General features: G+C 72.4%; 181 protein-coding genes and 2 pseudogenes (1 of these 183 cut by a window edge). 88 read left to right on the top strand and 95 right to left on the bottom strand.

Annotated features, from left to right (window positions below):
* The 5 genes from ACH34T_RS12995 to ACH34T_RS12975 form a co-directional block, all read left to right on the top strand.
* On the top strand, window positions 1–120 hold the final stretch of the coding sequence (locus ACH34T_RS12995; protein WP_395992319.1) for a DedA family protein. It extends 630 nt beyond the left edge of the window; the window shows 120 of its 750 coding nt (coding positions 631–750); its start codon lies off the left edge, out of view; its stop codon occupies window positions 118–120.
* Window positions 121–220: 100 nt separating this feature from the next.
* Window positions 221–1,354, top strand: a complete 1,134-nt coding sequence (locus tag ACH34T_RS12990) for a sensor histidine kinase (protein ID WP_395992318.1) — start codon at window positions 221–223, stop codon at window positions 1,352–1,354.
* Window positions 1,345–1,992 (top strand): response regulator, encoded by a 648-nt coding sequence (locus ACH34T_RS12985; protein ID WP_395992317.1) that lies wholly within the window; start codon window positions 1,345–1,347, stop codon window positions 1,990–1,992. The genes ACH34T_RS12990 and ACH34T_RS12985 overlap by 10 nt, the downstream gene beginning before the upstream one ends.
* Before the next feature lie 65 nt (window positions 1,993–2,057).
* Entirely contained in the window at window positions 2,058–2,576 is a 519-nt protein-coding gene (locus ACH34T_RS12980) for a YbaK/EbsC family protein (RefSeq protein ID WP_395992316.1), read from the top strand.
* Window positions 2,573–3,169 (top strand): HD domain-containing protein, encoded by a 597-nt coding sequence (locus tag ACH34T_RS12975; RefSeq protein ID WP_395992315.1) that lies wholly within the window; start codon window positions 2,573–2,575, stop codon window positions 3,167–3,169. Before ACH34T_RS12980 ends, ACH34T_RS12975 begins: the two co-directional genes overlap by 4 nt.
* 104 nt (window positions 3,170–3,273) lie before the next feature.
* Here ACH34T_RS12975 and ACH34T_RS12970 read toward each other — a convergent pair whose 3' ends face one another.
* Window positions 3,274–4,377, bottom strand: coding sequence for an FAD-binding protein (locus ACH34T_RS12970; protein WP_395992314.1), 1,104 nt, complete (start codon window positions 4,375–4,377; stop codon window positions 3,274–3,276).
* Window positions 4,378–4,616: 239 nt separating this feature from the next.
* Window positions 4,617–5,078 (bottom strand): MarR family winged helix-turn-helix transcriptional regulator, encoded by a 462-nt coding sequence (locus ACH34T_RS12965; protein ID WP_395992313.1) that lies wholly within the window; start codon window positions 5,076–5,078, stop codon window positions 4,617–4,619.
* Between the two features lie 134 nt (window positions 5,079–5,212).
* Between ACH34T_RS12965 and ACH34T_RS12960 the strand changes: the two genes are divergently transcribed.
* The 3 genes from ACH34T_RS12960 to ACH34T_RS12950 all read left to right on the top strand — a co-directional run bounded on the left by ACH34T_RS12960 (window position 5,213) and on the right by ACH34T_RS12950 (window position 8,040).
* Window positions 5,213–5,671, top strand: coding sequence for a DoxX family protein (locus tag ACH34T_RS12960; RefSeq protein ID WP_395992312.1), 459 nt, complete (start codon window positions 5,213–5,215; stop codon window positions 5,669–5,671).
* Between the two features lie 440 nt (window positions 5,672–6,111).
* On the top strand, window positions 6,112–6,372 hold the full coding sequence (locus ACH34T_RS12955) for a hypothetical protein (RefSeq protein WP_395992311.1): 261 nt from the start codon (window positions 6,112–6,114) through the stop codon (window positions 6,370–6,372).
* Between the two features lie 228 nt (window positions 6,373–6,600).
* Window positions 6,601–8,040 carry a trehalose-6-phosphate synthase gene (locus tag ACH34T_RS12950; protein ID WP_395992436.1) on the top strand — a complete coding sequence of 480 codons (1,440 nt, stop codon included), beginning with the start codon at window positions 6,601–6,603 and terminating at the stop codon, window positions 8,038–8,040.
* Here the strand turns inward: ACH34T_RS12950 and ACH34T_RS12945 are convergent.
* Window positions 7,967–8,671 (bottom strand): ATP-binding protein, encoded by a 705-nt coding sequence (locus tag ACH34T_RS12945; RefSeq protein ID WP_395992310.1) that lies wholly within the window; start codon window positions 8,669–8,671, stop codon window positions 7,967–7,969. The two genes, ACH34T_RS12950 and ACH34T_RS12945, sit on opposite strands and share 74 nt — an antisense overlap.
* Window positions 8,672–8,870: 199 nt before the next feature.
* On the opposite strand from ACH34T_RS12945, the gene ACH34T_RS12940 reads away from it, so the two are divergent.
* Both ACH34T_RS12940 and ACH34T_RS12935 read left to right on the top strand, forming a co-directional pair.
* Window positions 8,871–9,101 carry a DUF397 domain-containing protein gene (locus tag ACH34T_RS12940; protein ID WP_395992309.1) on the top strand — a complete coding sequence of 77 codons (231 nt, stop codon included), beginning with the start codon at window positions 8,871–8,873 and terminating at the stop codon, window positions 9,099–9,101.
* Window positions 9,102–9,167: 66 nt separating this feature from the next.
* Window positions 9,168–10,739: an acyl-CoA synthetase gene (locus tag ACH34T_RS12935; protein WP_395992308.1), complete on the top strand. Its 1,572-nt coding sequence runs from the start codon at window positions 9,168–9,170 to the stop codon at window positions 10,737–10,739.
* Window positions 10,740–10,896: 157 nt separating this feature from the next.
* Here ACH34T_RS12935 and ACH34T_RS12930 read toward each other — a convergent pair whose 3' ends face one another.
* The 4 genes from ACH34T_RS12930 to ACH34T_RS12915 form a co-directional block, all read right to left on the bottom strand.
* Window positions 10,897–12,408 carry a DHA2 family efflux MFS transporter permease subunit gene (locus ACH34T_RS12930; protein ID WP_395992307.1) on the bottom strand — a complete coding sequence of 504 codons (1,512 nt, stop codon included), beginning with the start codon at window positions 12,406–12,408 and terminating at the stop codon, window positions 10,897–10,899.
* A gap of 319 nt (window positions 12,409–12,727) precedes the next feature.
* Window positions 12,728–14,863: a hypothetical protein gene (locus ACH34T_RS12925; protein WP_395992306.1), complete on the bottom strand. Its 2,136-nt coding sequence runs from the start codon at window positions 14,861–14,863 to the stop codon at window positions 12,728–12,730.
* Window positions 14,864–14,932: 69 nt separating this feature from the next.
* Complete coding sequence (locus ACH34T_RS12920; protein WP_395992305.1) at window positions 14,933–15,790, bottom strand: hypothetical protein; 858 nt, start codon at window positions 15,788–15,790, stop codon at window positions 14,933–14,935.
* Window positions 15,791–15,844: 54 nt separating this feature from the next.
* Window positions 15,845–16,471: a hypothetical protein gene (locus ACH34T_RS12915; protein ID WP_395992304.1), complete on the bottom strand. Its 627-nt coding sequence runs from the start codon at window positions 16,469–16,471 to the stop codon at window positions 15,845–15,847.
* 493 nt (window positions 16,472–16,964) lie between these two features.
* On the opposite strand from ACH34T_RS12915, the gene ACH34T_RS12910 reads away from it, so the two are divergent.
* A complete protein-coding gene (locus tag ACH34T_RS12910) occupies window positions 16,965–17,810 on the top strand; it encodes a helix-turn-helix domain-containing protein (RefSeq protein WP_395992303.1) in 846 nt (281 codons plus the stop codon).
* Window positions 17,811–17,881: 71 nt separating this feature from the next.
* Here the strand turns inward: ACH34T_RS12910 and ACH34T_RS12905 are convergent, their stop codons facing one another.
* Window positions 17,882–18,082, bottom strand: coding sequence for a DUF397 domain-containing protein (locus ACH34T_RS12905; protein ID WP_395992302.1), 201 nt, complete (start codon window positions 18,080–18,082; stop codon window positions 17,882–17,884).
* A 440-nt stretch (window positions 18,083–18,522) separates the two neighbouring features.
* On the opposite strand from ACH34T_RS12905, the gene ACH34T_RS12900 reads away from it, so the two are divergent.
* From ACH34T_RS12900 to ACH34T_RS12890, 3 genes are all read left to right on the top strand, one after another.
* Entirely contained in the window at window positions 18,523–19,101 is a 579-nt protein-coding gene (locus ACH34T_RS12900; protein WP_395992301.1) for a carboxymuconolactone decarboxylase family protein, read from the top strand.
* A complete protein-coding gene (gene sigJ, locus ACH34T_RS12895) occupies window positions 19,098–19,964 on the top strand; it encodes an RNA polymerase sigma factor SigJ (RefSeq protein WP_395992300.1) in 867 nt (288 codons plus the stop codon). The genes ACH34T_RS12900 and sigJ overlap by 4 nt, the downstream gene beginning before the upstream one ends.
* Before the next feature lie 227 nt (window positions 19,965–20,191).
* Window positions 20,192–21,040, top strand: coding sequence for an SAM-dependent methyltransferase (locus ACH34T_RS12890; RefSeq protein WP_395992299.1), 849 nt, complete (start codon window positions 20,192–20,194; stop codon window positions 21,038–21,040).
* Between the two features lie 50 nt (window positions 21,041–21,090).
* On the opposite strand, the gene ACH34T_RS12885 is transcribed toward ACH34T_RS12890, so the two are convergent.
* Together ACH34T_RS12885 and ACH34T_RS12880 are read right to left on the bottom strand one after the other, a co-directional pair.
* Window positions 21,091–22,047, bottom strand: coding sequence for an ornithine cyclodeaminase family protein (locus ACH34T_RS12885; protein ID WP_395992298.1), 957 nt, complete (start codon window positions 22,045–22,047; stop codon window positions 21,091–21,093).
* On the bottom strand, window positions 22,040–22,858 hold the full coding sequence (locus ACH34T_RS12880; RefSeq protein ID WP_395992297.1) for an IclR family transcriptional regulator: 819 nt from the start codon (window positions 22,856–22,858) through the stop codon (window positions 22,040–22,042). Before ACH34T_RS12880 ends, ACH34T_RS12885 begins: the two co-directional genes overlap by 8 nt.
* 152 nt (window positions 22,859–23,010) lie before the next feature.
* On the opposite strand from ACH34T_RS12880, the gene ACH34T_RS12875 reads away from it, so the two are divergent.
* The 6 genes from ACH34T_RS12875 to ACH34T_RS12850 all read left to right on the top strand — a co-directional run bounded on the left by ACH34T_RS12875 (window position 23,011) and on the right by ACH34T_RS12850 (window position 31,443).
* Window positions 23,011–24,423 (top strand): amidohydrolase family protein, encoded by a 1,413-nt coding sequence (locus ACH34T_RS12875; protein WP_395992296.1) that lies wholly within the window; start codon window positions 23,011–23,013, stop codon window positions 24,421–24,423.
* On the top strand, window positions 24,420–25,496 hold the full coding sequence (locus tag ACH34T_RS12870; RefSeq protein WP_395992295.1) for a dipeptidase: 1,077 nt from the start codon (window positions 24,420–24,422) through the stop codon (window positions 25,494–25,496). The genes ACH34T_RS12875 and ACH34T_RS12870 overlap by 4 nt, the downstream gene beginning before the upstream one ends.
* Window positions 25,497–25,618: 122 nt before the next feature.
* Window positions 25,619–27,448: an ABC transporter substrate-binding protein gene (locus ACH34T_RS12865; protein WP_395992435.1), complete on the top strand. Its 1,830-nt coding sequence runs from the start codon at window positions 25,619–25,621 to the stop codon at window positions 27,446–27,448.
* Entirely contained in the window at window positions 27,445–28,386 is a 942-nt protein-coding gene (locus ACH34T_RS12860) for an ABC transporter permease (RefSeq protein ID WP_395992294.1), read from the top strand. The genes ACH34T_RS12865 and ACH34T_RS12860 overlap by 4 nt, the downstream gene beginning before the upstream one ends.
* A gap of 2 nt (window positions 28,387–28,388) precedes the next feature.
* Window positions 28,389–29,312, top strand: a complete 924-nt coding sequence (locus ACH34T_RS12855; protein WP_395992293.1) for an ABC transporter permease — start codon at window positions 28,389–28,391, stop codon at window positions 29,310–29,312.
* A 28-nt stretch (window positions 29,313–29,340) separates the two neighbouring features.
* Window positions 29,341–31,443 carry a dipeptide ABC transporter ATP-binding protein gene (locus ACH34T_RS12850; RefSeq protein ID WP_395992292.1) on the top strand — a complete coding sequence of 701 codons (2,103 nt, stop codon included), beginning with the start codon at window positions 29,341–29,343 and terminating at the stop codon, window positions 31,441–31,443.
* Window positions 31,444–31,546: 103 nt separating this feature from the next.
* Here the strand turns inward: ACH34T_RS12850 and ACH34T_RS12845 are convergent, their stop codons facing one another.
* Entirely contained in the window at window positions 31,547–32,458 is a 912-nt protein-coding gene (locus tag ACH34T_RS12845) for a hypothetical protein (protein WP_395992291.1), read from the bottom strand.
* A gap of 242 nt (window positions 32,459–32,700) precedes the next feature.
* Complete coding sequence (locus tag ACH34T_RS12840) at window positions 32,701–33,114, bottom strand: ATP-binding protein (protein WP_395992290.1); 414 nt, start codon at window positions 33,112–33,114, stop codon at window positions 32,701–32,703.
* 188 nt (window positions 33,115–33,302) lie between these two features.
* Between ACH34T_RS12840 and ACH34T_RS12835 the strand changes: the two genes are divergently transcribed.
* The 3 genes from ACH34T_RS12835 to ACH34T_RS12825 all read left to right on the top strand — a co-directional run bounded on the left by ACH34T_RS12835 (window position 33,303) and on the right by ACH34T_RS12825 (window position 34,789).
* The gene (locus tag ACH34T_RS12835; protein WP_395992289.1) at window positions 33,303–34,151 is read left to right on the top strand and encodes a helix-turn-helix domain-containing protein; all 849 of its coding nucleotides are present in this window, start codon (window positions 33,303–33,305) and stop codon (window positions 34,149–34,151) included.
* Window positions 34,148–34,423, top strand: a complete 276-nt coding sequence (locus ACH34T_RS12830; protein WP_395992288.1) for a DUF397 domain-containing protein — start codon at window positions 34,148–34,150, stop codon at window positions 34,421–34,423. Before ACH34T_RS12835 ends, ACH34T_RS12830 begins: the two co-directional genes overlap by 4 nt.
* Window positions 34,424–34,633: 210 nt before the next feature.
* A complete protein-coding gene (locus ACH34T_RS12825; protein WP_395992287.1) occupies window positions 34,634–34,789 on the top strand; it encodes a hypothetical protein in 156 nt (51 codons plus the stop codon).
* A gap of 605 nt (window positions 34,790–35,394) precedes the next feature.
* Here the strand turns inward: ACH34T_RS12825 and ACH34T_RS12820 are convergent.
* The 7 genes from ACH34T_RS12820 to ACH34T_RS12790 all read right to left on the bottom strand — a co-directional run bounded on the left by ACH34T_RS12820 (window position 35,395) and on the right by ACH34T_RS12790 (window position 44,156).
* Complete coding sequence (locus tag ACH34T_RS12820; protein WP_395992286.1) at window positions 35,395–36,888, bottom strand: alpha/beta hydrolase; 1,494 nt, start codon at window positions 36,886–36,888, stop codon at window positions 35,395–35,397.
* A gap of 102 nt (window positions 36,889–36,990) precedes the next feature.
* Entirely contained in the window at window positions 36,991–37,131 is a 141-nt protein-coding gene (locus ACH34T_RS12815) for a hypothetical protein (protein ID WP_395992285.1), read from the bottom strand.
* Window positions 37,132–37,205: 74 nt separating this feature from the next.
* On the bottom strand, window positions 37,206–41,639 hold the full coding sequence (locus ACH34T_RS12810) for an Hsp70 family protein (protein WP_395992284.1): 4,434 nt from the start codon (window positions 41,637–41,639) through the stop codon (window positions 37,206–37,208).
* A gap of 148 nt (window positions 41,640–41,787) precedes the next feature.
* Window positions 41,788–42,501 (bottom strand): GAP family protein, encoded by a 714-nt coding sequence (locus ACH34T_RS12805; protein WP_395992283.1) that lies wholly within the window; start codon window positions 42,499–42,501, stop codon window positions 41,788–41,790.
* Window positions 42,498–43,103, bottom strand: coding sequence for a TetR/AcrR family transcriptional regulator (locus ACH34T_RS12800; protein ID WP_395992282.1), 606 nt, complete (start codon window positions 43,101–43,103; stop codon window positions 42,498–42,500). The genes ACH34T_RS12805 and ACH34T_RS12800 overlap by 4 nt, the downstream gene beginning before the upstream one ends.
* A 15-nt stretch (window positions 43,104–43,118) precedes the next feature.
* Window positions 43,119–43,520, bottom strand: coding sequence for a RidA family protein (locus ACH34T_RS12795; RefSeq protein WP_395992281.1), 402 nt, complete (start codon window positions 43,518–43,520; stop codon window positions 43,119–43,121).
* Window positions 43,521–43,565: 45 nt separating this feature from the next.
* Window positions 43,566–44,156 carry a DUF1772 domain-containing protein gene (locus tag ACH34T_RS12790; RefSeq protein WP_395992280.1) on the bottom strand — a complete coding sequence of 197 codons (591 nt, stop codon included), beginning with the start codon at window positions 44,154–44,156 and terminating at the stop codon, window positions 43,566–43,568.
* A gap of 81 nt (window positions 44,157–44,237) precedes the next feature.
* Here ACH34T_RS12790 and ACH34T_RS12785 point away from each other — a divergent pair, with 81 nt between their 5' ends.
* A complete protein-coding gene (locus ACH34T_RS12785; RefSeq protein WP_395992279.1) occupies window positions 44,238–45,182 on the top strand; it encodes an AraC family transcriptional regulator in 945 nt (314 codons plus the stop codon).
* On the opposite strand, the gene ACH34T_RS12780 is transcribed toward ACH34T_RS12785, so the two are convergent.
* Entirely contained in the window at window positions 45,171–46,112 is a 942-nt protein-coding gene (locus tag ACH34T_RS12780; protein WP_395992278.1) for a LysR family transcriptional regulator, read from the bottom strand. The genes ACH34T_RS12785 and ACH34T_RS12780 overlap by 12 nt on opposite strands.
* Before the next feature lie 69 nt (window positions 46,113–46,181).
* On the opposite strand from ACH34T_RS12780, the gene ACH34T_RS12775 reads away from it, so the two are divergent.
* The 4 genes from ACH34T_RS12775 to ACH34T_RS12760 all read left to right on the top strand — a co-directional run bounded on the left by ACH34T_RS12775 (window position 46,182) and on the right by ACH34T_RS12760 (window position 50,510).
* Window positions 46,182–46,943, top strand: a complete 762-nt coding sequence (locus tag ACH34T_RS12775; protein WP_395992277.1) for a class I SAM-dependent methyltransferase — start codon at window positions 46,182–46,184, stop codon at window positions 46,941–46,943.
* Between the two features lie 90 nt (window positions 46,944–47,033).
* Entirely contained in the window at window positions 47,034–47,483 is a 450-nt protein-coding gene (locus tag ACH34T_RS12770; protein WP_395992276.1) for a helix-turn-helix transcriptional regulator, read from the top strand.
* A 5-nt stretch (window positions 47,484–47,488) separates the two neighbouring features.
* Entirely contained in the window at window positions 47,489–47,902 is a 414-nt protein-coding gene (locus ACH34T_RS12765) for a VOC family protein (protein WP_395992275.1), read from the top strand.
* A gap of 217 nt (window positions 47,903–48,119) precedes the next feature.
* On the top strand, window positions 48,120–50,510 hold the full coding sequence (locus ACH34T_RS12760) for an ATP-binding cassette domain-containing protein (protein ID WP_395992274.1): 2,391 nt from the start codon (window positions 48,120–48,122) through the stop codon (window positions 50,508–50,510).
* 197 nt (window positions 50,511–50,707) lie between these two features.
* Here ACH34T_RS12760 and ACH34T_RS12755 read toward each other — a convergent pair whose 3' ends face one another.
* Window positions 50,708–51,487 carry a peptidoglycan recognition family protein gene (locus ACH34T_RS12755; protein WP_395992273.1) on the bottom strand — a complete coding sequence of 260 codons (780 nt, stop codon included), beginning with the start codon at window positions 51,485–51,487 and terminating at the stop codon, window positions 50,708–50,710.
* Window positions 51,488–51,608: 121 nt separating this feature from the next.
* Here ACH34T_RS12755 and ACH34T_RS12750 point away from each other — a divergent pair, with 121 nt between their 5' ends.
* The 3 genes from ACH34T_RS12750 to ACH34T_RS12740 all read left to right on the top strand — a co-directional run bounded on the left by ACH34T_RS12750 (window position 51,609) and on the right by ACH34T_RS12740 (window position 54,205).
* Window positions 51,609–52,085 (top strand): MarR family winged helix-turn-helix transcriptional regulator, encoded by a 477-nt coding sequence (locus tag ACH34T_RS12750; RefSeq protein WP_395992272.1) that lies wholly within the window; start codon window positions 51,609–51,611, stop codon window positions 52,083–52,085.
* An 87-nt stretch (window positions 52,086–52,172) separates the two neighbouring features.
* Complete coding sequence (locus tag ACH34T_RS12745) at window positions 52,173–53,264, top strand: NAD(P)/FAD-dependent oxidoreductase (protein WP_395992271.1); 1,092 nt, start codon at window positions 52,173–52,175, stop codon at window positions 53,262–53,264.
* A 26-nt stretch (window positions 53,265–53,290) separates the two neighbouring features.
* Window positions 53,291–54,205 carry an LLM class flavin-dependent oxidoreductase gene (locus ACH34T_RS12740; protein WP_395992270.1) on the top strand — a complete coding sequence of 305 codons (915 nt, stop codon included), beginning with the start codon at window positions 53,291–53,293 and terminating at the stop codon, window positions 54,203–54,205.
* A 61-nt stretch (window positions 54,206–54,266) separates the two neighbouring features.
* On the opposite strand, the gene ACH34T_RS12735 is transcribed toward ACH34T_RS12740, so the two are convergent.
* Window positions 54,267–54,719: a DUF4260 family protein gene (locus ACH34T_RS12735; RefSeq protein ID WP_395992269.1), complete on the bottom strand. Its 453-nt coding sequence runs from the start codon at window positions 54,717–54,719 to the stop codon at window positions 54,267–54,269.
* A gap of 72 nt (window positions 54,720–54,791) precedes the next feature.
* On the bottom strand, window positions 54,792–55,544 hold the full coding sequence (locus ACH34T_RS12730) for an FkbM family methyltransferase (RefSeq protein WP_395992268.1): 753 nt from the start codon (window positions 55,542–55,544) through the stop codon (window positions 54,792–54,794).
* A 97-nt stretch (window positions 55,545–55,641) separates the two neighbouring features.
* Between ACH34T_RS12730 and ACH34T_RS12725 the strand changes: the two genes are divergently transcribed.
* Window positions 55,642–56,232, top strand: a complete 591-nt coding sequence (locus ACH34T_RS12725; RefSeq protein WP_395992267.1) for a class I SAM-dependent methyltransferase — start codon at window positions 55,642–55,644, stop codon at window positions 56,230–56,232.
* A 41-nt stretch (window positions 56,233–56,273) separates the two neighbouring features.
* Here ACH34T_RS12725 and ACH34T_RS12720 read toward each other — a convergent pair whose 3' ends face one another.
* The 5 genes from ACH34T_RS12720 to ACH34T_RS12700 form a co-directional block, all read right to left on the bottom strand.
* Window positions 56,274–57,095, bottom strand: coding sequence for an SAM-dependent methyltransferase (locus ACH34T_RS12720; RefSeq protein WP_395992266.1), 822 nt, complete (start codon window positions 57,093–57,095; stop codon window positions 56,274–56,276).
* 146 nt (window positions 57,096–57,241) lie between these two features.
* The gene (locus ACH34T_RS12715) at window positions 57,242–58,390 is read right to left on the bottom strand and encodes an acyl-CoA dehydrogenase family protein (protein ID WP_395992265.1); all 1,149 of its coding nucleotides are present in this window, start codon (window positions 58,388–58,390) and stop codon (window positions 57,242–57,244) included.
* Entirely contained in the window at window positions 58,390–59,316 is a 927-nt protein-coding gene (locus tag ACH34T_RS12710; RefSeq protein ID WP_395992264.1) for a hydroxymethylglutaryl-CoA lyase, read from the bottom strand. The genes ACH34T_RS12715 and ACH34T_RS12710 overlap by 1 nt, the downstream gene beginning before the upstream one ends.
* Before the next feature lie 2 nt (window positions 59,317–59,318).
* On the bottom strand, window positions 59,319–61,259 hold the full coding sequence (locus ACH34T_RS12705; protein ID WP_395992263.1) for a biotin carboxylase N-terminal domain-containing protein: 1,941 nt from the start codon (window positions 61,257–61,259) through the stop codon (window positions 59,319–59,321).
* Between the two features lie 8 nt (window positions 61,260–61,267).
* Window positions 61,268–62,881: a carboxyl transferase domain-containing protein gene (locus tag ACH34T_RS12700; RefSeq protein WP_395992262.1), complete on the bottom strand. Its 1,614-nt coding sequence runs from the start codon at window positions 62,879–62,881 to the stop codon at window positions 61,268–61,270.
* A gap of 77 nt (window positions 62,882–62,958) precedes the next feature.
* On the opposite strand from ACH34T_RS12700, the gene ACH34T_RS12695 reads away from it, so the two are divergent.
* The gene (locus tag ACH34T_RS12695) at window positions 62,959–63,552 is read left to right on the top strand and encodes a TetR/AcrR family transcriptional regulator (protein ID WP_395992261.1); all 594 of its coding nucleotides are present in this window, start codon (window positions 62,959–62,961) and stop codon (window positions 63,550–63,552) included.
* A 21-nt stretch (window positions 63,553–63,573) separates the two neighbouring features.
* Here ACH34T_RS12695 and ACH34T_RS12690 read toward each other — a convergent pair whose 3' ends face one another.
* Together ACH34T_RS12690 and ACH34T_RS12685 are read right to left on the bottom strand one after the other, a co-directional pair.
* Entirely contained in the window at window positions 63,574–64,923 is a 1,350-nt protein-coding gene (locus ACH34T_RS12690; RefSeq protein WP_395992260.1) for an extracellular solute-binding protein, read from the bottom strand.
* Window positions 64,920–67,094 carry a hypothetical protein gene (locus ACH34T_RS12685; protein WP_395992259.1) on the bottom strand — a complete coding sequence of 725 codons (2,175 nt, stop codon included), beginning with the start codon at window positions 67,092–67,094 and terminating at the stop codon, window positions 64,920–64,922. Before ACH34T_RS12685 ends, ACH34T_RS12690 begins: the two co-directional genes overlap by 4 nt.
* Window positions 67,095–67,319: 225 nt before the next feature.
* Here ACH34T_RS12685 and ACH34T_RS12680 point away from each other — a divergent pair, with 225 nt between their 5' ends.
* Window positions 67,320–68,867, top strand: a complete 1,548-nt coding sequence (locus ACH34T_RS12680; protein ID WP_395992258.1) for an AMP-binding protein — start codon at window positions 67,320–67,322, stop codon at window positions 68,865–68,867.
* Window positions 68,868–68,954: 87 nt separating this feature from the next.
* Window positions 68,955–70,412, top strand: coding sequence for a chromosome segregation ATPase (locus ACH34T_RS12675; protein ID WP_395992257.1), 1,458 nt, complete (start codon window positions 68,955–68,957; stop codon window positions 70,410–70,412).
* A gap of 109 nt (window positions 70,413–70,521) precedes the next feature.
* Here ACH34T_RS12675 and ACH34T_RS12670 read toward each other — a convergent pair whose 3' ends face one another.
* From ACH34T_RS12670 to ACH34T_RS12645, 6 genes are all read right to left on the bottom strand, one after another.
* Window positions 70,522–71,283, bottom strand: coding sequence for an adenosylcobinamide amidohydrolase (locus tag ACH34T_RS12670; protein ID WP_395992256.1), 762 nt, complete (start codon window positions 71,281–71,283; stop codon window positions 70,522–70,524).
* Complete coding sequence (locus ACH34T_RS12665; protein WP_395992255.1) at window positions 71,280–72,146, bottom strand: ABC transporter ATP-binding protein; 867 nt, start codon at window positions 72,144–72,146, stop codon at window positions 71,280–71,282. Before ACH34T_RS12665 ends, ACH34T_RS12670 begins: the two co-directional genes overlap by 4 nt.
* Window positions 72,143–73,159, bottom strand: coding sequence for a FecCD family ABC transporter permease (locus ACH34T_RS12660; RefSeq protein ID WP_395992434.1), 1,017 nt, complete (start codon window positions 73,157–73,159; stop codon window positions 72,143–72,145). Before ACH34T_RS12660 ends, ACH34T_RS12665 begins: the two co-directional genes overlap by 4 nt.
* A 433-nt stretch (window positions 73,160–73,592) precedes the next feature.
* Window positions 73,593–74,513 carry an ABC transporter substrate-binding protein gene (locus ACH34T_RS12655; RefSeq protein WP_395992254.1) on the bottom strand — a complete coding sequence of 307 codons (921 nt, stop codon included), beginning with the start codon at window positions 74,511–74,513 and terminating at the stop codon, window positions 73,593–73,595.
* A 411-nt stretch (window positions 74,514–74,924) separates the two neighbouring features.
* Window positions 74,925–75,569 (bottom strand): hypothetical protein, encoded by a 645-nt coding sequence (locus ACH34T_RS12650; protein ID WP_395992253.1) that lies wholly within the window; start codon window positions 75,567–75,569, stop codon window positions 74,925–74,927.
* An 83-nt stretch (window positions 75,570–75,652) separates the two neighbouring features.
* The gene (locus tag ACH34T_RS12645; RefSeq protein WP_395992252.1) at window positions 75,653–75,967 is read right to left on the bottom strand and encodes a hypothetical protein; all 315 of its coding nucleotides are present in this window, start codon (window positions 75,965–75,967) and stop codon (window positions 75,653–75,655) included.
* A gap of 472 nt (window positions 75,968–76,439) precedes the next feature.
* Between ACH34T_RS12645 and ACH34T_RS12640 the strand changes: the two genes are divergently transcribed.
* Complete coding sequence (locus ACH34T_RS12640) at window positions 76,440–77,201, top strand: alpha/beta hydrolase (RefSeq protein WP_395992251.1); 762 nt, start codon at window positions 76,440–76,442, stop codon at window positions 77,199–77,201.
* A 22-nt stretch (window positions 77,202–77,223) separates the two neighbouring features.
* Window positions 77,224–77,646 carry a hypothetical protein gene (locus ACH34T_RS12635; protein WP_395992250.1) on the top strand — a complete coding sequence of 141 codons (423 nt, stop codon included), beginning with the start codon at window positions 77,224–77,226 and terminating at the stop codon, window positions 77,644–77,646.
* Window positions 77,647–78,250: 604 nt separating this feature from the next.
* Here the strand turns inward: ACH34T_RS12635 and ACH34T_RS12630 are convergent.
* Complete coding sequence (locus tag ACH34T_RS12630; protein WP_395992249.1) at window positions 78,251–78,598, bottom strand: MmcQ/YjbR family DNA-binding protein; 348 nt, start codon at window positions 78,596–78,598, stop codon at window positions 78,251–78,253.
* 314 nt (window positions 78,599–78,912) lie between these two features.
* Between ACH34T_RS12630 and ACH34T_RS12625 the strand changes: the two genes are divergently transcribed.
* Window positions 78,913–79,200, top strand: a complete 288-nt coding sequence (locus ACH34T_RS12625) for a hypothetical protein (RefSeq protein ID WP_395992248.1) — start codon at window positions 78,913–78,915, stop codon at window positions 79,198–79,200.
* Window positions 79,201–79,334: 134 nt separating this feature from the next.
* Here the strand turns inward: ACH34T_RS12625 and ACH34T_RS12620 are convergent, their stop codons facing one another.
* On the bottom strand, window positions 79,335–80,825 hold the full coding sequence (locus ACH34T_RS12620) for a carboxylesterase/lipase family protein (RefSeq protein WP_395992247.1): 1,491 nt from the start codon (window positions 80,823–80,825) through the stop codon (window positions 79,335–79,337).
* 188 nt (window positions 80,826–81,013) lie between these two features.
* On the opposite strand from ACH34T_RS12620, the gene ACH34T_RS12615 reads away from it, so the two are divergent.
* Window positions 81,014–81,568, top strand: coding sequence for an HU family DNA-binding protein (locus ACH34T_RS12615; protein WP_395992246.1), 555 nt, complete (start codon window positions 81,014–81,016; stop codon window positions 81,566–81,568).
* A 49-nt stretch (window positions 81,569–81,617) separates the two neighbouring features.
* Here the strand turns inward: ACH34T_RS12615 and ACH34T_RS12610 are convergent, their stop codons facing one another.
* Window positions 81,618–82,214, bottom strand: a complete 597-nt coding sequence (locus ACH34T_RS12610) for a CBS domain-containing protein (protein WP_395992245.1) — start codon at window positions 82,212–82,214, stop codon at window positions 81,618–81,620.
* Between the two features lie 135 nt (window positions 82,215–82,349).
* Window positions 82,350–83,201, bottom strand: a complete 852-nt coding sequence (locus tag ACH34T_RS12605; RefSeq protein WP_395992244.1) for a DUF72 domain-containing protein — start codon at window positions 83,199–83,201, stop codon at window positions 82,350–82,352.
* 159 nt (window positions 83,202–83,360) lie between these two features.
* On the opposite strand from ACH34T_RS12605, the gene ACH34T_RS12600 reads away from it, so the two are divergent.
* Window positions 83,361–84,476: a S1 family peptidase gene (locus ACH34T_RS12600; protein ID WP_395992243.1), complete on the top strand. Its 1,116-nt coding sequence runs from the start codon at window positions 83,361–83,363 to the stop codon at window positions 84,474–84,476.
* 149 nt (window positions 84,477–84,625) lie between these two features.
* The gene (locus ACH34T_RS12595; RefSeq protein ID WP_395992242.1) at window positions 84,626–84,811 is read left to right on the top strand and encodes a hypothetical protein; all 186 of its coding nucleotides are present in this window, start codon (window positions 84,626–84,628) and stop codon (window positions 84,809–84,811) included.
* Here the strand turns inward: ACH34T_RS12595 and ACH34T_RS12590 are convergent.
* Entirely contained in the window at window positions 84,804–86,072 is a 1,269-nt protein-coding gene (locus ACH34T_RS12590; RefSeq protein WP_395992241.1) for an alpha/beta hydrolase family protein, read from the bottom strand. The two genes, ACH34T_RS12595 and ACH34T_RS12590, sit on opposite strands and share 8 nt — an antisense overlap.
* 245 nt (window positions 86,073–86,317) lie before the next feature.
* Between ACH34T_RS12590 and ACH34T_RS12585 the strand changes: the two genes are divergently transcribed.
* The 3 genes from ACH34T_RS12585 to ACH34T_RS12575 all read left to right on the top strand — a co-directional run bounded on the left by ACH34T_RS12585 (window position 86,318) and on the right by ACH34T_RS12575 (window position 89,100).
* On the top strand, window positions 86,318–86,809 hold the full coding sequence (locus ACH34T_RS12585; RefSeq protein WP_395992240.1) for a GNAT family N-acetyltransferase: 492 nt from the start codon (window positions 86,318–86,320) through the stop codon (window positions 86,807–86,809).
* A 195-nt stretch (window positions 86,810–87,004) separates the two neighbouring features.
* Entirely contained in the window at window positions 87,005–88,033 is a 1,029-nt protein-coding gene (locus ACH34T_RS12580) for a phosphotriesterase (protein ID WP_395992239.1), read from the top strand.
* On the top strand, window positions 88,030–89,100 hold the full coding sequence (locus ACH34T_RS12575) for a phosphotriesterase (RefSeq protein WP_395992238.1): 1,071 nt from the start codon (window positions 88,030–88,032) through the stop codon (window positions 89,098–89,100). Before ACH34T_RS12580 ends, ACH34T_RS12575 begins: the two co-directional genes overlap by 4 nt.
* Window positions 89,101–89,161: 61 nt before the next feature.
* Here the strand turns inward: ACH34T_RS12575 and ACH34T_RS12570 are convergent, their stop codons facing one another.
* Window positions 89,162–89,836, bottom strand: a complete 675-nt coding sequence (locus tag ACH34T_RS12570; protein WP_395992237.1) for an SDR family NAD(P)-dependent oxidoreductase — start codon at window positions 89,834–89,836, stop codon at window positions 89,162–89,164.
* A 222-nt stretch (window positions 89,837–90,058) separates the two neighbouring features.
* Between ACH34T_RS12570 and ACH34T_RS12565 the strand changes: the two genes are divergently transcribed.
* Window positions 90,059–91,141, top strand: a complete 1,083-nt coding sequence (locus ACH34T_RS12565) for a winged helix-turn-helix domain-containing protein (protein ID WP_395992235.1) — start codon at window positions 90,059–90,061, stop codon at window positions 91,139–91,141.
* Between the two features lie 259 nt (window positions 91,142–91,400).
* Here the strand turns inward: ACH34T_RS12565 and ACH34T_RS12560 are convergent, their stop codons facing one another.
* Entirely contained in the window at window positions 91,401–92,057 is a 657-nt protein-coding gene (locus ACH34T_RS12560; RefSeq protein ID WP_395992234.1) for a response regulator transcription factor, read from the bottom strand.
* Window positions 92,054–93,226 (bottom strand): sensor histidine kinase, encoded by a 1,173-nt coding sequence (locus tag ACH34T_RS12555; RefSeq protein ID WP_395992233.1) that lies wholly within the window; start codon window positions 93,224–93,226, stop codon window positions 92,054–92,056. Before ACH34T_RS12555 ends, ACH34T_RS12560 begins: the two co-directional genes overlap by 4 nt.
* Window positions 93,227–93,312: 86 nt before the next feature.
* Between ACH34T_RS12555 and ACH34T_RS12550 the strand changes: the two genes are divergently transcribed.
* Window positions 93,313–94,794: a hypothetical protein gene (locus tag ACH34T_RS12550; RefSeq protein ID WP_395992232.1), complete on the top strand. Its 1,482-nt coding sequence runs from the start codon at window positions 93,313–93,315 to the stop codon at window positions 94,792–94,794.
* On the opposite strand, the gene ACH34T_RS12545 is transcribed toward ACH34T_RS12550, so the two are convergent.
* From ACH34T_RS12545 to ACH34T_RS12535, 3 genes are read right to left on the bottom strand one after another with little or no spacing between them, the layout of a single operon-like run.
* Entirely contained in the window at window positions 94,772–96,226 is a 1,455-nt protein-coding gene (locus ACH34T_RS12545; RefSeq protein WP_395992231.1) for an aldehyde dehydrogenase, read from the bottom strand. The two genes, ACH34T_RS12550 and ACH34T_RS12545, sit on opposite strands and share 23 nt — an antisense overlap.
* Window positions 96,223–96,450 (bottom strand): 4-oxalocrotonate tautomerase family protein, encoded by a 228-nt coding sequence (locus ACH34T_RS12540; RefSeq protein ID WP_395992230.1) that lies wholly within the window; start codon window positions 96,448–96,450, stop codon window positions 96,223–96,225. Before ACH34T_RS12540 ends, ACH34T_RS12545 begins: the two co-directional genes overlap by 4 nt.
* Window positions 96,390–97,523: an amidohydrolase family protein gene (locus ACH34T_RS12535; RefSeq protein WP_395992229.1), complete on the bottom strand. Its 1,134-nt coding sequence runs from the start codon at window positions 97,521–97,523 to the stop codon at window positions 96,390–96,392. Before ACH34T_RS12535 ends, ACH34T_RS12540 begins: the two co-directional genes overlap by 61 nt.
* 202 nt (window positions 97,524–97,725) lie before the next feature.
* On the opposite strand from ACH34T_RS12535, the gene ACH34T_RS12530 reads away from it, so the two are divergent.
* The 4 genes from ACH34T_RS12530 to ACH34T_RS12515 all read left to right on the top strand — a co-directional run bounded on the left by ACH34T_RS12530 (window position 97,726) and on the right by ACH34T_RS12515 (window position 100,847).
* Window positions 97,726–98,139 carry a RidA family protein gene (locus ACH34T_RS12530; protein WP_395992228.1) on the top strand — a complete coding sequence of 138 codons (414 nt, stop codon included), beginning with the start codon at window positions 97,726–97,728 and terminating at the stop codon, window positions 98,137–98,139.
* A 52-nt stretch (window positions 98,140–98,191) separates the two neighbouring features.
* Window positions 98,192–98,710: a 3-hydroxyanthranilate 3,4-dioxygenase gene (locus ACH34T_RS12525; protein ID WP_395992227.1), complete on the top strand. Its 519-nt coding sequence runs from the start codon at window positions 98,192–98,194 to the stop codon at window positions 98,708–98,710.
* An 85-nt stretch (window positions 98,711–98,795) separates the two neighbouring features.
* Entirely contained in the window at window positions 98,796–100,025 is a 1,230-nt protein-coding gene (locus tag ACH34T_RS12520) for a 4-hydroxybenzoate 3-monooxygenase (RefSeq protein WP_395992226.1), read from the top strand.
* A 51-nt stretch (window positions 100,026–100,076) separates the two neighbouring features.
* Entirely contained in the window at window positions 100,077–100,847 is a 771-nt protein-coding gene (locus tag ACH34T_RS12515; RefSeq protein WP_395992225.1) for a 2-keto-4-pentenoate hydratase, read from the top strand.
* A 99-nt stretch (window positions 100,848–100,946) separates the two neighbouring features.
* Here the strand turns inward: ACH34T_RS12515 and ACH34T_RS12510 are convergent, their stop codons facing one another.
* Window positions 100,947–101,936, bottom strand: coding sequence for an ABC transporter substrate-binding protein (locus ACH34T_RS12510; RefSeq protein WP_395992224.1), 990 nt, complete (start codon window positions 101,934–101,936; stop codon window positions 100,947–100,949).
* A gap of 123 nt (window positions 101,937–102,059) precedes the next feature.
* Between ACH34T_RS12510 and ACH34T_RS12505 the strand changes: the two genes are divergently transcribed.
* Window positions 102,060–103,682 carry an amidohydrolase gene (locus ACH34T_RS12505; RefSeq protein WP_395992223.1) on the top strand — a complete coding sequence of 541 codons (1,623 nt, stop codon included), beginning with the start codon at window positions 102,060–102,062 and terminating at the stop codon, window positions 103,680–103,682.
* Between the two features lie 16 nt (window positions 103,683–103,698).
* Here the strand turns inward: ACH34T_RS12505 and ACH34T_RS12500 are convergent, their stop codons facing one another.
* Window positions 103,699–104,403 carry a FadR/GntR family transcriptional regulator gene (locus ACH34T_RS12500; RefSeq protein WP_395992222.1) on the bottom strand — a complete coding sequence of 235 codons (705 nt, stop codon included), beginning with the start codon at window positions 104,401–104,403 and terminating at the stop codon, window positions 103,699–103,701.
* Between the two features lie 300 nt (window positions 104,404–104,703).
* Between ACH34T_RS12500 and ACH34T_RS12495 the strand changes: the two genes are divergently transcribed.
* The 8 genes from ACH34T_RS12495 to ACH34T_RS12460 all read left to right on the top strand — a co-directional run bounded on the left by ACH34T_RS12495 (window position 104,704) and on the right by ACH34T_RS12460 (window position 111,259).
* Complete coding sequence (locus ACH34T_RS12495) at window positions 104,704–105,504, top strand: ABC transporter permease (protein ID WP_395992221.1); 801 nt, start codon at window positions 104,704–104,706, stop codon at window positions 105,502–105,504.
* 58 nt (window positions 105,505–105,562) lie between these two features.
* Complete coding sequence (locus ACH34T_RS12490; protein WP_395992220.1) at window positions 105,563–106,333, top strand: ABC transporter permease; 771 nt, start codon at window positions 105,563–105,565, stop codon at window positions 106,331–106,333.
* Entirely contained in the window at window positions 106,333–107,208 is an 876-nt protein-coding gene (locus ACH34T_RS12485; protein WP_395992219.1) for an ABC transporter ATP-binding protein, read from the top strand. The genes ACH34T_RS12490 and ACH34T_RS12485 overlap by 1 nt, the downstream gene beginning before the upstream one ends.
* A 223-nt stretch (window positions 107,209–107,431) precedes the next feature.
* The gene (locus ACH34T_RS12480) at window positions 107,432–108,430 is read left to right on the top strand and encodes an ABC transporter substrate-binding protein (RefSeq protein WP_395992218.1); all 999 of its coding nucleotides are present in this window, start codon (window positions 107,432–107,434) and stop codon (window positions 108,428–108,430) included.
* Between the two features lie 25 nt (window positions 108,431–108,455).
* Window positions 108,456–109,403 carry a creatininase family protein gene (locus tag ACH34T_RS12475; RefSeq protein WP_395992217.1) on the top strand — a complete coding sequence of 316 codons (948 nt, stop codon included), beginning with the start codon at window positions 108,456–108,458 and terminating at the stop codon, window positions 109,401–109,403.
* Window positions 109,403–110,272, top strand: a complete 870-nt coding sequence (locus ACH34T_RS12470) for a hypothetical protein (RefSeq protein ID WP_395992216.1) — start codon at window positions 109,403–109,405, stop codon at window positions 110,270–110,272. Before ACH34T_RS12475 ends, ACH34T_RS12470 begins: the two co-directional genes overlap by 1 nt.
* 32 nt (window positions 110,273–110,304) lie before the next feature.
* Complete coding sequence (locus ACH34T_RS12465; protein WP_395992215.1) at window positions 110,305–110,634, top strand: extradiol ring-cleavage dioxygenase; 330 nt, start codon at window positions 110,305–110,307, stop codon at window positions 110,632–110,634.
* On the top strand, window positions 110,627–111,259 hold the full coding sequence (locus ACH34T_RS12460) for a cysteine hydrolase family protein (protein WP_395992214.1): 633 nt from the start codon (window positions 110,627–110,629) through the stop codon (window positions 111,257–111,259). Before ACH34T_RS12465 ends, ACH34T_RS12460 begins: the two co-directional genes overlap by 8 nt.
* 168 nt (window positions 111,260–111,427) lie before the next feature.
* On the opposite strand, the gene ligA is transcribed toward ACH34T_RS12460, so the two are convergent.
* Window positions 111,428–113,419: an NAD-dependent DNA ligase LigA gene (ligA, locus tag ACH34T_RS12455; protein ID WP_395992213.1), complete on the bottom strand. Its 1,992-nt coding sequence runs from the start codon at window positions 113,417–113,419 to the stop codon at window positions 111,428–111,430.
* 171 nt (window positions 113,420–113,590) lie between these two features.
* On the opposite strand from ligA, the gene ACH34T_RS12450 reads away from it, so the two are divergent.
* The gene (locus tag ACH34T_RS12450; RefSeq protein WP_395992212.1) at window positions 113,591–114,658 is read left to right on the top strand and encodes an LLM class flavin-dependent oxidoreductase; all 1,068 of its coding nucleotides are present in this window, start codon (window positions 113,591–113,593) and stop codon (window positions 114,656–114,658) included.
* A 6-nt stretch (window positions 114,659–114,664) separates the two neighbouring features.
* Here ACH34T_RS12450 and ACH34T_RS12445 read toward each other — a convergent pair whose 3' ends face one another.
* Together ACH34T_RS12445 and ACH34T_RS12440 are read right to left on the bottom strand one after the other, a co-directional pair.
* Complete coding sequence (locus ACH34T_RS12445; RefSeq protein ID WP_395992211.1) at window positions 114,665–115,078, bottom strand: hypothetical protein; 414 nt, start codon at window positions 115,076–115,078, stop codon at window positions 114,665–114,667.
* 42 nt (window positions 115,079–115,120) lie between these two features.
* Entirely contained in the window at window positions 115,121–115,408 is a 288-nt protein-coding gene (locus tag ACH34T_RS12440; RefSeq protein ID WP_395992210.1) for a hypothetical protein, read from the bottom strand.
* A gap of 318 nt (window positions 115,409–115,726) precedes the next feature.
* Here ACH34T_RS12440 and ACH34T_RS12435 point away from each other — a divergent pair, with 318 nt between their 5' ends.
* The 3 genes from ACH34T_RS12435 (at window position 115,727) to ACH34T_RS12425 (ending at window position 119,509) form a co-directional block, all read left to right on the top strand.
* On the top strand, window positions 115,727–118,096 hold the full coding sequence (locus ACH34T_RS12435; protein ID WP_395992209.1) for an ATP-binding protein: 2,370 nt from the start codon (window positions 115,727–115,729) through the stop codon (window positions 118,094–118,096).
* A 178-nt stretch (window positions 118,097–118,274) separates the two neighbouring features.
* Window positions 118,275–118,622: a BlaI/MecI/CopY family transcriptional regulator gene (locus ACH34T_RS12430; protein ID WP_395992208.1), complete on the top strand. Its 348-nt coding sequence runs from the start codon at window positions 118,275–118,277 to the stop codon at window positions 118,620–118,622.
* Complete coding sequence (locus tag ACH34T_RS12425) at window positions 118,619–119,509, top strand: M56 family metallopeptidase (RefSeq protein WP_395992207.1); 891 nt, start codon at window positions 118,619–118,621, stop codon at window positions 119,507–119,509. The genes ACH34T_RS12430 and ACH34T_RS12425 overlap by 4 nt, the downstream gene beginning before the upstream one ends.
* An 81-nt stretch (window positions 119,510–119,590) precedes the next feature.
* On the opposite strand, the gene ACH34T_RS12420 is transcribed toward ACH34T_RS12425, so the two are convergent.
* From ACH34T_RS12420 to ACH34T_RS12410, 3 genes are all read right to left on the bottom strand, one after another.
* Window positions 119,591–120,046, bottom strand: coding sequence for a tellurite resistance TerB family protein (locus ACH34T_RS12420; protein ID WP_395992206.1), 456 nt, complete (start codon window positions 120,044–120,046; stop codon window positions 119,591–119,593).
* A gap of 104 nt (window positions 120,047–120,150) precedes the next feature.
* Complete coding sequence (locus ACH34T_RS12415; RefSeq protein ID WP_395992205.1) at window positions 120,151–121,056, bottom strand: phosphotransferase enzyme family protein; 906 nt, start codon at window positions 121,054–121,056, stop codon at window positions 120,151–120,153.
* A gap of 31 nt (window positions 121,057–121,087) precedes the next feature.
* Window positions 121,088–122,044: a TrmB family transcriptional regulator gene (locus ACH34T_RS12410; RefSeq protein ID WP_395992204.1), complete on the bottom strand. Its 957-nt coding sequence runs from the start codon at window positions 122,042–122,044 to the stop codon at window positions 121,088–121,090.
* Window positions 122,045–122,195: 151 nt separating this feature from the next.
* On the opposite strand from ACH34T_RS12410, the gene ACH34T_RS12405 reads away from it, so the two are divergent.
* On the top strand, window positions 122,196–126,413 hold the full coding sequence (locus tag ACH34T_RS12405; RefSeq protein ID WP_395992203.1) for a S8 family serine peptidase: 4,218 nt from the start codon (window positions 122,196–122,198) through the stop codon (window positions 126,411–126,413).
* Between the two features lie 45 nt (window positions 126,414–126,458).
* Here the strand turns inward: ACH34T_RS12405 and ACH34T_RS12400 are convergent, their stop codons facing one another.
* Window positions 126,459–126,698, bottom strand: a complete 240-nt coding sequence (locus tag ACH34T_RS12400; protein ID WP_395992202.1) for a hypothetical protein — start codon at window positions 126,696–126,698, stop codon at window positions 126,459–126,461.
* Window positions 126,689–127,948, bottom strand: coding sequence for a neprosin family prolyl endopeptidase (locus ACH34T_RS12395; protein ID WP_395992201.1), 1,260 nt, complete (start codon window positions 127,946–127,948; stop codon window positions 126,689–126,691). The genes ACH34T_RS12400 and ACH34T_RS12395 overlap by 10 nt, the downstream gene beginning before the upstream one ends.
* A gap of 246 nt (window positions 127,949–128,194) precedes the next feature.
* Between ACH34T_RS12395 and ACH34T_RS12390 the strand changes: the two genes are divergently transcribed.
* Complete coding sequence (locus ACH34T_RS12390; protein ID WP_395992200.1) at window positions 128,195–129,505, top strand: hypothetical protein; 1,311 nt, start codon at window positions 128,195–128,197, stop codon at window positions 129,503–129,505.
* Here ACH34T_RS12390 and ACH34T_RS12385 read toward each other — a convergent pair.
* The 7 genes from ACH34T_RS12385 to ACH34T_RS12355 all read right to left on the bottom strand — a co-directional run bounded on the left by ACH34T_RS12385 (window position 129,502) and on the right by ACH34T_RS12355 (window position 138,372).
* The gene (locus ACH34T_RS12385; RefSeq protein ID WP_395992199.1) at window positions 129,502–130,749 is read right to left on the bottom strand and encodes a M28 family metallopeptidase; all 1,248 of its coding nucleotides are present in this window, start codon (window positions 130,747–130,749) and stop codon (window positions 129,502–129,504) included. The genes ACH34T_RS12390 and ACH34T_RS12385 overlap by 4 nt on opposite strands.
* A gap of 15 nt (window positions 130,750–130,764) precedes the next feature.
* Entirely contained in the window at window positions 130,765–131,082 is a 318-nt protein-coding gene (locus ACH34T_RS12380) for a hypothetical protein (protein WP_395992198.1), read from the bottom strand.
* A gap of 55 nt (window positions 131,083–131,137) precedes the next feature.
* A complete protein-coding gene (locus ACH34T_RS12375) occupies window positions 131,138–132,265 on the bottom strand; it encodes a zinc metalloprotease (RefSeq protein ID WP_395992197.1) in 1,128 nt (375 codons plus the stop codon).
* 167 nt (window positions 132,266–132,432) lie between these two features.
* Window positions 132,433–133,431, bottom strand: a complete 999-nt coding sequence (locus ACH34T_RS12370) for a TolB family protein (RefSeq protein WP_395992196.1) — start codon at window positions 133,429–133,431, stop codon at window positions 132,433–132,435.
* A complete protein-coding gene (locus ACH34T_RS12365) occupies window positions 133,428–134,681 on the bottom strand; it encodes an MFS transporter (protein WP_395992195.1) in 1,254 nt (417 codons plus the stop codon). Before ACH34T_RS12365 ends, ACH34T_RS12370 begins: the two co-directional genes overlap by 4 nt.
* 181 nt (window positions 134,682–134,862) lie before the next feature.
* Window positions 134,863–137,313 (bottom strand): N,N-dimethylformamidase beta subunit family domain-containing protein, encoded by a 2,451-nt coding sequence (locus ACH34T_RS12360; RefSeq protein ID WP_395992194.1) that lies wholly within the window; start codon window positions 137,311–137,313, stop codon window positions 134,863–134,865.
* A 279-nt stretch (window positions 137,314–137,592) separates the two neighbouring features.
* Entirely contained in the window at window positions 137,593–138,372 is a 780-nt protein-coding gene (locus tag ACH34T_RS12355) for an IclR family transcriptional regulator (RefSeq protein WP_395992193.1), read from the bottom strand.
* Window positions 138,373–138,517: 145 nt separating this feature from the next.
* Here ACH34T_RS12355 and ACH34T_RS12350 point away from each other — a divergent pair, with 145 nt between their 5' ends.
* The 4 genes from ACH34T_RS12350 (at window position 138,518) to ACH34T_RS12335 (ending at window position 142,856) form a co-directional block, all read left to right on the top strand.
* On the top strand, window positions 138,518–139,729 hold the full coding sequence (locus ACH34T_RS12350) for an FAD-dependent monooxygenase (RefSeq protein WP_395992192.1): 1,212 nt from the start codon (window positions 138,518–138,520) through the stop codon (window positions 139,727–139,729).
* A gap of 69 nt (window positions 139,730–139,798) precedes the next feature.
* Window positions 139,799–140,410: a hypothetical protein gene (locus tag ACH34T_RS12345; RefSeq protein ID WP_395992191.1), complete on the top strand. Its 612-nt coding sequence runs from the start codon at window positions 139,799–139,801 to the stop codon at window positions 140,408–140,410.
* Between the two features lie 54 nt (window positions 140,411–140,464).
* Entirely contained in the window at window positions 140,465–141,448 is a 984-nt protein-coding gene (locus ACH34T_RS12340) for an amidohydrolase family protein (RefSeq protein ID WP_395992190.1), read from the top strand.
* Between the two features lie 121 nt (window positions 141,449–141,569).
* Window positions 141,570–142,856: an MFS transporter gene (locus ACH34T_RS12335; RefSeq protein WP_395992189.1), complete on the top strand. Its 1,287-nt coding sequence runs from the start codon at window positions 141,570–141,572 to the stop codon at window positions 142,854–142,856.
* 91 nt (window positions 142,857–142,947) lie between these two features.
* On the opposite strand, the gene ACH34T_RS12330 is transcribed toward ACH34T_RS12335, so the two are convergent.
* From ACH34T_RS12330 to ACH34T_RS12320, 3 genes are read right to left on the bottom strand one after another with little or no spacing between them, the layout of a single operon-like run.
* Window positions 142,948–143,916 carry an alpha/beta hydrolase gene (locus ACH34T_RS12330; RefSeq protein ID WP_395992188.1) on the bottom strand — a complete coding sequence of 323 codons (969 nt, stop codon included), beginning with the start codon at window positions 143,914–143,916 and terminating at the stop codon, window positions 142,948–142,950.
* A gap of 38 nt (window positions 143,917–143,954) precedes the next feature.
* Window positions 143,955–145,334 carry an amidohydrolase family protein gene (locus ACH34T_RS12325; protein WP_395992187.1) on the bottom strand — a complete coding sequence of 460 codons (1,380 nt, stop codon included), beginning with the start codon at window positions 145,332–145,334 and terminating at the stop codon, window positions 143,955–143,957.
* 15 nt (window positions 145,335–145,349) lie between these two features.
* The gene (locus tag ACH34T_RS12320) at window positions 145,350–146,948 is read right to left on the bottom strand and encodes an FAD-dependent oxidoreductase (RefSeq protein ID WP_395992186.1); all 1,599 of its coding nucleotides are present in this window, start codon (window positions 146,946–146,948) and stop codon (window positions 145,350–145,352) included.
* Between the two features lie 273 nt (window positions 146,949–147,221).
* On the opposite strand from ACH34T_RS12320, the gene ACH34T_RS12315 reads away from it, so the two are divergent.
* From ACH34T_RS12315 to ACH34T_RS12305, 3 genes are read left to right on the top strand one after another with little or no spacing between them, the layout of a single operon-like run.
* The gene (locus tag ACH34T_RS12315; protein ID WP_395992185.1) at window positions 147,222–148,028 is read left to right on the top strand and encodes an IclR family transcriptional regulator C-terminal domain-containing protein; all 807 of its coding nucleotides are present in this window, start codon (window positions 147,222–147,224) and stop codon (window positions 148,026–148,028) included.
* A 19-nt stretch (window positions 148,029–148,047) separates the two neighbouring features.
* A complete protein-coding gene (locus tag ACH34T_RS12310; protein WP_395992184.1) occupies window positions 148,048–149,004 on the top strand; it encodes a dioxygenase in 957 nt (318 codons plus the stop codon).
* Window positions 149,005–149,006: 2 nt separating this feature from the next.
* Complete coding sequence (locus ACH34T_RS12305) at window positions 149,007–150,083, top strand: maleylacetate reductase (RefSeq protein WP_395992183.1); 1,077 nt, start codon at window positions 149,007–149,009, stop codon at window positions 150,081–150,083.
* Between the two features lie 33 nt (window positions 150,084–150,116).
* Here the strand turns inward: ACH34T_RS12305 and ACH34T_RS12300 are convergent, their stop codons facing one another.
* The 6 genes and pseudogenes from ACH34T_RS12300 to ACH34T_RS12275 form a co-directional block, all read right to left on the bottom strand.
* Entirely contained in the window at window positions 150,117–151,070 is a 954-nt protein-coding gene (locus ACH34T_RS12300; protein ID WP_395992182.1) for an urease accessory protein UreD, read from the bottom strand.
* Window positions 151,071–151,120: 50 nt separating this feature from the next.
* Window positions 151,121–151,756, bottom strand: a complete 636-nt coding sequence (gene ureG, locus ACH34T_RS12295; protein ID WP_395992181.1) for an urease accessory protein UreG — start codon at window positions 151,754–151,756, stop codon at window positions 151,121–151,123.
* Window positions 151,757–151,782: 26 nt separating this feature from the next.
* Window positions 151,783–152,499: an urease accessory protein UreF gene (locus ACH34T_RS12290; RefSeq protein ID WP_395992180.1), complete on the bottom strand. Its 717-nt coding sequence runs from the start codon at window positions 152,497–152,499 to the stop codon at window positions 151,783–151,785.
* Window positions 152,496–154,220 carry an urease subunit alpha gene (gene ureC / locus ACH34T_RS12285; protein WP_395992179.1) on the bottom strand — a complete coding sequence of 575 codons (1,725 nt, stop codon included), beginning with the start codon at window positions 154,218–154,220 and terminating at the stop codon, window positions 152,496–152,498. Before ureC ends, ACH34T_RS12290 begins: the two co-directional genes overlap by 4 nt.
* Before the next feature lie 176 nt (window positions 154,221–154,396).
* Window positions 154,397–154,699 (bottom strand): annotated as a pseudogene (locus tag ACH34T_RS12280) (urease subunit beta); the annotation flags it as partial.
* 75 nt (window positions 154,700–154,774) lie between these two features.
* Window positions 154,775–155,086, bottom strand: a complete 312-nt coding sequence (locus tag ACH34T_RS12275; protein ID WP_395992178.1) for an urease subunit gamma — start codon at window positions 155,084–155,086, stop codon at window positions 154,775–154,777.
* Between the two features lie 330 nt (window positions 155,087–155,416).
* On the opposite strand from ACH34T_RS12275, the gene ACH34T_RS12270 reads away from it, so the two are divergent.
* Window positions 155,417–155,953, top strand: coding sequence for a bacterioferritin (locus tag ACH34T_RS12270; protein WP_395992177.1), 537 nt, complete (start codon window positions 155,417–155,419; stop codon window positions 155,951–155,953).
* A gap of 34 nt (window positions 155,954–155,987) precedes the next feature.
* Here the strand turns inward: ACH34T_RS12270 and ACH34T_RS12265 are convergent, their stop codons facing one another.
* The 6 genes from ACH34T_RS12265 to ACH34T_RS12240 form a co-directional block, all read right to left on the bottom strand.
* Window positions 155,988–157,427 carry a sugar porter family MFS transporter gene (locus ACH34T_RS12265; protein ID WP_395992176.1) on the bottom strand — a complete coding sequence of 480 codons (1,440 nt, stop codon included), beginning with the start codon at window positions 157,425–157,427 and terminating at the stop codon, window positions 155,988–155,990.
* 231 nt (window positions 157,428–157,658) lie between these two features.
* The gene (locus tag ACH34T_RS12260) at window positions 157,659–159,077 is read right to left on the bottom strand and encodes a glycerophosphodiester phosphodiesterase family protein (protein ID WP_395992175.1); all 1,419 of its coding nucleotides are present in this window, start codon (window positions 159,075–159,077) and stop codon (window positions 157,659–157,661) included.
* Window positions 159,078–159,260: 183 nt separating this feature from the next.
* The gene (gene ppk2, locus ACH34T_RS12255) at window positions 159,261–160,064 is read right to left on the bottom strand and encodes a polyphosphate kinase 2 (RefSeq protein WP_395992174.1); all 804 of its coding nucleotides are present in this window, start codon (window positions 160,062–160,064) and stop codon (window positions 159,261–159,263) included.
* Between the two features lie 42 nt (window positions 160,065–160,106).
* A complete protein-coding gene (locus ACH34T_RS12250; RefSeq protein WP_395992173.1) occupies window positions 160,107–160,322 on the bottom strand; it encodes a hypothetical protein in 216 nt (71 codons plus the stop codon).
* Window positions 160,319–160,942 (bottom strand): HdeD family acid-resistance protein, encoded by a 624-nt coding sequence (locus tag ACH34T_RS12245; protein WP_395992172.1) that lies wholly within the window; start codon window positions 160,940–160,942, stop codon window positions 160,319–160,321. Before ACH34T_RS12245 ends, ACH34T_RS12250 begins: the two co-directional genes overlap by 4 nt.
* A 152-nt stretch (window positions 160,943–161,094) precedes the next feature.
* Entirely contained in the window at window positions 161,095–161,721 is a 627-nt protein-coding gene (locus ACH34T_RS12240; protein WP_395992433.1) for a GAP family protein, read from the bottom strand.
* Between the two features lie 364 nt (window positions 161,722–162,085).
* Here ACH34T_RS12240 and ACH34T_RS12235 point away from each other — a divergent pair, with 364 nt between their 5' ends.
* From ACH34T_RS12235 to ACH34T_RS12225, 3 genes are all read left to right on the top strand, one after another.
* Window positions 162,086–164,731, top strand: coding sequence for a LuxR C-terminal-related transcriptional regulator (locus ACH34T_RS12235; RefSeq protein ID WP_395992171.1), 2,646 nt, complete (start codon window positions 162,086–162,088; stop codon window positions 164,729–164,731).
* Between the two features lie 562 nt (window positions 164,732–165,293).
* On the top strand, window positions 165,294–165,938 hold the full coding sequence (locus ACH34T_RS12230) for a DUF4360 domain-containing protein (RefSeq protein WP_395992170.1): 645 nt from the start codon (window positions 165,294–165,296) through the stop codon (window positions 165,936–165,938).
* Between the two features lie 224 nt (window positions 165,939–166,162).
* Entirely contained in the window at window positions 166,163–166,579 is a 417-nt protein-coding gene (locus ACH34T_RS12225) for a hypothetical protein (RefSeq protein ID WP_395992169.1), read from the top strand.
* A 559-nt stretch (window positions 166,580–167,138) separates the two neighbouring features.
* On the opposite strand, the gene ACH34T_RS12220 is transcribed toward ACH34T_RS12225, so the two are convergent.
* Entirely contained in the window at window positions 167,139–167,294 is a 156-nt protein-coding gene (locus ACH34T_RS12220; protein ID WP_395992168.1) for a hypothetical protein, read from the bottom strand.
* 9 nt (window positions 167,295–167,303) lie between these two features.
* On the opposite strand from ACH34T_RS12220, the gene ACH34T_RS12215 reads away from it, so the two are divergent.
* Complete coding sequence (locus ACH34T_RS12215) at window positions 167,304–168,083, top strand: hypothetical protein (RefSeq protein ID WP_395992167.1); 780 nt, start codon at window positions 167,304–167,306, stop codon at window positions 168,081–168,083.
* Between the two features lie 63 nt (window positions 168,084–168,146).
* Here the strand turns inward: ACH34T_RS12215 and ACH34T_RS12210 are convergent, their stop codons facing one another.
* Together ACH34T_RS12210 and ACH34T_RS12205 are read right to left on the bottom strand one after the other, a co-directional pair.
* Complete coding sequence (locus tag ACH34T_RS12210) at window positions 168,147–168,833, bottom strand: GntR family transcriptional regulator (protein ID WP_395992166.1); 687 nt, start codon at window positions 168,831–168,833, stop codon at window positions 168,147–168,149.
* A 35-nt stretch (window positions 168,834–168,868) separates the two neighbouring features.
* The gene (locus ACH34T_RS12205; RefSeq protein WP_395992165.1) at window positions 168,869–170,062 is read right to left on the bottom strand and encodes a CaiB/BaiF CoA transferase family protein; all 1,194 of its coding nucleotides are present in this window, start codon (window positions 170,060–170,062) and stop codon (window positions 168,869–168,871) included.
* 175 nt (window positions 170,063–170,237) lie between these two features.
* On the opposite strand from ACH34T_RS12205, the gene ACH34T_RS12200 reads away from it, so the two are divergent.
* The 7 genes and pseudogenes from ACH34T_RS12200 (at window position 170,238) to ACH34T_RS12170 (ending at window position 174,888) form a co-directional block, all read left to right on the top strand.
* A complete protein-coding gene (locus ACH34T_RS12200; protein WP_395992164.1) occupies window positions 170,238–171,413 on the top strand; it encodes an acyl-CoA dehydrogenase family protein in 1,176 nt (391 codons plus the stop codon).
* Between the two features lie 201 nt (window positions 171,414–171,614).
* Window positions 171,615–172,055 (top strand): RNA-guided endonuclease InsQ/TnpB family protein, encoded by a 441-nt coding sequence (locus ACH34T_RS12195; RefSeq protein ID WP_395992163.1) that lies wholly within the window; start codon window positions 171,615–171,617, stop codon window positions 172,053–172,055.
* Window positions 172,056–172,102: 47 nt separating this feature from the next.
* Window positions 172,103–172,444, top strand: a pseudogene (locus tag ACH34T_RS12190) (RNA-guided endonuclease InsQ/TnpB family protein); the annotation flags it as partial.
* A gap of 64 nt (window positions 172,445–172,508) precedes the next feature.
* Entirely contained in the window at window positions 172,509–173,180 is a 672-nt protein-coding gene (locus ACH34T_RS12185; protein ID WP_395992162.1) for an aldehyde dehydrogenase family protein, read from the top strand.
* The gene (locus tag ACH34T_RS12180; RefSeq protein ID WP_395992432.1) at window positions 173,068–173,844 is read left to right on the top strand and encodes an amidohydrolase family protein; all 777 of its coding nucleotides are present in this window, start codon (window positions 173,068–173,070) and stop codon (window positions 173,842–173,844) included. Before ACH34T_RS12185 ends, ACH34T_RS12180 begins: the two co-directional genes overlap by 113 nt.
* 124 nt (window positions 173,845–173,968) lie before the next feature.
* Window positions 173,969–174,505 carry a GAF domain-containing protein gene (locus tag ACH34T_RS12175; protein ID WP_395992161.1) on the top strand — a complete coding sequence of 179 codons (537 nt, stop codon included), beginning with the start codon at window positions 173,969–173,971 and terminating at the stop codon, window positions 174,503–174,505.
* A 110-nt stretch (window positions 174,506–174,615) separates the two neighbouring features.
* Window positions 174,616–174,888 (top strand): response regulator transcription factor, encoded by a 273-nt coding sequence (locus ACH34T_RS12170; RefSeq protein ID WP_395992160.1) that lies wholly within the window; start codon window positions 174,616–174,618, stop codon window positions 174,886–174,888.
* A gap of 216 nt (window positions 174,889–175,104) precedes the next feature.
* Here the strand turns inward: ACH34T_RS12170 and ACH34T_RS12165 are convergent, their stop codons facing one another.
* The 13 genes from ACH34T_RS12165 to ACH34T_RS12105 all read right to left on the bottom strand — a co-directional run bounded on the left by ACH34T_RS12165 (window position 175,105) and on the right by ACH34T_RS12105 (window position 194,295).
* On the bottom strand, window positions 175,105–178,080 hold the full coding sequence (locus tag ACH34T_RS12165; protein ID WP_395992159.1) for an AAA family ATPase: 2,976 nt from the start codon (window positions 178,078–178,080) through the stop codon (window positions 175,105–175,107).
* Between the two features lie 749 nt (window positions 178,081–178,829).
* The gene (locus ACH34T_RS12160; RefSeq protein ID WP_395992158.1) at window positions 178,830–179,075 is read right to left on the bottom strand and encodes a DUF5988 family protein; all 246 of its coding nucleotides are present in this window, start codon (window positions 179,073–179,075) and stop codon (window positions 178,830–178,832) included.
* Between the two features lie 62 nt (window positions 179,076–179,137).
* Window positions 179,138–179,917 carry a BTAD domain-containing putative transcriptional regulator gene (locus ACH34T_RS12155; RefSeq protein WP_395992157.1) on the bottom strand — a complete coding sequence of 260 codons (780 nt, stop codon included), beginning with the start codon at window positions 179,915–179,917 and terminating at the stop codon, window positions 179,138–179,140.
* 15 nt (window positions 179,918–179,932) lie between these two features.
* Entirely contained in the window at window positions 179,933–180,652 is a 720-nt protein-coding gene (locus tag ACH34T_RS12150; RefSeq protein ID WP_395992156.1) for an esterase/lipase family protein, read from the bottom strand.
* A 363-nt stretch (window positions 180,653–181,015) separates the two neighbouring features.
* Window positions 181,016–181,771: a thioesterase II family protein gene (locus tag ACH34T_RS12145; protein ID WP_395992155.1), complete on the bottom strand. Its 756-nt coding sequence runs from the start codon at window positions 181,769–181,771 to the stop codon at window positions 181,016–181,018.
* A 53-nt stretch (window positions 181,772–181,824) separates the two neighbouring features.
* Window positions 181,825–183,186: an NAD(P)/FAD-dependent oxidoreductase gene (locus tag ACH34T_RS12140; protein ID WP_395992154.1), complete on the bottom strand. Its 1,362-nt coding sequence runs from the start codon at window positions 183,184–183,186 to the stop codon at window positions 181,825–181,827.
* 12 nt (window positions 183,187–183,198) lie between these two features.
* On the bottom strand, window positions 183,199–183,522 hold the full coding sequence (locus ACH34T_RS12135) for an acyl carrier protein (protein WP_395992153.1): 324 nt from the start codon (window positions 183,520–183,522) through the stop codon (window positions 183,199–183,201).
* A gap of 34 nt (window positions 183,523–183,556) precedes the next feature.
* Window positions 183,557–188,812, bottom strand: coding sequence for a type I polyketide synthase (locus tag ACH34T_RS12130; protein ID WP_395992152.1), 5,256 nt, complete (start codon window positions 188,810–188,812; stop codon window positions 183,557–183,559).
* Window positions 188,813–188,836: 24 nt separating this feature from the next.
* Window positions 188,837–189,889, bottom strand: a complete 1,053-nt coding sequence (locus tag ACH34T_RS12125; RefSeq protein WP_395992151.1) for a ketoacyl-ACP synthase III family protein — start codon at window positions 189,887–189,889, stop codon at window positions 188,837–188,839.
* A 222-nt stretch (window positions 189,890–190,111) separates the two neighbouring features.
* Window positions 190,112–191,716 (bottom strand): ABC transporter permease, encoded by a 1,605-nt coding sequence (locus ACH34T_RS12120; RefSeq protein ID WP_395992150.1) that lies wholly within the window; start codon window positions 191,714–191,716, stop codon window positions 190,112–190,114.
* Between the two features lie 3 nt (window positions 191,717–191,719).
* The gene (locus ACH34T_RS12115; RefSeq protein ID WP_395992149.1) at window positions 191,720–192,634 is read right to left on the bottom strand and encodes an ATP-binding cassette domain-containing protein; all 915 of its coding nucleotides are present in this window, start codon (window positions 192,632–192,634) and stop codon (window positions 191,720–191,722) included.
* A 40-nt stretch (window positions 192,635–192,674) separates the two neighbouring features.
* Window positions 192,675–193,340: a TetR/AcrR family transcriptional regulator gene (locus ACH34T_RS12110; RefSeq protein ID WP_395992148.1), complete on the bottom strand. Its 666-nt coding sequence runs from the start codon at window positions 193,338–193,340 to the stop codon at window positions 192,675–192,677.
* Between the two features lie 130 nt (window positions 193,341–193,470).
* A complete protein-coding gene (locus ACH34T_RS12105; protein WP_395992147.1) occupies window positions 193,471–194,295 on the bottom strand; it encodes an SAM-dependent methyltransferase in 825 nt (274 codons plus the stop codon).
* Between the two features lie 118 nt (window positions 194,296–194,413).
* Between ACH34T_RS12105 and ACH34T_RS12100 the strand changes: the two genes are divergently transcribed.
* The 4 genes from ACH34T_RS12100 to ACH34T_RS12085 form a co-directional block, all read left to right on the top strand.
* Entirely contained in the window at window positions 194,414–195,274 is an 861-nt protein-coding gene (locus ACH34T_RS12100; protein ID WP_395992146.1) for an alpha/beta fold hydrolase, read from the top strand.
* 12 nt (window positions 195,275–195,286) lie between these two features.
* Window positions 195,287–204,451, top strand: a complete 9,165-nt coding sequence (locus ACH34T_RS12095; RefSeq protein ID WP_395992145.1) for an SDR family NAD(P)-dependent oxidoreductase — start codon at window positions 195,287–195,289, stop codon at window positions 204,449–204,451.
* 20 nt (window positions 204,452–204,471) lie between these two features.
* On the top strand, window positions 204,472–220,140 hold the full coding sequence (locus ACH34T_RS12090) for an SDR family NAD(P)-dependent oxidoreductase (protein WP_395992144.1): 15,669 nt from the start codon (window positions 204,472–204,474) through the stop codon (window positions 220,138–220,140).
* A gap of 17 nt (window positions 220,141–220,157) precedes the next feature.
* On the top strand, window positions 220,158–230,686 hold a 10,529-nt coding region (locus ACH34T_RS12085), incomplete at its 3' end, for an SDR family NAD(P)-dependent oxidoreductase (protein ID WP_395992143.1).

Here is a 230,686-nt window from a genome sequence, read left to right as displayed (position 1 = left end):
AAGGCGGGGCGAGGTACGGGGGAGCGGCGAGGCACGGGGGAGCAGTGGGCGGACCACGAACCGCGGGCGACCGGGCACCGCGCGGACACCCGAGAATTCGAACGTGACCGAATCTTCTAACCCCCGCGACCCCCGCGACCCGCGGGGCTCTCGCGGGCCGGGCGATCTCGCAGGCCCGCGCCCGCGCGGTCTCCGAGGTCAGTGGGGGACGCGTGGTGTCGTGCGGGGTGCGGTGGGGTTGTCGCTGGGCGCGGTCACCGCCGGGGTGGAGCTGGTCCTGCTGGCGGTGGCGGCGCTGCTGATGGCCTACTCGCTGGCCTTCTCGCGCGGCCAGCGGGTGGTGCCGGCGGTCGTCGCGGACGCCGCCCAGGCCGCGACGGAACTGGAGCGATGGCGGCTCAGGAAGTTCCACGGCGAGGACAGGCCCGTCCAATACGGTCCGCTGAAGGCGCTGGCGTATCTGGTCCTGCGCGTGCCGGTCGGGCTGCTCGGCGCGGTGATCCTGCTGCTGCTGGCCTACGGCGCGGCGATGGCGGTCGCGCTGGCCTGGAGCTGGTGGGTCACGGGCGACTACCTGGACGGCATCCCGCCGAGCTGGTGGATCGTCCTGTACACCGCGATCCTCGGGCTGGTGCTGCTGTTCCTGGCCGTCCAGGGGCTGGTCGGGGTCGTGGCGCTGGAGAGGACGGTGGCGCGCCGGTGCCTGGGCCCGAGCCCGCTGGAGGAGTACGAGCGGCGCATCGCGCAGCTGTCGGTCACCCGCGCCGAGGTGGTGGACGCGGTCGACGACGAGCGCCGCCGCATCGAGCGGGACCTGCACGACGGCGTCCAGCAGCGTCTCGTCGCGCTCGGCATGCTGATCGGCCGCGCCCGCCGCGCCGGAGCCGAGAAGAGGGCGGCCGACCTGCTGAGGCAGGCGCACGAGGAGTCGAGGCGCGCCCTGGAAGACCTGAGGGAGGTGACCTGGCGCGTCTACCCGGCGGCGCTGGACGGCGAGGGCCTGCGCGCGGCGCTGGAGACCGTGGCCGAACGGACCCCGCTGCCGGTGACGATCGCCTACGACGTGCCCGGACGCCCCCCGCACGCGGTGGAGACGGCCGCGTACTTCGTCGTCTGCGAGGCCGTCACGAACGCGTCCAAGCACTCCGGCGCCCGCCGCGTCCGGGTGGACGTCACCGGATCGGCCACAATGATCGGCGTGCGCATCGAGGACGACGGGAGCGGCGGAGCCGACCCGGGCGGCGGCGGGCTCGCCGGCCTGGCCCGCAGGGTCGCCGCGCTGGACGGGACGTTCGCCGTGGACAGCCCGCCCGGCGGCCCGACCGTGATCACCGCGGAGCTGCCGTGCGGGTGATGCTGGCCGAGGACTCGACCCTCCTCCGCGAAGGCCTGGTACGGCTGCTGGCCGAGGAGGGCCACGACGTGGAGGCGGCGGTCGGCGACGGCGAGGCGCTGCTCGCGGCCGTGGCGGCGGGGCCGCCGGACGTCGTGGTCGTGGACGTCCGGATGCCGCCGACGCACACCGACGAGGGCCTGCGCGCCGCGCTGGAGATCAGGGAGCGGTGGCCGGACGTCGGCGTCCTCGTCCTGTCGCAGTACGTGGAGAAGCGCTACGCCACCGAGCTGATCACGGCGGACACCACCGGCGTCGGCTACCTGCTGAAGGACCGCGTCGCGCAGGTGGACGAGTTCCTGGACGCCCTCGACCGCGTCGGCGCGGGCGGCGCGGCGTTCGACCCGGAGGTGGTGCGACGCCTGCTCGCGGCGCACGGGGCCCGGGCCGATCCGCTGTCCCGCCTCACGCCGCGCGAGCGGGACGTCCTCGACCACATGGCGCAGGGCCATGCCAACGCCTCGATCGGGGCGATCCTCCACATCTCGCAGAGCGCGGTGGAGAAGCACGTCAACGCGATCTTCGACAAGCTCGACCTGTCGCACGCGACGGGGTACAGCCGCCGCGTCCTCGCCGTCCTGCGGTACCTCGGAACCTGACCTTCGCCCTGCCGTCATGACCCGTGGCAAGGTGGGGGCCTGGGAGAACGAGAGGGGATGCGCTCATGGTCGGCAGGCTCGAATGGGGACCGGCGGACGAACGTCCGGACCTGCTCGCGGACCCGGTCGCGGCGGCGATCGGCGGCGTTCCAGGCGCGGAGGTCGCCGAGATCGACCCGGAGCTGGCCGACACGGCGGCGTTCTGCGAGCGCTACGACGTCCCGCTCGACGCCAGCGCCAACTGCGTGGTCGTCGCCGCCAAGCGCGGCGGCGAGGTCACCTACGCGGCGTGCATGGTCCTCGCCACCGGCCGCGCGGACGTCAACGGCGTCGTCCGCAAGCGCCTCGGCGCCCGGAAGGCGTCGTTCGCGCCGATGGCCGAGGCGACCGCACTGACCGGCATGGAGTACGGCGGCATCACCCCGGTCGGCCTTCCCGGCGGCTGGCCGATCCTCGTGGACGAGGCCGTCGCCGCCGCCCCGCGGGCCGTCATCGGCAGCGGCCTGCGCAGATCGAAGATCCTCCTTCCCGGCAAGGCGCTCGCGGATCTCCCCGGCGCCGAGGTCATCGCCCTGGCGCTGTGACCGCGCGGCCGATGGCGTCCGCCGCGCTGCGCCGCGCGCTCACCGATCCGGGCCCGCGCCTGCTGCCGGACCGGGCCGTCCGGCTCCTGGAGGAGCTCGACGCTCCACCGCGCCTGGCCGCCCACCTGCGGGCCGTCCACGACGTGGCCGCCGAACTGGTCGCCTGGACGGTCGAGCACCATCCGTCGGCGGACGTGGACGCGGAGGCCGTCCTGTTCGGCGCGGCGACGCACGACATCGGGAAGGCGCTGCACCCGTCCGAACTGTCCGGACCAGGCGCCGAGCACGAACAGGCCGGGTACGACCTCCTCCGCGAGCGCGGCGTCGAGGAGCGGCTCGCCCGCTTCGCCCGCACCCATGCGTCCTGGGACGATCCGGACATCGGCCTGGACGACCTGCTCGTCAGCCTCGCCGACAAGGTCTGGAAGGCCAAGCGCGTCACCAGCCTCGAACAACGCGTCGTGGACGCCCTCGCCGCCGCGTCCGGCGCGGAGCCGTGGCAGGTCTTCATGGGCCTGGACGACGTCTGCGACCGCCTCGCCGCGGACGCCGACCGCCGCCTCGCCTTCCAGTCCGGCCACCCGACCGGCTGAGGTCCGCGCCGGTGGATCAGGCGGGGACCGGGTCTGGATGCGGCGGGGACCGGGTCTGGATCAGGCGGGGACCGGGTCTGGATCAGGCGGGGACCGGGTCTGGATCAGGCGGGGACCGAGTCGACGGCGTAGCGAGTGCCGCCCACCGCGCGGGTGCGGTCGAGCAGCGTCCCGTTCGCGGCGAGCATCTCCGCGGCGGACGCGCAGCCGGGCGAGGCGGTGCGCAGGACGCTGAACAGGACGGGATCGTCCGGCACGGCCAGCATCGGCACGTGGCCGACCCGCAGGGACTTGACCAGGATGACGCCGCTGCGGCCCAGGTCGGCCGGAGTCATGTCCGCCAGCGTCGCCTTGATCACCGCGGCGGCGCGCGGCGCGGGCAGGAAGACCATCGCCCACGGATGCGGCCGCGCCCATTCGCCGAGCCGGATCAGCTCCTCGACGTCCGGACGCATCCGGTCGCAGAAGTCGAAGTAGGGGAGCTCTTCGGTGTCCGTCGTGCCGGGCGGCGGCTGGGCGCCGTCCCCGTGGAGGACGGCTTTGACCTCGTACGTCCACCCGCCCCCGTCGTCGGACGGTTTGATCTGCGCCGACATGTCGTCGGCGCGGACCTCGCGCTGGACGCGGAGCACGTCCGCCGCGTCCCGGCACGGGATGGTGCAGCACAGCACGCGCTCCGGTGCGCGGACGAGCGGCAGCGTCGCCCGGGTGATCACGCCGTGCCGCCCGAGCCCGGCGCGGACGGCGTCGAACAGGCCGGGCCGGACGGCGGGGGAGCAGACCACGGGCTCGCCGCCGTCCACGACGACGTCCAGGGCGAGCACGTTCTCGGCCTGCGTGCCGCGCACATGGGACGTCCCGCCGACGCCGCCGGCGGAGATCGTCCCGCCGACCGTCACGTCGAGGTAGTCGGTCAGGACCGGCGGGACCAGCCCGTGCGGCAGCGTCGCGGCGAGGACCTCGCGCCAGCTCGTCCCGGCGGCGGCGACCGCGTGCCGCCCGCCGACCTCGACGCCGGTCAGCTCGCGCAGGTCGATCGACACGCCCGCGGTGAGGGACTGGCCGTAGGTGGAGTGCCCGAGGCCGCGCGGCACCGCGTCCAGGCCCTGCGCGGCGGCCTCGCGGACGGCACGCGCCACCTCGCCCGCCGACCTCGGCCGGACGACCCGGACGGGCGACCGCTCCACGATCCCGCCAAAGTCACGCACGCGCCCCGCCTCCCACCCACGCCCCCATCGCCCTGCCTCCGGGACGTCCACCGGTCCCTGCCCTTCCTCCGGGGCGTCCGGCGGTCTTCGCCCTGCCTCCCGCCCGCCCAGCGGTTCTCGACGCCCTGCCTCCTGGACGTCCGGCGACCTTCGTCCTGCCTCCCGCCGTCCACCCAGCGGTCTTCGCCCTGGCTCCGGGACGTCCGGCGGTCATCGCTCCGCCTCCAGGGCGCCTGCCGTCATCGCTCGCGCAGCCGGTCGGCCACGCGGCCGAGCGCGTCGCCGAGCAGGTCGATCTCCTCCGGGGCCAGCACCTCGATCAGCGTCTCGCGGACGACGCGGCGGTGCCCGGGACGGACCCTGGCCAGCACCTCGGCACCCTCGTCGGTCAGCTCCGCCCACACCGACCGCCGGTCCGACTCGTTGCCGGTCCGCCGCACGAGCCCGGCCCGTTCGAGCTGCGTGACCTGGTAGGTCAACCGGCTCTTCGACACCATCACCACGCGCGCGAGGTCCGACATGCGGAGCCGGTTGCCCTCGGCGAGGCTCAGCCCGACCAGCACCTCGAACTCGGCGTGGGAGAGCCCGCCCTCCCGCTTGAGCTGCCGCTCGATCTCGTGGTCGATCAGATGGCCGGCGGCCAGGAAGGCCATCCAGGCGCGCAGCTCTCGTGGCGCGAGGGCGTCGCGGGGTTGGTTCATGCGGTGATTCTAGGTGGCCTGGTGATTCTAGTTGGCTCGAACGCCCTGTGAAATTTCAAAATGGTCTGGATTTGAATCAAATGCTAGCGTCGGAGAAGTTCATATTTGAACCTTCAACAAGAGGAGACCGAGGCATGCTCCCACCCCGTCGCTTCCCCGCTCTGACCGACACGGGCCTGCTGATCGGACGGCTGGCGGTCGGCGCGATCTTCGTCGCGCACGGCTGGAAGAAGTTCGCCGACGCCGGCCACTCCAAGACCGCCGCCGGCTTTGACGAGCTCGGCATCCCGATGCCGGACCTGGCCGCCGTCTTCGCCACCTATGTCGAGCTGCTCGGCGGCATCGCGCTCATCATCGGGCTGCTGGTCCCGGTCGCCGGCGTGCTGATCGCCCTGAACATGGCGGGCGCCTTCTGGTACGTCCACATGGACCAGGGCTTCTTCCTGGACAAGGGCGGCTACGAGTACGTGATGGTCCTCTTCGCGGCGTCGCTGCTCCTCGCCGGCACGGGCGCGGGCCGATTCTCGCTGGACGGCGTCATCTGGGGCCGTCGCGGCGAGAACGCCCCAGACCGCGAATCCATCCCCGCCTGACCGCCTGACCCTGATTGACCCCGCCAGACCCGGCGTGACCACACCCCGACCGGCCTGACCACGCCAGCCCTGCCTTGACCGTGCTGAACCCGCGCCGGGCTTGGCGCACGGTCACGCCGGGCTTGGCGCATGGCCATGCCGGGCTTGGCGCATGGCCATGCCGGGCCTGGCACATGACCGCGCCGGGCCTGGCTCCGACCCATGCCGGGCCTGGCGCATGACCCGCGCCGGGCTTGGCGCAAGAACGCGCCGGGCCTGGCTCCGACCCGTGCCGGGCCTGGCCTGGCTCAGCCTGACCATGCCGGACCTGGTCTGCCCCCACCTGACCGGTCCGGCCGCCGGCCGACGTCGCCTACCGCCCCAAGGGCCCGTCGGCCTGTTCGCCCGGCCCGTCCACGGCCCATCGGTGCGGGACTCCGGTTCGCCGGGATCCCGGCGCCATGGGCGTGGACGGGCTGGAGGCGAACGCCGCCGAGTACGCCGCCCTGGAGGCGCGCCCCCTCCCAAGCGGGATCCGGCCGTCCGCCGGGTCTTCCGCCTTGTGCGGCGGGCTACGGCGCCGCCTGGAGGCCCTGGAGCCGCTGCACACGGACGCCACGCGGCTCCGGGGCCTCCAGGGCGACCCCAGGTCGACCCACGCGAAACCAGGCGCCTGGCGCGCGCACAAGCCCGCATGGACGCCTGGGGTTGAAGAAGTGTGATCTAGATAACTTTTCGCCGCGGGTCACCCCTGACATGACTTCCGGGTAAACCTGAGTTACCTGCCGGGAAAGGAATATGGTTCGATCCAATACCCCCAGGCAGTCGCCCCGCTCACCTGACACCGGTCTTTTCAGGACATCTCGCCTTAACGTCGAAGTGACAAGATGTTCCTGATGTCCGTTTCTGGGCATGGTGATCACTGGGAGTTCCTGGAGAGGCGGGTCGCAGTGTCGCGCGGTAGTGAGTTCGTAGTGGTGGCCAATCGGCTTCCGGTCGACCGGACCGTCGGAGCGGACGGCGTTCCGCGCTGGCGGCGGAGCCCAGGCGGCCTGGTCAGCGCCATCGCCCCGGTGATGCGGCGGAGGAAGGGCACCTGGATCGGCTGGACGGGCGCGCCCGACGAGCGCCTGGAGCCGTTCGAGGAGGACGGCATGTCCCTGCACCCCATCACCCAGACCGCGCGGGAGGTCGAGCTCTACTACGAGGGTTTCTCGAACGCCACGCTCTGGCCGCTCTACCACGACGTCGTCGCGCCGCCCGTCTACGACCGCGCGATGTGGGACGCCTACGTCCAGGTGAACCGGCGGTTCGCGGAGGCGGCGGCGGAGGTCGCGGCGGACGAGGGCGTCGTCTGGGTGCAGGACTACCAGCTCCAGCTCGTCCCGCGGATGCTGCGCGAGCTGCGTCCCGACCTGCGCATCGGCTTCTTCCTGCACATCCCGTTCCCGCCGCTGGAGCTGTTCTGGCAGCTGCCGTGGCGGCGGCAGATCCTGGAGGGGCTGCTCGGCGCCGACCTGGTCGGCTTCCAGCTGCCGGGCGCGGCGTCCAACTTCGTGCGGCTCTGCCGGCGGCTGCTGGAGGCGCGCTACGTCAAGCAGGACGTGTACTGGGACGACCGGGTCGTCCGGGCCCGCGCGTTCCCGATCTCCGTGGACGTGGGCGAGCTGAACGACCTGGTCGGGCGCGAGGACGTCCAGGAGCGGGCGCAGGAGATCCGGACCGACCTCGGCGACGCGACGGTCCTGCTCGGCGTCGACCGGCTCGACTACACCAAGGGCATCACGCAGCGGCTGCAGGCGTTCGGGGAGCTGTTCGAGGACGGTCGCCTCAAACCGGGCCAGGCCGTGTTCGTGCAGATCGCGACGCCGAGCCGGGAGCGTGTCGAGCAGTATCAGCTGCTCAGGGAGGATATCGAGCAGCAGGTCGGGCGCATTAACGGCGAATACGGAGAAATCGGGTTTCCGGTCATCCACTATCTCCACAGTTCGTATGACCGTCCCGAGCTCACCGCGCTCTACCTGGCCGCCGATGTGATGGTCGTCACACCGCTGCGGGACGGCATGAACCTCGTCGCCAAGGAGTACGTGGCGTGCCGCAAGGACCTGCGCGGCGCGCTCGTGCTCAGCGAGTTCACCGGCGCCGCCGCCGAGCTCAAGCGCGGCGCGTTCCTGGTCAACCCGTACGACATCGACGGGCTGAAGGGCACGCTGCTCGCGGCGCTCGACGCCGAGCCCGCCGACCAGGCGCGGCGGATGCGCACGATGCGCCGACGCGTGATCGAGCACGACGTGGACCGCTGGGCCCAGGACTTCCTCAGCGAGTTGGAGCGTCCTGCGGTCCGGTCGGAGCCGGAGCCGGAGCCGCTTCCGGCGGCGCTGGAGGGCTGACCCGCAGGTCGAAGGCCGCCCACACGGCCTTCCCGCCGGTGGCGAGCCGCGCCCAGCCCCACGCGTCGCTTATCGCGCCGACGACCAGCAGGCCGCGGCCGCCCTCGACGAATCCGGCCGGGTCGCTCGGGACGGGCTCGGGCGTGCGCCCGCCCGGGTCGGTCACCGAGACGACGAGCCGCCTCGGGTGCCCGATCAGGACGAGCTGGATGGGGCACAGCGGCAGCGGCTGGGGAAGCCCCTCCATGCCGTGCCGGAGCGCGTTGGTCACCAGCTCCGACACCGCGATGACGACGTCGCCCGAGGCGCCTGCCAGGCCCCATTCGTCCAGCGTGACCTGGGTGAACTCGCGTGCCGAGCGGGGCGCGGTGATCTCGGCGGGGAACACCTTGCGCGCCATGCGCGGGGTGCCGGAGTGCGGCGCGGGCCAGAGCCCGGCCAGCCCCGGCACGACCACCGGTGCGCTCGCGGGCCCGTGCGCCGGGCCGTTCGCGGAGACGTTCGTCGGGGTGTCCGGGCCGAGGCGCGCCGGGGGCGCGTCCGGCCACGGGTGAAGAGCCGGGGCATGCCGCGGCCGGCCGCCCCCCATGGCGGCGGGAGCTGCGACTTCGTCTGCCTGGTCAACGGTCATGGTCAACAACCTCAGAGGCGTGCGGGGTGGTCACCGGCGAGCGTTCGCTATCTTGCTCCTCAAGTCGTGCAGATGCAAGACCGTCTGCATGAACCGATGCAAGAACGAATGCACGTGCATCTCGTACCATTGTGTGGGGTGGGGCGAGATCGCGGCCTCCTGCGTGGAGGCTGAGACGCCTAGAGGGGGCAGACCAACGATGGACGGCCAACAGCTGCTGGACGTCTGGCGCGGCGAACTCGTCTGGCAGAAGAGCCGGCGGAGCAATCCGTCCGGTAACTGCGTCGAGATGGCCGAACTCCCCACCGGGGAGATCGCCGTGCGCAACTCCCGTGATCCCGAGGGAGCCGTGCTCGTCTACACGCGCGAGGAGGTGGAGGCCTTCGTGGGAGGAGCCAAGGACGGCGATTTCGATCACATGCTCGTCTGACCGCTCACTCCGCCCGCTCGACCGAACGCCGATCCACGCCGGCCGTCAGGCCGGTAGCGTGCGGCCATGCACCTTGGGCAGATCGCCGCACAGACGCCCGACAAGCCCGCCGTCATCATGGCGGGCTCCGGGAGGACCGTCACCTTCCGGGAACTGAACGAGGAGTCCAACCGGCTCGCGCAGCTGCTCCGCGCGGAGGGGCTGCGCCCGGGGGACCACATCGCGTTCATGCTGGAGAACGATCCGCTCTTCCTCGCCGTGGCCTGGGCCGCCCAGCGGTCCGGGCTCTACTACACGGCCGTCAGCACGCGGCTCCAGCCCGAGGAACTCGCCTACATCGTGGGCAACTGCGAAGCGAAGGCCTTCATCGCCGACGCGTCGATTGAGACCGCCGTGCACTTCGCACCGGTCACCAGTGGGGAGACGGCTCCCCAGAACGGCCCGGACGTGCCGCTGCGCCTCATGGTCGGCGGCACGGCCCCCGGCTACGACTCCTACGAGGCACGCGTCGCCCAGCACCCGTCCACGCCGATCGAGGACGAGTGCGAGGGCCACGACATGCTGTACTCGTCCGGGACGACCGGCCGCCCGAAGGGCGTCAAGCCGCCGTTGACCAAGGGGCCGATGGGCAGCCAGAACATCCTCTACGGGCTGCTGTCGCTGCTCTTCCAGCCGGACGCCGACTCGATCTACCTGTCCCCGGCGCCGCTCTACCACGCTGCGCCGCTGCGCTACTGCGTCACCATGCACCGCTTCGGCGCGACCGTCGTGGTGATGGACAGGTTCGACGCCGAACAGGCCCTCGCCGCGATCGAGAAGTACCGCGTCACGCACAGCCAGTGGGTGCCGACCATGTTCATCCGCATGCTCAAGCTCCCGGACGAGACGCGCGCCCGCTACGACGTCTCCAGCATGCGCGCGGCCGTGCACGCCGCCGCGCCCTGCCCCGTCCCGGTCAAGCAGCGGATGATCGACTGGTGGGGCCCGATCCTGCACGAGTACTACGCCGCCACCGAGGCCAACTGCTTCGTCTACACCAACGCCGAGGACTGGCTCGCCCACCCCGGCACCGTCGGCCGTCCGCTCCTCGGGGAGGCCCACGTCTGCGACGAGGAAGGCCGGGAACTCCCGCCGGGCACCCCCGGGACGCTCTACTTCGGCAACGGCCCGAAGTTCGAGTACCACGGCGACGAGGCCAAGACCGCCGCGTCCCGCGACCCGTGGGGCCACGGCTGGACGACCCTCGGCGACATCGGCTACCTGGACGAGGACGGCTTCCTCTACCTCACCGACCGCCGCTCCTACATGATCATCAGCGGCGGGGTGAACGTCTACCCGCAGGAGGCCGAGAACGTCCTGGCCGTCCATCCCCGGGTCGCGGACGTCGCCGTCATCGGCGTCCCGGACGCGGAGATGGGCGAGGCGGTCAAGGCCGTCGTCCAGCCCCTGACCATGGACGACGCGGGCCCCGCGCTGGAGGCCGAGCTGATCGCGTACTGCCGCGAGCAGCTCGCCCACTACAAGTGCCCGCGCTCGGTCGACTTCCGCGCCGAGCTCCCCCGCCACCCGACCGGCAAGCTCTACAAGCGCCTCCTGAAGGCCGAGTACTGGCCCGACGACCACCCCGCCACCACCTGACCCGCGAAGCGTCCCGCGAGCGGCTGAGAGGGCCGTGGGCGGCGGCGGCCCCGGCCAGGGGCGTCGGTGGCCCGGCCGGGGGCTGGAACGCGCCAGGCGCGTTCTCGTGCGCGTTCCCGTCGCCGCGGGGCGGGTCGCTCCGCGGCGACGAGCGGGCTCAGTGCATCGGCATCGGCGCGTCGGCCGTGCTGGTCTCCGGCTTCCTGCGCGGCAGCAGCAGCGCCGGCAGGAACGCCAGGACGAGCAGCCCGACCGCGTACCAGTAGGTGTGCTGGAACGCGTCCGCCATCGGCGGCCCGATCTTCTCCATGATCGCCGGCGGCACCTTCTCCGCGCTGCCGATCTCGCCGCCGCCGGCGCCGCCGAACCCGGCCGCGTCCAGCTCGGACCTGAGCTTGTTGGCCAGCAGCACCGAGATCATCGCGGTGCCGATGGACGCCGACACCTGCTGGATGATGTTCAGCATCGTGCTGGCCCGCGGGACCTCGTCGTGCACGAGCGTCTGGATGGCCGCCGCCATCGTCGGCATCATCGTCATGCCCATGCCGAGGCCCATCACGAACAGCGCCGCGCCGAGCGCCCAGTAGGACGTGTCCGATTCCAGGATCGCGGCGAAGCCCGCGACGGACGCCACCACCACGGTGATGCCGAACAGCACGACCCGTCCGGGACCGATCCGGTCGGTGAACTTGCCGCCGATCGGCATCGTGAGCATCGCGCCGAGCCCCTGCGGGGCCAGCAGCAGACCGGCGTTCATCGCGCCCTCGCCGCGCACGTTCTGGTAGTACAGCGGCAGCAGCAGCATCGCGCCCATGAACGCGACCATGAACAGCCCCATCGTGAGGGACGCCGCCGCCACCGGCAGGCGCTTCAGCAGCCGCAGGTCGATCAGCGGGTTCTCGGCCTTCAGCGCCCGGACGACGAACCCGAGCACCAGCACCGCGCCGGCGATGGTGAAGATCAGCGGCTCGGTCTTCAGGAAGTCCCTCGACTCGGCGCCCTTGGCCACGCCGTAGATCAGCGACGCGAGCCCGGGCGACAGCAGGATCAGCCCGATGAAGTCGAGCCGCTCCGCCGGCTTCGGCTCGTCCCGCTTGAGGACCCTGGCCGCCAGCAGCAGCGCGATCACGCCGATCGGCAGGTTGATGAAGAAGATCCACCGCCACGACACGTCGTCGACGAGGTAGCCGCCGACGATCGGGCCGAGGATCGGGCCGAGCAGCATCGGCACGCCGACGATGCTCATCACCTGGCCGACGCGCTGCGGTCCCGCCGCCTGCGTCATGATCGTCATGGCCGCCGGCATGATCATGCCGCCGCCCAGGCCCTGCAGGACGCGGAAAATGATCAGGCTCTCCGCCGACCACGCGAGGCCGGCCAGCGTCGAACCGAGCACGAACAGCCCGATCGAGATCATGTACAGGCGCTTGGTGCCGAACCTCGCCGAGGCCCAGCCCGTGAGCGGGATCACCGTGGCCAGTGCCAGCGTGTAGCCCGTCGCGACCCATTGGATCGTCGCCAGCGAGGTGTTGAACTCCTTGGCCAGGTCGTTGATGGCCACGTTGACGACGGTGACGTCCAGGATCGCCATGACGGCGCCGATGATCACGACCCCGGCCACGGCGAGCACGCCGCGGTCGAGACCTCCGCCGGCGTCGGACTCCTTCAACGGGCCTTCCGCTGTCGTTGGAGACGCGGGAGCGCTCAACTCACTTCCAATCGTCGGGGCCCGCGCATGCGGGCACGCAGGGGCCGTGGGCAGGTTCAGGGGGTTACCGCCGCAAAATAGTGCAGCGACTGACACTTTCGCGAACCATTAAACTCCGCAGGTCTGGGGAGTATTCCGCCGGGGTCCGACAAAACCGCCTTGCTCCCGCGTCCCGGCTTAGACCTCAACCCGGGTTGAGGTCAATCGACGGTGACGGACACGACATCCAGTGCTTCCCGCCCGGCGAGCGGCCGGGATGTTCACGTTGAGCCGAGAGCGGCTAGGTGATCTTCAACCGTCTGCCCAACCCCTCCGCCCCGCGCACGTCCTGCCCGGCCGCGATGCGGACGGTGAGCTTCCGGTTCACGGCCAGCGGCGACAGATCCAGGCCGGGTGCCGCGTCCTCCAGAGCGAGCACCTCCAAGTTCGGCAGGTCCGCGAGCGGCCGGAGATCGGTGAGGCGGCGACAGTCCATGAGGTACAGGCCCTCCAGGTTCGCAAGGCTCCGCACCGGGCTCAGGTCCTCGATGGCGGTGTCGTACATGTTCAGGTTGCGGAGCTCGCTCAGCGAGGAGATCGGATCGAAATCGGTCACGTTCTCGCAGCCGTAGAGGTAGAGGCCGGTCAGCGGAAGGCCGGTCAGCGGGCGGAGATCCGTCACCCAGTCGCAGTGACCCACGGAAAGGTCCCGGAGATCGGGCGCGGCCTCGCAGACCTCTTCGAGGCCGTTGGCGCTCCCGAGGCGGGAACCGGTGATCCTCAAACCTCGCAACGAGCCAAGTGGCCCGAGCATGCTGAGACTGGTCAGGCGGGGGCAGTTCGACAGCGCCAGTTCGGTCAGCTCGGTCTGCCGTCGCACCGGAGCGTAGTCCGTGACCATCTCGCAGCCGTGCAGTGAGAGCCGGTCGAGCCGCGGCAGGCCGTCCAGAAATCCAAGATCGCTGCGACCGACGATCTCGTAAGTGAGGCTTCTGAGGGCTGGGAGCGGTGGGAGAGATGCCGGATCCGCCATCGGCTCGTACGAGCGAAGCGCCAGTCGGGTCAGGCTGTCCGTGTGCGGGGAGAGGAAGCCGAAGTCGGGGATCTCGTCCATCAGAACGAACAGGTCGGCGAGCGGCGGCACCTTGTCGAGGCGTCTCACCTGGTGCGGCGATCGGAGCAGCGTCAGCTCACTGCCCGCGGGAAGCCGCACGAGCACTCGCTCCGCGAACTCGTCGGTGTCGAAGTAGTCCCACGCCTGGGCGAGCTCCCGGCGGACGGACGGGCGGCCGTCGGCGGCGTAGCGGGCCAGCACGTCCAGGGCGGCCGGTCCGTTGATCAGCCAGGCCGCGTGTACCGTCGCCTTGACCGCTGTTGTGCTGAGGCCGTCCAGGGTTTCCGGGAGCCGGGCGAGGACGGGTTCGCCGGCGGTGGCGAGGGAACGGGCCGCGGCTTCGTTGCGGGGTGGGACGAGGTCGTCCAGGCACCGGTCGAGTTCATCGCGGAGGTCGTCGGGGACGGACGGGAGCGTCTCAAGGCAGGCGACGGCCACCAGTTTCAGGACGCGGGCGCGGCGCTGCTCGGAGCGGGCGCGGGCCAGGATTCCGGTGAGGAGTTCGCGCCTGAGCGGGTCGTTGGCGTGCCCGGCGGCCATGATGACGGTCTCGCGCCAGGTGTCGAGGTGGGCGTTCCGGACGAGCAGGTCCATGTCGCCGAGGTCGGCGGCCTGCTTGGCGGTGAGGTACTCCTGGACGGTCCGGTGCACGAAGTCGATGCGTCCCGGCACCGGCTCACGGAGGATGCCGCTGCGCTGGAGCAACTCGTCCAGGACCGTGTCCGGCGGGACGCGGACCTGGGGCATCGACGCCAGGCGGTCGGCCACGAGCCGCTCCACCATCGGCTTGGGCAGCTCGACACGGGCGCTCGTCGAAAGATGCCACGCGACGTCCTGCAGAATGCGGATCTTCTGATCGCGTTCGAGGCTGCTGGGGATTCCGCGTTTCGTGTCCCGCGTCTCCAGGAGCATGTCCAGCGCGGCCGCGTAGAGGCCCATGCGGTTGCGGGGTAGCGCTTCGCGGTCGAGGTTGAGGGCGCACAGCATCGCGGCGAGCAGCGGGCTGGACGCGAGCGTCCGCAGGTGGGGTGCCGCCTCCAGTCGTGCCAGTAGGCGTGCTTCGTATGAGGGGAGACGTTCCGGGGCGCACGGCAGGTCCGGGCATTCACGGACGGCGGTGTGCCAGTGCTGGACGAGTGTCCGCACATCCGCCGGTGCGAGCTGTTCGAGGAAGGCCGTCCCGAAGCCCTCGGCGCGCAGCCAGTCGGAGCCCGCGGCCGCCGGACGCGACGTCACGATGACCCGGATGTGCCGGAACTGGGCGACGATGTCCTTCAGCCACGCTCTCACCAGCTGCCGTTTGGCGACGGTGACCTCGTCCACCCCGTCCACGAGAAGGAGCGCGCGCCCGGATGCCAGGCACCGGTGGACCCGCCTCACCGCGCAACAGCATCAGACGCTGATCGCGCAGCGCCGCCTCCACCCGCACGGCGCCCGGCGTGACCTTGTCCCGCCAATCGCTGAGGGGAACGGCCTGGGCCGCCGCCGCACGGCTAGACGCTTCCCTTCGTCGGAAACGTTCAGGCTGATGTAGGCGACGCTCAGCGTGGTCTGCGGGCGGGTGAACCGCTCGAAACGCACCCCGAACAGTTCGAGCGTGTCGAGGGATTCGCTGATCAGGGCCAGATAGCGGCGGGTGAACTCGCCGTCGTCCGACTCGCCTGCCGGTGCGTCGAGGGTCCGCACGGGCAGCCGCGCGAGAACGGCGCCGACCTGGTCGGACAGGCCGCTCAGCCGTCCGAGCAGCTCGACGGACGCGCGCGCACCGAACTGCGGCAGGTGAATGATGAAGCGGGCCAGGCAGTCGCAGCACTCGTCCAGCGTCACCTCGTAGAGCCGGGCCCCCGCCTCGCCCAGCTCGAATTCGGCCCTGCGGGCCGGCAGCCGGAACCGGAGCCCGCGCGCCAGCTTGACCGGGTCGGCATCGACGGCGAACAGCGCCTCGTCTGAGAGATCGGCCGTTTCGAGCGTCCGGACGACCTCGTGCAGGGCGGCTTCTCTGTCGCCGTCGGTGAGCCCGCCGGATTCGTGCGCGGCGAAGGTGAGAATCCGTTCGGCGACCGAGTCCGCGATGCCCTCGAACTGCCGTTGGACGCGGCGCCGTTTGATCTCGTCCGGGAAGCCGGTCTTGATGAGCTCGACCAGGTCTCTGCTGGCCGCGTCCCTGGTGGCGCGTCCGGTGAGCCATCGTCCGACGGCCAGTCGCGCCACCGATCCGCCCACGCGCAGCGCTGCGATCTCGACGGACACGGCACCCCCAATTCAGCCGGAGGAGACATTATGGCGAGAAAGGCCGCCACCCGTTCACGCGACGGCCATTGAGCGGTTTTCCGGGGTGTCCGGAATTGCCGGGGGCACGTGGACGTAACCGGTGCGGCGCCGTCCGCCGATGGAGACGCGCAAGTCCGGGTTGTAGGCGGTGGGGGAGATGCCGTCGTACCCGTGCCGCACGATCGCCCAGTAGATGTCCTCCGACACCACGAGGATCAGCGGGGCCGGGCTGGCGCGCAGGCACTGCTTCAGTTTCGGCGAGTCCAGGAGGCGGCACGCGTGGTCGACCGCTTCGCCGAAGTATCCGTTCTCGTCCCGGTGGACCTCGCCCGCATGGACGACGGCCCGCAGCCGCAGTCCGAGCCGAGGACGTTCCCTGTCCGGGAGCCCGGTGTTGTACTCGACGAGCTGTAACGCGAGCTGGGGGACGAGCCGCGACAGCAGCAGCGTCTTGGGCAGTTCGTCCACCGGCCGCATCAGCACGAGGACGCCGTCGCCCCGGTCCTCGAACGGGTCGCACCAGTGGCCGGCTATCCCCGCGTGGTTCATGGCGACGGTGAGCATGCGGTAGATCTGCGATCGCAGCTGCTGCCTGATCGGGTTCGTCCGCGCGGCCGCCGTCGATCCCTCGATGTCGATGGCAAGGATGCTCCTGTGCACGGGCTGGCTGCTACTCACCGGAGCGACCCCCAATCTGGCCTTTCCGTCGGCACGCCCTTCCCGTGGGTCAGGCGTGGTCTGGTGACCTCGGAAGATGGCCCGGCGAACCGTCGTCGCCTCGCGGGCCCAATGCTGATTTGCGCCCGATCCGGATGCGGGGATTGTCCGAACCGCGGCAAAGAGGTGCGATGACCCACCCATTGCCGGGTGATATGCCCCAGTTTGCAAAGCGGATAACGATCTTGCAAGATGCACGGCCAAATGCACGTTCCAAGGACACGGCTTTGTAGCCCGCAGGCCAGCATGCGGAGAGTCGTTCCGCTTCTGCGGGTTGTCAGGGTTGTACCGCTGGCCAACAAGTCCGAACCTGTAGCTGGTTTGCTGATCCCCGATATCGTACGCTTGTTGTGCAACTTGCAGAGCAACAACCTCGGAATGGCTTGTCGACGAGGATGACTCACGCTTGGAGGGCGTCGTGGCCTCAAGCCCCACGGTGCGGCGGCTCCGCCTCGGTGCCGAACTGCGGCGTCTCAGGGAAGCGTTCGGACCCACCGCCGAAGAGGTCGCCTCGCGCCTCGAATGGTCGCCCTCGAAACTCAGCCGGGTCGAGACGGCCAAGATCGGAGTCCGCGTGTCGGACGTCCGCCTGCTGCTGGAATTTTACCAGGTGGACGAGGCGCACATGGGGGAGATCCTCGCGCTCGCGCAGTCGGCGACTCAGCCCGGCTGGTGGACCAGGTACCGGGACGCGGTGTCGGAGAGGTTCGCGGCCTACGTGGCGCTGGAGGACGAGGCGAACGCCGCCCTGACCTATGGCACCTATGTCGTTCCAGGACTTCTGCAAAGCGAGGAATACGCCCGCAGCACCATTGAGACCTCAAGGGCGATCGTCGCCAGGTCGCCGCGCGACATAGCGCGGCAGGTGGAGGTCCGGAGGCGCCGGCAGGAATTGCTCACCAAGGACAACCCGCTCGTTCTCTCGGCCGTCGTGGACGAATCCGTATTGCTGCGCGTGGTCGGCGGCGAAGACGTCATGCGAAGGCAGATGCACACACTGATCGAGTTGTCGAAACTTCCGAATGTGCAGATCTTCGTGCTTCCATTGGACGTGCAGAGGGAGCCCATCGTGTCGGAGAGCTTCACGCTTCTGGAGTTCGCTCCGGCCTACGAGGTCCATTTCCCGGACGTCACGCACATAGAGAATCTGTCGGCTTCTCTGAAGGTGCAGGAAGACAGCATCACGCACATGTACCGCAGATCGTGGGAGGCGCTGAGAGCGGCCGCGCTCTCGGCCGACGAGTCGATCGGCCGCATCGCCGCGCTCGCCGAGCCGAGGTGACGGATCGCCGAGCCGAGGTGACGGATCGGGCCCGCCACCTCGGCGAACGGCCCACGTCGCCGGCGGCGCGGTCAGTGCCGGTCGAACTCCCCGCGCTTGATCCGCGTGATCAGCGATTCGAAGCCGGGCGCTGAGAAGGCCAGGACCGGGCCGCCCTGTCCCCGCTTGCTGTCGCGGAGGCCGATCGTGTCCGGGAGAAGCCGCGCCAGCTCTACGCAATCGGATTCGTTCATGCAGTAAGAGCTCTTCTGCCAGCGCGGCGCCATGGACATGCAAAACTCCCTAGGTTTGATCGGTGCCCCCGTCGGTGGTGCGCACAAGCATGTCGATCACCGGCCCGCGACGGAATGAGAGCCACGCCATTACCGGCATCTACAAGCATCGGATTTTCTGAGGGTCGGCGTAAGGAAACGTATCGACCGCGAGGCGGCGGCCCGGCCCGTACGTAAAGCGACCCGTAATTCACACCCGATATCAGACCTGGGTCGCCGTTTGCTCCACTCCGAGAGAATCTCGTACGCCCGTCCCGGAGCATCCCTCCAACGACCTGACCAGAACCTCTCACCATCAGATGCTCAAGCCTGGCCTGGCGGGATATTGCGGGGACGGATGCAGCGGCACCTGACGACCTCTCGGCCCCGCTGTCACGTTCGGGGGCCCGGCGGTGTCTTCATGCTGAACAGCCGATACGCACAGCTAGAGGGAGAACATCATGGCGCTGCGCCTTCCGAAGGCCGAGCTTCCCGCCGAGCTCAGGGAGAACATGATCAAGCACTTCGGCGGCGTGTCCGAGAACGTCGAGGTGCTGTGGCACAGCCCCGTGCTCGCCCAGGACAACCTGGAGTTCGGCGGCAAGGTGGGCGCCTGGAGCGCGGCCGACACGACGCTCAAATCGTTCGCGCACATGGCCGTCGCGGCGCAGATCGGTTGCAGTTGGTGCCTCGACGTCGGCTACTTCCAGGCGCGGAACGACGATCTGGACCTGGCCAAGGCGAGCCAGGTGCCGCGCTGGCGGACCTCGGACGTGTTCACCCCGCTGGAGCGGGACGTGATGGAGTACGCCGAGGCCATGTCGGACACGCCGCCGACCGTCACCGACGAGCAGTACGCGAGTCTGCTGGAGCGGCTCGGCCCCGCGGCGATGGTCGAGCTCACCACGTACATCGCCTACGTCAACTTGGCGACCAGGGCCAACGTGGCGAACGGGGTCACGTCGCAGGGCTTCTCGGAAGCGTGTGAGATTCCGCTGGCCGAGGCCCCGGAGAAGCCCGGCGCGGCGTCGACGGCATGACCGAGGACGCGATCACCGACGACCCTTTCCTCACCCACCGCAGCCTGCTGTTCACCGTCGCCTACGAGATGCTCGGGTCGGCGGCCGACGCGGAGGACGTGCTGCAGGAGTCCTGGCTGCGGTGGGCCGGCATCGACCACGCGCAGGTGAGCGCGCCGCGGGCCTACCTCGTCCGGCTCGTCACCCGGCAGGCGCTCAACCGGCTGCGGACGCTGTCGCGCAGCCGCGAGGACTACGTCGGCGAGTGGCTGCCGGAACCGCTGCTGACCAGCCCCGACGTCGCCGAGGACGTCGAGCTCGCGGAAAGCGTCTCGATCGCGATGCTGACCGTCCTGGAGACGCTCGCTCCGACGGAACGCGCGGTGTTCGTGCTCCGCGAGGTCTTCGAGACGCCCTACGGCGAGATCGCCGAGGCCGTCGGGAAGCCGGCTGCCACGGTACGGCAGATCGCGCGGCGGGCCCGCGACCGTGTGGCGGCTCGGCGGCCCCGGGTGCGGGTGAGCCGGTCGGAGCAGCGGGTCGTGGTCGAACGGTTCCTGGCCGCGGTGCGCACCGGTCAGGTCAAGGAGCTGATGGACGTCCTGGCGCCGGACGTTGTCCTGATCGCGGACGGCGGTGGGCTCGCGTCCGCCGCCCTGGCTCCGATTCACGGGGCCGGACTCGTGGCGGAGCTGCTCGCCCGCCCGAACCGGACGGTGTCGGCCGTGTGGCTCAACGGCGCCCCCGCCGGCCGGATCGAGATCGACGGCCGAGTGGCCGCGGTGAGCCTGGTGGTCGAGGACGGACGGGTGCGCCGAATCCACGCGGTGGCCAACCCACAGAAGCTGACGCGCCTGGACGAACCAGCCGACCTCGCCAGATAACCCCGCATGGCCGTGCCGGCCAACCTCGCCCGGTGGGCGCGCATGGTCGTGCTGGCCGAAGTCGCCCGGTGGGCGCGCATGGTCGTGTTGGCCGAACTCGCCAGGTAGGCCTGCATGGCTGTGTTGGCCGAAGTCGGCAGTGGGCGCGGATCGTCGTGCGGGCGGAACGGGGAGGCGGTGTCATCGGCGTAGGATCCTCCCCAACCAGACTTTTCGAGGAGTCGACGATGCCCTCATCCGGCACCGCTCCCGGCGGATCGCCTCCGCACCAGCCCTCGCATCTGCCTCAGGACGTGCAGGCGCGGCTGCGGACCGACATCCCCTCACCGGCCCGGACGTGGAACTACTGGCTGGGCGGCAAGGACAACTACGAGGTCGACCGGGCGGTCGGCGACGCGACGTCCGCGCTGAACCCCGACCTCGTCCCGCTCGCGCGGCAGTCCCGCCAGTTCCTGATCCGCGTCGTGAACCACCTGGTGAACGAGGCGAAGATCCGCAACTTCCTGGACATCGGCGCCGGGCTGCCCACCGAGTCCAACACGCACGAGATCGCCCAGCGGGCCGCCCCCGAGTCCCGCATCGTGTACGTCGACAACGACCCGATGGTCCTCGCGCACGCCCGCGCGCTGATGCGCGGGACCACTCCGGAGGGCGTCACCGACTACATCGACGCCGACTACCACCGTCCTCAGCAGATCCTTGCCGAGGCCGCCAACGTGCTGAACTTCAACCAGCCGATCGCGGTGATGTTCATGGGCGTGATGGGGTTCTGCCAGGAGTACCGGACCGTCAAGCAGATCGTGTCCGACACGATGGCGGGCGTGCCGTCCGGCAGCTACCTGGTGCTGTGGGACTGCACCGACACCTCCGAGGCAGCCAAGCGCGGCACGAAGAAGTACGCCGAATCCGGGACGCTGCCCTACGTGCTGCGCAGCGTCGAGCAGCTCGACGGGCTCTTCGACGGCCTGGAGAAGGTCGACCCGGGCATGGTCTCCATCTCGCAGTGGCGTCCCGACCTGTCTCTGGGCGAGCCCGTTCACGTCGACGGCTACGGCGCGGTGGCCCGAAAGCCGTAACCCGAACCCGAGCCCGAGCTTGAACCGGAGCCGGGCCTGAGCCGGGGCCGTTACAGGTTTACTTTGATGCCCAGGCCGTGTTCGCGGGCCTGGCGGTAGGCCACCGAGGCCGCCGCGACGTCCAGCGCGGCGTGGCCGGTCGACTTGAACAGCGTGAGTTCCGTGGCCGAACGCCGTCCCGGGTGGCGTCCGTCGAGGACGTCGCCGATCAGGCCGGCGTCGGCCGGGTCGGTGTCCTGCAGTTCCCATGCGCCGGCCGGGGGCGCCTCGGTCACGGCGCCCGGCCACTCCACGAACAGCGACGACGCCCGCAGCGTCTCCGCGTCGAACTCCGGCCCGTCGGAGCCGCCGACCGAGCTGAGATGCGCCCCGTCCGCGAGCCACGACCGGCGGACGACGGGCTGCCGGCTGGACGTGCAGCAGAACACGACGTCGGCGGTCTTGACCGCGGCCTCGATGCTCGTCGCGGACCCGCGGGACAGCTCCGCGGCGAGACGCTCCGCGCGCCCCGGATCCCGCGCGCCGACCACCAGTTCCGCCGATTCCATGGACGCGATGAAGCCGATCTGAGCCCGCGCCTGCGTCCCGGTGCCGATGACGGCGAACCGGGCGGCGTCCTGCCGGGCGAGGGCCAGCATGGCGGCGGTCGCGGTGGCCGCGGTGCGCACGGCGGTGATCGCCTCGGCGTCCATGACCGCGAGCGGCCGCCCGGTCTCGGCGTCGAAGTGGGCGACGATGCCGCGGTGGGCGCCGTGCCCGTCCGCTCCGCCGGCGCCGAACACCGAGACGAGCTTGGCGGACAGCCCCAGCCGCGGGACATAGCCGGGCATCGCGCCCAGCAGGCCGTGCGCCGAGTGCGCCGCGACGCGCGGCGGGGCGGAGACGTCGCCGCGGCCGACGGCGATGAGCGCGGTGCGCACGGCCGCCAGCACGGCGTCCGGCGGCGCCGCCGCCCGCGTCTGCTCCCGGTCGAGGACGAGGACACCGCTTCCCGCGGGGTCAGCCATGGTCGGCTCCGCCGTCGGCGGCTCCGCCGTCCGCATCGGCTTCGTTCTTCGCGCTGGCCGCGCTGGCTTCGCCGTTCAGCGTGTTCTCTAGCTCGGCCGTGGCGGCCTTGAGGTGGTCCTGGAGTTTCGCCAGCGTGGGCTCGTCGAACTCGCTGTCCAGGCCGACGATCGTGAGGGCGCAGATCGGGCGTCCGCTGCCGGCGGCGAGCACCGCGCGGCTCATCGAGGCGATCACCTCCTCGTTGCGTCCGCGCTCCAGCGCGAAGCCGGTGCTCCGGGTGCGGTCGATGTCCTTCAGCAGCTCGGCCCTGGCGGACGCCGGATGGCCCCGCTCCTCGGCGGCGTGCAGGTAGGGGACGCGGGCGGCCTCGTCCAGCGCGGAGACCAGCGCCATCGGGCCGGCGAACTTGTGGATCGGCAGCAGCTCGCCCAGCAGGTCGGTGATCATCGCGAGCCGCGGCGGCCGGACGACGTCGATCACCCGTCCGCCCTCGGGTTCGAGGACCTGCAGGTTCACCATCATCGCGGTCTGGTCGGACAGCGACCGCAGCACCGGACGGCTCAGCACCACCAGCGAGTTCGCGGCCGCGGCCTGGGAGAACTGGAGCACGACGGGGCCGGGCAGGTAGTGGTCCTCGCTGCGCATGATCCAGCCGCGTCTGACCAGCTCCACCAGGATCCGATAGGCGGTGGCGCGGTGCATTCCCGCCTGGTTCGCCAGCTCGCTGAGCCGGAGCGGGCGGTCGGCCCGGACGACGGTCTCGATGAGGTCCAGGGCCTTGTCCACGGCAGAGCTGGCCGGTCTGGGCAACGTCCCTCCAGGTCGTGAGCGCACCTTCCGATGCTTGACGCACACTATCAGACGTTGCTAGCTTTGAAACAGTTGTTACGGTGTATGTAACGACCCGAGTCGCAAGGCCCTCCACCCCGCAAGGCTCGGAGAACGGAGACAGAGCGATCGCCATGTCGGACACAGACGAGCAACCGGTCGCGGCCAACGACCCGGCCCCCATGCCCTTCGCCGCCGCCGAACCGGGGCGGGCGGCGGTCTACCGCGACGTGTCGCTGATCGACGGGACGGGCGGCCCCGTCCGGCACGGCATGGCGGTGCTGACCGACGGCCCGACGATCAAAGCGGTCGTGCCCGACGCCGAGCTGACCTCGTCGGACGTGTCCGGCGCCGAGCCGGTGGACGTGCGCGGCGCGTTCCTCCTGCCCGGCCTGATCGACGCCCACCAGCACCTTTCCACCCCGCCCAACCGCGAGCAGGCGGAGCGGCTGATGCGGCGGCAGGTCTACGGCGGCGTCACCGCGATCCGCGAGATGGCCGGCGACCTGCGGCAGATGGCCGACCTCGCGCGTGCCGCGCTGGTCGGCGAGATCCCCGGCCCCGACGTCCACTGCGCCGCGCTGATGGCGGGCCCGAGCTTCTTCGACGACCCGCGCACCTGGCAGGTGACGCAGGGGACGACTCCCGGCGCCGCGCCCTGGATGCAGGCGGTCGACGACGACACCGACCTCCCGCTGGCGGTCGCGGCGGCACGCGGCACCGGAGCGACCGCGATCAAGGTCTACGCCAACCTCGACGCCGCGCTGATCGCCCGGATCACCGCGGAGGCGCACCGGCAGGGCATGCACGTGTGGGCGCACGCGGCGGTGTCACCCGCGATGCCCGCGGACGTCGTCGCCGCCGGGGTCGACGTCGTGTCGCACGCCCACTACCTCGCCTTCCACCTCGCCGCCGACCGTCCGGTGACGTACGCCTCGCAGCGCGAGCACCTCGCGGACGCCTACGAGCGCTTCCTGGCCGCGCCGGTCCACGCCATCGACGGGCTGCTCGACGACATGCGCCGCCGCGGCACGATCCTCGACGCGACCGCGAGCCTGATGGCCGTGTTCCCGTCCGGCTCACCGGGCGCAGCCGAACTCGGACCGGACGTCCTGAAACGCGTCATCGACCGCGCCCGGCGGGCGGGCGTCACGATCTGCGCCGGCACCGACTACGAGACGCCGCCCGGCGACGACTTCCCGTCCCTCCACGACGAGCTCCGCTACCTGGTCGACGCGATGGGCATCCCGCCGCGGGACGTCATCCGCGCGGCCACGCAGGCCGGGGCGTCCGCCGTGGGGGACGAGGCGGCGATGGGAACGGTCCAGCCCGGCCGGCTGGCCAACTTCGTGATCGTCGCCGACGACCCGTACGACGACATCGACCACCTCCGCCGCATCATCACGACGGTCAAGCGCGGCCACCGCCACGACCGCGCCGACTACGACCGCGCCGACTACGACCGCGCCACGGACCACGGCGGGGCGACGGACGCGCCTGACGCGCGCACCGACGCCGCGGACACCAGCGAAAGGGCACCCGCGTGAGCGTCGACATCACGGACTTCATCGTCGTCAACGCGCTCGGCGGCCTGGACAACCCGAACGCGCCCGCGTCGGCGGACGTCGCCGGGGCCCTCGTCCAGACCAGCGACCAGCTCACCATCGACGCGCGCACGCTCGCGGACGCGCACGCCTCCGGCGTGACCGCGATCAACGTGACCCTGGGCTACACCCTGGGCGACTTCCCGCCCTACCAGCACACCCTGGACGAGATCCGCACCTGGGACACCATCATCGGCGACCACCCCGACGATCTGACCCGGATCGGCACGGCGGCCGACATCGCCGAGGCCAAACGCCAAGGCAAGATCGGCATCATCTACGGGTTCCAGAACGCCGCCGCCGTCGAGGACCGTCCCGAGCGGATCGGCACGTTCGCGGACCTGGGCGTCCGGATCATCCAGCTGACCTACAACCAGGCGAACCAGGTCGGCGACGGCTCGATGGCGCCGGACAACCGGGGCCTCACGCCGCTCGGCCGCGAGGTCGTGGACGCGCTCAACGAGCACCGCGTCATGGTCGACCTCTCGCACAGCGGCGAGCGGACCTGCCTGGAGGCGGCGCGGGCGTCCGCGCAGCCCGTGTCGATCAACCACACGGGCTGCCGCGCGCTCGTCGACCTGCCGCGCAACAAGACCGATGAGGAACTGCGGCTCGTCGCCTCGCGGGGCGGTTTCGTCGGCGTCTACTTCATGCCGTTCGTCCACGCGTCCGGACATGCCAGGGCCGCGGACGTGGTCGAGCACATCGTGCACGCGGTCGACGTGTGCGGCGAGGACCACGTCGGCATCGGCACCGACGGGACGATCACCGCCATCGACGACCTGGACGCCTACCGCGACAGCCTCGCCGAGCAGGTCGCGCGGCGGCAGGCCGCGGGCGCGTCCGCCGCGGGCGAGCGCGGCGACACCTTCCCGTTCGTCGTCGACCTGCGCGGCGTCGACCAGTTCCGGGAGCTGGCGCGGCTGCTGGCGGAACGCGGCTACTCCTCGACCCGGATCGAAAAGATCCTCGGGCTCAACTTCCACAACTACGCGAAGGCGGTCTGGGGACGATGACCACATTCAAAGCCCGGCACAACGCACCGACAAACGCGCGGCGGAACGGGCCGACGAACGCGCGGCGGAACGGGCCGACGAACGCGCGGCGGAACGGGCCTATATTCGTGGGTGCGTTGGCTGTGCTGCTGGCGTTCACGGCGGCTTGTAGCGGCGGCGGGAACAATGCGTCGGCGAATCACAAGTCGGGCGCGCAGACTTTCGGGTCGCTGCCCGCCCAGTCCGGTACGCCCAAGGACGGCGGCACCGTCGAAATCGCGCAGCAGCCCGGCGCCGGTCCGTTCTACATGTTGCCGATCGTGCCCGGCGCGTTCAATTCGACCTATGTGACGTACCAGTTCCAGCGGCTCATGTACCGGCCGCTGTACTGGTTCCCGCAGGGCGCGGAGCCCAAGGTCAACGAGGCGCTCAGCCTTGCCGCGCTCCCGGTGTTCTCTGACGCCAACAAGACCGTCACCATCAAGATGCGCGACGACTACACCTGGTCCGACGGCAACCCCGTCGTGGCCGATGACGTGGTCTTCTACATCGATCTGGTGAAGGCGGCGCTGGAGAAGAGCCCGGCGAACTTCGCCGAGTACACCCCGGGCCAGTTCCCCGACAACATCGCCAGTGCCGAGGCGACCGCGAAGAACACGGTGACGCTGAAGCTCAAAGAGCCGTACAACCCGGAATGGTTCACCGCCAACCAGCTGACGTCGATCGTCCCGCTTCCGGTGAAGCAGTGGTCGCGCGCAGCGGCGGGCGGGCCGGTCCTCGACCATTCCTCGCCCAAGAACGCCAAGGTCATCTACACCTTCCTCGACAAGGCGTCGCGTGACCCGGCCTCGTTCGCGAAGAACCCGCTCTGGCAGACGGTGAACGGCCCCTACAAGCTGAGCGGTTTCGACGTCACCACGAACTTCTACTCGATGGCGGCGAACGAGGCGTACACCGGCCCGCAGAAACCGCGTATCAAGACGCTGAACTTCCGTCCGTTCACGTCCGAGACCGCCAAGTTCAACCAGCTGCTGAGCGGCAAGCTGACGGCGGGCACGGTCGACCAGAACAATGTCGCCCAGGTGGCGGCGCTCAAGGCGGCCGGATACAACGTCTACGGCGCCCCGAGGCTCGGCTTCAACTTCATCATGCTCAACTTCAAGGACACGACCGGCAATGTCGGCAAGCTCTACGCGCAGCACTACATCCGGCAGACGCTGCAGCAGCTGATCAACCAGTCCGGCTATATCTCCAGCAAGGGGATCTACAACGGAGCGGCCGTCGAGAGTTACGGCCCCGCCCCGGCGACGTCGCCGTACACGGCCGGGAACATCGGCACCGCGCCCTACCCGTACGACCCGGCGGCCGCCCGCAAGCTGCTCGAAGACCACGGGTGGAAGGTGACGCCGAACGGCGCGACGACCTGTCAGAGCCCCGGCGCCGGGCCGTCCCAGTGCGGGGCGGGGATCCCGCAGGGCCAGACGCTGAAGTTCAATCTCTTCTTCCGCAGCGAGCCGCAGCTGCACAGCGCGGTGAGCACCGCGTTCGCGTCCGAGGCCCGCAAGCTCGGCATCACGATCTCGGTGGCGCCGAAGACGTTCAGCTTCCTGATCCAGAACTTCAACGTCCCGGCGGCGCCGTCTAAGGCCGGCGAGTGGGCCATGTCGACCTGGGGCGGGTTCTCCACGAAGCCGTACCCGACCATGTCGGGCGTGTTCGACAGCAAGGGGTCGGGCAACGTGGGCGCCTACAGCGATCCCAAGACCGACCGGCTGATCCGCGAATCGGTGCACGGCAAGGACCGCAAGGCCGTCCAGGCGGAGATCGAGCACCTGCGCACCGACCTGCCGGTGCTGTGGCTGCCGAACGCGCACACCATCTGGGCGTGGAAGAAGGAGCTGTCCGGCCCGCCGGACGCCTTCGCCAACATGCCCGCCAACGTGCTCACCCCCGAGTTCTGGTACCTGAAGTGACCCCGTACGTGCTGCGGCGGCTCGGCACGTCGCTGATCGTGATCCTGGGCGTCTCGCTGATCACCTTCCTGCTGCTGCACGGGATGTCCGGGTCGCCGGGACGGGCGATCCTCGGCGTCCAGGCGAGCCCGGAGGCGGTGGCCGCCTTCGACCGGGAGCACGGCTACGACCGGTCGCTCGTCGTCCAGTACTTCGACTACCTGGGCGGCCTGCTCCACGGCGACCTCGGCCACTCCTACAAGCTGAATCGGAGCGTCAACGCGCTGCTGGCGGAGAACGCGGGCCGCACGGCGATGCTGTCCGCCGTGGCGCTGGTCCTCGCGATCTGCGCGGCCGTCCCGCTGGGCGTCTTCCAGGCGGTGAAGCGGGGCAGCGTCGGCGACAACGTGCTGACGACGATCACCTTCGTCGCGTACTCGATGCCCGTGTTCCTGCTCGCGATGCTGCTGATCCAGGTGTTCGCGATGAGCCTCGGCGTCCTGCCCGCCCAGGCGGCCCAGTCGAGCTCCAACTTCGTCATCTTCACCGAGCCGCGCGCCATGCTGCTCCCGGTGCTGACGCTGACGGGCATCACGGTCGCGCTGTATTCCAGGTACCAGCGTTCCGCCGCGCTCGACCAGCTCGCGCAGGACTACATCCGGGTGGCGCGGGCGAAGGGCCTGTCGATGCGCCTGGTCCTCACCCGGCATCTCCTGCGCAACGCCTGCGTCCCGCTGGTGACCCTGATCGGGATGTCGATCCCGCTGCTGCTCACGGGCAACCTGGTGGTCGAGTCGGTCTTCAACTATCCGGGGCTGGGGCTGCTGTTCTTCAACAGCCTCAACAACCAGGACTATCCGGTGCTGCTCGGCTACACCCTGGTCGCGGCGACGCTCACCGTCCTCGGCAACTTCGTCGCGGACCTGCTCGTGGCGGTCACCGACCCGAGGACGCGGTGAGCATGACCGGATCAGCCACCGAACGCACCGGCGCTCCCCGCACGCCTCTCGGCGACGCCGGAACGAAGCTGCCGGACACCATGAGCGGGTGGCGGCTCACCGTCCGCGCGTTCATGCGGAGCCGGCTCGCCGTCACCGGCCTCGGCATCATCGTCTTCTTCGCCCTGTTCTGCTTCGTCGGCCCGTACCTCTACGTCACCGACCAGGTCACGGTCGACCCGGTGAGCAGCCTGCTGCCGCCGGGCGGCGCGCACCCGCTCGGCACCGACGCGCAGGGCTTCGACGTCCTCGGACGGATCATGGAAGGCGGCCGGGCGTCCCTCCAGATCGGCCTGTTCGCCGCCCTGATCGCCACCGGGATCGGCACCCTCTACGGGACGGTCGCCGGTCTCGCCGGAGGCGTCGTGGACGGCCTCATGATGCGCGTCGTCGACACCTTCCTCTCGATCCCGTTCCTGTTCATCGTGCTGATCGTCGCGACCCGGTTCAGCTCGACCGTCCTGTCGCTGAGCCTGACCCTGGGCGCGTTCTCGTGGCTGGCCCCGGCGCGGCTCGTCCGCGCCGAGGTCCTGGCGCTGCGCTCCCGCGGCTTCGTCGCGGCGGCGACGGTCATGGGCGCGACCAAGGCGCGGATCATCGCCCGGCACCTGATCCCGAACGCCCTCGGCGTCGTGATCGTGAACATCACCTTCCAGGTCGCGGACGCGATCATCGCCGTGTCGCTGCTCGGCTTCCTCGGCTTCGGCCTCAACTATCCGGACGTCGAGTGGGGCACGCAGCTCTCCGAGGGCGTGTCGTACCTGCTCAGCGGCTCGTGGTGGTTGATCTACCCGGTCGGCGGCTGCCTGGTCCTGGTGGTGATGGCGTTCAACTTCGTCGGCGACGCGCTGCGCGACTCGGTCGACGTCCGGCTGCGGCGCCGCTGATGGCCACCGCCCGCACAGGAGATCGCACATGAACGAACCCGACGACGCCCGCCTGCTGGCGATCGAGGGCCTGTCCACCGGCATCCGGCTGCGGAAGTCGACGGTCGGCGCGGTCAACGGCGTCGACCTGCACCTGCGCCGCGGCGAGACGCTCGGCCTGGTGGGAGAGTCCGGCTGCGGGAAGTCGATGACCGGGCTCTCCGTCATGGGCCTGCTCCCGCCCGGCGGGCACGTCACCGCCGGGTCGATCAGGCTCGAAGGGCGCGAGCTCGTCGGCCTCCCGGAGAAGGACTACCAGCGGATCCGCGGCAACGAGATCGCCATGATCTTCCAGGACCCGATGACGTCCCTGAACCCGACCAGGACCATCGGGGCGCAGGTCGCCGAGCCGGTCCGGCTGCACCGCGGCGCGAGCCCGAAGGAGGCGCGCGACCGGGCCCTGGAGATGCTCGCGCTGGTCGGAATCGCCAGGCCCGCCGAGCGGCTCGGCCAGTACCCGCACGAGCTGTCCGGCGGGCTCCGCCAGCGCGTCATGATCGCGATGGCGCTGTCCTGCGAGCCGAAGGCGCTGATCGCGGACGAGCCGACGACGGCGCTGGACGTGACCGTCCAGGCGCAGGTCCTGCGGCTGCTCCACGACCTCAAGGACCGCCTCGGCATGGCCATGCTCCTGATCACCCACGACATGGGCGTGATCGCGCAGTGGGCGGACCGCGTCAGCGTCATGTACGCGGGCGCCATCGTCGAGAGCGCCCGCACGGACGAGCTGTTCACGGGCATGCGGCACCCGTACGCGCAGGCCCTGCTCGCCTGCACGCCGCGCCTGACGCAGCGGCGAGAGCACACCCTGTACTCCATCCCCGGCTCCCCTCCGGACCTCGCCCACCCGCCCGCCGGATGCCGCTTCGCCGCCCGCTGCGCGCACGCCACCGACCGCTGCCGCACCGACGAGCCGCCCCTCACCGAGCCGAGCCCCGGCCACGCGCTGGCCTGCTGGAACCCGGTCGACGGCCCACTCGCCCCGACCACGTCCGAGACGCAGCCCGCACAGCCTGACGAAGCGCAGCCCGCACCGGACGGCGCCGCGCAGGCCGTACTGGACGACGAGACGTGGCCCGTGTCGGACGACGAGACGCAGCCTGCCGACGCCGTGATCGACGTCGACGGACTGGTGAAGGAGTACGCGGCGGGACGGTCGCTGCGGCCCGGCGGGCGGCGGAGCGTCAAGGCGGTGTCCGGGGTGTCGTTCGCGGTCGCGCCGGGCCGGACGTTCGGGCTGGTCGGGGAGTCCGGCTGCGGCAAGAGCACCCTCGCCCGGATGATCGTCGCGCTGGAGAAGCCGTCGTCCGGCGGCGTCACCGCGCTCGGCGGTGACCTCGGCGCGCTGCGCGGACGCGGTCTGCGCCGCCATCGCCGCAACCTCCAGATGATGTTCCAGGACCCGTTCGACGCGCTCGACCCGCGCATGCGCGTCAGCGCCATCCTCCGCGAGCCGTTCGCGGCCCAGGGGATCGGATCGGCCAAGGAGCAGCTCGCCGCGATCCGCGACCTCCTGGACGAGGTCGGCCTCCCGCACGGCGTCCTGGAGCGCTACCCGCACGAGTTCTCCGGCGGCCAGCGCCAGCGCATCGCCCTGGCCAGGGCCCTCGCGCTCAACCCGCGCGTGATCGTCGCGGACGAGCCGGTCAGCGCCCTCGACGTCTCGATCCGCTCCCAGGTGCTCAACCTGATGAAGCGGCTCCAGGCCAGGCACCGCCTCACCTACGTGGTGATCTCCCACGACCTGACCGTCGTCCGGTACCTCGCCGACACGGTCGGGGTGATGTACCTGGGGAAGCTGGTCGAGGTCGGCACTCCGGACGACATCTACCTGCGCGCCGCGCACCCGTACACGGCCGGGCTGATCGCCGCCGTCCCCGAGCCGGACCCGGCCGCCGAGCCGCCCGGCGGCCAGGACGGGATGGGCGCCGAGCTGCCGAGCCCGTTCGACCCGCCGTCCGGCTGCCGCTTCCGCACCCGCTGCCCGCGCGCGCAGGCGTTGTGCGCCGAGAAGGAGCCGGTGCTGCGCGACTTCGACCCGGGCCACACGGCCGCGTGCCATTTCCCACTCCGCGACCCACAACCCGCTTAATCGCGGTCTTCCCGGAATTGTGGTCCGCCCGCACCGACATGTAGAAGACGGCGGCCGCCCGCCAGCCCGACAGGCGGCCGCACGCTCATCGAATCGGTGACGCCTACTCGATAACGCCGCCGAGGTTGAACCACTGGGACCAGCCGTCGCTCGACCGCCACCGGAGCTGGTACAGGTTGTTGTTTCCACCCCTGGCGAAAACGTGCACCTCGTCGCCATTGGGCCGCCAGGCCGCTCCCGGGCCGGAGGTCAGCCCGCCGCCGAGGTTGACCCAGTCGGTCCAGGTCCCGCCCTCGCGCCAATACTTCTGGTAGAGGTTGTTGTTCCCGCCGCGAAGGAAAACGTCGAGCCGATTGGCGCCGTTCCAAGTGGCACTGGGACCGGACGTCAGTCCGCCGCCCAAGTCGAACCACTGAGACCAGCCCCCGTTCGACCGCCACCGGAGCTGGTCCAGATTGTTGTTCCCGCCCCGGCCGAACACGTGCAATTCATCGACGTTGGCTCGCCAGGCCGCGCCCGGCCCAGAAGTCAATCCGCCACCGAGGTTCACCCAGTCGGACCAGCCGCCATTCGACGTCCAGTATTTCTGATAAAGATAGTTGTTCCCGCCGCGCACGAACACGTCGAGCCGATTGGCGCCGTGCCAGGTGGCGCTCGGCCCGGACGTGAGACCACCGCCCAGGTTGAACCACTCGGACCAGCCTTCACCGGCCCGCCACCGCAGCTGGTACAGGTGGTTGTTGCCGCCGCGGACGAACACGTGCAGTTCGCTGTCACCCGCACGCCAAGCCGCCGTGACCTGGCCTGACGTGAGGACGCCGCCGAGGTTCACCCAGCCGGACCAGCCGCCGTTCGCCGTCCAGTACTTCTGGTAGAGGTTGTTGTTCCCGCCGCGGACGAACACGTCCAGCCGGTTCCCGCCGTGCTGCCACGTGACGCCGGGCGCGACGTCCTCGTCGGCCAGCAGGTACGAGCCCTCGGGTGCGGCACCGCTGGCCGGAAGGGCCGACGTCACGAATTGGACGGACAGGGCAAGGCTTACGGCTATACAGAACGCTGCCAGCCGACGAATCGGCACGGATTCTCGGATTCTCACACGTCCCCCTTGGGAGCGAATGGTGGTGAGCGAGATCCACATCAGGGCGCGAGAAGCCGCACATTCCTGATGCGGGTCTCCCGGATGCCAGCGATTGCACCACCTCTGTGGGACGAATAATAGAAAAGACGCCGATACTGACCTAAAGCGGTCAAATCGGTCTAATGGGCTTCTGACTCCGCCCTGGCATGGACCTCGAACCAGACCGCGTGGCCCTCGCCTCGCCGCTCGACGCCCCAGGACGCGGCCAGGAACGCGACGACGATCAGGCCCCGGCCGCCCTCCGTCATCTCCTCCACCCTGGCCAGGTGCGGCACGGTCTCGGCGCCCCCGTCGTCGATCACCGTGACGCGGACGACCTTCTCCGAATGGCCCACCTCCACCTGAATCTGCCCGTCCTGCCCGGACTCCGTGTACCGCAGCGCGTTCGCGATCAGCTCGCACATGCAGAGCGACGCGTCGCCCAGCGCCGGGTGCTCGCCCAGCAGATCGTGCAGCCAGCGCCGCGCGTGCCCGGACGCCCGGTCAATCCCGGGCAACAGAAGCGCGTCGAACCTCAGGGTAGGAACCGTCACTACTCCACTCCTTCCGGATCGCTGTGTCCGAAAAGAATGTGCTGGACGCATCACCTCAAGCGATGCGTTCGCGTGCCTCGTCCCGATGTCCCCGGGCACAGGTGCCCCAGTCACTTTTGACTCAGTCACTTTGGCCAACCAGGCCAACAACCTTCACTGATTACGCATCGTCAGGTAATGATTACCCCATGGACAACCCGCAGCGCCCGACCATGCGAAGCCGCAAGCTCGGCACGATGCTGCGCGAGCTGCGGGAGAGCCGTGACCTCACCCTCCAGAAGGCCGCCCGCCTGCTGAGCCGCACCCCGTCCTCCCTCAGCAAGCTGGAGACCGGCAAACGCGGCATCCGCCAGCCCGCCCTGGAACACATGCTCGACCGCTACGAACTAACCGACCCCGACCGCCGCAAGGCCCTCTACGACCTAGCCCGAGACTCCAAGAAGAGAGGCTGGTGGCAGCGCTACGAAGGCAAGCTCGATCCAGCGACGCTCGATTACATCTCCCTGGAGTCGGAGGCCGCGTCAATCAAGTCTTTCCAGCTCCATCTGGTTTCAGGACTCCTACAGACGCAGCACTACATCCGCGCTGTCGTTGAGTGTGACATTGTTTTGGGTGAAACGAGCGATTTTGACGGACTTGCTGAGATCCGCATGCGTCGTCAACAGATCCTCTATGGGGAGAATCCGCCACACCTTTGGGCAATTTTGAGTGAAGCAGCTCTTCGTCAGCAGTTTGGGGGACCTGAGGTCATGAAAGAGCAGCTCATTCATCTGCTTGAGCTCTCAAGGCTGCCGAACGTGACCCTTCAAGTATTGCCCTTCGCTGTCGGTGGCCATGCTGGCCTCAATGGTTCCTTCACTATGTTGACCACTAGCGACCTATCTGTGGTCTTGGTTGAGAACCTCAGAACTAGCTTGTATCTCGAGGATAGCGATCAAATCGCTAGCTACAACATGGTCTTCGACCACCAGAGAGCCGCTGCGTTGTCGCCTTCCGACTCCCGGACCTTCATCGAACGGCTAGTGTCTGAGCTATGACCAGGCAGCAGTATGTTCAACGTCCATGGCGTAAAAGCAGCCACAGTGGCAGCGGTGGCACCGAGTGCGTTGAAGTTGCGGCGTTGTGGCGCAAGAGCTCCAGGAGTGGAGGCGGAGGTTCAGAGTGTGTCGAGGTGGTCGCGCTGCCCAATCGACTCGTTGCGCTTCGTGACTCCAAGGACGCGGACGGCCCGCTGCTCTCCATTGCCCCGTCCGCGTGGACGTCCCTCCTCACCGACATCAAGGGCGGCGCGCTCGACCTAACCCCCTGACCTGCAAACCCCCGAAGGGGACGGCCCGTCTGGGCCGTCCCTTCTTTCTGGCTATCTCACCCTGGCCGCGGACGAGCCCTTAGACGGGCATAACTCTCCCGAGCTCGTTCCTCTGATCCTGGCGGCAAGCTGGTCTTCTCCCACGCGCCAGCGGTCCCCGGCTCGTACGGCGTCCAAGGCATCTATGGCGGTGGCTTCGATGGTCCACGGGTGTGGCTCTACCGCTGGTCCTATGAGCCGGACGGCTGGACGGCCATCCTGCAAGCCCACGGCTTCGTGGAGGTCACGTCTCATGTGGAGGCCGCGCCGACCCCGGACCACGTCGGCACCCTCATGGCGCAAGCTCGCCGTGCCCGGAACGCTTAAGCGGGACTTTTCGAAATCATAGTTCCGATGTTCGTCAGGAGCGAGGCGTCCTCACGGGCCTCGGCGGCTACGGCGTCCACCACGGCGTAGGCCGTGTCCTTCACGCGCTGCAGCTCGGGCGGGAACGAGGGATCGATGGTCACGTTCGGGCACTGACGCCGACTAGCAGAGCCCCAGCATCTTGAACGGTACAAGGCACGGCTGCGTCGGGGCCGCCTGGGCGGAGGATCGGGCGGGTGTGGCGTGGGCAGGTGCGGCGACCAGGCCGGAGGCCAGGGTCAAGGCCGCGGTGAGCGTCGTTCCGGCGGCCAGTGTCGACAGGACCGTGGTGGCAGAGAGCCTCATCCCAACATCCTCACTCTTCGTAACTGAAATGTGCGGAGAGTGATATTGCCGGAGGAGTGTCGGGTAAACCCCTGACCCACAAGGCTCGGGCACGCGGACCGTCGGGCGCCAGCGAGCGACAAAACCTTCCAGAGCGGGCCCGGCCGCCACCGTCCGCACCCCCGCCTCGGGTCAGCCCGTCGCCCCGAACAGCAAGATCAGCGGATTAGGAACGGGCGCTTGAAGGGACGGCCGGGTTTTGGCCGTCCCCTTTCTTGCGGTTATGCCGGGCAGGTTGTGTCGTGGTGGGGGCGGTGGCCGGTGGTGAGGAAGTCGGTGACGGTGCGGTCGCCGCAGGCGTTGCCGGTGCCGAGGTAGGCGCCGTGGCCGCCGCTTTCGACGGTGACGAAGCGCGCCCGGTCGCCCAGTGCCCGGCGCATCTTCAGGCCCGCGAAGTGGGGGGTGGCGGGGTCGCGCCGGTTCTGGATCATGAGGATGTTGGACGGGCCCTCGTCCGTGATGCGGGCAGGCTGCTCGGCGGGGGCGTTCCAGAAGACGCAGCCCCAGATGCTCTGGGGCATACCGGCTGTGAGCGGGTGGCGTGCGCGGTCGGCGGCCACGGCGCGTTCGTAGGCGGAGACCGGCTTGCGCGGCCAGCGGACGTCGTTGCAGACGACCGCTATCGCCACGGCCGCGTCCTCATCCGGCAGCGGTCCGGCGACGTCCGGGGGGAGGACGGGCGTGGCCTCCGGGTCCAGGGCCTGCTTGACCAGCCGGGCCAGCGAGGGGAAGGCGGTGTCGCTGGACAGGGCGTTCTGCATCGCCTGCCGCAGCCGGTTGCCGGTGAGCGGTACGCCCGCGGTCGTGGTCTCCTTCGGCGCGCGGTCCAGGCGCGCCGCGAGGTCGAGGAAGAGCGGGCGGACGTCCTCGGCTCCCTCCGAGAGGCGCAGCCCCTCGCTCTCGCGGGCCGGGTCGGCCGCCCAGGCGGCGAAGTCGGGGAACCGGTCGTCGGCGGCCTGTGCCCAGTTCGCCAGCCAACCCCGTGCGACGCGCTCAGGGTCGGGGTCGTTGCTGCTGTCCAGCACCCAGCGATCGGTGTGGCGCGGGTATTTCTGCGCGTACACGGCCGCGACGTAGGTCCCGTACGAGATCCCCCATGCCGACAGCCGCTGCTCGCCCAGGGCCTGCCGGAAGCGGTCGATGTCGCGTGCCTCGTTGAGGGTGGTGAAGCTGCGCAGCACCGCGCCGCCGTTGCGGTCGCAGGCGGCGGCGGTGCGGCGGGCGCGGGCGACGTTCTCCGTGATGTCCCCGCCCGGGCCCGGCCAGGACTTGAGGTTCACCAGGTGCCGGTCGTCCTCGTCGAGGCCGCAGCTCGCCGTCGTGCTCCCGCCCACACCGCGCGGATCCATGCTGACGATGTCGTACGCGCCATCCAACGCCGCGCGCAGGGCGTTCCCCTTCAGCGTGAGCCGCTGCACCCCGGAGGCGCCCGGCCCGCCCGGGATCACGATCAGGGTCCCGCGCCGCGCGGACGGCCGTTCGCTGCGCAGCCGGGAGACGGCGAGGGTGAGCCGCGGGCCGTCCGGGTCGCGGTAGTCGAGCGGCACGGGCAGCTCGGCGCATTCCTGCCCGGCCGGGCCGCCGGGCTTGGCGCACGGCTGCCAGGTGAGGACGGGCGGCACGGGGCTGGGAGACGCGGCGGCCGGGGCGTGGAGCGCAGGGACGGCGACGGCCGAGGCGGAGAGGGCGAGGACGAGAGCATGTCGAGTACGCATCGACTGGCTGCCTTTCCAGGAGGGTGCTGCGCGAGAGCGCTGTCCGTCACCTGAATGCTGGCCGTCGAGCCTCTGCCGGCGGCAGCCTCGATGGGTTGAACCTCACGTCCACCAGTCGGTGGACACGGCCGTGATGCGCGTCCCGCCGCCCACTGGGGACGGCCAGGTGCCGGACGTCCCTTGTCCTCCCAGCGCGACGCGTCCCCGGGTCGGCAGGTCCAGGATCCAGGCACGGCTCGGCATCAGCACCCGCCTGGACCCGGACGAGATGGGCGGCCAGGAGGGCGGCCCGCCCTGACCCTGGGGCCTTGCTCGGGCTAGGTGGTCGTGTCGAAGCCGGCGCCGGTGAGGAGGGGGGCGAGGTCGTCGATGGTGATGGCGAAGGCGACGTCGGGGCGGCTGGGAGGGCCGGTCAGGACGCCGACCGCCTCGCCGAGGTCGTTGAGCAGCGGGCCGCCCGCGGCGTCGGGCGGGAGGGTATGGCCGGTGCGGAACACGTTGAGGTTCTGTTCCGGGAAGGACTCGAACGCGTCCACCACGCCGGGGAGCAGGGACTGGTGGGCGGCGGCGTACACCCGGTCGCCGATCCGGACGAGCTTCGCGTGCCCCAGCCTCAGTGGAGGCTCCTCGACGGGGGCGGTGAGCTGGAGGACGACCGTGCTGAGGTGCGGTGATTCGGGCGTGAAGATGTGCCCGACGGTGTGCGTGCCGGTCTGGGTGCGCACCTGGACGTCCTCGGCGGCGCGTCCGCCGAGGCGGCGGCGATCGGTGATCACCAGGCGGTCCGAGATCAGGAAGCCGCCGCCGGTGCCGATCTGGACGAGGGCCGATCGCAGGCGCGGCAGGAACTCCTCGGTTCGCGTGGCGTCAAGAACGACGGCGCCCAGCAGGTCGGCGTTGCCGGTGAGGGCGCGCCGGTACTCCTCGGCCGCGCCGGTCTCGGCCAGGCAGTGCAGCCAGCGCCGGACGTCCTCGGCGTCGTCGAGCCGGTCCGGCAGGTCGGCCCGCGCTTCGAGCGCGCGGACGTAGTCGCCCGTGGCGTGCCGGCTCCGGAACCGGCGGCGCGGGTCGGTCGCGGAGTCGGCGAGCCGGGTCAGCACCGTGTTCCACAGCCTCACCTGGGCCAGTCCGGACCGCAGCCGGGCGAGGTGGTCGTCCAGCAGGGTCCGCAGGTGCCTGCCCTCGGCGAGGTCGGCCTCCTCCCGGCCGAGGTAGGACCGCGCGGCGGCGGCCAGGTCGAGCATGGGCGCCCGCAGCCCCAGCAGCTCGGTCTCCAGCTCGGTCGGGGCCGGGCCGTAGATCTCCGCGAGCACCCGCTCGGTCGCCTCGTCGAGGCGGGCGCGCGTGGCGCGGTGGTCGCCGAGCCGCGCGCGGAACTCCCGGAAGAGCGCCTCGGGCTGGGCGCGGCCGGCCTCCTCGACGAGCCGGGACAGCTCGTCCTGGAGCTCCGCCGCCTCCCGCAGCCTCGCCTCCCGTTCGAGCTGGGCCCGCCGCCGCTCCGCCAGCACGCTGATGTCGTCGGGGGAGAGCAGCGTGGTGTCGCGGAGCTTGACCGACTTGCGGCCGCCGCTCCTCTTGTCGATCGCGGTGACCTCCAGGACGCAGCTGGCGTCGATGGCGAACGTCACCTCGATCTCCGGGGTGCCCGCGGGCGCGGGCGGGATGTCCAGCACGAACTGCCCGATCTTGGACTCCGGGCGGAGGTCGCCGTTGAAGACCTCGATGCGGACGGCGTCCTGGCCGTCCAGGGTCGTGGTGTACATGCCGTTCCGGCTGACGGGGATCTTGGTGTTGGCCGCGATCAGGGTGGAGAACTCCTCCGTGCCTGGCTCGGGGGAGGTCTTGATTCCCAGGGCGATCGGGGTGACGTCGTGCAGGAGGTGCTCCTTGAGCACGCCGCTGAGCGCGGCGGCCTGCAGCGCCGCGCCCGTCGCCACGGCGGTCCGCGGATCGGCGAGCACCGTGCGCCGCAGGCCGAAGACGTCCTCGACCACACCGGCCACGAGCGGCGACAGCATCGGGCCGCCGACCAGGACGAGATGGTCCGGCTCCTCCCGCAGCGCGGACCGCAGGCTCTCGCAGGTGTCGCGGAGCCCGCGGAGCCGCTCGGCGAGGATGCCGGCGAGGTCGTCCCGGCTCAGCTCCAGGCGGAAGCCCGGGTCCCCGTTGAATCCGGGCATCGGATACTCGGCCTCGCGCTGCGTGGACAGGCGGATCTTGAGGTTCTCGGCGGCGATCTCCAGGCGGAGCCGGTCCCTGCCCTTGGCGGGCACGTCGATGCCGTCCCGGACGAGGCGGTCCACCAGCGCCGTGGCGACCGCCGTGTCGAAGTCCTTGCCGCCGAACCCGGTGTCGCCGCTGACCTGGTGCACGTCGTAGACGTCGTCCTCGACGTTCAGGGCGCTGATGTCCAGCGTGCCGGCGCCGAGGTCGACGACGACGATCTCGCCGGTCAGCCGCCGCTGCCGGGTCGCCGCGATGCACGCCGCCGTCGGCTCGTGGATCAGCCGGGCAAGCTCCACCCCGGCGATCTCGCAGGCGTTCCGGGTCGCCTGTTTCTGGTTGTTGCGGAAGAAGGCGGGAATGGTCAGCAGCGCCTGGGACCGTTCGATCCGGACGTCGTGACCGTCCCGCAACGCCGTCACCCATTCGGTCCTGACCTCGGCGAGTTCGGCGCGCGCCAGTTCGGCCACGCGTTCCAGCACCCGCTCGGTGAGAAAGTCCTCCACCATTTCGCGCGCATGGGCGATCAACCGGGCCGCCACCTCCTCGGACCGGTAGACGCGGCCGCGCATGCGGTACTTGGTCACGCCGCCGATCCGGCGCTTGGCAGCACTGATATGTCCTTTCACCCAGCTCGCGAGCATTTCCTCGCCGCCGACGCCGACGCGTTCGTTGCCGTCCTCGTCGAGGCTCAGGGTCGACGCGAAGTAGGGGTGTCCCTTCCAGGGGCACAGCACCGGCTCGCCCTGGACCGTGTCGTAGATGGCGGCCACGGACGTGGTCGTGCCGAGGTCGAGCGCCCAGATGCGGGCGTAGCGCTGGTCGACGTCGAGCCGGGCCTCGGCCACCCATTCGGCGGCCCGCTCCTCGAACGCGGCGCGGTCGTCCGCGCTGAGCGACTCCAGGCGCTGGCGGACCTGCTGTTCGAGGCGCGGAGGGAGGAGGGAGTCCTCCGTCAGCCGCCGGAGCTCCTCGAACCCGGCCGTCCCCTTGCCGTGGACCTCGACGGCCCGCAGGCACAGCCCGGCGAGCCGGTCGGTGTCGCCGCTGCGGCGCAGGCAGTCGATCAGCCGGACGTCCTCGATCGCGTCGTCGCCGCGCCATTCGATCAGCAGGCGAGCCGCCTCGGCCGGACGGTCCGCCCGCAGGTAGAGCGCGATCGCCCGCTCCGGGTCCCCGGCCTCCGCGTGCAGCTCCGCCGCGCCGACGAGGTCGCCGCCCGCCTCCCGGGCGGCCGCCCGGGCCTCGCGGCCGCCGGTGTCGCCGCGCAGCACCCGTTCGGCCTCGCCCAGCCGGTCGGCCTTCAGGTACAGCCCGTGCGCGCGGTACAGGTCACCGGCGTTCTCGGCCTGCCGCGCGGCCGCGGCGTGGTCGCCCGCGCCCTCCTCGAACCGGCTCCATCGCAGGCAGGCCTCGTTCCGGTCGTCCGCCGCGGCGTCCTCGACCGCGGCCTGGAAATGCAGCCGTCCCGCGGTGACGATCGCCTTGCGGCGGGCGGCCAGTTCCGCACGGCGCCGCGTCAGGGCCTCGGGCGGTTCCACGGCCCGGTCGAGACACTCGATGACCTCGTGCGCCCGCGTGACCGCATCGGTGAACTCCCGCCGTTCGACGAGCGCGTCGATCTCCGGCCAGACCTCGCCGGCCAGCCGTTCGAGCCGGTCAGGACGGTCCGCCGGGCACGCGTCCAGCGCCTCGCCGAGACGGCCGAGCCGCTCCAGGCACTCGCTCTCCCGCTCCCGCCGTCCCGCGGCCCGGAAGAGCGGCAGCGCCTCGGCGTACTCGGCGGCCTCGAACAGGTGCTCGGCGGCGTGCGCCTGCAGAGCGGCGAGGTTCGCGTCGCCCTCGCCGCGCGCCAGCTCGATGCCGGCCCGGACGTCCTCGATCCGCGACGACCGCAGACAGCAGCGCAGCGCCTCCTGCCGTTCGGCGGGCGACTCAGCCAGCCGGACGGCCCGCGCGCCATGACCGAGGAAGGCGTGCACGGCGAACAGATCCGGCACCGACGACTCCGGCAGCTGGGCGAAGAACGCGCTCCACAGCTGCTCGTCCCGGCCCAGGGGCGACTTCCTCATGTGCGCCCGCAGCGCGCCCGCGAGGACGTCGCGTTCGAGGATCCCCAGCTCCTGCCAGCGGTTGAGGCCGGTGACCATGCGGTTGGCGTCGCCCAGCTCGGCGAGCAGCTCGGCCAGCCGGTCCCGGGCGGTCCGCTGGACAGCGGGAAGCCTCAGCCGCGTCGCCACCTCGAACACCACGGTCAGCACCTTCATGTCCTGGCCCGACGCGAACCTCGCGAGCAGTTCACGGTCCGAAGGGCGGAACACCGACGCGTAGGTGTCGGCGGGGAAACGTTCGTCGTACTCGCCGAACGTGTGGCTCGCGGCCGGCGGATCCTTTTCCAGCTCCTCAAGGAGAGCACCGACGTAATCGCGCGCGGCCTTCTCCATTTCTCTTCCGGTGAGCGAGGGCTTGGCGAATGCCGCCTCCAGCCTGCGCAGCCGCCGATTATGACGTCGCCCCAGCCCCGGCATGGCGCCACCTTCCAGATCTCCAGATGTTCGGTACCGCTGATGCTACAAAGCCGCTTTCGAGAGGGCTGCCGTCCCCGAGTTCCGCGCCGTGAGCGGCCCCGTTCACACCCGGGTGAAATGGACGCCGCCAGAGCGTTCCGCCCCTGGTCTAAGGGTCGGTGGCGAGGGCGACGATCGCGTTCAGGGTCAGGCCGATGCCGACGCCGCCCACGGTCCAGCCCAGCGCCTTCGCGCTGTTCCTGGTCAGCCAGTCGTTGATTCGCCGCAGCAGGGGGTCGACCTTGGCGTGGGCGGTGAGCCGGGCCGTGGCCAGGACGAGCGCCGGGACGGTCATCACCACGCAGTATCCGGCGAGCGCCGCGCCGGTGAGCTGCCAGCTCATGCCCGCGTTGGCGATGAGCCCGACCGCGCCCAGGTAGGGCAGCATCGTGGCGACCTCCAGCCCGGCCGCCACGAGGGCCAGGCTCATCAGCCCGGACGGGCCGCCGCTCCCCGCCATCGCACGCGCCCGCCAGCGCTGCACCCTGCCGGGGGAGTCGCCCTGCCCGCGAGCCCGCGCCTCCAGCCAGTAGCTCAGGACGATGACCAGCACTCCCGCCACCAGCTGGCACCATCGCAGGAGGACGGGTGAAACGCCGGAGAACGCGTCGCGCGCGGCCTGGAGCGCGGCGTCGGCGCCCAGGGTCAGCAGGATTCCGGTGGCGAAGTAGAACGCCGCGACGGTGGCGAGGTAGACGGCGATCCGGGTCGGGTGGAGGCGGCCCGGCGTCAGCAGCAGCCAGATCGGGATGAGCAGGGTGCCGAAGCTGGTGCTGTCGAGAAGGCTCAGCCCCAGCAGCGCGCCCGCGAGCGTCGTGCTCATCCGGCCTTCTCGTCCCCGAAGAGCCGGTCGACGTAGCGCGTGAGCGCCGTCCGCAGCTCGTGCGGGCCGTATCCCTCGTGGGTCGCGGCGTGGTGCAGGCTGAGGCCGTCCACGAACGCGACGAGTGCCGCCGCCTCCGCCGCGACATCCGTTCCCGCCGGGAGTTCGTCCCTGCGCCGCGCGGCGCGGAGAGCCTCGGCGATCCCGTCGACCAGCTCGCGGGTGGCGGCCTTGTGGGTGGCGGCCATGTCCGGATCGGTTAGCGACGCCTGGAGGAAGCTCAGCCAGACCCGCAGCTCCCGGGACCGCTCCTCGTCCAGCGGGAGGAAGGTCTCCATGATCCGGACGACGATGCCGCGCACCGGGGGAGTGACGTCCACCTGCCGGACCCGCTCACGGGCCCGGCCGTAGATCCACTCGACGCCGAACCTGAGCAGGTCGTCCTTGGTGCGGAAGTAGCGCTGGACGAGGCCCACGGACACCCCGGCCGCCGCCGCGACGTCGGCCAGGGTGGTGCGGGCCAGACCGCGCTCGGCCACGGTGGACATCAACGCCTCGGCCACCTGGGTCCGGCGGGCGCCGGCGTCGACGTGTCGGGTCATGAAAATAATATTAACCTATTTTTTGGCCTCCGGGTCGCGCCGGCGGGCGTAGACCTCAATCTCGATCTTCATGCGGGGGTCGGCGAGGCCGCAGACGAGCATCGTGGCGGCCGGGCGGACGTCGCCGAAGCGGCTTCGCAGGACCGGCCAGCAGGGCTCGAAGTCCTCGCGCTCGGGCAGCAGGTAGCGCACCCGGACCACGTCGGCGAAGGTGCACCCCGCCTCGGTGAGCGCGGCCTCGACGTTGCGCAGGCACTGCTCGGCCTGCGCGACCACGTCGTCGGAGATCGTCATGGTGGCGTAGTCGAACCCGGTCGTCCCGGACACGTGCACCCAGTCACCGTCGACCACGGCACGGGCGTATCCGATCTGCTCCTCGAAGGTCGAACCGCTGAGGATCGCGCGTCGCTCTGTCATCCGCCGAATGCTAGGGAGCCTCGCGTCGACACGTCTAATACGCGGTCAGTGCTCCGTCCGTTCGGTGGGTGCGGGGTGGCGGTGGATCGCGAGGGCCCAGGTGAGGCAGCCGAACGCGAGCGTCGTCGACAGGGCGCGGACGGTGTTCCAGGCTGTCCATTTCGCCTCGTCGAGCCGGGCGCGGGCGGCCGCGAAGTCGGCGTCGGTGCGGAGCTCGCCGCCCTCCATGATCTTGTCGTTGAGCGGGAAGTGGACGCCGAACGTGACCACGTTCGCCACCAGGTAGAACGCCAGCGCAGCCCCGACCCACAGCAGCACCCGCCGCCGTCCGGGACGCAGGTGCAGGGCGACGGACAGGCCGATGAACAGCAGGGCGCCGGTGAACTCGACGCCGACGAACAGCGGATTGTCGATCGCCTCGTTGAGCGCCCGGAAGGCCGTGACGAAGGTGCGGTCGTCGAGATCGCGCAGCCCGGGCATGATCGTGTTGGACCAGTCGGTGAAGACGCCCGCCGTCAGCCCGGTCGTGAGGGTGGCGATGATCAGGCTCGCGGTCGTCAGCGCGCCGCCTCCGGCGCGCCGCCGGTCGGCGGCCTTCGGGCGGCGGACCGGCGCGTTGAACGTTGGAGTGCTCATACGTCCAGGCAACCGGGCGGGGACGAGATCATCCATGGCTCGGTGACGCAGATCCATGTGAATTCGTCTAGCGTGGACCGGGTGGACGCGCTGACCGCACTGCTGGACGCGCCCCGCGCGCAGGGCGCCTTCCTGCTCCGCGTGACGATGACGCCGCCCTGGGCCGTCCGGGTGCAGGACGAGGCGCCGCTGGCGGTGGTGGCGATGACGGGCGGGTCCGCCTGCTACGCGCCCGACGACGGCGACCCGGTGCGGCTGGGTCCCGGCGACCTGCTGCTGATCGCCAGGCCCGATCCCTACCTGTTCGCCGACGACGTCGACCGTCCGCCGCAGGCCGTGATCCACCCGGGCGGACGGTGCGAGACCCCGGCGGGCGCGAGCCTGGACCTTCCCACGTTCCGCGGCGTGCGCACCTGGGGGAACGCCGCGACGGGACGCGACACCATGCTCGTCGGCACCTATCCGAGCGTGAGCGAGGTCGGCTCGCGGCTGATCAAGGCGCTGCCACCCGCGCTGCTGGTACGGGCGGACGATCACCATCCGGGGCTCGTCGAGCTGCTCGCCGGTGAGCTCCGCGGGGTGGGGATCGGCCAGGCCAGCCTGCTCGACCGGCTGCTCGACTGCCTCACGGTCGCCGCCATCAGGCAGTGGGCCGAGTCGCCGTCCGCCGACCCGCCCGGCTGGCTCCGCGCGGGCGCCGACCCGGTCGTCGGCGCCGCGCTCGACCTGATGCACGACCAGACCGCGCAGCCCTGGACGGTCGCGTCCCTGGCGCGGCGGGTCGGGATGTCCCGCGCCGGTTTCTCGCGGCGGTTCGCGGCCGTGGTCGGTGAGCCGCCGATGGCCTACCTCACGTCCTGGCGGCTGGCGCTCGCCGCCGACCGGCTGCGCGCCGAGGATCTGCCGGTCTCCCGCGTGGCGGCGGACGTCGGCTACACCAGCCCGTTCACGTTCAGCACCGCCTTCAAGCGCCACTACGGCGTCAGCCCGCTCACCTACCGCCGGCGCGCCGAGCTACCCGCGTGAACGACCGCTGAAGTCCGCCGGTGGGGCCCGGTGGGGCTCGGTTGCTCGGCGGAGCAGGTCGAGCATGCGGTGCGCCGCGGGCGGACGATGACGCGCCTCGCCGGTGACCGCCAGGACGCGCCGGGCGGGCAGCGCCGGGACGGTCGGCCGGAGCACGATGTCGTCGCGCGCCCGCGGCCGCGCGAGTTCGGGAAAGAGCATGATGCCCGCGCCCGAGGCGACCAGCGCCTGCTTGCCGTGCCAGTCGTCGCACTGGAGGCCGATCCTGGGCCGGAACCCTGCGGCCTCGTGGAAGCGGTCGAGCGGGCCGCAGCAGTCGGGGTGGGCGCCGTCGATCCAGGTCTCGTCCGCCAGGTCGGCCAGCCGGACCCGTCGCCTCGGGGCCAGCCGGTGGCCGCGTCCCAGGGCGACGCAGAGCCGGTCGTCGAGCAGCGGCGACACGTCGAGCCCGTCCGCGTCCCCGGGGAGGCCGGGGCCCCACTCGGCCATCAGGGCGAGGTCGAGCTCGCCCGCGCGCACGGCGGCGAGCGTCTCGTCCGCCCGGCGGCCGAGCATCAGCGCGAGCTCGACGCCGGGATGACGCTCGCGGAACACGGCGATCACCGAAGGGACCAGGGAGGTGTTGGCGGTGGCGAAAGCGGCCATCCGCAGCCGTCCGCCGTCCAGCCGGGCCAGCCCGCGCACCTCGCGCTCGGCGGCGGCCACCGACGCCAGGATGACGCGCGCGTGCGCGTGGAGCAGTTCGCCCGCCTGCGTGAGCCGGACGCCCCTGGGCAGACGGCGCACCAGCGGCACGCCCAGCTCCCGTTCCAGCGCCGCGATCTGCCGGGAGACCGCCGGCTGCGTGCAGTACAGCGCCTGCGCGGCCCCCGAGAACGAGCCGTGCTCGGCGACCTCGGCGAGCACGCGCAGCCGCTGAACGTCAAGCATGTCCCGAGCGTATGCCAGACCCAACGAAGTCTCAGTGGTGCCGATGGGCGACCGCGCCGAGGATGGGGCGTGTCCACCGCGAACGCACCCGGAGGCGATGTGCGAAGCAAGGAACTCCCGGCCAGGTACGAGTTCGTCCTCGGCCGCCTGCCCGACCGGCCCGCCCGAGTCGTCGAGATCGGCTGCGGGGACGGCGACCTGGCCCGTGCGATGGCCCGTGCCGGTCACGACGTCATCGCGGTGGACCCGGAAGCCCCACAGGACGCCGCGCCCGTGGCCGGATTGGAGTTCAGGCGATGCGCGTTCGAGGACGCCGAGCTCACCGGGGGCGCCTTCGACGTCGCCGTCGCGTCGCTGTCGCTGCATCACGTCGGTGACCTCGGGCACGTCCTCGACAAGACGGCCGGGCTGCTGCGCGACGGAGGCACGGTGCTCGTCGCCGAGTTCGGCTGGGACCTCATCGACGAAGCCAGCGCGCGCTGGTACAACGCCCACCTCCCCCCACCGCCGTACCCGCCGGAGGCGTTCCTGGCCGCGCACTGCGACCGCTGGCGGCAGGACGCGGCCGCCGGCCGGAGCCGCCCGCTCACCGAATACGTCGCGGAGTGGGCGGCCGGTGAGCGGATGCACCCGTCGAGCACGCTCCTGCGGGAACTACGGTCGCGGTTCGAGCAGCGGCACCTCGCGTGGCTGCCGTACCTCCACGACGGCCTGACCGCGACCGAGGCCGACGAGGCCGCGGCGATCCGCGCCGGCCGCATCCGGGCGACCGGCTTCCACTTCACCGGCACCGCGACTCCACCGGTGCCCGCGACGACCCGCAGGCGGTGACGTGGGCCTGTCCCCTCGGCCCTGAGACGGGGCTCACGGGGAGCGCCGGCGGCTTAGACAATTCGGACAGGACGTGGGACGATTCCGCAGGTGAGCAGCAGATCAGCCGAGGCGCAGCGCCTGAGTGACCTCGCGTTGCTGCGCCGCGTCCGCGACCGGATCGACCGGGACTACCGGCAGCCGCTGGACGTCGAGGCGCTCGCCCGCGGCGTGAACATGTCGGCCGGGCACCTCAGCCGTCAGTTCAAGCAGGCCTACGGCGAGTCACCGTACGGCTACCTGATGACGCGGCGGATCGAGCGCGCGATGGCGCTGCTGCGCCGCGGCGACCTCAACGTCACCGAGGTCTGCTTCGAGGTCGGATGCTCGTCGCTGGGCACGTTCAGCACGCGGTTCGCCGAGCTGGTCGGCGTCCCGCCGAGCGTGTACCGGCGGGAGCAGGCGCGGGCCACGGCGGGGATGGCGCCGTGCGTGGCGAAGAAGGTCACCAGACCGATCAGGAATCGAGAAGCACCGGTCTCCGAGCCGCAACTAGCGTGACAGCCATGGACATCAGCATTTACCAGACCTTCCTTCCGCACGACGACCCGGACGTGTCGCTGGCCTTCTACCGCGACGTCCTCGGCTTCGAGGTCCGCAACGACGTCGGCTACGGCGGGATGCGCTGGATCACGGTCGGCCCGGCCGGCCAGCCCGGCACGTCCATCGTCCTGGAGCCGCCGGTCGTCGAGGGCTGCGGCATCACCGACGACGAGAGCCGCATGATCACCGAGATGATGGCGAAGGGCACCTACGCGGGCATCAACCTCGCCACCGCCGACGTCGACGAGACGTTCGCGAAGCTGGCGGCCGGGGGCGCGGAGGTCGTCCAGGAGCCGACGGACCAGCCGTACGGCATCCGCGACTGCGCGTTCCGCGATCCCGCGGGTAACCTGCTCCGCATCCAGCAGCGGACCTGAGCCGTCCCGGCGACCGGTCCGACCCGCCCAGGGCTGCCTGCGCGAAGCCCGACCTGCGCAAAGCCCGACCGCACATAGCCTGACCTGCGCAGACCCCGACCTGCGCAGAGCCTGACTGCACATAGCCTGACCTGCGCAGACGGCACTTTGAACGAGGCCGCCCCCGGCGCCGGTGGCGGCCTCCGGCACGAGCGTACGCGGCACGGATGGAGACATGATGAGCATCACCAGGGGGACGGACGGGCGGCCGTCCGAGGCGCACGCCGCCGACGGCCACGATCTGATCCGCGTGCACGGCGCGCACGTGAACAACCTCAAGGACGTCAGCGTCGAGATCCCGAAGCGCCGGCTGACGGTGTTCACCGGCGTGTCGGGCTCGGGCAAGAGCTCGCTGGTGTTCGACACGATCGCCGCCGAGTCGCAGCGGATGATCAACGAGACGTACAGCGCGTTCGTGCAGGGCTTCATGCCGACGATGGCGCGGCCCGAGGCCGACCTGCTGGAGGGGCTGACGACGGCGATCATCGTCGACCAGGAGCGGCTGGGCGCCAACCCCCGCTCCACCGTCGGCACCGTGACCGACGCCAACGCGATGCTGCGGCTGCTGTTCAGCAGGCTCGGGCAGCCGCACATCGGGCCGCCGAACGCGTTCTCGTTCAACGTCCCCTCGGTCAAGGCGGCCGGCGCGATCACCGTCGAGCGCGGCGGCGCCGCCAAGGCCGAGAAGGTCACGTTCAGCCGTGCCGGCGGGATGTGCCCGCGGTGCGAGGGGCGGGGCATGGTCTCCGACATCGACGTGCGCCAGCTGGTCGACGACTCCAAGTCGCTCAACGAGGGCGCGATCACCGTCCCCGGCTACAAGGCGGGCGGCTGGTCGGTGAAGATGTTCGTCATGACGGGCTTCTTCGACCCGGACAAGCCGGTCCGCGACTACACCGACCAGGAGCGCCACGACCTGCTCTTCCGCGAGCCCGTCAAGGTGAAGATCGACAACACGAACATCACGTACGAGGGGCTGGTGCCGCGCGTCCAGAAGTCGTTCCTGTCCAAGGACAAGGACGCGATGCAGCCCCACATCCGGGCGTTCGTTGAGCGTGCGGCCGTCTTCACCGCCTGCCCCGACTGCGGCGGCACCCGCCTCGCCGAGGCCGCCAGGTCCTCGAAGATCAAGGGGATCAACATCGCGGACGCGTGCGCGATGCAGATCAGCGACCTGTCCGGCTGGGTGCGCGGCCTGGACGAGCCGTCCGTGGGGCCGCTGCTCACGACGTTGCAGGCCACGCTCGACTCGTTCGTGGAGATCGGGCTGGGCTACCTGTCGCTCGACCGGCCGTCCGGCACGCTGTCGGGCGGGGAGGCGCAGCGCACCAAGCTGATCCGGCACCTCGGCTCCGCGCTCACCGACGTCACGTACGTGTTCGACGAGCCGACCATCGGCCTGCACCCGCACGACATCCAGCGGATGAACGAGCTGCTGCAGCGGCTGCGCGACAAGGGCAACACGGTCCTCGTCGTGGAGCACAAGCCGGAGACGATCGCGATCGCCGACCACGTCGTCGACCTCGGCCCCGGCGCGGGGACGGCGGGCGGCACCGTCTGCTTCGAGGGGACCGTCGACGCCCTGCGCGGCAGCGACACGCTCACCGGCCGCCACTTCGACGACCGCGCCACGCTGAAGGACACGGTGCGCAAGCCGTCCGGGACGCTGGAGATCCGCGGCGCGAACGCCCACAACCTGCAGGACGTGGACGTCGACGTCCCCCTCGGCGTGCTCTGCGTCGTCACCGGCGTGGCGGGCTCCGGCAAGAGCTCGCTGATCAACGGCTCGGTCACCGGGCGGGACGGCGTCGTCACCGTCGACCAGGCTCCGATCCGCGGCTCGCGGCGCAGCAACCCGGCGACGTACACGGGGCTGCTCGACCCGATCCGCAAGGCGTTCGCGAAGGCCAACGGCGTTCAGGCGTCGCTGTTCAGCGCGAACTCCGAGGGAGCCTGCCCCGCCTGCAACGGCGCGGGCGTCATCTACACCGAGCTCGGTTTCATGGACGGCGTCACCACCACCTGCGAGGACTGCGAGGGCAAGCGGTTCGAGGCGTCGGTGCTGGACTACCACCTCGGCGGCCGCGACATCAGCGAGGTGCTCGCGATGTCGGTGGCGGAGGCCGAGGAGTTCTTCGGCGCCGGTGACGCGCGCACCCCCGCCGCCCACAAGATCCTCGCCCAGATGGACGGCGTCGGCCTCGGCTACCTCAAGCTCGGCCAGCCGCTGACCACCCTGTCCGGCGGCGAGCGGCAGCGGCTCAAGCTGGCCACCCACATGGGCGAGAAGGGCGGCGTCTACATCCTGGACGAGCCGACCACCGGCCTGCACCTCGCCGACGTCGAGCAGCTGCTCGGCATGCTCGACCGGCTCGTCGACTCCGGCAAGTCGGTGATCGTCATCGAGCACCACCAGGCCGTCATGGCGCACGCCGACTGGATCATCGACCTCGGCCCCGGCGCGGGCCACGACGGCGGCAAGATCGTCTTCGAGGGCGCCCCCGCCGATCTCGTCGCCGCCTGCTCCACCCTCACCGGCGAGCACCTCGCCGACTACATCGGCCGCTGACGCCGGAACCGCCTCCCTCTCCGGAGACGGCCCCACCGCAGGCCAGACGCCCTACCGCAGGCCGGACGGCCCCACCGCAGGCCGGGCGGCCCCACCGCAGGCCGGGCGGCCCTGCCGCAGGCCGGGTGGCTCCGCCGCAGGCCGGGCGGCCCTGCCGCAGGGCGGGCAACCCCGCCCGCTGCGCCGGGCGGTCGCTGTTAGGCGGCCGGGCCGTGGTCGAAGGTGTGGCGTGGGCCGGGGAGCCCGCTGGGCTTGGGCGGCGGGCCCAGCGGGACGCGCCGCAGGCCGAGGCTTCCGGCGACCTCGTTGCGGAGCCGCGGCAACCGCGCGTACAGCACGTCGCCGGGACAGGCGGTGCTGTTGTAGTCCCGGTGCCCGACGATGGCCGCGTGCGGGTCGAGGCCGTGGACGTCGCACAGCCACGCGCACGTCGCGACGAGCGCGTCCCAGAGTTCGCCGGTGGGCTCCGCGGTCATGTAGGTGCCCTCGTTCTCGATGCCGATCGTGTGATCGTTGTGGCCGAGCGTCTGCGCGCCGACGACGAGGTTCCCGGCGCCGATGGCGGCGAGGCTGCGGTTGCGTCCCTCCATGAGGTGGCCGCCGCGGCTGATGGTGAGCTGCTGGCCGGCGTCCTCCCAGCCGTTGGTGTCCATGTGGAACTTCTGGATCGCGCGGGACAGCTCGAAGGCGTGCTCCAGCGAGCGGTCGGCCGAGTTCGCCGAGGCGGTGTGGTGGACGACGATGTGGTCGGGAGCCCGGTCCAGGACGTCCGCGGCCATCTTGGGCGCACGCGCGCGCCACTCGGCACGCGTGTACCGGCGCGGCACGGCCCGCGCCGCGGCTGCGCGCGCTGAGGTGGCGTGCGTGGAGGTGGCGTGCGCGGAGGCGGGGGGCTGCGGGCCGAGCAGGGCGCCGCCGGCGGCGACGGCGGCGCTTCCGAGCAGGCCACGGCGGGTGAAAGGAACATTGGCGGGCACGAGTGACTCCCCTCTAGCTGGCGGTGGCCGGGGCTGCCGATCCTGCGTCAAATCTCCCGCCACCACAACCCCGCCGCCGGAGGAATCAGTTCGTCATGCGAACTGTGGGTATGCTGGTCACGTGGGTACGCAGGATGGTGAGCGGATCGGGGTCGTGGGCGCGCTGGTGCAGAGCGCGTTCCTGGTGAACGCCGTGTACGCCGAGTCGGCACGGGAGCACGGCATCACGTCGCAGCAGGGCGTGCTGCTGTGCGTGCTGATGATGCGGCCGCGCGGGATGGGCGAGCTCGGCGCGATGCTCGGCCTGGCCAAGTCGAGCCTGACCGGCCTGGTCGACCGGACGGAGCGCAACGGCCTCGTCCAGCGGGAGTCCGACCCGACGGACATGCGGGCGGTGCGGGTCGCGCTGACCCCGGAGGGCCGCAAGCTCATCGACGCGTTCTATCCCGAGACGTGCCGCCGGGTCGAGCGGCTCGCGGACGGTCTCGACGAGGCCGAACGGGACGCGCTCGCCGACGCGCTCGGCCGCGTCGTCCTGGACAACGAGGTCCCGGTGGTCTTCATGGAGCCGGGGGAGGGGCCCTTCTCCAAGCACTGAGTCCGTATGACAGGGGGTTGAAGTTCGTAGCACGAACTAATATGGTTCGTGACACGAACTCTTCTCCTATCAGCGGAGCGTGCGATCATGAACCGAACTGTCGCGGTCATCGGCGGAGGTTACGGGGGATCGGCGGTCGCCAAGGCATTGGACGCCGAGGCCGACGTTCTCCTCATCGAGCCCAGGGACGCGTTCGTCAACGCGGCCGGATCCCTGCGGGCGCTGACCCAGCCGGACTGGGCCGGCAACATGTTCTTCCCCTACGACGCGCTGATGACCAGGGGCACGGTGATCCGCGACCGTGCCGTCTCGGCCGACCCGGGCGGCGTCACGCTCGAATCGGGACGGCGCGTCGAGGCCGACTACCTGGTGCTGGCGTCCGGGTCCAGCTACGTCTACCCGGCCAAGCCCGACGCCGACACCACCGGCGCCGCGCTGGACGACCTGCGCGAGACGCACAAGGAGCTGGCCGCCGCCGACCGGGTACTGATCGCCGGGGCGGGGCCGGTCGGGCTGGAACTGGCCGGTGAGATCAAGGAGGTCTGGCCGCGCAAGTGGGTGACCGTCGTCGACCCGGTCGAGCACCTGCTCCCCGGCTTCCATCCCGAGCTGCGCGAGGAGCTGCACCGCCAGCTCGACGCGCTGGACGTCCGGCTGCTGCTCGGCGCGGGGCTGACCGCGCCGCCCGCGCCGAGGTCCGGCCGGGCCGAGACGTTCACCGTCGCCACCGACGGCGGCGCGGAGATCACCGCGGACATCTGGTTCCGCGCGTACGGCGTGCACGTCAACAGCGAGTACCTCGCCGACGGGCGGCTCACGGCCCGCACGGCGCAGGGCGAGGTGCCCGTCACCGAGACCCTCAACGTCTGCGGGCACGACCACGTCTACGCGGTCGGCGACATCACCGACGTGGCGGAGGCGAAGCGGGCTGGGCACGCCATGAGCCACGCCGAGGTCGTGGCGGAGAACATCCTCGCCCAGCTGCGCGGGGAGCGGGCCCCGGCGGTCTACCGGCCGTCGTCCGACCTGATGATCCTGCTCCCGCTCGGGACGCGCGGCGGCGTCGGCCAGATGGCCACGGAGGACGGGCCGTCCGTCCTCCCGGCCGAGGCGGTCGCCGAGTACAAGGGCGCCGACCTGTTCACCGGACGGTTCGCCGAACTGTTCGGCACCGCCTGAGAAGGCCCGGAAAGGAGGCAGGACAAATGCCGGTGAAGGATGTCGTGTTCGGCTTCGCCCCCCACAGCGGCGTCGGCGACGCGCCCGGGCTGCTCCGCCTGGCCCGGCAGGCCGACCGGGACGGTCTCGACTTCTTCTCCCTGTCGGACCACCCCTACCTCGGCGGACGCCTGGACGCCTACGCCGCCATCGGCTTCGTCCTCGGGCGGACGGAGCACATCGCGGGCCTCGCGAACGTCACCAACCTGCCGACCCGTCCGGCGCCGATGCTGGCGCGGACGGTGACGTCGCTGTCGGCGCTGTCCGGCGGCCGGATCGTGCTCGGCATGGGCGCGGGCGGACGCTGGGACCGGATCGCCGACCTGGGCGTGCCGCCGCTCTCGCCCGGCGCCGCCGTGGACGCGTTCGAGGAGGCGATCGTCCTGGTCAGGAAGCTGTCCGGCGGCGGCCCTCCGGTCACCCACCGGGGCCGCCACTACCGGGTGGACGAGATCGACCCGGCCCCCGTCGCCGCGCCGCCCGTGTGGACGGGCTCGGTCGGGCCGAAGTCCCTGGCCGTCACCGGACGGGTCGCGGACGGCTGGATCCCCGGCCACGCGGCCGACTGGCTGAGCGATCGATACCGCGAGTCGCGGCCGGTCATCGATGAGGCGGCGGCGTCGGCGGGCCGCGATCCGGGGGAGATCCGCACTGTCTTCAACCTCCCGGGCCGCGTCACCGGCCGTCCGCTGGCCGCCACGCGCGACCGGTCGGGCCGCTGGATCGGCGGTTCCGCCGCCCAGTGGGTCGAGGAGCTGACCGGGGCGGTCCTGGAGCACGGCGCGTCGGGCTTCACGTTCTTCCCGGCCGGTGACGGGGCGCCTGACGACACGTCCCTCGGACGTTGGGCCGGGGAGATCGCCCCGGCCGTGCGCGAAGCGGTCATGAAGGAGGCCCGATGACCGCGCCGAAGCGACGATCATCGGGCCTCAGCCGGGGCCGCGCCCGGAAGGGCGGGGCCGGTCAGCCGCGCTGGAAGCCGTCCTTGGTGCGCAGGCCGTAGCCGAGCGCGCGGTCGAAGGAGATGTGGGCCAGCCAGCCGCACATCCCGGCGAAGATCGGCGCCCAGGTGAAGGGCGTGAACGTGTAGATCGCGATGAGGGCGACGGGGACCAGCGCCCGGTGCGCGGCGTTGTAGTACGGGACGGCGCGCGGCGGGAGCTGGCCCTTCTCGACCTTGTGGGCGTCGCGCGCCCCGGCCAGGAAGGTCAGGTCGGGGGCGACGAAGAAGACGACGGCGAGGAGGGCGGCGAGCCAGCCGTGGTTGACACCTTCGAGGACGGCGAACGCTGTCCAGAACAGGGCGTTGGCCAGCCATGCGGCGCGGCGGACGGTACGGCCGAGGCCGGACTTGGCAGCGGCAGAGGCGGGGGCAGAGGCGGGCTTGGTGGCGGCGGGGGCGGTGATGCTGCTCATGGCCTGGCTCCTTGCGCGGGCGGCTAATGCTCTTAGCTATAACCATAAAGCTAAGAGCATTAGCCGTCAAGCTCAATGTCGCAGGCGCGCGTAGACGTCGCCGGACCGGCCGCGCGGGCGGATGCGCTCCAGCTGCCGCTCCAGCGTGGCCGCGTCCAGCCAGCGCCCGGCGGCGAACCGCATCGTCTCGACGGGCGAGTAGTTGTAGACGTAGCCGCCGGCCGCCGCGCCGAGCCGCTCCACCAGGCGCAGCGCCTCCAGCCCGGCCTCGTGCGCGGACGGGACGTACTCGAACGAGAGCGCGGGCACGACACGGCTGAGGCCCGCGAGGACGTCCGCCTCGAAGCCCTCGACGTCGATCTTGCAGAAGGCCGGGACGCCGTGGGCCGCGATGAGGCCGTCCAGGGTCGTCACGTCCACCTTGACGCTGCGGTCCCAGCGGACGCGGGCGAAACTGCTGTCCGTCGCCACCGACTCGATCCAGTCGCGCGACATCGAGGAGACCGTCGGCGTCGCCGTCGACAGCGCCAGCTCGGCCTGGCCCGGCCGCGCCCCGACGGCCTCCGGCACGATCGTCACGCCGCCGTCGCGGCCGTAGAAGAGGCGCAGGGCGCGCAGGCAGTCGGGCTGCGGCTCGACCGCGACGACCCGCGCCCCGAGCCCGCGCCACACGCGCACCCGTCCGCCCACGTGGGCGCCGACGTCGAACGCGAGATCACCGGGCTTGAGGAACTCGCCGTAGAGGCGCGACGCCCGCCGGTGCTTGCCCGGGACGCCGTAGTACATGACCAGGGAACGAGCCATTCCGTAGGCGCGCAGCAGCATCCGCCGACACTACCGCGCCAGGTTGCGACCAGGCCGCCGCCAAGCCGCGGCCGGGGTGGGCGGATTCCCCGCGCCACCTCGGGGAACGTCCACCGAGGTGGAGACCAGGCCGTGGACCTCGGGGCAGGCCACCCGCTCGGCGTTCATCGTGCCGGACGGGCTGCGCGGACGGCTCGCCGGACGCCTCATGCTGCGCATGAACAGGCAGGACGAGGTCGCCGCGCTGCTCGGCGTCCGGCCGGGGGAGCGGGTGCTGGAGATCGGGTACGGGCCGGGCGGCCTGGTCCGCCGCCTCACCCGGACGCCCGCCGGACGCGTCTGCGGCGTCGACCCGTCCCCGGAGATGCGGGCCATGGCCGTCAAGCACGCGCCGCGGGCCGAGCTCCGGCTCGGATCGGCCGCGGACACCGGGTTCGGCGACGCCGAGTTCGACTGCGTCGTCTCGGTCAACAGCGTGGCGCTCTGGCCGTGCCTGGAGAGCGGGCTGGACGAGCTGCGCCGCGTCACGCGTCCCGGCGGCCGGGTGCTGATCGCCTGGCACGGCGGCCGCCGCCCGCCGAGGGTCGCGCGCCGCTTCCGGCTTCCGGACGATCAGCTCCGCCGCGTCGAGGACGGACTGCGCCGCCGGTTCGCGGACGTGACGCGGCGCGAGCTGACGGAGCTGACGGCCTTCACGGCGCGCCGGTAACGCCGGTAACGCCCGGAATGGCGGGATCGGCGGGATCGGCGTCAGGGCTTGCGGGCCACCCCGCCGTAGATGGAGACCTGCGAGTCGTCGATCGTGCGGGCCTCGTCGTCCGGGCGCCAGTGGTGGACGGGCGTCACGCCCGGCTCGACCAGTTCCAGCCCGTTGAAGAAGCTCGTGATCTGCGCCGTCGTGCGGCCCTTGGAGCGGATCCCGTGCTCGTTGTGCTTCTTCACGGCGGCGCGGACCGGCCCGGCCGCGCTCTCGATGTTGATCGTGGAGAGGGCGAGGTAGCTGCCGGACGGGAGCGGCTCCATGAGCCGCCGGACGATCCGCTGCGCCTCGTCGTCGTCGTGCACGAAGTGGATCACGGTGAGGAGGCACAGCGCGACGGGACGGCTCAGGTCGAGCGTCTCGTGGACCTCCGGCGCGGTCAGCACGGCGTCCGGGTCGCTCAGGTCGGCCTGGATGTAGCGGGAACGTCCCTCGGGGGTGCTGGTGAGCAGGGCGCGGGCGTGCACGAGCACGATCGGGTCGTTGTCGACGTACACCACCCGGGAGGCGGGATCGACGTCCTGGACGACCTCGTGCAGGTTGGGCGAGGTCGGCAGGCCGGTGCCGATGTCCAGGTACTGGCGGACGCCGCGGTCGGCCGCCAGGTACCGCGCGACCCGGACCATGAAGTTGCGGCTCGCGCGCATCGACGTGCGCATGTACGGCGCTATCTTGACGACTTCCTCGGCGGCCTCCCGGTCGGCGGCGTAATTGTCCTTGCCGCCGAGCAGGTAGTCGTACACCCGGGCCGAGTGGGCGACGTCCGTCCGCAGATCGGCCGAGGGCGGTTCTCTGTCTGCTGTGTCCGGCACGGAAGCCCCCATCGGTCGGTGCGGTGGCACGCCCCACATACTAATGAGCCTGGTCACCCCTCGGATCACGTTTATGGGGGTTGACGGCAAGTTGCGGTAAAGGCAACCCCAGGGGCGGACATATTACTCCAAGTCGGTCAAGGTGATCAGGACGTCGGGAGGCCGAGGGCGCGGGCGATCAGCATGCGCTGGACCTCGGACGTCCCCTCGCCGATCTCCAGGATCTTGGCGTCCCGGTAGAACCGGCCGACCGCGTACTCGTTCATGAAGCCGTAGCCGCCGAAGATCTGCGTGGCGTCGCGGGCGTTGTCCATCGCGGCGTTGGACGCGACCAGCTTCGCGATCGCGGCCTCCTTCTTGAACTTCTCCCCGGCCAGCATCTTCGCCGCGGCGGCGTAGTACGCCAGCCGCGAGGTGTGGGCGCGCAGCTCCATGTCGGCGATCTTGAACTGGACGGCCTGGTAGCGCCCGATCTCCTTGCCGAACGCCTCGCGTTCCCGCACGTAGCGGAGGCACTCGTCCACGCAGCCCTGGGCCAGGCCAACCGACAGCGCGGCGATCGCGATGCGGCCCTCGTCCAGGATGCGGAGGAACTGCGCGTACCCGCGGCCGCGCTCGCCCACCAGGTTCGCGGCGGGGACGCGCACGTCGTCGAACGACAGCTCGCGGGTGTCGGACGCCGACCAGCCGACCTTCGAGTACTTCCGCCCCACCGTGAACCCCGGCGTGCCGTTCGGCACGATGATCGCCGAGATCTCGCCGTCGCCGGTCAACGCCGTGACGGTCACGAACTCGGTGATGTCCGTGCCGGAGTTGGTGATGAACGCCTTCGACCCGTTGATCACCCACGAGTCGCCGTCCAGCCGGGCGGTGGTGCGCATGCCGCCGGGGACGTCCGAGCCGCCGCCCGGCTCGGTGAGGCCGAAACCGGCCAGTCGCTCGCCGGACGTGAGCCGCGGCAGCCACCGCTCCTTCTGCTCCGCCGACCCGAACCGGTAGATCGGCATCGCGCCCAGCGACACCCCCGCCTCCAGCGTGATCGCGACGGACGAGTCGACGCGGGCCAGCTCCTCCAGGGCCAGGCAGAGGGTGAAGTAGTCGCCGCCCATCCCGCCGTGCTCCTCCGGGAACGGCAGCCCGAACAGGCCCATCTTCCCCATCGCGGCGACGATCTCGTACGGGAACTCGCCGCGCTCGTACAGGTCCCCGATCACCGGCGCGACCGTCTCGCGGGCGAACCGCCCGACCGTGCTCCGCAGCTCTTCCTGCTCCTCGGTGAGCGTGAAGTCGATCATCATGTCTCCGTTGCGGGTGAGAGGGCCTGGACTACGCGGGACGGGCTCGGACGCCCCAGCTGGCTCGCCAGCCAGCGGCTGGTCGCGACGAGCTTGTCGAGGTCGACGCCCGTCGCGACGCCGAGGCCGTTCAGCATCCAGACGAGGTCCTCGGTGGGCAGGTTGCCGGTGGCGCTCCCCGCGAACGGGCAGCCGCCGAGACCTCCGGCGGACGCGTCCACGACCGTGACCCCGGCCTGGAGCGCGGCGAGCGTGTTGGCGAGCGCCTGCCCGTAGGTGTCGTGGAAGTGGACGGCGAGCCGGTCGGCGCCGATGCCCGCCGCGCCGAGCGCCTCGATCAGCGCGGTGACCTGGCCCGGCGTCCCGACGCCGATGGTGTCGCCGAGGCTCAGCTGCGAGCAGCCGAGCTCCATCATCCGGGACGCGACGGACACGACCTGCTCGATCGGCACGTCGCCCTCCCACGGGTCGCCGCACACCATCGACACGTACGCCCGCACCCACAGCCCCTCCGCGCGGGCGCGCCCGACGACCGGGGCGAACATCGCGAGCGACTCGTCCACGGTGCGGTTCAGGTTGCGCCGGGAGAACGTCTCCGTGGCGGACCCGAAGATCGCGATCTCGGTGATGCCGTTGGCGAGCGCCCGGTCGAGGCCCCGCTCGTTCGGGACCAGGACCGGATAGCGCAGCTCGGGGGAGCGGGGGAGGACGTCCAGGAGCTCTTCGGCGTCGGCGAGCTGCGGCACCCATTTCGGATGGACGAAGCTGGTCGTCTCGATCGTGCGCAGGCCCGCGTCCGCCAGCCGCGTCACGAGCTCGGACTTGACGTCCACCGGGACGATCGCCTTCTCGTTCTGCAGCCCGTCCCGCGGCCCGACCTCGTAGATCGTGACCTCGTGCGGAAGCCCGGAGAGCGGAACCCGCATCGTCATGCCTCCTCGATCACAGCCAAGACCGCGTCGAGCGCGACCTGCGCGCCCGCGCGGACCGGCAGCTTCGCCACGACCCCGGCGAGCGGTGCGGTGACGGTGTGCTCCATCTTCATCGCCTCGACGACCACGAGCGGCTGCCCCTCGGCGACCCGGTCGCCCTCGGCCGCCTTCACGGCGAGGACCGTCCCCGGCATCGGGCTGCGCAGCACCCCGTCGCCCGCGTCGGCCGCGTCGGCGCCGCCTTCGGCGCGGACGTGCTCGCTCAGCGCCCACGTGCGGCCGTCGCGGCCGAGCCACAGCGTGCGGCCGTCCAGCGCGGCCTCGAACGAGGTCGTCCTTCCAGCGTAGGTCAGGACGAACGGCCTGGTCAGCGACGCCGCGACCGGCGGATCGCCGCCGATGGCGACGCGGGCGGACGCGGCCCGTCCCTGGACGCGGACCTCCACCGGGTCGCCGCCGGGCGGGGTGATGATCCACGGCGTCCAGGCGTGCGCGCCGGGACGCCAGCCGTCCGGGACGTCCCACGGGTCGTCGCCTACGGACTCCAGGGCCAGCATCCGCTCCAAAGCGGCCGCGGCGAGCACGTCGTCCGGGACGGACGCGTCCGCGGTCAGCTCGTCCAGGGACCGCTCGACCAGGCCCGTGTCGAGATCGCCCGACACGACGGACGGATGCGCGAGCAGGCGCCGCAGGAACGCGACGTTCGTCGGGACGCCCAGCAGCGAGTACGAGGCGAGCGCCCGGTCGAGACGGTGCAGCGCCTCCGCGCGGCCGGAGCCGTGGACGATCACCTTGGCGAGCATCGGATCGTAGGCCCCGCCGACCTCCGTCCCGACGTCCAGCCCGGAGTCGACGCGGGCGTGCTCCGGCTCCGACAGGGCGAGGACGCGCCCGCCGGTCGGCAGGAATCCGCGCGCGGGATCCTCGGCGTAGATGCGGGCCTCGATCGCGTGGCCGTCGAGCGTCACGTCGTCCTGGGTGACCGGCAACGGCTCCCCGGCGGCGACGCGGAGCTGGAGTTCGACCAGGTCAAGGCCGGTGACGAATTCGGTGACCGGGTGCTCGACCTGCAAGCGCGTGTTCATCTCCATGAAGAAGAACTCGCCGGGGCGGTCGGCGGAGACGATGTACTCGACCGTCCCGGCGCCCACGTAGCCGACGGCCTGCGCGGCGGCCACCGCGGCCTCGCCCATCCGCTCGCGGGCGGCGGCGTCCAGCAGCGGCGACGGGGCCTCCTCGATGATCTTCTGGTGGCGGCGTTGCAGGCTGCACTCGCGTTCGCCCAGGTGGACGGCATTGCCGTGGGCGTCGGCGAAGACCTGGATCTCGATGTGCCGCGGGTTCTCGACGAACCGCTCGGCCAGCAGCGTGTCGTCGCCGAACGAGCCGAGCGCCTCGCGGCGGGCGGACGCGATCGCGTCCGGGAGGCCGGCCGCGTCCCGGACGAGCCGCATGCCCTTCCCGCCGCCCCCGGCGGACGGCTTGACCAGCACCGGAAGCCCGATCTCCAGGGCGGCGGCCGCCAGCTCGGCGTCGGAGAGGCCGGACTCGTTCCGGCCCGGGACGACGGGGACGCCCGCCGCGGCGACCGTCCGCTTCGCGCGGATCTTGTCGCCCATCGCCTCGATCGCCTCGGCGGGCGGGCCGACGAACACCAGCCCCGCCTCGCCGCACGCCCGCGCGAACGCCGTGTTCTCCGCCAGGAACCCGTACCCCGGGTGGACGGCCCCCGCCCCGGACGCCCGCGCCGCCGCGATCACGGCGTCGATGTCGAGGTACGACGGGACGCGGAGCGCCTCGTCCGCCTCCCGCACATGCCGGGCCCGCGCGTCCCCGTCGGTGTGGACGGCCACCGCCCGCACGCCCAGCCGCCGCAGCGTGCGGAACACGCGGACGGCGATCTCACCCCGGTTGGCGACCAGGACGCTGTCGAACATCAACACCCTCACATCCGGAAGACGCCGTAGCCGACCGGCTCCAGCGGTGCGTTCGCGGCGACCGACAGCCCGAGCCCCAGCACGCGCCGGGTGTCGGCCGGGTCGATCACGCCGTCGTCCCAGAGCCGCGCCGTCGAGTAGTACGGGTTGCCCTGTGCCTCATATTGCTCGCGGATCGGCGACTTGAACGCCTCCTCGGCCTCGACGGTCCATTCCTCGCCGCGCCCCTCCAGCTGGTCGCGCCGGACGGTCGCCAGCACGCTCGCCGCCTGCTCGCCGCCCATGACGGAGATGCGGGCGTTCGGCCACATCCACAGGAAACGCGGCGAATACGCCCGGCCGCACATCGCGTAGTTGCCCGCGCCGAACGACCCGCCGATGACGACGGTGAACTTCGGGACGCGCGCGCACGCGACGGCCGTGACCATTTTCGCGCCGTGCTTGGCGATGCCGCCCGCCTCGTATTCGCGGCCGACCATGAATCCGGTGATGTTCTGCAGGAACACGAGCGGGACGCTGCGCCGGTCGCACAGTTCGATGAAATGCGCGCCCTTCTGCGCCGACTCGCTGAACAGGATGCCGTTGTTCGCGACGATCCCGACCGGATGCCCGTGGATGCGGGCGAAGCCGGTCACGAGCGTGGCGCCGTACTCCTTCTTGAACTCCTGGAAGCGGCTGCCGTCCACGATCCGGGCGATGACCTCCCGCACGTCGTAGGGGGTGCGCGGGTCGGGCGGGACGACGCCGTACAGTTCAGCCGGGTCGGCGTCCGGCTCCTCGGGGGCCGCGACGTCCCACGGGCGCGGCTCGCGGGGCCCGAGCGTGGACACGATGTCGCGGACGATCCGCAGCGCGTGCGCGTCGTCGTCGGCGAGATGGTCGGTGACGCCGGACGTCCGGGAGTGCAGCTCGCCGCCGCCCAGCTCCTCCGCCGTCACGACCTCCCCGGTGGCGGCCTTCACCAGCGGCGGCCCGCCCAGGAAGATCGTCCCCTGGCCGCGGACGATGACGGCCTCGTCGCTCATCGCCGGGACGTACGCGCCGCCCGCCGTGCACGACCCCAGCACCGCCGCGATCTGCGGAATCCCGAGCCCGGACAGCGTGGCCTGGTTGTAGAAGATGCGGCCGAAGTGCTCGCGGTCGGGGAACACGTCGTCCTGCCGGGGGAGGAACGCGCCGCCGGAGTCGACCAGGTAGACGCAGGGGAGGCGGTTGTGCAGCGCCACCTCCTGCGCCCGCAGGTGCTTCTTCACCGTGACCGGGTAGTAGGTGCCGCCCTTGACGGTCGCGTCGTTCGCGACGATCACGCACTCGCGGCCGGAGACCCGCCCGACGCCCGTGATGATGCCCGCGCCTGGCGCCTCGTCGTCGTACAGGCCGTTCGCGGCCAGCGGGGACAGCTCCAGGAACGCCGAGCCGGGGTCGAGGAGCGTGTCGACCCGGTCGCGGGGGAGCAGCTTGCCGCGCGCGACATGGCGTTCGCGGGCCCGCTCGGGGCCGCCGCGACCGGCCCGGTCGACGCGGTCGCGCAGCTCCGCGACGAGGGCCTCGTTGTGCGCGGCGTTCGCCTTGAACGCCTCGGCCGAGACGTCCGCGCGGGAGCCGATCGCGGGTCCGCCCATACCGTCCTCCCCGGTTAACGAGCGTTAACAATGCCGATGTTAACGGCCGTTAACAACTCTAGTCTAGACTGGCGGGCATGACGTCCCACCCGGCCGCGGAACTGGCCGGCCCGCCGCCGAACCCGCGCCGGGCCGAGATCCTCGCCGCCGCGGCCGAGCTGTTCGCGCGGCGCGGCTACCACGGGGCGTCCATCGGCGACCTCGGCCGGGCCGTCGGCCTCACCGGGCCCGCCCTCTACCGGCATTTCAGCGGCAAGGAGGCCGTGCTCGCCGAGATGCTCCTCGACATCAGCGAGCGGCTGCTCGCCGAGGGCGTCCGCCGCGCCGCCGACCCCGACCCCGGACGGGCCCTGGACGCGCTGCTCCGCTGGCACATCGCGTTCGCCCTCGACAACCCCGCGCTGATCACCGTCCACGAGCGGGAGCTGGACAACGTGCCCGAGCCGCGGCGGCACCGCGTCCGCCGGTTGCAGCGCGCCTACGTGGAGGAATGGGTCGCCGTCCTGCGCCGCCTGAACCCCGGCCTGCCGGACGACCGGACGCGCGCCGCCGTCCACGCCGCCTTCGGCCTCCTCAACTCCACCCCGCGCAGCGCCGCCGGGCTCGACCGCGCCGCGATGGCCGGCCTCCTGCACGGCATGGCCCGCTCAGCCCTCGAAAACGCCCGCTGACCGCGCATCAGGGGTGGTCGGTCAGCAGGATGCGGCCTTGCCGTCGAGGGAGCGCGTCACGGCCCGCGCGAACACCTCCGCGTCCGTCCCGGTCTGGTCGAAGACCCGCTGGACGCAGCCGCGGAACGTGCTGCTGAACGTGCTGTAGTGCGGGGTCACCGGACGCGGCTCGGCACGCCCCAGAGCGGTGACGACGGCGCGTCCGAGCTGGGCAAGCTGCGCCTGGTCGGGCAGTTCCTTCTCGCCAGGCCCCGGCGGCTCGCCCGTGAGCGACGAGCACGCCTGCACCTTCACGTCGGCGGGGGAGTGGCGCTCGGGGGTCAGGCCGAGCGCGGAGTACCGCCCGGGCGCGAACCCGCCGCACGAGAACAGCAGCCGCTGGCCGGCCGTCCCGCTGAGGAACTCCACCAGATCGGCGGCGGCGTCGGGATTGGGGGACCGCTCCGACACGGCGAGGTTCTGCCCGCCGAGGACCGTCCGGCCGGGCAGCGCCGTCACGCCGAAACGCAGGCGGTCGCCGTCCCGCATCCGCGGCTCGGTCGCGAGCGCCGAGAACGCGTACGGCCAGTTCCGCATCAGCCGGGTCCCGGACGCGAACGCCTCGATGCTCTCCAGCTCCTCGAACCGGCGGGACGGCGCCAGCGACCCCCGCACCCGCGGCGCGAGACGGGCGAGCGCCGGATACACCCCGGTGCGCAGCTCCGCCATGCCCGGACGTCCGTCGCCGGTGAGCAGACCGGCGCCGCCGTCGTTCCACACCGCCTCCAGCGCGTTCACGGTCAGCCCGTCGTAGTCGGCGAGCTGCAGCGCGATGCCGGAGCTCAGGAGCCCGGGCCACGCGGACGGCGGGGCCTCGCCCTCATGGAAGTAGAGGAGCCCGACGTCGACGTTGAACGGGACGGCGTACTGCTTCCCGTCGCGTTCGCCCGTCCGCAGCGCGGCGGGGAAGAAGTCGCCGAGGTCGCCGATGCCGTCGAGCGGGCGCAGGTAGCCGGCGTCGGCGAATTGCGCCGTCCACGTGTTGTCCATGATCAGGACGTCGTAGGCGCAGCTCCCCGACTCCTGCACCGCCTTGAGCTGGCTGTGCTGCAGATCGGTGGACTCGGACACCTCGACGAGCGTGGCGTGCGGGTGCGCCCGGCCGTCCGGGTGGCGTCCCTCGTTCCACTGCCGGATCAGCGCGCGGCGCTGGTTCTTCAGGCTGACGTCCGTGCCGCCGGCGACGAACAGCTCCTCGCGGTGGCAGTCGGCCTTCATCTCGGGATACGAATCGTCCGGCCAGAGGAGCACGGCCAGACCCGCGGCCAGCATCAGCGCGGCGCCTGACACGGCGCTGATCCAGGCCGTCCGGTCGCCCGGCAGGAACCTCATCGCCTCTCCCCGGTCGATCTCAGCCTGGACAGGAGCGCGGCGGCCTGCTCCACCTCGGACGCGCCGGTGAGCTCAACGCAGCCCTTCCCGTCCGCCCGGCGGAGCGCCGCGACGATCTGCCTGACGGGCGTGGACCGGCACGTCGCGGGACCCGTCAGCACGACGGTGAGCCGCAGGTCGGGATGCCCCTCGCGGAACTCGCCCGACAGCCACTCCGCCCGCGCGGCGAGCCCCGGATTCGTGCCGGGGATCTGCCCGTCGGTGACGAGGATGAGGTTCGGACGGCCCGTCCCGAGATCGGCGGCCGCGATCGCGTCGCTGAGCGGCTGGTCGCCGCCGCCGGACGCGACCGCCTGCAACCGGCTCGTGATCGCGTTCTTGTGCTCGGGGGACGCGGTGTCCTGCGGGACGTTCCCGAACGTCCGGGCGCTGTTCGGCGGCGCCGTCTGCGACGACACCTGAAGGCCGGCGCGGTCGTTGCTCTGGAGCTGTGACACCAGGCTCCGCAGGAACGCGGCCCCGCGGGCGAGGCGGGCGCCCTCGTGCGCCTGGGCCGCGGCGCCCATCGAACCGGACACGTCCAGCATCAGCGACGCCGAGACCCGCGGACGGGCCGCGCCGATGCGGTCGAGCGTCTTCTGCACGCCCTGCGCGGGGACCGGCTGGACCTCGCTCGGCATGACGCGGTCGCCGACGATCCGCTGGAGCCGCGACAGGTAGAAATGCCGCGTGTCGCCTTCGAGCGCCGGCGGCACGCTGCCCCGCCCGTCCCGGAAGCCCTGCCGGGTGAGCGGACGGCGGTCCAGCCAGCGGCGGAACGCGGTGACCGCCGCGTCCCGCTCCTCGGTGTCCTGGCCGCGCCACCGCACCTGGACGAACGGATAGTCGAGCGTCGGCAGGTCCGCCGCGTAGTACGGATGCAGGCGCCAATTCGCGTACGGGGCGGCGTCGGGGTCGACGGCGCCGCACCGGTCGCCGAGCGGGCGCCCCATGTCGTAGTCGTGCAGCACCTGCTCGGGGACGGCGACGGCGATGTCGCGCGGGGGCACGGACTGCTGCGCGCCGGCCTGCTCCCGGAACCGGCACAGCAGCGACACCGCGTCCGGCGCGACGAAGTCGGCGGGCGCGGCGAACCGCTCGTCCTCCGTGTCGCCGCCGCGCAGCGCGTCGTACAGCGCGGGCGTCGCGGCCAGCGCGGCCGACGACGTCTCGGGGACGGGACGGGCGACGGCGCGCAGTGGCCGGTCCTGGTCGGCGATGCGGTTCAGCAGGTCGGCCGTTCTCCGCGCGAGCGGCGCCGCCAACGGGTCGGTGACGGATCTGTGCGCGTCGGGGAACAGCGCCAGCACGAGCGGCGACGTCCCAAGCGAACCGCGCAGCCGGAAGTTGGGATCGCCGCCGCCATTCCCACCGGAGCCGTTTTCGCCATTCGCGCCAGAGCCGTTTTCGCCGTTTTCGCCGTTCGGGTCGTTCGGATTGGAGGCTTTCGGGGCCGATCGGGCGCCGCCCGCCTGAACGGGCGATGCGACCTGGCCCGGACCCTTCGGGATGAAGTCGTACTCCGCCGTCGACGACGGGATCCAGATGTCGGGCTGCGGGCCGAACAGCTGCTCGCCGTCGGCGTGCCGCTCGTCCGCGGGCGCGCTGCGCCGCCACAGCAGCCTGAACCCGTCGTACAGCGGGAGCGGCCCCGCCTCGGGGACGACGGTGACGCCGTACTGCCGGCAGCCGTCGTCCTCGCTGTCGTTGGCGAACTCGGCCGCGGCGGCGCGCAGCGGGGTGAGCGCCTCCGGCGTCGTCAGCACCCGCAGCTCCAGCGGCTGCCCGCACGACCCGGTGCGCTCCCGCAGCCCCTGGACGCCGGCGGCCAGGAGCAGGACCAGCGCCATCACCGCGGCCCCGGCGGCGACCCACGCGACGGCCGTCACCACCCTCATCGACAGCTTGGCGACGAGCGGTCTGAGGGCGTCCTTGACCTGCCGGCGGGCGGCGAGCCAGAGGAGCAGGGCGATGACGGCGACCGCGACGGCGCCCGTGACGAGCGCGCTGAGCCAGGCGACCTTGTGGACGTGATTCATCACGACGGTGACGATGACGCCGGAGCAGACGCCCAGGATCAGGGCGGGCGGCAGCGGGTCGGCTCCTTTGCCGCCGTTGCCGGTTTCTGTCATGCAGGCCTCATGGGCGCGTCTGCCCCGCAGTCGTCCGTTCCCCTGATTCTGACCACACATGATATTTGCCGGGGCGTGCACGGTCAGCGAAACCGCTGACCCGGACCGGCCGATTCAATCGGCCGCGCTTTGTGGACCGTCCACAATCTTGACTTGGTCACCACGGGATAGGTCAGATGGACGTGAAGGTCATCTCGCCATCTGACCCACACTAAGGAGTGCCGCATGGGTGTCGACGGAGTCGGCTTCTACGAGATCGCACAGAGGGACCCGGATCGCCCCGCCGTGCTGGCTCCCGGCGTGCCGGTCTCCTACGGCGGATTGCACGCCGAGGCGAACCGCCTGTCGAACGCGCTGGACGGTCTCGGGCTGCGCCCCGGCGACACGCTGGCGACCGTGCTCGGGAACCGGCCCGAATTCCTGACCGTCATGCTCGCCGCGTTGCAGTCCGGGCTTTATCTCGTCCCCGTGAGCCGCCACTTGACCAGGCCCGAGCTCGGCTACATCCTCGCCGACTCCGGCGCGAGGGCCGTCGTGACCGAGAGCGCGTTCGCCGACGCGGTGTCGGGCGGCGCGGACGAGGCGGGCATCCCCGCCGACGGACGCGTGAGCACCGGCCCCGCGGACGGCTACCGCTCGCTGGCCGGGCTGTGCGCGTCGGGCAGCGCCGAGCCGCCGGGCAAGCGGCGGATGGGCTCGATCATGCTGTACACGTCCGGGACGACGGGACGTCCGAAGGGCGTCCGGCGGCCGCTGCTGGACGTCCCGCCGGAGACGGTCGTCGACGTCCTGCGCCGCACGCTGATGCGGCAGCTCGGCCTGGAGCCCGGCGACGGCGTCCATCTCGCCGTCGGCCCGCTCTACCATTCGGCGCCCTGCGTCCACGCGCTGCTGTCGCTGCACCTCGGTCACGCCGTCGTGGTCGCGTCGCGGTTCCAGCCGGAGCACACCCTGGAGCTGATCCAGCGGCACGGCGTCACCAACACGTTCATGGTGCCGACGATGTTCCACCGCATGCTCGCGCTGCCGGACGACGTCAGGGCTCGCTACGACGTGTCGTCGCTGCGGCAGGTGTTCCACAGCGCCGCGCCCGTCCCCGTGGAGACCAAGCGGCGGATGCTGGACTGGTGGGGGCCCGTCCTCTACGAGTACTACGGCTCGACGGAGACCGGCCCGGTCGTCCTCGCCGGCCCGGACGAGTGGCTCGCCCGGCCCGGGACGGTCGGCCGCCCGGTCGACGGCGTGCAGATCAAGATCCTGGACGCGGAGGGCCGCGAGCTGCCCACCGGGGAGACGGGACTGATCCACGCGAGCGGCCATCCGGGGTTCGAGTACCACGGTGATCCCGCCAAGACCGCGTCCACCATGCACGACGGCTTCCACACCCCCGGCGACCTCGGCCACGTCGACGCGGACGGCTGGCTGTACATGAGCGACCGCCGCACCGACCTCATCATCTCCGGCGGCGTGAACATCTACCCGGCCGAGATCGAGAGCGTCCTGCTCCAGCATCCGGCGGTCGGCGACGCGGCCGTCATCGGCGTCCCCGACGACGACCTGGGGCAGATCGTCGTCGCGCTGGTGGAGCCCGCCGAGGACGCCCCCGCCGGCGCGGCCCTCGCCGCCGCCCTCCTCGCGCACTGCGAGCCGCGGCTGGCGAAACCGAAGCGTCCGCGCCGGGTGGAGTTCCGCGACGCGCTGCCGCGCACCCCCGCCGGCAAACTCAGCCGTCGCCAGGTCCGGGACGACTACCTGCGCGAATACGGCGACTGACCGCGCCCGCGGGTGCTGTGCGGAACGCTCCTGAAGTAGTTGCCGCGAACGTCGAACGCCTCCGGGCGTCGCTGCGTACAACGGCACATGAAGGACCTGAAGGTCGCCCCGCTTGAGAACGTCTCCCCGACCCGAGCCGCCCCGACGAAGACCGACCTTCCCGTCATCGACCCGGCCACCTCCACCACCTTCGCCCCTGGCGCGGCCTCCGCCCCTGACACCGGCGCGGCGGCGTCCGGCCCTGACGCCGCCTCAGCCTCCAGCGCAGGCCCCGCCCCGCACGCGGATCCCACACCGCGGGACGAGGCCATACGACAGGCGAGCACCGCGTCCCACATCGCCCTCGCGCCGCGACCCGAGCACACACCCCACGCAAGCACCACGCCCCAGGCGGGCTTCGCTTCCGGCGCCGGCGCCGGGGCGCCGGGCGTCGATGACGACCGCGCCGGGTTCGCACGCCTCGGTGACCCGGTCGCGGTCTGGCCGTGCGCCGGCTGCGGACGGCCCGTGCCGCAGCCGGTGCGCGGCGCCCGCACCGTCCGCTACTGCCAGGACGACGACGGGACGTGCGAGCGGTCCGCGCGCGAAAGCCGCGAACGCGGCCTGGAGTCCCCGGGGCTGACCGGCCAGGTCGCCTGGACGTGGGAGATGGTCGACCGGCTGGAGGGCGCCGCGGACCGGCTCGCGGGCGCGCTCATCTCCGAGCTCAGCGTCGCCGGCGTCGAACGGCGGGTCGCCGACGCCCGCGCCGACGCCGCCGGGCACATCGCGATCGCGCAGCGGGAACGCGACGCGTCCGAGCAGCAGGCGGCGGCCGCCTGGCGGGAGGCGGCCTCCGCCCGCTCCCGCGCGGACACCGCCGAGCGGGACGCCGCGTCCGTCCGCGCCGAAGCCGAGCGCCTCGCCGCCGAAGTCGACGCCGCCAGGCGGGAGGGCCAGGACGCGAAGGACGAGGCCGAGGCCGCGGCCGCCGCCCGGCTCGCCGCGGAACGCGAACGCGACCGCGTCGCCGCTCGCGAGGGCGAACTGCTCGCCTCACTGGAGAACGCCCGCTCGGAGCTCGTCGCCCTGCACGGGCGGCTGTCGGAGGCGGAGACCCTCGCCGAGGGCCAGCGCGTCGAGGCGGACGCCGCGAAACGCTCCGCCGAGGACCTGCGCTCCGCTGTCCGCGACGCCGAGGCCAAACGCGGCCAGGCCGTCGCCGACTGCGACCAGTTCCAGGCGCGGGCACGCGAGTCCGAGCGGCACAACTGGCAGCTGTCCCGCACGGCCGAGGAATTGCGGGCCGCGGTGAAGGCCCTCACCGCCGAACGCGACGCGGCCCGCGCCGAGGCCGACCGCGCCCGCCGCCGGGTCGACGCGTTCACCGCCGTCGCCGACGGACGCCGCGACGGCGCCCCCCACCACGTCGCCGACCGGGAGCCGCCGACCGGTCTGCACCCGCTCCCGCCGCTGAACGGATCGTCCCTCGACGGCCCCGACCCGCTCGCCCCCGCCCACGCCCCGCGGACCCGCAACGGACATCGCCTTCCTTACGCCGGCTGATCCCATGCCGGCGGGACGACGAACAAGGAGGAGGTGAGGCCCTTCCCCACACTGCACTGGCCCTGAAACCGGCCGCCGTATCGCACCGGGGTGGTACGGCGGCCGGTACCTATTCGCGGGCCTCCAGGAAGGCGGCGTAGTCGAGCGCACCGGCGTGGACGGCGGCGTGCACGGCGCGCGCGATCCTCGAACCCCACGCCGACCGCGGCCCTGCGAACGGCTCCCGCGGCCCGCCGGCGGTCGTGGCGGCGACGCAGATGGCGTCGGACGCGGTGCCGGTGCACGGATATCCCGCTTCGAGCAGCGCCTGCGTCTTGGCCTCGGTGGCGGTCACGACCGCGTTGACCAGCGCCGCGTCGCTCAACGGCACCGGAACGGCGACGACGATGTTGACCGTCCCGGGCGCCGGCATCGGCGGACCCGAGGGCCATGCTGGAGCACCCGAGGGGTGCGGAGGCGTCTCTGAGGGGCGGGGCGGGGGAGCCGGGGGTCCGTCCAAGTGGATCGGGGCGAGTTCGGGGTCGGACGTCCCGGCGGGCGCGGCGGCCCAGGTCGGGACGCGCAGACCGACCGTCGCGGAGACGTTCACGCCCTCGTCGTCCCGCAACATGGTGCGGGACACCGACGCTGCGGTGAGCATGCCGACGCCCGGGCCGTCCAGGCCGTGCGATCTGGCGAGCTCCTCCAGGTGGACGACCGGGTCCGTGCGCGAATAGCCGCCCGCGACCTGCGCGTTCAGCACCCAGCGGGCCGGGCCGGTCCCGCCGCCCAGCAGCGCGGACGAGATCATCCGATGCCCGTCGCCCGCCCGCCACACCGTCGCCGCGAGCCGCTTCCCGTCCTCCTCGCGCCACACCAGCTCGACTTTCACGGCCGCTCCAACGGGTGCTTCGCCGGACGCTCCTGTACGTGCTTCGGCGCAGGCTCCTGTACGTGCTTCGGCGAGGGGTTCAGTGAGCGCGTCGACGGGCGCTCCAGCGACAGGATCGGACGGCCTCCGGGCCCGGAACCGATGTGGACGCGCGCGTCGAAATGCTCCTCGACGGCGGCGCGGGTGAGGACCCGCGAGGGCGATCCCGCCGCGGCGACCCGTCCGTCCGACAGGAGGACCAGGTCGTCGGCGTACTGCCCCGCCAGCGTCAGGTCGTGGATCGTCGTCACCACGGTCAGCTCGTCGGAGAGCCGGAGCTGGTCGACCAGCTCCATCACCTGCTGCTGGTGGCCGATGTCCAGGGCGGTCGTCGGCTCGTCCAGCAGCAGGACCGACGTCTGCTGCGCCAGCGCCCGCGCCAGCACCGCCCGCTGCCGCTCCCCGCCCGAAAGCTGGTCCAGCGGACGGGACGCGAACCCCGTGAGATCCAGCCGGTCGAGGACCTCCGCCGTGATGGCCCGGTCGCGGGCGCTCTCCCGTCCGAGATGCGGGATGTACGGGGAACGTCCGAGCAGCGTGTAGTCGAAGACGGTCATCCCGACCGGGAAGTTCGGGCTCTGCGGCGCGTAGGCGATCAGCCGGGCCCGCTGCCTCGGCTTCAGCGCCGCGAGGTCCGAACCGGCCAGCGCGATGCCGCCCCTGGACGGCACCAGTCCCAGGACGGCGCGCAGCAGCGTCGACTTCCCCGCCCCGTTCGGCCCGATGATCGCCGTCCACGAACCCGCCGGGACGTCCAGCGACACGCCCTTCAGCACCGGCCGACCGCCCAGCGCCACGTCCAGGTCCCGGATCTCGATGGTCACGTGTCCACCCGCCTGCGGCTGGCGCGCAGCACGGCCACGAAGAACGGCCCGCCGACGAACGCCGTCACGACGCCCAGCGGCAGCTCGCCCGGCTTGATCACCGTCCGTGCCACCAGGTCCGCGAACCCGAGGAACGCCGCGCCGCCGAGCAGCGACAGCGGCAGCACGATCCGGTACGAGCCGCCCACCAGCCGCCGCACCACGTGCGGCACCACGATCCCCACGAAACCGATCAGCCCGCTCACCGCCACCGCGCACGCCGTCGCCAGCGACGCCGCGACCAGCACCGTCAGCCGCACCCGCGCCGCCGACAGGCCCAGCGACGCCGCCTCCTCGTCGCCGACGCTCAGCACGTCCAGGAGCCGCCCGTGCGCCAGCAGCACCACGGCCGACACCAGCGCGTAGGGGCCGATCAGGGCGAGCTGATGCCAGTCCGCCGACCCGACCCCGCCGAGGATCCACGTGAAGATCCGCTGCAGCTCCTCCGCCTTCAGCTGCTGGACGAACGTCTGCACCGCCGCAAGGAACGACGACACCGCGACCCCCGCCAGCACCAGCGTCGCCACCCCGTTCCCGCGTCCCGCCGTGCTGCCCAGCGCGTACGCGAGGAACACCCCGAAGATCGCGCCCGCGAACGCCGCGAGCGGCACCCCGTACCCCGGGTCGCCCGGCACCAGCGCGATCACCACCGTCGCCCCGACCCCGGCGCCGCCCGCCGCGCCCAGCAGGTACGGGTCGGCGAGCGGATTGCGGAACACGCCCTGATACCCGCCGCCCGCCAGCGCGAGCATCCCGCCGACCAGCGCCGCCATCAACGCCCTCGGCAGCCGCAACTCGAACAGCACGTTCTCGTCGATCACGCTGAGCCCTGAGTCGACGTCCACGAACGGCACCCTGTCGGCGAACGCCTTGAGCACCCCGCCGACCGGCAGCTCCGCCGACCCGACCAGGACCCCGGCCAGCAGCGACACCGCCAGCAGCACCACCGCCACGCCGAGGGGCACTGGCCGCAACCTCGCCTGCCCCGCCGCTTCCCCCGCCGCCCGCCGCGCCCCCTTCCGCGACACCGCACCGCTGAGCAGCGAGTACACACCTTTGCCCCGCCCATGGACACCTTCAACACCTGGCCGGACGTCCTCGCCACCGGCCTGGACGTCCTCACCCCTCGCGGAGACGTCCTCGACCTCTGCCGAGACGTCCTCAACGTCCACAGAGACGTCCTCAACCTCTGCGGGGACGTCTTCAACGTCTGCCGGGACGTCCTTTGCCTCTGTCGGGACGTCTTCAACGTTTGCCGGGACGTCCTCTGGGATTGCGGGGACGGATGCGTCGGGGGCACGGACGTCCGGGGACGCCTCGGCCGGAGGCGGACGTCGCGGGTCGGCCGGGGCTTCGTTGGAACGGCGGCGCGGGGGGCTCACGAGCGGGCGTCCATCAGTGCAGTGATCACTGGACCTTCTGCACCGCGTCGCCGATCGTCTTCACGAACTCGGGCAGGCGCGGACCCCACCGGGACGCGACGTCGTCGTCGATCTCGACGACGCCCTTGTTCTTGACGGCGTCCAGGTCCGACCAGCCGGGCCGTTTCGCGATCGCGCCGGTGTTCTGGCCGCAGCACTTGGTGTCGGCCAGGAAGATCAGGTCGGGGTCCTGCTTGAGGAGGTACTCGCGGGACAGCTGCGGGTAGCCGCCGCTCGCCTTGTCCGCCGCGTCCGCGATGTTGCGGAGGCCGAACAGCCCGTACACCTGGCCCACGAACGTCTTGGACGTCACGGAGTGGAGCTGGTTGTCGAGCTCGTGGTAGAAGGTGAGCCCCTTGGCCTTGGACGACGCGGCGACGGTCTTCTGGATCTCCGTCCGCATCCCGTCGACGACCTTCGTCGCCTCCGTGGTGTGCCCGGTCGCCCGCCCGAGGTCGTTGATCTCGTCGTACGCCTCGTCCAGCTTGGTCGCCGCGGGCTCCAGCAGAACGGGGACCTTGACCTTCTCCAGCGCCTTCACGATGCCGCCCAGGTCATCGGACAGGACGACGAGGTCGGGCTTGTACGCGATGACCGCCTCGGCGTTCGGCTTGAAGCCCGACAGCTTCGTGCGCGGCGCGTTCGCGGGGTAGGACGAGTAGTCGTCCACCGCCACCACCTGCGACCCGGCGCCGATCGCGAACAGCGTCTCGGTGTGCGTGGGGGAGAGCGACACGATGCGCTTCGGGTTGGCCGGGACCTCCACCGCGCCGTTGGCGGCCTGGACGGTGACGGTCTTCGCGCCTGACGCACTGTCCTTGGTATCGCCGTCGTCGCCGCCACATGCACCGGCGAACGCGACGGCGCCGATCGCCATCACCGCGACGAAGGAACGTACGGGTCTCACTGAAGCCTCCTGGCTGCAGGGAAGCCGCGGCCCGCTCATGACGGATCGCCCTTCCACGAGGTCGAGAATCGTCGGCGCGCGAGGAGGCGACCTGGCTCGGCCCTCTCGGGGCTCCACAGTTGCGGGACAGCGCCGGGTTCACACCGGACTTCGCTCCTGGGCGCGCAGCACCGTAACGGTATCAGCCGCCAAATCCGAATCTGTCCTGCTCATGGCGGGATAGCACCCGCTGCGCCTGGCCTCGACCGCGAAACCGCCATGAGAGGAGCACCCGGACGTCTTCCTCCACGGCGCGCTCAAGGAAGGACTCACCGAGTGACGATCACCCCCAACAATCCACGGTATTCGCCGATGCTTCCGGGTGGGCTTGGGGGCAGTGCATCGCGGACGTGGGACGGGCGAAGCCGCTGTTCAGGGGCAGTGCGGGTCGTGTGCGGCGCGGTCTCTGGCCTCGACGAAGAAGTCTCGTAGGGCATCGGCCCCGGGAAAGAGTCGCAGAGGCCGTACAGCTCCGAAAGAGGCATTCCAGAACGATCCCTGACGCGGTTCCCAGGGCCCGGCGTACGCGTATGGCTCGTCGAGGTGAGCGTCGCCGAGGCTGACCCCATAATTGACTTCGTCAAGGCTGATACCCACATCGAAATGTTCAGGCCAAAGCACGGGCATGGTATTCGGGGCGAACCCGGCGAGAGCCTCGTGCCCCCGGACGAGGCATTCTTCGATGTACTCCACTGCTTTCGCCTCGACGCCGAGCGTCTCGTCCAATCCGACGCCGCTGCCGTCCTTGTAGACGTCCCCCGCGCCACCCGCGTCGACGCGCGCCGCCGCGGCGAGTTCCCTGCAGGTGGTGCCATTCATCGGGATCTCTCGACCGCCGACCACAAGCTCCGTTCCGTTCACGCGCAGATCAGGGTCTTGGACGGTACCGAACCCGCCCCGGACGATCCTCAGCCGAATAGTTCCACTCTGCCTGTATTGCGGTCCGGCGAGCACCAGTTCGGCCACTCCATGCAACGAACGACGGGCCGTTTCCAACGTTTCCCGGTCGACGTCCATGCTCCATCCTCCGCTAGGGCCTACCGCGCAACCCGCGCAACCCGCGCGACCGCGCCAACCGCGCGACCCGCGCAATCTGCGCATCATAGGCCGTCTGGTTCGCCGCTCCGGGGCGCGTACGTTTCTGCCAGTTTCCGGTCGTTCTCAGCCCACCTGCGGTGCCGGGCGGCCGACTGCAAATGCAGCTCGGCCTCCTCTGGATGCGCCGTGGCCATCTGCTCCAGCAGCCTCGCCGCCCGGTCATGCGCTCGCGCCGAGGAGACCATCGCCTGACGCGCGTACTCCTCGGTCTCACGCCTGCGCTCCGCGGGACCGTCCGGTGACTCGCCGTCGCGGACGTCGGTCGTCCGCGGGTTCTCGCGCGCCTTCACCGGAAGCGCGCGGTCTTCGCTGCCCATACCAGCCAACCTGACGTCCGAGCCCGTCGATCAACCAGCCCTCCAGACACGTTCGACTATCTACCCAGCAACCCATCTGTTCAGCCCACCCGAAGGCCCACTCCACCCACGACGCACCAATTGGGACGAATTTCCTACCCGCCTCGCGGCATCGCCCCCTGCCCGTTATCTCCTTCGTGTCCCGGTGGTCGGGGATCTGGCCGCGGGGCCGGGCCGGGCTCGGCTGGTCCCGATGTCGTTGATGATCCGGCGGTGCCACCCGGTCCCGCTGGTGTCGATGGACCGCGCTGACAGGGCCCGGCTGATCTGGCCGGTCCGCCGCGGCAGGTCAGGTGCGGGAGACGCGCGCCTTGGGAGGCTTATGCTGATCTTGGGTAAGGTGTCCGTTTCCCCTGGTCGCGGGGGCGGAATGACCAGATCTGGGGGCGAGTGCCGTCTGGTGGCGCGCCGTGGAGGGGGGCGGTGGCCGACCATGGGAACCGTGGTGATTCCCGAACCTCTCACGCTCTACACGGCCGACGACGTCCGGATCGACGCGGGTCACCTGCGGGGAGAGGGCGATCTGTGCTTCATCCTGGCCCACGGCTTCACTTGCTCGTGGAGGCAGCCCATGCTTCGACGGATCGCCGGTGCCCTCAACCGGCACGGCGGTGTCATCGGGCTGGATTTCCGTGGCCATGGCAGGTCTGGTGGACACTCCACCGTCGGCGACCGTGAAGTGCTGGACGTCGACGCTGCCGTCGCGGCTGCGCGTCGGAGGGGGTACGGGCGGGTCGCCGTAGCGGGGTTCTCCATGGGCGGGGCCGTCGTCGTCCGCCATGCGGCGCTGCACGGGGGTGTGGACGCGGTGGTGTCGGTCAGTTCGCCTGCCCGCTGGTACTACCGCGAGACGGTGCCGATGCGGCGCGTGCACTGGGTGATCGAACGGCGCGTAGGGCGGCTGGTCGTCCGGCTGGCGCGGGGTACGCGAGTGGCGTCGAAGGGATGGGACCCGGTGCCGGAGGCACCGGTCGAAGTCGTCGGACGGATCGCTCCGGTGCCACTGCTGGTCGTCCACGGGGACGCGGACCCGTTCTTTCCGCTCGACCACGGACGGCAGTTGTACGGTGCGGCGCGTGAACCGCGCGAGTTGTGGGTGGAGCCGTCGTTCGGCCATGCAGAAGTCGCCGCCACGCCGGATTTGATAAAGCGCATTGGTGAATGGGCAGCGCTCGCCGCGTCCGCCATGGCGTGATGGGGTTATCCACATTTTGCCGGTGGTCTTCGCGGCGGCATACTTGCGGGACATGATCGTGGATATGGACGGGTACAGCGTCACCTGGAAGCGGACGGCCGCCGATTCGATCGTCCCGGTCGGGAACGGTGTCTACTTCGCTCCCGTCAAGGGGGCCTCGCTCGCCGCGCGTGCCGCCGCGCTCAGCGGTCTCCTGCCTCAGGAGGTCGTCGTCGCCCGCCGCGCCGCCGCATGGATCTGGGGGCTCGACGTCTTACCGCCGGGAGTGGACGAGGCCGACTGGAACGTCGAACTCATCGATCCCGGGTCGTGCGAGGATCCGGCGACACCGATCACCGCGGAGTGCGTGGAACTCCCCGCGGATCATGTCACGGAGGAGCTCGATGCGCGTGACGACTCTCGCTCGCACGGCTTTGGACTGCGCCCGCTGGCTCCCTCGATATGAGGCGGTCGCGGCGCTCGACCAGTTTCTCCGGCGGGGTGTGGGGACCGATGGACTCACGGCGATGGCCCGAGGCCTGCCGGGGTACCGCGGCAACAGGCGGTTGCGGGAGATCGTCCGGCTGAGCGATCGCGGTGCCGCGTCCCCGGGTGAGAGCTGGATCCGCGTGGCGGTCGTGGAATCAGGGCTTCCGCGTCCGCGTACCCAGGTTCCGGTGCTCGGCGAGGGTGGTCAGTGGCTCTACGTCGACCTTGGCTATCCGGAATTCCGTGTCGGGTTCGAATATGACGGCGAGCGTCATCACACCGGTTCCAGGGCGCGAGCCCATGACTCGCGGCGGCGGGCTTGGCTTACCGGAGAGATGGGATGGGAGATCATTCCCGTCACCAAGGGATTCCTTCGCCGGCCCGCGCCCTATTTGGGAGTTCTTCTGACCGCATTACTTCAACGGGGCTGGAAGGCCGACAATTCTACTATGGAACGCATAGGTGTCCGGCTGGCCCGGTTTGATCGCCGCCCACGCCATACCCATCGGCGTGGCGGATGATCGGTGCTCGATGCGCTCGCCCACGGGGTGGCGCCCACTGGTGGTGCTACTGGGTGGGTGCTACTGCCGGTCCAGCAGCTTCACCAGGCTTTTCGGTGCGATCATGCGGTAGCTGTCCTCGATGAGCTCCGCCATTTCGTCCCAGTCGTGGTCGACGTCGAGGCGGGCCCCCACCCATCCCTTGCTGCCGACGTACTTCGGGACGAAGAAGCGCTCCGGGCTCTCCGCCACGAGTGCTTCCTGCACGCCGGGGGCCGCCTTGAACGTCATCGAGAGGCCGTCCTCGCTGGTCATCACGAACAACTTGTCGCGGACCCGGAAAGACGGTGCCGTATGCCCACCGAACGGCTTCTCGACCGTCTCCGGCAAGGCCAGGCATATTTCCCGTATCCGTGATGACGCGTCCATTTGTGACACTGCGTTTCCTTGATTTCTTCCGGCATGCTTGTATGGATCGGTTTTGTTGTCGCCGTGTGAGTGGCGATTCGTCGCCTCGGCTGTCGGCCAGGACAGCTTAGTACTCCAGCCGTAAATCGTGATCTTGCCGGTGCGGGCCCCCGCGTGCGGGCGCGGGTACGGCCATCGCCGATCATCGTGACTTGTGTGGAGCGATGATGCGACGGTGGCCGCGGGTGGGGTACCAGGCGCCCCGCTGCCGCATGGCTACGTCATCGGTCGGATGAGATGATCGCCGGAGGCCGTACGAGTGGTAGGGGGTCGTCGTGATCGAGATGCTGGTCGGAGCGGTGATCTTCGGGACGGGGCTGGCGGTCGGTCGCCTGCTGCCCCGGCGCAGGCACAAGTCGAAGGCCGCCGAGAGCGGACCGTTGTGCCAGTGCGGGCACGGCGCCTCGTTCCACGATGCCGAGGGTCGCTGCAGGGCAGGCGTCGAACGCGCGAAGTGGAACAACGGCGCGTGGGCGGGAAATGAGTTGATGCCCTGCGAATGCCAGAAGTACACCGGCCCCGAACCGCTGCCATCGTTTTACGCCCCGGAACTGCCGGAGTAGGAAAAGCGGTGGCCGCGGGTCGCAGCGCGGCCTAACTGCCGCTGCCATTCCACCGAGGCGGGGCCGCTGTCAGCCCTGGTTCACCGGTGGGACGGGCGTGGCCTGGGGAGCGACGACCGCGTCCAGGCCATTGGTCAGGGAGCGAGCGGAAGTGCGGTGAAGGTGTGCTGTGCCCAGAGAGCTCGCGACGTCTCCTCCGGGTACGGGGTCACGGCGGAGGGGACGTCGAAAACGCGTGTGAGGCGCTCGGTCGAATCGTAGGCGGGCCAGCCGGGGTCGCCGGATTTCGCGAAATCCGTCCAGGCGGGGCGGATCTTCGCCGAGACCTCGGCGGCGGAGGCGCGGTGCTCGCCGATGAGCAGCTGGGCCATTCCGGCGGAGAGATCGCCCCACACGAGCGGGACGTCCAGCGCGTGGCAGGCGCCGAAGCCAGGGGCCTGCCACGACAGTTCGTAGAAGTGGACGCGACCGCCGCCGGTGGCGTGTGCTTCCGCGAGGTGCAGGCTCGGCATGCGGAACAGCCAGTCGGACTGTACGAGTTCGTGAAGGGTCCCCGGTGAGGCGTCCGGGAAGGCGGCGCGGTAGGCGGAAGGGTCGGGGGCGAAGACGCGCAGGGCGGTGGCCGCCCGGTCTTCGGAGATGCGGCCGTGGCTGCCGTCCATGACGGTGAAGAGCCGGTATTCGTCGCGGTTGTGGCCGACGATCAGCGGGATGCCGCGGGCGGATCCGGCGGCGAGCGCCTCCCAGGGTGGTCGCGGCAGCACGTCCCCGTCCACGACCGGGGAGAAGGGGGTCGGGGTGTGCGCGACCGGTCCCCAGCGGGTCCGTCCGGCCATGGTGACGGCGACCGAGTCCACGGCCGTCATGAGGCGGCCGGGTGTGATCGCGGCGAGGGCCCGGCGGGTGGGACGGGCACCGGCCTCGGCGGAGATCGCGGCGCTGATGTCGGCCGCCAGGGCGGGGGAGAAGTAGGTGCCGGGGACGCTCTGCGCGATGGCGCGGTGGAACAGCCCGGACGCGCTCGGCATCGTGAGCAGCGCCGCGATCGAGCCCGCGCCCGCGGACTCGCCGAAGACGGTGACGTTGCCCGGATCGCCGCCGAAGGCCGCGATGTTGTCCCGGACCCAGCTCAGGGCGGCGGCCTGGTCGAGGATGCCGCGGTTGGCGGGCGCGCCCTCGATGTGCCCGAACCCCTCCATGCCGACGCGGTAGTTGAACGTCACCACGACGACGCCGCCCTCCTGGGACAGCCGTCCGCCGTCGTAGCCGGGATCGGCGGAGTGCCCGGCGATGTAGGCGCCGCCGTGGATCCACACCATGACGGGCAGGGACGCGGCCGGGTCCGGCGTCCAGGCGTTGCAGGTCAGCCAGTCACCGCTGGTCTCCTGCGGCGCGCCGGGCGCGAGCGTCGACGACTGCGGCGGCGGCGGGCCGAACGCGGTCGCGGGACGGACACCGTCCCATGGCTCGGGCGGTTCGGGCGCGGCGAACCGCAAAGCGCCCACGGGCGGACGGGCGAACGGGATCCCGCGGAAGACGGCGAGACCGTCCTCCCGGCCGCCGCGCACCGTGCCGGCCGCGGTGACGGCTTCGATGTCCGCATCTGCCTCGTGGCGACTGCGCATGGGGCGATCCTTCCGGCGACGACGGTGATGCGGTACGGGTTCTTCCGCGGTACGGAAGGTGCCCGAAGCCGGTGCCCTGGGTGGGGCCGGCGGTAAGACACGCTGAGTCCGGAGCGGATGTCCGCGCCCGGATCATCATGCAGGTTTACGCTGAACCGTACATTTCACAGCAGTGGAGGGCATGGCGCATGAACCGCAGCGAACTGGTCAGAGCCGTGGCGGAACGCGCGGGAAGCGACGAGGCCGCCGCCCGACAGCACGTGGACGCCGTAGTCGAGACCGTGATGGAACGGGTGTCCGCCGGGGAACGTGTCATCGTCACCGGGTTCGGCACGTTCGACCGGCTGTCCCGTCCGGCGCGCAAGGCACGCAACCCGCGAACCGGGCTTCCGATCGAGGTGCCCGCCGCCGAGGTGCCGCGATTCCGGTCCGGGCAGACGTTCCGGAACCGCGTCGCCGGGAGCGGCCCCACGGCTGCCGAGGGGTCGGCAGTGGCGACGGTCGTCGCCGCGCCGGACGCGCCGGACGCGCCGGACGCGGCGGTGAGCGTCGTCGTCGACACGTCGTCCCCGAAGAAGGCGAAGAACGGCGGGAAGAACGGGAAGAAGGTGAAGAAGGGCGCGGAAGCCAAGAAGCCGTCGAAGAAGGCCAAGGTGACCAAGACGGCCAAGGTGGCGAACGCAGAGGCGTCCTCGAAGAAGCGTCCGCGCAAGTCCAAGCCCCGCACCAAGGCCGCCAAGTAGCAACGCGTCCGGTCTGCGAGTTCGTACCCGTACTGCGAGGGTCGGGTTCTCAGTCTTCGATGGAGACGCTGGTGACGCCGGGGATCGCGCGTGCGATGACGTCGGCGATCCGCTGTGCGGACGCGTCCGCGCGGCCGCGCAACCGGACCACGCCGTCGTGCACCGACACGTCCCAGCGCGGGCCGTCCGGTCCGTACTCCGCGATCGCGGCCAGGACGTCGTCGCGGATGCGGGCGTCGTCGCGGGCCAGGACCGCGATGAGGTCCCGGCTGCTGACAATGCCGACGACCTCGGAACCCGCCATGACCGGAACGTTCGTGATCCGCGCCTTCAGCATCGTCTCCGCGAGCACGGCGAAGTCCGCGTTGGGCAGGGTGATCTCGACGTCGCGGGTCATGACCTCCTCCACGCGCCGCGGCGCGGGGGACGCCGCGGTGGCGGGCCGCCGGGTGAACGCCCTCGGATCGTGCTCGAACACGTGGTGCAGGAGGTCCGTCTCGCTGACGATGCCGGCCAGGCGTCCTGACTCGTCCACGACGGGCAGCGCGGTGAGGTCGTGCTCAAGGAGGACGCGGATGGCCTGCCGGACGGTGGCCGACGTCGGGATCGTCACGACGGGCGAGGTCATCGCCTCCCGGACCAGCATGGCGGATTCTCCTTCCGGCAAGGACCCCCTTCATTTACCCGTGCGATACACCTCTGACCCTTATGTACGGGATTGCCGGACGGCCGATATTCCGTGCCAGCGGACGGGGAGGCGCGGCCGGGCCGGGCGAGCTCGTCAGAAGAGCGTCGGCGGCCCCACCGGCTCCGGCTCCGGGAGCGGAGCGAGTTCGGGCAGGCGGTCCTTGACCTCGCCGTGGAAGCGGCGGGCGAGCGGCAGCGCGTCCGCGTTGTCCGGTGTGTGGACGAAGACGGTCGGCGACCGTCCCTCGCGCAGCCACTCGACGGCCTTCTCGACCCAGAACCGCCATCCTTCGACCGTTCGCTCCGTGTCGTCCCGTCCGAGGTACCGGACGATCGGACGGTCGGTGAGCGCCGCCGACCGGCGCGGCACGCGCGGCTTCTTCGTCCACGCGTCCCGTTCGGCGTCGCTGCCCGGACGTCCCCGGAAGAACGCGGTGGTGTCGAACGGGACCCACTCGGCCCCCGCCCCGCCGAGGACCCGTTCGAGGTCGCGCACGCACCCGGCGTCCTCGAAGAACGCGCGGTGACGCACCTCGACCGCGTACCTGTGCGCCGCCGGAAGGCGACGCAGGAACCCGGCCAGCGTCCCGAGGTCTGCCGGGCCGAACGATCCCGGGAGCTGCACCCACAGCGCGTGCGTCCGCGGCCCGAGGGGCTCCATCGCGGTCAGGAACGTCCGGAGCTCCTCGTCGAACCCGGCCAGCCGCCGCTCATGCGTGATCGACCTGGGCAGTTTGAGCACGAAACGGAAGTCGGGCGCCGCCTGCTCGGCCCACGACTCCACCGTGCCCCTTGACGGGGTCGCGTAGAAGGTCGTGTTGCCCTCCACCGCGTTGCACCAGCTCGCATAGGCCCGCAGCCGCTCGCCGGGAGGCAGCGGGTGCGGCAGGAAGCGCCCCTGCCACGGCGGATGGGCCCACATCGCGCACCCCACATGAAGCCGCATGAACCCGACGCTACCGAACCCCGGCGGCCGACCTGACGGCGTCCGTGACCGACGGCGCCCGTGACCTGACGGCGTCCGTGACCTGCGTCCGTCCGGGCGCTTGAACTCCGTCCGGCCGCGCGCCGTATCTCCACGCACAGACCGGACCTTGGAGGACCCATGACGCGCCGCAACGCCACGAGGAAGTCTCGTACGCGCACCGTGGTCACCTGGACCGCGGTGGCCGCCGGAACCGCCGGACTCGTGGCCGGCTCGCTGTACGTGGTACGGATGCCGGACCAGTCCGGCGGCCGGCAGGCCACGCTCGCCGGACGGCAGGCACCGAACACCCCGAAGAGATCGGCGGGCACCCTGGCCGCCAAGCTGGCCGACCGGCTCGGCACGCGCACCGCCGGCGCGTACCTCGACTCGTCCGGCCGGCCCGTCGTCACGGTCACCAACCCCGCGGACGCCGCCATGGTGCGCGCCGCCGGCGCCGTGCCGAAGACGGTGCAGCGGAGCCCGGCGACGCTGAAGCGGATCACCTCCGCGCTCCGCCAGTCGACGTCCGGCATCTCGGGCACCGGCTGGGCGGTCGACCCCGCCACGTCCAGGGTGACCGTGTGGACGGACGACTCCGTCACCGGCGCGCGCATGGCCGCCGTCCGCCGGACGGCCCGGCAGATGGGACCGGCGATCCGCATGGTCCGCATCCCGGGCCGCCTCAGCACCTTCGCGCTCGGCGGCGACGCGATCTTCGGCCAGGGCACCCGCTGCTCGCTGGGCTTCAACGTCAAACGCGGCGACCAGGACTTCTTCCTCACCGCCGGACACTGCGGCAACGTCGTGCGCACCTGGACCGCCGACCAGCAGGGCGCCCAGGCCCTCGGCACCACCGTGGAGAGCAGCTTCCCGGGCGACGACTTCGCGCTCGTCCAGTCCGAGGAGGCCGGGGAGGGCGCCGTCAACCTGTACAACGGCCAGTCGCAGGACATCACCGAGGCCGGCGAGGCCGTCGTGGGCCAGCGCGTCTCGCGCAGCGGCAGCACGACCGGCCTGCGCAGCGGTACCGTCACCGCCACCGACGCGACGGTGAACTACCCCGAGGGCACCGTCTCCGGCGCGATCCAAACGACCGTCTGCGCGGAGCCGGGCGACAGCGGCGGATCGCTGTTCAGCGGAAGCACCGCCCTGGGCCTCACCTCGGGCGGCTCGGGCGACTGCCAGTCGGGCGGCGTCACGTTCTTCCAGCCGGTGACCGAGCCCCTGGAGGCGTTCGGCGCCGAGGTCAGCTGACCGACCGGCACGACCAGCAGCGCAGAGGCCGGATCCGACGTGTTCGGACCCGGCCTCCGCGCTGCCGTCCGGACGATCGCCCCGGCCTGAGCCTGCACAGCCAGTACCTGCTGGGACGCACCCGGCAACTTCTCCGGACCCGGACCCGCGTGGTCATCCAGGCCCGGCGGCGCGGCGCGGACCGCTGGATCGACATTTACAGCCACCAGGACAGGCTCCTGCCGTCCGCGCGCACCGCGCGGGGATGCCGATTCGGCCGCGCCCGCACCGATGACGCCGGCGCGATCGCCACCGAGCTTCTCTTCGACTCGGGATCTGATCGGCGCCTCACCTGAGCGCGGTGAACCAGCGGACGATCCGCGCGGTGCCCGCGAGGTTGGACCCGAGGTGGCGGGAACCGCCGTACACGGTGTCGCCCACGTCGACGACGGGGACGTCGACGCCGCGCCGGCGGAGCCACGAGGCGCAGTGGTCGGTGTTGGCGGTCGTGGCCTGCTCGTCGTGGCTGATCTTGTAGAGGCGGATCGGGACGCGCGGGGTCCAGGTTTTGCAGACCTCCGCGTCCACGCGCAGGGCCTCGGCGAACGCGCCGGACGGGTGGCGCAGCAGTGTGAAGCCGCGCCGGGTGAGGAGGTCGTTGAGCGTGTCCGGGAGGTTCGCGACCACGTCCGGTCCGGGGGTCGTGCCGTCGAAGAGCTTCTCGACGCGGCTCGCGTAAGGCTCCTGGAACACGTCCGAGGGCGTCTCGTAGATGCCACCGTAGATGCGGTTCCAGGCGGTGAAGAGGTAGGAGACGTACACGGCGGCGACCTTCGGGGGCACGTCGCCGTCCAGCAGGGCGCGCAGTTCGGCGCCCTCGAAGTCGTAGGCGCCGCTGATCGGGGCGACCGCGCGGAGCCTGAACCGAGGATCGGCGCCGTCCTGCAGCGCGCGGGCCAGGCCGAGGGCGGACGAGGCGCCCTGCGAGAACCCCGTGGCCAGCACGTCACCGTTCAGCACGCGTCCCGTGCGCGGCGCGAACTGCCGCGCCGCGCGGAGCAGGTCGAGGGCCGCGGACACCTCGGACGGCACGTGCTTCCAGGGATGAAAGCCGGGGCCGGTGCCGAGACCGAGGTAGTCGGGCGCGACGGCGGCGAACCCGGCGGCGCCGTACGTGACGGCGGGGCCGGAGCCCCAGACGTCGCTGGACGTCGAGGGCGCGTCCGGCTTGTAGATCTCCGTGCCGTGGGTGTACGAGACCGTGCGGAGCCGGCGTTCGGCACCGCGGGGCAGGACGAGCAGGCCGCTGGCCGTCGTTGCGCGGCCGCGGGTGTCGATCGTCCGGTAGACGAGGCGATAGGCGTCCACGCCGTACCGGACGGACGTGGCGTCGAAGTCCTCCGTCGCCAGCCATGCGCGTACCTCGTCCGCGGACAGAGTGCGGAGGTGGGTGGCGGAGACCAGATGTCCGCGGTCGGCTTGCCGATGGGCGACGGCGGGACGGTCCGCGGGATCGGCGGAGGCGGGTGCGGTGCCGACGCCGGCTCCTGCCCCCGCGGCGGTGATCGCCGCGGCGGCCACGAGCCTCGCGGTCAGGCGTATTGCGCTGCGAGTCATGGGCAACAGCCTTCTGGCGAGCTGATCGAATCCGCATCCCGCAGGCGAGTGAACTCGGAACCACTGCCCGAGGTTTCGACGGGGTAAGGCCTTCACCCCCGGGCGGGCTAGGCGCGTCCGCGCGCCAAACCCGGGCCGGACGAACTCGCAGGCAGTGCACCCGCCTGTATTCTCCAACTGTGAGCAGCGGCACACAAAAGGCGACCGAGTCCGCGACGGATCTGTTCCTTCGGCGGGGGAAGAGAGTGGGTCTCCGGCGCGTCTCCGCCGCCGATCGGGACGCTTTTGTCGAACTGGCCGGGCAGAGCGAGTCGTTCTTCCGTCCGTGGATCCTGGCTCCGAAGACCGCGGACGAGTTCGACGGCTACCTCAGGCGATTCGATCGGGTGGCCGCGGACGGGTTCGTGATCTGCCTGCTCAGCACGGGCGCCATGGTCGGGTTCGTCAACATCAACGAGATCGTGCGCGGACCGTACCTGCGCGGCGTCATCGGTTACGGGACTTTCGCGTCCAGCGCCGGACGCGGTTATATGACCGAGGGGCTGCGGCTGCTGCTCGACTACGCCTTCACCGATCTGGACCTGCACCGAATCGAAGCCGATATCCAGCCGGCGAACCACAGGTCCTTGAATCTGGTCAAAAGGCTCCAGTTCCGGAAAGAAGGATATTCGCCGAACTTCATCAAGATCAATGGGCGATGGATGGACCACGAACGCTGGGCCAGGACCGCACCGTAGGGGACGGGCGGCGTGCGCGGAACGTCAACAAGCGTGCGGTGAAACACAAGGGAGCAGGCGGCCGGCGGCCGATACTTTGACCGGCGTGGCGTCCGGCTGCGGGCATCGCCGCGAACGGCTCCGGAGGAAAGGACCTCAGTTGGCGATCAGCCTGTTCATCGGCGCATGGCGGGACATCGGCACGCGGTGCCGCGGATGACCACGCCGAGCGAGACGGGACGGGTCATGACCGTCACCGGGCCGATCGACCCGCATGCGCTGGGGCACGCGGTCACGTCCGTGCACTTGGTCAGCGGCCTGAACGGCCCCACGAAAAGCGACGCCACTGAGGCGACCGACGACGCGCGGGTGACCATGGGCGTGCTCGGTGCGCTCGCCCTGGGTGCTCCGAACCGGGACGACCGGCGGCTCTCGGAGGAGATCGTCCGTCCCGAGCTCGCCGACTTCGCCGCGCTGGGCGGGGGCGCCGTCGTCGACGTGACCGGCGTCGACCTTGGACGTCGACCGCGAGCACTGGCCCGGCTCGCCCAGGCGACCGGGGTCGCCGTGGTGATGGGCTGCGGCGGATACTCCCCGGCCAGGACGCCCGAGCTCGCCGGCAGACCGGTCGAGAGCATCACCGCCGAGCTCGTCGGCGATCTCCACGAGGGAGCGGACGGCGGCGTCCGGGCGGGCGTGATCGGCGAGATCGGGCCGCTGGACCTCGACCGGCCCGCCGACCGCGCCCTGGCCACGAGCGTCGCGGACGCCGCCCGGCGGACCGGGGCTCCCGTGCTCGTCCGCCGGGCCGCGACGGCGGCCGTCACGCACCAGCTCCTCGACCTGATCGCCGCGCGCGGGGCCGACCTCGGCCGCATCGCCGTCGGGCACTGCGACGGCCTCGCGACCGACGCCGGCGCCCTCGCCCGGCTCGCCGACCGGGGCGTGTTCCTGCAGTTCGACGGGCTCGGCCGCCTGCCGACCGTGTACCGCGAGGTCGACGACCAGGACGTCGCCGCCGCCGTCCTGGACCTCGCCGGACGCGGCCACGCCGCGCGGGTGCTGCTGTCCCCGCGCGTCTCCCGCAAGATCGACCTCAAGGCCTTCGGCGGCGGCGGTTACGGCTTCGTCGCCGAGCAGTTCGTCCCCTACCTGCGGTACCTGGGGGCGGACGAGGCCCTGCTGAACGCCCTCACGACGGCGAACCCGCGCCGCTGGCTGACGATGACGGAGGGCCGCGGATGAACCCGCCGCCGACCATTCCCAACCTCGCCGGTCAGGTGCTCACGGTCGCGGGGCCGGTCGACCCGTCGGCACTCGGCCCGACGCTCATGCACGAGCACCTCTTCGTCGACCTCCGGCGTCCGGCCCACGCGCTGCGCCCGGGCGAGGACTCCCCGCGGGCGCGGGAGCCGCTCACCCTGGCCAACCTGGCGCGCACCAGGCACGGCGCCGTCAACGCCGACAACGACGTCCTCGCCGACTTCGACGAGATGCTCGCCGAGGTGCGGGAGTTCCGGCGCGCGGGCGGCGGGACCGTCGTGGAGGTCACCAGCCTCGGCATCGGCCGCGATCCCCGCTCGCTCCGGCGGATCTCGCAGGCGAGCGGGCTCCACGTCGTGATGGGCGCGGGCTGGTACACGCCGACCTTCCACCCGCCGGACCTGGGCGAGCGGACCGTCGACGAGCTCACCGCCGTGATCGTCCGCGACGTCGTGGACGGCGCCGACGGCACGGGGATCCGCGCCGGAATCATCGGCGAGGTCGGCGCGGAGTCCGCGCCGCTGACGCCCGCCGAGCTCAAGAGCGTGCGCGCCTCCGGACGCGCGAGCCGCATCACCGGCGCTCCGATCACGTTCCATGTGGGCGGGGTCGGCGAGGAGAAGTTCACGGTCCTCGACATCCTCGACGAGGAGGGCGTGGACCCGGCGAACGTCGTCCTCGGCCACGCCGGGACCATGGCCGTCGACCTGCCCTTCGCGCGGCGGGTCCTCGCCCGGGGCGTGTTCGTCGAGTTCGATTTCCTCGCCTCGCCGGGCAGCCCCTGGGGCCATCTCGTGCTGCTCGGCGACCACAAGACCGCCCGGGGCATCGCCGACCTGGTCGAGGATGGGCACGCCGCGCAGATCCTGCTCGGCCACGACGTGTGCCAGAAGATCCAGCTCAGGCGGTACGGCGGGCAGGGCTACGGCTACATTCCCGACCATTTCCTGCCGGCGCTGCGGCGCCTCGGGGTCGCCGACGAGGCCATCCAGGCGATCATGGTGGACAACCCCGCCCGCGCCCTGGCGTTCGCCGCCCCGGAGCCCTGATCCGGGGACGGGACGGACATCCGACGGTGGACACGTCCTGAACCTGCGGTGCGCGCGGGTCTCAGGCGTGCTCGCTTCCCTGCCGGGGAGTGTTCAGGAGGTCTAAGAGCCGGTCGAGGTGGCCGTCCAGCGCCGCCGCGTGCCGCCGGAACGCCGCCGACTCGGGGTCCGGGTCCACGTCCGGGTCCAGGGGCGGCGCGACCACGTCGATGGTGATGCCGTCCTCCGCCAGCGTCGGCACCAGGCCGTGGGCCCAGGCGCGCAGGGTGTCCTTCGCGGCGTCGTACGACCCGGTGCCGCGCGACGCGGCGGCGGACCCGGTCGCGATCACCCGACCGCCCGGACGGCGCAGGTACGGCAGCAGCGCCCGCGTGAGCAGCACCGTCGCCAGCACGTTGGGGTCGTAGCGCCGCCGCCGGGAATCGGCCTCCTCCACCGGGGCGTCGGCGTCGCCGTGCGGGCGCCCGCCGGCGTTGGTGACGAGGACGTCCACCGGGTCGCCGACCTCGTTGATCGCCGCGACCGCGTCCAGCACCTCGTCGGGCCGCGTGAGGTCGGCGCCATGCCACCGGACGCGGTCCGTGCCGAGCGCGGTGTTGATCTCCTCGGCGGCCTGTTCCAGGAGCTCGGCACGCAGGCCCAGGATCACCACCTGGTCGCCGCCTCCGGCCAGCCGGTGAGCGACCGCCCTCCCGATCCCGGTTTCCCCGCCCGAAACTACGACCAGTCGTGTCATCACGCTTCTCCCTGGAATTCGGAACCCGCTCGGCCGAGCCGCGGTGCGTCCGCGCCCATGCGGGCACGCGAGGCGGCGCCGCGCCGCGGCCGGGCGACCTAGGACGGAGTGTGTCGAAGCATCGGTTTCGTCAGGGTGAGCACCGTGGCGGTTACTCGAAAACCGCTCCGTCCGGGGTGCTGTAGCGTGTGATCGCTGGCCCGATCGGTCGGGGTGATGTGCGTGGGGACGAAGCGCTTCCATTTCACCATTGAAGATCTCGCGCGGGTGCGCGTGGCGGCGCCCGATCCGGTCGCGGAAACGCTGTTCGCATTCCGGTTTCTGCGGCATCGCGGTGAGCGCGGATTGTTCCAGCAGTGGAGCACGGACGTCCGGGCCCGGCTGACGGGTCGCCCGGAGGCCTTCATGCTCGCGCCGCTGTTGCCTCCCCAGCCGCTCACCTTCGATCTGCACACCCTCTGCGGGCGCGCCGACTCGATAGAGAACGCGGTGGAGAATCTGCGCGGCCGCACCGTCGAGCACCTGTCCGCCGAGGTCGCGCATGCCGCCGCGATGATGCCGCTGCCCGGCTGGGCCCGCCACATCGCCGCGGCGGACCGGGAATGGCTCGACCTGCTCGGGACGGCCATCCGCGGCGCCCACGAGGCGATCGTGGCGCCCTACTGGCCGCAGATCCAGGCGCGCCTGAGCGCCGAACGCGCCGGACACGGAAGAGCGCTGCTGGACTTCGGCGTCGAGCACATGCTGAGGAATCTGCACCCCACCGTGCGGTGGAATTCCCCGGTGCTGGAGATTTCCAGTCCGCATGACGCCGATTACCGGCTGGGCGGTCGCGGGATGATCGTCATCCCTTCTGTTTTCTGCCGGCCGGGGCCGACTCCGGTGCTCGATTATTCGTTGGGGGAGGACAACCCTCCCGAGCTGTGGCTCTTCGTCCCCGCCACCGGTGCGCCCGACGCCCTCCTCCCGCCGCTGCCGGACCCGTCCGCGGACGGACGCGCCCTCGCCCTGCTGCTGGGCCGCACCCGGGCGGCGGTGCTGCGCGCGGTGGCCGCCGGGCCGGTCACCACCAGCGGCCTCGCCCACCGTGTCGGCGTGTCCGTCCCGGCCGCCAGCCAGCATGCCGCCGTGCTCCGCGACGCCGGGCTCATCGACACGCGCCGGACTGGAAAGGCCGTCCTGCACACCACCACGGCGACCGGTGACGCACTCCTGGACGGTGGCGCCGCCGCCGGAAAGGCCGTCCTGCCGGTCCCGCCCGGGCGGGACCACGCACCGGCCACCCATCCTTTTGGCCAGCGCTGAAAGGATTGCCGCGGCGCCCGGGGCGGGACAAGATCATGACGTCCGGCAAGCGTTCTCGGGGGACGAGCGTTCTCGGGGACGAGCGTTTTCGGGGAAAGGACGGCGAGCGGGGCCGGTGCCGTGCCGGTCGCGTCGGTAAGCAGCTTGCGCCCACCCGCGACAGGTCGTCGCGGCCGGTCGGGGTGGCGCGCGGCGGGGGCACCGACGCGTCCGTCCTCACAGCGCGCGGCCCCCTCGGACGCCGGAGCGGCGAGCCCGGCTAGGCGATCCGGTAGCCGACCCCGGGCAGGGTCTCGATGACGGGCGGGTCGCCGAGCTTGCGGCGCAGCCGGCCCACCGTCACGGTGACGGTGTTGGTGAAGCGGTCGGCGTTCTCGTCCCAGACCTGGTCGAGCAGCGTCTCGGCGCTCAGGAAGCCGGGGGTCGCCCGCAGCAGCGCCTCCAGCACGGCGAACTCCTTCACCGAGAGGTTGAGGCGCCGCCCGTCGCGGACGGTGGTCCGGCGCACCGGGTCGAGCTCGATCCCGGCGGCGTGCAGCGTCCGGGGGCGCGCGTGCGGCCTGCGGCGGGCCAGCGCGTGGATGCGCAGGATCAGCTCGGGGAAGTGGAAGGGCTTGGCGAGGTAGTCGTCCGCGCCCAGGGTCAGCCCGCTGACGCGGTCGCCGGGCGCGCTGGCCGCGGTCAGCATCAGGACCATCGGCCGGTCCGCCCGCTCCGTGACCATCTGGCAGAGCGTGTCGCCGTGGAGGCCGGGCAGGTCCCGGTCCAGGACGACCACGTCGTGCGCGGTGAGGTCGAGTTTGGCGGCGGCGACCAGGCCGTCGTGGGCGAGGTCGACGGCCATTCCCTGGTCGCGCAGCCCTTCGGCGACGACCTCGGCGAGCGCCTGGTCGTCCTCGACGACGAGGATCCTCATGCCGGCACCGGCACGTCCGCGTCCGGCCGCGCGCCCGGCATGGCGACCGGCAGCGCGACCGACACGCGCAGGCCGCCCTCGGGACGGGCGAGCAGGGCGACCCGGCCGCCGTGGGCGGCGGCGACCGCGGCCACGATGGACAGGCCGAGCCCCGAGGAGCCGGTGCGCTCGCCGCCGAGCCGCTCGAACGGCCGCACCAGCCGGTCGACCCGCGCCTGGTCGAGGACGCGCCCGCCGGTCTCGACGACGAGCGCCACCTCCGCCCCGCGCGCGTGCCCGGTGATCCGGATCCATCCGTCGCGCTCGTTGTGTGCCACGGCGTTGTCGACGACGTTGTCCACCAGCCGTGCCAGCAGTGCCGGACTGCCCTGGGCGGCCGTTCCCGGCGGCAGGTCGACCGTCACGCTGAGCGCCTTCGTCCGGACGCCGGCGGACCGTTCGCCCAGCGCCGCGCCGACCAGCTCGGCGAGGTCGACGGGGGCGGCGTCCGCCAGCGCGCCGTGCTGCGCCCTGGCCAGGACGAGGAGCCCGTCCAGCAGGTGATCGACCCGGTCCAGCTGCGTGCGCAGCCGGTCCGCGAGCGCCACGGTCGAGGCGTCCGGGCCGGGCTTGGCGACCGCGACGTCGAGTGACGCCCGCATCGTCGCCAGCGGCGTGCGCAGCTCGTGGGACGCGTTGGCCACGAAGCGGCGCTGCGCGTCGAACGACCCTTCGAGCCGTTCGAGGAGCCCGTCGATGGTGTCGGCGAGGTCCTTCACCTCGTCGTCCGGTCCGGTGACGGCGAGCCGCCGGTCGAGGCTCTCCGCGGAGATGCGCCGCGTGACGCTGGTGATGAGCCGCAGCGGACGCAGGACGCGCCGTGCGAGCACCCGGCCGAGCAGCGGCGCGACGGCCGCCATCACCAGCAGCGCCCCCAGCGACCCGGCCAGCAGCCGGCGGGCCTGCTGCGCGTGCACCGTGGCCAGCTGCTCCTCCAGGTGCAGGACGCGCTGCCGCGCAGGGTCGAGACCGCCCTGGACGGGAGCGTTCCCGGCTGGGGCGACGCTGGTCGTGTCGCCGGCGGAGAGCAGGAACGTCAGGCCCAGGAGCACGACGGCGAACGCGAGGAACACGACGGCGAACAAGATCGTGAACCGTGCTCCCACGGTCCCGCTGCGCAGGCTGATCATCCCTCCAGCATGCCGCGCGGCGCCTAACACCGGCATGACGACCGTGGTTCGGGCCGTGCTACGCGCCGATCTGTAGAACCGGCGGCATGCCGAACACCGAACCGCTGCGGCGGGAATGGACCGCGTTCCGCCGCCCCGGCCGCCTGCTCGCCCTGGCCGCCGCGGCCCTCGCCCTCATCGCTATCGCCGTGCTCGTCACCTCGGGCGACCGCGCGTCCTGCGACGGGCCCTGCCCGGACGCCCCCGCCACCGGCGACGGCCGCGTCGTCAGCGACCAGTTCTGGTTCCTGCATCGCGACCTCGGCCCCGAGGGCGCCATCACGGTCCGGATGACCTCGATGACCGGGACGATCACCTACCCGCCGCCCGGCCACGACCGGATCGTGTCCGGACTCGTGCCGTGGGCGAAGGCCGGGATCATCGTCAAGGACGGCACGCGGCGGGGCTCGCGGTACGCCGCGCTCATGATGACCGGCCGCCACGGCGTGCGCTTCCAGGACGACTACGACCACGACGTCGCCGGAAGCGCTGACGGCGTCTCGGACCGTTCTCCGCGCTGGCTGCGCCTGACCCGCTCGGGCGACACCGTCACCGGCGCCGAGTCGTCCGACGGCAGGCGGTGGCGCACGGTCGCGAAGGCCAGGCTCGACGGGCTGCCGGACACCGCGCAGGTCGGCCTCTTCGCCGCATCCCCGGGTGACCTCACGCTCCGCGACACCGGGCTGGGCGGCGCGATCGAGGAGGTCCGGTTCACCCAGGCGGTCGGCGTCTTCGACAACGTCTCCGTCGCGGGCGGCGCCGGCGGCGCGTGGAAGAGCGACCCGGTCGGCGAGATGAACCACACCGACTGGGAGAAGTCCCACCACGCGTCCGGGGCGGTGGAGAGGGACGGCGTGATCACCGTCAGCGGCACCGGCGACATCGGGCCGCGCAACGAGGAGGGCGCGCGTACCGTCGAGAAGACCCTGCCCGGCCTCACCGTCACGCTGATCATCATGCTGGTCGTCGGGGCCCGCTACGGCGCCCGCACGGCGCGCGGCACAGCGCGCGGCACGACCTCCCGCCGCGTGATCGTCGACCGGTCGGCCGTCGTGGGGGCGGCCGCCTTCGTCACCGGCCTGGTCGCCGTGGGCGTCGCGCTCCCGGTCGGCGTGGCGATCCTCAAGGGCAACGGCGTCCCCACGCAGCCGTTGCCGGTGCTGACCGGCGCCCGCGTGGTCGTCGGCGTCGCGGCGGCGCTCGCGCTCTGCGCCGTGCTCGCGTTCGGGATCGGCGTGCGGCTGCGCCGCGGCTGGGCGGCCGTCCTCCTCGGGACGTCGCTGGTCGCCGTGCCCTACGCCGTCACGGCGTTCCCGCTGCTGCCCGACGCGCTCTCCGAGTGGCTGCTGCGGCTCACCCCGGCGGCGGGCTTCGCCGTCCAGCAGACGATGGTGGAGTATCCGCAGGTGACAGCGCATTATGCACCGTCGGCAGGGTACTTCCCGCTCCCGTGGTGGGCCGGGCTCGCCGTGCTCTGCGCGTACACGGCGATCGCGGTGACGTCGGTTACGACTGGTCGATCTGCATGACGACCGCCTTCGGCTCGGTGAAGAACTCGCGGCTGAAGTCGCCGCCCTCGCGGCCGACGCCGGAGGCGCCGACCCCGCCGAACGGGGCGCGCAGGTCGCGGATGAAGAAGCAGTTCACCCAGACCGTCCCGGCGCTGAGCGCGGCGGACACGCGGTGGGCCCGGCTCAGGTTCTCGGTGAACACCATGGCGTTCAGGCCGTACTCGGTGTTGTTGGCCATGGCGACCGCCTCGGCCTCGGTGTCGAAGGGCGCCACGACCACGACCGGGCCGAAGATCTCCTCCCGCCAGTGCGGGGCGTCCTGCGGCATGTCCGTGATCACCGTCGGGCGGACGACCCAGCCGTCGCCGAACCCCCCGGTGCGGATCCGGCCGCCCTCCGCCTCGATGGTCTCCATGTAGCCGCGCACCTTCGTGAAGTGCTCCTCGGAGGCGAGCGGGCCGAGCTGGGTGGCCGGCTCGGACGGGTCGCCGATCACCATCGCCTTCGCCGCGGCGGCGAACCGGTCGAGGAACTCCTCGTAGACGCCGCGCTGCACGTAGAGCCTGCTGCCCGCCAGGCACACCTGGCCCGCGTTGGTGAAGATGGCCTTGATGGACCACTCCACGGCCTTGTCCAGGTCGGCGTCGGCGAAGACGAGGTTGGCGCCCTTGCCGCCGAGCTCCAGGCTCACCGGGACCAGGTTCGCGCCCGCGATCCCGGCGATGGCGCGGCCGGTGCTCGACGCGCCGGTGAAGGTGATCCGGTCGATCGCGGTGCTCTCGGTCAGCGCCTGCCCGGCCGACCCCGGCCCGTAGCCGTGGACGACGTTGAACACGCCCGGCGGGATGCCCGCTTCGAGCGCCAGCCGCGCCAGGAGCGTCGCGGACGCCGGGCTGTCCTCGGCGGGCTTCAACACGACGGTGTTGCCCCACGCCAAGGCGGGTGCGACCTTCCAGGTCTCCAGCATCAACGGGAAGTTCCAGGGCGCGATGGCGGCGACGACACCGGCCGGGCCGTACCGGGTGTAGGCGTGGTGGCCGCTGTCCATCGGCAGCGCGTCCGCCGCCGCCAGCCGGGCGTGGTCGGCGAAGAAGCTGATGTTCAGGGCGGAGCGGCTGACGTCGTTGCCGATGCTCTGGGTGACCGGCTTGCCCATGTCGCGGGTGTCCGCCAGGCCGAGCTCCCGCTTGTTCTGCTCCACCAGCTCGGCGAGGCGGTGCAGGACGCGTCCGCGCTCGGTGTAGCCCATGCGCGGCCAGGGGCCGTCGTCGAAGGCCCGCCGCGCGGACGCCACCGCGGTCTCCACGTCCTTCTCGGAGGCCAGGGCCACCTCGGACCAGGGCTTCCGGGTCCAGGGGTCGACATCGTCGAACCGTGCGCCGTCCTGGGACTCGACTTCCTCACCGTCGATGACGTGGCCGTAGAACTCCATGTCGTGGTCAACCCTCATTCCTCTGTAGTGCTGGCGGTGTCGGCGGTGCTGGGGACGTCGCGCTCGGCGAGCGTGATCCCGCCCGCGGCCCAATGTGTCGGTGGCAGCTCGTGGACGAGCACCCGTACGCGCGCCGGATCGGTCCCGGTGGAGCGCACGACCGCGTCGTGCACCTCGCTGATCAGTTCTCGGATCTGGTCGGGCGACCGTCCTGCGGCCAAGGTGACCTGGACGAGGGGCATGTCGGATCCTCCTGGCGGGAAGGGGCGGTGAGGGCGGGGACCAGCCGTGTCGCGTTCCCGGCGAGGATCGCCCGCTCGGCGTCGGGCGGCAGGTCCTGTCCGCGGATCGCGGCGACCGCGTCGACGTCGGCGAGGTCGAACGGCAGGTCCGTGCCGAGCAGGACGTTGCCGTGCCCGACGTCCTCGATCAGGCGGCGGAGCGCGGTCCCGTCGAAGACCGCGGTGTCGAAGTGGAAGCGGCGCAGGTGGTCGCGCGGGGACGTCGGGGTGGTCCGCGCCTCCCGCTTGCGCTGCCAGCCGAGGTCCAGCCGGGGCGTCAGCGCGGGCAGGCAGCCGCCGCCGTGCACCAGGCACAGGACGGGATCGTGCCGGTCCAGGACGCCGCCGAAGATCAGCCGCGCCGCGGCGAGGGCCGTCTCCGCCGGGTAGCCCAGCAACTGCACCAGGTGGTACTCGCGCAGCCGGGCGGGGGACGACGCGCGGCTCGGATGGACGAGGCAGAACGCGCGGCGTTCCGTCAGCAGGCTCCAGACGTCCTCGTTGACCGGGTCGTCGAGTTCGCGGCCGCCGCCGAAGGTGCCGGTCGTCAGGCCGGCCATGCCGAGCTCGTCCAGGCAGCGGGCCGCCTCCCGGGCCGCTCCGGGCAGCCCGACCGGCACCGTGCCCAGCGCCGCGAGCCGCCGCCCGCCGGTCGCGACGTGCTCGGCGAGCGCGTCGTTGGAGCGGCGGGTGATCTCCATGACCAGCTCGTGATCGTCGGAGGTCGAGCCGAACACGAACGGCGGGGCCGCGACGAGCTGCGCGTCGATGCCAGCGGCGTCCATGGCGGCGAGGCGGCGGCGGACGTCGTACTGGGCGGCGGGCAGCGGGATGCGGGCGCCCTTGGCGACCCCGGACACCCTCGGGTCCAGCAGCAGGGTTCCGGCGTCCACTCCGGACAGGTCCGCGTAGCCGCGGTCGGCGAGGTGGCGGAGCAGGGGCATCGGCAGCGCGTGCGCGTGGACGTCCACCGTCGACGGCCCGTCCGGTCCCGGATCGGGGCCCGCCGAGGCGCGCCCGCTGGTCGATGTCATCCCCGTCCTCCGCTGGGTCTCCCACTGGCCTGTTTCAGATAACCATTATGATGGATATGTGTGTGACTGACAATCGGCGGGTGTGTAGGTGACCTCACGCCGGTGTCCGGGAAATCGGACATTGACTCTAATCAACATGGTCGTTAGAGTCACCGCGAGCGCTGGCCCCCGGCCGGGCACGCCGAGCCAACCGAGGAGTGACATGTCGAAGATCTCGATCAGTTCCAGCAACGCGCCCAAGGTCGGCTTCTCGACGGGGACCACGCCTCCGCTGTCGCAGGCGATCGTGCACGGCGACCTGATCTTCTGCTCGGGGACCGGCCCGCTGGACCCGGCCACCCGCACGATCGTGTCCGACGACCTCGCCGAGCAGGTCCGGCAGACCCTCACCAACCTGGTCGCGGTGGTCGAGGCCGCAGGCGGGACCAAGGACTCGATCCTCAAGTGCAACTGCTACCTGCGCGACGCCGCCCAGTTCCCCGAGTTCAACCAGGCGTACCGGGAGTTCTTCGAGGACTGCGAGAGCTTCCCCGCGCGCACGACCGTGAACGCGCCCCCGCACCGGGCCGGCGTCCTGGTCGAGGTGGAGTGCGTCGCCGCCGTCGAGCCCAAGTAGCCGGCCGGGCCGCCCAGGACACGGGGACGCCAGGACGCTGGGAAGGAGCACCATGACCGAGCCGTACCGTATGCCCGTCGTCGACCTCGACGCGATCGCCGAGCGCCTCGGCGAGAGCGGCAGGCGCGTGGAGGTGCTGTGGCAGCACAGCGAGTCCCTCGCCTTCGTCGCGCGGGGACGCGAATACCGCAGCGAGTTCCACCTCAACCCGAGCGACGAGGTGATGTACACCATCCGGGGCGAGCTCCGCCTGCACAGCCGCCAGCCGGACGGCACCGAGGTGGTCGACGTGATCCCGGAGGGCTCGGCGATCTTCACGCCGTCGCGGCTCCCGCACTCCCCGCGGTTCGACCCGGACGCCTTCATCATCGTCATCGAGCGGCTCCGCCGCCCCGGCGAGCTGGACCGCTTCCAGTGGTTCTGCCAGGGCTGCGGCGAGTTCCTGCACGAGGAGTCGTGCCACGTCGCCGACTACTCCACCGACCCGGTCGGCCAGGCCTACCAGCGTTTCTTCGACGACGAGCAGGCCCGCACGTGCGACAACTGCGGCGAAGTGCTACAGCCCTACTGAACCGCGTCCACGTCCACGTCTACGTCCCGCGTCTACGTCTTCGCCCGCGTCAGAGCCGGTGACCGGCCCCCGAGTGGAGTCCACCATGGAACGAACACAGGTCGCCATCATCGGAGCCGGCCCGGCCGGTCTGCTCCTCGGCCGGATGCTGGAACTCGGCGGCGTCGACGCGGTGATCCTGGAGCATCGGTCGCGCGCCCATGTGGAGGGCCGCATCCGGGCGGGCATGCTGGAACATCGCACTGCGCGGCTCCTCGAAGAGCTGGGCCTGGACGAGCGGATGCGCCGTGAGGCGTTCGTCCACCACGGGTTCGAGATGCGCTTCGACCGGACCCGCTACCGGATCCCCATGGCCGAGCTGACCGGCGGCTGCACCGCGGTCATGTACAGCCAGCAGGAGATCGTCCGCGACGCGATCGAGGCCCGCGCCGCCTCGGGCCTCCCGCTGGAGTTCGAGGTCGGCGACGTGCGGCTGGACGGGCCCGACACCGACCACCCGAAGGTCCGCTACCGGACGGCCGACGGCACCGAGAAGGTCCTGGCCTGCGACTTCATCGCGGGCTGCGACGGCTTCCACGGGGTGTCGCGGCCGTCGATCCCGTCCGGCGTGCTGACGGCCTACGAGCACGTCTACCCCTTCGCCTGGCTCGGCGTGCTGGCGGACGTCGCGCCGTCCACGTTCGAGCTGGTCTACGCGTGCCACGAGCGCGGGTTCGCGCTGCACAGCATGCGGTCGAGCGAGATCAGCCGCTTCTACCTGCAGGTGCCGCCGGACGCGGACCTGGCCGACTGGCCCGACGACCGCGTCTGGGCGGAACTCCAGCTGCGGCTCGGCACCGACGACGGCGCGCCGCTCGCGGAAGGCGTCATCACGAAGAAGAGCGTCACCGCGATGCGGAGTTTCGTCGTGGAGCCGATGCGGTACGGGAGGCTGTTCCTCGCCGGGGACGCCGCGCACATCGTCCCGCCGACCGCCGCGAAGGGCCTCAACCTCGCCGCGGCCGACGTGCGGCTGCTCGCCGACGCGCTGTGCACCTGGTACGAGTCCGGCGACCGGACGGCGCTGGACGCCTACTCCGACGACGCGTTGCGCGGCGTCTGGCGCGCCCAGCAGTTCTCCCGTTCGATGACGTCGCTGTTGCACCACGACCCGGGCGACCCGATGGAATGGCGGCTGCAGCACGCCGAGCTGAAGCACGTCTGCACGTCGGAGTCGGCGATGCGGGACTTCTGCGAGAACTACGTGGGCCTCCCGGCGGTCGGCCGCGTCCACCGCCGCGAACCCGAGCCGACCCGACGGCCCGGGCCGACCTGAGGCCCGGGCCGATATGACACACCGGGCCGAGACGAAGGAGATGGGCAGCTCATGACCACCGACACCGGCGCGCTGGACCTGGCGGCCGAACGCCTGGACGGCGCGCAGCACACCGTGGTCGCGGTCGGGCAGCTCCCGGCCGGACTCACCCCCGCCGACGCGTACGCGATCCAGGACGGGGTGATCGCCCGCCGCCTGGCGCGGGGGGAGCGGCAGGCCGGGCTCAAGCTCGGCTTCACCAGCAAGGCGAAGATGGCGCAGATGGGCGTGTCCGAGGTGATCGTCGGGCGGCTCACCGACGCCATGCGCGTCCCCGACGGCGGCGCGGTCGACCTGGCCCGGTTCATCCACCCGCGCGTCGAGCCGGAGGTCGCCTACCGGATCGCCCGCGACGTCGTCCCGGACGACGACGAGCTGCCCGTGGACGCGGTCGCGCCCGCCCTGGAGATCATCGACTCGCGGTACCGCGACTTCCGGTTCAGCCTGCCGGACGTGATCGCCGACAACGCCTCGTCCGCCGGGTTCGTCGTCGGCGCCTGGCAGCCGCTCGGCCCGGACCTGGGCGGACGCGAGGTCCGCCTCACCGTGGACGGCGCCGTCGCCGAGACGGGCTCCACCGACGCCATCCTCGGCCATCCGGACCGGGCGCTGCCCGAGCTGCTGCGGATCGCCCGCCGCCAGGGGATGCCGCTGCGCGCCGGTCACGTCGTCCTCGCGGGCGGCGCGACCGCCGCGGCGCCGTTCCCGGCGGCGCGGGTCGAGGTCCACGTCGAGGGGCTGGGGACCGCGTCCGTGCTGGGCGCCGCCTCCGCCAAGCCGTAGGGCGGGCGCCGCACCGAACGCGGAAGGTGGGCCGGATCCCGGAGGATCCGGCCCACCTTCATCGGCCCCCGCAGGTCGGGCGTCAGGGTGGGCGGCGGGTCAGGTCTTCGGCTCCTGGATGAGGTCGTCCAGGCCGACCGGCTTGTCGACGAGCTTGTACTTCTGCGTCAGCCGCACCAGTTCCTCGATCGACGTCCGCTCGAACGTGGTCGGCCAGGCGATCATCTTGATCCGGGTCGCCTGGGCCGCGGGGATCTTGGTGTACTCGGAGAGGATCCCGCGGATCTCGTCGGTGTGGGCGTTGGCGTACTCCAGCGACTTGCGGACGGCCGCGTCGAACCGGCGCACCACGTCGGGGTTGCTCTTGGCGTAGGCCGCGGAGGTGAAGTACGAGGCCACCGCCAGCTTCGGGTGGGTCTCGGCGTAGTTGTTGAGGATGGACCTGGCGCCACGGTCCAGCAGCGAGGTGACGAACGGCTCGCACTCCCAGGCCGCGTCGATGCGGTCCGTGTTGATCGCGGTGACCATGTCGGGGAAGCCGATCTCGGTGAACTTCACGGAGCCCGGGTCGACGCCGCCCTTCTCCAGCGCGGCGCGGATCGTGACGTCGCCGATGTTGTTGAGGGTGTTGACCGCCAGGGTCTTGCCGGGCAGGTCCTTGACGCCACGGATGGGGCTGGCCTTGGGGACGAGCACCTGGCACGCCTCGTCGTTGCCCGGGGCGATGCCGACGCCCGGCGTGATGGCCTGCAGCGGCACGCCCTTGCTCTTGGCGACGATCAGCGACACGTTGTTGGAGAAGCCGAACTGGTTGCTGCCGCTGACGACGGCGGGCACGATCGCCGCGCCGCCCGCGGCCAGCTGCGCGTCGACCTTGAGCTTCTGCTCGGCGAAGAACCCCTTCCGCACGCCCAGGTACAGCGGCGCGACGTCGGTGATCGGGATCAGGCCGACCTTCACCGTGGTCACGCCCTCGGAGTCGGTCTTGCCCGCCGACGCTCCGCCCGAGCCGCAGCCCGCGGCGGCGAGGCCGGCCACGAGCGCCGCCACGGCCACCTGGAGCCGGCGCCGCCGGATCGTTCTCATCATGGCCTCACTCCTCCGCGCGGTACACGGCGCATATCGCCTGTTATGACCAGAACGATTATCATCATTAGGATGTTATCGTCAACGGTGTATACGCCCTGGTCTGACTGATAACGTACAATCGTTATGACGAATCATGATGGCGATTACATCGTCCTGGCCGGGTCCGTCGTCACCATGGACGCGGCGCGGCCGCGGGCCGAGGCGCTGGCGGTCCGCGGCGAGCGCGTCGTCGCGGCGGGCACGCTCGACCAGGCCCGCGCGGCGCTCGGCGAGCACGCGCGCGTCCTCGACCTGGGCGGCGCGACCGTCCTGCCGGGACTGATCGACACGCACATGCACCTGCTGTGGACCGGGCTCGCGCACGTCCTCCTCGACCTGGCGGGCGAGCGCAGCATCGAGGGCGTCGTCGCGGCGACCCGCGCCTGGGCCGACGCCCACCCCGAGGCGCCGTGGATCGTCTCCGCCGACGGGTGGGAGGTCGAGGACATCGCCGAGCGGCGCCTGCCGACCCGCGACGAACTCGACCGCGCGTGCCCCGGCCGTCCGGTCCTGATCCTGCGCTGCGGCCACGAGGGCGCGGCGAACTCGGTCGCGCTGAAGCTGGCCGGGCTCACCGACGCCATGCCCGACCCGCCCGGCGGACGCCTCGGCCGGGACGCCGGCGGACGGCTCACCGGCGTGCTGATCGAGCCCCCGGCGATCGAGCTCGTCCGCCGCCACATGCCCCCGCCGGACGACCGGGCCCGCCGCGCCGGGATCGCCGCCGCGGCGCGGGAGGCCCTCGCCGCCGGGCTGACCTCGGTGGTCGAGCCGGGCCTGCGCACCGAGGAACTCGCCACCTACCAGGGGATGCGCGCCGACGGCGAGCTGCCGCTCCGGGTGACCGCGATGCCGCTGCAGGTGGCGGGCGCATCCGTCGACGACGAGATCGCGCGCCTCACCGGCCTGGGCGTGGGCTCCGGCTTCGGCGACGACCGGCTGCGCCTCGGACCCGTCAAGGTGTTCCTGGACGGCGGCGGCTCGCTGGGAACGGCATACCTGCGTGAGCCCTGGCCCGGACGATGCGGCGACCACGGCCAGCTGCTGCTCGACCCCGACGCGCTGCGGGCCCTCGCGACCGGGCTGGTGAAGCACGGCTGGGGGCTGGGCGTGCACGCCGTCGGGGGAGGGGCGCTCGACGTGCTCTTCGACGTCCTCGATCAGGCCGATCGGGTGGCCGCGCTGGGACCGCTGCGCTGCCAGGCCATCCACGCGTACCTGACGCCGTCGGAGCGCAACATGGCCGACGCCCGCCGGCTCGGCGTGGTCGTGGCCGCGCAGCCGACCATGCAGGAGCAGTTCGCCGACCGCCTCATCGCCCAGCTCGGCCGGGACGCCGCGGCCGCCGCGGCGCCGCTGGCGACCTGGCGGCGCGCGGGCGTCCGGGTGGCGGGCGGCTCGGACTCGCCCATCACGCCGTTCCAGCCGCTGCGCGGCATCTGGCAGGCGGTGACCCGCCACCACGCGCCGAGCGGCGGGCCGCTCGGCCCGGACGAGCGGGTCGGCGTGGACGCGGCGCTGCGGATGTACACCGTCGACGCCGCGTACGCCGCGTTCAACGACCACGCGGTCGGGACGCTGCGTCCTGGCATGCGGGCCGACTGGGTGGCGCTGGGCGGCGACCCGGAACGGTGCGCGCCGGACGAGCTGCGCGACCTACCCGTCCTGGCCACCGCGGTCGACGGAAAGATCGTCCACCGCGCCTAGACCGTCCTCCACGCGGTCAGTTGATGACCGACGTGGGTGGGCTGTGGCGCCGGACGGCGCGGCGGACGCGGGCGCTGTCCTGCGACTCGACCGCGTCGACCAGCGCGACGTGGATGCGGAAGGTCTTGCTCGCCGTGAACAGGGCGTCGGAGCTGACCTCTTCGATCTCGTTCTCGATCATGTCGAGCATCGTGGTGTAGATGACGCGCAGGACCGCGTTGGGGGTGATCTCGGCGATCCGCCGGTGCACGGCCCAGTTGGCGCGCAGGAACCCGGCGGCGTCGCCGCGCCGCTCGTCCATGCGCTCCAGCAGCCGGCGCAGGTCGGCCAGGTCCTCGTCGGTGCGGTGGACGGCGGCGTCCATGAGGATGGGCTCCTCCAGGGCGTCGCGCACCGCCAGGCACTGCGCGCTGGCCTCGCCGTTCTCGCGCAGCCCGAGGATCAGATGGTTGACGCGCACATGGCCCGGCGTGCGGAGCGCGAAGAGACCGCCCCCGGGGCCGGGCTTGGCGGACACCACGCCGCGCATCTCCAGGAGCCGGACCGCCTCGTTCACGGTCCCGACGGCGACGCCGTACTCCTGGCGCAGATCCTCCTTGGTGCCGAGCCGGCTGCCGTCCGGCAGCGAAGCCTCGATGATCTTGCGCTCGATCTCGCGGGCGATGGCCTCGGCGCGCGACAGCCGCCACTCGGCGCGGCCAGGACGCTCGGGAACGCTCACCGGTCGCTCTCCAGGGGAGTGAGTCGAGTAACGGTCGGCCGGCGGACGCCCGGCGGGACAGCCACCACATCTTGACAGATAATCATCATGCTCAATATATTCAGTTTGAGGTTAGATTGCAATCTGGTGGCGACCGCGCCGGTCAACCGAGCGGACCGCGGTGCGCCGGCGCGCCCGGATTTCCACGATGTGCGGCCGGGCTTGGCCTGCGCGACGACGCGGGAGGCGACGAGGAGCCGCCCCCAGAAGGAGTATTCGTTGACCCGGACTGCGACCATGTCGACGTCAAGCGTTCCTGGCATGAGACGGCGACTCCCGCGAACGCCGAAGTTCATCGATGGGCTTCTCGGCGCAGCGGGGCTCGTGGCGGTGCTGGCCGTCCTTGAGTTCTCCACGATAGCGGGATTGCTGCCGGAGAAGACGTTTCCGCGCATCTCTGCCGACCTCCGGGAACTCGCCGGACTGGCCGGCGGCACGGAACTGTGGAACGCCGTCGGCGACACCCTGCAGGGCTGGGCGATCAGCTTCGGGCTCGCCGCGGTGATCGCGGTGCTGCTCGGCCTCGCGATCGGCTCGAACGCCGTCCTGCACGCCGCCACCAGCGCGGTCATCGAGTTCCTGCGCCCGATCCCGTCGGTCGCGCTGATCCCGCTGGTCGTGCTGGTGCTCGGGACCGGCCTGCAGAGCAAGATCTTCCTGGCGACGTTCGCCGCCAGCTGGCCGATCCTCGTCGCCACCATCTACGGGATGCGGGACGTCGAGCCGGTCGCCCTCGACACCGCGCGCTCGTTCCGGGCCCGTCCGCTCGACACGCTGCGGTCGGTGGTGCTGCCGAGCGCGGTGCCCTACATCGCGCCGGGGCTGCGGGTGGCGTCGACCACCGCGCTGATCCTCTGCGTCACCGCCGAGCTGGTGATCGGGGCGCCCGGGCTCGGCCAGTCGATCACCGTGGCGCAGGCGGGCGGACGGTTCGAGCTCATGTACGCGTTCATCATCGCGACCGGCCTGCTCGGGGTGCTGCTCAACCTCGTCTTCGTCGCCATCGAGAAGCGGCTGCTCCGGTGGCACCCGTCGCAGCGAGTCCAGGGAGGCGCACAGTGAATCCAGGGTGGCGCACGGAGAGTCGAGGGTGGCGGGCGGTCAGTCCAGGGAGGGCGCGGTGAACCGCCGCGCGGTGCTGCTGGGCATCCAGATCGCGGCGCCCGTCCTCGTCCTGCTGGGCTGGGGGCTGTGGTCGTCCGGCAGCACGAACATCTTCTACCCGCCGCTGACGACGATCCTCGACGTCTTCCAGGACACGTGGCTCTTCGAGCGGGTCGGGTCGGACGTCGTGCCCAGCCTGACCAACATGCTCGCCGGGTTCGCGCTGTCGATCGTCATCGGGGTGCCGCTCGGCATCCTCATCGGCCTGGTGCGCACGCTGCGGACGGCGCTGGCGCCGGTCATCGAGTTCGTCCGGGCGATCCCGCCGCCGGCGCTGATCCCGTTCGGGATCGTCGTGCTGGGCGTCGGGACGAGCATGAAGGTGTTCATCATCCTGATGGTCGGGCTGTTCCCCGTCCTGATGCACACCATCGACGGCGTCCGCGGCGTCGACCCGGGGCTGATCGACAGCGCCCGCGCGTACCGCGTCCCCCGGCGCGACCTGCTGGCGCGCGTCGTCCTCCCGGCCGCCGCGCCGCAGATCTTCGCGGGGATGCGGGTGTCCCTCTCGCTGTCGCTGATCCTGATGGTGATCAGCGAGATGGTCGCCAGCACCCGCGGGATCGGCTACTTCATCCTGGAGTCCCAGCGCACCTTCGCGATCCCCGAGATGTGGTCCGGGATGGTGCTGCTCGGAATCCTCGGCTACCTGTTCAACCTGGCCTTCGGCACCATCGAGCGTCGCGCGCTGCGCTGGCACCACGGAGCACGAAAGGGAGCATCCTGATGACCGACGAACGGCCGATGCTGGAGGTCGACGGCCTCGGCAAGACCTACGGCGGCGGCGACCGGGCGGTGCACGCGATCGACGAGATCGGCTTCACCGTCGCGCGCAGCGAGTTCGTGTGCGTGGTCGGTCCGTCCGGCTGCGGGAAGACCACGCTGCTGCGCTGCCTCTCGGGCCTGATGCCCGCCTCGAAGGGGCAGGTCCGGGTGGACGGCCGGAAGGTCGACCGCACCCCCGACGACATGGCGATCGTCTTCCAGGACTACAGCAGGTCGCTGTTCCCCTGGATGTCGGTGACGGAGAACGTCGCGTTCCCGCTGCGGCGCAAGCGGCTGGACCGTGCCAAGCGCCGGAAGCTGATCAGCGACTCGCTGGCGGCCGTCGGGCTCGCCGACGTCGGCAAGCAGTACCCGTGGCAGCTCTCGGGCGGGATGCAGCAGCGCGTGGCGATCGCCCGCGCGCTCGCGTACGAGCCCCAGATCCTGCTCATGGACGAGCCGTTCGCCGCCCTCGACGCGCAGACCCGCGCCGACCTGGAGGACCTGACCCTCGGGCTGCGCCACGACTACGGCGTGACCGTGGTGTTCGTGACCCACGACATCGACGAGGCCGTCTACCTCGCCGACCGCGTGATCGCGCTGACCCCGCGGCCCACCCGGGTGCGGGAGATCATCGACGTCGACCTGCCGCGTCCGCGCGACCAGCTGACGACGAAGGAGCTGCCCGACTTCGCGCGGCTGCGGAGCCACGTCTACCGCCAGGTCCGCCAGCTCGGCGCCGACGCGGGCCAGGGCGCCGCCGGGGACGCCGCCCGGGACGCCGCGCAGGAGGCGGGCCAGGCCGCCGACCTGGACGCGTCCGCCCGAGCCTCCTGATCATGCGCCGTACCGTGCGCCGGCGGGGTGCGGTGCACTGCCGCCAAACAGGTAGTTTCGATCTATTGAATATATGCATTAGGTGGATTAGGTTTGGGTGGAACGAACACGTCCCACCAGCGGTGATCTCGCCGCCGCGATCAAGGTCCCGCACCCGCGCCGGACCACATCGATGACCTCGCGCTCGCCTCGCGCACCACCTCATTCCTTCTGGAGCTCCGAGATGACCCTTCTCCACCGCGACCGGCGCGGACGCCCGGTCCGCCGCCGCACCGCCGTCGCGGCCATCGTGGCGCTGGCCCTGACGCCCCTCACCGCCTGCGGCGGCGGAGACGACGCGAAGGTGAGCGCCTCCGGCACGGCCGCGGTGAAGCTCGGCGTCATCCCCATCATCGACATCGCGCCGGTGCAGCTCGGCATCTCGAAGGGCGTGTTCGCCCGGCACAAGCTGAAGGTCACCACGCAGAGCGCGCAGGGCGGCGCCGCCATCGTCCCGGCGGTGGTCAGCGGCGACTTCCAGTTCGGCTACTCCAACCTGGTCAGCCTGTTCATCGCCCAGGGCAAGCGCATCCCCGTGACGATGGTCTCCGTCGGGGCGCGCGCGTCCGGCGACGTGCTGGACGACGGCTCAGGGCAGCTGATGGCCCGCGACCCCGCGATCAAGGGGATCGCCGACCTCAAGGGCAAGAAGATCGCGATCAACACGCTCAAGGGGATCAACGAGGTCGCGGTGACGTCCAGCCTCAAGAAGCAGGGGCTGGCGCCCGGGGACGTCTCGCTCGTCGAGGTCCCGATCCCGAACATGCCCGAGACGCTGAACGCCGGCAAGGTGGACGCGGCGATGATGAGCGAGCCGTTCATCTCCATCGCCAAGGGGCAGGGCGCCAAGCCGCTTCCGGTCAGCTACGCCAGCATGGGCCGGGACCTGCCGTTCGCGGGATGGTTCACGTCCAAGCAGTTCGCGGCCAAGAACCCCGAGGTCGTGAAGCGCTTCACCGCCGCGCTGAAGGAGTCCCTGAGCTACGCTCAGGCCCACCCGGCCGAGGCCCGCGCCGCGCTGAACGGCTACCTCAAGCTGGACGCCGGCCTCAGCGAGAAGGTCACGCTGCCCGGCTGGAACCCGGAGGCCGGACGGAACGAGATCGCCCCGCTGGCCCAGCTGACCGTCGACGCCGGGCTGATCGACAGCACCCGTCCGCTGGACGACCTGCTCGCCAAGTGACGCCACCAGGACCCTCGGGACGATCATGAGCTCACCACCGCACACCGCCGCCACCGGCCCGGCCGCCGCCCCCACCGCGAACCCGGACCCGGCACACCGACCGCAGGGATCGGCGGCCGTGGCCGGGGGCGACGTCTTCGCGGGCACGCTGGCGGAGCTGACCTGGTACGAGGTCGATCGGGCCGCCAAGTCGGGAGCGGTGCTGCTGTGGGCGTTCGGAGTGATCGAACAGCACGGCCCGCACCTGCCGACCGGGACGGACGTCTACGTGCCGGTCGCCCGGTTGCGCGCCGTCCAGGCGCTGCTGGCCGAGCGCGGCGTCCAGGCGCTGATCATGCCCCCGTACTACTGGGGCGTCAACGTGGTCTCCGGGTCCTTCCCCGCGTCCTACAGCGTGCGCCCGGAACTGATGCGGGAGGTCATGGTCGACCTGCTCGGCGGCATGGCGCGCGACGGGTTCCGGCACGTGTTCTGCTTCTCCGGCCACGGCGACGCCCTGCACAACCGCACGATCCACGAGGGTGTGCGGGCCGCCCGCGAGCGCACGCCCGCGGACGCCAGCTTCGTCACCGAGCCCGCGCTGGCCCGGCGCATCGGCCTCGCCCTGGACGACCCGTGCCTGACCCTGTACGGCCCGGACGAGCCCCCGCCGCCCGGCCCGGCCGACGTGCACGCCGGACGCTGGGAGACGTCCCTGATGATCCACTCCTGCCCCGAGCTGGTGCGCGAGGACGTCCGCGCCCGGCTGGAACCCAGCGGCCTCGGCGCGGACGACCTGGCCACCTGGCGGCAGGGCTTCGACGCCGCCCGCCGCGTCACCCCCGACGGCTACTTCGGCGACCCCGCCGCGGCCGGCGCCGACGAGGGACGCCGCCTCCACGCGCTCGCCGCCGAGCGGGCCGCCGACGCGATCGCGCTCCGCCTGCGGCGCCCGCCCGCCCAGACCGCTCACCCTTCCCGGACGGAGGAATGATGGCTGAGATCAGCCTCGCCGTGGCCGCGAGCCACACCCCAGGCCTCACCGGCTGGTTCGACAAGGCGCCCGAGGCCGACCGGGACACGGTCCGCGCGGCCTACGCCGAGATCCACGACGCCGTCGTGCGGTCCCGCACCGACGTGCTCCTGATCATCGGCAACGACCATGTGGAGAACGCCGCGGTCAGCGACTACCCCGACTTCACCTTCGGCCTCGCCGAACGGCACACCGGCCCGGACGAGTGGTTCAAGCCCTGGCTGCGCGTCGCCGACTACGCCGTGCCCGGCCGTCCCGACGTGGCCGACGTCCTGTACCAGAGCGTCAAGGACGCCAGCCGGAGCGGCACGGACGCGGGGCCGCGCGTCCGCGCCGTCCGCGAGAACCTGCGCTACGACGACAACCTCTCCGTGCCGATCACCCTCGCCGGGCTCGTCGACGCCGGGGTGGCGGTCGTGCCCGTCCTGCAGAACTGCACGGTCCCGCCCATCCCGGACGAGCAGGCCTGCTACGCGTTCGGCGCGGCCCTCGGCGACGCCATCCGGACCCAACTCCCCGCGGGCCTGCGGGTCGGCCTGTTCGGCTCCGGCGGCCTGTCGCACGAGCCCGGCGGGCCGCGCTACCTGGAGATCGACGAGAAGTTCGACCGCTGGTGGCTGGACCTCCTCGTCGAGGGCGACCACGAGAAGATCCTCGCCGAGGGCACGTTCGACCGCATGGAGGAGGCCGGCTCGGGCGGCACCGCGGAACTGCTCTCCTGGACGGTCGTCATGGGCGCGATCGGCCCGCGCCCCTGCAGGTCCCTGGGCTACGCCGCCGTCCCGGAATGGCGGTGCGGCGTCGGCGCCGTCCGCTGGGACCTGCCCTGACCCGACGAACTACCCGAATGGACGCACCGGACATGGCACTCGAACACTTCGATCCGCTGCTGCGCACCAACGACCTCGTCCAAGACCTGAAATGGGACCGCGAACTGCGGGCCCGCTTCGAGTCCGCCGAGAAGGAGGTGCTGGACGGCTACCCGCTCACGGACGAGGAGCGCACGGCGATTCTGAACCGCGACTTCAGGACGCTGTTCCTGCTCGGCCTGCACCCGTACCTGCTGTCCCAGCTCTCGCGGCTGATCTACGGCACGGGCGAGAAGGCCGGCTCGTCCGAGGCCGCGACGGCGCTGATCAGGTCGCTGCTGGGCGACCAGTACGAGACCTACATGGCGGAGCGCGGTGAATAGCCCGGCACAGGGACGATCCACGGGGGCGCAGACGGCCCTGCTCGTCATCGACATGCAGAACGACTACTGCCATTCCGACGGCGTGTTCGCCCAGGCCGGGCTCCGCGTCTCGCATCTCGACGAGCTGGTCGGGCAGGTCAACGTCCTCGCCGCCGCCGCCCGCGCCGCGGGCCGGCCCGTCATCTGGGTGCGGATGGAATGGGACGGCGACGCCGACGTGGGCCTGCTCGCCGACCGCAGCCCGTTCCTGCGCACGCGGGGCCTGCGGCGCGGCACCTGGGGCGCCGAGCTCCTCGCCGGCCTCGACCGCGCGCCGGACGACCACGAGGTGATCAAGACCCGCTTCGACGCCTTCCACCGCACCGGCCTGGACGGGCTCCTGCACGACCTCGGCGTCGGGACGCTGGTGGTGGCGGGGGTGCGCACCGACTTCTGCGTCGAGTCGACCGTCCGGCAGGCCTTCTTCAACGACCTGCGGGTGATCGTGGCGCGCGAGACCGTCGCCGGATACATCGACGACCTGCACCTCAACAGCCTGCGCCTGATGGGCACGGTCTTCGCCGAGATCGGCACGGTCGCCGACGCGACTGCCGCGCTCGCCGGAACCGTCCCGGCCCCCGGCTGACCCCCGCCCAGCCCAGCCGACGGCGGCCGCCGAGCTCCACCACCCGGCGAGGTCACCACCGAGCCTCTCGATCGTTCGACGGATTCCGCGCGCCGCGCGTCGCGCGTGCCGTCTGGCGCGCGCCGTGTGGCGCGTGCTGCGTGCGCGTACCGCGTGTGTCCGGCGTGGTCAGGCGACGCCGGCCTCGGCGAGCCAGCGCCAGAGCTGGTCCTGGTCGACGACCGTGACGCCGAGCTTCTCGGCCTTGCCGGTCTTGGCGGCGCCGACGTTCTCGCCGGCGAGCAGGTAGTCCGTGCTGGCCGACACCGACGACGCCGTCGTGGCCGCGGCCTGCTCGACCAGGCGGGTGACGTCCGGACGGCTGATCTTCGCGCCCGAGCGGGGGTCGGTGAACGCGCCGGTGATCACGACCGACTTGCCCTTGAGCGGCGAGTCGCCCGCGGCGGCCGCGTCGACCGGCCGGTCCTCGTCCAGGACGTCGAGGTCGACGCCGCGCTCGCGCAGCGCCGTGATCTCCTCCTGCACGTCCGGGCGGGCGAAGAAGGCCACGACGCTCTCGGCGACCTTCGGCCCGATGTCGCGGATCGCCACCAGGTCGTCGGCCGTCGCCGCCGCGACGTCCTCGATGCGCCGGTACCCGGCCAGGCACAGGCGCTTGGCCGTGCCCTCGGAGGCCATCGGGATCGCCAGCCCGATCAGCGCCCGCCGCAGCCCCATCCCCTTGGACGACGCGATCGAGTCGACCATGTTCCGGGCGCTGACCTCGCCCATCCGCTCGTAGCCGAGCAGCTGCTCGGCGGTCAGGTCGTAGAAGTCGCTGCGCCGCCTGAGGACGCCGTCCTCGGCGAGCTTCTCGATCCACGTGTCGCCGACGCCCTCCATGTCGGCGGCCTGGCGCGAGGCCCAGTGCATCAGCCGTCGCGTCGCCTGCGCCGGGCACTGGAGGTTCACGCACCAGCGCTCCTCGCCGGCGCCGCGGACCTCCAGCTCCGAGCCGCACGACGGGCAGTGCTCCGGCGCGACGATCTCGACCTCGCTCCCGTCGCGCCGCTCCGGCAGCGAACGGCCCGCGAACGGGATCACGTCGCCGCGCCGCACGACCGCGACCGTGTCGCCGATCCGCAGGTCGCGCTCGCGGATCAGCCGCGGGTTGTGCAGCGTGATGTTCTCCACCGTCACGCCGCCGACGAACACCGGCGCGACCTTCGCGCGCGGCGGGACGCGGCCGATCTTGCCGACCGGCCACTCGACCGACAGCAGCGTGGTCAGCTTCTCCTCCGGCGGGTACTTGAACGCGATCGCCCCGCGCGGCTCGGCGCTGTTGAAGCCTGCCGCGTCGAACGCCGCCGGTTCGTGCAGCCGCACGACCGCGCCGTCGATGTCGTAGTCCAGCCCGTCGCGGCGGCCGCCGATCTCGTGGATCGCGTCCAGCACCTCGTCGACGTCCGCGCACACGTACTGGGCGACCGGCTCGAAACCGGCCGGGATCTCCAGCGCGACGCCGTCGCGGTCGGCGCCGAACGCGAAGAACCGCAGCACCCGCCTGGCCTCCGCGGCCGCCGCGGGGTCCTTCAGCACCAGCGTCCCGGCGGCGCCTGAGCGCGGGTTGGTCAACGGCTTGTCCGGATATGCCGCGTTGTAGGCGGCCCACACCGACCGCAGCATCACCGCCTCGCCGCGGACCTCGACGCGCCCGGCCGCCGCGATCTCCGCCGGCAGGCCCGGGATCACATGGCGCACTTTCTCGGTCACCAGTTCGCCGACGGCGCCGGTGCCGCGCGTGGCGACGTAGTCGAGCCGTCCGCCGGTGTAGACGATGCTGAGCGAGAGCCCGTCGAGCTTCTCCGACACGCGGAAGACCTGGCCGCCGAACCGCTCGCAGAACGTGCGGATCTGCTCTTCGCCCGTCGCCTTGCCCAGGGAGAGCATCGGGCGCGCGTGGCGCACGGTCGGGCCGGCCAGCGCGGCGGGCGCGTTGACCTTGCCGAGCGGGCTGTCGGCCGGCTCAAGCTCCGGGTGCTCGGCGACCAGCGCCGCCAGCTCGTCCTTCAACGCGTCGTAGTCGGCGTCCGGCAGCGGGCTGTCGCCGGTGCCGTAGTACAGGTCGTTCAGCCGCTTGACCTCGGCGGCCAGCTCGGCGATGCGCTCTCTCACGTCCACCCCTCGATTAAACGCGATCCCACCGACACTGGTGATCGCCCCCGCCCCCGGCGGCCTCCCGTCCGTCCCGCCCGCGGTGCGGGGGCCTACTTTCCGGGACGCGGGCAGGGACGGGCCGGGACCTGTCAGCCTGGGGTGCAAGACCGATCCGTTGCAGTGCTGGAGGTTCCGATGCGTGCAGGCGTTGTGGTCCCCGCACAGCCCGGGGTGGACGATCTCGCCATCCTGGCCGAGGAGCTGGGCCTGCGCAGTTTCTGGGTCAACGACACCCCGATGGTGCACGGCGACCCCTTCGTCGCCCTGGGCCTGTGCGCGAAGGCCACGCGGCACATCAGGCTCGGCGTCGGCGTGACCTCACCGGCGTTGCGGTCGGCCCCGGCCGCCGCGAGCGGGCTCGCCAGCCTCAACGCGCTGGCGCCCGGCCGGATCATCTGCGGGGTCGGGACGGGGAACACCGCTCGGCGCACCCTGGGCATGCGCCCGACGACGGCGGCCACCATGGAGACCTTCATCGCCGCCCTGCAGGATCTGTGCGCGGGACGCTCCACCGAGTACCGGGAGGGCGACCGCGTCCGCGACATCCGGTTCCTGCACACCTGGACGCACGTGAACACCGCCGACCCGATCGAGTTCGTCGTGGCCGCGCTCCTCGGACCGAAGGCCGCCGCCGTCGCCGGCCGCCGTGGCACCGGCCTGATGTCCTACGGCCTGCTGGAGCCGTCCGCCTGGGACGCGCTGCACGGCGCCCGCCGCGACGCCGCCCCGGCCGCACCCCGCGGCCCCGACGCCCGCACGGACTCCTACCTGGTCGCCCCACTCCACCTGCTCGACGAGGACGAGGACCCCCACGGCGTCGCGGCCCGCGACGCGACGGGCCAGATCGTCCTGTCGCTGCTGGCGTTCGCCGCCGACACCGCCGCCGATCCGGATGCCTTCGCCGGCCAGCTCGGCCCCGAGGAACGCCAGGCCGTGGAGCGGCTCCTCGACCGTCGCGGCACCACCGCCTCCGCCCCGGACCGGCACATCAAGCTCTACCCCGGCTACCTCGGACGCATCGCGCCGCAGGACCGGGACCTGGTCCTGCCCTCGCTGATGGACACCCTGGCGCTGGTCGGCACCCGCGACGACCTCCGCGCCCGCATCGCCACCCTGGAACGGGCGGGCATCGACGAGCTGGTCATCCAGCCGGTGATCGACCCGCCCGCCGAAATGGCCCGGTTCGCCGAACTGCTCTCCTGAGCGGGCCTACGAGCGAGGTTTCCGGTTCTCCTTGCGGCGGACGAACTTGAGTCCCGACCAGTCCTCGCCCAGCGCGGCGACCTTAACGTCGACCACGCCCATCGGGAGGAACAGGTCGCGCAGTCCGTTCTCGGTGATGTCGCTGTCGTGCCCGGCGGCCCGCCGCGGCCACGCGATCCAGAGCGCGGACTGGTCCGCCAGGTCCTGGACGAGCCCGGGCCCTTCGGCGGCCAGGTCGTCGAATGCCCGGTAGAAGGACACGGTGACGTCGGCGTCGGCCGTTCCGCCGTCGGAGAGCGCGCAGTCCGCGGGGAGATCGGGGATGGTCCACCCGTCCGGGCGGTGGGTGAGGCGCACCCGGTGGCCGGGCTTGACGCCGATCTTCCTGCCGAGCGGGGTGCCCGAGTAGCCGGAGGTCATGGCGCTACCGTAACCCCGCCTCGACGCGCCGGTCCGCCGAATTCACGGCGGCGGGGCCGTGTCGACGGTGATCGCGCCGGACCTCGGGTCGTAGGAGCCTTTGGCGATGAGGCCGTCGTAGAAGTACTCGGGGTGACGGCCCTGTTTGAGGCGGACGACCCACACCACCCCCGACGCGCCGGTCGGCTCGCCGGAGAGCGCATCGGTCAAGGCCTCCACCGCTCGTTGCCGATCGGCGCTGATCCCACCGGGCCCGGCGCGCCTCGCGTCCCGGCAGCGGACGTCCCAGCTGTACAGATCCCCGCTCGGGCTGTGCGTCCTGGCTGCCATCGGCCTGCTCCCTTCGGCCGTGCCGCCCCAGGCTCGCGCGAGATCGCGTCCTTGACTGGTGGCCTCGTCCCCTCCGAACAAGGACGACCCATGCCTCCTCCGGCCGATGCCCATCCTGGTGGGGGCGCGGTAGGCGCGCATCGGTCAATAAACCGATGTCGCTACCGATTCCGAGGCGGCCGAACGCGTGCGGGTCCTCCTCCCCGATCGCGGGGCGACGGAGAACCAGGCGATCATGGTCGCTCTGCGTGGCGCAGTGAATACAATCCAGATGTCCTGGTAGCCGGGCTTCCGGCGGGAGCTGACTCGGAGGCAGCCGTGGCATCGAACGCGACGCTCGAACGACAGACGGGAAGGCTCCCCGCGGAGCTCACGAGCTTCATCGGCCGGGACGCGGAGCTCGACCGGCTCCGCCGGCTGATCGGCGAGCACCGGCTGGTCACGCTGATCGGGCCCGCGGGCGTCGGCAAGACCAGGCTCGCGGTGCGCGCCGCGACCCTGGTGCGGGACGGCTTCGACGAAGGCGTGTACTTCGTCGGCCTCTCGGGCCTCACCGAGCCGTCGCTGCTGGCGCAGTCGATCTGCGACGCGCTCGGGCTGACCGCGCAGGACGGCGAGGCCGCGGTCCGGCTCGCCGAGCATCTCGCCGACCGCCGGCTCCTGCTCGTCCTGGACACCTGCGAGCACCTGCTGGACGAGTGCGCCATCCTGACCGAGGCCCTGCTGCGGGCCGCGGCCGGGCTCCGCGTCCTCGCGACGAGCCGTCAGGCGCTGGACGTGATGGGCGAGCACACGGTCGTCGTCGCGCCGCTGGGCCATCCGGGTTCCGCCGCGGACGGCCCCTCCGACGACCCACCGACCGCCCGGCGGGAAGGCCTTCCGGACGGCGGCGGCCCGGACGGCCCGGACGGTGCGGAGTGCGACGCGGTCAGGCTGTTCGCCGAGCGCGCGGCCGCGGCCGTCCAGGGATGGACGCTCACGCACGGCAACCGCGACGCCGCCACGCGGTTATGCGACCGGCTCGACGGGATCCCGCTGGCGATCGAGCTGGCGGCCGTCCAGCTGCGGGCGTTCTCGCTGGACCAGGTGCTGGGCCGCCTCGGCACCCACCTCTTCCAGGTCCGCGGAAGGCGCACGAACGTGCGGCGCCATCAGACGCTCCGCGCCGCGGTCGACTGGAGCCACGAGCTCTGCTCGCCCGAGGAGCGGCTGCTGTGGGCGCGGCTCTCGGTGTTCGCCGACGGCTTCGATCTCGACGCGGCCGAGAGCGTCTGCTCCGGCGACGGGCTGCCGCCCGAGGTGATCGTCGAGGCCCTGACGGGCCTGGTCGAGAAGTCGATCGCGCAGCGCGCCGACCGCGGCGGCGAGGCCCGCTACCGGATGCTCGACACGCTGCGGGAGTACGGCGCGGAGCGGCTCGCCGAGCTGGGCGGGGCGGACCGGCTCCGGCGCCGCTGCTTCGCCTGGTACGCCGGTCTGCTGCGCCGCGCCGGCCGGGAGCTGCCGAGCGCGGCCCAGGTCCGCTGGCTCGGATGGTTCGACCGCGAGCTCGGCAACATCCGCGCGCTGCTGGGCGACGCCGTCGCGACGGCCGAGGCGGGCCTGCTCCGGGACGCGATGGAGTCCCTCGGCCGGTTCTGGGCGCTGCGCGGGATGGTCGGCGAGGGCCGCCAGTGGACGGACCGGGTGCTGGAGGCCCGCGACACCACGGGCGAGGGCTGGTCGGGCGTCCTCGCGGTCGCCGCCCTGACGATGACACTCCAGAACGATCTGGCCGGGGCAGGCCGCCTGCTGGACCGGTCGCTGGCCCAGGGCCGCGCCGAGAACGACCGGGGCGGCATCGCGCTGGCCCACGCGGCCCAGGGCATCACGGCCCTGTTCGCGGGCGATTTCGACCTCGCGCTGCGGCTGCTCACCACCGCCGACGAGCTGTCCCGCGACACCGGCCACGACGATGTGCTCTTCCTGCTCATCGACGTGTTCCGCGGTGTCGCGTACCTGTTCCGGGGCGACTTCGCCGCGTCCGTCGCGCACGCCGACCGCGCGGCGCGCGCCGGCGAGGAGAGCGGCGAGCTGTGGGTCCGGTCCTACGGCACGCTCGTCTGCGGCCTCGCGCTGTGGCTGTCCGAAGACCTCGACGCGTCGCTGGAGCGGCTCCGCGAAGCGCTGCGGATCAAGCGCGATCTGAACGACGGGCTGGGCACGACGCTGGCGCTGGAGTCGATCGCCGCGTGCCTGTCCAGCCGGGGCGAGCCCGTCCGCGCCGTCAGGCTGCTGGGCGCCGCCGACCGCCTCCGCGAGTTCACCCAGACGTCCTGGTTCGGCCCGCATCACGCGCTGCTGCGGGAGGTGCACATCGGCAGGGCGATGGAGGCGCTCGGGGAGGAGCGCTACCGTGCCGCCCTTGAGGAGGGCGGGCTCCTTCCCCTCGCGGACGCCGTCCAGGACGCGCTCGGCGAGGCCCCGCCCGGTGCCGCCGCGTCCAGCGGGCCGCCGGACGGGCCGCTCACCGGCCGCGAGCTGGAGGTCGCAAGGCTGGTGGCCGAGGGCCTGTCGAACCGCGCCATCGCCGAGCGGCTGACGATCGCGAAACGCACCGCCGACTCGCACGTCGAGCACATCCTCGCCAAGCTCGGCTACTCCTCGCGCGCGCAGATCGCCACCTGGATCACCGCGCAGGACACCTGACCACCGGCCGGACGCCCGCACCCGCCACTCCCGCAGCCTGCTACACGTGTAGTTGAATGGCGACCGGGGCGTTGCGGCTGATCGACGCGTCCGCCACCGCCGCCGAGCACGTGCGGCCCGGCTATCCGGAACCCGACGTTCTGCGCAGGAAAGGGTGAGGCCGTTGTCGCGTAGACCATTGGGGCAGTTGGAGGCCGAGGTCCTCGCCGCGCTGGCCGGGCTCGGCGGCTCGGCCAGGACCGCCGAGCTGGTGGCCCGGCTCGACGACGATCTGGCGTACACGACGGTGAACACCATCCTGCACCGCCTGCACGAGAAGGGCCTCATCTCGCGGACCCGGACCGGCCGCCACTACCGGTACCACCTGACGGTCGACGAGTCGGAACTCGTGGCGGGCCGGATGCGCGAGCACCTGCGGCACGCGAGCGACCCCGTCGGCGTGCTGAACCGGTTCGTCCGGACGCTCAGCGGCGAGGAGGCGCGCCAGTTGCGCGAGATGCTCGACGACCCGGGGGAGTCCCGGTGAACTGGTTCACCTTCCTGCCCCTCGCCGTCATGCCGGCGCTGAGCATGGTGCTCGGCCGGGTGCCGTTACCGCTGCATCCGTCCTGGTCGGCGCGGCTGCTGGCGATGACGGCCGCGATGACCGCGGTGGCGGCGCTGGGCACCGGCGTCTTCGTGTCGATCAACTACGCGGCCTCGCTGGCGCCGTCCGCCATCGCGCACGTCCCCGAATGGGCGCTGTTCGGAGACGACAGGCCGGTCCCCGGCGCCGTGGGGGTTCCGGCGGCGCTGCTGACGGCGGCCGGGCTGGCTCTCGCCGGACGGACGGCCGCGCGCTGGGCGTCCGAACTGCGGACCGCGCGGGCACAGGCCCGGGAGCCGCTGGACACCGACGTCCCGATCGCCGTCGCGGTCCCCGGCCGGCACGGGGGAGTGCTGCTGTCGAGGGGCATGCTCGGCACGTTCACCGCCGGCGAGCTCCATGTGGTCCTGCAGCATGAGACGTCCCACCTGCGTCATCGGCACCACCGCTACGCGGCGTCCGGCGCGCTGCTCGCGGCGGTGCTGCCGCCGCTCCGGCCGCTGGACGAGCGGCTGCGCCTCGCGGTGGAGCGCTGGGCCGACGAGGACGCGGCCGAGGCGGTCGGCGACCGGGCCTACGTCGCCCGCACGATCGCCAAGGCCGCCCTCGCCCACCCGCGCACCGCCGGACCGGCCGCCGCGTTCGCGGAGTCGGGCGTCGTCCAGCGCGTCGAGGCGCTGCTGGGCACGCCTCCGGCCAGGAACGCGGTCACCGGCCCGCTGCTGTTCACGGGCAACGGCTTCCTCACCGGTTCGCTGACCGCGACGACCCTTCAGCTCGACCACGCGCTCGCGTCGTTCCTGCTGCCGCTGCTGGCCGCCGGGTAACCGGACGTGCCGCCCGGACGCGCTGCCCGGACACGGCCCGGACGCGCCGCCCGGACGCGCCGCCCGGACGTGCCGCGCGGATCAGAGCTCGAATTCGCCCGGGTTGAGGTCGAGCGCGAAGCAGGCCTCGCGGACGATCGCCTTCTCGTTGTCGTCGAAGTTGCCGTCCGCGCCGCCGATGATGATGCCGATCTGGACCACGGCGCGCGCCTCGGCGGGCTTCTTCTTCGCCTTGCCGATGTCCTGAAGGACGGAGACCTTGCCGAAGTCGAAGTCGGCGGTCAGCTTCGTCACGTAGTCGTTGAAGCGGCGCTGCAGGTCGTCCGCCGGGAAGTTCTGCAGCACCTCGTTGCTCGCGATCAGCGACGCGGTCCGCTGCCGCTCGGACGGGTCGACGCTGCCGTCGGCCGCCGCGACCAGCGCGCACATCGCCATGCTCGCGTCCCGGAACGCGCCGCTCTTCAGATCGTTCTTCCTGCTGAGCAGCTGCGACTGCATGGTCTGGGTCGACTCGCGTAGCTTGTCCCAGAAAGGCATCAGGTCCTCCGCTCGTTGTCCGTCCCACCCGACCCTAACGGGCCTGCTACAACCGTAGTAGTGATGGGCGTTCCCCGCCCGCGGCCCGGAACGCGTGTCGGCGCTCAGGGGCGAAGGCGGTGGAACAGTCCGACCCGGTCGCGGTGGTAGTCGACGTCCTCCTGGTCGTGCACGACACCGCGGTCGACGGACCAGTGGAAGTAGGCGGCCTCCCTGCGCAGCTTGTGCCGGATGAGCTGAGCCAGGGCCTCGTCGTCGAGTTCTCCCGCCGTTCCGCCCTCCGCCATGTATGCGTCGACGAACCGCCTGACCAGCCGCAGCTCGTCGTCGCCCCATTCGGTCGCCGCGGCGGCCAGTTCGAATTCGGGCGCGCCCACGAAGGATTCGTCCCAGTCCAGGACGGCGGTGATCGCGTCGTCGTGGACCAGCGTGTTGCCCGCGTAGTAGTCCCCGTGCAGGGGGTGCCGCGTGGGATGCGAGCGGTGGAACTCCGCGAGCCAGCGGTCGAGAGCCGGGTCGGCGAGCTCGACGGGATTCGCCGGCGCGCCCTCCGCGGCCGCGTCCTCCGCTCCGTAGAGGCCGTACTCGGCGAAGGCCCGGACGGGGCGAGGGCCGGGCTCCGCGGTCGAAAGGGCACGGTGGAGGCGAGCCAGCAGGCGGGCCGCCCGGAGGTGCTGCTCGTCCTCCCGCGGCCAGCGCCCATGGACGAACGGCCACAGCGAGACCGGCCGCCCCTCGACGCGCACGACGCTGGCGCCATCGCGCCTGGACAGCGGCGCGACCGCCTGCGGCAGGAACCTGGCGGCGTGCCCGGCGACCGCGTGGCACCACTCGATCTCCTCATCGGCCCGCCACTTCGGCCCGATCCGCACGACGTGATCCCCGAGCCGGTACGCGGCCGACTCCTCACCGCCGTGCAGGCGCCGCGCCTCCCCGTCCCCCGCCACTCCCCACCCCTCCTCGACCGCGCGCCGGACGGCCGAGGTCAACGGGATCTCCGCGTAGATCATGTCCGCCACCTTACGAAACGCGGGTTGGGGGTCAGACCCAGTTGCGGTGGGCGGCCTGGACGCCGGCCTGGAACCGGTTATCGGCGGAGAGCTCGTCCATCAGGCGGCGCATGCGGCGGCGCATCGTGCGGGTGGACAGGCCCAGCTGGCGGGCGATGGCGTCGTCCTTGAAGCCGCTGAGGAGGAGCGCGAGCAGGTCGGGGTCGATGGACGGGTTCTCCGCGCCGGAGCCGCTGAGCGGCAGCGCGCGCGTCCAGTAGTGCTCGAAGAGGTCGATCAGCGCGTCGAGCAGTGTCGACTCGCGGATCAGGACGGGGCGCATGTTGTCCGGGTCGAAGCCGAGCGGCATCAGGGCGAGGCGGCGGTCGGCGATGGCCAGCTTGATGCGCAGTCCCGGCAGGACGCGGGCGTTCTCGCCGCGCTCGGCCAGCTGCTCGATCTCGGCGAGGGCGCCGCGCTGCTCCAGCGCCTCGGGCGCGTAGATCGCCCGCCAGCGGACGCCGCGCGCGAGGCTGGCCGGCTCGACCGGGTTGGTGGCCGCGAGCGCGTACGGCGGACGGTCCAGCACGAGCATCTCCTCGCGCACCTGGTGCTGGAGGCGGACGAACCAGCGGCCCAGCTCCTCGGTCCCGCTGAGCAGGTCGATGGCGCCCGCGTCGTCGGCCCGGGACACGCTGTGGAACACGGAGTCGAGCTCGGCGGCGACCGTGCGGACCTCCTGCAGCCGCGCGGTCTGCCCGCGGACCAGCGCCTCAAGCGCGGTCTCCGGGGCTGCGGCGGTGTACCGGAGGCGGCGCCCGGACAGCCGGCTGACCAGGCCGAGCCCGCGGAGCCTGTCGAGCGCCCGGCGGACCCGGTCGGTGCGCTCCCCGAGCCGGTCGGCGAGGTCGGCCGGGCTCGCGTCGCGGCCGGCGAGCAGGGCGCGGTAGACGGCCTCGTCGAAGCCGTCCACGCCGACGGCTTCGAGCGCGCTGCGGTTCCCGGTCATGATCCACCTTCGTCGTGGCCCCATTGTGCCACCGTCTCCTAGCGGCCACGGGAAAGCGTTGCCTCGCGCACCGTCCCCCGGTTACACGTAGATCACCGACGAAGATCGCCAAACGGACAAAGCCGTCAGACGTTCAAGAGACGAGGCCACGGTGAAGCATCCGCCCTCCGGTCGCACGCGCGTCATCGCGACGCTGACCACCATCGTCCTGCTCGGCTCGGCGCTGGCCGCGGCGCCCGCGTCCGCCGACGCGCCGGCTCCGAAGACCCGCGTCGTGATCGAGCTGGCCGGCCCGGCCGCGCTCAAGGGCGCGGGCGGCCCCCGCGCCCTCGCCCCGAGCGCCCTGGCGCAGGAGCGCGACCGCGTGCGGGACGGGCAGCGGGCCGCCCTGGCCGCCGCCGAGTCCGCGGGCGTCCGGGTGGACGTGCGCCGCACCCTGACCGACCAGGTCAACGCCATCGCCGCCACCGTTCCCGCCGCGGACGTCGGCCGGCTCGCCCGGCTGCCGGGCGTCCGGGCCGTCCGCCCGGATCGGCGGATGCGGATGAGCACCGACGTCAGCGTCCCCCTGGTCGGGGCGCCCCAGGTGTGGAAGCGGGACGATCCCAAGGGCCGCCCGACCCGCGGGACGGGCGTGACGGTCGCCGTCATCGACACCGGGATCGACTACACCAACCCGTCCCTGGGCGGCGGCTTCGGCCCCGGGCACCGGGTCGTGGCGGGGCTCGACATCGTCAACGGCGACGGCGACCCCGCCGACGACAACGGGCACGGCACCCACGTCGCCGGGATCGTCGCCGGTTCCGGCGCGGTCACCGGCGTCGCGCCGGACGCCACCCTCACCGCCTACAAGGTGCTGGACGACTGGGGCAGCGGCTACGAGTCCGACATCGCGACCGGGCTGCAGGCCGCCGTCGACCCCGCGAACCCGCACCGCGCCGACGTGGTGAACCTGCGCCTCGGCGGGACGGGCGACGGCACCGACCTGGTCGGCCGGGCCGCGACCGCCGCCGCCGAGGCGGGCGTGGTCGTGGTCGCCTCGGCCGGGAACAGCGGTCCGGCGGCGGAGACGGTCGGGACGCCCGCGGCGGCCGACGGCGTCCTCGCCGTGGGCGCGTCGACCAGCGGGCTCCGGCTCCCGGCGGCCTCGCTGGTGGAGCCGGTCAAGGACAAGCTGCAGTCGTTCCGCGTCCCGTTCAGCGCCAACCCGCCCGCCGAGCCGGCCACCGGCGAGCTCGTCGACGTCGGCGAGGGCGCGCCCGCCGACTTCGACCGCGCCGGCGACGTGCGCGGCAAGATCGTCGCCATGAAGGTGCTGCTGCCGACCAGCCCCAAGGACGTGCAGCCCTGGATGCTGGAGGCGGCCCGGCTGGCCGAGGAGCGCGGGGCGATCGGGCTGCTGGCCTACACGACGTCCGGCGGCGGCCCGGTGATCGCCCAGCGGCCGGACGCGGGCGACGTGGAGGTCCCCGTCCGCACCCTGCAGTCGGGCGACAGCTTCCGGATGGACAAGATCGTGGTGTTGGGCGTCGACCCGCTCCAGTGGCGGGAGGTCGCCGCCCACCTCGCCAAGGGCAAGGTGCGGATCAGGCTCCAGGGCGAGGACATGACCGACCGGCTCGCCTCGTTCAGCTCGCGCGGCCCGACCTCGCGGTACACGCTGAAGCCCGAGATCGTCGCGCCCGGCGTGGAGATCCGCTCCACCTGGCCGGTCGGGCAGTGGAAGCCGGGCGTCTACCGGCTGTCCGGGACGAGCATGGCGTCGCCGCACGTCGCGGGGGCGGCGGCGCTCGTCCGGCAGGCGCACCCCGGCGCCTCGTCCGCGTGGGTGCGCGCCGCGCTCACCGGCTCGGCGAAGGGCCTGGCTGGTTCGGGGCCGCGCGACCAGGGCGCGGGACGGCTCGACGTCGACGCGGCGACCCGCGCCACGGTCACCGCTTCGCCGTCCGCGGTGTCGATGGGCCTGGCCGATCTGGGCGCCGCGAAGGTGTCCGGCAGCGGGACGGTGACGTTGCAGAACTCCGGCTCCGGCCCGGTCGGCGTCAAGCTGCGGGTGGAGAAGGCGCCCGGCAGCCCCGGGGACGTGAGGCTGTCGGCCGCGCAGGCCACCATCCCGGCGGGCGGCAAGGCGACGGTCTCCGTCGCGGTGTCGGCCGACCGGCCGGGCGGCGACGCCGAGCTGTCCGGCTGGATCGTGGCGGACGCCGACGAAGCGCCGGACGTGCGCGTCCCTTACCTGCTGTCCGTCCGCCCGCTCGTGGTGCAGACGTCGCCCGACCCGAGCGACGGCACCGGAGAGGTGTTCGTGTACGGTCCGGCGGACCTGGCCGCTCCGCCGGTCGTCACCGTCACCCCGCCGCACGGCAGGCCGACGACCGTGCGGACCAAGCCGGACCACGGCCGCTGGTACCGCGCGAGCCTGACCGGGCGGAAGGCCGGCGTGTACCGCCTCGCCGCGACCGCGTCCGCGACGGCCGGGCAGCGGCTGGTCGGCGCCGCCACCTGGGAGGTCACGGCCGACGACAGCCGGCCGGGACGGCAGAGGTGGACCCCGGTCGGGCCGAACGGCGAGGCCGGCGACATCGCCACCACGCCCCGCGACCCCGCCGTCGCCGCGCTGGACCAGCCCGGCAAGTCCGGCCCCTGGGTGACCGAGGACCACGGCGCGACCTGGGCGCAGCGCACCCGGCTCCCGGTCGCCGGCGGCACCGGCAAGATGATCATCGACGCGCGGTGGCCGAAGCGGATGTGGTACGCGATCAACGGGGAGGGACAGGACCCGACCTACCAGGGCAGGATCCTGCGGTCGGACGACGCCGGCCGCACCTGGCGCACCCTGCCCGCGCCGGACACGGCGTACTCCGGGTTCGTCGCCGACGCGCGGACCAGGGCGCTGATCGCGGTCACCGCGGACGGCCTGGTGGTCAGCCGCGACCGCGGCGACTCCTGGACGCGGTACCCGCTCGGCCTGGGCGACGAGGTCATCTCGACTGCGGTCGGCGGCGACGATCTCTACGTCGCCACCCGGCGCGGGGTCTGGGCGGTGCGCGGCCTCGTCCGCGGCGAGCCGTCCCGCGTCCAGCAGGTGTTCGAGGGCGACACCGACAAGATGGTGGCCGACGGCGGGCTGATCGCCGTCCTGGGCGGCGACGACCGCGTCCGCGGATCCCGGGACGGCGGCGCCACCTGGCAGGACCTCATCGGCAAGGAGGTCGGCGGCGCGATCGACATGGCGATGCGCGACGGGAACATCCTGGTGTCCACCTACTACCCGGACAACATGATCAGCCGGGACCACGGCCGGACCTGGGCCGCGCAGCCCGGGCCGGTCACCGGCGCCATCGAGACCGACATCGCGCCGTGGGGCCGCGGTTCGCTGCTGCTGACCTCCGCGCGGGCGGGCATGTTCCGCACCGGCGACCGGCCGGGACGCGTCGGCGTCCAAGGCGTCACCGTGTACGACATGGCGGTGACCAGGGACGCCTCAGGCCGCACCATGCTGGTCGCGGGCACCGACTACGACACCTACCGGACGCCGCTGCCGGCCGGGCGCGTCCGTCCGGAGACGAGCGAGTGGGGGCTGTCGGGCAAGGAGGCCCACCACGGCAGCGCCGTCGCGCAGGTCACCGCCTCGCCGTCGCGGCCGGGCACGGTGTGGAAGATCCGCAAGTCGTCGGCGATCTCGTCCTTCTTCGTGCTCCGCAGCACCGACGGCGGCGCGACGTGGGAGCAGCGCGGTGTCGACAGCGAGATCCCGCTCGACCTCGTCGTCGGGCCGGCCGAGTCCGACCGGGTCGTCGTCCCGTTCTGGAGCCTGCAAGGGCAGGGCCTGTACGTGACGCGCGACGCCGGAGCCCACTGGAAGAAGCTGTTCCACGACCAGCTCTTCACTACCGCAGCGGCGGACCCCGCCGATCCGGACCGGCTGTGGCTCGGCGGCGCGGACGGCCTGTACCGCTCCGACGACTACGGCACGACGGTCACCAAGGTGCTGTCCGGTCCGGTCACGGCGATCACGGTGGACGGGCGGCGGATCATCGCCGGTGGCGACACGATCCGCCGCAGCGACGACGGCGGCCGCACGTTCCGCGACGCCGACGCGGGCGGCCTGCCGATGAGCGTGTCCGCGCTGGCGACGTCGCCCAAGGCCCCGGACACCGTCTACGCGGCCACGGCCACGTTCGCGGCGAACGGGCTGCGCAAGGGCGGGCGCGGCGTGCTGCGCAGCCGCGACGGCGGGCGCACCTGGGAGAACGTGTCCGGCGGGCTGCAGAACCTGTCGGCCCGATCGCTGACGATCAGCCCGGACGGCCGCTGGCTGTTCGCGGGCACGGACGACGCAGGCGTCCACCGGCTGCAAATCCGCTGACGCCCGCTGCTGGGTTGGGCGGGGGCGGCCGTGGACCGTCCCCGCCTAGCGGTCGTCCGGGCTCCTCGGGTTCCGCTCAGGCGGGCGGCCGGTCTCCACGCGCTTCCCCCGGAGCTCGTAGTCGCGCCGTTTCAGGCGCGGCACGTAGCCCTCGGGGCACAGGCCGGGACGGGTCGCCTCCGGCGGCTGCGGGCCCGGCGGGAGGGCGGCGTCCTCCAGGTCGGCGCGGACGCATTCGTACGCGTCGTCCGTGGACGGGACGACCTCGGGACGTTCTACGGGCATAGCGCGTTCCTCCCGCTGCCGCCCCACCAGAAGTACGGGCCCCACGACCCGGTGTTGCCGAAGTCGGCCGCGAGGTCGTAGCACATCGGGTGCGTCACGGACGGGGTGCCCCGCATGCGGCTCATCCCGCCGCCGGTGTCGGACTGGTAGTGCAGGCCCCGCATGTAGCCGCACCACTGCCAGCCTTCGGCGGGCCAGTGGCCGCTGCCCATGTCGGTCGCGGTGGTCGCCGGGACGCGCGGCGTGTCGACGATCTCGCCGCCCCAGTCGACCACGTCCGACTGCGAGGCGAGCCCGCCCGAGTTGAACAGCGAGGCGGGGTAGTAGCCCATCCAGGTGGAGCCGATCCGGACCCACCAGTTCCCCTGGTAGAGCTGGACCTTGACCCCCATCTCGTACTGGTCGCCGCCGAACGTGCTGAGCGGCCCGAGCAGCTGGCCCGGCACGATGTTGGTCGCGTACTGGACCCAGCCGAGCACGTCGGTGTTGTAGCCGCCCAAGTGGTCACCGCAGTGGGTGTACCCGTTGGTGGTGTAGTAGAGCATCAGGTGGGGTTTCCAGTCCCCGTACAGGTCCCGGTACGTCTGGGCGCCGACCTCGACGGTCTGCAGCCCGGACTCGAAGCCGCGGGCCATCCACTGCTGGCCGAGCGAGAACTCGTCCGACCATTCGACGTACGGCCACCACAGGTTGATGAACCCCTCGGTGCCGTAGCACCTGACGACCTGCGCGGCGTGCGCGTACTTGTGCGGGTTCTCGCGGCGCGCCTCCTGGAGGCCGCCCTGCGGGTCGTCCGGCGCGGTCAGCTTCTTCGCCTCGACGCCCTTGGCCAGCCAGTCCTGCAGCGTGCCCGCCGGGTGGATCTGCTCGATCTGCTTGCGCACCAGCGGGACGGTCCCCGGAGGCCCCGTCTCGACGCCTTCGGCCTCCAGTTCGAAGCGGACGTGCTCGGCCACGTGGATGCCTTCGAGGCGTTCCAGCGGACGGTTCTCGTCCGGCGGGTCGGCGACGCGGCCGTCCGGCGCCTGCGACTCGGCGGGCACCCAGTCGAGGGTCTGGCCGGACGGCGTGTTCGTGCGCGTCACCACGTCCCGGCTCGCGTACAGGTCGCGCAGGTACTGGTGGATCTCGTCGAGCCGTTCCGCGGCCTCCTTCTCGCGCACCGCCTCGGATTTGGCGAATTCCCTTCGGGGAGCGGCTTCGCGGCGTCCGGTGCGGTCGGGATTCCGTTCCACAAGGATGTCATGCATGACGTTCCTCCGCTGACGATATCGATGCAGCATTACGGGTTTATGTGGACCCCTCCAATTCCAGCGTCAACTTGCCTCTGACCTGCGTCAACATCGATTGAATGCGAATTTGCCCGCGTTTGCGCGATCGGCCGTTTGGGCGGGACGAATGAACGCGTCCTGTCGACGACCTACGGTTCTTTGGTGGTTCAGGCGCGGATCGCTCTGATTGACTGGTGAAAGGCGCGGAAGGGGGGACGGCGACCGATGAGTCGATGGACCGGCTGGATCCCCGGCGCCGCGAGGCTGGGCGAATGGACGCGCGAGCGGGGCTCGTGGGTGCTGTGCGAGGAGGTGCTCGCCGGCGCCCGCGAACTCCGCGCCCTGCTGGCCGCCCGGCGGGACGACGGCGAGGTGTCCGGCCAGGACGCCGACCTGCTGCGCGCCGCGGAGGACGCCCTGGACCGCGCGGAGCACGTCATCGACTACCGCGGGCACCGCAGGAGCCGCACCGCGTCGCACGTCACGACCGCGCAGCTCCACCTGAACTCCGCGCGCTCCCTGTGGATGCGGACGCTCCCGCCGCACGAGCTGCAGTCCTGCCTGCCCGCCATGTTCGCCGCGGTCAAGCGGCATCTGGCGCCGTCCGACGAGCACCGGGTCTTCGTGGAGCGGATCGCCCGGCAGGTGCACGACGCCCAGCAGGCGGGCCGCCCGGCCCGCGTCCCAGGCGGGCAGCTGATCGTCGTGGTGGAGGCGGTGGACGCGGCGCGCCAGGCCGCGCTGCGGGAGAAGCTGCGCGCCGGCAACTTCGTGCGGATCGTCCACTGGATCACGGTGTTCCTGTTCGCGCTCGCGATCAGCATCGGGGTGCTGTCGGCGGCGGCGAAGACGGCCGTCCCGCTGTGCTTCAACCCGGCGCCGAGCCCCGGCGCGCGCGGCGACTTCAGCGTCGTGTGCCCGACGCACACCGAGCCGTCCGTCCCCGCGGGCCAGCTCGCGGAGCAGACCCGGCGGACGGCCGGCTGGGCCGACTACATCGTCGTCGAGTTCGTCGGGCTCGTCGCGGCCGGGATCGCGGCGGCCTCCGCGCTGCGCAAGATCCGCGGCACCGCCACCGCGTTCGGCATCCCGGTCGCGCTGGCCATGCTCAAGCTGCCGACCGGGGCGCTCACGGCCGTGCTCGGCCTGCTGCTGATGCGCGGCTCGTTCATCCCCGGGCTGAACGCGCTCGACTCGTCGGCGCAGATCATCGCGTGGGCGGTCGTCCTCGGCTATTCGCAGGAGCTGTTCACGAAGTTCGTCGACCGGCAGGGCCAGGCCGTGCTGGACAGCGTGCACGGCTCGGCGCCGGCGTCCCCGGCCGTGGCGTCGCCCTCCGCCATGCCTCCGCCCGTCCCGCCGCTCGCGTCCTCGCCCGGGGAGCCGCCCGCGTCCGCCGCACCGACGGCGGAGCCGACGGAGACAGAGGAGACGGCTGGACCTGCGGCGGAGACGGAGGAGACGGCTGGGCCTGCGGAGGAGGCGGCGGGCGTGTCCGCGGCCGGGCCGGTCTCGCCGGAGCGCGAGTCCGGCTAGGCGTCCGCCAGGAGGGCCGTCGCGGCGGTCGCGACGTTCATCCGGACGATGCCGTGCGCCAAGTCCTCGTCGACGCCGTCCAGCGTGTCGCCCGCCGTGTGGACGTTCTGGTTGGCGCTGTCCGCGCCCTCGATGGTCAGGACGGCCGGGATCGACGCGTCGATGAACGGCACGTGGTCGCTGTTGAACGGGCGCAGCGACGTCTGCACCTTGAGCGAGGTGTAGGTCGCCGCCGCCGTGGCCAGCTCGTCGATCAGGCCCTGGGAGACCTCGGCGCCCTCCAGCAGGACGGTCGGCTCGGGCGTGTTCACCGACGCGATCATGTCCATGTTCACGACCGCCGCGATGTCGAGGCGGGCGGCGGGGTCCAGGGACGTCACGTACTGGGTGCTGCCGAACAGGCCCTCCTCCTCGCCGCCGAACAGGATCAGCCGCAGGTCGTGCCGCGTCCGCACGGCCGCCAGCACGCGGGCGATCTCCAGCAGCCCGGCCGCGCCGCTGCCGTTGTCGTCGGCGCCGGGCGCGGGCGCGGCGGGCCCGCCCGCCAGGTTGATCGAGTCCAGGTGCGCCGTCACGACGACCACCCCGCGGGGCGACCGGTGCGGCGCGACCCGCTCCGCGACGACGTTGGCGCTGCGCCCTGACCCGACGTCGATCGGCGCCACCGTCACCACATAGCCGAGGGCGCGCAGCCGGTCGGCGGCCGCGGCCGCCGCCTCGCGGAACCCTTCGCTCAGCGAATGGCGGGTGCCGAACCCGACGAGCTCGGTCAGGACGTCCCGGTAGGCGTCCGCGGACACCGCGTCCGCCAGGGCCTGGACGTCCGGCGCGGGCTCGCGGGCGACCGGCGTCACGCCGCGGAAGACGACCGTCCCCGGGCGCAGCGGCTCCACCCGGTAGCAGACCTCCTCACGCTCACGCGGCCGGATCCGGGCGCGATGCTCCTCGCCGAGCGCGACGACGAGGTACCGGCCCTTGTCGACCAGCACCGGGACGTCGGGGTGCTCCCGCTGGAACACCCGTCCGACCTGGGTCACCAGCGTGGCGTCCGCGGCCGGTCCCGGCGCGTCGCCCTCCTCCAGCGGGACGCCGCCGGACCGGGCGCGGTCGCGGACGGCGTCCCAGGGCGCGCCGTCGTCCGCCCAGTACAGGACCGTGTCGCCGAGCCGGGCCCAGTCCGTCCCCGGCGGGGCGATGCGCGCCGTGTCCGGTTCGCCGGCCGGGCGCGCGACACCCGTTCTCATCGTCTTCCCCCGTTCTCACTTCGCGATCACGAGCCGGTCACCGGTCCGGGACAGGACGGTGATGTCGAAGGGCGTGCCGCGCCCCTCCGGGAAGGTGACGGCGATCCGGTCGGCCCCCCGCCGCTCCCAGCGGCCCCGCACCTCGCCGAGCCGGTCGTCGGGCGCCGGGCGGCGCTCGACGAACGTGCCGTCCGGATGGAACGCGATGCGTTCCCGCGGGCGGCGCGCGGGACGGAGCCGATGGTCGGCGGGCCGGTACACCGCCGTCGTCTCGGTGTCCTCCTCGAACGCGTGGATCCAGGAGCCCGTGACCTCCGGCGGCACACCGTTCACCTGGCCTCCTTCCGGCGGTTCCCGCCGTTCCTGCGACTCTGGCGGTTCCGGCCGGTCATCGGCCGGAGCGGTTGCCGACGAGGCCGAGCATGTTCTGGATGTCGGAGAGGACCTCCTTGGTCAGCCGCTCCGAGTCGTGCAGCAGCCGTTCGACGTCGCCGTTCTGCGGCGCCGCCGCCCCGCCTGCCGTCCCGGCCGTGGCCCCGGCCGCAGCGGGCTGCTTGGCGGGCTGCGCCGCGGGCACGGCCTGGCGCGCGACCAGCAGCGAGGCCCTGGCGCCCTCCAGGCAGGCGTTGACGCGCTCGCGCTGGCCCTGCGTGAACAGGAACATGCTGTCGTCGTCCACGTAGTCCATGTAGTTCATGAACATGTCGCCGTTCGGCCCGTTCTTGCAGGTGACGTGCGGGAACGTCGGCTTGCCGACGTTGTAGCCGGCCTGGTTCGGCGTGTCGGCCACGCCGTCGTCCCGGTCGCACCCGGTGCCGTCGTCGCCCCAGATGTGGAAGAGGTCGAGCCAGTGGCCGATCTCGTGGGTCGCGGTGCGGCCGCCGTCGAACGGGTCCGCGGCGGTGCCGGACGTCCCGAACGCCGAGTGCTGGATGACGACGCCGTCGGTCTCCGGCGGGCCGCCGGGGAACTGCGCGTAGCCGAGCAGACTGCCGCCGAGCTGGCAGACCCACATGTTGAGGTACTGGTCGGCCGGCCACGCGTCGGAGCCGCCGGTGTCGGCGAACTTCATCGCGTCGTCGGTGTCGAATTCGCCGTGCTCGGTCTCGACCCGGACGATCCCGTCGGTCGGGTCGCCGTACGGGTCGGTCGAGGCGAGCGCGAACTCGATCTCGAAGTCCGCGACCAGCGACTTCCACACGTCCGGGACCTTCGACACGTCCGGGTTGGCGGCGCGGAAGTCCTGGTTGAGGACGTCGATCTGGCTGTGGATCTGCGAGTCGTCCACGTTCTGCGCCGGTTCGTTGACGTTGTGCACGATATGGACGACCACGGGAAGCGTCACCACGCCCCGGGGCGCGGACGAGCGCCGTCCCATCTCGTGCTGGAGCGCCCGGTTCTCGATGCGCGAACGCTGCTGGCGGTAGGTCATGCTCTCGTTGAGCAGCCGGCGGTGGACGTGCATGGCCCCGCACAGGTCACGTCGCGCTGCCGGGAAGGGATTGGTCTCGGTCATAGCGAGTCCTTCCGAGTTGGTTCGGCCCGTCCGGGCCCTCGGACATTTCCCGCCGCGTCTGGAGACCTACCAATGCCCGCGCGCCCGCTAAGCCCCCGGGACTCAAAATCATCCGGAAAATGAGTTGTTATTGCGTTTTCAATATCTTTTTCCGTCAACGGCCGCGGTCAGACGTCGCCGCCGACCAGGGTGGGGGAGTCGGCGTCGGGGATCAGCAGCCGCGGCCGCCCGCCGTCGAGCGGGGCGATCCAGATGTCGGCCGTCGTGCGTCCGCCGCCCGCCTTCGGCACCGCGTACATCACGCGCTCGCCGTCGAGCCACGCCACCTGGTCGTCCACGCTGCGGGTCTCGCCGAGCGGCCACTCCCGCCCGGTGCGCAGGTCGAAGGCGTAGAAGCGCCAGGCGTCCTGCGAGGTCTCGTTCACCCGCTTCTTGTAGACGACCCTGGTCTGGTCGGGGGACAGCGACGGGCACTCCGCGTTCTCCCGCAGCGCGGTCAGGGTGCGGCGGGACAGGTCGCCTCTCGCGAGGTACGTGCGGCCGGACACGGCGACGGTGGCGAAGAAGACGTTCGAGTCGGCGGCGAAGGTGACGCCCCAGACGTTGCGGTCGACGCTGCCGTCCTTCGCCCCGTTGAGGAGGAAGGTGAAATGCTCCAGGTTCGCCAGCGGTCGACCCTTCTTGCCGTCGTAGACCACGGTCTCCGTGGAGAACCCGAGCGAGATGTAATTGTGCCCGCTGACGAACACCGTGGTCGCGAAGTGCCGCCCGTCGGGCGCGACCCGCGCCCGGCTCGGCACTCCGGCCAGCGGTTCGTCGTCCGCCTCGCGGAGCCGGTCGTCGAGCCGGACCACCTCGTACGGCCGTCCGGGCACGCCTCCGTCGCGCAGGCACACCGCGCGTCCGGCCTGGGCCGCCACGCGCAGGCATCGCGGTCCGGCGAGCACGCGGTTCTGCACGGCATTCGGCGCCGCGTAGGCGACCCGGCCCTGGTCGGGGCCCCGCTTGAGCGATCTGAACACGATGTGCTCGTCGCGGAACAGGCCGGGGCCCGCCTCGCCCGCGCTGGACGCGCCGTCCCGTCCGAGCACCGCCGTCAGCACCGTGCCGACGGCCACGCCCACCAGCAGGACGCCCAGCGCGAGGGTCACCCGGGAACGGTTCATCGAAGTCCTCCGATCAGGGAGACGGCGGCCAGGGCGCCGGCGAGGGCGGCGGCGAACGCCCACAGCGCCGCCGACGGCCCCGCCATCGCCCAGAGCGCGCCGAAGGAGAGCGCGGCGAGGCTGCGGCCCAGCGCCACGCAGGTCTGCACGGCGGAGATCACGGTCGCCCGGTAGCCGTCGGGGACGATCGCCGCCGTGGCGGCGGGGAGCACGCCGTCGGTCGCGGCGTAGTAGAGCCCGAGCAGGGCGAGCGTCGCGCCGGCGGCCACCGGGCCCGCGCCGGAGCCCGCCACGGCGTAGGCGAGCAGGATCATCACGTGGCCGGCGATGAAGACGCGCGGCCTGCCGAACCGGTCGGCGAGGCGTCCGAACGGCACCGCGGCTGCCAGGTAGACGACGCCCGTCGCCAGGAACATCAGCGGGAAGACATGGGTGGAGATCGCGTCGCCCGCGAGCAGCACCAGGTAGAGGAACGCGTCGCTGATCGTCAGCGCGGACAGCACCGCCGCGGTCAGCAGGACGCGGCGCACCTGCGGCCGTCCGGCGACGAGCCGCGCCACCCCGGCCAGCGTGATCGGGGGCGCGGCGTCCGCGCCGGCCGGGGCGGACCGGCGCTTCTCGTCGACCTTGCCGATCAGGAGCAGCACGCCGAGGCCCGCGACGCACATGGAGACGACGAACACCGCGTCGAAGTCCCCCGGCGCGGCGGTCATCAGGAAGAACGCGGCGACCGGGCCGAGCAGCGCGCCCAGGGTGTCCAGCGCGCGGTGGACGCCGAACGAGCGGCCGAGCGTCCCCGGCGGCCCCGAACCGGCGATCAGCGCGTCCCGCGGGCCGGTGCGCAGGCCCTTGCCGATCCGGTCGAGGCCGGTCGCGGCCGACAGCGCGGCGATGCCCGCGGCGGGCAGCAGCAGCGCCTTGGCGATCACGCCGAGCCCGTAGCCGGCCACGGCCACCGCCTTGGGCCGCTCGAACCGGTCGGCGACGTAGCCGCCCCCGACCCTGGCGGCCACCGTCCCCGCCTGGTAGACGCTGTCGAGGACGCCGAACGCCATCGGGGACAGGCCGAGCCCCACGGTGATGAACAGCGGCAGCACCGCGGTGACCATCTCGGTGGAGACGTCGGTGAGCAGGCTGACGAATCCGAGCACCACGACGGTGCCGGGAACCCGTCCGGCCATCCGGCGCCGGGCCTTGGACGGTTCACCCGAGCCGGAGGACGACGGCGTCCCACGAACGGTTATGTACACGGGCCGGCCTTTCTTCGTGACCTGGACCCCGCTCCACCGGCCGGGACGGCGAAGCGCGGAGCCCGGGACGGGAAGCGCGGAGCCAGGGGCGGCGGAGCGGGGCCTGAGGGGCGGAGCGCGGGGCCCGGGGCGGGGCGGAGCGGGTGCCGCGCCCCGCCCCGGGCCGTCGCGTCGCCGCCGGCTACCCCGTGCCGGGGAGCGGCGCGCCGGAGGTGAACTTGTTCAGGACGTTCTCGCTGATCCTCGTCAGCTCGTTGTTGTAGTTGTTGTGGAAGAACTGCCCGCTCCACACCATCGACGAGGCCGAGAACACCGCCCCGCCCTTCGGGTAGTGGATCAGCGTCACGTCGCCGCGCACCATCGGGTTGGTGTCGCCGCCCTCGAACAGCGACGAGGTGTTGATCTCCTCGACGACGTGCATGTACTGCTCTCCGAACCGCTGGGACGAGCCGAGGACGATCGCGTTGGCCGGGGTGCCGAGCGCGTAGTCCACGCGGTCGACCTCCTCGCCCATCGGCCCGCCCGGGCTCTGCAGGCTCGGCAGCCCGTCGCCGATGCCGTCCTTCTTCGACACGCCCTCGAACACCCAGGCCCCGGCCGCGGAGTAGCTCGCCTCGGACCGGTCGAACGGCTTGTTGTACTGGGCCGAACCCGACGGGTTGCCGAACCCTTGAGCGGAGAAGCCGACGCCGAGCAGCTCCTGCGGAGGCGTGCCGCGGAAGCGCCACAGGCCGCCGTACTCGCCGTCGGTGCTGTGGTAGTACTCGCCGGGGGCGGCCTGCCACGCCTCGGTGCCGTCATGGCGGCGCAGCTCGGTGTAGGTCCTGGACTTGTCGAGCGCGGTCACCCAGTAGAACCCGTTGCCGCCCAGGTACATCAGCCGTCCGCCGTCGTTCAGCCAGCCCTTGATCGACTCGAACTCGGTGGTGGAGATGTACTCGGGATGGGTGCCGGTGATCACCGTCTGGTAGCCGTCGAGGATCTTCCTGCCCTCGCGGTCCACGTCGTGGTCGGTGATGTAGTCGACCTCGTACTTCTTCGTCTCCAGCCAGTCGAAGATGTGGGTGTCCGCCTCGAAGGCCCACGGGCGGCCCTCGCCCTTCGGGCCGGTCGTGAGCGACCGCAGGTTCTGGATCGGCCGCCGCTCGCTGGAGTAGACGTACCCGCTGCCGTCGGCGTGGTCGGAGTACTGGCTCATGGTGCCGCCGGTCTGGCCGTAGGCCAGGTACGTCAGCGTCGGCACCAGCATCGCGATCTTCGCCGTCCGCTTCTTCGGCCGGACGACGAACGTGGCGTGGTAGACCTTGCCGTCGGCCTCCAGCCGGGCGGCGTAGACACCGCTGCGGGCGTTCTGCGGCACCTTCCAGGTGAACGAGGGCTTCCACTTGGTGTCGCCCAGGTCGTCCTCATGGAAGTACATCGCGCCCCACTGGTCGGGGTCCTGGTTGTAGTTCATCGTCTTGCGGTCCCAGGCGTGGCCGGTCAGCGCCCGGACGGGGAGGTTCACCGCGCGTCCGTCCAGGCCCCGCGAGCCGGTGCCGGACACCCGGTCGCCGGACATGTTCCTGGAGAAGTCCCACGCCGCGGAGGGACGCGGGCCGTGCCCGCCCCTGGCGACGGCGTCCAGATCGCCCTTGCCCAGCGCCCGGTCGTAGAGCGCGGGCGCCTCGATCTTGCCGTTGTAGAAGCCGGCCGGGTGGTCGTCGCCCGGACGGTTCGAGTACGCGGCCATGAGCAGCGGGCCGGCAGAGTGCCGGACGTCCCCGGCGGCGATCCGCTTGGTCACGGTCGCCCCCGAGTCGTCGGGGGCCGTCGAGACCGGCCGCTGCGTCACGGTGACCTGGCGGGATCGCGCGTCGTAGGACGCCGCGACGAAGTACCAGCCGGAGTTGTTGACGTGCTGTGGCCGGGGGTTCTTGTTGAAGTACATCTCGGGACCGCCCATCGCGGGCGCCCAGGGCTTGAGCTTGACCCCGGTCGAGACGCTCTCCCCGCCGATCCGCAGCGCGGCCGCGCCGGTCTCGTCGATGAACAGGCCGTAGCCGCGCTTGTCGGCCTCCGACCACTTGGTGACCAGGCCCTGCGCCCTCGGCGTGCCGACCGGGGTGCGCTTCAGCGCCGTCCTGTTGTAGGGCGAGCCCGGGATCGTGGACGGGGCGATCCACGCCGTGAGGGTGAACCCGTCGTCCGGCCTCAGCCGGTCGTGGTCGGGCACGGTGACGTACGAGCCCAGCGGAAGCCGCTGGTCCGCGCCGGGGTAGGTGCGGTTGACCGGGTCGTCGATCACCTGCTCCTTGACGCCGGGGCCCTTGGGGTCGGCGTCGCCGTGGGAGACCCGGACGATCGTGGACTTGAACTCCTTCGCCTTCGTGCTCGCCATGATCTTGACTGACTCGCCCGGCTCGACGCTGAGCCGGTCGGGGTAGCCGCTGATGCCGAGCCGGTCCTGCTGCTCCTGCGGGGGCACGGGCTCGGTGGGAAGCGGCTCGTCGGGCACGTAGTTCGCGGGCGCCGCGGCGTTCGGGCCCGGCGCGCCGGCCGCCTGCGACTGCGACACCGCCGGAAGGACCGCGGCCACCAGGACGCCGACGGCCAGCACGGTCGTTCCGGGTCTCGCTCTGGACTTTCTCATGGGGGGACCTGCCTCGGGATGGGGGACGGGGCATGCGAGGTGCGTAGGCGGGAGGTCGAGAAATATCCGTATACGGGACATGGATCTAGATCTATGGACAGAGAGTCTGTTAACCGGCGAAAGAACGAAAGATGGAGGTTTTGGGGTGGCGTCGAGTGGTCCTCTGCCTGCGTTGCACGTCAGCGGCGTGCGATGAACGGTCGATTCTCCGCGGCGAACGGTAGGCGTCCACCGCGAGCCGTCCCGCTGAACAAGCCGCTGGACGTGGCGGTGCCGGGATCAGGCTTCGCGGATCCTTGTGCCGGGGCGCCAGCCCAGCATGCGGGAGACGCCGAGGCCGGCCGCGATCAACGACGGGAGCGCCGCCTGGTGGAGCACCGATCCGGTGCGCACCACCACGGAGAGCGCCGCGACGACGCGTCCTTCGCCGTCCACGACGCGCGCCGCGAGGGAGTCGGCGCCGGGGGTGAGCTCGCTCCGCACGGTGGCATGGCCGGTGCGGCGGATTTCGGCGAGCTCGCTTCTGAGCACGGTGGAGTCGGTGTTGGTCTGAGGCGTGTACCGGCGCAGCGTGCCGGAGAGGATCCGCTCGATCAGATCGGCGCCGGCATGGGCCAGGAGGACCTTTCCCACGCCTGAGCAGTGCAATGGCAACCGGCCTCCCACATGGGAGACGAGATGCTGGGCACGCGGCGCGGACAGCCTTTCGATGATCACGGCCTCGGACCCTTCCAGGACCGCCAGTTGCACGTGCTGGTGCAGTGCGGTGTAAAGGTCCTCCATGAATGGCTGGGCCTGACTGCGCAGCGATTCGGTGAGCGGCGCCAGCGTGCCCAATTGCCACAGCCGCAGCCCGATCGTGAATCGGCCGTCGTGCTGCCGGCTCAACGCGCCGACATCGGTCAGCTCCAAGGCAAGCCGCCGCACGGTTGCATGCGGCAGGCCCGTTTTCCGCACCAGATCGGCGAGGCTCAGCGTGCTCTGATCCGGCTCGAAAGCGAACAGGACCTCCAAGAGGCGGGAACTCACGCTCCTGCCGGGCTCACTGGTGCGGGGCATGCCGCATACCTCCCTCCGTTGGACGGCGATGGTAGCCGAACAATGTTCATAGGATGGCCGACCTCGCGCCTTCTGGTCGACCGGCCGGGCAGCATGACGCTGTCCACCCGGATGCGGGGCACGACCAGGGGAGCCGAAGACGGAGATGCTCGGGCCGAACGTCGAGACACCCAAGATCGCGATCGTTGGCGGCGGGATCGGCGGCCTCGCGGCCGCCGCCTTCCTCCGCCGCGCGGGCCTGCGCGGCACGGTGTACGAGCAGGCGCCGGCGCTGAAGGAGGTCGGCGCCGGGCTCGTCGTGGCGCCCAACGCCGCACGCCTGCTGCGCCGCCTCGGCGTCCTCGGGCGGCTGCGGCGAAGCGCCGTCCGGCTGGACGTCGGGTGGGAGTTCCGGCGCTGGCAGGACGGGACGGTCCTGTCCGCCGAAGACCTCGCGACCGCCTGCGAGCGGCTCTACGGCGAGCACACGTACACGGTGCACCGCGCGGAACTGCTGGACGTCCTCAAAACCGCCGTTCCCGAGGACGCGATCAGGCTCGGCAAACGCTGCACCGCGCTGGAACTACGGGACGGACGTCCGTCCCTGCGGTTCGACGACGGCGAGAGGGCCGAGGCGGACATCGTCATCGGGGCCGACGGCGTCCATTCGGTGGTGCGGGGGGCGGTCACCGAGCCGCGGCCCGCCGCCTACTCCGGCCTTTGCGCGTTCCGCGCGCTGGTGCCCGGCGACCGCGCCCCGTCGTTCGCCCTGCGGCGCGCACAGACTCTGTGGATCGGCCCAGGCCGCCACCTGGTGCACTACCCCGTCTCGGGGGGAAGGGCGGTGAACCTCGTGGCGTTCGCCCCCGCGGGCGACGACTCGGTGGAGTCGTGGACGGCGCGGGCGACGGTCGAGGAGTTCCTGCTCGAATTCGACGGGTGGGACCCGAGGCTCGTCGACCTCGTCCGCGCCGCGGAGACGCCGGGCCGGTGGGCGCTTCTGGACCGTGCCCCGCTCCCGCGCTGGAGCAGGGGACCGGTGACGCTCCTCGGGGACGCGGCGCACCCGATGTTCCCGTTCTTCGCGCAGGGGGCCGCGCAGGCGATCGAGGACGCGGCCGTCCTGGCCCGCTGCCTCGCCGAGGACGTCGCGGACCCGGCCCGGGCGCTGCGGCGCTACGAGTCGCTGCGCCTTCCGCGCACGTCCCGGCTGCAGGCGGTCAGCCACGCGCGGGCGGACGTCAACCACCTCCCCGACGGGCCCGGCCAGCGCGCCCGCGACAGGTCGTTCGCCGGGACCGATCCGCTGGTCGGCAACGCCTGGATCTACGAGTACGACCCCGACGCCGCGATGGCCCCCGAGGCCGGAGCGGGCTGACCCCCCACACGACCGACATGTTCGTTGAATGAACACGACAAAATTGCCGGAGCATCAGGAAGTGAACGCATGAAGGTTTTCGATGTACGGGAAATCACGGCGGGCGTCGATGCCGCGCTCGCGGTGGTCGGCGACCCGAGGCACCGGCACATGCTGAAGAACTACCGCAGGCACGCGCTGCTGGAAGTGTCCGGCCATTGGGAGGACATCCTCGTCCCGGAGATGACGGTCGACCACCCCGTCTATCGGCTCACCGAACGCGGGAAGACCTTGGTGCTCGACGGCATGGACGACGTCCGGAGCTTCTATTCGGACATCGTCGACCGCGGCGTGAACGTCTTCGGCGCGCTGGACGAAAAGGTCGCCGTCTCGGATCACGGCATCTTCATCGAGGCCGTCTTCGCCCAGATCGTCCGCGGCTCCGACGAGGCGCTCGCCGGGGAGGACGTCCACCCGGACGGCACCTATCAGATCTCGCATCGATTCGCCGCCACCTGGCCCTACCGCAATGGACGGCTGGCGGGCGAGTTCATCTACGACGACACCGGAAGCTGGCGCGTCGACGAGGTGGACGCGTCCGCGCTCATGTCACCGGCCGATGCGCGAAAGGCCCTGGCGCCCTACCTGGAACAGAGCCCGCTCTCCGAGATCGAGAACGGTCTCCGCCTGTTCAAGGACTGACTCACGGAGGACTGACTCACGCTGCCCGCTGACGTCGAACGGAGGGAAGGCGAGATGGCGACGATCGACATTCACGCGCACTTCACGCCGCCGAGCACCGAGGAACAGCGCGTCCGCGCCTGGCAGGCCATGCTGGGACAGGGCGTCTATTTCCCCGAGCCCTACGAATGGTCGCTGGAACGCACGCTCGCGTACATGGACGCGTCCGGTACCGCGATGCAGATGCTGAGCAACATTCCCGGCGGCCTCCCGGCGCTGCGCGCATCGAACGACTACGGCGCGTTTCTCGTGAAGAGTCATCCGTCGCGATTCGGTCTCCTTGCGGCGCTGCCCACCGACGACCCAGAAGCGGCCGTCACGGAGGCGGAACGGGCGCGCGAGGCTCTCCATGCCGACGGATTCGCCGTGACGACGCAATACAACGGCGTGTATCTGGGCGACGAGTCCCTGACACCATTGTGGGCGCGGCTCGACGAATGGGGCGCCGTGGTCTTCGTCCACCCCGACGCGCGCCTGCCGCCGACCCTCGACCATCCCGCCCCGCTGTACGAGGTGGCGTTCGACACCGCCCGGACGGTCTTCGACATGGTCTTCCGGAAGGTCTTCGCGCGGTACCCGAACATCACCTTCGTCATCGCTCACTGCGGGGGCGCGTTCCCCGCGCTGACCGGACGGCTCCGGCTGCTCGGAAACGAACCCTGGGTCCCGCAGGGAGTGACCGCCCAGGAAATCGACGAGCAGACGTCCTCGCTCTACGTCGACACGGCGGCGACGGCCTTTCCGCAGTCGCTGCTCCCGGCGAAGGCGACGGTCGGCGCCGGGCACATCCTTTATGGCAGCGACTGGGGTGCGCCGTGCACCACCGAGTCGTCCGCCGAGTCGAACCGTTCGAGCCTCCTGCGGTGCGGCGCATTGTCCCCCGCGGAGGCGCGCGATGTCGGGGGCCGCGCGCTCGACCTGTTCCCCCGGGCGGCGCAGCGTATTGCGAATGCCCCGGAGCCAGCCGAACAGCAGCCCGCCGAAGAAATCGCCCACTAAGGTCTGCTTCTTTTAACGCTCCCCACCAGAGTGCACGCGTGTCTTTGGCGCGCCCAGAAATATCCATTCCAGCGTGAAAAGAAGTCCCGCTGGGCCGAACCAAACTCATGGGGAGTCCGTCATGACCGATACCAGGCGAGAATTCGGGGCAGCGGCCGCCGACCGGCAGAACACCCTCGTCCTCATCATGTTCTTCGCGGCCGGGATCGTGTTCCTCGACCGTTTCGGGATCACCTTCCTCTTCCCGCAGATCGGCCACGACCTGCACCTGAACCACGGCCGGCTCGGCTCGCTGGTCTCCATCACCGCCGTGACCTGGGCGATCTCCAGCCTGATCTTCTCCGTCGTGTCCGACCGCCGCGGCGGCAGGACCAAATGGATGATCGTCGCGAGCCTGGTCCTGTTCTCCGCCGCCGTCGCCCTGATCGGCCTGGCGCAGGACTACGGCACCATGCTGCTGCTCCGCGCGGTCATCGGCTTCTGCGAGGGCCCCGCGCTGCCCCTGATCCAGGGCGCGGTCGCGCGGGCGTCGTCGCCGGAGCGGCGCGGCCGGAACATGGGCGTCGTCATCGCGGGGACGCTGCTCATCGGCAGCGCGCTGGCGCCGAGCATCATGATCGGGCTCGCCACGGCGCTGAGCTGGCGGCTCGCCTTCCCGCTGGTCGCCGTCCCGGGCATCCTCGTGGCGCTCCTCGTGGCGCTCTTCATGCGCGAGGACCGCACGGCCGGCGGCGTGGACGGCGCGGACGTCCCCCGCGTCAAGGCCCGGGACTTCCGCCTCGTCCTGGCCAACCGCAACGTCCTGCTGGCGCTCGCCGGCACGACCGTCTGCCTCGGCACGAACATCGGCTTCGGCGCGTTCGCGCCCACGTACCTGCACGAGGAGGGGCTCTCCCGGAGCACCGCGACGCTCGTGCTCACCGTGTACGGCTGCGTCATCGCGCTCGGCAGCATCGCCGCTCCCGCGGTGTCGGACCGCGTCGGACGCAGACCCGCCCTGTTCGTGGCGGCGATCTGCAGCGGGCTCGTGCCGCTGTTCTTCGTCCTGTTCGCCCACTCGGTGCCCCTGCTGCTGGCGTCGCTGGTCGTCGGCCTGATGGCGGGCGGATCGCTCACGCTGATCACCTATGTGGTGCCCGGGGAGTCGGTGCCCCGCGAGCTGATGGCCACGGCGTTCGCCCTGCAGATCGCCGTGGGCGAGACCCTCGGCGGAGCGCTCGGCCCGCAGCTCGGCGGCGCGCTCGCCGACGCGACCCACAGCCTGAGGAGCGCGCTGCTGCTGTACGCCGCGGCGCCGATCCTGCTGGCCGCGGTGGCGCTGCTGATCCGCGAGACCGCCCCCCGCGCGGGCAAGAGGACGTCCACCCGGCAGGCCCCTGAGGCGACCGGCGAGGCCGCTCTGTCCTGACGGGTGGACGGACTGCTCGCGAATCGACTACGTCCCGGCCTGGAAAGCCGGGACGTAGTCGTACGTAAGGCCGGACGTAGTGGACGCCTGGTCAGCCGTCCTGCGGAGAGCCGAGGCCGAGCCCGCCGAGGACGGCGCCGAGAAGCCCGGTCAGCTCGGACACGGCGGCGCCGGCCGCCGGCGACAGGCCGGGCATGCCGAAGAACGGATGGATGAGCCCCGGGTAGACGCGCAGAGCGGTGGGCACCCCGGCCTCCAGGAGCCGCGCCGCGTAGACGATCCCGTCATCGCGCAGCGGATCGAAGCCCGCCACCCCGATGACGGCCGGTGCGGCACCGGTCAGGTCGGGCGCCAGGGCGGGGGAGACGCACGGGTCGGCGGCGCGGGCGTCGTCGTCCTCGAAATAGAGCCACCTGATGACGGCGAGGTCGTCGCGGGTCAGGAAGTAGCCGTCGGCGTTCTCCGCGACGGACGGGAACGAGGCCGAGAAGTCCGTCACCGGCGACGCGAGCAGCTGGCCCGCGACCGGAATGCCCGCGTCACGCGCCCGCAGCGCCGTGACCGCCGCGAGGTTGGCGCCCGAGCTCTCCCCGGCGAGGCCGACGCGCGCCGGGTCGCCGCCGAGCTCGCCGACGGAGTTCGTCACCCAGGTCAGCGCGGCCATGGCGTCGTCGACCGCGGCGGGGAACGGGTGCTCGGGGGCGAGCCGGTAGTCGACGGAGACCACCCAGGCGCCCAGGTCGTGCGCGAGACGCCGCGCGACGTCCTGCATGAGATGCGCGCTGCCCATGACGAAGCCGCCGGGATGGAAGTAGAGGACGGTCGGCACCGGCCCGGGGTCCGCCGCGTCGGCGAGCGGCTGGACGACCTTGAGCCGCACCCCGCCCACGGTGACGTCGTCGACGCTCTTGACCGGGGCGAACGCCGCCGGGTCCCAGCTTCCTTCGATCGCGCCGCGCATGCGCTCGCGCATCTCGCCGGGGGTCCCGGCGAAGCCGGGCGGGGCTCCGGCGGAGCGGAGGGCGGACAGGAACCCGGCGACGTCGGGGTCGAGTGTCATTGCGGCCTTTCGAGTGAGGGACGGATCAGTGCGGAATGTCAGGCGCCGAGGAGCCGGCGGTGGGAGGCCAGCGCGAGCTCCCTGGCGCGGCCGATCCCGTCGCCGGCGAGCGACCCGGCCCGCTTGCGGACGACGCCGTCGACCACGACGGTGTCGACGTTGCCCGGGTGCGCCGAGCAGACCAGCGCGGCCACCGGGTCGGCGACGGGGAAGAGGTTGGGGTCGGTCGCGCGGACCAGGACGACGTCCGCGCGCTTCCCGGGCGTCAGGCTGCCGATCCGGTCGCCGAGCCCCAGCGTGTCGGCGCCGCCCTGCGTCGCCATCGCGAAGACCTCGGCCACGCCGAACGGGTCGAGCCTCCCGGCGAAGCGGGTGCGTCCCTCGGCGAGCTGGCTGCGGTGCGCGGCGAGGGCCGCCCGCATCTGGGCGAACAGGTCGGCGGGCCCGGCGGTCTCGGTGTCGGTGCTCAGCCCGGCCGTGATCCCGAAGGCCCGGACGCGGTCGATCGGCGTGTGCCCGATGCCGGGGAGGGCCTGCTCGTGGTGCGGGGCGAGCGCGACCGACGCGCCGCAGCCCGCGATCATCGCGAACTCGTCGTCGGCGGACTCGCTGCAGTGCACGAACGTCAGGTCGGGCCCGAGCAGCCCGGCGCGGTCCAGCTGCGCGATCGCGGCCATCGCGCCGTACTCCGGCCCGCAGCCCATGTGGATCGACACGCGTATCCCCAGGTCGCGGGCCATGGCGAGATCGGCGCGGGTGGCGTCGAGCGTCGACAGCTCCGGGCCGCGCCCGGCCAGGTGCAGGGTGACGCGGGCGTCGTCATCGGGCAGCAGCTCGCGGCGGACGCGCCGGACGTCGCCGGTGTGCGGCCGGTCGCTGCCCGCGATCCACGCCGGGAGGTCGACGAGCGGCCAGCCGTGTCCGAAGACCGCGCGGATCCCGCTGTCGCGCAGCGCGGCAACGGCCTGGTCGCTGTGCTCTGGCGAGTTCTGGACGTGCGACCAGTCCATCAGCGTGGTCGTGCCAGCGTCGATCGCGGACAGCGCGCCGAGCAGGTTCCCGGCGTAGACGTCCTCGGGACGGTAGAGCGGCCCGAGCCTGCCGAACATCTCCCCGAAATAGCTCCGCAGGTCGAGCCCCGCGCACCGGTGCCGGACGGCGGACTGCCAGGTGTGCTTGTGCGTGTCGACCAGCCCCGGAATGACGATCATGTCGCGTGCGTCGATCACCTCGCCACCGCCACCGCCACCGCCACCGCCGTCGGCGTCGGCGTCGGCGCCGGGCAGGTCCGGGCCCACGGCGGTGATGATGCCGTCCTCGATCAGGACGTCGCACCCGGTGAGGGTGCCGATCGCCGGGTCGCCGGTGACGACCCAGCCGTTCTCGATCAGGATGCGCCGTGGCGCGCGGTCGGTCATCGTCCGCTCCCCGCCTCACGCGTGTTCCGGCTGCCTGCGGACGGCGGCCGCGGACGCGTCCGGGTTCTGGGCGTCCGCGCCGTCCTGCCGTGTCGCGGCCCGGTACGCGGCCGTGACCTGCTCGTCGGTCGGCCGGGTGGCCCAGGCGCGCGCCACGTAGGCGTCGGGGCGGACCAGCACGGCCGCGGCGCCGCCGAACCGCTGCGCCAGCGCGGCGGCGGGAGCCGTCACCGCGGTGATCACATCGGGGAGCGCGCGGGGACCCGTCCGCTCTGGCGCCTCGGCCATGACGAAACCGGCGTCCCGCGCGACCCGGGTGTAGCTCGACACGGCCGGGGAGCCGGGCGAGCCCACGGAACCGGGGGAGTCGGTGGAGTCGACGGGGAAGTCGCTCACCCGGACGCCGTCCGCCGCGTGCGGGTCGGAGTCGCTGTGGTAGGACGTGCCGAACCCGCTCAGCCGGTCCCGGAGGACGGCGTTGACCTCGGGAATCGGCACGAGCTCCCGCTCGACGAAGTCCTTGAGTGCGAGCCCGGCGGGGGAGAAGTCGAAATGCAGGCCGCACTGCGCGGCGACGTCGTCCATCAGGGCGGTGAGCACAGGGTGGCGTTCGTCGTGGTAGCTGTCGAGCAGCGCGTCGGGGGCGCGGCCGGTCGCGACCCAGCCGAGCTTCCAGCCGAGGTTGAAGGCGTCCTGGATGCAGTAGTTCATCCCGATCCCGCTGGCCGGATAATGCACCCGGGTCGCCTCCCCGGCGAGCAGCACCCGCCCGCGGCGGAACTCGGGGACCATGCGGTGCGCGTCGCCGTAGCGGGACAGCCACCGGGCTGACGTCACCCCGAAGTCGTCCTCGAAGATCAGCCGCAGTGACTCGCGGACCTCGTCCATCGTGACCGGCTCGTGCTTGGGCACGTTCCGGCGGTGCTCGGCGACGATGATGAACCGGGTGATCCCCTCCCCGAAGGGGTAGGCGAGCACCCAGCCGTGCTCGTTGCGTCTCATCTGCATCGACGCCTGCCAGGGGAAGGGCAGGTCGGTGTCCGCGGCGACGGCCGTCATCCGCGTCGCGTGGCCCTCGAACGGGATGCCGGTCACCTCGCGGACGAGGCTGCGCGCGCCGTCCGCGCCCACCAGGTAGGGCGCGGCGAACTCGACGACGTCGCCTGCGGAGTCGCGGGCGGTGACCGTCACGCCGCCGCCGGTCTCGGCGTGGCCGATGTACGCGAGCCCGCGACGCAGGTCGGCGCCCTCCTCGACGGCCCACTCCGCCAGCAGATGCTCGGTCGTCATCTGCGGCAGGATCAGCGCGTACGGGAACCTGCTGTCGAGCTGGTCGTAGCGCAGCCCGATCAGGCCGGCGTAGATGTAGCGCGGCACCTCGAAGTCGGGCCGCCAGCGCTCGGCCGCCGCGCGGAACCGGTCCATGAGGCCGCGGACGTCGAACAGCTCCAGCACCCGGGGCTGGATCACTCCGGCCCGCGAGTGGGTGTCCTCCGTGCGGCGCTCCAGGACGACGACCCGCGCGCCCGCGCGCGCGGCCTCGGCCGCGACCGTCAGGCCGGCGGGACCGCCGCCGATCACGACGACATCGGCGGATGTGACGCTGTTCGACATGTGCTGCCTCCACTGGAATGACCGCAGAACGGCTACTTGACCGTCCAGCGGTCAACACTGCTCCGTGGCACGAGCATGAGATGCGCCTCCGAGGCTGTCAAGGACGATGTTCATCCAATGCATATCGTCTTGTACTGCGGGTATGAGATGCGGACGGGTAGTGGCGATGAACGGTCACTTGACCGTGGAGCGGGCGTATCGCGTAGTCTTGACGGGTGCGGTGGCCGTCAGCGAGTCGGTCGCCACCGAGTCGGACGCCACGGGAGGAGCGAGATGCCGCGCGACGATGCCGGCCCGGACTTCATCGAGGCCCTGGCCCGAGGTCTCGACGTCCTCAGATGCTTCGGCTCGCACCCCGTGCCGATGTCCCTCACGGAGATCGCGACCGCGACCGGGCTGGCCCGTCCGACCGCCCGCCGGATCGTGCTCACCCTCGAACACCTCGGATACGTGCGCTCGACGCCGGAGGGCGTCGTCCTCACCCCGCGCGTGCTGGAACTGGGCGTCGCCTACACGCTGTCCGCCGGGCTGTGGCAGGTCGCGCTTCCCCACCTGCACGACCTCGTGGAGAAGACGCGGCAGGCCGCCTCCGTCGCCGAGCTCGACGGCTCGGACGTCATCTACGTCGCCCGCGTCGAGGTCCCCAAGGTGGTCGCCGTCAACGTCAAGGTGGGCATGCGCCTGCCCGCCGCCAGCACCGCGCTAGGCAAGGTGCTGCTCGCGTCCCTCGACGCGGGCGCCCTGCGCACCGCGTTGCGCACGGAGACGAGATCGCCGGTCGAGCCCCACCGGTCCAAGCCGGTCGAGGACGTCGAGGCCGAGCTGAGGGAGGTGCGCGCCCGCGGCTGGGCCTCGACCGACGGGGAGGTGGCGCCCGGGATCCGCTCCGTCGCCGCGCCCCTCCGCGACGGCGACGGCCGGACGGTCGCCGCCGTCAACGTCACGGCGATCGCCGCCGAGGTCGACCACCGAGAGCTGATCGACGACATGCTGCCCCTCCTGCTCCAGACGACCGGCGCGATCGGACGCGACTACGAGCTCATCCACGCCGCGCCGCAGCGAACCCTGCGCAAGACGTGAGAACCGACGAGAAACGGCCATGACCTCACACAACGCACCAGACCCCGCCGTCGGCAGCGCGGCGCGCCCGGGCTCGTCCGAGCTGTTCAGCGAGGAACGGTCGGCCGACGTGGTCGCAGCCAGCTTCGCCGCGACGCCCGACCCGCGACTCCGGCAGGTCCTCACCTCGCTCGTCCACCACCTGCACGACTTCGTCAAGGACGTCGAGCTCACCGAACGGGAGTGGGCGGCGGCGATCGAGTTCCTCACCGCGACGGGGCAGGCGTGCACGAGCACCCGGCAGGAGTTCATCCTGCTCTCCGACGTCCTCGGCGCCTCGATGCTGGTCGAGACCCTCAACAACCGGGCCGGCGGCGGGCTGACCGAGTCCACGGTGGAAGGCCCCTTCCACATGGTCGCCTCCCCGCGCCGCGAGCTCGGCGCCGACATCGCCGAGGACGGCAAGGGCGCCCCGTGCCTGGTCACCGGGAGCGTGGCGGGCCCGGACGGACGGCCGGTCCCGCACGCGACGGTCGACGTCTGGCAGGCCAACGACGACGGCTTCTACGACGTGCAGCAACCCGGCGTCCAGCCTCCGCTGAACCTTCGCGGGCTGTTCACGGCGGACGACGGCGGGAGGTTCTGGTTCCGCTCGATCGTCCCCCGCCACTACCCGATCCCGGAGGACGGCCCGGTCGGGCGGCTGCTGGACGCGACGTCCCGGCATCCGAACCGGCCCGCGCACATCCACTTCGAGGTGTCCGCCCCCGGCTACCGCACCGTGACCACGCACCTGTTCGTCGCCGGGACGCCGTTCATCGACTCCGACGCCGTGTTCGGGGTCAAGCCCAGCCTGGTGCGCGAGTTCCCCACGGTCGACGACCCGGAGCGCGCTGCGGCGGCCGGCCTGCCGAACCCGTTCCGCACGGTGAACTTCGACGTCGTCCTCCGCCCCGACGTCGATACCGACATCGATACCGACGGCCGGGAAGCGTGACCATGGCCCAGACCTCCTTCACCTATGACGCGCTTCCGATGCGGGTGCTGTTCGGGTCCGGCGTCGTCGCGTCCCTCCCCGGGGAGGTGGCGCGGCTGGGCGCGCGCCGCGCCCTCGTGCTCTGCTCACCGGAGCAGCGCCCGACCGGGGAGACCATCGCGGACGCGCTGGGCGAGCGCTCGGCGGGGGTGCTCGCCGAGGCGCGCATGCACGTCCCGATCGAGATCGCCCAGCGCGCGCGTGCGCGCGCCGCCGACCTCGGCGCCGACTGCTGCGTCGCCGTCGGCGGGGGATCGGCCATCGGTCTCGGGAAGGCCATCGCACTGGAACACGGCCTGCCGGTGATCGCCGTCCCCACGACCTACGCGGGCTCGGAGATGACCACGGTCTGGGGCCTCACCGAGGACGGCCGCAAACGGACCGGCAAGGACCCGCGAGTGCTGCCCGCGAGCGTCCTGTACGACCCGGACCTCACCCTCGGCCTCCCCATCGCCATGTCGGTGACCAGCGGATTCAACGCCGTCGCCCATGCGGTCGAGGCGCTCTACGCACCCGACCGCTCCCCGGTCGTCTCGCTGATGGCCGAGGAGGGCGTGCGGTCGATGGCCGGTGCGCTCCCGGCCGTGTTCGCCGACGGCGGCGACCTCGGCGCCCGCACGAAGGCGCTGTACGCGTCCTGGCTGTGCGGCGCGAGCCTCGGCGCCACGACGATGTCCCTGCACCACAAGCTGTGCCACGCCCTCGGCGGGACGCTCGACCTCCCGCACGCCGCGACCCACACCGTGGTGCTGCCGCACGCGCTCGCCTACAACCAGCCCGCCGCCCCCGAGGCGGCCGGCGCCCTGGCGCGAGCGCTGGACACCGACGACCCCGCCCGCCGCCTCTGGGAACTCGCGGGCTCCCTGGACGCGCCACGGTCGCTGCGCGGGCTCGGCATGTCCGAGAGCGACATCGAACCCATCCGCGAGCAGGTCGTGAACGCCCCTTACGCGAATCCCGCGCCCGTCACCCGCGACGGGGTGACGCGCCTGCTCCGCGCCGCCTGGAGCGGCGAGCCGCCACCGTCCCGCTCCGCGTGAAGTTCCGCTCGCCGCGTCGCAGCCGGCTGCGCGTCATCGGTCCGTCGTCCGGGCGTGCCGCTCGTTGAGCAGGCTGCGGGCGGCGTCCAGGGTTCGGCGGTACGCCGCGTCCACCTCGGGGGAGCGGTCGCCGAGGATCCGGGCCCAGGCGCCGCACCCTGCGGGCAGGACGCTCGCTCCGCCGCGCAGCCCGGTCTCCGTGATCGCCTGGTGCAGGGCGCCGGCGGCCCGCTCGGCGCGCTCCGTCCCGGTGATCACGTAGAGGGACGCCATGAGCCCGAAGCCGTCCATGCCGGTGGGCCCGGTCACCGGGTGCTCGCCGGGGACGAGCCGGATCGGGTCCGCGAACAGCAGGCACCCGTCCGGGGCGTGGACTTCCAGGTCGGCGCAGTAGGCGGTGTAGGCGTGCCGTTCGCCGCGGGCCAGGCGTCCCGCCATGAGCTTCTCGCCGAGGACGATCGCCGTCGTCGCGTCAGGGTCGGCGGTGACGCGCACGCGCTGGTAGAAGCGCGAGCCGCCGAACGGGATCGTGGTCTCGGGCAGGTATTCGACGTACGCGCCGGGCGCGGCGGCGATGTCGATCATCTGCGTGGCGTAGTCGTGTTCCATCCGGTACAGCCGGGTGGCGGTCTGGGTGGTGACGTGCACGGACGTCCCGGGCCCGCAGTCCAGCTCCATGCGGTACCGGTCGCCTTGCAGGACGCCTCCTCCCGACGACATGACCATCACGTGCGGCATCTGAGGCCGGTCGGGGTCCGGATACAGCGGACGGGTGGTGTGCAGCGGCGCCTTCTGGAAGTGACCGGTCAGCTCCGTCCGGCCTCCGGCCACCGCGAAGCCCAGCTCCAGCACGCCGACCTTGCCCGGCGCGCCGACCGGCAGCGTGTCGGGTACGGCGGCGTGGTCGGCGACGGCGGCGGGCAGCCATTCCGGGGTGCAGCGCTCCGCCGTGCAGCGCTCCTCCGCCGTCAAGGCACGGACACCCACGGCTCCACCCGCACGGCCACCCGACCGCTCCTCCGATCGCTCGGGCGTGGTCATGGCGCCGGTGAGCAGATCGTCTCCCTGTGTCCGAGGACGAAGGCGGCGACGTCGGCGACGCCGGTCCCGGTGAGGCAGTCGGTCAGGACGACGGGTCCGCCGCGCCGCACCGCGCGGGCGTCGCGTTCCATGACCGTCAGGTCGGTGCGCACATACCGCGCGATGTCGATCTTGTTGATGACCAGCAGGTCGGAGTCGGTGGTGCCGGGCCCGCGCTTGCGCGGCATCTTCTCCCCCTCCGCGGTGTCCAGGACGAACACGTACACGTCGGCCAGCAGGGGGCTGAAGGTGAGCGTCAGGTTGTCGCCGCCGCTCTCGAACAGCAGCACGTCGATGTCGGGGCACCGGTCGAGCAGCTCGGCCGCCGCGGCGAGGTTCATCGTGGGGTCGTCGCGGACCGCCGTGTGCGGGCACGACCCCGTCTCGACGCCGACGACGCGGTCGGCGTCCAGCGTCCCCGCGAGCGTGCGGCGGACGTGCTCGGCGTCCTCCTGCGTGTAGATGTCGTTGGTGATGACGCCGGGCCGCAGCCCCCGGGCGACGAGGACGGGCACCAGCGCCTCGATGAGCGCGGTCTTGCCCGACCCGACGGGGCCGCCGACACCGATCTTGTAGACCTGCTCCAGTTCCATGCGCGTCCCTTCGGATGACGTTCGGGTCAGGTGACGAACAGTCGGGCCTCCGCCCGCTCGTGCGCGGCGGCGACGGCGTCCGCCGCCGGGGTGGAGGCGTGCAGGTCCCGCGGGTCCCGGACGGCCAGCGCCGCCCCGGCCGCCCGGACGACCTCGGGCCTGACCTCCCGCAGCAGCCCCTGCGCCCGCCGGAAGTCGATCCGGCCGAGCCGCACCGACGCCGCCGCGCAGCCCGCCGCGAAGGCGTACAGGTCGCTCGCCACGGCATGCCGGACGGGCACCCCCAGCCCCGCGTGCACGGCGCCCACGACGACGGCGTGGTTGCCGGGCGTCGCGCGGTCGGCGACGAGCCGTCCCAGCCGCGCCGCCGGAGCGGACGCGAACGCGGCGCCCGCGCTGTCCAGGACCTGCCGCCCGGTGCGGACCGACGCCGTCCGCTGCTCCTGGTTGAGCTTCATCGCGTGCAGCCTGCGGTCGGTCTCGACCACCCGGTCCCATTCGTCCGCGGACACAGCCCGGTGCGCCAGCGCCAGCGCCGCCGCGTCCGCGGTGCCCGCGGCCCGCACCAGGCCGGACACCAGCGCCGCCAGGTCCTCCGCCTCGGCGAGACCCAGCTGGACGTATCCCTCCAGGCCGTGCGACAGCGTGTAGAGCCCGCTGGGGAAACCGGAGTCGGTGAGCTGGAGCTGCGCGAGCAGCGGCCCCAGATCGCTCGTCTCCGGCGCGCGGCGGCGGCGCTTCATACGATGAAGTACAGCCTGGTCAGCGGCAGCTTCTTCGCCGGCTCGATGGACACCGGCCGCCCGTCCACGCTGACCCGGTACGTCTCTGGGTCGACCTGGATGTCCGCCACGGTCGAGTTGTGCATCATGTGGCGCTTGTCCACGCTCCGGCACTGCCGGACGGGCCGGACCAGCCGCCGCAGGCCGAGCCGCTCCGGGACGTCTTCCCCGATCGCCGCCGCCGACATGAACGTCACGCAGGTCTTGCGCAGCGCCTCGCCGAAGCACCCGTACGTCGGGCGCAGGTAGACCGGCTGCGGGGTGGGCAGCGACGCGTTCGGGTCGCCGAGCTGCGCCCAGCTGATCAGCCCGCCCTTGACGACCATCCACGGCTTCGCCGCGAACGAGTGGATCGGCCACAGCACGATGTCGGCGAGCTTGCCGTCCTCCAGGGACCCGACCGTGTCGGCCATCCCGCTGGCGCGGGCCGGGTTGATGGTGAGCTTGGCCAGGTACCGCAGGACGCGGCGGTTGTCGTTGCGCGCGGAGTCCTCGGGCAGCGGGCCGCGCTTGTCCTTGTTGTGGTGGGCGACCTGGAACGCCCTGGTGAACGACTCGCCGACCCGTCCCATCGCCTGCGAGTCCGAGCCGATGATGCTGATGATCCCGAGGTCGTGCAGCACCGTCTCCGCCGCGATGGTCTCGGCCCGGACGCGGCTCTCGGCGAACGCCAGGTCCTCGGGGACGTCGTAGCTGAGGTGGTGGCAGACCATGGTCATGTCCAGCAGCTCGTCCGTGGAGTTCACCGTGTACGGCAGCGTCGGGTTCGTCGACGCGGGCAGGACGTTCGGCTCCCCGGCGATGCGCAGGATGTCGGGCGCGTGCCCGCCGCCCGCGCCCTCCGAATGGTAGGTGTGGACGGCCCGCCCGTTGATCGCGCTGATCGTGTCCTCGACGAACCCGGACTCGTTCAGCGTGTCGGTGTGCAGCGTGATCTGGACGTCGTGGTGGTCGGCGACGCTCAGCGCGCAGTCGACGACCGCCGGGGGCGAGCCCCAGTCCTCGTGCACCTTCAGCCCGGCCGCGCCCGCCCTGATCTGGTCGTCGAGCGGGGCGTGCAGGCTGTTGTTGCCCTTGCCGTACACCGCGACGTTGATCGGGATGTCCTCGTAGGCCTGCAGGATCCGGGCGATGTTCCACGGCCCCGGCGTGCAGGTGGTGCCGCGGGAGCCGTCCGCGGGTCCCGTGCCGCCGCCGACCAGGGTGGTGATCCCGTTGCTCAGCGCGTGCTGCGCCTGCTGCGGCGCGATGAAGTGGACGTGGGTGTCGATCGCGCCGGCCGTCGCGACCAGGTTCTCCCCGGAGATCACCTCGGTGCCCGCCCCGACGATCAGCCGCCGGTCCACGCCGTTCTGGGTGTGCGGGTTGCCGGACTTGCCCACCCCGGCGATCGTCCCGTCCTTGATCCCGATGTCGCCCTTCACCACGCCCAGCACCGGATCGATGATCACGACATTGGTGATCACCGTGTCGAGCGCGGTGGTGGCGTTGCGCGAGGCGGGGTCGGCCGCCATCCCGTCCCTGGCCGTCTTCCCTCCGCCGTACTGGGACTCGTCGCCGTAATGGCCCTCGGAATGGTCCTTTTCCACTTCCACGACGAGATTGGTGTCGCCCAGGTGGAAACGGTCGCCCACGGTCGGGCCGTACATGGCCGCGTACTGCTTGCGAGAAATCGTCGTCATCGCCGTCAGCCCTTCTTCGACCGGCCGCCTGCGGCGCCCTTCGAGGATTTCCTGCCACGCGACCCGGTCTTCTTCCACTCCGGCTCCCGCTCCCGCTCCCGCTGTGGCTCCGGCTCGTCGAGATAGCCGCGGGCGCGCGCTCTCGCCAGCGCCTCCGCCTTCGCCGCCCGCGACCGGACGCTCCCGTTCAGCAGGCCGCCGAACCCGACGATGCGCAGCCCGCCGCCGTACTCGACCAGCCGCACCTCCTTCGTGTCACCGGCCTCGAACCGGACGGCGGTGCCGGCCGGAATGTCCAGCCGCATTCCGAACGCCTTCTCCCGGTCGAAGCGCATCGCCCGGTTGATCTCGAAGAAATGGAAATGGGAACCGACCTGCACGGCCCGGTCACCGGTGTTGTGCACGGTCAGCGTCTCCCTGCGCTGCCCGGCGTTGAGCTCGATCGATCCCGTCCCGAACATGTACGTGTCGTCCGCCATGGACGGCCGCCCCCTTAATGGCTCGCGTCGGTGGTCTCACGAGAAGTGGTCTCACGAGAAGGGTCGGCGGCACGGTCACCTGCCTCCGCCGACGGGATCGTGGCAGGAGACCAGCTTGGTCCCGTCGTCGAACGTCGCCTCGACCTGGATGAGCTTCAACATTCCGCGCACTCCGGGCAGCACGTCGTCCGGTCCGACGACCTTCCTGCCCAGCTCCATGCAGTCGGCGACGGTCTTGCCGTCCCGCGCGGCCTCCACGATGGCCGCGCTGATCAGCGCGACCGTCTCGCCGTAGTTCAGCTTCAGGCCGCGCTTCCTGCGCCGGTCGGCCAGCTCCGAGACGGCGAAGATGAGCAGCTTGTCGATCTCACGTGGTGACAGGTTCATCTGGGTCCTCGCGATGAAGGGCCTTCCCGGCCGCCGGCTGGATTGGAAGCTCACTCGCGCGACACCGTGGAGCCGCGACGGCGGGAGCCCAGGGCGGGCGCCCCGCGGGATGCCGAGTGACACGTTCCCTTCGCCGCCGCGCGGCAATGGCGGCGATTCGTCAACAGTCGGCCAAATGTCCGCCGCGCTCAGCGCGCCGAAACGCATCGCCGCCGACGGAGGCCCTGGGCCTCACCGGTCACGCGACGCCGACACGGAGCGTGGCGCACGGGAATGATGCGCTCACGGTGGGTAGCAGAGTGGGAGTCCGCATGATCAGAAGGGGAGAACATGTCCGACGGCAGCTTCAGCATCGACGTGGCGGCGATCCGGGAGCGCGCCCGCGCCCGGATGGACGAGGGTCCCGTGACGAGCACCTACGGCCGCGACGTCGACAAGGTCATCGCCGTCCTCAACGACGTCCTCGCCACCGAGATCGTGTGCTGGATGCGGTACAGCCAGAACGCCATCGCCTGCTCCGGCATCGACAGCGCCCAGGTCGCCGACGAGTTCCACGAGCACGCGAAGGAGGAGCGCCACCACGCGATGCGGGCCGCCGAGCGGATCAGCCAGCTCGGCGGCGACCCGGACTTCGACCCCGAGACGCTCGCGCGGCGTTCCCACACGCCGTACACGACGTTCGCCGACAACGACCTCACCGCGATGCTCAAGGAGAACCTGTACGCCGAGCGCATCGTCATCCAGTCCTACCAGGACATCATCCGCTGGCTCGGCGACGCCGACCCGACCACCCGCCGCCTGATGGAGAGCATCCTCGCCGAGGAAGAGGACCACGCCGACGACCTGACGGACCTCCTGGGCATCTGACCGGTCCACCCCGTGCGACCGGCCGGCTCGCGGGCTACGCCTTCTTCGCGGCCGGTCGGCGATGCCCGAAGCGGCTCTGGAGCTCGTGGTCGACCTGGGCGAAGTCCCGGCCCTTGGTCTCCGGGATGAACCGGGCGGTGAAGAGCAGGCCGATCGCCGAGATCACCGCGAAGATCCAGAAGGTCTCGCCCTGCCCGAGGACCCCGGCGATCGGCAGGAAGACCAGGCTGACCGTGAAGTTGCTCGCCCAGTTCAGGGCGGTGCTGGCGCTGGAACCGGTCGCCCGCGCCCGCGGCGGGAAGATCTCACCGATCAGCGTCCAGAAGACGGGACCGACGCCCGCCGCGTACCCGCCGATGTAGAGCACCATGAACAGCAGCGTCGGGACGGAGCCCCACCCCGCCACGAACGCCAGGCCGAGCAGCGCCATCGTGACCGTCATCACGGCGAACGAGACGAGGAGCAGTTCGCGGCGTCCGGCGCTGTCGATCAGCCGGATCGCGACCAGCGTCATGACGAGGTTGATGATCCCGATGGCGATGGAGTAGACGATCGAGTTGGACGCGGTCAGCCCCGTCCTCTCGATGATCGTCGGCGCGTAGTAGATGATCGTGTTGATGCCGCCGAACTGCTGCGTCGCGGCCAGCACCAGCCCGACGACCAGCGCGGGCCGGACGCGGTCGGTCAGCAGCGAACGCCAGCCGGTCGCCGTCCGGTCCTCCGGGGCGTCCCCCGCCTCCTGCTCCCGCCGCAACTCTTCGCGCCGCTGGATCACCTGGTCGGCGGTCTCCTGGTCGCTGACCCCGGCGATCAGCGCGCGGGCGCGCCGCCGGTGCCCGTGCGCCAGGAGCCATTCGGGGGACTCGGGCAGCACCCACACCGCCGAGACGACCATCACCAGGGCCGGGACCGCGCCGACGGCGATCATCGCACGCCAGCTTCCGCTGCCGGAGAACGCGAGGTTGACCAGGTAGGCCACCAGGATCCCGGTCGTGATCATCAGCTGGTTGAGGGTGAGGATCCGGCCGCGGACCTCCTTCGGGGAGATCTCCGACAGGTAGGGCGGGACGGTCGCCGAGGCGGCCCCGACGGCCAGCCCGAGCACCAGCCGGGCCACGATCAGCACGCCGTAGCCGGGCGCCAGCGCGGCGAGCGCCGTGCCGGCGACGAACACCGCCCCTTCCAGGGCGAAGATCCGGCGCCGTCCGAGGCGGTCGGCGAGCCGTCCGGACGCCAGCGCCCCCACCATCGCGCCCAGGACCAGCACGCTCACCACGCTGCCCTGCTCGAAGGAGTCCAGCGCGAAGTCGGTCCTGATGAACAGCAGCGCCCCGGAGATGACCCCGGTGTCGAAGCCGAACAGGAACCCGCCGACCGCGATCAGGGCGGCGTGCCGCCTGATCTTCCGGATGCCCCAGTCCGGGATCCGCGCCAGCGGTCCCTCGGCGGCCGGCGCGCTGGAATAGCCCTGCATGTCACGCCCTCCTCGGCTCGGCGACGATCAGGGCGTCACGCCCGCGCGGCGACCGCGACCCCCGGAGCCGGCCGGACGCGATGTCGTTCTCCTGTGCCCAAGGCGGGCTGCCCGGCCCGCCTCCGCCGACACGGCCCTTGATCGCCCTTTTGGCCGGTCACAGCCGACTCTTGGGCTCACCCGTCCCGACCCCGCCCTGGCCCCCGACCTCGGCCGCCGCTCGCCGGTGGGTCAGCCGGTTCGGGGCTTCAGGAGGTCGAGGCGCAGGTAGTCCAGGTTCCAGTTCTGGTACGCGTCGGCGTCCAGGCTGATGCGGACCGTGTGCCGTCCGGCGGTGAGGTATCGCGTGACGCCGCTCGGCTGCGTGAAGAACGCGCTGTGGCCGGTGGTGTTGCCGATCGGTACCGGCTTGCCGGGCCCGTCCCCGTCGAACGCGAGCCGGTAGGTGCCCGCCGGGTCGTACGGGGACGACACCCGCGCCGACACGGCATAATGTCCCGATTTGCGCACCGTGAAGTCGTAGGTGAGCCATTCGCCGGCCCGCATCCAGCAGACGACGATCGCGCCGTCCTGGTCGCAGACGTCCACGTCCTCGCCGGGACGCGCCGCGCCGCCGCGGTTCCCCTTGTCGTTGTCGTGGTAGGCGACGCCCTCGCCGCCCTCCCGGAAGTCCTCGCCCTGGACGCGGACGGTGTGCCGGGGGAACCGCTGGGCCCGTCCGGTCCGCAGCCACGACTCCAGGGTCTCGACGTTGTCCGTCTGCAGGACCGACGCCCCGTACCGCTCGATGAGCGCGCGCCATCCCCGGTCGGGGTCGATCAGCGAGCGCTCGTCGGTGTAGTGGTCGGCGAGCCCGAACCACATCGAGTTGATCCAGACGCGGCCCGTCCGGCGCATCCGGTCGAGCACCGGACGGGCGGCGACCGCGTCGGACGCGCGCCCGAACACCACCTCGTACGCGACGGGCTGGTCGGCGCCGAACTCGTCGAGGGCGGCGATGTTGCCGTCGGAGACGACGTGCATGTAGACCGCGTCCGGGTGCTTCGCCCGGAACGCGCGCACGTCCGCGACGGGCGCGGAGCTCTTGAACAGCCCGTTGCGCACGGTGCCGGTCCGGCGCAGCACCTGGTAGATCTCCTCGCGGGCGTCCCACCCCTTGTCGAGGTTGACGAGGCCGCGGTGCTTCGCGATGCGCAGCGCCTCGTCCAGCGTCGGCACCCGCTCGCCGGTCAGCGCCGCCTGCTTCCCGCCCAGGCCCTTCTTCAGCCGCAGCGACCTGATCTGCGCCAGGGTGAGGTCGGAGACGGCGCCGGAGCCGTTCGTCGTGCGGTCGACGGTCGTGTCGTGCATGAGCACGGGCACGCCGTCCTTGGTGAGCCGCACGTCGATCTCGACGATCTCGGCGCCGTCGTCGAACGCCTCCCGGACGGCCGGGACGCTGTTCTCCGGCGCCTCGCGCCACTGCCCACGGTGCGCCGCGGTCATCACCTTGCCGTTCCTGCGGTGGTCGAGCAGATCACGGTACGCGCGGTCGGCGGGGGAGGACTGGACGTCGGCCTCCCGCGCGGGCGACGCGACGGCCTGGACCGGGAGCGCCAGCACCAGGGACGACACCGCACCGGCCACACCGAGAACATGACGGCTTTTCATGACCGGCAGTCTCACGGCGGCGTGTGAAGATCAGCCGTGCTGCCCGTGCACGCCCGCTGAACATCATCGGTGCGCCTCTGACCTGGCCAGGCCCGGTGAGAGAGCGCGGGGAGCGCGCCGCAGCCGCCGCCCGGGAAGCGCACCGCAGCCGCCGGCCCGCGGCCTCGGTGCGCGGTCGCGGTGTCACTGACGCAAAGTCGCCGAGTGGTCGGGAACGTAGGTCTGCATGTCGCGCGGTGGCCGCTCGTAGCCCTTCGGGGGCGGCCGCTCGGGGAGCCGCAGCGGCGGAGGCTCCACCGTGTGGTACGAGATCGTCGACAGCAGGTGGGCGATCATGTTGATCCGGGCGCGCCGCTTGTCCTCGCTCTCCACGACGTACCAGGGCGCCTCCGGGATGTCGGTGTGCACGAACATCTCGTCCTTGGCGCGCGAGTAGTCCTCCCAGCGGGTGACGGACTCCATGTCCATCGACGACAGCTTCCACCGCCGCATGGGGTCGGCGAGCCTGCTACGGAAACGGCGTTCCTGTTCGGCGTCGCTGACCGAGAACCAGTACTTGCGCAGGAGGAGCCCGTCCTCGACCAGCAGCCGCTCGAAGATGGGGCACTGGTGCAGGAAGCGCATGTACTCCTGCTTGGTGCAGAAGCCCATCACGCGTTCGACGCCCGCCCGGTTGTACCAGGAACGGTCGAACAGGACGATCTCCCCGGCGGCGGGCAGATGCTCGACATAGCGCTGGAAGTACCACTGGGTGCGCTCCCGGCCGGTCGGTGCGGGCAGCGCCGCGATCCGGGCGACGCGGGGGTTGAGGTACTCCGTGACCCGCTTGATCGTGCTGCCCTTGCCGGCGGCGTCCCGTCCCTCGAACACCACGACCACGCGGGCGCCCTCGGTGCGGACCCACTCCTGCAGCTTCACCAGTTCCGCCTGGAGGCGGGCGAGTTCCGGCTCGTACACCTTGCGCGGCAGCCGCTTGACCTTGCTCATGCACCATCCTTACCCCAGGCGACGCGGTCCGCGGGACGCCGATCAGGGGAGGCGGCGCACCTCGACGAGTTCCAGCCCGAGGGACTCGATCGTCTCCAGGACGCCGTACAGGGCGCCCTGGTCGAGGCCGGCGCCCCAGACGACGGTCTCGACGGGGTTCACCCGGACGTTGAGGTCCTCGAAGGCCTGCTGGAACGTGTCGCTGACACGGCCCCTGATCCGGATCTCGTAGCCGGGGCTGGACGACGGGCCGGTCATCGGCTCGCGCTCGCTGTCCGTTTCCCGGCGTGCCGGATCCACAGCGCCAGGGCCGTGGTCAGCAGGCCCCAGGTGATGAGCCACAGGCCGGCGAGCCAGGTGAGGGCCGTCAGGGTGATCCCGGGCCAGAGCAGCAGCAGAAGACCCGCGATCATGCACAGGCCCGCCAGGAGGACCGCGCCGCCGCGTCCTCGCGGGGCCGGTTCCGTCAGTGTGGTGACGAGCCCGACCGTGCCGGTGATCAGCCAGAACAGGCCGAAGAGGAGGGCCAGGATCTCGACGGTCTGGAGCGGGTCGCGCATGACCAGCACGCCGACGGCCAGCGACAGCACACCCAGCAGGGTGTACAGGACGCGAGCGCCTCCGCCCGCCTCGTCCGCGGCGATGGCCCGCGCGATCTGGTACACGCCGTGGATCACCAGGTTGAGGCCGAAGAGGAAGGCCACGACGCGGATCGTGGCGTCCGGCCAGGCCACGATGGCGATGCCCAGCAGCGCCGCGAGGATCCCGGCGGCCACACCGACGCTCCGGACACCGGTCGCCAGCAGCATGGCGGGGCCGCCGCCCGACGTCCGCGGGTTCGCCGGCCCGACCGCTCCCGTGGGTGACGTTGAGGTCATGAGGTCCCCTCCGTTCGTCGACTCCGCACCGGCCGGGTGCGGTCCTGACACGAGCGCACCGCGCCGGGCGGGAACCCGCATCATCCCTGGCGGGTGAACGGCGGCCGGGGCGCCGGCCCGGCCCACCCCGGCCGCACGGACGCGGCGCGACGTCACAGGACGAGCAGAATGAAGATCACGTAAGCGGCGATGTTGACCAGCCAGCTGCGGGTGTTCATCCATTCCCGGACGCGGGGCATGGCCCGTTTCATGCGCCCGCGGAAGAGCAGCAACGTCAGCAGCGGCAGCGCCGCGATCAGGACGGTGGCGGCGATGAACGGCAGGGCCGCGGCCAGGCCCAGGTCCCGCTGCTCCAGATGGGCGGCCACCGCCAGCATGACCATGATGTCCGAGGGCATCAGCAGGATCACCAGTAGGCCGATCTCGAAGGCCTTGCGCGGGCCCGCGTCCATCAGCGTCCCGAGCCACCTGGGCGGTTTCGCCGTCTCCCGCTTCGCGTAGCTCTTCACCGCGGCGGCGAGCAGCAGCGCGACCAGCACGATCTGGACGATGGTCCCCGCCGATCCCGCGCTGGACGGATCGCCCAGCGAGACGCCGTTCCCCACCAGCGCGAAGACGCCGCGTCCGACGGAGACCCCGGCGATGGCGGCGGCGGTCACGCCCGCGAGAAAGGCCAGGGAGGCGCGTACGGCCTGCCTGCCGGTCACCAGGATGATGGCGGACATGATCTGGGGTCCCACCATCATGGTGACGGCCAGCGGAAGTACTTGGAGGTCCAAGTCGTCGCTCCGATCGACGCCGTGCTTCTCCTCCGGCGGCCGGCCGTGCCCGGGGTGTGAGGCCTTCGGCGGCGCCGGAAAGCGATGCTCCCTACGCATGCTGAGCCGAGCCATGACCGGACGGCATCACCTGAACCAGGTGAGGCCCGACGGCGCGGCCCCGCGCCCGTCGCCGTTCTGACGATGCACAGAAGGGTAAGGAGGGGGACAAGGGGGCATATGTCCGGACCGGAGCGTCGCGGAACAGCACAAGGCCCCCTCTCGGGGGATGATCTCAATGACCGCGACGGGGACTTCCGCGCAGCCGCCACCGAATGCGACTTCGGAGGCGTCGGCGCAGGCGGCCGAACCGGCTGGGGGCTCCTTGCCGCACCTGCCCCGCTGGGCCGTTCCGCGCCCGCGCCTGTCCGAGCGGCTGAGCGAGGCGGTGCGGGGCCCGCTCACCCTGATCACCGGCCCGCCGGGAGCGGGCAAGACGATCACGGCGCTGGCGTGGGCGGCGACCGGTGCGGGGCCGCGGACGGAGGCGGGACCGCAGATCGGGACGGGGCCGCCGGTGCCGGTCGCCTGCTGGGTCGCCTGTGACGACTCGACGGCGACGGTCCGCGGGTTCTGCCTCGCCCTGGGCGGCGGTCTCGTCCGGGCGGGAATTGACGTGGCGTCCACCGAACGGGGCCCCGGCCGCACCGATGCCCGCGAGCAGGACCTGCTCGACGAGATCACACGGGCCCTGCTGAACGCGGGCGCCCCCGTCGCGATCGTGGTCGACGACTTCCCGGCACGGCCCGGCTCGGCGCCCGCCGCCGTGGTGACCCACCTGCTGCGGCACGCGGGCCCCGGTTTCCGTGCGGTCGCCCTCTCCCGCAGCGATTCGCCGCTGCCGCTGCACCGCCACCGGCTCGCGGGCGAACTGACCGAGATCCGCGCCGACGACCTGGCCTTCACCGACCACGAGATCGCCGAGGTCCTGTCCCAGCACGGCGTGCGGCTGACGTCCGCGTCCCGGCGGGCGCTCCGCGAGCGGACGGGCGGCTGGCCGGCGGCGATCAGGCTCGCCGCGATGTCGATGGAGCGCCACCCCGATCCCGAGGAGTTCGCCGCGCGGTTCGCCGGCGACGACCAGGCCGTCGCCGGCTACCTGATGGAGGAGGTCGTCGACGCCCAGCCGCCCGACGCGCGGTGGCTGCTGCTGTCGACGAGCGTCGCGGAGCGCGTCAACACCGAACTGGCCGGCGAACTCGCCGGCGCGGCGGGCCGGGCCTTCCCGGACATGGTGCGGCAGAACGCGTTCGCCGTGCCGCTCGGCCAGGGCTGGTACCGCTACCACCCCATGTTCGGCAAGGCGCTGCGGCTGATCCTCCGGCACGAATCGCCCGGCATGGTCCCCGTGCTGCACCGGCGGGCGGCGGCCTGGTTCGAGCGGGCGGGGCTGCTGCCCGACGCCGTGCGCCAGGCCGTCCAGGCGGACGACTGGCAGTACGCGTCGCGGATGGTCGTCGACCGGCTCGCGATCGGACACGTCCTCGGCCTGAGACCGCACGACGCGCTGCTCGGCCTCCTCGACGGGATACCGGACACGGCGGCGTTCACCGGCGGCGGGCCGGAACCGGCGATCGTGGCCGCGGCGGTCGCGGCGCGGCGCCGGGACGAGACGTCCCGCGCGGCCGCGCTGCGCCACGCCAGAAGGGCGCTGCGGCGGTCGCCGCCTGGCGTGTCCCGGCCGGCGCGGTGGTGCCTGGCGGCCGTCGAGCTCTGCCGGCCCGGACCGGCCGGTTTCGCCGGCCTGGCCGACGCCTCCGGCGAGGCCGCCCTGCTGTGGCAGGCCCCGGGCCGGCTGCTCGACGACCGTCCCGAACTGCGGGCGCTGGCGTCGTCGGGACGAGGGGCCGCCCACATCTGGCACGGGGAACTGCACCAGGCGGCACGCCATTTCGGCGCGGCGCTGACCGCGGCCGAGCAGGCGGGAGGGGACGTCCAGAAGCAGCGGTGCCTCGGCGACCTGGCGCTCACCGAGGCCCTGCTCGGCAACGTCGCGCGGGCCGCCGAACTGGCGGACCGCGCCCACCGGCTCCCCGACGTGCCTGTGCCACCGGACGGCGGCGCCGTCGCGGCGGCGCTTCTGGCGCGTGCCTGGGCCGACGTGGAACGGTGGCATCTCCAGGAGGCCCGCGGTCGGCTCGGCCGGACGGCGCGGACGCGGTCCGGCCACGCGGATCCCCTGTCGAACGCCATCCAGCACCTAGTGAAGGCCCGAACCGACCTGTGCCAGGGCCGACCCGAGCATGCCTTGGACGACCTGCGAGCGGCCAGCGAGATCACCCCGCTCCCCGGTTGGCTCGAACGCAGACTGGCCCTGCTGTCCGCCGAAGCCCACGTGGCCTGCGGCGAGATCGAGGCCGCCCGCCGCGACGCCGAACGGGCCGGTGGCAGAGCAGCACTCGAATCGGCCCTCGCGCTCGCCCGCGTCGAAGCGCGCCTCGGCGCCGACGACACCGCGTCCGCGAGACTCCAGGACGCTCTGCGCCACGCCACCAGAGCGCCGCTGGACGTGCGCGTCGACGCCTGGCTGCTCGACGCCCGCCTGTCCTACCGGAACGGCGACCGCCGGCAAGGCCGCCGCTCCCTGGACCGGGCCCTCGGCCTGGCCCGGCGCGAGGAGATCAGGCGGCCCTTCGCGATGTCGCGGAGCTGGCTGCTCCCCGTCCTGCGCCATGACCCCGAGATGATGCTTTCCTATCGTCCGCTCCTGGAGCCTCTTGGGCTGGCGGCGGAGACCGGGACGACGGTCACCCCCGACCAGGACGGAACGGCACCGGTGGAGCGGCTCAGCCCGCGCGAGCTGGAAGTGCTGCGATCCGTGGCGCAACTGATGACCACGCAGGAGATCGCCGCGAGCCTGTACGTGTCCGTGAACACGGTCAAGACCCATCTGAAGAGCATCAACCGCAAACTCGCCGTGACGCGCAGAGCCGAGGCGGTACGCCGAGCCCACCGGCTCTCCCTCCTCTGATGCGAAGAAGGCGGTCAACAGCCCAACTTGTCATCCAGGTGCGCGGCGCTCGAATCCTCGGCCTGGGTGCCGGTATCGGCCAACTGGATTTCGGATGTCTCCGGAGGCCGCTGGAACGGCGAGCCCGCACGCGAACTCGTGTGCGTGGAACGCAACCACGCCTGCATCGAGGCCGGTCCCGTTCACCGTCCCGCGGCCGGGAGCGGTGCCGATGCGGTGGTCCTCACCTGCGCCTGGATCGCCGCCCGCGACCTGGCCAGTCCGGGGCGTCCAGGCACGGCCGAGGCCCGTCGGAACCTCCGCGGAGCGGCGGCCTTAAAGAGCGATTCAAAACCAATGTGAATTGTTAATAAGCGGCAATACCGGAGTGTTGACCTCCAAGCGGGCGAGGAATACTCTCCAAAACGGATTCTCCGAACCGTGAGGATCGCCATTCAGCCCCGGCCATCAATGTCTCCGTGAATGCGCCGTTACAGTCGGCGAAATTCGCGTGCGACGACGAGGTCGCGGCCACCCCCTCCCGAGAGACCTGACCATGATGAACACCAGACGTGTAGGGATCGTGGTAAGCGCCGCCGTCCTCCTGCCCGCCCTGGCGACGGCCTCCTATGCCGCCGCCTCCGCCTCCGACGACAACCCCGAGAACGGCGCCGAATCCCAGTCGGCCCGGCCGCCCCGCGGGGTCACCATGGAGGTCGCGACCGTCCTCGGCTCGGGCTGCCCGGCCGGCACGGCGAAGGTCACCCCATCCGACGACGGCGACGGCTTCACCGTCACCTTCGACAAGTACCTGGCCTGGGGCGGCGGCGACGCCCCGCCGACGGACTTCCGGAAGAACTGCCAGCTCAATGTGAAGGTCAACGCTCCGGAGGACTATACCTACGCGGTCGTCGGGATCTCGTCCCGCGGTTTCGCCCACGTGCAGGCCGGAGCCTCCGCCGTCCGGCGGACGAGCTACTACTTCCAGGGCAGTTCCGAGACGCGCGCGGTGACCCACACGATCGAGGGCCCCGCCAACCGCAGCTGGCGGTTCACCGACAGAATCAACCGGTCCGAACTCGTTTACAAGCCGTGCGACGGTAACCCCAACCTGAACATCAACACCGAAGTGCGGGTGAACGCGGGCGACTCCGAGGAGCCCAGTTTCATCGCGGTGGAATCCGCAAATGCCGATGCGGCCTACCACCTGACCTGGAAACGTTGCTAATGCAGTGACGACGAGCCGTTCCCGGGCCTGTCATGCGGACGTTGGGGCGCCCCCCTGACGTCCGCTGACAGGCCCGGTTGCGTTCACGGCGCCGGGCGGCCGGCATTGCTGAGCACGGGCCTGCGAAGGGCTTGGCCGGATTGACGAGCAGCGGCCAATCCGCCATCGGGAGGAGTGTGCCGTCTTCCGGCGTGTGATCTTTGAAGTGTGCTGATAATGCCGTCATGACGGGGCGCCTGCTCATGTGCTCCGGTGGCCTGATCGTGGCGGTGGCCGTGGTTGGGCTCGGGGCGTATTTCGCGGTGGCCGGCTTCCACCTCAAGGACACCGTCGGGGTGATAGGGACCGGGGTGGGGATCTCGGGGCTCGGGCTGGCGGTGTACGGGATGGCCGCCGGCCGGCGCGGCGCGACGGGCGGAGAACAGCCGACCCCGGGTAAGGCCGCCGCCAAAGCCGACGCTGGCGCGCTGAAGACCAGCGCCGAGGTATCCGGGTGGAACAACGTCGTCAACCAGGCGTCCCGAGACCAGTTCATCAGCCAGCCGATCACGATCGTGGGCGGTCCGGGTGCTGTGCCGGAGAGTCCGCCTCCCCGCGGTGGCTGCCGACCCGTGGTGCGCCGCCACCAGGCGTTCGCCTGAACGAGGTTCTGACGAGCGAGAGCGCCGATGTGTCCGCGGTCATGCGGCTGGTCAGGAAGTCACTTAGGAGAAAAGGGAAAGCGGTCCTCATCACCCGGACCCCGGCTCAGGACCCCGACGCCACAGTGACGACCGTTCACACCTGTGCCTCCGATGTCCTGTCAGAGATCAGGACGGCCATCAGCGGCCACGTACCCGTCCGTCACCTCGGGCTGTATCGCCTCAGCTCATCGCGGTGGAGTGAGCAGATCGAGCGACTATTCCAGGAACTCCCGTCCTGCCTGATCACCATCTCCCGGTCGGCGTCGATTCCCGAGTCCGAAAAGGCACGCCTCCGGGACAGATTCGGGCGCCGCCGATGGAGGAGAAGGCGCGCACGTCGCGGTAGCGACGAGCAGCCGCCTGCCGACCTGGTGCTGTCTGTGGAAAGCGAGGCATCCTTCCATTTCCGGGGAGTGGTGAAACCTGACAATGAGCTGGGCACAACAAACCTCTCTTATCGGGAGTTCTCCATGGATCGCCGCAGGGCGCCGCGGGGCTTGCGATACAGGGCGGGTGCTCATCTAGCGCGCCCGTCGCGGGGGGCGACGCCTCCGGGCGGCGTGTCGTCGCGGTCGAGGGACGAGCCGTTGCCGCACGACGGGCTGTTCGTCCGCCGCAACAACGCCTTCGGCACCAGGTCGTCGATGGGGATCGCCGACCTGATCGAGAACATTGCACGTTCGTGACCGATCCGGGGGACGTCCGGCTCAACCTGGCGGAGGACCTCACGCGGCGCGAGCACCTTGCCGCGATCAACGTCCAGCTGCAGATCGAGATAGACCCCGAGATCCGCGTCTGGCACCTGTACGGGCATGACCTGATCACCGATCCGGCCGCGCGCGAGGCGGTGCTTCAGGAGGCGCGGGAGGCGCGCCGCCGGGGCGAGGAGCAGTCCGGCACTCCGGGCCTGCCCGACCTGATCACCGAGGAGAAGGGGATCCGGATCTTCGCGCCCGACCTCGCTTACGGCGAGACCTACTGGATCGTCCTCGAACTCGAACTGCCGGACGCGGCCGCGCCGCCGGCCGCTCTGGGCCGCGCCACCGTGCAGTACGTGGACACCCTCGCACGGGACAACCGGCGTCACGAGTGGTCCCTCACCCCGGACGGGACGATCCCGGACCAGACCGTGGCGGTGCACGCGATCGGCCTGTGGACGAGTGAGATCACCTTCTACGCGCTGGACGACCTCTACGAGTTCGACCGGGCGACCGCGAAGGAGCGCCTGTCGCGGCATGCGGAGGTGCTGCAGGACGCGTACTCGGTGATGCCGGTGCCGCAGTTCCGCGACGACCGGGTGACGCTGATCAAGCTCATCTCGCTCAGCGGCAACCTGGACCAGCCCGCCGCCTGGCACGATCCGGTCCGGCCGGCCGATTCCGCGTGGACCTACACGATGCACACCATGAACGCGTTCGGCCGCGTCCGGGCCGGCTACACCCGGTTCACCACCCGCACCTGACCCTGGGGCCGCCCCCGATCGCCGGCGGTCTCGCGGCCGACCTGGTGCGTGGGCCCGTGAGGGTCACTGCCGCGGGTCGGCGGCCGTTTCCTCGGCGAAGACGAGTTCGAGGGCCGAGACCGCGTGGGCGCGGTGCTCGTCGAGGGACGCGATCGCCTTGTCGGCGTCGCGGTCGCGCAGCGCGGCGAGCACGGCGCGATGCTCGTGGTTCACCAGCTGCCGGTTCTCGTGGTCGCTGTAGTACAGCGAGCGGTAGGCCTCGGTGGCCTCCCAGAGCAGGCGGATGTGCCGGACGAGCCGCGGCATCCCCGAGCATTCGAACAGCGTGAAGTGGAGCAGCCGGTTCGCGGCGGCCATCTCGGCGACGTCGCCCGCGTCGGCGGCGCGCTCGACGCCGCGCTGGATGTCCTCGAGCCGCTCGACGTCGGCGTCGGTGACCTCGCCGACCGCGCGGCGGACGGCCTCGGCCTCCAGGATCTCCCTGATCAGATAGACCTCGCGCAGGTCCGCCATGGAAAGGGAGACGACGCCGTAGCCGCGGTGCACCTGGTAGGTGACCAGGCCCTCGCCCTCAAGGATCTTGAGCGCCTCGCGCAGCGGGACGCGGCTGACGCCGAGCTCCTCGGCCAGCGCGTCCTGCCGGATCGGGTCGCCCGGGCGGAGCTCGCCGCTGGTGATGGCGCGCCTGATCTCTTCGAGGACGAACTGCTGTGCCGTCGGCGGGCGCCGGGGCCGCTTGCCCACGGTCATCCGGGGTTACCCCTCTCCAGGTTTTGGATCTTGTATCAAGGATTCCACACCTCGTGCGCGTTCTCCGGCGTTCCGCGATCGGACGTCCCCGCGATCCTGGCGCGGACGGCGGCGGCGTCCTCGTCCACGCGCGGCGGCGCGGTGCGGTACCGGGACGGCGTGGCGCTCAGCCGGATCGGGTTGGCGACCTGCCCCACCGGGTGCGGCCGGCGCGGGTCCCGCAGGGCGACGCGGGGGGCGAGGCCCAGGCGGGCGGCGAGGTCGAAGGCGCCGGCGAGGTCGTTGATCGGCCCGCACGGGACCTCCGCCGCGGTGAGGGCGGCGAACCAGTCGTCCGCCGTGCGCCCGGCGAGCGCGGCGGTGAGCTCGCTCTTCAGGGGCGCCCTGTTCGCGACCCGGGCGCTGTTGGTGGCGAAACGCTCGTCGGCGGCGATGTCCGGACGGCCGAGCGCGTCGCAGAGCGAGCGGAACTGCCGGTCGTTGCCGGCGGCGATGACCAGCGGCCGGTCCGCGGTCTCGAACAGCTCGTACGGCGCGATGCTGGGATGCTCGTTGCCCATCGAGGTCGGCACCACCCCGCCGGCGACGTACGCCGAGGCGTGGTTGACCAGTCCGGACAGCAGCGACGACAGCAGCGACACCTCCACCCGCTGGCCCTCGCCGGTGGCGTCCCGGTGCCGCAGCGCGGCCAGGACGCCGAGCGCGCCGTGCAGGCCGGTGATCACGTCGACGAGCGCGACGCCCACCTTCATCCCCTCGCCGCCCGGGTCGCCGGTCACGCTCATCAGCCCGCCGACCGCCTGCACGATCAGGTCGTAGCCGGGCAGGTTCGCGCCGCCGTCCGTGCCGAACCCGGTGATCGAGCAGTAGACGAGCCCGGGGTTGGCCGCGCGCAGTTCCGCGTAGCCGAGGCCGTGCCGCTCCATCGTCCCGGGGCGGAAGTTCTCCACGACGGCGTCGGCGCGGGCCGCCAGCGCGCGGGCCGTCGCGGCGTCGGCGGGGTCGGACAGGTCGAGGGCGATGGAGCGCTTGTTGCGGTTGACCCCGAGGAAGTAGGTGCTCTCGCCGTCCACGAACGGGGGTCCCCAGGACCGGGTGTCATCGCCGCCGCCGGGCCGCTCGATCTTGATCACCTCGGCGCCGAAGTCGGCGAGCAGCATCGTCGCGTACGGTCCGGCGAGGACGCGGCTGAAGTCGACGACGACCAGGTCGCGCAGGGCTCCGGTCATGCCCGCGCGCCGTGCAAGCCGCTGCTCTGCATCCGGTCGGCCCTCCTAGAGCGATCCCCGCACATGGACGTACCGCCAGGACCTTAGCCGCCGATTATTGGAGAATCAATACTGGATCCAAAATAGATTCTGTGCTGAGGTAGTGCCCCTGGCTTTCGTTGAGGAGGGTCCTGGAATGACCGGCCAAGCGGTTCGTCCGCTGGAGCTGTTCGGCGTGGACGATTTGCTGACCGAGGAGGAGCGGGCGATCCGCGACACGGTCCGCGCGTTCGGCGCCAACGAGCTGCGACCGAACATCGCCGAGTGGTATCGGACCGGCGAGCTGCCCGCGTCCGAGCTGGCCCGCAAGTTGGGCGGCCTCGGCCTGCTCGGCATGCACCTGAAGGGCCACGGCTGCGCCGGCGCGGGCGCCGTCGCGTACGGCCTGGCCTGCTTCGAGCTGGAGGCGGTCGACTCGGGACTGCGCAGCCTGGTGTCGGTGCAGGGCTCGCTCGCCATGTACGCGATCTGGGCCTACGGCTCGGACGAGCAGAAGGACGCCTGGCTGCCCGCGATGGCCGCCGGCGAGCGGATCGGCTGCTTCGGGCTCACCGAGCCCGACTTCGGCTCCAACCCGGCGGGGATGCGCGCCACGGCCAGGCGCGACGGCGGCGACTGGGTGCTGAACGGCACCAAGATGTGGATCACGAACGGCGCGGTCGCCGACGTCGCCGTCGTCTGGGCCCGGACGGACGACGGCATCCGCGGGTTCCTCGTCCCGGCCGGGACACCCGGGTTCAGTGCGCGCGACGTCGCCGAGAAGCTGTCCCTGCGCGCCAGCGTGACGAGCGAGCTCGTCCTGGACGACGTGCGCCTGCCCGCCGACGCGATGCTGCCCGGCGCCCGCGGCCTGTCCGGACCGCTGGGCTGCCTCACCGAGGCGCGGTTCGGGATCGTCTTCGGCGCGCTCGGCGCGGCCCTCGACTGCCTGGAGACCACGATCGCCTACGCCCGCGAGCGGACGGTGTTCGACCGTCCGCTCGCGGGCTTCCAGCTGACCCAGCAGAAGCTCGCGGACATGGCCCTTGAGCTGGGCAAAGGCATGCTCCTGGCGCTCCGGCTCGGACGCCTGAAGGAGGCCGGCGCGATCACCTCGGAGCAGGTCAGCGTCGGCAAGCTCAACAACGTCCGGGAGGCCCTGGCGATCGCGCGCGAGTGCCGGACCATCCTCGGGGCCAACGGCATCACCCTCGAATACCCGGTGCTGAGGCACGCCAACAACCTGGAATCGGTGCTCACCTACGAAGGCACCAGCGAGGTGCACAGCCTGGTCATCGGAAAGGCGCTCACGGGCGTCGCCGCGTTCTCCTGACCCCGGACGGGCCCGCAGAACGCACTCTCCTGAATCTCCGGAGGATGCTCCGACCTTTAAGCCGGGAAGGAATCCGGACCCGTCAGGAGCGACCCGGCGAAGCCGGACGACCCCGGCGTCGAACCCAACCCCGGGACCCGGGGACGTTACTCATCGTGGCTACTTGTGACGTAGCGTGCTTTCGCGGGTAAAGTGCTGGTCATGCGGACGGCGTATAAGTGCCGGGCCTATCCCGACCCCGAACAGGCTGCGATCTTCAACCGCACGTTCGGGTGTGTGCGCCTGGTGTGGAACAAGACCCTCGCCGAACGGCATCGCGCCTACCGCGCTGACGGCCGCAGCACCTCTTACAAAGACACCGGCGCGGCCTTGACCGCCTGGAAGAAGACCGGCGACCTGGCGTTCCTGAACGAGGTGTCCAGCGTGCCGTTGCAGCAGGCGCTGCGGCACCAGCACACCGCGTTCGTCAACTTCTTCGCCGGACGCGCCCGCCACCCACGCTTCAAGAACCGTGACTCGCGGCAGTCCGTGCACTACACCGGTCGGCGTTCCGCATCCGCGACGGGCAACTGCGGATGGCCAAGACCAGCACGCCGCTCCAGTTCACGTGGTCATTCCCCGATGTCGACGTGGCAGCGTTGAACCCGACGATGGTGGTGATCTCCCGAGAGCCCGACGGCCGCTGGTAGGTGACCTTCGCCGTCGACATCCGCGCCCCCGAACCGCTCGCGGCCGCCGGGCGCCAGATCGGCGTCGACCTCGGCGTGACCGATTTCGCGGTCACCAGCGACGGAGAGAAGATCCCCAACCCACGCTATCTGGAGCGCAAGCAGCGCAACCTGGCCCGCTACCAGCGACGCATGGCGCGCTGCCAGCGGGGCTCGGCCAACCGGCGCAAGGCCAAGAACAAGGTCGCCGCCGCACACCGCAAGGTCCGCAACGCCTGCGCCGACTTCCTGCACCGCACCAGCACCCACCTCGTCCGCCAAGCCGACGTGATTGTGATCGAAGACCTCGCGGTCGCCAACATGGTCAGAAACCGCAGGCTGGCCCGCGCGATCTCCGACTGCGGGTGGGGCGAGTTCCGCCGCGATCGTGCTGGCCGACGCCGACATCGCCGCCGCGGCGGCGCAGATCGTGCCGGGCGTGTTCGGCGTGTCCGGGCAGCGCTGCACGTCCAACACCCGGCTCGTCGTCAAGGACCGCGTGGCCGACGACCTGCTGGGCGAGGTCGTCCGGCTGGCGGAAGGACTGGACGTCGGCGACCCGCTCGACCCGGGCGTCCGGATGGGCCCGCTGATCACCGCGGCTGCCCGCGACACCGTCGACCGGGCCACCGGCGAGGCGCTGGACGGCGGCGCCGAGGCGCTCGCGGGCGGCGAGCCGTACACGTCGGGGCCGCTCGCCGAGGGATACTTCGTCCCGCCGAGCGTGCTCGCGCTGCCCGGACCCGACCTGCCGCTGTGGCGGCGGGAGGTGTTCGGCCCGGTGCTCGCCGCGATACGCGCGGACGGCCCGGCGCACGCGCTGGCCGACGACAGCGAGTACGGCCTGTCCGGGGCGATCTTCACCCGGGACCTCGGCACGGCGCTGCGGGCCGTCGACGAGTTCGACGTCGGCGTCCTGCACGTCAACTCCAACTCGGCCGGGGCCGATCTGCACGTCCCGTTCGGCGGGGAGAAGGCCAGCGGGTTCGGCGCCAAGGAGCAGGGCCACGCGCCCCGCGACTTCTACACCCGGACGACGACGGTCTACCTGCGCGGATGACACGGATGACACGGATGACGCGGACGACGCGGCGGACGCGGTGCTGGCGCACGGACGCGGGCTGTGCGTGCACGCGATCGGCGACCGGGCGAACCGGATCGTCCTCGACACCCTCGAACCGGTCCTCGCCGGACGGGACCCCGACCACCGCTTCGTCGTCGAGCACGCCATCGTCGTCGCGCCGCCGGACGTCCCGCGCCTCGCCCGGTTGGGCCTGACCGCATCCGTCCAGCCGGCCCACCTGCACAAGGCGATCGGGTACCTCACCGACCGCCTAGGCCCGGACCGGGCGCGGCGCGCCTACGCCTTCCGGACCATGCTGTCCGGCGGCGTTCGGCTGGCCCTCGGCACCGACTTCCCGGTCGCGCCGCCCCACCCGCTCGGCACCCTGCACGCGGCGGAGACGCGCCAGACCCTCGACGGGACGCCGCCCGGCGGCCTGTTCCCGGACCAGCGCCTCACCCGGAGCGAGGCCGTGCGCGGCGCGACGTACGAGGGCGCCCACATGGCCCGCCGCGAACACGACCTCGGAACCCTCACCCCGGGAAAGCGGGCCGACCTGGTGGTCCTCGACCGGGACCTGTTCGCCCTGGACGCCGCCGACCTGCCCGCCGCCCGCGTGCGCCACACCGTCCTCGACGGGGAGATCGTCCACATGGCCTGAACCGCCCAGCGGTCGAGCGTGTTGCGCGCACGCGAGTCGTGTGGCGGTGGGGCGCCCTGGCCGGCGACGAATCGCTGGCCGCGGCGTCTAGCGTGACGGCTTATCGGCGGCGCATACTCGCTGGATGGGCGACGCCATCGACGACATCGGCGGCATCGGCGTCGGCGACGCGACGGCCGCCGACGAGGAGTGCCTGAGTTCCGGGCTGGAGGCGGTCGTCACCGCCAGGGGCCTGGACGAGCTCCAGGACCGCTACTTCGACTGGGTCTCCGGTCATGTGCCGTCCTTCGCCTACGGCGTCTACCTGTACGACCAGCGGACGGGACGGCCCCGGGCGTCGGCGGTGCGCGGGCTCAGCCGGTTCTACGCGCGTCGCTACGAGCGGTTCGGCCGGGCCGTCGACCCGGTGCTGCGCGGGGCCATGGCGGCGCGGCGGGCCTGGGACGACTCGCCGGTGAAGCCGGCCGACGGGTGGCGGGAGGCGCCGATCGTCCAGGGGCTGTTCCGGCACTACGACATGGCGCACGTGATGTGCGCGCCGCTGATCAGCGGCGGCGAGGTCGTCGGGACGATCAATTTCGCCCGCAACGAGGGCGAGCCCGCCTTCGGCGACGGCGACCGCCGCAGGGCGACCACGGCGGCGAGGCGACCCGGCGCCTGACGCTGCGCCCCGCCGAACCCGCAGAGGCCGCCGGGCCCGCCGGGCCCGCCGGGCTCGCGGGGCCCGCGGGGAAGGACGCCGCGACCGGTATCGCCGCGACCGACATCACCGTGACGTCGGCGCCCCTGCCCGAGCGCCCCTCGCTGATCGTGTCGATCCTGTCGGCGGAGTCCCGGACGGCGGCGCCGCCCCCCGCGCTGCGCCGTCTCCTCACCGAACGCGAGGCGGCCATCGCCGAACTCGTCGCCGCCGGATGGCGCGACCACGAGATAGCCGCGCGACTCCACATCAGCCCGAACACCGTCAAGCACCATCTCAAGTCGATCTACCAGAAGCTCGGCGTGCATTCGCGGGTGGAACTGGCGGGCCTGCTCCTGCGCTGATCCCACCTTCGAGTGACCCGCGCGACGGACGAGGACCGCTCGCCGGTAAGGCGAGGAGAACACCTGCCCCGGGACGACACGTAAGGTCCCGGTCCGCCCACCGGAACGCGTCCCACCCACCGGTCCAGGTCGGCGCAGTCGGCGGCGTCCGCGTCGGAGGCCTGGTCGGCCGGCAGGTGCACGTACCGGGGAAAGGTCTGCTCCGCTCCAGCGGACCTACGTGCGGACTTCCGCGCGGGGCTGTTCCGGGCCGAGATGGTTGACCCGGTGCTGAGCCATGGGTCGCACCGGGGCCGCCCGATCGAGGTCCCCGCTCTCGGACGAATAGACCGACCTCAGGCCCGGGCGCGTTATGTTCAGCTTGCGATACACCCTTGTCAGGTGTTGTTCCACGGTGCTGATCGTGATGGAGAGTTCCGCTGAGATCTGGCGGTTCGTGTAGCCGTTGGCGGCCAGTTCCGCCACTCTCCGTTCGGCTTCGCTCAGCTCTATCAGCAGGTGGGTGCGGGTCAGGTCGTTGATCTGCCTGGCATGCCGTCCGATATCGCCCGTGCCTTTTGCCGGGGTGGGGTCAAGGGCCCCGGTAGTGCATTTTCGGGCGAGCATGCTCGCCTTGTGCGCGAGTTCGCGGCCGCGCTCGTGGTCGCCGAGTTCCCGATGGGCATTGCCCAGGTCGGACAGCGCGTAGGAGAGTTCGAGGAGGTCGCCGCAGTTCTGGAGGAGCGTCGTCGCCTCGGTGAGCAGGGCCGGACGGTCCTGGGGGGCATGAGTGAGGGCCTGGGCCCGTAAGGAGATGCCGCGCGTCCGGAGGAGCTTCGGATCCACCATCGCGAGCTGTTCGTCCACCAGCCTTCTGGCGCCGCGGGGGTCACCGAGGGCCACCAGGGCCTCGGCGGCGCCCAGCCGCCACGGTTCGATCGCGGGGAGATCGATCCCCCAGTCGCGCATCAGCGTTCCGCAGCTCCGGAAGTCGTACAGGGCCGCCTGGTGGTGCCCGCTCGCCAGGTGGTGGCGGCCGCGCGCGTAGATGTAGTGCAGCCCTATCGGCGTCCGGAACATCGCCTCGGGCACGGGGACGCTCAGCAGCTCCGCCGCGTGCGTGAGCCTGCCCATCGCCGTCCGGGCCAGCACCAGGCACGAGATCGGCAACCCGACCGCGACGCCCCAGCCCTTCGTGGAGATCAGGTCGAGCGCGGTCTCGGCCTGCCGCTCCGCCGCCACCAGGTCGCCGAGACGCAGCGAGACCATCGCGCGGAGCGCCGTGAAGAACGCGCGCCAGGTCGGGCTGCGGCGGGCTGCGGCCTCGTCGAGCAGCGTCTCCGACCAGGTCATCGCGCTGTCCAGCCGGTCGTTGTACAGCAGGGTGGCCAGCGCGATGGCGAGCGGAGCGAACGTGGCGGGGCTCAGCCGGGCACGCTCCAAGAGCGTTTCGGCGATGGCGACGAGGTCGCCCGCCTCCCCGCGGAGCAGCTCGCTCGCCATGGCGGAGATCGCGTCGTGGTCGGCGATGTCGGCGGTCTGCCGCGGACGCGGTTCGCCGGACACCGCCTCGGCCAGCGGCCCCTCGCGGAACAGCTCGGGGTAGAGGTGGGCGAGCCAGAGCTGCCGGGAGTGCGGCGCCTCGGCGGGGTCGTCGGCGGTCTCCGGCCTGTCGTCGCGCCTGCGGTTCAGCAGGCCGAGCATGTCGACGGCCTCGGGCACCCGCCCGTGCCACAGCAGGGACGAGATCGGCGTCAGGGCGTCGTGGGCGTCCAGCAGGTCGTCCCGCACCGCCGTGTGGAAGTCGGGGACATGGCGGAGGACCGCCGCGGGGTCGACGCGCCACTCCGCCTCGGCGAGGGTGGCGGCGATCACCGATCGCTGCCGCCTGTCACCGGACATCTGGTAGGCGGCGCGGAGATAGCGGATGCCCTTGCCCATGTCGTCGGTGGCCAGCGCGAGCTCCGCCGCGTCCCGCAGGATCGAGATCGCCCAGGGGGCGTCCCCGCTGTTGGACGCGAAGACGTGCGCCGCCACTTCCGTCGCGTCCGCGCCCTCCGAGTGCAGCAGGAAGGCCGCGCGGTCGTGCAGGGCCCGGCGCTCCTTGGGCGCGATGCCGCTCACGACGGCGCTCTGCACGGCGCGATGCCGGAAGCGGGCCTCGGTCAGGATTCCGGCGGAGGTGAGGGTGTCGACGGCCTGGGCGGCCGACATGGTGTCGATGTCGACCAGCCGGCCGAGGAACGCCGGCGTCCGCGGCCTCCGCAGGATCGCGATGCCGCGGGCCACGTCGGGGACCGGGTAGTCGTGCCGCTGGAGGAAGCCGAGGACCGCCTGGCTGAACGCCTCGCCCGCGACGAACTCGCCGTGCCGGTCGCCCGGCGCGGTGAGCTGGTCCTCGATCAGCGCGCGCACGAGCGGCGGGCGGCCGGCGCTCGCCCGCCGGACGTCGGTCGCCAGCCGCCGCGCCGTCTCCTCGCCGAGCTCGCTGGAGAGCATGGCCGCCACACCGGTGTCCGTCAGCGGCTCCAGCCTGATCTGGTAGGAGTGCGGGTCGCGGAGGAGGTCGCCCTGCGACGGCGTGCGCGTCCCGCGGTACGGGGGGCATTCGGTGAGGACCGTGAGCAGGCGCGCCGACCGCAGCCGGCGCAGGATGTACAGCAGGAACTGCAGGGACGACTCGTCGGCGTGGTGCGTGTCGTCGATGCCGATCACCACGGGACGGAGCCCGACGAGGTTGCGCAGGATCTCCCAGAGCCGCCGGTAGGCCGAGGTGGGCGCCTGCGCCGCCTCGAAGCCGGTGGCGGGGCCGTAGGCCGAGCCGATCGCCGAGATGGAGCGCACCCACTGCGCCGCCTGTTCGCGCAGCGCGGTGGGGAGGTCGGGCCCGTAGAACAGCTGCTCCAGCACGCCCAGGGAATGCTTTCTCTCCGTGGGCGAGGCGACGGCGCCGAGGAAGAGGACACCCGATTCGTTGGCCTTTTCTTGGACGGAGCGCAGAAGCGTGGTCTTGCCGGTCGCGACTCCGCCGCTGATGATTGCAATTCGACTGATGGACTGCAGACTTTCGGTGAATAACTCCTGGAGGGTGTTGAGTTCTTTCTGTCGCTCTAACAAAATTACACCTCGCCATCCACGTGCTTCGGTTGACAATGCGTGGTGGCCCGTGCTCCGCGGGTGCCGGAGAGTCCCCTGCTCCGCAATGCTAGACACGGCAAATGATCAGCGCAATGATTGCCGGGCGGTGTCGTCCCGTCGCCCATGTGCCGCGATCCCGCGCGGCGACCCGAACGCGGCTCGGCTTCCCGGCGCCTCGCGGTCAAGTGTGAAATCGCTCACTTTAACGGGGTGGACAGAAGGCGACGGCGTTCTGGAGCGCCGGCTGACAATATGAGGCTATTGCCTCTACCGGGCCTGCGAGAGGACGCGTCCAAGATCACCAAAAGACGCTGTCGGCGCGGCATAGTTCCTGGTCAGCGGCTGGCGGGATCAGGACGTACGGGCGTCGGGCTCCGTCCGTCGCGGCGCACGCGGCGCACGACTCCGCCGCGGCTCGGCGCCGAGTGTCGTATGACGATGGTCAATTCCGCCCCGCGTCACATTGTGTGCGCCGGGTCAATTCAATATACCGGGTCGCGTAAGGGTTGACCCCCGAGTCACTCCTTGCTAGACAGATGAGGAAGGGCATAACGGCAAGGGCGAACACCGCAGAGAACAGCTGTGTTCGCCATTTGGCCATGGACGCCTGTTAAGGGCGGAGCGCGATCGTTCATCGCGGGCTCTTTGTCACCGCGATCCCGCAACGCGCGAGCCACCGCTCCCTTTGCGGGCGGAAAGCCGACCGGGTATGCCGATCGGCTTTCCGCGCCGAACATCCGCGCCGACGACGGAACCTTTGGTCGCCGACGGGGTGGAACGCCGAACCTCAGCCGACAACCGTCACCGCGTCGCGGCGACCGTCGTCATTCGGCGATCCTCGTGCGCATCGTCCAGCGGAAGACCGCGGGGGCGCGGTCGCCCGGCTCGCCGACGAGCTCGAAGTGCTCGTACCCGCCGCGATGCGCGATCTTGAGCCGGCGCTCGGCGAGGGCCGACCGCCCGGCGCGGAACACGTCGGGCAGGTCGGGGTTGCCCTCCAGGACGACCTCGACCGTGTCGGCGTCGGGTACGGGCGAGACGGGCGGTACGGGCGTCATGTTGTCGCTCACTTGGCACCTCCGGATTCCGTGTCCTGATCTGACCGCGCGTCCCCCGAGTGTCGTCCGAACCCCTAGGCCACCCCTAGTTCGAGGTCGAGGCGGCGGTCCGAGGTGAGGATGGCCTGGTGGAGGTCCTGGAGGGCCGGGCACGGTTCGAGCCCGAGCTCCTGGGTGAGCGTGCCGCGGGCGGTCTGGTAGACGGCGAGCGCGTCCGCCTGCCGCCCGCTGCGATAGAGCGCCAGCATGAGCTGGCGGTAGAACGTCTCCCGCAGCGGGTGCTCCTGCGTCAGCAGGTACAGGTCGCCGATCAGCTCACGGTGGCGGGCCAGCGTCAGCCGAGAATCGATCATCATCTCGACGCATTCCAGCCGGACCTCCTTCAGCCATGCCTGGAAGCCCTCCACGATCGGGCCGACGCACGCCTCGTCGAGGAGGGGGCCGCGCCAGAGCGACAGCGCGTTCTCGAAGTCGGCCGCGGCCCGGACGTGGCGGCCCGCCCTCGCGTGGTCGCGGCCCCGGTTCACCAGCCGTTCGAAGTCGCGGAAGTCCAGGCCGTCGGACCCGAGCCGCAGCATGTACCCGGGCGGACGGGTCTGGACGGGGCTCTCGTCCCCCTTGGACAGGCCGTTCAGGAACTTGCGGATCTGGGAGATGTAGACGTGTATCCCGGCGACGGCCCGGCGCGGCGGGTTCTCCCCCCAGATCTCGGTCATCAGCCGGTTGATCGGCACCACCTCGTCGGCGCGGATCAGCAGCACGGTCAGCAGGGCCTCGACCTTGCGGGCCCGTATGACGTACTTGCCGTCGTCGACGACCTGCAGCGGTCCCATGATCTCGTAGCGCATGGTCATCCCAGCATTGGCGGGTCAGCGGATGAAGTCGCGGATGATCGGGTAGACCTCGGCGCTCTGGGTGAGCGCGATGTGGCCGATGGGGCTCTCGGCCTTGTAATTCTCGGCCCCGTCCAGCACCGTGCTCTCGATCGGGCTGATGAACAGGTCACCGTCACTGCGCAGCGTCCCGTAGCGGACGCCGCCCGGGGTCTCGTCCCCGGCGTTCAAGGTGGTCAGGAGCTCGGACCCGGGCAGGATCTCCCGGCAGGAGACGACCAGCGGGGCGCAGACCGCGGCCGTCCTCGATCCGTGGTTGGCGCCGGCGATGGAGAACCAGTCGTCGACCTTCGAGGTGCCGCCGAGGAATTTCACGTACCAGCGCGAATTCACCCCGCCCAGCGAGTGGCTCACGATGTCGACCTTCGACGCGCCGGTCTCCGCGAGGATGTCGTCGACCTTCGCCCTGATGTCGCCGGCGGTCTTCACGCTCGACTCGAAGTAGTTGAAGTCCCAGTTGAACAACTCGCCGTCGGTCCAGCCGTCCCTCTTCAAACGGTCGATCATGGTGAGCCAGAGCAGGCTGTTCTCGTTGATGCCGTGGACGAACAGCACAGGGTCGTGGGCGAGCGCGGTGCGCGCCGTGCGACCCGTCTGCGCCGCCTGTGCCGGGGGAGCCAGGGCCGTCACGGCGGCGACTGCCATCGCCGCCGTGGCCCAGCGGAAGAGCCGGCGTGGTCTGAACGCTGTGCGCATGGTTCCTCTTCGACGAACGTCGGGGTAATTGGGGAGGGAGATCAAATGAACCAGAGCAGTCGGCCGAATCATTTTCATGATCCGCGTTGGCCGGAACGATTCCAGGATGCATTGGCGGTGCCGGGCTGGGTACCCTTAAGTAACCCCTAATCTGTGCTTAGGAGCGCTTTAGCGGGCCGGTCGACAATGGCCGCCGCGCCGGCCGTCGCGATCCTCGCCTGGTCAGGTCCCGTCCCGGGCGCCGACTATGAGGACGAGGAGATCATCAAGGAACAGACGGGTGAATAGCGGGCGGCGAACAACACGAAGGTGCGGACCACCGCCCGGCGGTCCGCACCTTCCGCTTTGTCCGCGCTTTTCCTTTTATTCGATGGCCAGGGTATCCGAGACGAGCTTCACGATTTCCGCGCGCCGCCCGTCAAGGTAAAAATGCCCGCCGGGGAAGACGTGCATCTCGAATTCACCCGCCGTGTGCTCCCGCCAGGCGGCGACCTCCTCGCGGCCCGCCCGCGGGTCGGTCTCACCGGCCAGCGCCGTGATCGGGCAGCCGACGCCCTCGCCCGCCGGGACGCCCGGGTAGGTCTCGATGGCCCGGTAGTCGGCCCGCGCCACCGGGAGCACCATGTCCTGGAGCTCCGCGCTGGCGAAGAACCGCTCGTCGGTGCCGCCGATCAGCCGGAGCTCCTCGATGACCCGGTCCCGGTCGCCCAGGTGGACGCTCTCCGCCCGGTGGCGCGACGGCGCCCGCCGGGCCGACGCGAACAGCCGCGCCGGCCCGGCCGCGGCGTCGCGCTCGAAGCGGCGCGCCACCTCGAACGCCACCACCGCGCCCATGCTGTGGCCGAAGAACGCGAAGGGCCGGTCGGTGCCCGCCCTGACCGCCTCGTACGCCCGGTCGGCCAGCTCGGCGACGCTCTCCAGGCACCCCTCGGTGCGCCGGTCCTGGCGTCCCGGGTACTGGACGGCGAGCACCTCGACGCCGGGCGCGAACAGCGTGGCCAGGGACAGGTAGTAGCTGGCGGACCCGCCCGCGTGCGGGAAGCAGACCAACTGCGTGCGGGCGTCCGGGCACGGCTCGTAGCGCCGCAGCCACAGGTCGACGTCGCCGACGGTGGTCATGGCCTCCTCCTGGGTCGTGTGATGTGCGGCGGTCGTGCGGTGCGCGGCGGCCGTCATCCGGTGGGCGCCTCGAGGGGGGCGCGCAGCGTGCCGAGATAGGGGTGCCACAGGTGGGTGGGGTCGTTCTCCACCGCCGTGAGGATCTCCCGCATGGCGTACAGCGCGGTCGGGGGCTCGTCGTCGTAGACGTCGCCCTGGAGGAGCTTCAGCACCCCTACGCGGTACCTCGGGTCCTGGACGAACGCCGTGAAGAGGATGTTGAGCCGGTAGTAGACGGAGATGAACTCGTACCAGTGCTTCACCGCCCGCCGGATCTTGCTCTCGAAGGTGGCGAACCGCTCGGCCCCGAAGTCCCCTGCCTGGTGCGCGGCGATGATGTCCTTGGACGCGATGCGCGCGCTGTTCAGGGCGACGCTGACACCGGTGGAGAAGATCGGGTCGACGAAGCGGGCGGCGTCCCCGACCATGACGAACCGGTCGCCGCAGATGTCCTTCATGACGTAGCTGTAGTCGCCCTCGACCTTGAACGGCCGCACCCGCTTGGAGTCGCGGAGCGCCTCGGCCAGTTCGGGACGGCTGTCCACGAAGTCCCAGAAGAACGTCTCGCGGTCGACGTCGGCCTCCTGGAAGCGCTTCTTCTGCGTCACGACGCCGATGCTGGTCACCGTGTCGGTGATGGGGATCTGCCACACCCACGTGTCCTTGATCGGCAGGAAGTGCACGAAGATGTAGTCCGACCGCTCGCCGTCCACGCCCGCGGCCTTGGCGGCGGCCGTCCGGTCCAGCCCGTCGAACCACGAGTGGATGGCGTACTGGGCGAAGACGGGGTCGGGGACCTTGACCTTGAGCTGGCGGCCGAGCAGGGTCTGGCGGCCCGAGGCGTCCACCACGAGCCGCGCGGTGAAGTCCGCGGTCTTCGGGCCCAGCCGGCAGTTCAGCGTGACGAGGTCGGGGTCGCCGTCGAAGTCGACCTTCAGCACGCGGACCCCGGACAGCACCTTGGCGCCGCTCTGCTCGGCGTGCTTGAGCAGGATCAGGTCGAACTTGCCCCGGTCGACGTGGAAGGTGTAGTCCCGGTCGACCTGGGGCTGGTCGCGCTCCACGAACATGATCTCCGCGGCGCGGAAGTCGTGGTAGAGGCCCGTGAAGCCGTTGTGCGGCACGTTGCGGCTCTCGGCCGACGTCCAGGCCGCCCCGTACTTCTTCGGGAAGCCGGCCGCCTCGATCTCGTCCATGACGCCGATCTCGACGAGGACCGGGGTCGTCGCCGGGACCAGCGACTCGCCGACGTGCGGGCGTGGGAACACCTCGGCCTCCAGGACCAGGACCGACAGCCCGGCCTGGGCGAGGTACGAGGCGGTGGTGGCGCCGGCGGGGCCTCCGCCGATGATGGCGACGTCGAAGTCAGCGGTCATGGGTTTCCTCCGTTACCTGGTCGGCGCGATCGCGAGCTCGTCCACCAGCGCGGCGATGTTGCGCAGGTTCCTGAAGTTGGCGACCGTGAGCTCGATCGGCGGGACGCTGACGCCGAGCTCGTCGCGGATGTGGCTGAGCAGGATCGCGGTCTTCAGCGAGTCGAGGACGCCCAGGTCGAGCAGCGGGGTGTCGGCCTCGATCGGCGCCTCCAGCCCCTCGGGGCGCAGGGTCTCCCGGGTGAAGGTCACGAGCTTGGTCAGCGTGTTGTCGTCGGGCACGGGCTTTCCGTCGGATATGGGCTTTTCCTCGGACAGGGTCTTGTCGTCGTCTGGCATGTCGGCTCCTCGCGTTGGGGGTGCGCGGCCCGGTTCAGGCGCCCACCATCGGCTTGTCCTCGACGGCCCGGTGGAACTCGGCCGGCGGCCCGCCGTCCGCGCCGGCTCCGGCGGGTTCGGTGTCGTTCAGCAGCGCGGCCAGGTGCTCGGCGATGGCGGCGACCGTGGGCCGGTGCCACAGCAGCGCGGCCGGGAGCGGACGGCCGAAGCGGCGCTCCAGGCGCCGCCTGACCAGCAGCGTCATCACCGAGTCCAGGCCCTGCTCGACCAGCGAGCGGCCCGGGTCGAGGATCCGGTCCAGCTTCATCTCCCCGGCGATCAGCGCGCCGACCTCGTCGCGGAGCACCTCGCGGAGCCGGTCCGGCGGGAGGTCCGCGAGCCCGTCCGTGCCGGGCTCGGCCGCGTGCGCGCCGTCCGTCTCGTCGGCGGGCAGGTCGGCCAGCAGGGGGAGCGGCTGGACGCTCGGGTCCGGCGGGAGCGTGCGCAGCACCGCGTAGTGCGCGCCGCCGTGCCGTCCGGCGAGGTCCCAGGCGTCGAACGCCTCGGCGGCGGAGATGTCGGAGACGCCGCGGGCTTGCAGCTCGGCGTCCACGACCTCGTTCACGGCCATGCCCATCCCGCGCCACGAGGTCCAGCCGAGGCTGACCGTGCCTGCGCAGCCCGCCGCGCGGCGGTGGGCGGCGAGCGCGTCGAGGAACGCGTTGGCGCCACCGTAGCTCGCCTGGCCCGGCATGCCGAGCAGGTAGCCGCAGGACGAGAACATGACCAGGAAGTCCAGGCTGTCCGGCGGGAACAGCCGGTGCAGGACCAGCGCGCCGTCCACCTTGGGACGCATGACCGCGCGCAGCGAGTCCTCGTCCACGTCCGGGACCAGCCGGTTGTCGAGGACGCCCGCCGCGTGCACCACCCCGCGGATCGGTGGGAGCCCGAGGGCGTCGGTGTCCAGCACCCGCGCCGCCTGCTCCTCGTCGGCGATGTCGAGCGCCACCGGCAGGACCGTCACGCCCCGGGCCTCCAGCGCCCGGATGTCCTCGACGCGGCGGCGCGTCTCCGCGTCGGCCGTCCGCCCCCACTCGGACCGGGGCGGGACGGGCCGCCGCCCGGCGAGCACGATCCGGCGGGCTCCCCGGTCGGCCAGCCTGCGCGCGATCTCGCGTCCCAGCGTGCCGAGCCCGCCGGTGACGAGGTACGTCCCGTCGCCGTGGCAGCGCAGGCCCTCCCGCGAGGTCGCCGAGGTCGGCGCGGCGGGCGCGGGACGGGCGAGCCGGGCCGCCGACGCCGTCCCGCCGCGGATCGAGACGACGTCCTCGCCGGGACGGGCGCGGAGCACGTCGAGCACCAGTTCGGCGCCGCCGGGGGCGACGTCGATCACGCCTCCCCACAGCTCGGGATGCTCGCCGCCGATGATCCGGCCGAGGCCCCACACGGCGGAGTGCGCGAGGTGCGCCTCCTCCCGGCTCTCGGTGACGCCGGTCGTGAGGCACCACAGCCGCGCCGCTCCGCCGGCGAGCCGCTGGGCGGCGCGGGTGAGGAGCCAGGCCGCGTCCACGGCCGCCTCGCCGATCGCGCCGGGGCCGGACGGCGGCACGACCACGACGTCGGCGGGCGGGACGGGGCCGGGGAGCGATTCGGGGGCGTCCAGCACGGTGACGGACGCGCCGCCCGCGGTCAGCCGCTCGCGCAGCGCGTCCGTCCGGCGCCGGTCGGGGCCGACCAGGATCACGTCGTGGCCGTCCGGTTCGCGGGCGGGGACGTCCAGCGGGGTCCAGACGATCTCGTGGACGAGCCGGTCCGGCGCCGCCGCCGCGGCCGGACGCTCGCGGTCCAGTTCCGCGTACCGGAGGCCGGAGAGGCGCCCGGCGACCCGGCCGCCGGCGTCGGCGATCATCACGAGGACGGCGCCCTCGTGGTCGGGGTCTGCGGTCACGTCGACGATCGCGGACTCCGGGGGTTCGCCGGTGAGCCGCACCTCGGCGGCGCCCGCGGCGAGGCGCAGCACCGGCGCGCCCGGGTAGGCGACCGGCGCGATCGACAGCGCGGCGTCGAGCATCGGGCCCCAGGTGGGCGGGGCGGACGGCGCCGCGTTGTCCGTCCGCGCGGCGCGCACCCTGGCCCGGATCGCACCCTCGCCGCGCGCCAGTTCCTCGATCGTCCAGGCGAACGCCATGCTCGGCACGCCCACCGCCGCGAGGTGACGTTCGACGTCGCCCGGGTCGGCCGCGGCCATCCCGGGGGCCGGTTCGCCGAGCCGTTCGGGGAGCGGCGGGGAGGGGTCCCCGGCCTTCGCCGTACTGTGCGTCAGCCAGCCGCCGTCCTCGCCCGCGCGGGACGCCAGCCGCAGCCCGGTCGCGTCGCAGAGCACCTGCACCTCGCGGGTCTCGTCCACGGCGAGCGGCAGGTCGAGGGAGAGGCCGGCCAGGGGCGGCGGTTCCGCGTCCGCCGCGAGGGCCTTCAGGAAGGTGCCGATCACGACGGCGGCCGGGAGGATCTCCACGCCGTGGACGGTGTGCGACCCCGGGTAGGGGCGCCGCGACTCGTCCAGCCTGGTGCGCCACAGCCGCAGCGGTTCCCCCGCGACCGGCACCGGCGGGCCGAGCAGCGTGTGCGAGTCGACGTCGTGGGCGAGCCCGGCGCCCCCGCCGCCCGGCATGCTGTCGCGCCAGTGCGTCCGGCGGCGCCATTCGACGGCCGGGAGGGTGACGAGGCCGCCCGACGGGTGCAGGCGCTCCCAGTCCACGGGCATCCCGTGGCAGTGGACGGCGCCGGCGGCGGCGAGCAGGGTCTCGCGCTCGGGCTTGCCGCGCCGCAGGGACGACCCGACGAACGTGTCCCCGGCCCCCGCCTCCGACAGGGTCTCGCCGATCGAGTGGGCCACCACGGGATGCGCGGAGATCTCCAGGAACGCGCGGTGCCCGTCCGCCAGCGCCGCCTGGACGGCCCCCGCGAGGCGGACGGGTTCGCGCAGGTTCGCCGCCCAGTAGGCGCCGTCGAGCGGGGCCTTCGACCTCGGGTCGTCCAACGCGGTCGAGTAGACCGGGACGCCCGGCTCGCGCGGGGCGAGGTCGGCGGCGGCGCGGGCCAGCTCGCCGAGCAGCGGGTCCATGTGCGGGCTGTGGAAGGCGACGTCGGAGGCGACGCGGCGCATCGGGACGCCGTCGTCCGCCCAGCCGGTCAGCAGCTCCTCGATCGCCGGGGGGTCGCCCGCGATCACGGTCGACACCGGCGAGGACGCGATCGCGGCCACCGCGTCGCCGCGGCCCGCGAGGCGCTCGGCCGCGGTCGCGAAGGGCAGCGCGGCCATCGCCATCGCGCCCTTGCCCGCGACCCGGCGCAGCAGCCCGGACCTGCGGCAGATCAGCCGCGCGCCGTCCTCGAAGGAGAGCGCGCCCGCCGTCACCGCCGCCGCGATCTCGCCGACCGAGTGCCCGATCACCGCCGCCGGGCGGACGCCGTAGGACCGCCACGCGGCGGCGAGCCCCAGCTGCATCGCGAAGATCATCGCCTGGATCCGGTCGACGGTGTCGAGCGGACCGTCCAGCAGCGTCGCCCGGGGCGAGAAGCCGATCTCCTCCTGGAAGATCGGTTCGAGCGCGTCGATCGTGGCGGCGAACGCCGGTTCGGACTCCAGCAGGGTCCGGCCCATGCCGTCCCACTGCGAGCCGTGGCCGGAGAAGACCCAGACCGGTCCGTCGCCGTGGCCGGTCGCCCCCGGTCCCGCGTCGGCGCCCGCGGCGTCGCGCAGCCCCGCCACCAGCTCGTCCCGGTCGGCGGCGACCACGCATGCGCGGTGGGCCAGATGGTCCCTGCGGAGCGCCAGCGTGTGCCCGACGGACGCGAGCGGCGCGTCGGCGCCCTGTCCCTCCAGCCAGCCCGCGAGGACGTCCGCGTACTCCCCGAGCGCCTCCGGCGAGGCGGCGGAGATCGGGAACAGCCGGGCGCCGTCGTCGTCGCTGGTATCGCGGGTGTCCTGGGGAGCCTGCTCGGGTGCTTCCTCCAGCACCACGTGGGCGATCGTCCCGCCGTACCCGAAACCGGAGACTCCGGCTCGGCGCGGCTCGCCGCCGCGGGGCCACGCCGTCCGCTCGGTGACGACCTCCAGACCCGACGAAGCCCAGTCGACGGCGGGGTTCGGCTCCGAGCAGTGCAGGCTCGGCGGGATCTCCTCGTGGTGCAGGGCCAGCACCGTCTTGATCAGTCCGGCCACGCCCGCCGCCGCCTCCAGATGCCCGATGTTGGGCTTCACCGAACCGATGCGGCAGGGGCCGTCCGGCGCGCGGTCCCGCCCGTAGACGGCGCCGAGCGCGCCCGCCTCCAGCGGGTCGCCCAGCTTGGTGCCGGTGCCGTGCGCCTCGACGTAGCCGACGGTCGACGGTCCGACCCCGGCGTGGCCGAGCGCACGGGCGATGACGTGCTCCTGCGCCGGGCCGCTCGGCGCCATGATCCCGTTGGTGCGGCCGTCCTGGTTGACCGCGCTGCCCCTGATCACGGCGAGGACGCGGTCGCCGTCGTCCAGCGCGTCGGCCAGCGTCTTCAGCACCAGGACGCCGCAGCCCTCGCCCCGGCCGTATCCGTCGGCCGACGCGTCGAACGCCTTGGACCGGCCGTCGGGCGCCGTCGCCCCGGCGGCGTCGAGGGTGAGCGTCAGCCCGGGGGACAGGACGAGGTTCACCCCCGCCGCGATCGCGACCCTGGTCTCCGCCAGCCGCAGGCTCTGGCAGGCCAGATGGGTGGCGACCAGCGACGACGAGCACGCGGTGTCCACCGAAAGGCTCGGGCCCCGCAGGTCCAGGGCGTGCGAGATGCGGTTGGCGGCGGCGCACATGGCGGCGCCGATGCCCGTCCACGCCTCGATGTTCGGCAGGTCCTCCAGCAGGCGGCGCCCGTAGTCGTCCGACCCGATCCCGACGAACACGCCCGCGTCGGTGCCCGCGAGGTCCCCCGGGGGGAGGCCCGCGTGCTCCAGCGCCTCCCAAGTCACCTCAAGGAGCAGCCGCTGCTGCGGGTCCATCAGCTCGGCCTCGCGCGGCGACAGCCCGAAGAAGGCGGCGTCGAAGCCGTCGACGTCGGCCAGGAAGCCCCCGCGCGTGGTGGCCCGGCGCAGCGCGGCGGCGAAGTCGCCGCCCAGGCCCGCGTACGGCTCCCAGCGCGCTGCCGGCAGGTCGCCGATGCCGTCCTTACCGCCGATCAGCAGGTCCCAGTACCCGCCGGGGGAGTCGGCCCCGCCCGCGAACCTGCATCCGAGGCCGACCACGGCGACCGGTGCGGCGGCGGGTGCTTCGGGTGTGCCCATCGTTGTGGTCTCCTCGCATCCGGTTCAGCCGCGCCAGGGCGCCGGCGCGTCGATCCGCAGCACCGCGCACGAGAGGGTCACGCCCGGCCCGACGCCGAGCATCAGGAAGTGCGCGCCGGGTGCCAGCTCCCCGGTGCTCATCAGGTGTTCCAGCGAGACGACCTGGTCGCTCGGGCCCAGATGGCCGAGCGCCCGGCCGAAGTCCCAGGTCGATCTGCTCATCGGCAGGCCGAGCGCCGCCATGCAGCGCTGCTCGACGATCTCCCGCGAGTAGTTCATGTAGGCGACGCGGGTGATGTCGGCGAGCCCGACGCCCGCCTCCTTCAGGCAGTCCTCCACGAGCTGCATCGTCCGCATGTGGATCCGCGCGAGCGCGACGGTGCCGTCCGGGCCGGCGAGCGCCTCGCGGCGGTACGCGGCGTTGCGCGCGGAGAAGTCCAGCGGCAGCCCGACCGTGGGGCCCGGCGGGAACAGCGGCTCCCCGGCGCGGTGCATCTCCTCCGCCTCGGGGACGGCCACCGACCGCGCCGAGAGGAGCCGCGCGAAGCCGTCGTCCCGCCCGGTGGTGAGGACGACGGCGCTCGCGGCGTCCCCGCACACGTAGCCGGGGCCCATCCGCCAGCGGTCCATGAGCGGCGTGCCGAAGTTGTCGGCGGCGACGACCAGCGCGCTGCGCGGCCCGGCGCCGTCGCGCCGCAGGTACCCGGCGGCCAGGTCCAGGGCGCTGAGCATGCCGTTGCAGCCCTGCCGGACCTCCACCGCCAGCAGCTCACCGGCCTCCAGATGGCGCTGGAGGTAGTACTGCGGCTGCCAGCCGTCCGGGCCCTGGTGCCAGGACGTGGCGTACAGCAGCAGGTCGAGGTCGGCGGCGCGCAGGCCGCCGCGGTCCAGCGCGGCCCGCGCGGCGCGCAGGGCCATCTCGGGCGCGGGCAGGTCACCGGCGACGGCGGCGCCCGCCAGCTGGTGCAGCTCGACGTCCTCGGCCGGGTACCAGCCCTGGGCGACGGCGTGCTCGATGCTGACGGTCTCCGGCACGAAGACTCCGATGCCGCTGATGGAGACGTCGGGCGTGGGCAACTGGCCTCCTCAACCTTGGGCTGGGAAGTACTGTCTCCCGACGCTCTTAAGGCCACCTAAGCCACCGCCGCGCGCCCGCACGGCACCGGCCGCGCGGGCGTCCGGGCGGCGTCCGGGCGGCGTCCGGGCGGCGTCCGGGTGGCATTGTCCGGGCAGGCGGAAATGGCCGTGCCTCCGGCGGCACGGGGGCACGCCACCGGAGGCACGGCGGGGGGACGCCGGTTACCCGGCGGGTATGTCGCGCCTTCGGAGCCCGGCGAGGCCCGCCAGGCCGATGGCGATCGCGACGACCGTGAGGAGCACCAGCGGCAGGGCGCTCAGGTCGCCGCCAGGGAGCCGCGGGACGTGGGTGAACGGCGACACGTCCAGCAGCCACTGGTCGAACTCGAACACCGCGCCGAACTGGCCGAAGAGGAAGCAGACGCCCAGCACCGCCCAGGTCGCCACGGTGAGGCTCGGGAACCGGCCGAACAGCGCCATGGTGACCGCTCCGAGCACCCAGATGGCGGGCAGCTGCACGACGGCGGCGCCGAGGAAGCGGGGCAGCTCCCCGCCGACGTCCGAGACGCTCGCCCCGTAGATCAGGCCCCCGACGAGCCCGTAGCAGACGAGCGCGACCGCCGGCCCGAGGAGGGTGAACGTCAGATGGCTGCCCGCCCACCGCAGCCGTCCCGCGGACGTGGACAGCAGCGCCTCGGCGTGCTGGCCGGTCTCCTCCTGCCGGAGCCGCAGCACGGTCTGGATCGCGAACGCCGCGGCGACCAGCCCGAACACGCTGGTGGACGCGGCGATGTAGGTGTCGCTGAGCGCGCCGTCCCCGCCGAGCCTGGTCAGGAAGTCGCGGGTCTGCCCGTTCTCGTTCACCGTGTCGGCGGCGTCCTTGGCGGTGCCGCCCACCATGGCGCCGCCGATCGCGAAGGCGGCGGACCAGGCGACCAGCGTCCCCCGGTGCAGCCGCCAGGCCAGCCCGAGCGGGCCGGACAGCGCTGGGCTCGCGTCGACGGGGCCGAGCCTCGGCTGGACGAGCCCGGCGCCGAGATCGCGCCGGGAGGCGAGCGCGTACGTCGCCGCGGTCAGGACCCCGGCCAGCGCGACGGCGAGGAGGAACACCCACCAGCGCTCGTCGGCGTAGGCGCGGGCCCGGTGCATCCAGCCGAGCGGTGACAGCCATGACGGCCAGTCGGAGCCGCCGTCGCGGCCGGCGGAGTCGCCCGCCATCCGCAGCAGGAACGCTCCCGCCAGGACGGCGATGGCGATGCCCCGCGTGACGCGGGCGCTGGCCGACAGCTGGGCGGCGACCGCGCCGACGGTCGCGAACATCCACCCGGCCAGGGTCAGCTCAAGCCCGTACGCGAGCGAGCCCGTGGCGGGGAGGTCGAGGGACCGCATGCCCATCATGGCGAACAGGCCGAGGACGAGGTCGGCGGCGAAGACCACGGCGAGGGCGGCCGTCACCGGGGCGTGCCGGCCGACGGGGGTGGACGCCAGCAGCTCCCGCCGCCCCGACTCCTCCTCGGCCCGCGTGTGCCTGATCACGGTGAGCAGGCTGGCCAGGCACACGAGGATCATCACGTCGGTGGTGCGCTGGGCGCCGAGCGCGCCGATCTCCGAGCCGAACGCCGGGCCGAACATCGCGACGTACGAGGCGGACGCGGCCGTCCCCTCGAACATCTCCTTCTGCTCGGCGGCCGTGTCGTACAGCGTCTTGTAGGAGTTGGTGAAGCTCGCCGGGAACATGCTTAAGACGATCACCCAGACGGGGAGGAGGATCCGGTCCCGGCGGAGGATGAGCCGGACGTGTTTCCGGGTGCCCTCGAACGCGCCCACCGCTCAGCTCACCCGCCCGACGCTGTCGCGCTGCTGTACGTCGTAGTGCCGCAGGAACAGCTCCTCCAGCGTCGGCGGTCTGATCGTCAGGCCGTCGACGCCGACGGAGGTGAGGTGGTGCAGCACCTCGTTGAGGCTGCCCCGGTCGATCTCGCAGTCGAGGTGGTGGTCGCTCACCCGGAGGTTGTGGATTCCGGGCAGCTTCGTCAGCTCGTCGCTCGTCCCGGCCAGCTCGGCGGACACCGAGATCCGGCCGAACTGGCGCATCTCGGCGAGGGTGCCGGAGTCGACCGTCCGGCCGTCGCGGATGATGCTGACGCGCTGGCAGAGCGCCTCGACCTCGGAGAGGATGTGGCTGGAGAGCAGCACCGTCCAGCCCTGGCGGGCCTGCTCCTCCTTGACGACCTGCCGGAACGTCTCCTCCATGAGGGGGTCGAGCCCGGACGTCGGCTCGTCGAGGACGAGCAGCTCCACCTGCGAGGCCAGCGCCGCGATCAGCGCCACCTTCTGCCGGTTGCCCTTGGAGTAGGTGCGGCCCTTCTTGCGGGGGTCGAGCTTGAACCGCTCGATCAGCTCGGCCTTGCGCCGCTGGTCGAGCCCGCCGCGCATGCGGCCGAGCAGGTCGATGACCTCGCCGCCGGTCAGGTTGGGCCAGAGCGTGACGTCGCCGGGGACGTAGGCGAGGCGGCGGTGCAGTTCGGTCGCGTCGGCCCAGGGGTCGCCGCCGAGGAGCCGGGCCTTGCCGCCGTCGGCGGTCATCAGCCCCAGCAGTATCCGGATCGTGGTGGTCTTCCCGGCGCCGTTGGGGCCGAGGAAGCCGTGCACCTCCCCGGTCCGGACCGAGAGGTCGAGTTCGTTCAGCGCGGTCGTCGCGCCGAACCTCTTCACCAGTCCTTCAGCCGCGATGGCTTCAGTCATGGCACTACTCCTCTGATGGGCGGAGCGGGGGCTCCGCGGTCTAGGGTGCGGACTCGCGCCGAGGCGCCTCGAAGCCGGACCTGGCCTTGTCGGCCAGCTCGACGCTGATGAGCGGGTGGGAGAAGATGTCGAGCAGCCCGAGGACGACCTGCCGGTCTCCCTCGTCCGAGAAGATGTCGACGTCCATGGCCCGGGACACGTGCTCGTGCATCACCGGGATGGCCATCTTCATGGCGATGATCAGTGCGGCCCTGGTCCGGCGGTCGGCGGCTGGCACGTCGTCCCGGCCGGCGTCGAGGGTCTCAAGCCACTTCTCGATCATCGGCACCATCTGGTCGAACAGCGAGGACGCGGTCTCCGATCCCTCCACCAGCGCCCGCGCCACGTAGCTCTGGAACGGGCTGAGGGCCCGCCGCGAGCCGGACGTGAAGATCGGGTCGCCGAGGTTGGACTCGTTCCCCAGCCGCTCGTTCACCTGGCGCAGCGCGTCGAGCACGTACTCGTCGCACGCCCGGCGAAGGCCGTCCTTGGAGCCGAAGTGGTGGCGCACCAGCCCGGACGACACGCCTGCGGTCTTGGCGATCGCCCGGATCGAGGTCTTGGCGAATCCGTGGTCGGCGAAGTGTCTCAGCGCCGCCTCGCGGATCCGCGCCCGCGCCGTGAGGTCTTCGAACGCGGGGGTTCCGACCCTGCTGTCTGACCCCATGGGAATCCTGTCCACCGGTGTTGCTGACTACTCCAGTGTATAGCCTCTCACACGGTTGTCCAGCCCCCTACACCCTTGTGTAGCCCACTGCCCGGAGGAGTGGTCCTCGATCAGGGCTTCTGGGCGACGATCAGGGCTTCTGGGCGACGCAGATGAGGCAGCCGACGCCGGACACCGTGGGCAGCGCCTCCTTCGCGGCGTCCAGCACCTGCTGCACGCTGATCCCGTGCGCGGCCTCGAAGTCGCGGCGGCAGCTCAGGATCCCGTCGACGAGCCGGTCGACGGTGCCCCTGGTGTGCTCGGTGACGTCGGTCAGCTCGTCCAGCCGCAGCCCGGCGTCGCGGATCAGCCCCGGCCAGTCCTCGAAGCGGACGAGCGAGGTGACCACGTCGGTCTCCTCGTCCGGCCGGTAGGTGTGGTCGGGCGGCGGGGTCACGTCGGTCAGCACCAGCCGCCCCCCGGGGACCAGCACCCGGGCCATCTCGGCCAGCGCCTTCGGCCGGTCCATGTGGTTGATGGACTCGAAGGCGAGGATCGCGTCGAACGAGCCGTCCGCGAACGGCATCGCCGTGCCGTCGGCGAACTGGAAGGCGACCTGGTCCGACCGTCCCTCCGCCGCCGCCCGCGCGGTGCCCTGCTCGACCTGCGACCGGCTGATCGTGATGCCGACGACCGAGGCGCCGGTGGACGCGGCCACCCGCAGGGCGGGCTTGCCGATGCCGCACCCGACGTCGAGCACCCGGTCGCCGGGCCCCACCCGCAGCCGCTCGATCAGGAGGTCGGTGAACCGGTCCGTGGCCTCCTGGACGGAGCTGGCGTCGGAGGGCCCCTCCCAGTAACCGAAGTGGAAGTTGTCGTCCCACGCCATCTGGAGCAGCGGACCCAGCGAGCCGTAGTAGTCGGAGATCTGGCCCGTGGCCGGTTCCGCGCCGGGCGCGCCCGAGTGTGAGGTCATGGCGCGATGGTCCGCGCTGACGTTAACGCGTGTCTAAAGAAGCCCCGCCGGGCGTCTCCGGTGCGGGCTTTGAGCTGCTTTAGCGCCGCGTTGTTGGATCGGCCGCATGGACTCATCGGTGTCTGTTCTGTCCGTCCCGGTCGCACCGGACGTGACCCTGCGCGTACGTCACCGGCCGGGGGACGCCGAGCCGCCGTTCCTCCTGGTGCACGGGCTGGGGTCCAACGCCCGCCTGTGGGACGAGGTCGCCGGGCGGCTGAACGCCGAAGGCCACCCGGTCTACGCGGTCGACCAGCGCGGGCACGGCGAGTCCGACGCCCCCGACGACGGTTACGACACCGCTACGGCCGTCGCCGATCTGGCCGCCGCGGCCGGGGGCCTCGGCCTGCGCGGGGCGGTGGTCGCGGGTCACTCCTGGGGCGGGAACGTCTCGGTGCGCCTGGCCGCGCAGCATCCGGAGCTCGTGCGCGGGCTGGCGCTGGTCGACGGCGGCTGGATCACGCTGTCGGCGTCGTGCGACTCGTGGGAGGAGTTCGCCTCCAGGTACGGGGTGCGGGAGCTGACGGGCGTGACCGCGCGGAGCATGCGGGTGTACTGGCGGAAGATCCACCCGGACTGGTCGGACGCGGCGATCGAGGCGTCGCTGGCCGATCTGCGGGAGCGGCCGGACGGCACGCTGGAGCGGCGGCTGCCCGCGGCGCGGCACATGTCGGTGATGCACAGCATGTGGACCGAGCCGCCGAGCCGCTGGTTCCCGGACATCGCCGTCCCGGTGATGCTGATGCCGGCGGTCACCACGTACGCGCCGCGCGCCGAGCGGGTGCGGTCGTGGGTGGCGGCGGTGGCGGCCGCGTTGCCGGAGGCGACGGTCCGCGAGTACGTGGGCGGCGACCACGACCTGCACGCCCAGCGCCCGGACCGGGTGGCCGCCGATCTGCTGGAGCTGGCCGCGTCGGTCCGCCGGGTTAGGCGGCCTTAAGACCGCCGGGGAATGCTGACCGCGGCCGTCGGACAGATCGGACAGAGGGGCACGCTGAACGTGGAGGCGGCGTTGGCCGAGCGGAAGAACACTGCGATCGCGATCGTCGGGCTGTCCTGCCGGCTGCCGGGCGCCGCCGACCCGCGGGCGTTCTGGGACCTGCTCTCGACCGGCACGAGCGCGGTCGCGCCGGTCCCGCCGGGACGCTGGGCGGGACGGGACGGCCACGGCGGCTTCCTCGACCGCCTCGACCTGTTCGACCCGGAGTTCTTCGGCATCTCCCCGCGCGAGGCGGCCGTCCTCGACCCGCAGCAGCGGCTCGTGCTGGAACTCGGCTGGGAGGCGCTGGAGGACGCCCGGATCGTCCCCGGCACGCTGCGCGGCGCCCGCGCCGGGGTGTTCACCGGGGCGATGCAGGACGACTACGCGGGCCTGGCCCACCAGAGCGGCGCGGACGTCACCCACCACACCCTGGCCGGCCTGAACCGGGGGATGATCGCGAACCGGCTGTCCGCGCTGCTCGGCCTGCGCGGCCCGAGCCTCAACGTCGACAGCGGCCAGTCGTCGTCGCTGGTCGCGGTGCATCTGGCGTGCCAGAGCCTGCGCCGCGGGGAGTCGGCGCTGGCGCTGGCGGGCGGCGTCCAGCTGAACATCCTCGCGTCCAGCACGGCCGCCGAGGCGAAGTTCGGCGCGCTGTCCCCGGACGGCCGCTGCTTCACCTTCGACGCCCGGGCCAACGGCTACGTCCGCGGCGAGGGCGGCGCCCTGGTCGTGCTGAAGCGGCTCGCCGACGCGGTCGCGGACGGAGACCGCGTGCACGCGGTCATCCTGGGCGGCGCGGTCAACAGCGGCACCGGGGACGCCCCGACCGTGCCCGACGCGCGCGCGCAGGCGGAGGTGCTGCGGCTGGCCTGCCGGGACGCCGGAGTGGAGCCGTCCGGCGTCCGGTTCGTCGAGCTGCACGGCACCGGCACCAGGGTCGGCGACCCGGTGGAAGCGGCCGCCCTGGACGAGGTGTACGGAGGCGGCGACCCGCTCCCGGTCGGCTCGGTCAAGACGAACATCGGCCACCTGGAGGGCGCGGCGGGCGCCGCCGGGCTGCTCAAGGCGGTGCTGGCCGTCGCGCACCGGGAGTTCCCGCCGAGCCTGAACTTCGAGACGCCGAACCCCCGGCTGCCGGGGAGCGTCCGGGTGGTGACCGAGCCGCTGGCGTTCCCCGGGGACGTCCCGGTGACGGCGGGCGTCAGCTCGTTCGGGATGGGCGGCGCCAACTGCCATCTCATCCTCTCCAGCCCGCCTCCCGCGAGTCCGGCGCCCGCCGCCCGGGACGGCGCGCCGCTGCCGTGGGTGCTGTCGGGACGAAGCCCGGCGGCACTGCGGGCCCAGGCGGACGCTCTCGGCGCCTTCGTCCGGGCGCGTGCCGACACCGCGCTCGACGACATCGGTTTCTCGCTCGCCACCACCCGTTCCGCGTTCGAGTACCGCGCCGCCGTGCAGGCCGCCGACCGCGACGGGTTCCTCACCGGGCTGGACGCCCTGTCCCGTGGCGAGGCTGCGGCGGGCGTCGTCCTGGGGGAGGCCCGGCCGGGCGGCCTGGCGTTCGTGTTCCCCGGGCAAGGTGCGCAGCGTCCGGGGATGGGGCGAGAACTCCGCGCCCGATTCCCTGTTTTCGCCGAGGCCCTCGACGAGGTGTGCGGTCATCTGGACGCGTCCCTGGGCCGTCCGCTCCGCGAGCTGATGGCGGACGCGCCCGCCGCCGAACTCGACCAGACCGGTCATGCGCAGCCCGCGCTGTTCGCGCTCGGCGTGGCGCTCTCGCGGCTGTTCGAGAGCTGGGGCGTCGTCCCGGACCTGGTGGCCGGGCACTCGATCGGCGAGTTGACGGCGGCGCACGTGGCGGGGGTGCTGTCGCTGCCGGACGCCTGCGCGCTGGTGGCCGCGCGCGCGGCGCTCATGCAGGCGCTCCCGCCCGGCGGCGGCATGGCCGCGCTCTCGGCGACCGAGGCCGAGGCGCTCGAACTGATCGCGGAGGTGCCGGGGGCGGAGCTCGCGGCGGTGAACGGCCCGGCCTCGGTGGTGGTCACCGGCGACGAGGACGCGGTCGCCGAACTCGCCGCCCGCTGGACGCGGTCCGGCGGCAAGGCACGCGGGCTCAAGGTCAGCCACGCGTTCCACTCCGCCCGGATCGACCCGATGCTGGCGGAGTTCACGCGGGTGGCGGAGGGCCTGGAGTTCCGGCCGCCGCGCGTGCCGATCGTGTCGAACCTGACCGGGCGGCTCGCCGGGCCGGACGATCTGTGCGCGCCGGAGTACTGGGCGAGGCACGCCCGCATGCCGGTGCGTTTCGCCGACGGCCTCGCCGCGCTGCGCGACGAGGGTGCGGGCCGGTTCCTCGAACTCGGGCCCGGCGGGGTCCTCACCGGTCTCGTCCGTAGCTGCCTGGACGATGGCGCCGTGGCCGTCCCGGCGCTGCGCGACGGACGGTCCGAGCCTGACGCCGTCCTTGCCGCGCTCGTCCGGCTGCACGTCAGCGGAACCGTCCTGGACTGGGACGCGCTCTACGGCGGGGCGCGCCGCGTCGACCTGCCGACCTACGCGTTCCAGCGCGGCTCGCACTGGCTCGGCGGTGGCGGGGTACGGCTCGACGGCGGCCAGACGGCTGAGGGCACCGACGAGGCAGCTGAGAGCGGCGGCGAGACGGCTGGGAGTGGCGGCGAGGCGGCTGAGGGTGGCGGCGAGGCGGTGGAGTGGTCCGCGGACGGCGCGCTCCACCTCGTGCGGACGCGGACCGCCGCCGTCCTCGGGACGTCCCCGGGCGCCCTGGACACCGGCCGTGCCTTCAAGGAGCTGGGATTCGACTCCCTGATGACGGTCGAGCTCCGCGACGACCTGCGGGCGGCGACCGGCCTGCCGCTGGCGACCACGCTGCTCTACGACCATCCGACGCCCGAGGCCGTGGCCCGCCGGCTGACGGTCATCGCCTCCGCCGGAGAGGACGAGCCGCACCCGGAGGCGTCCCGCCGGGGCGAGGACGAGCCGGTGGCGATCGTCGCCATGGGCTGCCGCCTGCCCGGCGGTGTCGCCGCCCCCGACGACCTGTGGCGGCTGGTCCTGGCCGAGACCGACGCCGTGTCCCCGTTCCCGGACGACCGGGGCTGGGACACGTCCGTCCTGCGCGAGTCGAGCGCGGTCCAGGCCGGCGGGTTCCTGCCCGACGCCGCGGACTTCGACGCGTCCCTGTTCGGTATCTCCCCGAGGGAGGCGGCGGCGCTCGACCCGCAGCAGCGGCTCCTGCTGGAGACCTCCTGGGAGACGCTGGAGCGGGCGCGCATCGCCCCCACCTCCCTGCGCGGCAGCCGCACCGGAGTGTTCGTCGGCGGGGCGGCGCAGGACTACGGGCCCCGCCTGCACGAGGCGGGTGGCGAAGCGAGCGGCCACCTGCTCACCGGGACCTCGGCGAGCGTCCTGTCGGGCCGCGTGGCCTACACCTTCGGGCTGGAGGGGCCCGCGGTCACCGTCGACACGGCCTGCTCGGCGTCGCTGGTCGCCCTGCACCTGGCCGTCCAGTCGCTGCGGCGGGACGAGTGCGCGCTGGCCTTGGCGGGCGGCGTGACGGTGATGGCGACGCCCGGCATGTTCACCGAGTTCAGCCGGCAGGGCGGCCTGGCCCCGGACGGCCGCTGCAAGCCGTTCGCGGCGGCGGCCGACGGCACCGCCTGGGCCGAGGGCGTGGGCGTCGTCCTGCTGGAACGGCTGTCGGACGCCCGCCGCCACGGCCATCCGGTCCTGGCGCTGGTGCGCGGCAGCGCGATCAACCAGGACGGGGCCAGCAACGGCCTGACCGCCCCGAACGGCCCCGCCCAGGAACGGGTGATCCGCCGCGCGCTCGCCGACGCCGGGCTGGCCGCCGCCGACGTCGACGCGGTGGAGGCCCACGGCACCGGCACCACCCTGGGCGATCCCATCGAGGCGGGAGCGCTGCTCGCCACCTACGGGCAGGGACGTCCCGCCGGGGACCCGGTCCGGCTCGGCTCGCTCAAGTCGAACATCGGCCACACCCAGGCCGCCGCCGGGATCGCCGGAGTGATCAAGATGGTGCTGGCGATGCGGCACGGCACGCTGCCGCGCAGCCTGCACATCGACGCGCCGACCCCGCACGTGGACTGGTCGGCCGGTGCGGTCCGGCCGCTGACGGAGGCCGAGCCGTGGCCGGAGCGGGACCGTCCGCGCAGGGCCGCGGTGTCGTCGTTCGGCATCAGCGGCACCAACGGCCACGTCATCCTGGAGCAGGCCGGCCACGATCCCGCCCCCGGCCCGGCGGTCGGGACCGGCGGCCTGACGCCCTGGCCCCTGTCGGCCCGGACCGCGGACGCGCTGCGCGGCCAGGCCCGCCGTCTCGCCGACCTGCTCGATCAGCGTCCCGGCCTCGACCCGGCCGACGTCGGCCACTCGCTCGCCACCACCCGCGCCGTGCTGGACCACCGGGCGGTCATCGTCCCCGACGGCCCGGACGGTCACCGGGACGCCCTGCTCCGCCTCGCCGCGGACGAGCCCGGGACCGTCCAGGGCGTGGCCGGTCCGTCCCGGCGCGTCGCGTTCCTCTTCACCGGCCAGGGAAGCCAGTACGCGGGCATGGGCCGTGAGCTGTACGCGGCGTATCCGGACTTCGCCGAGGCCCTGGACGAGGCGTGCGCGCACCTCGACCCGCTGCTCGGCCGTCCGCTGCGCGACCTGATGTTCGCCGAGGACGACCCCGCTCTCGACGAGACCGCGTTCACCCAGCCCGCGCTCTTCGCCCTCCAGGTCGCGCTGTTCCGGCTGGTCGGCTCGTTCGACGTGCGTCCGGCGATGGTCGCGGGGCACTCCGTCGGCGAGCTGACCGCCGCCCATCTCTCCGGCGTGCTCTCCCTGCCCGACGCGTGCGCGCTCGTCGCCGCGCGCGGGCGGCTGATGCAGAGCGTGCCCGCCACGGGGGCGATGCTCGCCGTCCGGGCGTCCGAGGAGCGGGTGATCCCACTGCTGGACGGCCACGCGGACGACGTCGCGCTGGCGGCCGTCAACGGCCCGGAGGCGGTGGTGCTCTCGGGCGCCGCGCCGGCCGTCGCGGAGATCGAGGCGGAATGCGCCCGGCAGGGGCTCCGGACCAGGTCGCTCAATGTCAGCCACGCCTTCCACTCCCCGCACATGGATCCCGTCGTGGACGAGTTCCGGGAGGTGGCGGAGGGGCTGCGGTTCGCGCCGCCGCGGATCCCGATCGTCTCCGCCGTGTCCGGGCGGACCGCCACCGCCGAGGAGGCCGGCGACCCCGCCGCCTGGGCCCGCCACATCAGGGTCCCGGTGCGGTTCCACGACGTGCTCACTCACATGGCCGGGGAGGGCGTTGACGCGTTCCTCGAACTCGGGCCCGACGCCGTGCTCACCGCCATGGTCAGGGACGGCCTCGTGGACTCGCCGCCCGTCTGCGCCGGTGTCCTGCGCAAGGGACGCGCCGAGCCCGCCGCCTTCCTCACCGCCCTCGCCCGGCTGCACGTCCAGGGCGTCGCGGTGGACTGGACGGCGGCCACCGCCGGGCGCGACCCGCGGCGGATCGACCTGCCCACGTACGCGTTCCAGCGGCGCCGCCACTGGCTGGCCGCGCCGGCCTCCGCGGCCGCGGGCGCGGGCCTGGAACCGACCGGCCATCCGCTGCTGAGCGCCGTCCTGCCGGAGGCCGGCGGGCAGGGCATGACCTTCACCGGCGTCCTGTCGCCGGGCGTCCCGGCCTGGCTCGCCGACCACACGATCCTCGGCAGGACGTTGTTTCCGGGCACCGCGTTCCTGGAGTTCGCCCTGCTGGCCGGTGCGCGCACCGGCTGCCCGACGGTCGAGGAGCTGACCCTGGAGGCTCCGCTGGCGCTTCCCGCCGGGGAGTCCGTGCAGGTCCAGGTGGTCGTCGGCGCGGAGGACGACGGCGGCCGCCGGGTCGTGCGCCTGTACGGCCGTCCGCCCGGCGGCTCGTGGACGCGTCACGCCTCGGGGGTCCTCGCTCCGGAGGCGGAGCCGTCCGGGGCCGCGGACCGGCCGTCCGGTGAGGCGGAGACGGTCGACCTCACCGGCCTCTACGACCGGCTCGCCGCGGACGGCTACGACTACGGACCGTCCTTCCAGCGGCTCGGCGGGCTCAGGCGGCTCGGCGACGAACTGCACGCGGAGATCGACCCGGCCGACGACCTCGATCTGGACGGCCACCTCCTGCATCCGGCGCTGCTCGACGCGGCCCTGCACCCGGTCGTCGGCCCCTTCGGGATGCTCGCCCACGAGGGGACCGCCCTGCCGTTCGCCTGGCGCGGCGTCACCCTGCACGCGTCGGGCGCCGGCGCGCTGCGGGTGCGGATCACCCCTGGCGGGCCCGACACGGTGTCCCTCACCGTGGCGGACGCGGGCGGCGCGCCCGTCCTGACCGTGGACGGCCTGACACTGCGCCCGTCCCCACGCTCCCTCCCGGCCGCGGACGGGGGCGGCGGCGACCTGCTGCGGGTGAACTGGACCCCGGTGCCCCTTCCCGACCGGCCGGCCGCCGAGAGCGAAACCGTCATGGTGGAGGCGGGCGGCGGGGGCGAGCCCGCAGCCGTCCACGACGCCGTCGAGCTGAGCCTGCGGGCGGTGCGCGACGCGGCGTCCGGCGAGGACGGCGCCCGGCTGGTGCTCGCGACCCGCGGCGCCGTCGCGACGGAGGACGGCGCCGACATCACCGACCTGGCCGGTGCGGCGGTCTGGGGCCTGGCGCGCTCGGCCCAGGCGGAGCTGCCCGGCCGCATCGTCCTGGTCGACCACGACGGGCACCCCGCGTCGCGGGAGGCGCTGCCCCGCGCGCTCGCGTCCGGGGAGCCGCAGCTCGCGCTGCGCGAGGGCCGCGTCCTCGTGCCGCGCCTCGGCCGCGCCGCGCCGGACACCCTGACGCCCCCGCCCGGCGGCTCCTGGCGGCTGGACGTCACCGCCCCGGGCAGCCTCGACGCGCTCGCGCTGCTGCCCGCGCCCGACGTCCCGCTGGGCCCCGGCACGGTGCGGGTGGCGCTGCGCGCGGGCGGGCTGAACTTCCGGGACGTCCTGATCGCGCTCGGCGTGTACCCCGGCGGGGCGCGGCTGGGCGCGGAAGGCGCGGGCGTGGTCGTCGAGACGTCCCCGGACGTGCCGGACCTGGCCCCCGGCGACCGCGTCATGGGCCTGTTCCCCGGGACGCTCGGACCGTCCGCCGTCACGGACCGGCGCCTCCTCGCCCCGATCCCGGACGGGTGGACGTTCGCCCAGGCCGCCGCCACTCCCATCGTGTTCCTCACGGCCCATCACGGCCTGTCCGGGCTGGCCGGGCTCCGCGCGGGCGAACGGCTCCTGGTGCACGCCGCGACGGGCGGCGTCGGCATGGCGGCCGTCCAGTTGGCCCGGCGCCTCGGCGCGCACGTGTACGCGACGGCGAGCCCCGGCAAATGGGACGTGCTCCGCGCCATGGGCGTGCCGGACGAGCGGCTGGCGTCGTCCCGTGACCTGGAGTTCGAGCGGCGGTTCGGCGGCGGTGTGGACGTCGTCCTGCACTCGCTGGCCGGGGAGTTCACCGACGCCACGCTGCGCCTCGCCGCGCCCGGCGGCAGGGTCGTCGAGCTCGGCAAGACCGACGTCAGGGACCCGGCGCGGGTGGCCGCCGACCATCCCGGCGTCTCCTACCAGGCGTTCGACCTGCTCGACCTCGACCCGGACGTGATCGCCCGCGCGTTCGCCGAGCTGCTGCCCCTGTTCGCGGCGGGCACGCTCCGCCCGCTTCCGGTCCGGGCGCGCGACGTCCGCAGGGCGCCCGGTGCCCTGCGGACGATGAGCCAGGCGCGGCACACCGGCAAGCTCGTGCTGACGCTGCCGACCCCGCTCGACCCCGACGGGGTCGTCCTGGTCACCGGCGGGACCGGCACCCTCGGCGGCCTCACCGCGCGCCACCTCGTCGAACGGCACGGGGTGCGGCGTCTCCTGCTGACCGGGCGCAGGGGCCGGGCGGCGCCGGGGGCCGCGGAGCTCGCGGCCGGGCTGGAGGCGCTGGGCGCCGAGGTGACCGTCGCCGCGTGCGACGCCGCCGACGAGCGCGCTCTGGCGTCGCTGCTCGACGGCCTGGACCGTCCGCTGACCGGTGTGTTCCACGCCGCGGGCGTGATCGACGACGGCGTCCTGGACGCGCTGGATCCGGAGCGGATCGCGCGGGTGCTCCGGCCCAAGGTGGACGCCGCGTGGAACCTGCACCGGCTGACCGAGCACCTCGACCTGGCGGAGTTCGTGCTGTTCTCCTCGGCGGTCGGTGTGCTCGGCAACGCGGGGCAGGCGAACTACGCGGCGGCCAACGCCTTCCTCGACGCGCTGGCGGTGCACCGGCGCGCCCGCGGCCTGCCCGCCCGGGCACTGGCCTGGGGGAGCTGGCGGGAACCGAGCGGGATCACCGCCGGGCTGACGCGCGCCGACCACGCCCGGCTGGCCCGCGCCGGGCTGGCGCCCCTGGACACCGGCGCGGCCCTCGGCCTGCTCGACGCGGCGCTCGCCGACGCCGGCCCGGCCGTCGTCCCGGCCCGGATCGCGCCCGAGGCGGCCGGGCATCCGCTGCTGGGCGACCTCCTGCGCGGGCCCGCGCGCGGGACGGCTGCGGGCCGCCGTCCGCCCGGCGTGAGCCGCGACGACCTCGCGGCGCTGGAACCGGCGGAGCGGGAACGGCGGGTGCTGGCCCTGGTCCGCGGCATCGGGGCCGCCGTCCTCGGCCACGCCGACCCGGAGAGCATCGTGCCGGACCGCGGGTTCCTGGACGCGGAGTTCGACTCGCTCAGCGTGGTCGAGCTGCGGAGCCGGCTGGCGGAGGCCACCGGCCTGCGGCTGCCCGCCACGCTGACCTTCGACCATCCCACCCCGGCCGCCGTGGCCGCGCATCTCGCGGCGCGACTCGGCCCGTCCGCCAAGGCCGCCGAGGGGTCGCCGCTGGACGCGCTCGCCCGGCTGGAGGCGGCGCTGGCCGCCGACGCGGCCGCGCGGCCGCGGATCGTGGCGCGGCTGCGGGAGCTGCTGGCCCACGTCGAGGCCGCGGACGGGGACGGCCCCGACCTCGCCGAGCGGCTCTCCGCGGCGTCCCACGACGAGATCTTCGACTTCATCGACAACGAGCTGAGCACGCCCTGAGCCGCGGAGGCTGACGACGCATGACGATGGAAGACAGGCTGCGCGACTACCTCAACCGCGTCACGGCCGAGCTCCACCAGGCGCGCCGGGAACTGCGGGAGGCGGGCGAGGCGCGGAGCGAGCCGATCGCGATCGTCGGCATCGGCTGCCGGTTCCCCGGCGACGTCGAGTCCCCCGCCGGGCTGTGGGACCTGGTGGCGGGCGAGCGGGACGCGATCGGCGAATTCCCCGCGGACCGGGGATGGGACGTGCGGGCGCTCTACGATCCCGACCCCGACTCCGGCCGCCTCGGCCGGACCTACGCGCGCGAGGGCGGGTTCCTGCACTCGGCGCCGGAGTTCGACGCGGAGTTCTTCGGGATTCCGCCGCGCGAGGCGCTGGCGATGGACCCGCAGCAGCGGCTCCTGCTCGAGGTCTGCTGGGAGGCGCTTGAGGACGGCGGCATCGTCCCCGCCGACCTGCGCGGCAGCCGGACGGGCGTGTTCGCGGGCGTCATCGCCCAGGACTACCCGCCCGGGCTCGGCCGCCCGTCGGGCGGCGATCTGGAGGGCTACGTGCTCACCGGGACGACGCCCAGCGTGGCGTCCGGCCGGGTGGCGTACACGTTCGGTTTCGAGGGCCCGGCGATCACCGTCGACACCGCCTGCTCGTCGTCGCTGGTGGCGCTGCACCTGGCCTGCCGGGCCCTGCGGGACGGCGAGTGCTCGACGGCGCTCGCGGGCGGCGTGACGGTGATGTCCACCCCCGGCATGTTCGTGGAGTTCTCCCGGCAGCGGGCCCTGTCGCCCGACGGCCGCTGCAAGCCGTTCGCGGCCGCCGCCGACGGCACCGGATGGGGCGAGGGCGCCGGGATGCTCGTCCTGGAACGCCTCTCGGACGCGCGGCGCCTCGGCCACCGCGTGCACGGCCTGATCCGGGGCAGCGCGGTGAACCAGGACGGCAAGAGCAGCCAGCTGACCGCGCCCAACGGCACGGCCCAGCAGCGGGTGATTCGTGAGGCGTTGGCGGATGCGCGGTTGTCGGTGGGTGATGTGGATGTGGTGGAGGCGCATGGGACGGGGACGCGGTTGGGTGATCCGATTGAGGCGGGTGCGTTGTTGGCGACGTATGGGGTGGAGCGGGAGCGTCCGTTGTGGTTGGGGTCGGTGAAGTCGAATATCGGGCATACGCAGGCGGCGGCGGGTGTGGCGGGTGTGATCAAGGTGGTGGAGTCGATGCGGCATGGGGTGTTGCCGCGGACGTTGGGGGTGGATGAGCCGTCGGGGCATGTGGATTGGTCGTCGGGTGGGGTGTCGTTGTTGACGGAGGCGGTGGCGTGGCCGGGTGGTGGTGGTCGGCGTCGTGCGGGGGTGTCGGGGTTCGGTATTTCCGGGACGAACGCGCACGTGATCGTCGAGGAAGCGCCGGAGCCGGAGCCGGTGGAGCCCGAACCAGTGGAGGTCGGGTCGGGGTCTGGGTCGGTGGTGGGTGTGGTGCCGTGGGTGGTGTCGGCGCGGAGTGTGGTGGGGGTGCGGGGTCAGGCGGGTCGGTTGGCGGAGTTCGTGCGGGGGCGTGCGGAGTTGTCGCCGGTGGATGTGGGTTGGTCGCTGGTCTCCTCGCGGGCGATGTTCGAGCACCGCGCCGCAGTTGTCGCGAACGGCCGGGACGGGTTGCTGGCGGGTTTGGACGCGCTGGCCGAGGGGCGTCCGTCCGGGGATGTGGTTCGGGGCGAGGCGGTTGGCGGGGGTGTGGTGTTCGTGTTTCCCGGTCAGGGGTCGCAGTGGGTCGGTATGGGGGTGGAGTTGCTGGATTGTTCGCCGGTGTTCGCGGCGCGGATGGCCGAGTGTGAAGCGGCTTTGGGGGAGTTCGTCGACTGGTCGCTGACCGGGGTTCTGCGCGGCTCGGAGGACCTGGATCGTGTTGATGTGGTGCAGCCGGTGTTGTGGGCGGTGATGGTGTCGTTGGTGGAGGTGTGGCGTTCGTTCGGTGTGGTTCCGGCGGCGGTGGTGGGTCATTCGCAGGGGGAGATCGCGGCTGCGTGTGTGGCGGGTGCGTTGTCGTTGCGGGACGCTGCCCGGGTGGTGGCGTTGCGGAGCGGGACGATCAGGGAGTCGCTGGCGGGTGGGGGTGGGATGGTCTCGGTGTCGCTGCCCGAGGCCCGAACCCGCGAGATCCTGGAAAGCCTCGGCACCGGACTGTCCGTCGCCGCGGTGAACGGCCCGTCCACGGTCGTCGTGTCCGGCGAGGCCACCGCGCTGCTGGGCCTGGAAACCGAGCTGGCGTCGCGCGGCGTCATGCGGTGGCGCATCCCGGGCGTGGACTTCACCGCCCACTCCAGCGAGCTTGACCGGCTCGCCGAGACGCTCCGCGCCGACCTCGCCCCCCTACGACCCGCGACACCCCGCATACCGATGTACTCCACCGCGGAGTCGCGCTGGGTCGACGGCGCCGAGCTCGACGCCGGCTACTGGTACGGCAACCTGCGCAACACCGTCCGGTTCGAGCACGCCGTCCGGGCGCTCGCGGAGGACGGCCATCGCGTCTTCGTCGAGATCAGCCCCCATCCGATTCTGACGCCGCCGCTCCAGGAGACGATCGACACGCTTCCAGGCGGCGCGGTCGTGCTGGGCACGCTCCGGCGGGACGACGGCGGCCCGCGCCGGATGCTGGCCGCGCTGACCGAAGCCCACGTCCATGGCGTCGCCGTCGACTGGACGGCGGTGTTCTCCGCGGCCGGTCCGCGCCGCGTCGACCTGCCCACCCACGCCTTCCAGCGCCGCCGCTACTGGCTGGAGCCCACGGACGGCGCGGTGGGCGGGGACCCGCTCGCGACCTGGCGCTACCGCGTCGCCTGGAAGCCTTTGGCCGAGCCGTCCGAAGGCCTGGCGGGGACCTGGGCCGTGGTCGTCCCGGACGGATGGGAAGAGGACGACCTCGTCACCGGGACGCTACGCGCCCTCCGCGAACGCGGCGCCGACGCGCTGCCCGTCACGCCGGGCGACCTCACCGGGGACGTCGGGGACGTCGCGGGCGTCGTCTCGTTCCTGGCGCTGGACGAGGAACCCCACCCGGAGCACCCCGCCGTCCCGCGCGGGCTCACCGCGACGCTCTCGCTGATCAGAGCGCTGGACGAGGCGGACGCGGCCGGACGGGTCTGGTGCGTGACCCGCGGCGCGGTCGCGGTCGACGACACCGACGTCCCCGAACCGGCGCGGGCCCTCACCTGGGGGCTCGGCCGGACCGCCGCGGTGGAGTACCCGGAGCGCTGGGGCGGGCTGATCGACCTGCCAGGCGAGCCGGACGACCGCGACCTGGACCTGCTCGCGCGGGCGCTCACCGGCACCGCCGAGGACCAGGTGGCGGTGCGCCGTTCGGGGCTGTTCGGCCGCAGGCTGGAGCGCGCGCCGTCCAGCGGCGGCGGCACGGACTGGATGCCGCGCGGGACGGTGCTGCTGACCGGCGCGTCCGGATCGGTCGGCCCGCACGTCGCCCGCTGGCTGTCCCGCAACGGCGCCGAGCACGTCGTCCTGGTGAGCCGGCGCGGCGCGGACGCCCCCCGGGTCGAGGGCGTGGTGGCGGACCTCGCCGCCGACGGCACCCGGTGCACCGCCGTCGCGTGCGACATCACCGACCGGGCGGCGGTGACGGAACTGGTCGAGCGTCTCCGCGCCGACGGCCCGATCCGCGCGGTCGTGCACGCGGCCGCCGTGATCGAGCTGGCCGCGCTCGCCGACTGCACCGCCGAGCACCTCGCCGGGGTCGTCGCGCCCAAGGTCGCCGGGGCGGCGCTGCTCGACGAGCTGCTCGACGGCGAGCCGCTGGACGCGTTCGTGCTGTTCTCGTCCCTCTCGGGCGTGTGGGGGAGCGGCGACCACGGCGCCTACGGGGCGGCCAACGCCTACCTGGACGCGCTCGCCCGGCGGCGCCGCGCCCGGGGCCTGCCCGCCACGTCGGTGGCGTGGGGCGTCTGGCGGGGCAGCGAGCCGGGCCGCCGCGACGACGAGCGGCAGGGCGACCGCGTCGCCGCCCGCCTCCGCGAGCAGGGTCTCCCCGCGATGGACCCGGGCTCGGCGCTGGCCGGGCTCGCCCGTGCCGCCGGGGCGGACGAGCCCTGCGCGATCGTCGCCGACGTCGACTGGGGACGGTTCGTCCCGTCGTTCACGCTGTCCCGTCCGAGCCCGCTCATCGCCGACCTGCCCGAGGCCGCGCGCGTCCTCGCGGCCGACGCCGGCGAGGGGCACGGCGACGGCGCCACGGCGGCGCTTCGGCGGCGGCTCGCCTCCCTCTCCCCGGACGACGGGATCGCCCTCCTGGTGGAGACGGTGCGGAGCAGGGCCGCCGTCGTCCTCGGGCACGACTCGGCGGACGCGGTCCCGGCGGACCGCGCGTTCCGCGAGTCGGGCTTCGACTCGCTGACCGCGATCCAGCTCCGCAACAGCCTGGCGGAGGCCACCGGGCTCCGCCTGCCCGCGACGCTCGTGTTCGACCAGCCCACGCCGGCCGTCCTCGCGCGCCTCCTCCGGGAGCGGCTGCTGGGCACGACGACCGTGGCCGCGCCCGTGACGGTGGCGGCGGCCACCGAGGAGCCGATGGCGATCGTGGCGATGAGCTGCCGTTTCCCCGGCGGGGTGCGGTCGCCCGAGGAGCTGTGGCAGGTGGTCGCGGAAGGCCGCGACACCGTTTCGGCGCCGCCGGACGACCGCGGCTGGGACCTGGCCGCCATCTACAACGCCGACGCGGGCGTCCCCGGCACGACCTACGTCCGCGAAGGAGGCTTCCTGCACGACGCGGCCGAGTTCGACCCCGAGTTCTTCGGGATCTCGCCGCGCGAGGCGCTGGCGATGGACCCGCAGCAGCGGCTGCTGCTCGAGGTCTGCTGGGAGGCGTTCGAACGGGCCCGCATCGAACCGGGCTCGCTGCGCGGCAGCCGGACGGGCGTCTTCGTCGGCGCGCTGGCCCAGGACTACCTCCCCCGCGTGGACGCCGTCCCGCCGGAGGTCGAGGGCTACGTCGTGACGGGCGGCGCGCCGAGTGTGGTGTCGGGCCGCATCGCCTACGCCTTCGGGCTGGAGGGCCCGGCGGTGACGGTGGACACGGCGTGCTCGTCGTCGCTGGTCGCGCTGCACCTGGCGACGCAGGCGCTGCGGCGCGGCGAGTGCTCGATGGCCCTCGTGGGCGGCGCCGCGATCATGTCGACGCCCGGCCCGCTGGTCGAGTTCTCCCGGCAGCGCGCCCTGTCGCCCGACGGCCGGTGCAAGCCGTTCGCGGCGGCGGCCGACGGCTTCGGGCTGGCGGAGGGCGTCGGCGTCCTGCTCGTGGAGCGCCTGTCGGACGCCGAGCGCAACGGCCACCGCGTGCTCGCCGTCGTGCGCGGTTCCGCGATCAACCAGGACGGCGCGTCCAACGGGCTGACGGCGCCGAACGGTCCGTCGCAGCAGCGGGTGATTCGTGAGGCGTTGGCGGATGCGCGGTTGTCGGTGGGTGATGTGGATGTGGTGGAGGCGCATGGGACGGGGACGCGGTTGGGTGATCCGATTGAGGCGGGTGCGTTGTTGGCGACGTATGGGGTGGAGCGGGAGCGTCCGTTGTGGTTGGGGTCGGTGAAGTCGAATATCGGGCATACGCAGGCGGCGGCGGGTGTGGCGGGTGTGATCAAGGTGGTGGAGTCGATGCGGCATGGGGTGTTGCCGCGGACGTTGGGGGTGGATGAGCCGTCGGGGCATGTGGATTGGTCGTCGGGTGGGGTGTCGTTGTTGACGGAGGCGGTGGCGTGGCCGGGTGGTGGTGGTCGGCGTCGTGCGGGGGTGTCGGGGTTCGGTATTTCCGGTACGAACGCGCACGTGATCGTCGAGGAGGCGCCGGAGCCGGAGCCCGAGCCGGTGGAACCCGTGGAGCCCGTGGCGGTGCCTGATGCAGTGGTGCCGGTGGGTGTGGTGCCGTGGGTGGTGTCGGCGCGGAGTGTGGTGGGGGTGCGGGGTCAGGCGGGTCGGTTGGCGGAGTTCGTGCGGGGGCGTGCGGAGTTGTCGCCGGTGGATGTGGGCTGGTCGCTGGTCAGTTCGCGGGCGGTGTTCGAGCACCGCGCCGCCGTGGTGGGGGAGAGCCGGGAGGCGCTGCTCGCCGGGTTGGACGCGGTCGCCGAGGGGCTTCCGTCCGGAGACGTGGTTCGGGGCGAGGCGGTTGGCGGGGGTGTGGTGTTCGTGTTTCCCGGTCAGGGGTCGCAGTGGGTTGGTATGGGGGTGGAGTTGCTGGATTGTTCGCCGGTGTTCGCGGCGCGGATGGCCGAGTGCGAGGCGGCGCTGGGGGAGTTCGTCGACTGGTCGCTGACCGAGGTTCTGCGTGACTCGAAGGACCTGGATCGTGTTGATGTGGTTCAGCCGGTGTTGTGGGCGGTCATGGTGTCGTTGGCGGAGGTGTGGCGTTCGTACGGGGTGGTTCCGGCGGCGGTGGTGGGTCATTCGCAGGGGGAGATCGCGGCTGCGTGTGTGGCGGGTGCGTTGTCGTTGCGGGACGCCGCCCGGGTGGTGGCGTTGCGAAGCCGGACGATCAGGGAGTCGCTGGCAGGCGGGGGTGGGATGGTCTCGGTGTCGCTGCCCGAGGCCCGAACCCGCGAGATCCTGGAAAGCCTCGGCACCGGACTGTCCGTCGCGGTGGTCAACGGGCCCGCCTCCGTCGTGGTAGCCGGTCCCGTCCCCGCCCTCGACGCGCTGCTGGACCGGTGCGCGGCGGAGGAGATCCGGGCGCGGCGCATCGCCGTCGACTACGCGTCGCACGGCACGCAGGTCGAGGCGATCGAGGAGCGCCTGGCCGACGTCCTCGCGCCGATCGTCCCGCGCGCCGCCGACGTCCCCTGGTACTCGACCGTGACCATCGGGTGGCAGGACGGCACGGAGGCCGACGCCGCGTACTGGTACCGCAACCTGCGCCTCCCCGTCCGGTTCCATGACGCGGTCCGGGGCCTGCTGGACGCGGGCCACCGGATGTTCCTTGAGGTCAGCCCGCATCCGGTGCTGCTGGGCGGGATCGAGGAGACCGCGGCGGCCGAGGGCGCGGACGCCGTCGTCGCGGGCTCGCTCCGGCGCGACGAGGGCGGCCCGCTCCGCATGGTCACCTCGCTGGCGGAACTCCACGTGCACGGCGCGGACGTCGACTGGGCCGCCCTCTTCGCCGAGGCCGGGCCGCACCAGGTCGACCTTCCGACCTACGCGTTCCAGACCAGCCGTTTCTGGCTGCCGAAGCCCGACGCCGACGCCGGGCACGCCGCGTCCGTCGGGCTCGTCCCGGACGACCATCCGCTGCTGAGCGCCGCGTTCGAGCTGGCGGACACGGGCGGGACGCTGTTCACCGGACGCCTGTCCAGACGGACGCACGGCTGGCTGGACGACCACTCCGTCCTGGGGGAGACGGTCGTCCCCGGCACCGCGTTCGCGGAGCTGGCGGTGAGCGTCGGCGATCGCGTCGGCTGCGGCCTGGTCGAGGAGCTGACGCTGCACGCCCCGCTCGTCCTGCCGGACGAGGGCGCGGTCCAAGTGCAGGTGAGCGTGGACGGCCCGGACGACACCGGCCGGCGCACCCTGGCGGTGCACGCCCGGTCGGAAGGCTCGTCCTGGACCCGGCACGCCGACGGCGTCCTCGCCCCCGCCGCGCCCGCGGAGCCATTCGGGGAGAGCGCTTGGCCTCCCCCCGGCGCGGACCCGGTCGACCTCGGCGGCTTCTACACGCGGCTGGCCGAACGGGGATACGGCTACGGCCCCCTGTTCCAGGGCCTCACGGCGGCCTGGCGCCGGAACGGCGAGATCCTCGCCGAGGTGCGGCTGCCCGAGACGGACGGCGGCGCCGGCGACTTCCGCGTCCATCCCGCGCTGCTGGACGCGGCACTCCAGAGCGGCCTGCTCGCGGCCGACGAGTCCGGGCCGGTCCACCTCCCGTTCGCGTGGAACGGGATCTCCGTCTCGGCCGGTGATCCGAGGGCGCTCCGTGTCCGGATGACGCCGTCCGGGCCCGCCGCCTACTCGGTCGCGCTCGCCGACGCCGAAGGACGTCCCGTCGGCGCGGTGCGGACGCTGACGCTCCGCCCCCTCGCCGCCGGGCAGCTCGCGAGCGGCGGCTCCGCCGGAAGGTCGCTGCACAGGATCGAGCCCGTCGCCGTACCGCCCGCCGAGCCGCTCAGCACGGACCGCTGGGCCGCGATCGGACCCGCGGACGGCCTTCCCGCCCGCCCCCATGAGGACCTCGCCGCCATCGTCGCGGCGGGGGACCCGATCCCCGACGTCGTCCTCGTCGGCCCCGGCACCCTGGGACGTGACGCGCGCGAGGTCACGACACGGGCGCTGGCGCTCCTCGGGGAATGGCTGGCGGAACCCGCGCTCGAAGCGTCCACGCTGGTGTTCCTCGTCGGCGACGACCTGGCCGATTCGGTGCTGTGGGGACTCGTGCGGTCCGCGCAGACCGAGAACTCCGGACGGTTCGTGCTCGTCGGCGTCGACGGCGACGACGCCACCCCGGCGGCGCTCCCGGCCGCGCTCGCGAGCGGCGAACCCCAGCTGATGATCCGCGCGGGCTCCATCGCGGCGCCGCGCCTCACCCGCGTCGCCGACCTCCCGCAGGACGCCCCCGGGCCGGACCCGGACGGCACCGTGCTGATCACCGGCGGCACCGGCACGCTCGGCCGTCTCGTCGCCCGGCACCTGGCCGCCGAGCACGGCGTCCGGCACCTGCTGCTGGTGAGCAGGAGCGGCGGAACGGCGGACGACCTCGCGGACACCGGCGCGGACATCACCGTCGCCGCCTGCGACGCGGCCGACCGCGACGCGCTCGCCGCCGTCCTCGCGTCCGTGCCCGCCGAACACCCCCTCGCCGGCGTGGTGCACGCCGCCGGAGTCGTCGACGACGCGCCGATCACGTCGTTGACCGGGGAGCAGGTCGACGCGGTCATGCGCGCCAAGGTCGACGCGGCGCTCAACCTGCACGAGCTGGCGGGCGACGTCCCGATGTTCGTGCTCTTCTCGGGCGCGGCGGGCGTCCTCGGCACGGCCGGGCAGGGCAACTACGCCGCCGCCAGCACCTTCCTGGACGCCCTCGCCGAACACCGCCGCGCCGCCGGCCTGGCGGGCGTGTCTCTGGCCTGGGGGCTGTGGGCCGAGCGCACCGGCCTGACCGGACGGCTCAGCGCACGCGACCTCAGGCGGATGGCGCGGCTCGGCGTGCGGCCGCTGTCCACCGGGGAGGGGCTGAAGCTGTTCGACCTCGCGCTCGCGGCGGACGACGCGGCGCTCGTCCCCGTCCGGCTCGCGCGGGCCGCCGACGACGTGCCGCCCCTGCTGCGCGACCTCGTCCGCCCGGCCGCGCGGCCCGGCACGGCCGGCGCGTCCTTCGCCGAGCGGCTTCGGACGATGCCGGACGCCGACCGCGACAAGACGCTGCTGGAACTCGTCACCGGCGAGGTCGCCGCCGTGCTCGGCCACCGGGGGAACGGCGCCGTCCAGCCCGGCCAGGCGTTCAAGGACCTCGGCCTGGACTCGCTCACCGGCGTCGAGCTGCGCAACCGGCTGAGCGCGGCCGTCGGCGCCCGGCTGCCCGCCACCCTGATATTCGACCATCCCACCCCGCTCGCCCTGGCCGGACACCTGCGCGACGCGATGCTCGGCGCCCCGGCGTCCGCCGCCGCCCCGGACCCCCGCGCCGCCGCCGCCGACGACGCGGTCGCGATCGTCGGGATGGCCTGCCGGTTCCCCGGCGACGTCCGCACCCCCGAACAGCTGTGGGACCTGCTCGCGCGGGGCGGCGACGCCATCGGCCCCGTCCCGGACGACCGGGGCTGGGACCTCGCCCGGCTGACCGCCTCGGCCCCCGGCGGCGCCGAGGAGACCTATGCCCGCAGGGGCGGTTTCCTGCTCGACGCCGACCGGTTCGACGCGGGCTTCTTCGGGATATCTCCGCGCGAGGCGCTGCTGATGGACCCGCAGCAGAGGGTCCTGCTCGAAACGGCCTGGGAGACCATCGAACGGGCCGGAATCGACCCGCGTTCACTCCGGGGCACGCCGACCGGCGTCTTCACCGGCGTCATGTACCACGACTACGGCCCGCTCCTCCAGAACAGCCCCGACGCGGACGGCAGGAGCCTTGCCACCGGGAGCGCGGGCAGCGTCGTCTCCGGGCGGGTGGCGTACACGTTCGGGTTGGAAGGCCCGGCGGTGAGCGTGGACACGGCGTGCTCATCGTCCCTGGTCACCTTGCACCTGGCGTCCCAGGCGCTCCGCCAGGGCGAGTGCACGCTCGCGCTGGCGGGCGGCGTCACCGTCGCGGCGACCGCCGAGCCGATGGCCGAGTTCGTCCGCCAGCAGATGCTGGCTCCCGACGGACGCTGCAAGCCCTTCGCGGCAGCGGCGGACGGCGCGGGCTTCTCCGAGGGCGTGGGGCTCGTCCTGCTGGAACGGTTGTCGGACGCGCGACGCAACGGCCACCGGGTGCTGGCCGTCGTGCGGGGCTCGGCGGTCAACCAGGACGGTGCCTCCAACGGGCTGACGGCTCCCAACGGCCCGTCCCAGCAACGCGTGATCCGCCAGGCGTTGGCGAACGCGCGCCTGTCACCGTCCGATGTGGACGCGGTCGAGGCGCACGGCACCGGCACCACGCTGGGCGACCCGATCGAGGCGCAGGCCCTTCTGGCGACGTACGGTCAAGATCGCCCCGATGACCGACCCCTCTGGCTCGGCTCGATCAAGTCCAACATCGGTCATACGCAGGCCGCGGCCGGGATCGCGGGCGTGATCAAGATGGTCATGGCGATGCGCCACGGCCGCCTGCCCACCACCCTCCACGTCGACGAACCCAGCCCCCACGTCGACTGGTCGTCAGGCACGGTTCACCTGCTGACCGAGCAAATCGACTGGCCGGACACCGACCGTCCTCGCCGAGCGGCCGTGTCATCCTTCGGAGTCTCCGGCACCAACGCCCATGTGGTGCTGGAGTCGGCGCCCGCCCCCGAGCCGGTCGCGCCGGTTGAGCCGGATGGTCCGGTGCCGTGGGTGCTGTCGGCCCGCACCCCTCAAGCATTGCGCGATCAGGCCGGCGCGTTGGCCGACCTGGACGCCCCCGACATCGCCGGTGTCGCACGGGCCTTGGTGGAAACTCGCGCGACGTTCGAGCATCGCGCTGTCGTGTTCGGCCGCACCCACCAACAACTCCGCACCGGGCTGGCCGAGCTAACCGAGGCACCCGACGCCCCGGCCGCGAGCACTGGGCCCTTGGTGTGGTTGTTTCCCGGGCAGGGCAGCCAGCGCGCCGGGATGGGCGCCGGGCTGTATGAGCGGTATCCGGTTTTCGCCGCCGCCTTCGACCAGGTCTGTGCGCTGCTGGACCCGTACCTGCCCGAACACCCGCTCAAGCAGGTGGTGTTCGAGGGTGAGCCGGGCGGGTTGCTGGATCACACCACCTACGCCCAAGCCGGACTGTTCGCCCTGCAGACCGCGCTGGCCCGGCTGCTGCACGAGCACGGGCTGCACCCGGACGTGGTGATCGGGCACTCGATCGGAGAGGTCACCGCCGCGCACATCGCCGGCGTCCTGGATCTGTCGGATGCGTGCCGGCTGGTCGCCGCCCGCGCCACCCTGATGGGCGCCCTGCCCGACGGTGGAGCGATGGCCACCATCCACGCCACCCCCGACGAGCTCACTCAGCCCCCCGGACTGCCCGACCAGGTCAGCATCGCCGCGCACAACACCCCCACCACCACCGTCATCTCCGGACCCGCACCCCACATCACCACCCTCACCACCCACTGGGCCCAGCAAGGACGCAAAACCCGAACCCTCACCACCAGCCACGCCTTCCACAGCCCACTCATGGACCCCATCCTCGACGACTTCGAAACCGCCATCGGCGATCTGGCGTACCGCCCTCCGGCCATTCCGCTGATCAGCACGCTCACGGGGCAGCCCGCGACAAGCGACATCGCCACGCCTGACTATTGGGTGCGGCAGGTCCGGCAACCGGTCCAGTTCCACCACGCCCTCACCCACACCGACCCCAACCCCACCTTCCTGGAACTGGGCTCCGATCCCGTCCTGTGCACCGCCGTCCAGCACACCCTGGACCAGCCCACCACCATCAGCGCCCTCACCAGCAAACGGTCCGACACCGACGCCTATCTCCACGCCCTGGGCCACCTGCACAGCACCGGCACGCCCATCAACTGGACCCACCACCTCCCCACAACCACCCACACCACCACCGACCTGCCCACCTACCCCTTCCAACACCAGCGCTACTGGCCGAGGACGTTCGCGAGTGTTGGTGAGGTTGTGCGCCTGGCGGACGGCGGGCTGGTCATGACCGGGCGCCTGGACGATGGCCTGGCGGCGGAGCATGTCGTCGGCGGGACGGTCATGGCGCCGGGGTCGGCGCTTGCGGAGTGGGCCCTCCGGGTGGCGGACGAGGCCGGGTGCGCGGCGGTCGAGGAGCTGGTTCTGCGTGCGCCGATCGTCGTCCCGGAGCAGGGCGGCGCCGTACAGGTTCAGGTGGTGGCCGACGCCCCGGACGATGACGGGCGGCGGGCGCTGCGGCTGCACTCTCGTGCGGCGGACGACGAAGCGTGGGTGTGCAATGCGGAGGGCGCGCTGAGCACTCACGCGCCCAGCGGGGAGGGACTGCCGGGGCAGTGGCCTCCGCCGGGTGCGGAGCCTGTGGACCTGACCGGGTTCTACGAGCGGGCGGCGGAGTCGGGCTACGAGTACGGGTCCGCGTTCCAGGGTCTGCGGGCGGTGTGGCGGCACGGCGACGAGCTGCTGGCCGAGGTGGTGCTGCCCGGCGCCGCCGGTGATCCGAAGGAGTTCGGTATCCATCCGGCGCTGCTGGACGCGGCCCTGCACCCGACGCTGCTCATGGACCGCTCGGACGGGCTGTGGCTGCCGTTCGCGTGGAACGGCCTGACGCTCTGGGCGACCGGCGCGTCCAGCGTGCGGGTCCGCCTCGCGCCGGACGAGCGCGGCGTGCGGGTCACGGTCGCCGACCCGACGGGCGCGCCTGTGCTCGGTGTCGAGTCGCTGGCGATGCGCTCGGCTTCCGCCGACGAGCCCGAGGCCGCCCGTGAGCCACGCGGGCTGTTCAGCCTCGACTGGGTTCCGGCGGCACCGGGTCGGCGCCTCGGGGACGGCTGGGAGATCGTCGAGCCGTCCACGACGGAAGAGCTGCTGGGCCTGATCCAAGCGTCGGAAGGCCGGATGGTGGTCGTCACGCGGGGTGCGACCGATGGCCGCGTCCCGGACGCCGCCGCGCTCTGGGGCCTGGTGCGCAGCGCCCAGTCGGAGGACCCGGACCGGTTCGTCCTGGTCGACCTGGACGGCGAGGGGAACGGCGACGATCTGGCGCGAGCCCTGGAAGTGGGCGCACCCCAGATGGCCGTCCGGGACGGTGAGGTGCTCGTTCCGCGGCTGTCCCCGGTGCGAGGCGGCGCGCTCCCGATCCCGTCGGCCAGGGCCGGGTGGCGGTTGGACGTCGCGGAGGCCGGGACCCTGGACGGGATCTCGGTCGTGGAGTGCCCCGAGGTCCTGGAGCCCTTGGAGCCGGGGCAGGTGCGGGTCGCGGTATCGGCGGCCGGTCTCAACTTCCGGGACACGCTCGTCGCCCTCGGCATGGTCCCCAGCCAGGCCGGTATCGGCGGCGAGGGGGCGGGCGTGGTCATGGAGACCGCACCGGACGTCACGCGCCTGCGTCCGGGCGACCGGGTGATGGGCCTGTTCTCGGGCGCGTTCGGCCCGGTCGCCGTGACGGACGCCAGGCTGCTCGCGCGGGTGCCGGACGGCTGGACGATCCAGCAGGCGGCGGCAGCGCCGGTGGTGTTCTTGACCGCGTGGTACGGGCTGGTGGATCTGGCCGGGCTGAGTGCGGGTGAGACGGTCCTGATCCACGCCGCGGCCGGTGGTGTGGGGATGGCGGCGGTGCAGATCGCGCGGCATCTGGGGGCGGAGGTCCTGGCGACGGCGAGTCCTGCCAAGCACGGTGTGCTGGCGGAGATGGGGATCGCTGAGGCCGATCGTGCCTCGTCTCGCGACCTGGGTTTCGAGGCGGCCATGAGCGGCCGGGGTGTGGATGTGGTGTTGAACAGTTTGGCGGGGGAGTTCGTCGACGCCTCGGTCCGGCTGCTCGGTGAGGGCGGACGGTTCCTGGAGATGGGCAAGACCGACATCCGTGACCCCGAGCGGTACTCGAAGATCGACTACCGGGCCTACGACCTCCTGACGGACGCCGGTCCGGACCGTGTCGGCGAGATGCTGTCCGAGCTGGGCGCGTTGTTCGAGTCGGGTGCGCTGCGTCCTTTGCCGGTGCGGTCGTGGCCGCTGTCGCGGGCCCGTGAGGCGATGCGTCATCTGAGCCAGGCGCGTCACACCGGCAAGCTGGTCCTGGACGTCCCGGCGCCTCTCGATCCGGAGGGGACGGTTCTGATCACCGGCGGCACCGGCACCCTGGGCGGCCTGATCGCCGAACACCTGGCCCGCACCTGGGGCGCCAAACACCTCCTCCTGGTCAGCCGCCGCGGCCCCCACGCCCCCGGCGCCGACACCCTGAAGACCACCCTCACCGACCTCGGCGCGCACGTCCAGATCGTCGCGGCCGACCTCACCGACCCGGCCACCGTCACCGACCTGGTCCACGACCTCAACCTCACCGCGGTCATCCACACCGCCGGGGTCCTCGACGATGCGACCGTCACCTCGATGACGCCCGGCCAGCTCCGCAGGGTCTGGGAGGCCAAGGCCGCGAGCGCTCACAACCTCCACGTCGCCACACGTCACCTCCCCGTCGGCACGTTCGTGATGTTCTCGTCCGCGTCGGCGACGCTCGGCAGCCCGGGCCAGGCCAACTACGCGGCGGCGAACGCGTACCTGGACGCGCTCGCCGTCCATCGCCGCGCCGAGGGGCTGCCCGCGCAGTCCATAGCGTGGGGGCCCTGGGAGCAGCCCAGCGCCATGACGGAGAACCTCGGCGAGGCCGACCTGGCCCGGATGCGGCGCAGCGGCGTCAAGGCCCTCGCCACCGAGCACGCCCTGGCCCTCCTCGATGCCGCGCACCGGCACGGCCGCGCGTACCTCGTGGCGGCCGACCTCGGCCCCCAGGCCCTGGGCAACGGTGCCGCGCCGCCGAAGCGGACGGCCGCGGCGGCGGACACCGGCCCGGACGACCTCCGGGCCCGGCTCGCCGCCGTCCCGGCGGGGGAGCGGCACCGGACGCTGCTCAACCTCGTCCGGGCCAGCGCGGCCGCCGTCCTGGGCCACGACTCGACGGATCCCGTGCTGGCGGACGGCTCGTTCAAGGAACTCGGCTTCGACTCGCTCACCGCCGTCGAACTCCGCAACCGTCTCTCGGCGGCGACGGGGCTCCGGCTGCCCGCGGCGGTCGTCTTCGACTACCCCGCCCCGGCGCCGCTGGCGGAGCATCTCCGCGAGGAGCTGTCCGCCGGCATGCGGAACGGGGACGGGAACGGCGTCCCGCCGCTCCTCGACGAGCTGGAAAGGCTGGAGAGCACGCTGGCCGGCGCCGCGCTAGAGGAGGCGGAGGCAGGCCGCGTCACCGCGCGGCTGGAGACGCTGCTGGCGACCTGGAAGGCGAGCCGCGCCGCGCCCGACGACGGCGGCGGCGGGGTGGCGGAGAAGCTGCGGTCGGCGACGGCCGACGAGGTCCTGCGCCTGATCGACGACGAACTCGATGTGTCCTGAAGGCCGGGTGACACCGCATGGCGAGCGAAGAAGAACTGGTCGACTACCTCAAGCGGGTCGCCGCCGAACTGCACGAGACGCGCAGGCGGCTGCACGAATCCGAGGGACGGCGGCAGGAGCCCGTCGCCGTCGTCGGCATGGCCTGCCGCTACCCCGGCGGCGTGACGTCGCCCGAGGGTCTCTGGGACCTGGTCGCCTCGGGCCGGGACGCGATCGGCCCGTTCCCGGCGAACCGGGGATGGGACCTGGAGCGCCTGTTCCACCCCGACCCCGACCACCCCGGGACGAGCTATGCCCGTGAGGGCGGTTTCCTGCATGACGCGGATCTGTTCGACGCGGGGTTCTTCGGGATCAGTCCGCGTGAGGCGCTGGCGATGGACCCGCAGCAGCGGTTGCTGCTGGAGGTGTCGTGGGAGCTGTTCGAGCGGGCGGGCATCGACCCGGGCACGCTGAAGGGGACCGCCGCGGGCGTCTACGTCGGCACGGCCGAGACGGGCTTCGGATTGCTCCCGGAGTCGCTGCCCCCGGAGATCGAGGGGCATCTCGGCACGGGCAACGCGCCGAGCGTCCTGTCCGGACGGCTGGCGTTCGCGTTCGGCCTGGAGGGCCCGGCGATGACCGTCGACACGGCGTGCTCGTCGTCCCTGGTGGCCGTGCACCTGGCCTGCCAGGCGCTCCGCGACGGCGAGACGCCGCTCGCCGTCGCGGGCGGCGTGACGGTCATGGGCACGACGGGCATGTTCACGGAGTTCTCGCGGCAGCGCGGGCTGGCGCCGGACGGGCGGTGCAAGCCGTTCGCGGCCACCGCCGACGGCACAGGGTGGAGCGAGGGCGCCGGGCTCGTCCTGCTGGAGCGGCTGTCGGACGCGGAGCGCAACGGCCACCGCGTGCTGGCGCTGATCAGGGGTTCGGCGATCAACCAGGACGGTGCGAGCAACGGCCTGACGGCGCCGAACGGGCCGTCCCAGCAGCGCGTCATCGGCCAGGCGCTGGCGAGCGCGGGGCTGACCGGCGACCAGATCGACGCGGTGGAGGCGCACGGCACCGGGACGACCCTCGGCGACCCGATCGAGGCCGAGGCCCTGATCGCCACCTACGGCAGGGATCGCCCCAGCGATCGTCCTCTGCGGCTGGGCTCGGTGAAGTCGAACCTCGGGCACACGCAGGCGGCGGCGGGCGTGGCGGGGTTGATGAAGATGGTGCTGGCGATGCGGCACGGGGTGCTGCCCGCGTCGCTGCACATCGACGAGCCGACGCCGCACGTGGACTGGTCGTCCGGCGGCGTGAGCCTGCTGACGGAGCGGACCGGCTGGCCCGAGGCGGACGACCGCCCCCGCCGCGCGGCGGTCTCCTCGTTCGGCGCCTCGGGGACGAACGCGCACCTGATCGTGGAGCAGGCCCCCGATGGGGCGCCGGGCTCGGGTGAGGTGCGGCCGTCCTTCGGCGTGGCGCCGTGGGTGGTGTCGGCGCGGAGCGCCGAGGCGCTGCGCGCCCAGGCCGGGGCGCTGGCCGAGTTCGCCGAGGCGGACCCGGCGCTGACCGCGCCCGAGGTGGGCCGTTCGCTGATCACCGCGCGCGCGGTCTTCGAGCACCGCGCCGTGGTCTTCGGCGAGGACCGCGACGAGCTGCTGGCGGGGTTGCGCGCCCTCGCCGCGGACGAGCCGCTCCCGCAGGCGGCGGCGCCCGGCACGGGGACCGTCCTGGTCTTCCCCGGCCAGGGTTCGCAGTGGGCCGGGATGGGGGAGCGGCTGCTCGCCGAGTCGCCGGTGTTCGCGGCGCGGATCGCCGAGTGCGAGCGGGCCCTGGCACCGCATGTGGACTGGTCGCTGACCGGGATGCTGCGGGGGTCCGCCGACCTGGACCGGGTGGACGTCGTCCAGCCCGTCCTGTGGGCCGTGATGGTGTCGCTGGCCGAGGTGTGGCGGTCGTTCGGGGTCGTCCCGGACGCCGTGGTCGGGCATTCGCAGGGCGAGATCGCGGCCGCGTGCGTGGCGGGCGCGCTGTCGCTTGAGGACGCCGCGAAGGTCGTGGCGCTGCGGAGCCGGGCGCTGCGCGCGCTGTCGGGGCAGGGCGCGATGGCGGCTCTCGGCGTCGGCGAGGACGAGGCGTCGCGGCGGGTCCGGGGCCGCGCGGGCGTGGTCGTGGCCGCGGTGAACGGCCCGGGGTCGACGGTGGTCTCGGGCCCGCCCGGGCGGCTGGCCGAGCTGGTGGCCGAGTGCGAGGCCGAGGGCCTGCGGGCCCGGCTCATCGACGTCGACTACGCCTCGCACGGCCCGCAGGTCGACCGGATCACCGACGAGGTCACGTCCCTCCTCGCCGGCGTCCAGCCGGTCGCTTCGACGATGGGGTTCTACTCCACGGTGACCGGCGAGCGCATGGACACCTCGGGACTGGACGCCGAGTACTGGGTGACGAACCTGCGCCGGCCGGTGCGGTTCGCCGACGCCGTCGCCTCGCTCCTCGCCGACGGGCATCGGGTGTTCGCCGAGTCGAGCCCGCATCCGGTGCTGTCGGTCGGGCTGGAGGAGGTCTTCGAGGAGGCCGGGGTCTCCGCGGCGACGGTGCCCACACTCCGGCGGGACGAGGGCGGCCTCGCCCGGGTGGCGCGGTCGGTGGGGGAGGCGTTCACCGCCGGGGCCGGCGTCGACTGGTCGGCCTGGTTCGAGGGCGCGGGCGAGCAGATCGTCGACCTGCCCACCTACAGCTTCCAGCGTGAGCGGTTCCGGGCGGTGTCCGTCCGTGCCAAGGGTGATGTGCGCGCGGCCGGGCAGCGGCCGGTCGAGCACGACCTCCTCACCGCCGCCGTGGCCCTGCCCGACGGCGGGCTGGTCCTCACCGGACGGCTCCCGGCGGCGGGCGGCGGCGGATGGCTGGGCGACCACGTCGTCGGCGGTACGGTCCTCGTCCCGGGAGCGGGACTTGTGGAGTGGGTGCTGCGGGCCGCCGACGAGACGGGCTGCGCGGGGATCGAGGAGCTCGCGATCCAGGCGCCGCTGGCCGTGCCCGGCGCGGGCGGCCTCCAGGTCCGGGTGACGGTCGACGCGGCCGACGACGGCGGGCGCCGCGACGTCCGGGTGCACTCGCGGCGCGAGGACGGGGACGCGTGGGCGTGCCACGCGGAGGGCGTCCTCGCCCCCCGCATGCCGGAGCCCGGGCCCGAGCCGGGGCAGTGGCCCCCGCCGGGCGCCCGCCCGCTCCCGGTGGACGGCCTCTACGAGCGGGCCGCCGGGGCGGGATACGCGTACGGGCCCGCGTTCCAGGGCGTCCGGGCGGCCTGGCGGGACGGGGACGACCTGTTCGCCGAGGTCGTCCTGCCGGACGGCGAACCCGGCGGCTTCGGGATACATCCCGCCCTCCTTGACGCCGCGCTGCATCCCGTGCTGCTGACGGCGGAGCGGGACGCCGGCGACCGGCTGTGGCTGCCGTTCGCGTGGACGGGCGTCGGACTCTGGGCGACCGGGGCCACCACGGTCAGGGTGCGGCTGACCGCGCTCGCGCCACACGAGGTGCGGGTCACGGTGGCGGACGCCGATGGGGCGCCCGTCCTGACCGCCGACTCGGTCGTGACGCGTCCCGCCGAGCCGGGCAGGCTGCGAACGCCACGGGACCTGTTCGCGCTGGACTGGGTCCCCGTCCAGCCCGGCGCGCCGGAAGACGCCGCCCTGGTCGTCGTGGAGACCGGCGGCGACGAGGCCCTGGAGCAGGTGGAGCGCGTCCTCGACCTGGCCAAGGAGTGGCTGGAGGACGCGGACGCCGACGACTCCAAGCTCGTCGTGGTCACCCGGGGCGCCATGGACGGCGACCCCGCGGGCGCGGCGGTCTGGGGCCTGGTCCGCAGCGCCCAAACGGAGAACCCCGGCCGGTTGGTCCTGGTCGACCTCGCGCCGGGGGAGAACCTCGACGGCGTGCGGGCGCTCGTCGCCGGGACCGGCGAACCCCAGCTCGCGGTGCGCGACGGCCGCGTCCTGGCGCCCAGGCTCGTGCGGACCACCGCGACCACCGCGGCCGCCGCGGAACCGGTGTGGGACGGCTCGGGAACCGTCCTGATCACGGGCGGGACGGGCGTCCTCGGCGCCCTGCTCGCCGAGCACCTCGTGCGCGAGTACGGCGTCCGGCGGCTGCTGCTGCTGTCGCGCAGCGGCGCCCGCGCGCCGGGCGCCGGGGCCCTGCGCGACCGGCTCGCCGAACTGGGAGCGTACGCCGACTTCGCGGCCGCCGACGTCGCCGACCTGGACGCGCTGTCCGGCGTCCTGGCGCGGATACCGGCCGACCGTCCGCTGACCGGGGTCGTGCACGCGGCCGGGACGGTGGACGACGCCGTCCTCGCCTCCTGGGACGCCGACCGGCTGCGGCGCGTCTGGGAGCCGAAGGCGGCGGGGGCGCGGAACCTCGACCTGCTGACCCGCGATCTCGACCTGAGGCTGTTCGCGCTGTTCTCCTCGTCCGCGGGCGTGCTGGGGAGCGCCGGGCAGGCGGGCTACGCGGCGGCCAACGCCTACTGCGACGCGCTCGCCGCCCGGCGGCGCGCGGACGGCCTCCCCGCGCACTCCATCGCGTGGGGGCTCTGGACGCGGACCAGCGGCCTGACCCGGCATCTCGACGACCGCGACCTCGCGCGCTTCGCCGCGATGGGCCTGCGGCCCCTGGACGACGCCGACGGACTCGCCCTGTTCGACGCGGCCCTCCGATCGGAGCGGCCGTGCCTGGTCGCCGCGGGGATCGACACTGCCACGGTCCCCGCGGCCGAGGTTCCGGCGCCGCTGCGCGGGCTCGCCCGCCCCGCGCGGCGCCGGGCCGCCGCCGCGGCCGCGGACGGCTCCGGCCTCGGCGCGCGACTCGCGGGCCTGGACCCCGCCGACCGCCTCGAACCGGTGCTGGACGTCGTCCGGGAGTGCGCGGCCGCCGTCCTCGGGCACGGCTCGCCGTCCGGGATCCGGGCGGACGTCAGCTTCAAGGACCTGGGCTTCGACTCGCTGACCGCGCTCGCGATGCGGAACCGGCTGTCGGCGGCCAGCGGCCTGCGCCTCCCCGCCACGCTGGTGTTCGACCACCCGACGCCGCGCGAGCTGGCCGCGCTGGTGTGCGAGCGGCTCACCGGCGGGAGCGGGCCGTCCGCCGCCGCCAGGCCGGCCGAGCGGGCGCCCGCGCCGGTCGACGACGGCGATCCGATCGCCATCGTCGCGATGGCCTGCCGCTACCCCGGCGGCGTGACGTCGCCGGAGCGGCTCTGGGACCTCGTGGCCTCGGGCCGGGACTCGATCGGCCCGTTCCCGGTGAACCGGGGATGGGACCTGGACGGCCTGTTCCACCCCGACCCCGACCACCCCGGGACGAGTTATGCCCGTGAGGGCGGTTTCCTGCATGACGCGGACGTGTTCGACGCGGGGTTCTTCGGGATCAGTCCGCGTGAGGCGCTGGCGATGGACCCGCAGCAGCGGTTGCTGCTGGAGGTGTCGTGGGAGCTGTTCGAGCGGGCGGGCATCGACCCGGGCACGCTGAAGACCAGCCGCACCGGCGTCTACGCGGGCGTGATGTACCACGACTACGGCATCGGCGCGGAGGTCGAGGGCTACTCGATGATGGGCGGCTCGGGCAGCGTCGTGTCGGGACGGGTGGCGTACACGTTCGGGCTCGAAGGCCCGGCCGTCACCGTGGACACCGCGTGCTCCTCGTCCCTCGTCGCCATGCATCTGGCGTGCCAGGCGCTCCGCCAGGGCGAGTGCACGCTCGCGCTGGCGGGCGGCGTCACCGTCATGGCCACGCCCCAGGTCTTCACGGAGTTCTCGCGGCAGCGCGGGCTGGCCCCGGACGGGCGGTGCAAGCCGTTCGCGGCGGCCGCCGACGGGACCGGGTGGAGCGAGGGCGCCGGGCTCGTCCTGCTGGAACGCCTCTCCGACGCGCGCCGCAACAACCGGCGGGTCCTGGGGGTGATCAGGGGTTCGGCCGTGAACCAGGACGGTGCGAGCAACGGCCTGACGGCGCCGAACGGGCCGTCCCAGCAGCGCGTCATCGGCCAGGCGCTGGCGAGCGCGGGGCTGACCGGCGACCAGGTCGACGCGGTGGAGGCGCACGGCACCGGGACGACCCTCGGCGACCCGATCGAGGCCCAGGCCCTCCTCGCCGCCTACGGCCAGAACCGCGACCGGCCCCTGTGGCTGGGCTCGGTGAAGTCGAACCTCGGGCACACGCAGGCGGCGGCGGGCGTGGCCGGCGTGATGAAGATGGTGCTGGCGATGCGGCACGGGGTGCTGCCCGCGTCGCTGCACATCGACGAGCCGACACCGCACGTGGACTGGTCGTCCGGCGGCGTGAGCCTCCTGACCGAGCCGAGGGAGTGGACGCCGGACGACCGCCCCCGCCGGGCGGGCGTCTCCTCGTTCGGCGCCTCCGGGACGAACGCGCACCTGATCGTGGAGCAGGCTCCTGATGAGGCGCCCGAGCCGCCGGACGCGGCGGGTTCGTCCGGTGGTGCGGCGCCGTGGGCGGTGTCGGGACGGAGCGCCGAGGCGCTGCGCGCCCAGGCGGAGGCGCTGGCGGAGTTCGTCGCGGCGGACCCGGCGCTGACCGCGTCCGACGTCGGACGGTCGCTCGCCACCACGCGGGCCGTGTTCGAACACCGCGCCGTCGTCGTCGGCGAGGGCCGCGCCGAGTCGCTGGCCGGACTGGCGGCCCTGGCGCGGGGCGAGGCCCATCCGGCACTGGTGGACCCGGGAACGTCCGCGCCGCCCGAAGCGAAGATCGCGCTGGTGTTCCCGGGGCAGGGCTCGCAGTGGCCCGGAATGGGGGAGCGGCTGCTCGCCGAGTCGCCGGTCTTCGCCGCGCGGATCGCGGAGTGCGAGCGGGCTCTCGCCCCGCACGTGGACTGGTCGCTGACCGAGGTGCTGGGAGGGTCCGCCGAGCTGGACCGGGTGGACGTCGTCCAGCCGGTGCTGTGGGCGGTCATGGTGTCGCTCGCGGCGGTCTGGGCCGAGTACGGGGTCACGCCGGACGCCGTGGTCGGGCATTCGCAGGGCGAGATCGCGGCCGCGTGCGTGGCGGGCGCGCTGTCGCTTGAGGACGCCGCGAAGGTCGTGGCGCTGCGGAGCCGGGCGCTGCGCGCGCTGTCGGGCGACGGCGCCATGGCTTCCCTCGGCATCGGCGAGGACGAGGCGTCCCGGCGGATCGAGGGCGGCGCGGGCGTCGTGGTCGCCGCCGTGAACGGCCCTGATTCGACGGTGGTGTCCGGGCCGCCCGAGCGGGTCGCGGCGCTGGTGGCGGAGTGCGAGGCCGAGGGCCTGCGGGCCCGGCTCATCGACGTCGACTACGCCTCGCACGGCCCGCAGGTCGACCGGATCGCCGACGAGGTCACGGCCCTGCTCGCCGGGATCCGGCCCGCCGCGTCCCGCGTCGGCTTCTACTCCACGGTGACCGGCGAGCGGATCGACACCACGGCGCTGGACGCCGAGTACTGGGTGACGAACCTGCGGCGGCCGGTGCGGTTCGCCGACGCCGTCCGCCGCCTGCTCGCCGACGGCCACGCGGTGTTCGTCGAGTCGAGCCCGCACCCCGTCCTCACGGTCGGGATCGAGGAGACCGGCGAACCGGCCAGGGCGGTCGGAACGCTGAGGCGGAACGAGGGCGGACTCGACCGGGTGGCGCGGTCGATGGGAGAGGCGTTCGCCGCCGGCGCGGACGTCGACTGGTCCGCCTGGTTCGAGGACGGGCGCACCGCCGACCTGCCCACCTACGCCTTCCAGGGCGGCCGGTACTGGGTGACCGCCGGGAACAGCGACGATCTCCAGGCGGTGCGGCTGGCCGACGGCGGCGTGCTCCTCTCGGGCCGCCTGGCCGGCGGCGGCTGGCTCTCCGAGCACGTGGTGACCGGCGTCCCGCTGGTGCCCGGAGCGGCGCTGGTGGAATGGGCGCTCAGGGCCGCCGACGAGGTGGGCTGCGCGGGAGTCGACGAACTCGCGCTCCAAAAACCGCTCGCCGTGCCCGAGTCGGGCGGCCTGCGGATCCAGGTCGTGGCCGGTGCGCCCGGAGAGGACGGCCGCCGCGAAGTCCGGGTGCACTCAAGCCCAGGGGAGACGGACGCCTGGGAATGCCATGCGGTCGGCGTCCTGGCCCCCGACGCCGCGCCGGAGCCCGAACCGGAGGGCGCCTGGCCTCCGCCGGGTGCGGAGCCCGTGGACGCGGGCGCCCTCTACGAGCGGGCGGCCGCGGCGGGATACGAGTACGGGCCGGTCTTCCAGGGCGTCCGGGCCGTCTGGCGGGACGGGGACGACCTGCTGGCCGAGGTCGTCCTGCCCGACGACGAGCACGGCCCCCACGGGATCCACCCCGCCCTCCTCGACGCCGCGCTGCACCCCGCGTTGCTCACCGCCGAGCCGGGCGAGGTGTGGCTGCCGTTCGTGTGGAGCGGTGTGTCGCTCTGGGCGACCGGGGCCACGGCCGTCCGGGTCCGGCTGTCCACGCTCGGCGGCGGCGATCGGCGGGGCCTGCGGGTGACGATGGCCGACCCGGCGGGCCGGCCGGTCCTGGCCGTCGAGTCGGTGGAGACGCGTCCAGTGGACCTGGAGCAGCTGAGCCGGTTCCGGACGGTTCCCGAACGCGGCCTCTTCGGCCTGCGCTGGGCACCGGCCGCGGCGACGGCGGAGCCCGTCGACTGGGCCGCCTTCGAGGACGACCACGAAGGGCCGGTTCCAGACGTCGCCGTCGTGGAGGTCCCCGACGAGGGCGACGAGGACGCCGGGCTGGCGACGGTGGAACGGGTCCTGGAACTGCTGCGCCGCTGGCTGGACGACTCCCGGTTCGCCGATTCGCGGCTGGCGCTGGTGACCAGGGGCCAGATCGACGCCGGCGCGCCGTCCTCGTCCGGCGGGCCGGTCTGGGGCCTGGTCCGCAGCGCGCAGGTCGAGCACCCGGACCGGTTCCTCCTCGTCGATCTCGACCCGTCCGACGACCTCGGCTCCGTGGGCCTCGCGCTGGCGGTGGGCGAACCCCAGACGGCCGTGCGGGAGGGCAGCGTCCTGGTCCCGCGCCTGACGGACGTCGACGGGCCCGACCTCCGCCTCCCGGTCGCGAAGCCGGGCTGGCGGCTCGACGTGGCGGGCGACGGCGGAACCCTGGACGACGTCTCGGTCGTGGAGTGCCCCGAGGTCCTGGAGCCCTTGGCGCCGGGGCAGGTGCGGGTCGCGGTATCGGCGGCGGGACTCACTTTCCGGGACACGCTCGTCGCCCTCGGCATGGTGCCGGGACAGGTCGGCATCGGCGGCGAGGGGGCGGGCGTGGTCATGGAGACCGCACCGGACGTGCCGGGCCTGCGTCCGGGTGACCGGGTGATGGGCTTGTTCCCGGGCGCGTTCGGCCCGGTCGCCGTGACGGACGCCAGGCTGCTCGCGCCGGTGCCGGACGGCTGGAACCTCAGGGAGGCCGCTGCGGCACCGGTGTCCTTCTTGACCGCGTGGTACGGGCTGGTGGATCTGGCCGGGCTGAGTGCGGGTGAGACGGTCCTGATCCACGCCGCGGCCGGTGGTGTGGGGATGGCGGCGGTGCAGATCGCGCGGCATCTCGGGGCGGAGATCCTCGCGACGGCGAGTCCTGCCAAGCACGGTGTGCTGGCGGAGATGGGGATCGCTGAGGCCGATCGTGCCTCGTCCCGTGATCTCGGTTTCGAGAGCGTGATGCGGGACCGGGGTGTGGATGTGGTGTTGAACAGTTTGGCGGGGGAGTTCGTCGATGCCTCGGTTCGGCTGCTCGGTGAGGGCGGACGGTTCCTGGAGATGGGCAAGACCGACATCCGCGACCCCGAGCGGTACCCGAAGATCGACTATCGCGTCTATGACCTGGTCACCGACGCGGGGCCCGACCGGATCCGGGAGATGTTCGCGGAGCTGGGCGCGTTGTTCGAGTCGGATGCGCTGCGTCCGTTGCCGGTGCGGTCGTGGCCGCTGTCGCGGGCCCGTGAGGCGATGCGTCATCTGAGCCAGGCGCGTCACACCGGCAAGCTGGTCCTGGACGTCCCGGCCCCGCTCGATCCGGAGGGGACGGTTCTGATCACCGGCGGCACCGGCACCCTCGGCGGCCTGGTCGCCGAACACCTGGCCCGCACCTGGGGCGCCAAACACCTCCTCCTGGTCAGCCGCCGCGGCCCCAACGCCCCCGGCGCCGACACCCTGAAGACCAAACTCACCGACCTGGGCGCGCAGGTCCAGATCGTCGCGGCCGACCTGACCGACCCGGCCACCGTCACCGACCTGGTCCACGACCTCAACCTGACGGCAGTGATCCATACCGCCGCAGTGCTGGACGACGCGACCCTCACCACCCTCACCCCCGACCAACTCCGCCGGGTCTGGCACGCCAAGGCCACCACCGCCCGCCACCTGCACCACGCCACCCGACACCACGACCTGGCCGCGTTCGTCCTGTTCTCCTCCTCCGCCGCCACCCTCGGCAGCCCCGGACAAGCCGCCTACGCCGCCGCCAACGCCTACCTCGACGCCCTCGCCCACCACCGCCACACCCACCACCTCCCCGCACAATCCATCGCCTGGGGACTGTGGCA

The organism is Actinomadura sp. 9N215 (genome assembly GCF_044326345.1).
In the GTDB taxonomy this organism is placed as follows: Bacteria; Actinomycetota; Actinomycetes; order Streptosporangiales; family Streptosporangiaceae; genus Spirillospora.
Note: the sequence above shows the minus strand (reverse complement) of the source record. Positions and strands in the feature narration are given on the sequence as shown.

What these genes read in the sequence shown, in the direction of transcription:
- ACH34T_RS12980 (WP_395992316.1), top strand. Translation starts at nt 2,058, where the DNA reads ATGGTCGGCAGGCTCGAATGGGGACCGGCGGACGAACGTCCGGACCTG.
- ACH34T_RS12965 (WP_395992313.1), bottom strand. Translation starts at nt 5,078, where the DNA reads ATGAACCAACCCCGCGACGCCCTCGCGCCACGAGAGCTGCGCGCCTGG.
- ACH34T_RS12960 (WP_395992312.1), top strand. Translation starts at nt 5,213, where the DNA reads ATGCTCCCACCCCGTCGCTTCCCCGCTCTGACCGACACGGGCCTGCTG.
- ACH34T_RS12955 (WP_395992311.1), top strand. Translation starts at nt 6,112, where the DNA reads ATGGGCGTGGACGGGCTGGAGGCGAACGCCGCCGAGTACGCCGCCCTG.
- ACH34T_RS12945 (WP_395992310.1), bottom strand. Translation starts at nt 8,671, where the DNA reads ATGACCGTTGACCAGGCAGACGAAGTCGCAGCTCCCGCCGCCATGGGG.
- ACH34T_RS12940 (WP_395992309.1), top strand. Translation starts at nt 8,871, where the DNA reads ATGGACGGCCAACAGCTGCTGGACGTCTGGCGCGGCGAACTCGTCTGG.
- ACH34T_RS12935 (WP_395992308.1), top strand. Translation starts at nt 9,168, where the DNA reads ATGCACCTTGGGCAGATCGCCGCACAGACGCCCGACAAGCCCGCCGTC.
- ACH34T_RS12905 (WP_395992302.1), bottom strand. Translation starts at nt 18,082, where the DNA reads ATGTCCATGGCGCCGCGCTGGCAGAAGAGCTCTTACTGCATGAACGAA.
- ACH34T_RS12900 (WP_395992301.1), top strand. Translation starts at nt 18,523, where the DNA reads ATGGCGCTGCGCCTTCCGAAGGCCGAGCTTCCCGCCGAGCTCAGGGAG.
- sigJ (WP_395992300.1), top strand. Translation starts at nt 19,098, where the DNA reads ATGACCGAGGACGCGATCACCGACGACCCTTTCCTCACCCACCGCAGC.
- ACH34T_RS12890 (WP_395992299.1), top strand. Translation starts at nt 20,192, where the DNA reads ATGCCCTCATCCGGCACCGCTCCCGGCGGATCGCCTCCGCACCAGCCC.
- ACH34T_RS12885 (WP_395992298.1), bottom strand. Translation starts at nt 22,047, where the DNA reads ATGGCTGACCCCGCGGGAAGCGGTGTCCTCGTCCTCGACCGGGAGCAG.
- ACH34T_RS12875 (WP_395992296.1), top strand. Translation starts at nt 23,011, where the DNA reads ATGTCGGACACAGACGAGCAACCGGTCGCGGCCAACGACCCGGCCCCC.
- ACH34T_RS12855 (WP_395992293.1), top strand. Translation starts at nt 28,389, where the DNA reads ATGACCGGATCAGCCACCGAACGCACCGGCGCTCCCCGCACGCCTCTC.
- ACH34T_RS12850 (WP_395992292.1), top strand. Translation starts at nt 29,341, where the DNA reads ATGAACGAACCCGACGACGCCCGCCTGCTGGCGATCGAGGGCCTGTCC.
- ACH34T_RS12835 (WP_395992289.1), top strand. Translation starts at nt 33,303, where the DNA reads ATGGACAACCCGCAGCGCCCGACCATGCGAAGCCGCAAGCTCGGCACG.
- ACH34T_RS12830 (WP_395992288.1), top strand. Translation starts at nt 34,148, where the DNA reads ATGACCAGGCAGCAGTATGTTCAACGTCCATGGCGTAAAAGCAGCCAC.
- ACH34T_RS12820 (WP_395992286.1), bottom strand. Translation starts at nt 36,888, where the DNA reads ATGCGTACTCGACATGCTCTCGTCCTCGCCCTCTCCGCCTCGGCCGTC.
- ACH34T_RS12815 (WP_395992285.1), bottom strand. Translation starts at nt 37,131, where the DNA reads ATGCCGAGCCGTGCCTGGATCCTGGACCTGCCGACCCGGGGACGCGTC.
- ACH34T_RS12810 (WP_395992284.1), bottom strand. Translation starts at nt 41,639, where the DNA reads ATGCCGGGGCTGGGGCGACGTCATAATCGGCGGCTGCGCAGGCTGGAG.
- ACH34T_RS12805 (WP_395992283.1), bottom strand. Translation starts at nt 42,501, where the DNA reads ATGAGCACGACGCTCGCGGGCGCGCTGCTGGGGCTGAGCCTTCTCGAC.
- ACH34T_RS12800 (WP_395992282.1), bottom strand. Translation starts at nt 43,103, where the DNA reads ATGACCCGACACGTCGACGCCGGCGCCCGCCGGACCCAGGTGGCCGAG.
- ACH34T_RS12795 (WP_395992281.1), bottom strand. Translation starts at nt 43,520, where the DNA reads ATGACAGAGCGACGCGCGATCCTCAGCGGTTCGACCTTCGAGGAGCAG.
- ACH34T_RS12790 (WP_395992280.1), bottom strand. Translation starts at nt 44,156, where the DNA reads ATGAGCACTCCAACGTTCAACGCGCCGGTCCGCCGCCCGAAGGCCGCC.
- ACH34T_RS12780 (WP_395992278.1), bottom strand. Translation starts at nt 46,112, where the DNA reads ATGCTTGACGTTCAGCGGCTGCGCGTGCTCGCCGAGGTCGCCGAGCAC.
- ACH34T_RS12765 (WP_395992275.1), top strand. Translation starts at nt 47,489, where the DNA reads ATGGACATCAGCATTTACCAGACCTTCCTTCCGCACGACGACCCGGAC.
- ACH34T_RS12760 (WP_395992274.1), top strand. Translation starts at nt 48,120, where the DNA reads ATGAGCATCACCAGGGGGACGGACGGGCGGCCGTCCGAGGCGCACGCC.
- ACH34T_RS12745 (WP_395992271.1), top strand. Translation starts at nt 52,173, where the DNA reads ATGAACCGAACTGTCGCGGTCATCGGCGGAGGTTACGGGGGATCGGCG.
- ACH34T_RS12740 (WP_395992270.1), top strand. Translation starts at nt 53,291, where the DNA reads ATGCCGGTGAAGGATGTCGTGTTCGGCTTCGCCCCCCACAGCGGCGTC.
- ACH34T_RS12735 (WP_395992269.1), bottom strand. Translation starts at nt 54,719, where the DNA reads ATGAGCAGCATCACCGCCCCCGCCGCCACCAAGCCCGCCTCTGCCCCC.
- ACH34T_RS12730 (WP_395992268.1), bottom strand. Translation starts at nt 55,544, where the DNA reads ATGCTGCTGCGCGCCTACGGAATGGCTCGTTCCCTGGTCATGTACTAC.
- ACH34T_RS12715 (WP_395992265.1), bottom strand. Translation starts at nt 58,390, where the DNA reads ATGATCGACTTCACGCTCACCGAGGAGCAGGAAGAGCTGCGGAGCACG.
- ACH34T_RS12710 (WP_395992264.1), bottom strand. Translation starts at nt 59,316, where the DNA reads ATGCGGGTTCCGCTCTCCGGGCTTCCGCACGAGGTCACGATCTACGAG.
- ACH34T_RS12705 (WP_395992263.1), bottom strand. Translation starts at nt 61,259, where the DNA reads ATGTTCGACAGCGTCCTGGTCGCCAACCGGGGTGAGATCGCCGTCCGC.
- ACH34T_RS12700 (WP_395992262.1), bottom strand. Translation starts at nt 62,881, where the DNA reads ATGGGCGGACCCGCGATCGGCTCCCGCGCGGACGTCTCGGCCGAGGCG.
- ACH34T_RS12695 (WP_395992261.1), top strand. Translation starts at nt 62,959, where the DNA reads ATGACGTCCCACCCGGCCGCGGAACTGGCCGGCCCGCCGCCGAACCCG.
- ACH34T_RS12690 (WP_395992260.1), bottom strand. Translation starts at nt 64,923, where the DNA reads ATGAGGTTCCTGCCGGGCGACCGGACGGCCTGGATCAGCGCCGTGTCA.
- ACH34T_RS12685 (WP_395992259.1), bottom strand. Translation starts at nt 67,094, where the DNA reads ATGACAGAAACCGGCAACGGCGGCAAAGGAGCCGACCCGCTGCCGCCC.
- ACH34T_RS12680 (WP_395992258.1), top strand. Translation starts at nt 67,320, where the DNA reads ATGGGTGTCGACGGAGTCGGCTTCTACGAGATCGCACAGAGGGACCCG.
- ACH34T_RS12675 (WP_395992257.1), top strand. Translation starts at nt 68,955, where the DNA reads ATGAAGGACCTGAAGGTCGCCCCGCTTGAGAACGTCTCCCCGACCCGA.
- ACH34T_RS12650 (WP_395992253.1), bottom strand. Translation starts at nt 75,569, where the DNA reads ATGGACGTCGACCGGGAAACGTTGGAAACGGCCCGTCGTTCGTTGCAT.
- ACH34T_RS12645 (WP_395992252.1), bottom strand. Translation starts at nt 75,967, where the DNA reads ATGGGCAGCGAAGACCGCGCGCTTCCGGTGAAGGCGCGCGAGAACCCG.
- ACH34T_RS12640 (WP_395992251.1), top strand. Translation starts at nt 76,440, where the DNA reads ATGGGAACCGTGGTGATTCCCGAACCTCTCACGCTCTACACGGCCGAC.
- ACH34T_RS12630 (WP_395992249.1), bottom strand. Translation starts at nt 78,598, where the DNA reads ATGGACGCGTCATCACGGATACGGGAAATATGCCTGGCCTTGCCGGAG.
- ACH34T_RS12620 (WP_395992247.1), bottom strand. Translation starts at nt 80,825, where the DNA reads ATGCGCAGTCGCCACGAGGCAGATGCGGACATCGAAGCCGTCACCGCG.
- ACH34T_RS12615 (WP_395992246.1), top strand. Translation starts at nt 81,014, where the DNA reads ATGAACCGCAGCGAACTGGTCAGAGCCGTGGCGGAACGCGCGGGAAGC.
- ACH34T_RS12610 (WP_395992245.1), bottom strand. Translation starts at nt 82,214, where the DNA reads ATGCTGGTCCGGGAGGCGATGACCTCGCCCGTCGTGACGATCCCGACG.
- ACH34T_RS12605 (WP_395992244.1), bottom strand. Translation starts at nt 83,201, where the DNA reads ATGCGGCTTCATGTGGGGTGCGCGATGTGGGCCCATCCGCCGTGGCAG.
- ACH34T_RS12600 (WP_395992243.1), top strand. Translation starts at nt 83,361, where the DNA reads ATGACGCGCCGCAACGCCACGAGGAAGTCTCGTACGCGCACCGTGGTC.
- ACH34T_RS12590 (WP_395992241.1), bottom strand. Translation starts at nt 86,072, where the DNA reads ATGACTCGCAGCGCAATACGCCTGACCGCGAGGCTCGTGGCCGCCGCG.
- ACH34T_RS12580 (WP_395992239.1), top strand. Translation starts at nt 87,005, where the DNA reads ATGACCACGCCGAGCGAGACGGGACGGGTCATGACCGTCACCGGGCCG.
- ACH34T_RS12575 (WP_395992238.1), top strand. Translation starts at nt 88,030, where the DNA reads ATGAACCCGCCGCCGACCATTCCCAACCTCGCCGGTCAGGTGCTCACG.
- ACH34T_RS12570 (WP_395992237.1), bottom strand. Translation starts at nt 89,836, where the DNA reads ATGACACGACTGGTCGTAGTTTCGGGCGGGGAAACCGGGATCGGGAGG.
- ACH34T_RS12560 (WP_395992234.1), bottom strand. Translation starts at nt 92,057, where the DNA reads ATGAGGATCCTCGTCGTCGAGGACGACCAGGCGCTCGCCGAGGTCGTC.
- ACH34T_RS12555 (WP_395992233.1), bottom strand. Translation starts at nt 93,226, where the DNA reads ATGATCAGCCTGCGCAGCGGGACCGTGGGAGCACGGTTCACGATCTTG.
- ACH34T_RS12550 (WP_395992232.1), top strand. Translation starts at nt 93,313, where the DNA reads ATGCCGAACACCGAACCGCTGCGGCGGGAATGGACCGCGTTCCGCCGC.
- ACH34T_RS12545 (WP_395992231.1), bottom strand. Translation starts at nt 96,226, where the DNA reads ATGAGGGTTGACCACGACATGGAGTTCTACGGCCACGTCATCGACGGT.
- ACH34T_RS12540 (WP_395992230.1), bottom strand. Translation starts at nt 96,450, where the DNA reads ATGCCCCTCGTCCAGGTCACCTTGGCCGCAGGACGGTCGCCCGACCAG.
- ACH34T_RS12535 (WP_395992229.1), bottom strand. Translation starts at nt 97,523, where the DNA reads ATGACATCGACCAGCGGGCGCGCCTCGGCGGGCCCCGATCCGGGACCG.
- ACH34T_RS12530 (WP_395992228.1), top strand. Translation starts at nt 97,726, where the DNA reads ATGTCGAAGATCTCGATCAGTTCCAGCAACGCGCCCAAGGTCGGCTTC.
- ACH34T_RS12525 (WP_395992227.1), top strand. Translation starts at nt 98,192, where the DNA reads ATGACCGAGCCGTACCGTATGCCCGTCGTCGACCTCGACGCGATCGCC.
- ACH34T_RS12520 (WP_395992226.1), top strand. Translation starts at nt 98,796, where the DNA reads ATGGAACGAACACAGGTCGCCATCATCGGAGCCGGCCCGGCCGGTCTG.
- ACH34T_RS12515 (WP_395992225.1), top strand. Translation starts at nt 100,077, where the DNA reads ATGACCACCGACACCGGCGCGCTGGACCTGGCGGCCGAACGCCTGGAC.
- ACH34T_RS12510 (WP_395992224.1), bottom strand. Translation starts at nt 101,936, where the DNA reads ATGATGAGAACGATCCGGCGGCGCCGGCTCCAGGTGGCCGTGGCGGCG.
- ACH34T_RS12505 (WP_395992223.1), top strand. Translation starts at nt 102,060, where the DNA reads ATGACGAATCATGATGGCGATTACATCGTCCTGGCCGGGTCCGTCGTC.
- ACH34T_RS12495 (WP_395992221.1), top strand. Translation starts at nt 104,704, where the DNA reads ATGAGACGGCGACTCCCGCGAACGCCGAAGTTCATCGATGGGCTTCTC.
- ACH34T_RS12485 (WP_395992219.1), top strand. Translation starts at nt 106,333, where the DNA reads ATGACCGACGAACGGCCGATGCTGGAGGTCGACGGCCTCGGCAAGACC.
- ACH34T_RS12480 (WP_395992218.1), top strand. Translation starts at nt 107,432, where the DNA reads ATGACCCTTCTCCACCGCGACCGGCGCGGACGCCCGGTCCGCCGCCGC.
- ACH34T_RS12475 (WP_395992217.1), top strand. Translation starts at nt 108,456, where the DNA reads ATGAGCTCACCACCGCACACCGCCGCCACCGGCCCGGCCGCCGCCCCC.
- ACH34T_RS12470 (WP_395992216.1), top strand. Translation starts at nt 109,403, where the DNA reads ATGGCTGAGATCAGCCTCGCCGTGGCCGCGAGCCACACCCCAGGCCTC.
- ACH34T_RS12465 (WP_395992215.1), top strand. Translation starts at nt 110,305, where the DNA reads ATGGCACTCGAACACTTCGATCCGCTGCTGCGCACCAACGACCTCGTC.
- ACH34T_RS12450 (WP_395992212.1), top strand. Translation starts at nt 113,591, where the DNA reads ATGCGTGCAGGCGTTGTGGTCCCCGCACAGCCCGGGGTGGACGATCTC.
- ACH34T_RS12445 (WP_395992211.1), bottom strand. Translation starts at nt 115,078, where the DNA reads ATGACCTCCGGCTACTCGGGCACCCCGCTCGGCAGGAAGATCGGCGTC.
- ACH34T_RS12440 (WP_395992210.1), bottom strand. Translation starts at nt 115,408, where the DNA reads ATGGCAGCCAGGACGCACAGCCCGAGCGGGGATCTGTACAGCTGGGAC.
- ACH34T_RS12420 (WP_395992206.1), bottom strand. Translation starts at nt 120,046, where the DNA reads ATGCCTTTCTGGGACAAGCTACGCGAGTCGACCCAGACCATGCAGTCG.
- ACH34T_RS12415 (WP_395992205.1), bottom strand. Translation starts at nt 121,056, where the DNA reads ATGATCTACGCGGAGATCCCGTTGACCTCGGCCGTCCGGCGCGCGGTC.
- ACH34T_RS12410 (WP_395992204.1), bottom strand. Translation starts at nt 122,044, where the DNA reads ATGACCGGGAACCGCAGCGCGCTCGAAGCCGTCGGCGTGGACGGCTTC.
- ACH34T_RS12400 (WP_395992202.1), bottom strand. Translation starts at nt 126,698, where the DNA reads ATGCCCGTAGAACGTCCCGAGGTCGTCCCGTCCACGGACGACGCGTAC.
- ACH34T_RS12395 (WP_395992201.1), bottom strand. Translation starts at nt 127,948, where the DNA reads ATGCATGACATCCTTGTGGAACGGAATCCCGACCGCACCGGACGCCGC.
- ACH34T_RS12390 (WP_395992200.1), top strand. Translation starts at nt 128,195, where the DNA reads ATGAGTCGATGGACCGGCTGGATCCCCGGCGCCGCGAGGCTGGGCGAA.
- ACH34T_RS12385 (WP_395992199.1), bottom strand. Translation starts at nt 130,749, where the DNA reads ATGAGAACGGGTGTCGCGCGCCCGGCCGGCGAACCGGACACGGCGCGC.
- ACH34T_RS12375 (WP_395992197.1), bottom strand. Translation starts at nt 132,265, where the DNA reads ATGACCGAGACCAATCCCTTCCCGGCAGCGCGACGTGACCTGTGCGGG.
- ACH34T_RS12370 (WP_395992196.1), bottom strand. Translation starts at nt 133,431, where the DNA reads ATGAACCGTTCCCGGGTGACCCTCGCGCTGGGCGTCCTGCTGGTGGGC.
- ACH34T_RS12360 (WP_395992194.1), bottom strand. Translation starts at nt 137,313, where the DNA reads ATGAGAAAGTCCAGAGCGAGACCCGGAACGACCGTGCTGGCCGTCGGC.
- ACH34T_RS12355 (WP_395992193.1), bottom strand. Translation starts at nt 138,372, where the DNA reads ATGCCCCGCACCAGTGAGCCCGGCAGGAGCGTGAGTTCCCGCCTCTTG.
- ACH34T_RS12350 (WP_395992192.1), top strand. Translation starts at nt 138,518, where the DNA reads ATGCTCGGGCCGAACGTCGAGACACCCAAGATCGCGATCGTTGGCGGC.
- ACH34T_RS12345 (WP_395992191.1), top strand. Translation starts at nt 139,799, where the DNA reads ATGAAGGTTTTCGATGTACGGGAAATCACGGCGGGCGTCGATGCCGCG.
- ACH34T_RS12340 (WP_395992190.1), top strand. Translation starts at nt 140,465, where the DNA reads ATGGCGACGATCGACATTCACGCGCACTTCACGCCGCCGAGCACCGAG.
- ACH34T_RS12335 (WP_395992189.1), top strand. Translation starts at nt 141,570, where the DNA reads ATGACCGATACCAGGCGAGAATTCGGGGCAGCGGCCGCCGACCGGCAG.
- ACH34T_RS12330 (WP_395992188.1), bottom strand. Translation starts at nt 143,916, where the DNA reads ATGACACTCGACCCCGACGTCGCCGGGTTCCTGTCCGCCCTCCGCTCC.
- ACH34T_RS12325 (WP_395992187.1), bottom strand. Translation starts at nt 145,334, where the DNA reads ATGACCGACCGCGCGCCACGGCGCATCCTGATCGAGAACGGCTGGGTC.
- ACH34T_RS12320 (WP_395992186.1), bottom strand. Translation starts at nt 146,948, where the DNA reads ATGTCGAACAGCGTCACATCCGCCGATGTCGTCGTGATCGGCGGCGGT.
- ACH34T_RS12315 (WP_395992185.1), top strand. Translation starts at nt 147,222, where the DNA reads ATGCCGCGCGACGATGCCGGCCCGGACTTCATCGAGGCCCTGGCCCGA.
- ACH34T_RS12310 (WP_395992184.1), top strand. Translation starts at nt 148,048, where the DNA reads ATGACCTCACACAACGCACCAGACCCCGCCGTCGGCAGCGCGGCGCGC.
- ACH34T_RS12305 (WP_395992183.1), top strand. Translation starts at nt 149,007, where the DNA reads ATGGCCCAGACCTCCTTCACCTATGACGCGCTTCCGATGCGGGTGCTG.
- ureG (WP_395992181.1), bottom strand. Translation starts at nt 151,756, where the DNA reads ATGGAACTGGAGCAGGTCTACAAGATCGGTGTCGGCGGCCCCGTCGGG.
- ACH34T_RS12290 (WP_395992180.1), bottom strand. Translation starts at nt 152,499, where the DNA reads ATGAAGCGCCGCCGCCGCGCGCCGGAGACGAGCGATCTGGGGCCGCTG.
- ureC (WP_395992179.1), bottom strand. Translation starts at nt 154,220, where the DNA reads ATGACGACGATTTCTCGCAAGCAGTACGCGGCCATGTACGGCCCGACC.
- ACH34T_RS12275 (WP_395992178.1), bottom strand. Translation starts at nt 155,086, where the DNA reads ATGAACCTGTCACCACGTGAGATCGACAAGCTGCTCATCTTCGCCGTC.
- ACH34T_RS12270 (WP_395992177.1), top strand. Translation starts at nt 155,417, where the DNA reads ATGTCCGACGGCAGCTTCAGCATCGACGTGGCGGCGATCCGGGAGCGC.
- ACH34T_RS12265 (WP_395992176.1), bottom strand. Translation starts at nt 157,427, where the DNA reads ATGCAGGGCTATTCCAGCGCGCCGGCCGCCGAGGGACCGCTGGCGCGG.
- ACH34T_RS12260 (WP_395992175.1), bottom strand. Translation starts at nt 159,077, where the DNA reads ATGAAAAGCCGTCATGTTCTCGGTGTGGCCGGTGCGGTGTCGTCCCTG.
- ppk2 (WP_395992174.1), bottom strand. Translation starts at nt 160,064, where the DNA reads ATGAGCAAGGTCAAGCGGCTGCCGCGCAAGGTGTACGAGCCGGAACTC.
- ACH34T_RS12250 (WP_395992173.1), bottom strand. Translation starts at nt 160,322, where the DNA reads ATGACCGGCCCGTCGTCCAGCCCCGGCTACGAGATCCGGATCAGGGGC.
- ACH34T_RS12245 (WP_395992172.1), bottom strand. Translation starts at nt 160,942, where the DNA reads ATGACCTCAACGTCACCCACGGGAGCGGTCGGGCCGGCGAACCCGCGG.
- ACH34T_RS12225 (WP_395992169.1), top strand. Translation starts at nt 166,163, where the DNA reads ATGACGGGGCGCCTGCTCATGTGCTCCGGTGGCCTGATCGTGGCGGTG.
- ACH34T_RS12220 (WP_395992168.1), bottom strand. Translation starts at nt 167,294, where the DNA reads ATGTTCTCGATCAGGTCGGCGATCCCCATCGACGACCTGGTGCCGAAG.
- ACH34T_RS12210 (WP_395992166.1), bottom strand. Translation starts at nt 168,833, where the DNA reads ATGACCGTGGGCAAGCGGCCCCGGCGCCCGCCGACGGCACAGCAGTTC.
- ACH34T_RS12205 (WP_395992165.1), bottom strand. Translation starts at nt 170,062, where the DNA reads ATGACCGGAGCCCTGCGCGACCTGGTCGTCGTCGACTTCAGCCGCGTC.
- ACH34T_RS12200 (WP_395992164.1), top strand. Translation starts at nt 170,238, where the DNA reads ATGACCGGCCAAGCGGTTCGTCCGCTGGAGCTGTTCGGCGTGGACGAT.
- ACH34T_RS12195 (WP_395992163.1), top strand. Translation starts at nt 171,615, where the DNA reads ATGCGGACGGCGTATAAGTGCCGGGCCTATCCCGACCCCGAACAGGCT.
- ACH34T_RS12175 (WP_395992161.1), top strand. Translation starts at nt 173,969, where the DNA reads ATGGGCGACGCCATCGACGACATCGGCGGCATCGGCGTCGGCGACGCG.
- ACH34T_RS12155 (WP_395992157.1), bottom strand. Translation starts at nt 179,917, where the DNA reads ATGACCATGCGCTACGAGATCATGGGACCGCTGCAGGTCGTCGACGAC.
- ACH34T_RS12150 (WP_395992156.1), bottom strand. Translation starts at nt 180,652, where the DNA reads ATGCGCACAGCGTTCAGACCACGCCGGCTCTTCCGCTGGGCCACGGCG.
- ACH34T_RS12145 (WP_395992155.1), bottom strand. Translation starts at nt 181,771, where the DNA reads ATGACCACCGTCGGCGACGTCGACCTGTGGCTGCGGCGCTACGAGCCG.
- ACH34T_RS12140 (WP_395992154.1), bottom strand. Translation starts at nt 183,186, where the DNA reads ATGACCGCTGACTTCGACGTCGCCATCATCGGCGGAGGCCCCGCCGGC.
- ACH34T_RS12135 (WP_395992153.1), bottom strand. Translation starts at nt 183,522, where the DNA reads ATGCCAGACGACGACAAGACCCTGTCCGAGGAAAAGCCCATATCCGAC.
- ACH34T_RS12130 (WP_395992152.1), bottom strand. Translation starts at nt 188,812, where the DNA reads ATGGGCACACCCGAAGCACCCGCCGCCGCACCGGTCGCCGTGGTCGGC.
- ACH34T_RS12115 (WP_395992149.1), bottom strand. Translation starts at nt 192,634, where the DNA reads ATGACTGAAGCCATCGCGGCTGAAGGACTGGTGAAGAGGTTCGGCGCG.
- ACH34T_RS12110 (WP_395992148.1), bottom strand. Translation starts at nt 193,340, where the DNA reads ATGGGGTCAGACAGCAGGGTCGGAACCCCCGCGTTCGAAGACCTCACG.
- ACH34T_RS12105 (WP_395992147.1), bottom strand. Translation starts at nt 194,295, where the DNA reads ATGACCTCACACTCGGGCGCGCCCGGCGCGGAACCGGCCACGGGCCAG.
- ACH34T_RS12095 (WP_395992145.1), top strand. Translation starts at nt 195,287, where the DNA reads ATGCTGACCGCGGCCGTCGGACAGATCGGACAGAGGGGCACGCTGAAC.
- ACH34T_RS12090 (WP_395992144.1), top strand. Translation starts at nt 204,472, where the DNA reads ATGACGATGGAAGACAGGCTGCGCGACTACCTCAACCGCGTCACGGCC.